General features: G+C 60.8%; 217 protein-coding genes, 2 tRNA genes, 3 pseudogenes and 1 riboswitch (2 of these 223 running past the window's edge). Of the genes and pseudogenes, 87 read left to right on the top strand and 135 right to left on the bottom strand.

Annotated elements, in window-relative coordinates:
• On the bottom strand, positions 1-855 hold the 5' portion of the coding sequence (locus ABWV89_RS14975; protein WP_353398421.1) for an outer membrane lipoprotein-sorting protein. It extends 15 nt beyond the left edge of the window; the window shows 855 of its 870 coding nt (coding positions 1-855); the start codon lies at positions 853-855; the stop codon falls past the left edge of the window.
• A 340-nt stretch (positions 856-1,195) separates the two neighbouring features.
• On the opposite strand from ABWV89_RS14975, the gene ABWV89_RS14970 reads away from it, so the two are divergent.
• From ABWV89_RS14970 to ABWV89_RS14955, 4 genes and pseudogenes are all read left to right on the top strand, one after another.
• Positions 1,196-1,798 (top strand): CDP-alcohol phosphatidyltransferase family protein, encoded by a 603-nt coding sequence (locus tag ABWV89_RS14970; RefSeq protein ID WP_353398418.1) that lies wholly within the window; start codon positions 1,196-1,198, stop codon positions 1,796-1,798.
• A gap of 335 nt (positions 1,799-2,133) precedes the next feature.
• Positions 2,134-2,697, top strand: a pseudogene (locus ABWV89_RS14965) (lysophospholipid acyltransferase family protein); the annotation flags it as partial.
• 128 nt (positions 2,698-2,825) lie between these two features.
• Entirely contained in the window at positions 2,826-3,788 is a 963-nt protein-coding gene (locus ABWV89_RS14960; RefSeq protein WP_353398415.1) for a phosphatidate cytidylyltransferase, read from the top strand.
• Positions 3,785-4,300 (top strand): hypothetical protein, encoded by a 516-nt coding sequence (locus ABWV89_RS14955; RefSeq protein WP_353398413.1) that lies wholly within the window; start codon positions 3,785-3,787, stop codon positions 4,298-4,300. The genes ABWV89_RS14960 and ABWV89_RS14955 overlap by 4 nt, the downstream gene beginning before the upstream one ends.
• A gap of 21 nt (positions 4,301-4,321) precedes the next feature.
• Here the strand turns inward: ABWV89_RS14955 and ABWV89_RS14950 are convergent, their stop codons facing one another.
• From ABWV89_RS14950 to ABWV89_RS14930, 5 genes are read right to left on the bottom strand one after another with little or no spacing between them, the layout of a single operon-like run.
• A complete protein-coding gene (locus ABWV89_RS14950; RefSeq protein ID WP_353398410.1) occupies positions 4,322-5,854 on the bottom strand; it encodes a glycosyltransferase family protein in 1,533 nt (510 codons plus the stop codon).
• Positions 5,855-5,913: 59 nt separating this feature from the next.
• Positions 5,914-6,510, bottom strand: coding sequence for a hypothetical protein (locus ABWV89_RS14945; protein ID WP_353398407.1), 597 nt, complete (start codon positions 6,508-6,510; stop codon positions 5,914-5,916).
• Positions 6,507-6,938 (bottom strand): GtrA family protein, encoded by a 432-nt coding sequence (locus ABWV89_RS14940; protein WP_353398404.1) that lies wholly within the window; start codon positions 6,936-6,938, stop codon positions 6,507-6,509. The genes ABWV89_RS14945 and ABWV89_RS14940 overlap by 4 nt, the downstream gene beginning before the upstream one ends.
• Positions 6,939-6,947: 9 nt before the next feature.
• Positions 6,948-7,988 (bottom strand): glycosyltransferase, encoded by a 1,041-nt coding sequence (locus ABWV89_RS14935; protein ID WP_353398401.1) that lies wholly within the window; start codon positions 7,986-7,988, stop codon positions 6,948-6,950.
• Between the two features lie 7 nt (positions 7,989-7,995).
• The gene (locus ABWV89_RS14930) at positions 7,996-8,949 is read right to left on the bottom strand and encodes a UDP-glucuronic acid decarboxylase family protein (protein ID WP_353398397.1); all 954 of its coding nucleotides are present in this window, start codon (positions 8,947-8,949) and stop codon (positions 7,996-7,998) included.
• Positions 8,950-9,407: 458 nt separating this feature from the next.
• Between ABWV89_RS14930 and vapB the strand changes: the two genes are divergently transcribed.
• Positions 9,408-9,641, top strand: coding sequence for a type II toxin-antitoxin system VapB family antitoxin (vapB, locus tag ABWV89_RS14925; RefSeq protein WP_353398395.1), 234 nt, complete (start codon positions 9,408-9,410; stop codon positions 9,639-9,641).
• A 24-nt stretch (positions 9,642-9,665) separates the two neighbouring features.
• On the top strand, positions 9,666-9,836 hold the full coding sequence (locus ABWV89_RS14920; protein WP_353398392.1) for a PIN domain-containing protein: 171 nt from the start codon (positions 9,666-9,668) through the stop codon (positions 9,834-9,836).
• 408 nt (positions 9,837-10,244) lie between these two features.
• Here ABWV89_RS14920 and ABWV89_RS14910 read toward each other — a convergent pair whose 3' ends face one another.
• The 3 genes from ABWV89_RS14910 to ruvA form a co-directional block, all read right to left on the bottom strand.
• Complete coding sequence (locus ABWV89_RS14910; RefSeq protein ID WP_353398389.1) at positions 10,245-10,745, bottom strand: tetratricopeptide repeat protein; 501 nt, start codon at positions 10,743-10,745, stop codon at positions 10,245-10,247.
• 491 nt (positions 10,746-11,236) lie between these two features.
• The gene (locus tag ABWV89_RS14905; RefSeq protein WP_353398386.1) at positions 11,237-11,578 is read right to left on the bottom strand and encodes a hypothetical protein; all 342 of its coding nucleotides are present in this window, start codon (positions 11,576-11,578) and stop codon (positions 11,237-11,239) included.
• Positions 11,579-11,655: 77 nt separating this feature from the next.
• Complete coding sequence (ruvA, locus tag ABWV89_RS14900) at positions 11,656-12,237, bottom strand: Holliday junction branch migration protein RuvA (RefSeq protein ID WP_353398383.1); 582 nt, start codon at positions 12,235-12,237, stop codon at positions 11,656-11,658.
• 58 nt (positions 12,238-12,295) lie between these two features.
• On the opposite strand from ruvA, the gene ABWV89_RS14895 reads away from it, so the two are divergent.
• Both ABWV89_RS14895 and ybeY read left to right on the top strand, forming a co-directional pair.
• Positions 12,296-13,294 (top strand): PhoH family protein, encoded by a 999-nt coding sequence (locus tag ABWV89_RS14895; protein WP_353398381.1) that lies wholly within the window; start codon positions 12,296-12,298, stop codon positions 13,292-13,294.
• 4 nt (positions 13,295-13,298) lie between these two features.
• Positions 13,299-13,784, top strand: coding sequence for an rRNA maturation RNase YbeY (ybeY, locus tag ABWV89_RS14890; protein WP_353398378.1), 486 nt, complete (start codon positions 13,299-13,301; stop codon positions 13,782-13,784).
• On the opposite strand, the gene fabG is transcribed toward ybeY, so the two are convergent.
• From fabG to ABWV89_RS14770, 24 genes are all read right to left on the bottom strand, one after another.
• On the bottom strand, positions 13,765-14,520 hold the full coding sequence (gene fabG / locus ABWV89_RS14885; protein ID WP_353398375.1) for a 3-oxoacyl-ACP reductase FabG: 756 nt from the start codon (positions 14,518-14,520) through the stop codon (positions 13,765-13,767). The two genes, ybeY and fabG, sit on opposite strands and share 20 nt — an antisense overlap.
• Before the next feature lie 18 nt (positions 14,521-14,538).
• On the bottom strand, positions 14,539-14,994 hold the full coding sequence (locus tag ABWV89_RS14880; protein WP_502903223.1) for a hotdog family protein: 456 nt from the start codon (positions 14,992-14,994) through the stop codon (positions 14,539-14,541).
• Entirely contained in the window at positions 14,985-15,812 is an 828-nt protein-coding gene (locus ABWV89_RS14875; RefSeq protein WP_353398370.1) for a beta-ketoacyl synthase chain length factor, read from the bottom strand. Before ABWV89_RS14875 ends, ABWV89_RS14880 begins: the two co-directional genes overlap by 10 nt.
• Positions 15,809-17,005, bottom strand: a complete 1,197-nt coding sequence (locus ABWV89_RS14870; protein ID WP_353398367.1) for a beta-ketoacyl-[acyl-carrier-protein] synthase family protein — start codon at positions 17,003-17,005, stop codon at positions 15,809-15,811. The genes ABWV89_RS14875 and ABWV89_RS14870 overlap by 4 nt, the downstream gene beginning before the upstream one ends.
• A gap of 124 nt (positions 17,006-17,129) precedes the next feature.
• Positions 17,130-17,903, bottom strand: a complete 774-nt coding sequence (locus ABWV89_RS14865) for a class I SAM-dependent methyltransferase (protein WP_353398364.1) — start codon at positions 17,901-17,903, stop codon at positions 17,130-17,132.
• Positions 17,900-18,715, bottom strand: a complete 816-nt coding sequence (locus ABWV89_RS14860; RefSeq protein ID WP_353398362.1) for a polysaccharide deacetylase family protein — start codon at positions 18,713-18,715, stop codon at positions 17,900-17,902. The genes ABWV89_RS14865 and ABWV89_RS14860 overlap by 4 nt, the downstream gene beginning before the upstream one ends.
• A 31-nt stretch (positions 18,716-18,746) precedes the next feature.
• Entirely contained in the window at positions 18,747-19,412 is a 666-nt protein-coding gene (locus ABWV89_RS14855; protein WP_353398360.1) for a hypothetical protein, read from the bottom strand.
• The gene (locus ABWV89_RS14850; protein WP_353398357.1) at positions 19,409-21,778 is read right to left on the bottom strand and encodes an MMPL family transporter; all 2,370 of its coding nucleotides are present in this window, start codon (positions 21,776-21,778) and stop codon (positions 19,409-19,411) included. The genes ABWV89_RS14855 and ABWV89_RS14850 overlap by 4 nt, the downstream gene beginning before the upstream one ends.
• Positions 21,775-22,386: a LolA-related protein gene (locus ABWV89_RS14845; RefSeq protein WP_353398354.1), complete on the bottom strand. Its 612-nt coding sequence runs from the start codon at positions 22,384-22,386 to the stop codon at positions 21,775-21,777. The genes ABWV89_RS14850 and ABWV89_RS14845 overlap by 4 nt, the downstream gene beginning before the upstream one ends.
• On the bottom strand, positions 22,383-23,288 hold the full coding sequence (locus tag ABWV89_RS14840; protein WP_353398351.1) for a lysophospholipid acyltransferase family protein: 906 nt from the start codon (positions 23,286-23,288) through the stop codon (positions 22,383-22,385). Before ABWV89_RS14840 ends, ABWV89_RS14845 begins: the two co-directional genes overlap by 4 nt.
• Positions 23,285-23,608, bottom strand: a complete 324-nt coding sequence (locus tag ABWV89_RS14835) for a 3-hydroxyacyl-ACP dehydratase FabZ family protein (RefSeq protein WP_353398348.1) — start codon at positions 23,606-23,608, stop codon at positions 23,285-23,287. Before ABWV89_RS14835 ends, ABWV89_RS14840 begins: the two co-directional genes overlap by 4 nt.
• Positions 23,601-24,953, bottom strand: coding sequence for an AMP-binding protein (locus ABWV89_RS14830; protein WP_353398345.1), 1,353 nt, complete (start codon positions 24,951-24,953; stop codon positions 23,601-23,603). Before ABWV89_RS14830 ends, ABWV89_RS14835 begins: the two co-directional genes overlap by 8 nt.
• A 34-nt stretch (positions 24,954-24,987) precedes the next feature.
• Positions 24,988-25,626 (bottom strand): COG4648 family protein, encoded by a 639-nt coding sequence (locus ABWV89_RS14825; protein WP_353398342.1) that lies wholly within the window; start codon positions 25,624-25,626, stop codon positions 24,988-24,990.
• Positions 25,623-25,907, bottom strand: a complete 285-nt coding sequence (locus tag ABWV89_RS14820) for a phosphopantetheine-binding protein (protein WP_353398339.1) — start codon at positions 25,905-25,907, stop codon at positions 25,623-25,625. The genes ABWV89_RS14825 and ABWV89_RS14820 overlap by 4 nt, the downstream gene beginning before the upstream one ends.
• 106 nt (positions 25,908-26,013) lie before the next feature.
• On the bottom strand, positions 26,014-27,276 hold the full coding sequence (locus tag ABWV89_RS14815) for a beta-ketoacyl-[acyl-carrier-protein] synthase family protein (protein ID WP_353398336.1): 1,263 nt from the start codon (positions 27,274-27,276) through the stop codon (positions 26,014-26,016).
• A 5-nt stretch (positions 27,277-27,281) separates the two neighbouring features.
• Positions 27,282-27,512 (bottom strand): acyl carrier protein, encoded by a 231-nt coding sequence (locus tag ABWV89_RS14810; protein ID WP_353398333.1) that lies wholly within the window; start codon positions 27,510-27,512, stop codon positions 27,282-27,284.
• A 52-nt stretch (positions 27,513-27,564) separates the two neighbouring features.
• Positions 27,565-28,326 (bottom strand): class I SAM-dependent methyltransferase, encoded by a 762-nt coding sequence (locus tag ABWV89_RS14805; protein WP_353398331.1) that lies wholly within the window; start codon positions 28,324-28,326, stop codon positions 27,565-27,567.
• 20 nt (positions 28,327-28,346) lie between these two features.
• Complete coding sequence (locus ABWV89_RS14800; protein ID WP_353398329.1) at positions 28,347-29,108, bottom strand: glycosyltransferase family 2 protein; 762 nt, start codon at positions 29,106-29,108, stop codon at positions 28,347-28,349.
• 2 nt (positions 29,109-29,110) lie between these two features.
• On the bottom strand, positions 29,111-29,911 hold the full coding sequence (locus ABWV89_RS14795; protein ID WP_353398326.1) for a lysophospholipid acyltransferase family protein: 801 nt from the start codon (positions 29,909-29,911) through the stop codon (positions 29,111-29,113).
• Complete coding sequence (locus ABWV89_RS14790) at positions 29,904-30,740, bottom strand: MipA/OmpV family protein (protein ID WP_353398324.1); 837 nt, start codon at positions 30,738-30,740, stop codon at positions 29,904-29,906. The genes ABWV89_RS14795 and ABWV89_RS14790 overlap by 8 nt, the downstream gene beginning before the upstream one ends.
• Before the next feature lie 11 nt (positions 30,741-30,751).
• A complete protein-coding gene (locus tag ABWV89_RS14785; protein ID WP_353398321.1) occupies positions 30,752-31,795 on the bottom strand; it encodes a chorismate transformation FkbO/Hyg5 family protein in 1,044 nt (347 codons plus the stop codon).
• Positions 31,788-33,128, bottom strand: coding sequence for an NAD(P)/FAD-dependent oxidoreductase (locus tag ABWV89_RS14780; protein ID WP_353398318.1), 1,341 nt, complete (start codon positions 33,126-33,128; stop codon positions 31,788-31,790). Before ABWV89_RS14780 ends, ABWV89_RS14785 begins: the two co-directional genes overlap by 8 nt.
• 130 nt (positions 33,129-33,258) lie before the next feature.
• Positions 33,259-33,702: a D-aminoacyl-tRNA deacylase gene (dtd, locus tag ABWV89_RS14775; protein WP_353398315.1), complete on the bottom strand. Its 444-nt coding sequence runs from the start codon at positions 33,700-33,702 to the stop codon at positions 33,259-33,261.
• Positions 33,703-33,707: 5 nt separating this feature from the next.
• Positions 33,708-34,649, bottom strand: a complete 942-nt coding sequence (locus ABWV89_RS14770) for a cation diffusion facilitator family transporter (RefSeq protein ID WP_353398313.1) — start codon at positions 34,647-34,649, stop codon at positions 33,708-33,710.
• 113 nt (positions 34,650-34,762) lie between these two features.
• Here ABWV89_RS14770 and ABWV89_RS14765 point away from each other — a divergent pair, with 113 nt between their 5' ends.
• The gene (locus ABWV89_RS14765; RefSeq protein WP_353398311.1) at positions 34,763-35,896 is read left to right on the top strand and encodes an ABC transporter substrate-binding protein; all 1,134 of its coding nucleotides are present in this window, start codon (positions 34,763-34,765) and stop codon (positions 35,894-35,896) included.
• Positions 35,897-35,915: 19 nt separating this feature from the next.
• On the opposite strand, the gene tyrS is transcribed toward ABWV89_RS14765, so the two are convergent.
• Entirely contained in the window at positions 35,916-37,160 is a 1,245-nt protein-coding gene (tyrS, locus tag ABWV89_RS14760; protein WP_353398308.1) for a tyrosine--tRNA ligase, read from the bottom strand.
• 244 nt (positions 37,161-37,404) lie between these two features.
• Here tyrS and ABWV89_RS14755 point away from each other — a divergent pair, with 244 nt between their 5' ends.
• On the top strand, positions 37,405-38,748 hold the full coding sequence (locus ABWV89_RS14755) for a M23 family metallopeptidase (protein WP_353398305.1): 1,344 nt from the start codon (positions 37,405-37,407) through the stop codon (positions 38,746-38,748).
• Positions 38,749-38,927: 179 nt separating this feature from the next.
• Here the strand turns inward: ABWV89_RS14755 and erpA are convergent, their stop codons facing one another.
• The 5 genes from erpA to rplM all read right to left on the bottom strand — a co-directional run bounded on the left by erpA (position 38,928) and on the right by rplM (position 41,551).
• Positions 38,928-39,296: an iron-sulfur cluster insertion protein ErpA gene (erpA, locus tag ABWV89_RS14750; protein ID WP_353398303.1), complete on the bottom strand. Its 369-nt coding sequence runs from the start codon at positions 39,294-39,296 to the stop codon at positions 38,928-38,930.
• A 117-nt stretch (positions 39,297-39,413) separates the two neighbouring features.
• Complete coding sequence (locus tag ABWV89_RS14745) at positions 39,414-39,824, bottom strand: bactofilin family protein (protein WP_353398300.1); 411 nt, start codon at positions 39,822-39,824, stop codon at positions 39,414-39,416.
• A 57-nt stretch (positions 39,825-39,881) separates the two neighbouring features.
• Positions 39,882-40,589 carry a DUF6776 family protein gene (locus tag ABWV89_RS14740; RefSeq protein WP_353398297.1) on the bottom strand — a complete coding sequence of 236 codons (708 nt, stop codon included), beginning with the start codon at positions 40,587-40,589 and terminating at the stop codon, positions 39,882-39,884.
• Positions 40,590-40,714: 125 nt separating this feature from the next.
• Positions 40,715-41,107, bottom strand: a complete 393-nt coding sequence (rpsI, locus tag ABWV89_RS14735) for a 30S ribosomal protein S9 (RefSeq protein ID WP_353398294.1) — start codon at positions 41,105-41,107, stop codon at positions 40,715-40,717.
• A gap of 12 nt (positions 41,108-41,119) precedes the next feature.
• Positions 41,120-41,551, bottom strand: coding sequence for a 50S ribosomal protein L13 (gene rplM / locus ABWV89_RS14730; protein ID WP_353398292.1), 432 nt, complete (start codon positions 41,549-41,551; stop codon positions 41,120-41,122).
• Positions 41,552-41,779: 228 nt separating this feature from the next.
• Here rplM and ABWV89_RS14725 point away from each other — a divergent pair, with 228 nt between their 5' ends.
• On the top strand, positions 41,780-42,691 hold the full coding sequence (locus tag ABWV89_RS14725) for a 23S rRNA (adenine(2030)-N(6))-methyltransferase RlmJ (RefSeq protein ID WP_353398289.1): 912 nt from the start codon (positions 41,780-41,782) through the stop codon (positions 42,689-42,691).
• On the opposite strand, the gene ABWV89_RS14720 is transcribed toward ABWV89_RS14725, so the two are convergent.
• Both ABWV89_RS14720 and ABWV89_RS14715 read right to left on the bottom strand, forming a co-directional pair.
• Positions 42,663-43,712, bottom strand: coding sequence for an aKG-HExxH-type peptide beta-hydroxylase (locus tag ABWV89_RS14720; protein WP_353398286.1), 1,050 nt, complete (start codon positions 43,710-43,712; stop codon positions 42,663-42,665). The genes ABWV89_RS14725 and ABWV89_RS14720 overlap by 29 nt on opposite strands.
• Before the next feature lie 76 nt (positions 43,713-43,788).
• Positions 43,789-43,986 carry a hypothetical protein gene (locus tag ABWV89_RS14715; RefSeq protein ID WP_353398283.1) on the bottom strand — a complete coding sequence of 66 codons (198 nt, stop codon included), beginning with the start codon at positions 43,984-43,986 and terminating at the stop codon, positions 43,789-43,791.
• 39 nt (positions 43,987-44,025) lie between these two features.
• Here ABWV89_RS14715 and ABWV89_RS14710 point away from each other — a divergent pair, with 39 nt between their 5' ends.
• Both ABWV89_RS14710 and ABWV89_RS14705 read left to right on the top strand, forming a co-directional pair.
• On the top strand, positions 44,026-45,006 hold the full coding sequence (locus tag ABWV89_RS14710) for an ATP-grasp domain-containing protein (protein ID WP_353398280.1): 981 nt from the start codon (positions 44,026-44,028) through the stop codon (positions 45,004-45,006).
• A 41-nt stretch (positions 45,007-45,047) separates the two neighbouring features.
• Positions 45,048-45,338, top strand: a complete 291-nt coding sequence (locus ABWV89_RS14705; RefSeq protein ID WP_353398278.1) for a YciI family protein — start codon at positions 45,048-45,050, stop codon at positions 45,336-45,338.
• 25 nt (positions 45,339-45,363) lie between these two features.
• Here ABWV89_RS14705 and rtcR read toward each other — a convergent pair whose 3' ends face one another.
• Positions 45,364-46,983, bottom strand: a complete 1,620-nt coding sequence (gene rtcR / locus ABWV89_RS14700; protein WP_353398276.1) for an RNA repair transcriptional activator RtcR — start codon at positions 46,981-46,983, stop codon at positions 45,364-45,366.
• Positions 46,984-47,344: 361 nt separating this feature from the next.
• Between rtcR and ABWV89_RS14695 the strand changes: the two genes are divergently transcribed.
• From ABWV89_RS14695 to rtcA, 6 genes are all read left to right on the top strand, one after another.
• Positions 47,345-47,418: transfer RNA gene (locus ABWV89_RS14695), tRNA-OTHER, on the top strand.
• A 397-nt stretch (positions 47,419-47,815) separates the two neighbouring features.
• The gene (locus tag ABWV89_RS14690) at positions 47,816-48,961 is read left to right on the top strand and encodes a slipin family protein (RefSeq protein ID WP_353398273.1); all 1,146 of its coding nucleotides are present in this window, start codon (positions 47,816-47,818) and stop codon (positions 48,959-48,961) included.
• A 49-nt stretch (positions 48,962-49,010) separates the two neighbouring features.
• The gene (locus tag ABWV89_RS14685; protein ID WP_353398270.1) at positions 49,011-49,421 is read left to right on the top strand and encodes a zinc-ribbon domain containing protein; all 411 of its coding nucleotides are present in this window, start codon (positions 49,011-49,013) and stop codon (positions 49,419-49,421) included.
• Positions 49,418-50,647: an RtcB family protein gene (locus ABWV89_RS14680; RefSeq protein WP_353398268.1), complete on the top strand. Its 1,230-nt coding sequence runs from the start codon at positions 49,418-49,420 to the stop codon at positions 50,645-50,647. The genes ABWV89_RS14685 and ABWV89_RS14680 overlap by 4 nt, the downstream gene beginning before the upstream one ends.
• Before the next feature lie 14 nt (positions 50,648-50,661).
• A complete protein-coding gene (locus ABWV89_RS14675) occupies positions 50,662-51,144 on the top strand; it encodes a DUF4275 family protein (RefSeq protein WP_353398266.1) in 483 nt (160 codons plus the stop codon).
• Positions 51,145-51,372: 228 nt separating this feature from the next.
• A complete protein-coding gene (rtcA, locus tag ABWV89_RS14670) occupies positions 51,373-52,425 on the top strand; it encodes an RNA 3'-terminal phosphate cyclase (RefSeq protein WP_353398263.1) in 1,053 nt (350 codons plus the stop codon).
• A gap of 11 nt (positions 52,426-52,436) precedes the next feature.
• Here rtcA and ABWV89_RS14665 read toward each other — a convergent pair whose 3' ends face one another.
• The 4 genes from ABWV89_RS14665 to ABWV89_RS14650 all read right to left on the bottom strand — a co-directional run bounded on the left by ABWV89_RS14665 (position 52,437) and on the right by ABWV89_RS14650 (position 57,486).
• On the bottom strand, positions 52,437-53,216 hold the full coding sequence (locus ABWV89_RS14665) for an alpha/beta hydrolase (RefSeq protein ID WP_353398260.1): 780 nt from the start codon (positions 53,214-53,216) through the stop codon (positions 52,437-52,439).
• Positions 53,216-54,493 carry an O-acetylhomoserine aminocarboxypropyltransferase/cysteine synthase family protein gene (locus ABWV89_RS14660; RefSeq protein WP_353398257.1) on the bottom strand — a complete coding sequence of 426 codons (1,278 nt, stop codon included), beginning with the start codon at positions 54,491-54,493 and terminating at the stop codon, positions 53,216-53,218. Before ABWV89_RS14660 ends, ABWV89_RS14665 begins: the two co-directional genes overlap by 1 nt.
• A 39-nt stretch (positions 54,494-54,532) precedes the next feature.
• Positions 54,533-55,114, bottom strand: coding sequence for a septal ring lytic transglycosylase RlpA family protein (locus ABWV89_RS14655; RefSeq protein ID WP_353398255.1), 582 nt, complete (start codon positions 55,112-55,114; stop codon positions 54,533-54,535).
• Positions 55,115-55,257: 143 nt separating this feature from the next.
• Positions 55,258-57,486 carry an autotransporter family protein gene (locus ABWV89_RS14650; RefSeq protein WP_353398252.1) on the bottom strand — a complete coding sequence of 743 codons (2,229 nt, stop codon included), beginning with the start codon at positions 57,484-57,486 and terminating at the stop codon, positions 55,258-55,260.
• Between ABWV89_RS14650 and ABWV89_RS14645 the strand changes: the two genes are divergently transcribed.
• Complete coding sequence (locus ABWV89_RS14645; protein ID WP_353398249.1) at positions 57,485-57,637, top strand: hypothetical protein; 153 nt, start codon at positions 57,485-57,487, stop codon at positions 57,635-57,637. The genes ABWV89_RS14650 and ABWV89_RS14645 overlap by 2 nt on opposite strands.
• Before the next feature lie 458 nt (positions 57,638-58,095).
• Here ABWV89_RS14645 and metF read toward each other — a convergent pair whose 3' ends face one another.
• From metF to ABWV89_RS14620, 5 genes are all read right to left on the bottom strand, one after another.
• Positions 58,096-58,926, bottom strand: coding sequence for a methylenetetrahydrofolate reductase [NAD(P)H] (metF, locus tag ABWV89_RS14640; protein ID WP_353398246.1), 831 nt, complete (start codon positions 58,924-58,926; stop codon positions 58,096-58,098).
• Positions 58,927-58,947: 21 nt separating this feature from the next.
• The gene (locus ABWV89_RS14635; RefSeq protein ID WP_353398244.1) at positions 58,948-59,712 is read right to left on the bottom strand and encodes a TlyA family RNA methyltransferase; all 765 of its coding nucleotides are present in this window, start codon (positions 59,710-59,712) and stop codon (positions 58,948-58,950) included.
• 102 nt (positions 59,713-59,814) lie between these two features.
• Positions 59,815-61,251, bottom strand: a complete 1,437-nt coding sequence (ahcY, locus tag ABWV89_RS14630) for an adenosylhomocysteinase (protein WP_353398241.1) — start codon at positions 61,249-61,251, stop codon at positions 59,815-59,817.
• 173 nt (positions 61,252-61,424) lie between these two features.
• A riboswitch (S-adenosyl-L-homocysteine riboswitch) is annotated at positions 61,425-61,531 on the bottom strand.
• A 69-nt stretch (positions 61,532-61,600) separates the two neighbouring features.
• The gene (locus ABWV89_RS14625; RefSeq protein ID WP_353398238.1) at positions 61,601-62,227 is read right to left on the bottom strand and encodes a LysE family translocator; all 627 of its coding nucleotides are present in this window, start codon (positions 62,225-62,227) and stop codon (positions 61,601-61,603) included.
• Between the two features lie 103 nt (positions 62,228-62,330).
• Positions 62,331-63,290: an FG-GAP repeat domain-containing protein gene (locus ABWV89_RS14620; protein WP_353398235.1), complete on the bottom strand. Its 960-nt coding sequence runs from the start codon at positions 63,288-63,290 to the stop codon at positions 62,331-62,333.
• 87 nt (positions 63,291-63,377) lie between these two features.
• On the opposite strand from ABWV89_RS14620, the gene ABWV89_RS14615 reads away from it, so the two are divergent.
• The 3 genes from ABWV89_RS14615 to ABWV89_RS14605 all read left to right on the top strand — a co-directional run bounded on the left by ABWV89_RS14615 (position 63,378) and on the right by ABWV89_RS14605 (position 66,472).
• Positions 63,378-64,190, top strand: a complete 813-nt coding sequence (locus tag ABWV89_RS14615; RefSeq protein ID WP_353398232.1) for an HAD-IIB family hydrolase — start codon at positions 63,378-63,380, stop codon at positions 64,188-64,190.
• A gap of 90 nt (positions 64,191-64,280) precedes the next feature.
• A complete protein-coding gene (locus tag ABWV89_RS14610) occupies positions 64,281-65,165 on the top strand; it encodes an alpha/beta fold hydrolase (protein ID WP_353398229.1) in 885 nt (294 codons plus the stop codon).
• Positions 65,166-65,239: 74 nt separating this feature from the next.
• Positions 65,240-66,472 carry an MFS transporter gene (locus ABWV89_RS14605; RefSeq protein ID WP_353398227.1) on the top strand — a complete coding sequence of 411 codons (1,233 nt, stop codon included), beginning with the start codon at positions 65,240-65,242 and terminating at the stop codon, positions 66,470-66,472.
• A gap of 33 nt (positions 66,473-66,505) precedes the next feature.
• On the opposite strand, the gene ABWV89_RS14600 is transcribed toward ABWV89_RS14605, so the two are convergent.
• The 3 genes from ABWV89_RS14600 to ABWV89_RS14590 form a co-directional block, all read right to left on the bottom strand.
• Positions 66,506-67,489 (bottom strand): DUF6976 family protein, encoded by a 984-nt coding sequence (locus ABWV89_RS14600; RefSeq protein WP_353398224.1) that lies wholly within the window; start codon positions 67,487-67,489, stop codon positions 66,506-66,508.
• A gap of 10 nt (positions 67,490-67,499) precedes the next feature.
• Positions 67,500-67,715, bottom strand: coding sequence for a hypothetical protein (locus ABWV89_RS14595; protein WP_353398221.1), 216 nt, complete (start codon positions 67,713-67,715; stop codon positions 67,500-67,502).
• A 143-nt stretch (positions 67,716-67,858) separates the two neighbouring features.
• Entirely contained in the window at positions 67,859-68,989 is a 1,131-nt protein-coding gene (locus tag ABWV89_RS14590; protein ID WP_353398219.1) for a YeeE/YedE family protein, read from the bottom strand.
• Positions 68,990-69,133: 144 nt separating this feature from the next.
• Here ABWV89_RS14590 and ABWV89_RS14585 point away from each other — a divergent pair, with 144 nt between their 5' ends.
• Genes ABWV89_RS14585 through ABWV89_RS14575 form a run of 3 tightly spaced genes read left to right on the top strand, consistent with a single transcriptional unit; the run spans position 69,134 to position 70,716 of the window.
• Complete coding sequence (locus ABWV89_RS14585; RefSeq protein WP_353398216.1) at positions 69,134-69,553, top strand: hypothetical protein; 420 nt, start codon at positions 69,134-69,136, stop codon at positions 69,551-69,553.
• A 45-nt stretch (positions 69,554-69,598) separates the two neighbouring features.
• Positions 69,599-70,312, top strand: a complete 714-nt coding sequence (locus tag ABWV89_RS14580; RefSeq protein WP_353398213.1) for a GNAT family N-acetyltransferase — start codon at positions 69,599-69,601, stop codon at positions 70,310-70,312.
• Entirely contained in the window at positions 70,312-70,716 is a 405-nt protein-coding gene (locus ABWV89_RS14575; protein ID WP_353398210.1) for a GNAT family N-acetyltransferase, read from the top strand. The genes ABWV89_RS14580 and ABWV89_RS14575 overlap by 1 nt, the downstream gene beginning before the upstream one ends.
• Here the strand turns inward: ABWV89_RS14575 and ABWV89_RS14570 are convergent.
• The 8 genes from ABWV89_RS14570 to ABWV89_RS14535 all read right to left on the bottom strand — a co-directional run bounded on the left by ABWV89_RS14570 (position 70,713) and on the right by ABWV89_RS14535 (position 86,107).
• Complete coding sequence (locus ABWV89_RS14570; RefSeq protein ID WP_353398207.1) at positions 70,713-71,060, bottom strand: hypothetical protein; 348 nt, start codon at positions 71,058-71,060, stop codon at positions 70,713-70,715. The genes ABWV89_RS14575 and ABWV89_RS14570 overlap by 4 nt on opposite strands.
• Before the next feature lie 93 nt (positions 71,061-71,153).
• Positions 71,154-72,965, bottom strand: coding sequence for a hypothetical protein (locus tag ABWV89_RS14565; RefSeq protein ID WP_353398204.1), 1,812 nt, complete (start codon positions 72,963-72,965; stop codon positions 71,154-71,156).
• Positions 72,966-73,060: 95 nt separating this feature from the next.
• Complete coding sequence (locus tag ABWV89_RS14560) at positions 73,061-73,735, bottom strand: hypothetical protein (protein ID WP_353398202.1); 675 nt, start codon at positions 73,733-73,735, stop codon at positions 73,061-73,063.
• Between the two features lie 50 nt (positions 73,736-73,785).
• The gene (locus ABWV89_RS14555; protein ID WP_353398199.1) at positions 73,786-75,486 is read right to left on the bottom strand and encodes a hypothetical protein; all 1,701 of its coding nucleotides are present in this window, start codon (positions 75,484-75,486) and stop codon (positions 73,786-73,788) included.
• A 295-nt stretch (positions 75,487-75,781) separates the two neighbouring features.
• Positions 75,782-81,691: an excinuclease ABC subunit UvrA gene (gene uvrA / locus ABWV89_RS14550; protein WP_353398196.1), complete on the bottom strand. Its 5,910-nt coding sequence runs from the start codon at positions 81,689-81,691 to the stop codon at positions 75,782-75,784.
• A gap of 243 nt (positions 81,692-81,934) precedes the next feature.
• Positions 81,935-83,362, bottom strand: coding sequence for a DUF1501 domain-containing protein (locus ABWV89_RS14545; protein WP_353398193.1), 1,428 nt, complete (start codon positions 83,360-83,362; stop codon positions 81,935-81,937).
• 20 nt (positions 83,363-83,382) lie between these two features.
• Positions 83,383-85,434, bottom strand: a complete 2,052-nt coding sequence (locus ABWV89_RS14540; RefSeq protein ID WP_353398190.1) for a DUF1800 domain-containing protein — start codon at positions 85,432-85,434, stop codon at positions 83,383-83,385.
• 235 nt (positions 85,435-85,669) lie between these two features.
• Positions 85,670-86,107 carry a universal stress protein gene (locus ABWV89_RS14535; protein ID WP_353398187.1) on the bottom strand — a complete coding sequence of 146 codons (438 nt, stop codon included), beginning with the start codon at positions 86,105-86,107 and terminating at the stop codon, positions 85,670-85,672.
• Between the two features lie 229 nt (positions 86,108-86,336).
• Here ABWV89_RS14535 and ABWV89_RS14530 point away from each other — a divergent pair, with 229 nt between their 5' ends.
• Positions 86,337-86,819, top strand: a complete 483-nt coding sequence (locus ABWV89_RS14530; protein ID WP_353398185.1) for a thioesterase family protein — start codon at positions 86,337-86,339, stop codon at positions 86,817-86,819.
• A 38-nt stretch (positions 86,820-86,857) separates the two neighbouring features.
• Here the strand turns inward: ABWV89_RS14530 and ABWV89_RS14525 are convergent, their stop codons facing one another.
• Together ABWV89_RS14525 and ABWV89_RS14520 are read right to left on the bottom strand one after the other, a co-directional pair.
• A complete protein-coding gene (locus ABWV89_RS14525; protein ID WP_353398182.1) occupies positions 86,858-87,427 on the bottom strand; it encodes a hypothetical protein in 570 nt (189 codons plus the stop codon).
• Between the two features lie 111 nt (positions 87,428-87,538).
• On the bottom strand, positions 87,539-87,943 hold the full coding sequence (locus ABWV89_RS14520; RefSeq protein ID WP_353398179.1) for an acyl-CoA thioesterase: 405 nt from the start codon (positions 87,941-87,943) through the stop codon (positions 87,539-87,541).
• A gap of 45 nt (positions 87,944-87,988) precedes the next feature.
• Here ABWV89_RS14520 and ABWV89_RS14515 point away from each other — a divergent pair, with 45 nt between their 5' ends.
• Positions 87,989-89,821 (top strand): ABCB family ABC transporter ATP-binding protein/permease, encoded by a 1,833-nt coding sequence (locus ABWV89_RS14515; RefSeq protein WP_353398177.1) that lies wholly within the window; start codon positions 87,989-87,991, stop codon positions 89,819-89,821.
• A gap of 31 nt (positions 89,822-89,852) precedes the next feature.
• On the opposite strand, the gene ABWV89_RS14510 is transcribed toward ABWV89_RS14515, so the two are convergent.
• Positions 89,853-90,959 (bottom strand): M14 family metallopeptidase, encoded by a 1,107-nt coding sequence (locus ABWV89_RS14510; protein ID WP_353398174.1) that lies wholly within the window; start codon positions 90,957-90,959, stop codon positions 89,853-89,855.
• Positions 90,956-92,161, bottom strand: a complete 1,206-nt coding sequence (locus ABWV89_RS14505) for a M20 aminoacylase family protein (protein ID WP_353398171.1) — start codon at positions 92,159-92,161, stop codon at positions 90,956-90,958. The genes ABWV89_RS14510 and ABWV89_RS14505 overlap by 4 nt, the downstream gene beginning before the upstream one ends.
• A gap of 323 nt (positions 92,162-92,484) precedes the next feature.
• On the opposite strand from ABWV89_RS14505, the gene ABWV89_RS14500 reads away from it, so the two are divergent.
• From ABWV89_RS14500 to ABWV89_RS14490, 3 genes are read left to right on the top strand one after another with little or no spacing between them, the layout of a single operon-like run.
• Positions 92,485-94,554 (top strand): molybdopterin-containing oxidoreductase family protein, encoded by a 2,070-nt coding sequence (locus tag ABWV89_RS14500; RefSeq protein ID WP_353398168.1) that lies wholly within the window; start codon positions 92,485-92,487, stop codon positions 94,552-94,554.
• Positions 94,551-95,789, top strand: coding sequence for an aminopeptidase (locus ABWV89_RS14495; RefSeq protein ID WP_353398165.1), 1,239 nt, complete (start codon positions 94,551-94,553; stop codon positions 95,787-95,789). Before ABWV89_RS14500 ends, ABWV89_RS14495 begins: the two co-directional genes overlap by 4 nt.
• Positions 95,704-96,060 carry a polyhydroxyalkanoic acid system family protein gene (locus ABWV89_RS14490; protein ID WP_353398163.1) on the top strand — a complete coding sequence of 119 codons (357 nt, stop codon included), beginning with the start codon at positions 95,704-95,706 and terminating at the stop codon, positions 96,058-96,060. The genes ABWV89_RS14495 and ABWV89_RS14490 overlap by 86 nt, the downstream gene beginning before the upstream one ends.
• A 65-nt stretch (positions 96,061-96,125) precedes the next feature.
• Here the strand turns inward: ABWV89_RS14490 and ABWV89_RS14485 are convergent, their stop codons facing one another.
• Positions 96,126-96,380: an acyl-CoA-binding protein gene (locus ABWV89_RS14485; RefSeq protein ID WP_353398160.1), complete on the bottom strand. Its 255-nt coding sequence runs from the start codon at positions 96,378-96,380 to the stop codon at positions 96,126-96,128.
• Between the two features lie 179 nt (positions 96,381-96,559).
• On the opposite strand from ABWV89_RS14485, the gene ABWV89_RS14480 reads away from it, so the two are divergent.
• On the top strand, positions 96,560-98,146 hold the full coding sequence (locus ABWV89_RS14480) for a wax ester/triacylglycerol synthase family O-acyltransferase (protein WP_353398157.1): 1,587 nt from the start codon (positions 96,560-96,562) through the stop codon (positions 98,144-98,146).
• A 21-nt stretch (positions 98,147-98,167) separates the two neighbouring features.
• Here the strand turns inward: ABWV89_RS14480 and ABWV89_RS14475 are convergent, their stop codons facing one another.
• Together ABWV89_RS14475 and ABWV89_RS14470 are read right to left on the bottom strand one after the other, a co-directional pair.
• The gene (locus tag ABWV89_RS14475; protein WP_353398154.1) at positions 98,168-98,941 is read right to left on the bottom strand and encodes a type III pantothenate kinase; all 774 of its coding nucleotides are present in this window, start codon (positions 98,939-98,941) and stop codon (positions 98,168-98,170) included.
• Positions 98,942-99,047: 106 nt separating this feature from the next.
• Positions 99,048-99,728, bottom strand: a complete 681-nt coding sequence (locus ABWV89_RS14470) for a helix-turn-helix transcriptional regulator (RefSeq protein ID WP_353398153.1) — start codon at positions 99,726-99,728, stop codon at positions 99,048-99,050.
• Between the two features lie 449 nt (positions 99,729-100,177).
• Between ABWV89_RS14470 and ABWV89_RS14465 the strand changes: the two genes are divergently transcribed.
• Together ABWV89_RS14465 and ABWV89_RS14460 are read left to right on the top strand one after the other, a co-directional pair.
• Positions 100,178-101,134, top strand: coding sequence for a sensor histidine kinase (locus tag ABWV89_RS14465; protein WP_353398150.1), 957 nt, complete (start codon positions 100,178-100,180; stop codon positions 101,132-101,134).
• A gap of 11 nt (positions 101,135-101,145) precedes the next feature.
• Positions 101,146-102,132 (top strand): response regulator, encoded by a 987-nt coding sequence (locus tag ABWV89_RS14460; protein ID WP_353398147.1) that lies wholly within the window; start codon positions 101,146-101,148, stop codon positions 102,130-102,132.
• A gap of 37 nt (positions 102,133-102,169) precedes the next feature.
• Here ABWV89_RS14460 and cqsA read toward each other — a convergent pair whose 3' ends face one another.
• The 4 genes and pseudogenes from cqsA to ABWV89_RS14440 all read right to left on the bottom strand — a co-directional run bounded on the left by cqsA (position 102,170) and on the right by ABWV89_RS14440 (position 105,063).
• Positions 102,170-103,414 (bottom strand): alpha-hydroxyketone-type quorum-sensing autoinducer synthase, encoded by a 1,245-nt coding sequence (gene cqsA, locus ABWV89_RS14455; RefSeq protein ID WP_353398144.1) that lies wholly within the window; start codon positions 103,412-103,414, stop codon positions 102,170-102,172.
• A gap of 264 nt (positions 103,415-103,678) precedes the next feature.
• A complete protein-coding gene (locus ABWV89_RS14450; RefSeq protein ID WP_502903237.1) occupies positions 103,679-104,086 on the bottom strand; it encodes a rhodanese-like domain-containing protein in 408 nt (135 codons plus the stop codon).
• A 204-nt stretch (positions 104,087-104,290) separates the two neighbouring features.
• A pseudogene (locus ABWV89_RS14445) lies at positions 104,291-104,791 on the bottom strand (MBL fold metallo-hydrolase); the annotation flags it as partial.
• A gap of 26 nt (positions 104,792-104,817) precedes the next feature.
• The gene (locus tag ABWV89_RS14440) at positions 104,818-105,063 is read right to left on the bottom strand and encodes a metal-sensitive transcriptional regulator (RefSeq protein WP_353398141.1); all 246 of its coding nucleotides are present in this window, start codon (positions 105,061-105,063) and stop codon (positions 104,818-104,820) included.
• Between the two features lie 261 nt (positions 105,064-105,324).
• Here ABWV89_RS14440 and ABWV89_RS14435 point away from each other — a divergent pair, with 261 nt between their 5' ends.
• The 4 genes from ABWV89_RS14435 to ABWV89_RS14420 all read left to right on the top strand — a co-directional run bounded on the left by ABWV89_RS14435 (position 105,325) and on the right by ABWV89_RS14420 (position 116,071).
• Complete coding sequence (locus ABWV89_RS14435; RefSeq protein WP_353398138.1) at positions 105,325-106,206, top strand: PPK2 family polyphosphate kinase; 882 nt, start codon at positions 105,325-105,327, stop codon at positions 106,204-106,206.
• Positions 106,207-106,252: 46 nt separating this feature from the next.
• A complete protein-coding gene (gene icmF / locus ABWV89_RS14430) occupies positions 106,253-109,546 on the top strand; it encodes a fused isobutyryl-CoA mutase/GTPase IcmF (protein WP_353398136.1) in 3,294 nt (1,097 codons plus the stop codon).
• Between the two features lie 183 nt (positions 109,547-109,729).
• Positions 109,730-113,797 (top strand): PAS domain S-box protein, encoded by a 4,068-nt coding sequence (locus tag ABWV89_RS14425; RefSeq protein WP_353398133.1) that lies wholly within the window; start codon positions 109,730-109,732, stop codon positions 113,795-113,797.
• A gap of 447 nt (positions 113,798-114,244) precedes the next feature.
• Entirely contained in the window at positions 114,245-116,071 is a 1,827-nt protein-coding gene (locus tag ABWV89_RS14420) for a S8 family peptidase (RefSeq protein WP_353398130.1), read from the top strand.
• Here ABWV89_RS14420 and ABWV89_RS14415 read toward each other — a convergent pair.
• A complete protein-coding gene (locus tag ABWV89_RS14415) occupies positions 116,011-116,316 on the bottom strand; it encodes an antibiotic biosynthesis monooxygenase family protein (RefSeq protein ID WP_353398128.1) in 306 nt (101 codons plus the stop codon). The genes ABWV89_RS14420 and ABWV89_RS14415 overlap by 61 nt on opposite strands.
• A gap of 51 nt (positions 116,317-116,367) precedes the next feature.
• The gene (locus ABWV89_RS14410; RefSeq protein ID WP_353398125.1) at positions 116,368-118,017 is read right to left on the bottom strand and encodes a GMC family oxidoreductase; all 1,650 of its coding nucleotides are present in this window, start codon (positions 118,015-118,017) and stop codon (positions 116,368-116,370) included.
• A gap of 341 nt (positions 118,018-118,358) precedes the next feature.
• Here ABWV89_RS14410 and ABWV89_RS14405 point away from each other — a divergent pair, with 341 nt between their 5' ends.
• The 3 genes from ABWV89_RS14405 (at position 118,359) to gorA (ending at position 121,467) form a co-directional block, all read left to right on the top strand.
• On the top strand, positions 118,359-119,210 hold the full coding sequence (locus tag ABWV89_RS14405; protein ID WP_353398123.1) for a 3-hydroxybutyryl-CoA dehydrogenase: 852 nt from the start codon (positions 118,359-118,361) through the stop codon (positions 119,208-119,210).
• Positions 119,211-119,380: 170 nt separating this feature from the next.
• Entirely contained in the window at positions 119,381-119,926 is a 546-nt protein-coding gene (locus ABWV89_RS14400; RefSeq protein WP_353398122.1) for a hemerythrin domain-containing protein, read from the top strand.
• A gap of 125 nt (positions 119,927-120,051) precedes the next feature.
• On the top strand, positions 120,052-121,467 hold the full coding sequence (gene gorA / locus ABWV89_RS14395) for a glutathione-disulfide reductase (RefSeq protein ID WP_353398120.1): 1,416 nt from the start codon (positions 120,052-120,054) through the stop codon (positions 121,465-121,467).
• Positions 121,468-121,489: 22 nt separating this feature from the next.
• Here gorA and ABWV89_RS14390 read toward each other — a convergent pair whose 3' ends face one another.
• Positions 121,490-122,803: an MgtC/SapB family protein gene (locus tag ABWV89_RS14390; RefSeq protein WP_353398117.1), complete on the bottom strand. Its 1,314-nt coding sequence runs from the start codon at positions 122,801-122,803 to the stop codon at positions 121,490-121,492.
• Between the two features lie 141 nt (positions 122,804-122,944).
• Here ABWV89_RS14390 and ABWV89_RS14385 point away from each other — a divergent pair, with 141 nt between their 5' ends.
• The 6 genes from ABWV89_RS14385 to ABWV89_RS14360 all read left to right on the top strand — a co-directional run bounded on the left by ABWV89_RS14385 (position 122,945) and on the right by ABWV89_RS14360 (position 130,481).
• The gene (locus tag ABWV89_RS14385; protein WP_353399266.1) at positions 122,945-124,441 is read left to right on the top strand and encodes an AMP nucleosidase; all 1,497 of its coding nucleotides are present in this window, start codon (positions 122,945-122,947) and stop codon (positions 124,439-124,441) included.
• A 40-nt stretch (positions 124,442-124,481) separates the two neighbouring features.
• Complete coding sequence (locus ABWV89_RS14380; RefSeq protein WP_353398114.1) at positions 124,482-125,621, top strand: mechanosensitive ion channel family protein; 1,140 nt, start codon at positions 124,482-124,484, stop codon at positions 125,619-125,621.
• Positions 125,622-125,703: 82 nt separating this feature from the next.
• Entirely contained in the window at positions 125,704-127,206 is a 1,503-nt protein-coding gene (locus ABWV89_RS14375) for an efflux transporter outer membrane subunit (RefSeq protein WP_353398111.1), read from the top strand.
• 19 nt (positions 127,207-127,225) lie between these two features.
• Positions 127,226-128,527 carry an efflux RND transporter periplasmic adaptor subunit gene (locus ABWV89_RS14370; RefSeq protein ID WP_353398108.1) on the top strand — a complete coding sequence of 434 codons (1,302 nt, stop codon included), beginning with the start codon at positions 127,226-127,228 and terminating at the stop codon, positions 128,525-128,527.
• Positions 128,524-129,273 carry an ABC transporter ATP-binding protein gene (locus tag ABWV89_RS14365; protein WP_353398105.1) on the top strand — a complete coding sequence of 250 codons (750 nt, stop codon included), beginning with the start codon at positions 128,524-128,526 and terminating at the stop codon, positions 129,271-129,273. The genes ABWV89_RS14370 and ABWV89_RS14365 overlap by 4 nt, the downstream gene beginning before the upstream one ends.
• Before the next feature lie 2 nt (positions 129,274-129,275).
• Positions 129,276-130,481, top strand: a complete 1,206-nt coding sequence (locus ABWV89_RS14360; RefSeq protein ID WP_353398102.1) for an ABC transporter permease — start codon at positions 129,276-129,278, stop codon at positions 130,479-130,481.
• Positions 130,482-130,516: 35 nt separating this feature from the next.
• Here the strand turns inward: ABWV89_RS14360 and purT are convergent, their stop codons facing one another.
• From purT to ABWV89_RS14335, 5 genes are all read right to left on the bottom strand, one after another.
• Positions 130,517-131,728: a formate-dependent phosphoribosylglycinamide formyltransferase gene (gene purT, locus ABWV89_RS14355; RefSeq protein ID WP_353398099.1), complete on the bottom strand. Its 1,212-nt coding sequence runs from the start codon at positions 131,726-131,728 to the stop codon at positions 130,517-130,519.
• Between the two features lie 66 nt (positions 131,729-131,794).
• Entirely contained in the window at positions 131,795-132,706 is a 912-nt protein-coding gene (gene asd / locus ABWV89_RS14350; protein ID WP_353398096.1) for an archaetidylserine decarboxylase, read from the bottom strand.
• Between the two features lie 201 nt (positions 132,707-132,907).
• Complete coding sequence (locus ABWV89_RS14345) at positions 132,908-133,162, bottom strand: hypothetical protein (RefSeq protein ID WP_353398094.1); 255 nt, start codon at positions 133,160-133,162, stop codon at positions 132,908-132,910.
• A 240-nt stretch (positions 133,163-133,402) separates the two neighbouring features.
• The gene (locus ABWV89_RS14340) at positions 133,403-134,320 is read right to left on the bottom strand and encodes a class I SAM-dependent methyltransferase (RefSeq protein ID WP_353398091.1); all 918 of its coding nucleotides are present in this window, start codon (positions 134,318-134,320) and stop codon (positions 133,403-133,405) included.
• A complete protein-coding gene (locus tag ABWV89_RS14335; RefSeq protein ID WP_353398088.1) occupies positions 134,317-134,793 on the bottom strand; it encodes a potassium channel family protein in 477 nt (158 codons plus the stop codon). The genes ABWV89_RS14340 and ABWV89_RS14335 overlap by 4 nt, the downstream gene beginning before the upstream one ends.
• A 39-nt stretch (positions 134,794-134,832) precedes the next feature.
• On the opposite strand from ABWV89_RS14335, the gene ABWV89_RS14330 reads away from it, so the two are divergent.
• Together ABWV89_RS14330 and ABWV89_RS14325 are read left to right on the top strand one after the other, a co-directional pair.
• Entirely contained in the window at positions 134,833-135,888 is a 1,056-nt protein-coding gene (locus ABWV89_RS14330; protein ID WP_353398086.1) for a serine/threonine protein kinase, read from the top strand.
• A 299-nt stretch (positions 135,889-136,187) separates the two neighbouring features.
• Positions 136,188-138,134 (top strand): two-component system sensor histidine kinase NtrB, encoded by a 1,947-nt coding sequence (locus tag ABWV89_RS14325; protein WP_353398083.1) that lies wholly within the window; start codon positions 136,188-136,190, stop codon positions 138,132-138,134.
• Between the two features lie 21 nt (positions 138,135-138,155).
• On the opposite strand, the gene ABWV89_RS14320 is transcribed toward ABWV89_RS14325, so the two are convergent.
• The 6 genes from ABWV89_RS14320 to ABWV89_RS14295 all read right to left on the bottom strand — a co-directional run bounded on the left by ABWV89_RS14320 (position 138,156) and on the right by ABWV89_RS14295 (position 147,205).
• A complete protein-coding gene (locus ABWV89_RS14320) occupies positions 138,156-139,088 on the bottom strand; it encodes a response regulator (RefSeq protein WP_353398081.1) in 933 nt (310 codons plus the stop codon).
• Positions 139,089-139,116: 28 nt separating this feature from the next.
• Positions 139,117-140,331, bottom strand: coding sequence for an ATP-binding response regulator (locus ABWV89_RS14315; protein WP_353398078.1), 1,215 nt, complete (start codon positions 140,329-140,331; stop codon positions 139,117-139,119).
• Between the two features lie 18 nt (positions 140,332-140,349).
• Positions 140,350-141,687 (bottom strand): sensor histidine kinase, encoded by a 1,338-nt coding sequence (locus tag ABWV89_RS14310; protein ID WP_353398075.1) that lies wholly within the window; start codon positions 141,685-141,687, stop codon positions 140,350-140,352.
• A gap of 10 nt (positions 141,688-141,697) precedes the next feature.
• A complete protein-coding gene (locus ABWV89_RS14305; protein WP_353398073.1) occupies positions 141,698-143,116 on the bottom strand; it encodes a class I SAM-dependent methyltransferase in 1,419 nt (472 codons plus the stop codon).
• A 320-nt stretch (positions 143,117-143,436) separates the two neighbouring features.
• Complete coding sequence (htpG, locus tag ABWV89_RS14300) at positions 143,437-145,383, bottom strand: molecular chaperone HtpG (RefSeq protein ID WP_353398070.1); 1,947 nt, start codon at positions 145,381-145,383, stop codon at positions 143,437-143,439.
• Between the two features lie 190 nt (positions 145,384-145,573).
• Positions 145,574-147,205: a pseudouridine synthase gene (locus ABWV89_RS14295; protein WP_353398067.1), complete on the bottom strand. Its 1,632-nt coding sequence runs from the start codon at positions 147,203-147,205 to the stop codon at positions 145,574-145,576.
• A 196-nt stretch (positions 147,206-147,401) separates the two neighbouring features.
• Here ABWV89_RS14295 and ABWV89_RS14290 point away from each other — a divergent pair, with 196 nt between their 5' ends.
• Together ABWV89_RS14290 and ABWV89_RS14285 are read left to right on the top strand one after the other, a co-directional pair.
• A complete protein-coding gene (locus ABWV89_RS14290; protein WP_353398064.1) occupies positions 147,402-148,397 on the top strand; it encodes an ABC transporter ATP-binding protein in 996 nt (331 codons plus the stop codon).
• Positions 148,394-149,722, top strand: a complete 1,329-nt coding sequence (locus ABWV89_RS14285; protein WP_353398061.1) for a hypothetical protein — start codon at positions 148,394-148,396, stop codon at positions 149,720-149,722. Before ABWV89_RS14290 ends, ABWV89_RS14285 begins: the two co-directional genes overlap by 4 nt.
• Here ABWV89_RS14285 and ABWV89_RS14280 read toward each other — a convergent pair.
• Positions 149,713-150,438, bottom strand: coding sequence for a Crp/Fnr family transcriptional regulator (locus ABWV89_RS14280; RefSeq protein WP_353398058.1), 726 nt, complete (start codon positions 150,436-150,438; stop codon positions 149,713-149,715). The genes ABWV89_RS14285 and ABWV89_RS14280 overlap by 10 nt on opposite strands.
• 313 nt (positions 150,439-150,751) lie before the next feature.
• On the opposite strand from ABWV89_RS14280, the gene ABWV89_RS14275 reads away from it, so the two are divergent.
• From ABWV89_RS14275 to ABWV89_RS14240, 8 genes are all read left to right on the top strand, one after another.
• A complete protein-coding gene (locus tag ABWV89_RS14275; RefSeq protein ID WP_353398056.1) occupies positions 150,752-152,698 on the top strand; it encodes an AMP-dependent synthetase/ligase in 1,947 nt (648 codons plus the stop codon).
• Positions 152,699-152,781: 83 nt separating this feature from the next.
• Positions 152,782-153,567, top strand: a complete 786-nt coding sequence (locus tag ABWV89_RS14270; RefSeq protein ID WP_353398053.1) for an ABC transporter ATP-binding protein — start codon at positions 152,782-152,784, stop codon at positions 153,565-153,567.
• Positions 153,568-153,587: 20 nt separating this feature from the next.
• On the top strand, positions 153,588-154,517 hold the full coding sequence (locus ABWV89_RS14265; protein ID WP_353398051.1) for a branched-chain amino acid ABC transporter permease: 930 nt from the start codon (positions 153,588-153,590) through the stop codon (positions 154,515-154,517).
• Positions 154,518-154,656: 139 nt separating this feature from the next.
• Complete coding sequence (locus tag ABWV89_RS14260) at positions 154,657-155,715, top strand: branched-chain amino acid ABC transporter permease (protein ID WP_353398048.1); 1,059 nt, start codon at positions 154,657-154,659, stop codon at positions 155,713-155,715.
• A 157-nt stretch (positions 155,716-155,872) separates the two neighbouring features.
• Complete coding sequence (locus tag ABWV89_RS14255; protein WP_353398045.1) at positions 155,873-157,204, top strand: ABC transporter substrate-binding protein; 1,332 nt, start codon at positions 155,873-155,875, stop codon at positions 157,202-157,204.
• Between the two features lie 182 nt (positions 157,205-157,386).
• Positions 157,387-158,196 (top strand): ABC transporter ATP-binding protein, encoded by an 810-nt coding sequence (locus ABWV89_RS14250; protein WP_353398042.1) that lies wholly within the window; start codon positions 157,387-157,389, stop codon positions 158,194-158,196.
• Positions 158,197-158,326: 130 nt separating this feature from the next.
• On the top strand, positions 158,327-159,574 hold the full coding sequence (locus tag ABWV89_RS14245) for a phenylacetate--CoA ligase family protein (protein ID WP_353398039.1): 1,248 nt from the start codon (positions 158,327-158,329) through the stop codon (positions 159,572-159,574).
• 65 nt (positions 159,575-159,639) lie between these two features.
• Positions 159,640-160,665, top strand: coding sequence for a tripartite tricarboxylate transporter substrate-binding protein (locus tag ABWV89_RS14240; RefSeq protein ID WP_502903219.1), 1,026 nt, complete (start codon positions 159,640-159,642; stop codon positions 160,663-160,665).
• Between the two features lie 49 nt (positions 160,666-160,714).
• Here the strand turns inward: ABWV89_RS14240 and ABWV89_RS14235 are convergent, their stop codons facing one another.
• From ABWV89_RS14235 to ABWV89_RS14105, 27 genes are all read right to left on the bottom strand, one after another.
• Positions 160,715-161,041 carry a DUF1840 domain-containing protein gene (locus tag ABWV89_RS14235; protein ID WP_353398033.1) on the bottom strand — a complete coding sequence of 109 codons (327 nt, stop codon included), beginning with the start codon at positions 161,039-161,041 and terminating at the stop codon, positions 160,715-160,717.
• A 322-nt stretch (positions 161,042-161,363) separates the two neighbouring features.
• Positions 161,364-161,440 (bottom strand) — tRNA-Met (locus tag ABWV89_RS14230).
• Between the two features lie 25 nt (positions 161,441-161,465).
• Positions 161,466-161,891, bottom strand: a complete 426-nt coding sequence (gene rplQ, locus ABWV89_RS14225; RefSeq protein ID WP_353398031.1) for a 50S ribosomal protein L17 — start codon at positions 161,889-161,891, stop codon at positions 161,466-161,468.
• Positions 161,892-161,975: 84 nt separating this feature from the next.
• Positions 161,976-162,962, bottom strand: coding sequence for a DNA-directed RNA polymerase subunit alpha (locus tag ABWV89_RS14220; protein WP_353398028.1), 987 nt, complete (start codon positions 162,960-162,962; stop codon positions 161,976-161,978).
• A gap of 97 nt (positions 162,963-163,059) precedes the next feature.
• Positions 163,060-163,683, bottom strand: coding sequence for a 30S ribosomal protein S4 (gene rpsD / locus ABWV89_RS14215; RefSeq protein WP_353398025.1), 624 nt, complete (start codon positions 163,681-163,683; stop codon positions 163,060-163,062).
• Positions 163,684-163,871: 188 nt separating this feature from the next.
• Positions 163,872-164,270 carry a 30S ribosomal protein S11 gene (rpsK, locus tag ABWV89_RS14210; RefSeq protein WP_353398022.1) on the bottom strand — a complete coding sequence of 133 codons (399 nt, stop codon included), beginning with the start codon at positions 164,268-164,270 and terminating at the stop codon, positions 163,872-163,874.
• 14 nt (positions 164,271-164,284) lie between these two features.
• Positions 164,285-164,650 carry a 30S ribosomal protein S13 gene (gene rpsM, locus ABWV89_RS14205; RefSeq protein ID WP_353398019.1) on the bottom strand — a complete coding sequence of 122 codons (366 nt, stop codon included), beginning with the start codon at positions 164,648-164,650 and terminating at the stop codon, positions 164,285-164,287.
• A gap of 21 nt (positions 164,651-164,671) precedes the next feature.
• A complete protein-coding gene (rpmJ, locus tag ABWV89_RS14200) occupies positions 164,672-164,785 on the bottom strand; it encodes a 50S ribosomal protein L36 (protein ID WP_210852826.1) in 114 nt (37 codons plus the stop codon).
• A gap of 52 nt (positions 164,786-164,837) precedes the next feature.
• Positions 164,838-165,056 (bottom strand): translation initiation factor IF-1, encoded by a 219-nt coding sequence (gene infA / locus ABWV89_RS14195; protein WP_353398014.1) that lies wholly within the window; start codon positions 165,054-165,056, stop codon positions 164,838-164,840.
• Positions 165,057-165,061: 5 nt separating this feature from the next.
• A complete protein-coding gene (gene secY / locus ABWV89_RS14190; RefSeq protein ID WP_353398011.1) occupies positions 165,062-166,381 on the bottom strand; it encodes a preprotein translocase subunit SecY in 1,320 nt (439 codons plus the stop codon).
• Between the two features lie 30 nt (positions 166,382-166,411).
• The gene (gene rplO / locus ABWV89_RS14185; RefSeq protein ID WP_353398008.1) at positions 166,412-166,843 is read right to left on the bottom strand and encodes a 50S ribosomal protein L15; all 432 of its coding nucleotides are present in this window, start codon (positions 166,841-166,843) and stop codon (positions 166,412-166,414) included.
• Between the two features lie 17 nt (positions 166,844-166,860).
• Positions 166,861-167,043 carry a 50S ribosomal protein L30 gene (rpmD, locus tag ABWV89_RS14180; protein ID WP_353398006.1) on the bottom strand — a complete coding sequence of 61 codons (183 nt, stop codon included), beginning with the start codon at positions 167,041-167,043 and terminating at the stop codon, positions 166,861-166,863.
• 11 nt (positions 167,044-167,054) lie between these two features.
• Positions 167,055-167,573, bottom strand: coding sequence for a 30S ribosomal protein S5 (rpsE, locus tag ABWV89_RS14175; RefSeq protein ID WP_353398003.1), 519 nt, complete (start codon positions 167,571-167,573; stop codon positions 167,055-167,057).
• A gap of 18 nt (positions 167,574-167,591) precedes the next feature.
• Positions 167,592-167,957, bottom strand: coding sequence for a 50S ribosomal protein L18 (gene rplR / locus ABWV89_RS14170; RefSeq protein ID WP_353398000.1), 366 nt, complete (start codon positions 167,955-167,957; stop codon positions 167,592-167,594).
• An 11-nt stretch (positions 167,958-167,968) separates the two neighbouring features.
• Complete coding sequence (rplF, locus tag ABWV89_RS14165) at positions 167,969-168,502, bottom strand: 50S ribosomal protein L6 (RefSeq protein WP_353397997.1); 534 nt, start codon at positions 168,500-168,502, stop codon at positions 167,969-167,971.
• A 26-nt stretch (positions 168,503-168,528) separates the two neighbouring features.
• Positions 168,529-168,924 (bottom strand): 30S ribosomal protein S8, encoded by a 396-nt coding sequence (gene rpsH / locus ABWV89_RS14160; protein ID WP_353397994.1) that lies wholly within the window; start codon positions 168,922-168,924, stop codon positions 168,529-168,531.
• Between the two features lie 18 nt (positions 168,925-168,942).
• Positions 168,943-169,248 carry a 30S ribosomal protein S14 gene (gene rpsN / locus ABWV89_RS14155; RefSeq protein ID WP_353397991.1) on the bottom strand — a complete coding sequence of 102 codons (306 nt, stop codon included), beginning with the start codon at positions 169,246-169,248 and terminating at the stop codon, positions 168,943-168,945.
• 8 nt (positions 169,249-169,256) lie between these two features.
• Positions 169,257-169,796 carry a 50S ribosomal protein L5 gene (gene rplE / locus ABWV89_RS14150; protein WP_353397988.1) on the bottom strand — a complete coding sequence of 180 codons (540 nt, stop codon included), beginning with the start codon at positions 169,794-169,796 and terminating at the stop codon, positions 169,257-169,259.
• 2 nt (positions 169,797-169,798) lie between these two features.
• A complete protein-coding gene (rplX, locus tag ABWV89_RS14145) occupies positions 169,799-170,119 on the bottom strand; it encodes a 50S ribosomal protein L24 (protein WP_353397985.1) in 321 nt (106 codons plus the stop codon).
• A gap of 9 nt (positions 170,120-170,128) precedes the next feature.
• Positions 170,129-170,497 (bottom strand): 50S ribosomal protein L14, encoded by a 369-nt coding sequence (gene rplN, locus ABWV89_RS14140; RefSeq protein WP_353397984.1) that lies wholly within the window; start codon positions 170,495-170,497, stop codon positions 170,129-170,131.
• A gap of 384 nt (positions 170,498-170,881) precedes the next feature.
• Complete coding sequence (locus ABWV89_RS14135; RefSeq protein WP_353397982.1) at positions 170,882-172,516, bottom strand: glycerol-3-phosphate dehydrogenase/oxidase; 1,635 nt, start codon at positions 172,514-172,516, stop codon at positions 170,882-170,884.
• A 135-nt stretch (positions 172,517-172,651) separates the two neighbouring features.
• Entirely contained in the window at positions 172,652-174,385 is a 1,734-nt protein-coding gene (locus tag ABWV89_RS14130) for an ABC transporter substrate-binding protein (protein WP_353397979.1), read from the bottom strand.
• Positions 174,386-174,520: 135 nt separating this feature from the next.
• Entirely contained in the window at positions 174,521-174,829 is a 309-nt protein-coding gene (locus ABWV89_RS14125) for a DUF2160 domain-containing protein (RefSeq protein ID WP_353397976.1), read from the bottom strand.
• 177 nt (positions 174,830-175,006) lie between these two features.
• A complete protein-coding gene (locus tag ABWV89_RS14120; RefSeq protein ID WP_353397973.1) occupies positions 175,007-175,819 on the bottom strand; it encodes a carbohydrate ABC transporter permease in 813 nt (270 codons plus the stop codon).
• Positions 175,812-176,711, bottom strand: a complete 900-nt coding sequence (locus ABWV89_RS14115) for a carbohydrate ABC transporter permease (RefSeq protein ID WP_353397970.1) — start codon at positions 176,709-176,711, stop codon at positions 175,812-175,814. Before ABWV89_RS14115 ends, ABWV89_RS14120 begins: the two co-directional genes overlap by 8 nt.
• Entirely contained in the window at positions 176,708-177,781 is a 1,074-nt protein-coding gene (locus tag ABWV89_RS14110) for an ABC transporter ATP-binding protein (RefSeq protein ID WP_353397968.1), read from the bottom strand. The genes ABWV89_RS14115 and ABWV89_RS14110 overlap by 4 nt, the downstream gene beginning before the upstream one ends.
• Positions 177,778-178,884: an ABC transporter ATP-binding protein gene (locus tag ABWV89_RS14105; RefSeq protein ID WP_353397966.1), complete on the bottom strand. Its 1,107-nt coding sequence runs from the start codon at positions 178,882-178,884 to the stop codon at positions 177,778-177,780. The genes ABWV89_RS14110 and ABWV89_RS14105 overlap by 4 nt, the downstream gene beginning before the upstream one ends.
• A gap of 236 nt (positions 178,885-179,120) precedes the next feature.
• Between ABWV89_RS14105 and ABWV89_RS14100 the strand changes: the two genes are divergently transcribed.
• The 3 genes from ABWV89_RS14100 (at position 179,121) to proC (ending at position 182,335) form a co-directional block, all read left to right on the top strand.
• A complete protein-coding gene (locus ABWV89_RS14100) occupies positions 179,121-179,912 on the top strand; it encodes a DeoR/GlpR family DNA-binding transcription regulator (protein ID WP_353399264.1) in 792 nt (263 codons plus the stop codon).
• Positions 179,913-179,926: 14 nt separating this feature from the next.
• On the top strand, positions 179,927-181,420 hold the full coding sequence (gene glpK / locus ABWV89_RS14095) for a glycerol kinase GlpK (protein ID WP_353397964.1): 1,494 nt from the start codon (positions 179,927-179,929) through the stop codon (positions 181,418-181,420).
• 90 nt (positions 181,421-181,510) lie between these two features.
• Positions 181,511-182,335, top strand: a complete 825-nt coding sequence (gene proC / locus ABWV89_RS14090) for a pyrroline-5-carboxylate reductase (protein ID WP_353397961.1) — start codon at positions 181,511-181,513, stop codon at positions 182,333-182,335.
• A 14-nt stretch (positions 182,336-182,349) separates the two neighbouring features.
• On the opposite strand, the gene ABWV89_RS14085 is transcribed toward proC, so the two are convergent.
• Both ABWV89_RS14085 and ABWV89_RS14080 read right to left on the bottom strand, forming a co-directional pair.
• Positions 182,350-183,336 carry a UbiA family prenyltransferase gene (locus tag ABWV89_RS14085; protein WP_353397960.1) on the bottom strand — a complete coding sequence of 329 codons (987 nt, stop codon included), beginning with the start codon at positions 183,334-183,336 and terminating at the stop codon, positions 182,350-182,352.
• Positions 183,337-183,339: 3 nt separating this feature from the next.
• Positions 183,340-184,302: a LysR substrate-binding domain-containing protein gene (locus ABWV89_RS14080; protein WP_353397957.1), complete on the bottom strand. Its 963-nt coding sequence runs from the start codon at positions 184,300-184,302 to the stop codon at positions 183,340-183,342.
• A gap of 385 nt (positions 184,303-184,687) precedes the next feature.
• On the opposite strand from ABWV89_RS14080, the gene ABWV89_RS14075 reads away from it, so the two are divergent.
• Positions 184,688-185,191, top strand: coding sequence for a hypothetical protein (locus tag ABWV89_RS14075; RefSeq protein ID WP_353397955.1), 504 nt, complete (start codon positions 184,688-184,690; stop codon positions 185,189-185,191).
• A 324-nt stretch (positions 185,192-185,515) separates the two neighbouring features.
• Positions 185,516-186,019: a hypothetical protein gene (locus tag ABWV89_RS14070; RefSeq protein WP_353397952.1), complete on the top strand. Its 504-nt coding sequence runs from the start codon at positions 185,516-185,518 to the stop codon at positions 186,017-186,019.
• Positions 186,020-186,076: 57 nt separating this feature from the next.
• Here ABWV89_RS14070 and recG read toward each other — a convergent pair whose 3' ends face one another.
• Positions 186,077-188,359 (bottom strand): ATP-dependent DNA helicase RecG, encoded by a 2,283-nt coding sequence (recG, locus tag ABWV89_RS14065; protein ID WP_353397949.1) that lies wholly within the window; start codon positions 188,357-188,359, stop codon positions 186,077-186,079.
• Positions 188,360-188,420: 61 nt separating this feature from the next.
• On the opposite strand from recG, the gene queA reads away from it, so the two are divergent.
• From queA to tgt, 7 genes are all read left to right on the top strand, one after another.
• Complete coding sequence (gene queA / locus ABWV89_RS14060; RefSeq protein WP_353397946.1) at positions 188,421-189,527, top strand: tRNA preQ1(34) S-adenosylmethionine ribosyltransferase-isomerase QueA; 1,107 nt, start codon at positions 188,421-188,423, stop codon at positions 189,525-189,527.
• A 59-nt stretch (positions 189,528-189,586) separates the two neighbouring features.
• On the top strand, positions 189,587-190,714 hold the full coding sequence (locus ABWV89_RS14055; protein ID WP_353397943.1) for a saccharopine dehydrogenase family protein: 1,128 nt from the start codon (positions 189,587-189,589) through the stop codon (positions 190,712-190,714).
• Positions 190,701-191,093 (top strand): DoxX-like family protein, encoded by a 393-nt coding sequence (locus ABWV89_RS14050; protein WP_353397940.1) that lies wholly within the window; start codon positions 190,701-190,703, stop codon positions 191,091-191,093. The genes ABWV89_RS14055 and ABWV89_RS14050 overlap by 14 nt, the downstream gene beginning before the upstream one ends.
• Positions 191,090-191,560 (top strand): DUF2269 family protein, encoded by a 471-nt coding sequence (locus tag ABWV89_RS14045; protein ID WP_353397938.1) that lies wholly within the window; start codon positions 191,090-191,092, stop codon positions 191,558-191,560. The genes ABWV89_RS14050 and ABWV89_RS14045 overlap by 4 nt, the downstream gene beginning before the upstream one ends.
• A gap of 145 nt (positions 191,561-191,705) precedes the next feature.
• Positions 191,706-191,864, top strand: coding sequence for a hypothetical protein (locus ABWV89_RS14040; protein ID WP_353397935.1), 159 nt, complete (start codon positions 191,706-191,708; stop codon positions 191,862-191,864).
• 305 nt (positions 191,865-192,169) lie between these two features.
• Complete coding sequence (locus ABWV89_RS14035; RefSeq protein ID WP_353397932.1) at positions 192,170-192,565, top strand: c-type cytochrome; 396 nt, start codon at positions 192,170-192,172, stop codon at positions 192,563-192,565.
• 81 nt (positions 192,566-192,646) lie between these two features.
• Positions 192,647-193,813 (top strand): tRNA guanosine(34) transglycosylase Tgt, encoded by a 1,167-nt coding sequence (gene tgt / locus ABWV89_RS14030; RefSeq protein WP_353397930.1) that lies wholly within the window; start codon positions 192,647-192,649, stop codon positions 193,811-193,813.
• Positions 193,814-193,838: 25 nt separating this feature from the next.
• Here the strand turns inward: tgt and ABWV89_RS14025 are convergent, their stop codons facing one another.
• On the bottom strand, positions 193,839-194,327 hold the full coding sequence (locus ABWV89_RS14025; RefSeq protein WP_353397927.1) for a hypothetical protein: 489 nt from the start codon (positions 194,325-194,327) through the stop codon (positions 193,839-193,841).
• Between the two features lie 192 nt (positions 194,328-194,519).
• On the opposite strand from ABWV89_RS14025, the gene ABWV89_RS14020 reads away from it, so the two are divergent.
• Positions 194,520-195,671 carry an MFS transporter gene (locus tag ABWV89_RS14020; protein WP_353397924.1) on the top strand — a complete coding sequence of 384 codons (1,152 nt, stop codon included), beginning with the start codon at positions 194,520-194,522 and terminating at the stop codon, positions 195,669-195,671.
• Positions 195,672-195,692: 21 nt separating this feature from the next.
• Here ABWV89_RS14020 and ABWV89_RS14015 read toward each other — a convergent pair whose 3' ends face one another.
• The 7 genes from ABWV89_RS14015 to ABWV89_RS13985 all read right to left on the bottom strand — a co-directional run bounded on the left by ABWV89_RS14015 (position 195,693) and on the right by ABWV89_RS13985 (position 203,903).
• The gene (locus tag ABWV89_RS14015; RefSeq protein ID WP_353397921.1) at positions 195,693-196,928 is read right to left on the bottom strand and encodes an osmoprotectant NAGGN system M42 family peptidase; all 1,236 of its coding nucleotides are present in this window, start codon (positions 196,926-196,928) and stop codon (positions 195,693-195,695) included.
• Positions 196,925-198,673, bottom strand: a complete 1,749-nt coding sequence (ngg, locus tag ABWV89_RS14010) for an N-acetylglutaminylglutamine synthetase (RefSeq protein WP_353397918.1) — start codon at positions 198,671-198,673, stop codon at positions 196,925-196,927. The genes ABWV89_RS14015 and ngg overlap by 4 nt, the downstream gene beginning before the upstream one ends.
• Before the next feature lie 20 nt (positions 198,674-198,693).
• The gene (locus ABWV89_RS14005; protein ID WP_353397916.1) at positions 198,694-200,466 is read right to left on the bottom strand and encodes an N-acetylglutaminylglutamine amidotransferase; all 1,773 of its coding nucleotides are present in this window, start codon (positions 200,464-200,466) and stop codon (positions 198,694-198,696) included.
• Positions 200,467-200,746: 280 nt separating this feature from the next.
• The gene (locus ABWV89_RS14000) at positions 200,747-201,817 is read right to left on the bottom strand and encodes a zinc ribbon domain-containing protein (protein ID WP_353397913.1); all 1,071 of its coding nucleotides are present in this window, start codon (positions 201,815-201,817) and stop codon (positions 200,747-200,749) included.
• Positions 201,818-201,851: 34 nt separating this feature from the next.
• Positions 201,852-202,721, bottom strand: coding sequence for a DUF2145 domain-containing protein (locus ABWV89_RS13995; protein ID WP_353397910.1), 870 nt, complete (start codon positions 202,719-202,721; stop codon positions 201,852-201,854).
• A gap of 17 nt (positions 202,722-202,738) precedes the next feature.
• Entirely contained in the window at positions 202,739-203,275 is a 537-nt protein-coding gene (locus ABWV89_RS13990; RefSeq protein ID WP_502903218.1) for a hypothetical protein, read from the bottom strand.
• Between the two features lie 85 nt (positions 203,276-203,360).
• Entirely contained in the window at positions 203,361-203,903 is a 543-nt protein-coding gene (locus ABWV89_RS13985) for a YiaA/YiaB family inner membrane protein (RefSeq protein ID WP_502903217.1), read from the bottom strand.
• A gap of 180 nt (positions 203,904-204,083) precedes the next feature.
• Here ABWV89_RS13985 and ABWV89_RS13980 point away from each other — a divergent pair.
• A pseudogene (locus ABWV89_RS13980) lies at positions 204,084-204,221 on the top strand (LysR family transcriptional regulator); the annotation flags it as partial.
• Positions 204,222-204,289: 68 nt separating this feature from the next.
• The gene (locus tag ABWV89_RS13975; protein ID WP_353399320.1) at positions 204,290-204,619 is read left to right on the top strand and encodes a type 2 periplasmic-binding domain-containing protein; all 330 of its coding nucleotides are present in this window, start codon (positions 204,290-204,292) and stop codon (positions 204,617-204,619) included.
• Here ABWV89_RS13975 and ABWV89_RS13970 read toward each other — a convergent pair.
• Complete coding sequence (locus ABWV89_RS13970) at positions 204,610-205,233, bottom strand: glutathione S-transferase family protein (protein ID WP_353397907.1); 624 nt, start codon at positions 205,231-205,233, stop codon at positions 204,610-204,612. The two genes, ABWV89_RS13975 and ABWV89_RS13970, sit on opposite strands and share 10 nt — an antisense overlap.
• Positions 205,234-206,092: 859 nt before the next feature.
• On the opposite strand from ABWV89_RS13970, the gene bufA2 reads away from it, so the two are divergent.
• From bufA2 to ABWV89_RS13955, 3 genes are all read left to right on the top strand, one after another.
• Positions 206,093-206,344, top strand: coding sequence for a BufA2 family periplasmic bufferin-type metallophore (bufA2, locus tag ABWV89_RS13965; protein ID WP_353397905.1), 252 nt, complete (start codon positions 206,093-206,095; stop codon positions 206,342-206,344).
• Positions 206,345-206,472: 128 nt separating this feature from the next.
• Entirely contained in the window at positions 206,473-207,354 is an 882-nt protein-coding gene (bufB, locus tag ABWV89_RS13960) for an MNIO family bufferin maturase (protein WP_353397902.1), read from the top strand.
• Positions 207,351-208,175 carry an HvfC/BufC family peptide modification chaperone gene (locus ABWV89_RS13955; RefSeq protein WP_353397900.1) on the top strand — a complete coding sequence of 275 codons (825 nt, stop codon included), beginning with the start codon at positions 207,351-207,353 and terminating at the stop codon, positions 208,173-208,175. The genes bufB and ABWV89_RS13955 overlap by 4 nt, the downstream gene beginning before the upstream one ends.
• Before the next feature lie 430 nt (positions 208,176-208,605).
• Here ABWV89_RS13955 and ABWV89_RS13950 read toward each other — a convergent pair whose 3' ends face one another.
• Both ABWV89_RS13950 and ABWV89_RS13945 read right to left on the bottom strand, forming a co-directional pair.
• Positions 208,606-210,549, bottom strand: coding sequence for an MFS transporter (locus ABWV89_RS13950; RefSeq protein WP_353399259.1), 1,944 nt, complete (start codon positions 210,547-210,549; stop codon positions 208,606-208,608).
• 56 nt (positions 210,550-210,605) lie between these two features.
• A complete protein-coding gene (locus tag ABWV89_RS13945) occupies positions 210,606-211,451 on the bottom strand; it encodes a hypothetical protein (protein ID WP_353397897.1) in 846 nt (281 codons plus the stop codon).
• Positions 211,452-211,638: 187 nt separating this feature from the next.
• Between ABWV89_RS13945 and ABWV89_RS13940 the strand changes: the two genes are divergently transcribed.
• Positions 211,639-212,370: a helix-turn-helix domain-containing protein gene (locus tag ABWV89_RS13940; RefSeq protein ID WP_353397894.1), complete on the top strand. Its 732-nt coding sequence runs from the start codon at positions 211,639-211,641 to the stop codon at positions 212,368-212,370.
• Between the two features lie 16 nt (positions 212,371-212,386).
• Here the strand turns inward: ABWV89_RS13940 and ABWV89_RS13935 are convergent, their stop codons facing one another.
• Entirely contained in the window at positions 212,387-213,673 is a 1,287-nt protein-coding gene (locus tag ABWV89_RS13935) for an FIST signal transduction protein (protein WP_353397891.1), read from the bottom strand.
• Between the two features lie 12 nt (positions 213,674-213,685).
• Positions 213,686-214,636 carry a PhaM family polyhydroxyalkanoate granule multifunctional regulatory protein gene (locus tag ABWV89_RS13930; protein ID WP_353397888.1) on the bottom strand — a complete coding sequence of 317 codons (951 nt, stop codon included), beginning with the start codon at positions 214,634-214,636 and terminating at the stop codon, positions 213,686-213,688.
• A 272-nt stretch (positions 214,637-214,908) separates the two neighbouring features.
• On the opposite strand from ABWV89_RS13930, the gene ABWV89_RS13925 reads away from it, so the two are divergent.
• The 4 genes from ABWV89_RS13925 to ABWV89_RS13910 all read left to right on the top strand — a co-directional run bounded on the left by ABWV89_RS13925 (position 214,909) and on the right by ABWV89_RS13910 (position 216,700).
• Positions 214,909-215,295 (top strand): TraR/DksA family transcriptional regulator, encoded by a 387-nt coding sequence (locus ABWV89_RS13925; protein WP_353397885.1) that lies wholly within the window; start codon positions 214,909-214,911, stop codon positions 215,293-215,295.
• Positions 215,296-215,363: 68 nt separating this feature from the next.
• A complete protein-coding gene (locus ABWV89_RS13920; RefSeq protein ID WP_353397883.1) occupies positions 215,364-215,741 on the top strand; it encodes a hypothetical protein in 378 nt (125 codons plus the stop codon).
• 154 nt (positions 215,742-215,895) lie between these two features.
• Entirely contained in the window at positions 215,896-216,309 is a 414-nt protein-coding gene (locus tag ABWV89_RS13915) for a VOC family protein (protein WP_353399257.1), read from the top strand.
• A 7-nt stretch (positions 216,310-216,316) separates the two neighbouring features.
• On the top strand, positions 216,317-216,700 hold the full coding sequence (locus ABWV89_RS13910; protein WP_353397880.1) for an S-adenosylmethionine decarboxylase family protein: 384 nt from the start codon (positions 216,317-216,319) through the stop codon (positions 216,698-216,700).
• Between the two features lie 11 nt (positions 216,701-216,711).
• On the opposite strand, the gene ABWV89_RS13905 is transcribed toward ABWV89_RS13910, so the two are convergent.
• The 4 genes from ABWV89_RS13905 to ABWV89_RS13890 all read right to left on the bottom strand — a co-directional run bounded on the left by ABWV89_RS13905 (position 216,712) and on the right by ABWV89_RS13890 (position 221,208).
• Entirely contained in the window at positions 216,712-218,292 is a 1,581-nt protein-coding gene (locus ABWV89_RS13905) for a polyamine aminopropyltransferase (RefSeq protein WP_353397877.1), read from the bottom strand.
• Positions 218,285-218,506, bottom strand: coding sequence for a DUF350 domain-containing protein (locus tag ABWV89_RS13900; protein WP_353397874.1), 222 nt, complete (start codon positions 218,504-218,506; stop codon positions 218,285-218,287). The genes ABWV89_RS13905 and ABWV89_RS13900 overlap by 8 nt, the downstream gene beginning before the upstream one ends.
• 52 nt (positions 218,507-218,558) lie before the next feature.
• Positions 218,559-219,989, bottom strand: coding sequence for a DUF4178 domain-containing protein (locus ABWV89_RS13895; RefSeq protein ID WP_353397871.1), 1,431 nt, complete (start codon positions 219,987-219,989; stop codon positions 218,559-218,561).
• Positions 219,990-220,185: 196 nt separating this feature from the next.
• Positions 220,186-221,208, bottom strand: a complete 1,023-nt coding sequence (locus ABWV89_RS13890) for a fumarylacetoacetate hydrolase family protein (RefSeq protein ID WP_353397868.1) — start codon at positions 221,206-221,208, stop codon at positions 220,186-220,188.
• 162 nt (positions 221,209-221,370) lie between these two features.
• Between ABWV89_RS13890 and ABWV89_RS13885 the strand changes: the two genes are divergently transcribed.
• The 5 genes from ABWV89_RS13885 to ABWV89_RS13865 form a co-directional block, all read left to right on the top strand.
• Positions 221,371-222,246, top strand: a complete 876-nt coding sequence (locus tag ABWV89_RS13885; protein WP_353397866.1) for an IclR family transcriptional regulator — start codon at positions 221,371-221,373, stop codon at positions 222,244-222,246.
• Positions 222,247-222,251: 5 nt separating this feature from the next.
• Positions 222,252-223,538 carry a DUF3108 domain-containing protein gene (locus ABWV89_RS13880; RefSeq protein WP_353397863.1) on the top strand — a complete coding sequence of 429 codons (1,287 nt, stop codon included), beginning with the start codon at positions 222,252-222,254 and terminating at the stop codon, positions 223,536-223,538.
• Between the two features lie 193 nt (positions 223,539-223,731).
• Positions 223,732-224,016: a BTH_I0359 family protein gene (locus ABWV89_RS13875; protein ID WP_353397860.1), complete on the top strand. Its 285-nt coding sequence runs from the start codon at positions 223,732-223,734 to the stop codon at positions 224,014-224,016.
• Between the two features lie 160 nt (positions 224,017-224,176).
• Positions 224,177-225,319, top strand: a complete 1,143-nt coding sequence (locus ABWV89_RS13870; RefSeq protein WP_353397857.1) for an ABC transporter substrate-binding protein — start codon at positions 224,177-224,179, stop codon at positions 225,317-225,319.
• An 8-nt stretch (positions 225,320-225,327) separates the two neighbouring features.
• Positions 225,328-225,862, top strand: the 5' portion of a protein-coding gene (locus ABWV89_RS13865) for a ChaN family lipoprotein (protein ID WP_353397854.1). The gene runs 374 nt beyond the window's last position; only the first 535 of its 909 coding nucleotides appear in the window; the start codon lies at positions 225,328-225,330; its stop codon lies off the right edge, out of view.

Genomic DNA, 225,862 nt, shown 5'->3' with positions numbered 1-225,862 from the left:
TCTGTCTCGCCGCTCCTGCGACAAGGCGCGAGAGCTGAACAGGCTTTCGGGCAGGCCCTGGTCGTAGACCATTTTTTCCACCTGCAACCGGGTTTGGCTCTCGTCGGTGAGATCGGTCATGGTGCTGTCCATCACCGACCAGAAGCCCTGGACCTTCTCGATGCGCCCTGCAGTCAGCCGCTTGGTGGGCTGATCGGGCCCGTCCTCGTACAGATCCACCCTCAAGGCCAGAAGCCGCTGCGGGTCAACCCATGCCACACGGCGGACGTACACCGAGCTTTCCGGGTCCAGCGGGACGCTCTCCAGCACCTGGCATGACACGCCCGCCACCGTTTCCGCGCCGAGGATGCGATGGGCGTCTTTCGATGGCTTGCGCTCGCGCAGATCTTCAAAGTAGTAGTCGGAGTTCACAAAGCGGCCGCCCTGGCGGCTGCTGTCGACCCGGCGTACACGGCGCATGGCCGGCAGGTAGATCCACTGGTCAGTCTCGCCGTCGGCATCGGTCAGGGTGAGCAGGCCTGTGCCATCGATATCGGCCGGTTCGATGAAGCGGATCATGGACGCCGTGGCACCCGCTTCGCCTTCCCGGCGAAACAGGACCATCTTTCGCAAACGGGTGCTCTTGCCTGGAGCGGACAGCGCCATTTCGACGCGCGATGTCGCGTCCTGACCCGAGGGTCTGTCATACAGCGCTTGCGCCAGCTGCGCTCCGTCGCTTGCCTCATTGCCGGCCGCCCGGGCCGCCGCCGCCGGCCAGCCTGCCAGCGCACCGCTCAGGCAGGCCCCGACACCCAGGCCGAGCAGCTCGCGGCGTTGCCACACATTCGCTGATCCCTTGCTTTGATGGCTAGGCATGAAACTCTGTCTCCCCGGCAGACCGGCCCTCTCGCACAGCCTGGTCCGCTGGCGAATGGCCAAAAAGTGATAAAAAATCATTATGGCGGCGAGACCCCGGGGGCGATTTGAACGTACACGCCACCCTGGCCTGGCGGCGCGATTTGCTGCACCAAAGGTGAGAGCAGATGGCAAGAACGCAACACGCCAGGTGCCCCGCAGCGCTCAAGGCCCTTCCTGGCACCCGTGGTGCGAGCCGTCGCCGGCCCATGTGGGCTGCGGACACCCTCGAAGCCAGCTTGCCTACAATGCCCACAGGTTGCGCGCCCCAGGTGGGTGCGCGCCATGGGAGACCACAACAGTGTCCATCTACAAAATCAAACCCCAATTCCAGGCCCTGCTGCGCCCCGGCGTTCAGCGTCTGCATGACTGGGGCGTGACCGCCAACCAGGTCACGCTCAGCGCCTGCGCTATTTCCATTGGCATCGGCCTGTGGCTGTTCTTCGCAGCGCCACCGATCATGGCTTTTCTGGCCATACCGGTGTGGATGCTGGTGCGAATGGCATTCAACGCCGTGGACGGCATGCTCGCCCGTGAGCATGGCCACGCCAGCAAGCTGGGCGCCTATCTCAACGAATTGACCGACGTCATCTCCGACGCTGCGCTTTATGCGCCCTTTGCACTGGTCGCTCCGTTTCAGCCCTTTGCCGTCGGCACGGTCATCGTGCTCGCAGGCATGAGCGAGTTTGCGGGTGCGCTTGGCCCTACCGTGGGCGCCACGCGTCGCTACGATGGCCCGATGGGCAAGAGCGATCGGGCATTTGTGTTTGGCTTGCTGGGCACCCTGGTGGCCTTCGGCGTACCCCTTGCGCCGTGGGGCGCCGCCGTCATGCCCTTGCTGGCCGTCGCGGTGGGGTGGACCATTGTTCGCCGCATCCGCCTGGGACTGAAGGAGACAGGATGAATTTCCCCCCTGAAGACAGAAACGAACCTTATCTGGGGCCGGTACCGCCGGCACCTCAATCGCCAGCCCATCCAGCCGGTGAGGCTCAGGACGAGGCACCGCCATTTTCGACTTCATCGGCATCGGCATCGGCAGACGCGCAGGAGCAGGTCGATCCGACACCCGCCGACGAGGCCCTGGAACTGGCCCACGCCCACCTTCCTGAAGTGATTCCCATGCCTGAGGTAGGCCGGGCAGCCGGTCCGCGGCGCGAAGCCATCGACAGCCCTGGCGCGCGGCTGGGGGCACAACTGGTCGGCAAGCTGATCGTGGGCATTGCCTCGGCGATCACCGGCATGCGCGCGTTCTGGAGCGGCAACATGCCCGCGGCCGAGCCCACGCTCTACTTTGCCAACCACACCAGCCATGCCGATTTCGTGCTGCTTTGGGCAGCGCTTCCGTCCGACCTGCGCAGCAACACCCGTCCCGTGGCAGGCGCCGACTACTGGCTCACCAGCAAAATCAAGCGGTTCATCGGCATCGACGTGTTCAATGCCTTGCTGATCGAGCGCGACCGCAGCCAGCGATCCGGCGACCCGGTCGGCGAAGCCGTCGCCGCCCTGCATGCGGGCGACTCGCTCATCATCTTCCCCGAAGGCACGCGCAACATGGGTGAAGAGGAGTTGCTGCCCCTCAAGAGCGGTATCTTCCACATTGCCCGCCAGTGTCCGCATGTGCGACTGGTCCCGGTCTGGATCGAAAACCTCAAGCGCGTCCTGCCCAAAGGTGCGGTGGTGCCCGTGCCACTGGCATGCGCCGTGCGCTTCGGTCCACGCCTGGAGTGGATCGACGGAGAAGAAAAGGACGATTTCATGGCACGCGCCCGTGCTGCCATGCTGGCCATGCGGCCACCCCATGATCAGGAAGACGGCGAAACCCCGCCGAACGCCATGCCCGAGACCGGCCATCACCCCGATAAGCCGTCCACGCACACGGATCACCCGGACCACCCGGGCCATCCAGAACACCCCGACCATCCGGAGGCGCAATGATGTCCCCCGAGACCCTTTCATCATTCCAGGCCACCTGGCCACTTTTCGTCGGCGTTATCGGTGTCCTGCTGTTCGCCTCCGGCATTGGCGCCTTTTTGCGCTGGCGCGTGGCCGGCGGAGGCGCCCACTCGGTTATCGACAACCTGATCGACCGCGTCAATGCCTGGTGGATCATGGTGCTCGTGCTCGGCACCGCCTTCGCCATGGGCCGTGCTGGCGTGGTACTGCTGTTCTTCCTGATTTCGTTCTACGGCCTGCGTGAATTCACCAGTCTGCTCAAGACACGTCGCGCAGACCACTCAGCCATCGCGGCTGCGTTCTACATTGCGCTGCCCGCACAGTACCTGTTCATCTATGTGGACTGGTATGGCATGTACTCCATCTTCATCCCGGTGTGGGCCTTCCTCATCATGCCCATCCTCTCGGTCTCCGGCTCGGACACCGAGCGCTTTCTGGAGCGCACCTCCAAAGTGCAATGGGGCCTGATGATCACAGTCTTCTGCATCAGCCACGTGCCGGCGCTGCTCAACCTGAAGATTCCCGGTTTTGAGGGCCGCAACCTGCTGCTCATCGCCTTCATGGTGATCGTGGTCCAGGGCAGCGACGTGCTGCAATATGTGTGGGGCAAGCTGCTGGGCAAGCGCAAACTGGCACCGGCTCTTTCGCCGTCCAAAACGGTTGAGGGGCTGGTCGGCGGCGTCGCCAGCGCCACGCTGCTGGGCGCAGCCCTGGCCTGGGCCACACCATTCAATGTGGTCGAAGCCGCACTGGTCGCATTTGCGCTCTGTCTCATGGGCTTCTTCGGCGGGCTGGTCATGTCTGCCATCAAGCGTGACCGGGGCGTGAAAGACTGGGGGGTCATGATCGAAGGCCACGGCGGCATGCTCGACCGCATGGACTCCGTCATCTTCGCCGCGCCCGTGTTCTTCCACCTGCTGCACTACCGCTGGTCCCTGTGAGCGAAGACCACCGCCCGTCTCCGTTTGCCTTGAACGCACTCAAGGCCATCGACGCCGACAAGTACGCCACGCCTGAGTGGAGCAATGCCGCCGCTATCGACATGGCCTTGCTGCGCCTGAGCGAAGTCCATGATGCCAACAGCGCCATGGAAGCCTACGACCAGTTCCTCTGGACAGTCGGCGACAACCACAAAGGCACGTTCTACCCCGTGGTGCTCAGCACCCTGCCCGCCTTGCAGTACCTGCTCACCCAGGGCGAGCCCTGGACGCAGCAAGCCGTGCTGGAATCACTCATCGATCTGGCAGGCACCTTCGCCCCCGAAGCCGGCCACGAGTGGCACATGGAGCAGGCGGTCCAGGCCCGGGTACGCGAATCCGTCATTGCCATGCGCCCGGCCATAGAAGGCCTGACCCTGAGCACGGTGGATGGCGCCGCTCCATCCGAAGGAGAAGAAGCCCGGGTCGCCAGTGCAGCGGAATTGCTCGAACTGATCGACGATCTCGGCACCTGAATCCCGCGACCGCCACACTCGTCAACGCGGCGGTCTCAATCGATCAAGTGTCACGCCCAGCGCGAGACACATGAATGGAATGACAGGCAGGTTGAAACGGGGCAGCCCTTGCGTCAGCAGTGCGTGATTGAGCATCATCAGCACAGGCAGGCCGCTCCAGAGCAGACCCTGGACGTCGCTGCGCCAGAATGACCTGACAAACCAGGCCACCAAGGCGGTCATGCCCAGCAAGTTGAGCAGATCGATGCCGATTCTTCCCACCGGCTGCATCGCCCAAGCAGGCGGGCGAATGGTCCACACACCACGCCAGAAAATGTAGGGCGTCAGTTTCAGATGGAGCACCGGATGCGTCACGAAAAAACGCAAAGCCTCGGCCTTCATGATTCGGTCTGCCGCCAGATCAGGGCGCTGGACACCAGCTTGTTCCAGATCCCTGTACAGCCGTTGGTACAGGGCAGCAGGCTTGCGATAGAACGTCAGGGATTGCTCCGGCCTGCCCTGCGCAATGGAGCGTTTGTCAATGGTCTGAAAGTCCGACGGCCCGGGATTGAGACGCTGCAGCCTGCCACCGAGCTGTCGGTCTCCTCGCTTGACGGCCAGCGACGTACCCGATACCAGGCGCCTGTAGGTGTAGCTGCCAAAGACTGACCAGCCCAGCGCATACTCGTCATCGCTCATCTGGTCCATCAGGGCACGCTTGAACATGACGTAGCCAGCACGCCCCGACGAGACCTCCCAGGTGTCCATGGCGAGATGGTTGCGCAAGGTCCAGGGAAACACCAGCAACACCGCGATGACGCCAGCCTGCACCAGAGGCTTCCAAGGCCATGCACGAGCCAGGCTCTCGCCGGCCTGCCCGGCGCGCTGCTGTCGCCACTGCGCCCAGAGCAACAGAATCAGCCAGCCACCGCACACAGGAGCAAACACCGATTTGGTCAGACACATGGCCGCCATGCAAACGCCGGTGACGATCATCCAGCTTCGCTGCCCGGGCCCGGCCTCCAGCGATCGCCATGTGGCCAGTGCACACGCCAGCATCAAGGCACCCGCCGGCATCTCCGTGTAGAGACTGTCCACCACGGGTTGCCGGGCAAAGAAGAACACCACACTGACGGCTACCGCTCCATAGGCGATCAGCGGCCGCCGCATCACCCGCACGGCCAGCTCCAGAGCGCACAGCAGGCCCAGCATGGACCACAGAGCATTGACCTGCTTGACCTGTCTGGCCAGATCGCCACCATGCCACTTCTCGAACTCGTCCGGTCTGGCCTTTGGCAACATCGCCTGGGCCCAGGCCCATGTCATCCAGACAGGCACCGGCTCCCGGAAATTGGTCGGCTCATGGTCGGTGGCATCCGCCTCCAGCGCGTACACATGGTGGTGGTACAGGTTGTGGACGATCTTGAGGTTTTGCGTCGCATCACCCTTGATGCTGTCGCCTGTCGTCAGCTGGGCGGCATACAGCCCCACCACCACTGAGACCAACAGGTGAACCCAGAAGCGCCAGCGCGGATGGTTTTGCACAGCCGTGAGATGGGGGGTAGCGTTGAACACGGAATTCCAGATGTAGGCAGGGCGGCGTCGTTGCCGTGGCCACGGCAGGCTCGGCAGTGTCAAGGGCAGGCGTAGTCCGGCTGCGACTCGCTGTGCGCGAAAGGGTCCACCAGGCGATCGGTGTAGTCACCCATCAGCAAACGACGCCTGGGCAGCAGGTGGTGTCGAAACCAGCGGCTGAACGACGCCAGCCGATCGCCTTTGGCTGTCAGCCTGACGCACCCCTGCGCCACCGACACCGTGCCTGACTCCATCTGCTCAGTCAGGCGGATGCCCACGAGCTGATGCTCTTGCATGTACTCGTTCACAAACACGTCGCCCATTCGGGCCTCCTGAATGGCACCGCCTCGCTGCTGCAGCTTCTCCAGGATATAGAAGGAGAGCGATCGATCGATCACTGTTGGCACGCTGATCGCCATGGCGTACCCCACCAGCAGACAGATCACCAGTGATTGAAGGATCTCGAAGCCGGAGTGCTGCCGAAACAGGCCCAGCAAGAAGCCCAGTGCGCCTGACAAAGGCACCGCGACGGCAGCCACCATCATCGCCGCGTAGAACACCACGTTCACCGGCACCCAGCGTGTCGTCGCCCACCACAGCGCCAGTGTCACGGCCACATACAGGCCGACAAAGAGAATGGATCGCCAGACTTTCATGAGGATGCTGCTTCAGTGCGTCGCCGTTGCGAGGCTGGCGCCGCATCTGCAAAAACAAAAAAGCGATTGGCCGCATAGCCCAGGACCACCTGGAGGCACAGCGCCAGCAGGAAGCCCAGCCGGTAGTCCCAGTGCAGCACATCGGTCCAGACGGCCAGCACGGCACCGTGCACCAGTGCCAGCAGTCCATAAGACACCACAAAGCGCGTTCCCTGGCTCGTCCAGTGGCGACCCGAGGCTTGCGCACGAAACACGAACCATCGATTGCCCGCAAAAGACACCGCAATGCCCACACAGGCCGCCAGCAGATTGGCCAGACCGGCCGAGGCCATCTGAGCACCGTCCACCAGCAAGGCCAACACGGCATAGTGGACGCACGTGGCCACCACACCGTTGATCAGGTACCGGACCCACCGACGCTGGAGCATGGGACCGCCTCAAGCCGCCGGCCGGATCGAACCCGGCCCTTGTGTCACGTGGCTGCCCGCCATCTCCTGTGCAGGTGCCATGGCATGGGCAGGCAAGACATCCAGCGCCTCTGCAATGAGTTCGAGGTGAGTGCGAAGCGGCACGACGTACCCGTTCTTGTTGCTGCTCTGCATCAGGGTCATCAGGGCCAGAGCGCTCATCTGGAAAAACATGATCACCAGAATGCCCAGCGCCACCGAGAACCAGCCTGGTGACGAATACCCCAGCACCCGCAAAGCCACTGCCATCGCAGCCAGAGCGATGGCCATGCCGGCGACCACACTGCACGCGATGCCCACCCGCACCACCACGTCTTCGGCAAACACCATCATGCCCTTGAAGCCGTGCAGCACCAGCCCGACAAAGTTCATTTTGGATTGCCCCGCATAGCGCGGCCCCCGGGCGATGTGGCAGACATGAGCACGCAATCTGGATGCGATGACGCATCCCGCCACATGAACCGGCAGCTCGTGCATGGCCACCAGGCGGCGCACGGCAGACGCGCGCAAGGCCATGAAGTTGCCAAAGCTGATGGCGCGGCCCGTGAGCAGCTGGAACACGCGCTTGTAGACAGCGTAAAACGCCTTGAACTTGAACGTCTCTACGCGGCTCTTGCGCCTGGCCACCGCCACATCGATGTCCTCACTCGCATCCAGCGGCTGCAGCAGCTCGGCAATGGAGCTGGGCAGATCCTCACCATCCGAGTCCATGACCACCACACGTTGCTCGTCGCTCAAGCGCTCGGCCACATAGGCCAGCCCGATCGCAATCGCCCGCTGGTGCCCCACATTTCGCCGCAGGCGCAGCACCGTGCCCGAAACACCCGCGCGTGCAATGGCGGACGCCTCCACCGGCTGGCGCAAGGAGCCATCGTCCACAGCGACAACATGCACGCTGTCGCCCAGCGACTGTGCCAGCTCGGCAAAGAGACGGGTCGACGCCTCACGGTCTTCGTAGACCGGCGTCACGACGATCACGCGTGCCACGTTCATGTCCCTGTCCATGTCCATGGCCATGTCAGCGCCCCACGATCTTGCGGAAATACGCAATGGTGTGATCCAGCCCTTCATCCAGCCCCACGCGCGGCTGCCAGCCCAGGTGTTCCATGGCCTGTGCAATATCCGGTCGCCGCTGGCGCGGATCGTCCTGCGGCAAGGGTTTGAAAATCAGCCTGGACGGCCCGCCCACCTTGTGTATGACCGTCTCTGCCAACTGCCGAATGGTGAACTCGCCCGGATTGCCCAGGTTCACCGGTCCAGGCAGGTGGGATGGGCTCTCCATGAACCGAATGAAGCCGTCGATCATGTCGTTGACGAAACAGAAACTGCGCGTCTGTGAGCCATCGCCATAGATGGTGATGTCTTCGCCGCGCAAGGCCTGCACCGCGAAGTTGCTGATCACCCGGCCGTCGTTGGGGTGCATGCGCGGGCCATAGGTATTGAAGATCCGCGCCACCTTGATGTCCAGACCGTACTGGCGGTAGTAGTCAAAAAACAGCGTCTCTGCGCAACGCTTGCCTTCGTCGTAGCAAGACCGGATACCGATCGGGTTCACCCGTCCCCAGTAGGACTCCTGCTGAGGGTGGACCTCCGGGTCACCATAGACTTCGCTCGTCGACGCCTGGAATATCCGCGCCTTGATGCGTTTGGCCAGGCCCAGCATGTTGATCGCACCATGCACACTGGTCTTGGTGGTCTGCACCGGATCACGCTGGTAGTGGATGGGCGAGGCCGGACAAGCGAGGTTGTAGATCTCGTCCACCTCAACGTACAGCGGGAACGTGACGTCGTGCCGCTGCAGCTCGAAATGGGGGTGCGGCAGCAAATGCGTGACGTTGTCCTTGACCCCGCTATAGAAATTGTCGACGCAAAGAACGTCGCAGCCCTGTTCCAGCAAACGCTCGCACAGGTGAGAGCCCAGGAAACCGGCACCGCCAGTGACCATGACCCGCTTTCGGTTGGAGACCTTCATGATGCATACACATCGCCATACTCTGATTCAGTCGTCCACTCGCGAAGGCGAGATCGTGGTGGCGGCAGCGAAGGGCAAAGCCTGTCCTCAGCCGGTGGCGATTATGCGCCGAAACAGCTCATTGATTGGTGGCCGTCTTGAAACGGCAACACCACTTGTAACTAAACGTTTATCTGGCCAGAGTGAGGCCTGTAGCGACCAAAGAGCGCCTGGGAACAGGGGGCAGGCACCGCGCCTTCCACCCGGTCCAATGAAAAAGGCAGCCGGCCTCGAAAGAAGCGCTGCCTTGTGTGTTGTCGCCTCATCTCTGTGAGTGGGTGTGTGCTACCTGGATGAAGGGTGTGATGGGGGAATTTCGGACCTGACCCCGCTATACCCCTTGGTGCGACACGTCCGAAACTTGACACACCAGTTCAACGCCATATACCAACGCCACATACCACCTTCAAAGGGACGTCATGAGTGTAGGAACCGTGTTCATCAACAACCGCACACAGGCCGTGCGTCTGCCTGTGGACGTTCGGCTGCCGGATGGCGTCAAGAGGGTGGAGATTCGCGTCAAAGGCCATGAGCTCATCATTGCCCCTGTTGACCAAACCTGGGACAGCTTCTTTCTCAATGGCCCACCCATCAGCGAAGATTTCCTGCCCGAGAGAGCCAGCCAGGAACAGACCGAGCGCGAAGCGCTCTGACCGACACTGGCCGGGTCACTCCCCATGCTGCGCTACCTGCTCGATACCAACATCGTCATCTACGTCCTGAAGCAGCGCCCGATCGAAGTGCTGTCGGTCTTCAACGCCAATGCCAGCCGCATGGCCATCTCTGCCATCACCCTGGCAAGCTCATGCATGGTGCGGAGAAGAGCAGCCGCGTGGCGGACAACCTGACCACCATTGAAGACTTCTGCAGCCGTCTGCAGGTACTGCCCTACTGACCCAAGGCCGCTCAACACTACGGCGCCATTCGGGCAAGCCTGGAAAAGATTGGCCGCCCCATCGGCGTCAACGATCTCCACATTGCTGCCCACGCACGCAGCGAAGGCCTGGTGCTGGTCACCAACAACATGTCCTAGTTCGACCGAGTGCCCGCGCTGGCCTTGGAGAACTGGGTGCAGGGCTAGGAGCCAGGGGCCCTCTGCCTAACCTCCGCCATTCCAAAGAAAAGACAAAAACAAACAAGCAAAAGCAGTTGGCCCCGAAAGACCAACTGCCTTGTGTGTTGCCTCATCTCTATGAGTAGACGAACGCTACTTTGAAGAAGAGGGTGATGGTGGAGTTTCGGACCTGACCACACTATCAATCCTTCGCCATTTCCAAGAGCTGTTCTTTGCTCAGCTCCCGGAGCCCCAGTCGTTTGGATCTCGCAAAGAATGAAAATCCATCCTCGAGCAGCATGGCGTCGCGCATCGATTGTGCTTTGTCAATTTCCAAATTGGCCACAGCTCGCAGGAACAAAGCAACTTCTTCAAAATAGCCATCATCGAGTTCGATGACTTTTGTGAAGTCAGCAACTGCCCCAGCTTCGTCCCCCATGCGCAGCAGAAGACGGGCCCTCCTAAAGTAGGGATGAGGTTGCTTGCTCTCCAAAGCGATCATCTCTGCAACTTCATCCAAGGCCTGTTCAAACTGCCCCAACCTCGAAAATATGGCTTCGCGCAGATCTCTGGCCAAGTATCTCTCAGGCGTCGACGCTGCTTCACTCAGGACTTGTTCGCACAAGGCAAGCGCATGTTCATAGCCTCGTTTCACCGAGCCATGGACAATCTTTTCCGCTTCCTGCAAACTGGCGTCCATCATCAGTTCCCCCTCAATTTCAGCGCAAGGCCATCCACACAGAACGTCTCAACCACCAAGACCCGCATAGATAGCTCTCACCCGCTACGAAATGGCCAAATCAAGATCCTTCAAGCTTTGGGCTTTTGTCTCGATCATCGCCTTCTGCCTGCTGTCCCCGATCCTGTTCAACGAACTGGACCCGCCAGTCTTCGCATCATCACACACAGGCACGGTGCAGCATGTCGAGAGAATCTCCAGCAAAAACATGCCTGCCGATACCGGCAAGATATGGATTCGGACTGACACCGGGCAGACGTTCAGCGAGTACGCCAATGTCAACCGGTACCGAAGCGGCCAACAAGTGACCGTGCGCCAATACCAACGACGGTGGTCACGCCTTGTGAGCTGGCAGCTTCCGTAAACTTTTCAATGCTCTGGTGGTCATACATCCGTGCCTTGCCACCAGGATCAAAGACAACTCAAGCCTTGCCGGGAAGATCAGCCTCAGACCGTCAATACAACTTGAGTTCGAGCACCAGCTCACTCAAAACATACTCAATTTCTCGCGTTTTCAGCACCTCGGCCAGCCGATTGATGTCCTGTGTTTGGGCTTCCCAACGCACTTCGTTTCCTGTCCAAAGTTCCAATACCGTGTTGTGGGGAATGATCAGATGAGCGAGCTCCCCATAGGGAAATGGCTGCGTCCAGGTGCCGCCGTCCGAAACCCACTCATCCCCCAGTTCCGACAAGAGCGGGATGGGCATTGTCCAATAGCCTGCATCTTCTGTTAACCGCTCAAATGTCGTCCACGCACACCATGAGCGATTGGCGTTCGCTGTCTGTTCCGGATTCAAGAACTCCGACGCAGCTCTGAGAAGTTCTCTCATCAACATTCAAACCGAACCGTTTTCAACATCACAGGTGCACCCGCTCACCCCAGCGCCTTCAGCGCCAGCTTGATGCCTTCACTCACGCCCACATCCTTGGGCAAGGATTTGAGGGCCGCTGCGGCGTCTTTCTCGCTGTAGCCCAGGGCCATGAGGGCTTGCTGGATGTCCAGAGCAGCGTCGCCCCCTGCAGCCGCACTGCCACCGGCCACGGCACCGAGCTCTGCGCCGAGCTTGCCTTTGAGTTCCAGCAGCAGGCGTTCAGCGGTTTTTTTGCCGATGCCCGGCACTTTGACGATGCGGGCGGTTTCCTGGGTGCTGACAGCCTGGGCCAGGTCGCCCACGCTCATGCCGGAGAGCACGGCCAGTGCGGTGCGCGGGCCGACGCCGTTGACCTTGATGAGCTGGCGAAAGGCTTCGCGCTCCTCGGCTGAGCCAAAACCGTAGAGAATCTGGGCATCTTCGCGCACGATGAAGTGGGTGAGCAGCGCCACTTTCTCGCCCACCGCGGGCAGGTTGAAGAAGGTGCTCATGGGCACATCGACTTCATAGCCCACGCCGTGGCAGTCCACCAGGACCTGTGGGGGGTTCTTCTCTAGCAGGGTGCCGGTCAATTTGCCTATCATTGGAGCATCGTACCTTTTTCGGTGCCTTTTTCACATCTGACTACCCTGGATTATCAGCTTGATCCTTCGCCACACCTTCACCCCTCCGGACAACGAGCGCATGGCCAATCTGTGCGGTCCGATGGACGCCAACATCCATGCCATCGAAAACGCCTTGCAGGTGAAGGTGGCCCACCGCTTCGAGCAGTTCAAGGTCGACGGCCCCAAGGCCAAGGCCCAGAAGGCCATGGAAGTGCTTCAGGCGCTGTACGAGATGGCCAAGAAGCCCATCCCGGAAGAGCAGGTGCAGCTTATGCTGGCAGGTGATACCGCCCTGCCGCCCGGTGGCGACGACGCCCATGCGGTGCAGACCCGCCGCGGCGAGGTGCGCGGCCGCACCAGCAACCAGGCCCACTACCTGGAGAACATGTCGACCCACGACATCACCTTCGGCATTGGCCCGGCTGGCACCGGCAAGACGTATCTGGCCGTGGCCTGTGCGGTGGACGCGCTGGAGCGCACCGCCGTGCAGCGCATTGTGCTGACCCGCCCGGCGGTCGAAGCGGGCGAGAAGCTGGGCTTTCTGCCCGGCGACCTGGGCCAGAAGGTGGACCCTTACCTGCGTCCCTTGTACGACGCCTTGTACGACCTGATGGGTTTCGACAAGGTGCAAAAGGCGTTTGAGCGCCAGCAGATTGAAATCGCCCCTCTGGCCTTCATGCGCGGCCGAACGCTCAACCATTCCTTTGTCATTCTGGATGAGGCACAAAACACCACGTCAGAGCAGATGAAGATGTTCCTCACCCGCATCGGCTTTGGCAGCAAGGCGGTCATCACCGGCGACGTGAGCCAGATCGACTTGCCGCGCACACAGCTCTCGGGCCTGATCGATGCCGAGCGGGTGCTCAAGCGCGTCAACGGCGTGGCCTTTACCCGGCTGACCAGCGCCGACGTGGTGCGTCACCCGCTGGTGGCCCGCATTGTGGACGCCTATGACGCCCATGGTGGCGGCCGTGCGTCCGATGGCAGCACCGGTGGCCGTGGCCGTTCGGCGTCCAATGGTCAGCAAGGCGCGTGACACCATGGCACTGAACGATCTCAGTCTTTCGCTGCAATTTGGCAGCATCGCCCGCCACCTGGCCGCACACCGTGCCGCCCTGCCCCGCCACAAGGTGATCCGCTGGATTCGCCGTTCGCTCGAAGCCGACGCCGAAATGACGGTGCGCATCGTGGACGAAGAAGAAGGCCGCGCGCTCAACCGCGACTACCGCCAAAAAGACTACGCCACCAATGTGCTGACCTTCGACTACGCGACCGAGCCCATGGTGATGGCTGATCTGGTGCTGTGCGCACCCGTGATCGAGAAGGAAGCGAAAGAGCTGAAGATTCCCTTGCAGACGCACTATGCCCACCTGCTGGTGCATGGCACGCTGCATGCCCAGGGCTGGGACCACGAAACGAGCGACGAAGACGCCGAGGAAATGGAAGCGCGCGAGACCGAAATCCTCACGGCGATGGGCTACCCGGACCCGTATGGGAAAGCCAGGGTCAAACCATCGCGCCGTTGATGGAGATGACCTGGCCCGAGATGTAGGCTGAGTCGTCCGAGGCCAAAAACCCGACCAGCTTCGCCACTTCTTCGGGTTGCCCGGCTCTTTGCATGGGCACCAGTTTTCTGATGAGGTCCGGGTCAAAGACGCCGACGGACATCGGCGTCTCAATGATGCCGGGCGCGACAGCGTTGACCGTGATGCCGCGGCTGGCCAGTTCGATGGCCAGCGATTTCGTGGCTGCATGCAGAGCGCCTTTGGCTGCCGAATAGTTCACCTGCCCTTTGTTGCCCACCAGACCTGCCACCGAGGTGATGTTGATGATGCGGCCCCAGCGGGTGCGAATCATGGGCATGGTCAGCGGCTGCGTCACGTTGTAGAAGCCGCCCAGCGACACGTCGACCACCCTGTCCCATTGCTCGCCGCTCATGCCGGGGAAGACAGCGTCATCGTGGATGCCGGCGTTGTTCACCAGCACCTGAATCGGACCATCGGTGAGCAAGGCGTTGATGATGGCCTGGGTGGCATCACGGTCGGTCACATCAAACCGCACCGGCTCGGCGCTGCCACCGCTGGCCACGATCTCCTCTGCTGTTTTTTCAGCGGCTTCCAAGTGCCGGCCCGCATGAACAATCACGTGAAAACCCATGGCTGCCAGCTGATGCGCGATGGCAGCGCCAATGCCGCCACTGCCCCCGGTCACAAGTGCTCGCTTGAGGGGAGTTTGTTCAGAAGCCGATGTCTCACTGGTCATGATTGGTTTCATCCTAGGTCAGGCACTCGCCCCGCTGGCATCGAGCATCACCGATGCCCGGCCACTGAGCAGCTCCCGCCCATCGTGCCAGAGCGAGAAGCGATAAAGAATGTTCAGCTCGTCGCCCGAGAGGCGCTGCACTTTCACATCGATGGCGCCGGGCAAGTCATCGAGGCGGCCAACCGCGAACTGAACGCCTCGCACACTGGTGAGGTAGCCCTGCCGTGGTGGACCGTCGGCACCCGCCTCTTCGGCCAGCAGACCGCCATGCACAGCCATGGCCTGTGCTGCGTATTCGATGCCATGCACCGCATCGAGCCGGTCATTTGCCCGCAAAGGATGGTCAGCTGCCACATGGCCCTCTGACTGAGCGTGCAAACCGTCGCTCGACCAGTCCACCACCCGCTCGAGAAGACACATGCGACCCTTGTGCGGAATGCGGCGTTCAATGTCGGCGTGGCAAGTCAGCGGCACGGCTGCACCTTCAGCTGCAGCGCCATGCCGTCCAGGTATTCGATTTGCACTGTCCCTGCTTCGGCTTTTGCCAGCAATGCCAAAAAGGGCAAAGACCTCAGCGCAGGCGTGGACTGGCGCAAGCTCTCCAGCACTGCCGGTTGGGCAGGCACAGGGTCGATGGCGTCGCCGTGGACGCTGCGCATGGAAACACTGGCCAGAGAACGGGCACTTTGCTCTGGCGCCAGCACCAGCGCCACCCCGGCACAGTCCGGCACGGGCCGCACAGCGTGCAAAGGTGCCGGGTACTCGCTGTCGTAGGCGACCAGCATGGTGGCCTGCCTGTCTGCCAGCACCTGGCCCATCGCATCGATCAGACCCGCCCCAAAGCTGCCGTCAAAGGCACTCAGCACCTGACATGGCGCCATGCAATGGGTCGCCATGCTCCAGTAGCCCGCCGCTGCGTTGTGCACCGAATTGTGAAAGCGCGTGGGCGAAATCTGCCTGTCGTCCGTGGCCAGTTGCTCGCACAGTGCGTGGCAGTTGTGGCCGTCAGCACCTGAGGCACTGAACACGGTTGCCAGCGACGACACGTCGGCTTGTGCGTTGGCTGCAGCCTCATGCCCCAGCGCCAATGCCAGCTTGACCACGCGGCTGGCCCGGCGCCGCTCGGCCGATCCCAGGCCTTGCGGCGGCGGCAGTACAGAAGGCGCCGACTCGTAGGCAGCGCGCCCGCTGAGCGCCTCCACCGCCGACACCCAGTCCGGCAGGCCAGGCGCGATGAAGCCGACGCCCTCGATCCAGGCGGTCATTGAATGGGTTTCGGAGGCCTGGCTCATGCAGCCACCCCCAATACCAGCGCACAGTTGCTGCCACCAAACCCAAACGAATTGGTCAGCGCTGTGGTCACGGTTTGCCTGGTCGACTGCAACTGGTAGGCCAGCGCAGGCTCCGCGCCGATTGTTTGTGTGCCTGGGCTGCCCGGCACAAAACCGTCCTGCAGTGCGAGCGCGCACACAATCGCTTCCAGCGCCCCGGCGGCCCCCAGCGTGTGGCCCGTGGCACCTTTGGTGGACGAGCACAGCGTGGCATCACCAAACACTGCCTGGACGGCAAGACCTTCGGCAGCGTCGTTGGCTGGTGTGGCCGTACCGTGCAGATTGATGTAATCAATGTCAGCTGCCGTGAGGCCCGCACTGCGCAGTGCCGACGTCATGGCATATTGCGCGCCCAGGCCTTCGGGGTGCGGCGATGACATGTGATAAGCGTCGCTGCTTTCGCCAGTGCCCAACAGCATCGGCGTACCGGCTGGCGCAGCGTTCTCTCCCCGTTCAAGCAGCACAAATGCCGCGGCTTCGCCAATGGAGATGCCGTCGCGGTCGACATCGAACGGTCGGCAGGCCTGGGGCGAGGTCAGGCCGAGTGAGGCGAACCCGTACAAGGTGGTCAGGCACAGCGTGTCAACACCGCCCACCACCGCTGCATCGATCTGACCCAGCGCCAACTGCCGGGCAGCGGCGGCAAAGACCTTGGCACTGGAGGAGCAGGCTGTGGAGATCACCATCGCCTCGCCCTGCAGACCGAAATAGGCGCGGGTGAAGTCAGCGACCGAGAAGGCATTGTGGGCACCACGGTACCGGAAGTCTGCCGGCAATGCTCCGGTATCGGGATCTCTGCGGCGATAGGCCAGCTCGGTCTCCAGAATGCCTGCAGTGCTCGTTCCCAGAAACACGCCCACGCGATGCACGCCGTAGCGCCCGATGGCTTCTCTGACGCGATCGGCAAATCCGTCGGTCTCCAGCCCCATCAGCGCCAGGCGATTGTTGCGGCAATCAAAGACGGAGCAAAGGTGGTCCGGCAACTGCACCGCATCCACCCCTGGCACTTCTCCCACATAGGTGTCGAGGCTGACCGTTTCAAATGCGCAGGGTGTCAGGCCAGAGCGGCCAGCCATCAACGCCTCACGATGGGCGTTGAGGCCTTGTCCCAGACAACTCACGGCGGTCATGACAGAAAGGCGTACCGGTGTCACGCACACCTCCCGGCCTTGGCCATCGGGGCGGGCGTGCATAGCGGAAAACCGGTGTGGAACTCGTGGGCCAACTCTTTCATGTGCTTGTTTTGCTGCCGGGTGCTTTCACTCAGGCCATGCCACATCAGGTAGCGGGCATGGCCTCGGTCGCGTGCTTCTCGACCGGCACACGGCACAAAAGCATGACGTTGGCAAACGGCTTTCGCCCTGTCATGTCCTCGGTCTCGACCTCGAATCCGATCTCACGAAGCAGCGCCTGCCATTCTGCCAGAGGCCGCCCATAGAGCTCGGGCAGCCGGTGCCCGCGAACAAAGGTCACGGCATGGTCCACCCAATTGCTGATGCGATACGGCAAGCCGGCGCTGACATCACCGATGCGGGTGAGAAACACCCCACCCGGACGCAAGGCCGTGCGTATGCGCTGCAGCACATCGCGCTGACCAGCATGGTCAAAATAGTGCAAGGCATCCAGAATGGTCACTGCATCGAGTGAGGCGGGCGCGCCAAAGTCGGCCGTGCACATATCGCCCTGCTCGACCCTGACCACCGGATGGTCGGGGCCGAATGCCTTGTCCGCACGCAAGACATCTTTTTCCATGAGCTCGATGCCACGCAGTTCGGAAGGACTTGGCGGCACGGCCCACGCCTGAGGCCAGATGCCTTTGCGGTGCAGCTTGTGCGCTGCCAGCAAGAAGCCAAACAGACTGCCCTGACCGCAGCCCAGGTCCAGGAACCGGCCTTCGGCAGGCAGCAGGCCTTGCCGCACGATCTCCCGGAAGATGACGTCCCCCGAGAGTTTGCCGCGCGCAAAGTGATAGGCAAACCGGTCCTGGCTGAGCCGGAATGGCTCGCTCGCTTCATCGATGAGTTGCTTGAAAAAGTCGCGTTCTGACATCATTCGGTGACATGACGTGGCAAACCACTGGCTTGCCAACCTCGTTGTTCAATCGCATGGAGCACCCGGGGCAACACCTGCAGAATGGCCGGCCGGCCATCGTCAGCCCGCGGACTGTTGCCGTCGTGCATGAGCAGGATATCGCGCTGCTGGAGCTGCCCGGTGAGGCGCTGAACCACCAGGTTCACATCCGCCGTCCGGGTGTCGTAGGCCCGCTTCGACCATGAAGCAAGGCGAAGACCCAGCGAGGCCAGCACTGGCTCCAGAAACGGATTGCGCAGCCCCGCCGTTGGCCTGAAGTATAGAGGCGCCTGACCGGTGATATCACTGAGTGTGGCCTGTGCAGCCGATACATCGCGCCGCATCCGGGCAGGCCCGTAGAGCGAAAACGCCCACGAATGCGCATCGCCATGGTTCTCCACGCTGTGACCACGCGCCACGATCTCGCGGCAAAGCGCGGGGTGCGCCCGCGCCCGCCAGCCGATGCAAAAGAAGCTGGCCTTGACCCTGGCTGCGTCGAGCAGATCCAGCACCTGCGGCGTGACAGCCGGGTCTGGCCCGTCATCGAGTGTCAGCGCCACAGCTTTGCTCCCTGTCTCGGCTGGCAGCCGCCTCATGTTGGGCCCCAGGGCTGCGCTGGTCGGCAGTAGCCCTGCTGTCGTGAGCAACGCATGGTCGGCGACCACGGCACCAAGAGCCCACGGCCATGTGCCGGGCCAGGCCACACCTGCACCCAGGGCACCTGCATGCACCACCGCACTGCCCAGCAGCAGCGGTGTCATTTTCCAGGGGCGAGCTACAGGCTGGCTTGTCATTGGCGTCTGTGGTCTCCTTCAGGCATGGCAATCAGGCACGGGCATCGCTGCCCACCCAAAGGCGGCTGTCCAGAAAAGTTTGCCACAGAGCAAGCCATGCGCCCCAGTCGTGGCCACCGGGCACCAGGCTGCAATGCCCGTGTGAGAGCCGCGAGGCCACTTTGCCCATGCCCAGGGCGAAACGATCATCCGTGCCATAGCCCACAAAGACCGGTAACCGCGCCGGCGGTGCCTTGAGCCACTGCCACACCTGAAACTCGGGATCCTGGCCTTGTGCAGGGGTAGGCTCCCATGCATCGACACCGCCTGAGGCCTCGATTCGATTGAGCGTGATCCGGCTTCCCGGGTATGGCGCTATCAGGCACAGCCCATCCACCGTCTGCGGCTGCGTCGCTGCCTGCCACATGGCCAGCTCCCCGCCGAGAGAAATGCCGCCCAGCCAAACGCTTGAATAGGTCGAGCGCGCAGGGGCAAGCAGCGTCTGCTCCATCATGGGCATGGCCAGGCCTGCAGACAAGGTCGACAAATCCAGCGCCGGCACACACACATCGAGGTCGACGTCTTTCGCGTCCATGGCCGAGAAGCACCCGGCCTCCACCATGTCCTGCGCCTTCATGTACGCCCCCGGCAGCATCACCAGCAGCGTCTGCGCGCCCCGTCTGTGCCAGAGCGTGCCGTCCTCGGTCACCTGTGTCATGAGAGCAGCTCCGACGCAGCCCCGGCGCGCCGCTTCAGGCCCGGCGCAAACATGGCAGAGAGCAGCAACACCAGCACAGCACCCGGCCCGACCGTCAGCCCCAGTGCCTTGAGCATCGGCACCTCGGAAAACGCCAGGGCGCCAAATCCGATCGTGGTGGTCAGGTTGGCCACCAGCATCGCCGCCAGCGTGTCCGGCGCCATGGCTTCGATCGCGTCAGCGCTGTCAAAGAACAGGCCGTAGTTGGACCCCACGGCCAATACCAGCAGCAGCCCCACCAGGTGCAGCAAATGCAGGCTGTGGCCGGCCGCCAGGGTCAGTCCTGCCATCAGCAACACGACCGTCAAACCCAATGGCATCAGAACACGCAGCACGCGTTGCAGCGAACGAAGCATCACGACCATGACCACGAGCATGATGGCTCCACCCAACAGACACAGCCAGATGGCCTGCTGCATGTAGCCGTCGTACAGTGCATCGAGTTCGGCTTTCATGTCGATGACCAGTGCCGGCGTACCAGCCAATGCCTGGCGCAAGCCTTCGGCGTCGATGCCTGCAGGGTTCTGGGCCGGCCTGAGCGGCAACACGGCCTGCCAGTGCTCACCCTGACCACTGAGCAAAGCCTCCACCGCCAGCCCGAGACCGGTGCCTTCCAGGCTCTGGCGCGAGAGCAACGGGGCCGAACGGGCTTGCTGCACGGCCTCGATGAAGGGCTCCAGACGCGCGGCGCTGACCGGCAGGCCGTCCAACGCTTCGTCAAGCCGCGTGCGCAATGTGGCTTCGTCCGGGATGGCCGCCTGCCTGACCTGCTGCGTTCTCTGGCTGGGCAAGAACCGCACCGGTGTATCGAAGCCACCGATCTGGCCTTTGTCCTGCAGTGCCACAAGCCGTCGGCCAACATCCTCCGCCTGCTCCAGCACTTTCTGCTCCGATGCGGCTTTCACCACCACCAGGTAGCGCGCATCGGGCGCACCCAGGTCTTGTCGCAGTCTCTGGTCAATGCGCATGTCTTCAGCCGAAGCCGTGTTCAGCACCGAAAGATCCTGGCTCCACAGTGGCGTCGCGCCCCAGACCAGCCACACGGCGGAAGTCACACCCAAGCCAAGCACAGGCCAGCGCCCTTTGTGAAGGCTGTGCAAGCCACTGCGCACACCTTGCCCCAACCGTGTGAGGCTGGCCGGCGTGGCAGACGACGGCGCCAGAGCCGGCAGGACCCAGCGGGTCACCAGTGCAGCCGTGATGACACCTGCGGTCGCATAGATTCCCAGCTGGGACAGGCCGGGAAAACCGGAGAAGGCCAACGTGCCAAACCCCGCAACAGAGGTCAGGACGCCCAGCCGAATGGTTGGCCAGAAACGTCGGCGCCAGACGTCCTCGCCCACACGCCCGGCCTGCAGGAAATAGTAGACCGCATAGTCCACCCCTTCTCCGATCAGCGCTGTGCCAAACCCGACGGTGATGCCGAACACCGTGCCATGCCACCATGCGACCGCCAGCATCCCGGCCAGCGCACCCGAGATCACCGGCACCAGCCCCAGGACAAGACGACGCGGCGAGCGATACACCAGCAGCAACACCAGTACGATGCAGCCAATGCCCACTGCCGTGACGCGGGTCACCTCCGATTGGATGAAGTCCCTGGCACGCACGGCAAACGCGCCAGGACCTGATGCCTGCCACACCACCGGGGACATGCCCATGCTGTCACGCTCCTGCGCAATGGCTCGCTCCAGCGCAGCCAGTGCATGCGCCTGGCCGTCCGTGTCCGGCCCGGCTGCCCTGGTCTGAAGCAACAGCATCGCACGCTGACCGTCTTTCGAGAACCAGACACCATGCCGGGTGTTCGGCTGGGCCGCCAACCCCATCTCGAGCACCTGTGCCCACAGCTCGCCGGTCGGATCCTGCAGGAAGTACGGCTTGATCAGCTCGCCTGCCGACGAGCTGAGCAGCGCCACACTTTCATCCACAGCGGTGCGCAAGCCGTCGACCGAGAACCGCTCAGGTGTCACACCAGGGCTGAGCAGATAGCGGTGGGCAAGCAGGTAGTCCCGCTCGGCGCTGACCTCCAGAGAATCGCCGTTCTGTACCGATGCAAAAAGCCCGGATGCCCTGAGGCGATCCGCCACAGCCAGCGACAGCCGTGCGCTGTCCTCGGTACTGCCCGCCTCGATGGAAGCCATCAACATGCGCGACGTTGACCCTTCACCGAGCTGATCCACCAATACCTGTTGCCGTGGCGACGGGTTCGCCGGCAGGAAGAAGGACATGTCCGCAGTGAAGCGTGCCTGCATCAATGCAAACACTGCCAGCCCCACGCACAACACCCACAGCGCGCCGACCCAGACGGCGCGTTGGCGCCCCTTCATGGTTGTCGGCCCTTGGGCGCGATCTCCATCACGGTGCGGTCGCCCCCGGCCTGGCTGTACTCGATCTGGCGAATCTGGCCACGCTCGCCCTGGACATCGATGCGTTTGACCAGCTTCTCCACATCGGCGTCCTTGGGGTACAGCGTCAGCTTCCACTCGGCCAGCTCGCCAGAGAGCCGCACCGCGTAGCTGCGCTCGAGCACGTCCCGCTGTCCCATGAGCAGGGCCCGGATGCTATCGACAAAGCCCTGAGCCTGGGGCTGGCTGGATAGCTGGATGCTCACTTCACGCCCGCCGCGCTCGAGTGACAGGGTTTGCCCCTTCAGACTCATGCGCTCCGGCCGCGGGGAGATGGCACGCTTTTCCAGCTGGTCTGGTGGCGTGAACTGCATTTCACCCTTCGCCACCAGCGGCTGGTCCAGCATCGACAGGTGGCGCGTCTCAACATACGTGACCACCGGCACCCGCTCCTTCACAATGGACCGCAGCACTTCATCCAGCGTCAACGCACCGGGCGTCTGGGCAGACGCCAGGCCCGTCGCCCCCGCCGCCGTGGAGAACACCAACAAGAGAACAGGCCACTGCAGCCAGTTTCGTCGACGCATCATTTCTGCCAGAAATCGAAGAAGTTGAACCAGTTGTACGGGGCTTCGCGGCAAAAGTGCTCCAGCCGCTCAACGTAGGCCTGCCGGGCTTTCTCCACCGCCTCAGAGCGGTCTTTTCGGCTCACCGAAGAGAAGTCCGCCAATGGCTCAAAGTGTAGGTGATAGCGGTTGCCACCGAGGTACAGGCCAGCCATGAGAAACACGGGGCGACGGAACATGGCGGCGACCCGAAACGGACCGGCGGGCCAATGTGCATCCTGGCCCAGGAATGGCAGCACGATGCTGGGATCGTCACTCAGGCGCCGGTCTCCCAGCATGCCGACCAGGTACCCGGCATCGAGCTTTTCGCTGGCTTCCAGCATGGAGTCTGGTCGGCCCAGTGCGATGATGTCCTGCGTGGCTTTGGGGTTGATCGCTTCCAGTGCGGCATTGATCTTTCGGGCGTTTTCCGCGTACATCATCATGGCCACCGGTATGCCCTCGCGATCCCGGCCCAGCGCCCTAAGCGCCTCAAAGCTGCCCAGATGCGCACCCATGAGCATCACACCGGGCTGCCGCGCCATTGCTGCACGCAATGCCTCGCCACCCGTGACCTGAATGTCGAACAGATCAAAGCGGTCATTGAGCAGGTATACCCTGTCGTGAATCGTGGTGGCGAAGCTCAGTACATGGCGAAACAGGTCGCGCCAGGTGACAGGGCGCGCCAGAGCGCGGCGCAGATACGATTGGCTGGCTTCACGCGCTTTGGGCGAGAACACCACGAAGTAAAGCGCAATGCCGTAGAGCACGATCCGACTGATGCCCCGGCCCAGATTCAGAGAAATCCAAACCATGACCCGCAGGATGAACGCGTTGCTGCGCTCCGGTCGACTGCGCCAGTCTGGCGGGCTCTGCTGTTCGCTCATGGCTGGTCCGACGAGCCTTGAGCCAGCTGTCCGGAGGCCACGACGGCGCCTCCTTGCCTGGCCTTGAACGCCACGCTTCCCGATGCTTTCTTCTGCAGTGTGAACGTCAGGGTGGCACCGGGCCCCACGGGCTGAAAGAACTTGGCGCTGTCCAGCTTCATCGGCTCCTGCGTCCAACCTTGCCACTGGCGAACCGCATCGACCACCTGATCCAGAATCCAGACCCCGGGGACGATCGGCCTGCCCGGAAAGTGACCATCGAACACCGGGTGCGCTGGCGGCACCTGCCAGGTGATCTCGGTCTGGGCAGCATCATCCACGGCGCAACACCTCCCGCTCATACAGTGCTTCGAGCGTCGACCGAAGAATCTTGCCGGTGTCGTTTCGCGGCAACTCGCTCACCCACACCAGAGGTCGCGGCATGAACACCGGGTCGATGCAGCCATGCAGCGCCTGCGTCAATGCTGGCCTGTCCAGATTCGGCGCCCGGACAAAAGCCACCAGCCGATGCACACCCAGGTTGTCCTTGCCCTCCACCTCCGGCAGAAAAAACGCCCCGTCCTCCACGCCCTCAATGGCCTGCAGCTGGTGATTGAGATAGGCCAGCGATGTCCGCTTGCCTGCAATGTTGATCATGTCGGCATGACGGCCAAGCAGTCTGAACCGGTGGCCGGGAAACAGCTCGATCACATCAGACAAAGGCACCACGCCTTCGACGTGACCGCCCGAAGCCGAGGTGATGTCATCTTCCTGCGACAGCTCGACGCCCTCAAGCAAGGTCCATACGTCGCCATCGAGCGTGCGCCGGCTGGCCAGCTGGCTGCTCTCCGTTGAGCCGTAGATTTCGTGCACTGGCGCAACCAGCGCCGCTTCGGCGCGACGGGCGAGATCGGCCGGCAGCGGAGCTGTTGCCGACAACACCATGGCCAATGGCGGCACCGTCACGCCTGAGTCGACAAGCGCAGACAGGTGAAACGGTGTGGTGACCAGCAAGCGAGGCTCGGGCATGGCCGCCAGACTGTCGGCAATGTCCTGGGGAAAAAAGGGTTTGCCCGTGCCAAAGCAGGCATGCCCATGAAGGCCCATCAGGAACGTCGATTCGAACCCGTAGCTGTGCTGGACAGGCACCGTCCCCACCACACTGTGACTCTGGCTCATCAGTCCCAGGCGCTGCGCTTCCACCAGACCATTGCGCTTGAGCTTTGCCCAGGTCTTGCCATGTGGCTGTGGGAGGCCGGTGGAGCCCGAGGTAAAGAGAACAGCCACCACGCGATCGCCGTCGACCATTGGCATGGCCGTCACAGCATCACCCGAACCCTCCAGCGAAGAAGGAAAGTCGACTCGAGGCAATCCCGCCGTGTCGTAGAGCCCGTCACACAAGCAGACAACGTCGGGGTAGGCCTCGCGCATCTGCTGCAAGGTGGCCGCCGACTGGGAAGATGGTTGCAGGCTCACGCGGCCGCTGAGCAAGCAGCTGACAAATCCGACTGCAAACCGGTAGCGGTCTTCACAGACGTTGAGCAAGGCGCCCCCCGGTGGCAGGTGGCGGCAGAGCGCATTCGCATCGGCGACCAGATTGGCCAGCGTCCTGGCCTGTCCATCCGACGCGCGGGCCACCACGTGATCGAGATCGACGTTGTCGATCAAAGGAGTGGGCGCTGCCATGCCAAGGTCCGAATGAAGGTTGTCTGTCATTGATTCAGGAGGGCCGGTGGTTGCGCCAGGCATTGATGGCCTCCATCATGCCCGGGCGCTCTTCTGGTGGCAGGAAGCGCAGCCGGCAGAGGTACTCGCCCAGAAACATCAGTGCCAGCAGTGGCGCAGCCAGCAAATGCACAAAGGCTGACCACCACGTCAGGGGAGCCAAAAAGAACAAGCCGGCAGACACGACCACGACCCCCGCGAAATAGGCCGTCCAGGCTTGTGTCACGCGGCGGGTGTAGCGCTCGTTTCGCTCGGAAATCGGCGCCGAGTGAACGCGGCGAGCCAGTGCAGTCACCAGCGCATCCCCATCACCCCACAAAGTCCGGCCAAACACGGCCGCCAGGGCCAGGTAGATACCTGCGTGCTGCATGAAGTACACCCAGCTGACATGAGAGCGCATCATTGGCCAGGCCAGATACAGGCCAACTGCCATCAGCACCGCCACCCCTGTCCAGCCTGAAGCGCCAAGACGGCCCCAGGCGATGATCAGGCCCGCAGCGAGCACCGGAACGACTGCCAGAGCCACCGCCAGATCCGAGACTTCATTGCTGGCGCCAAACCGATACGACGCCCAGGTCCAGGCCACAGCCATGGCGCCAAAAAGCACCACACGCAGGACCTGCACCACTTTCATGCCGTGCGATGCGCGGCAATGTGCTCCGTCAGCGACCGAAGCGAAGCAAAGATCCGGACGTTGTCCTCTTCCCCTGCCTTGAGCTGCACACCGTACTGCTTGGAAATCACCAACGCCATCTCGAGCACGTCGATCGAATCCAGATCAAGGCCGTCACCGACCAGCGCTGCGTCCGGATCAATGTCACCCGGCGTCATTTCCAGGTTCAGGGCCTCCACGATCAGGGCTGCCACTTCAGGCATCAAGGATTCCACGCTCTGTGTATTTGTATTGTTGGACATGTGACTTGCGACTCAGAGTACTTCTGACAAAAACAAAAAACCTAATCAAACTTCATCAAACTCAACCCATTCAGGCCCGCGCCGAGCCAGACACCCGCAGTCCGTATCAGTCACGCGTCTGCCTGAACACCAGTACCGCATTACCGCCACCAAAGGCAAACGAACTGGAAACCGCAGCCCCGATATCGCGGGCCTCACGGGCTTCTGTGAAAAGGTCGACACAATGGCAGGCGTCATCATGCCTTCCCGCCAGGTGGGCAGTCGGGGGCAAAACGCGATGCTTCAAGGCCTGCACGGTGACCAACGCCTCCATGGCGCCAGCGGCGCCGAGCAAATGGCCGTGCATTGACTTGCTCGAACTCACCGGCAAGGCCGCTGCTCCTTCGCCAAAGACCCGCGCCAGGGCTTTCACCTCGGCCACATCCCCTTCGATTGTCGCCGTTCCATGGGCATTCACATACCCAATGTCGGCCACAGACATCTGTGCATCCGCCAGCGCAGCGCGAAGCGCCCTGACCTGCCCGTCGGCGGAGGGCCGCACCAGATGCGAATGATCCGAGCTGGCGCCAAAGCCAGCCAGCTCGGCAATGATCGTGGCGCCACGCTGTCTGGCGTGCTCCCAGTCTTCGAGAACCAGAGCGGCAGCGCCTTCGCCCAGAACCAGTCCATCACGCCCTCTGGCGAACGGTCGGCAGGCGGACGCCGCCCCACCACTTTCCGGAACCGCGGCAAGGACGCGAAGGCTCTCCCAGGCACGCATCACGGCATAGGCCTGGGGTGTTTCGGATCCACCGGCAAGCACCACATCTGCCTGCCCGGTTCGTATTTGCTGAAAGGCCTCACCAATGGCCATCGCCGACGATGCACACGCGTCGGAATGCGTCGAACTCATGCCGCCCAGGCCAAGCTGAATCGATGCATGGGCAGGCACAGCGTTGTTCATGCCCATGAGAACGGAAAGCGGCGATGCCCGCTCCCTGCCTCGCAGAAACGATGCTTCGTAGTACCGGTCGTGGGCCATGATGCCCCCCAGTGCGGTGCCCCAGCTGACGCCCCATCGATCCCGGCCTTGGCCTTCTGCCGGCTTGCGCGTCAGGCCTGCATCTTCCCAGGCAGCAAACGCGGCACCGATGCCCAACTGGCAAAACCGGTCCATCATGGATGCCAGCGGCTTGCCCAGGACTTCTTCGCCCACGAACGCACTGCAGGAGACAAAAGGCGTGATCAAGGGACGGTCTGTGGGCGACCATTCCCGCGTGGTCACGGCGGAGCGCCCTTGGAGCAGGGACTCGAAAAATGCGTTGACGTCCTGCCCGCCAAAAGGGTTGACCAGACCCAGGCCAGTGACCGCCACACGACGCATTGCCATGTAACTCAGACCTGTCCCTTCTCGGCCAGTCCTTCCATCATGGTGACCATTTCACCCACTGTGGCGGGTGACTGCAAATCTGAGGGCAGACGAAAACCCAGGTGGTTCTCGAACTCGAACATCAGCTCCAGCAGCATCATGGAGTCGACCCCGAGGTCAACCAAAAGTGCTTCAGGCACCACCCTGCCAGACTCCACACCGAGGCGGTCTTGCAGAAATGTGCGTACGAGTTCCATTGAATCCATAAGACTACCGATTTTAGCCGTTGCTCGGCCCGGTCATCGGGATTCAGGCCTGGGGCTTGATACCCACGTATTCGCGAAAAATTCCCATGGTCACGTGGCAACCCACCTCTTCGAAGCCGGCACGGCGCAGCGCATCCTGCACCTCCGCCGGGTCCACGGCAGCCTCGATGGTGTCGCTGTAATAGGCCCAGAGCTTGGCCACCTGCGAGCGCTTGCCAGTCAGAAAGGCCAGCGCAGGCACAACCAGGCCAATGTGTGCCTTGAGTAGCCAGCGTCCCACCAGACTGGTCGGGCGGCTGATCTCCATCACGCAAACGCTCCCGCCCGGCTTGAGAACACGCAGGTACTCGGAAAACACCTTGTCCAGGTCGGACACATGCCGCAGGGCGTAGCCCATCGACAGAAAGTCAACGTTGTTGTCATCCAACGGAATCGACTCGGCAAACGCCTCGATGGTCTCCACCTTGACCTTCTTGCGCAGCTCCGTGAGCATGCCAGGAGAGGGATCCAGCGCAATGACCTGCCCGTCCTCACCGACAATTTTCACGGCTTCCTGCGTGACCAGCCCCGTACCGGCCGCCACATCCAGGGTGCGCATGCCCGGCTTCAGTCCGCATCGCTGGAGCACTTCACGCCGGTACCAGCTACCGCTGCCCAGTGCCGTCAGGCGCTCGGCGGTGTCATAGCCCACAGCGCCTTCGTTGAACATTTTGGCGGTCACCGCCAGACGCTGCTCTTCGTCATCGAAGTATGTCGCCAGCCGCGCATCGCGGTGATCCATCGGCGCTCTCTGCTCTGCTGCCATTGCTCTGTTCCTCTCTTTTTTCAGCTCGCTGCCCTGATCCGGCGCCATACCAGCATTGGCAGGCGCAGCACAAACCCCAGAAAGAGGCGTGTGTGCATCCAGGTCAGGAGCGTGTTGTCGCGCAAATAATTGAAATGGGACACGCCACCCTCTTCGGCCGACAGGTAGCGAACAGGCGCGTCCATGTTGATCGGCTTGACGCCAGCCCAGCACAGCCGCACCACGGCTTCCGGGTCGAAGTCGAAACGGCGCATGAACGACTGCGACTGCATGATGCGCGCCAGCGGTTCGATCGGGTAGACGCGAAACCCGTAGAGTGAATCGCCCACACCCATCCACAGGGTCTCAAGATTGGCCCAGCCGTTTGACACCTTGCGGCCATTGACTCTGAGCGCTGGCGCCTCGGGCCCGAAAACGGGCTTGCCCAGAATCATCGCGGAAGGTTCTGCGGCTGAAGCCGCCATGAAGTCGGCAATCAACTTTGCCGGGTGTTGCCCGTCAGCGTCCATGGTCAGTGCATGCGTGAAACCCTCGGCTTGTGCAGCTTCGATACCGGCGAGCACGGCAGCACCTTTGCCCCGGTTCTCCGGCAACACCATGACGCTCAAATCCGGGTCCCCGGCGGCCATCGCCTCCAGCTGCCTGGCGGTACCGTCCGTGCTGCCGTCGACCACCACCCAGACCGGTGCCCACTGCGCTCTGGCAGCCTTGACCGTCTCGAAAACTGTTGCGCCTGTGTTGTAGCTGGGAATCAGCACCAGGTGGCTTTGGGATCGTTCCACACTCATCCTGCCGGTGCCGTCGCATGCAGCGGCACATCTGTTTCTTCTTGTTCAGCCAGTGCCTGCTGGAAGCTGGCCTCCATCGCTGCCGTCAAAGCCTGGGCGTGTTCGGCCGGGGCAAACCGGGCCACCCGGCGGGCGCGCACCACCAATGGTAGCTGGGGCGGTCTGAACAGCGGCCAGTGCTTGCCCAGATAAGGGGAGGAATACGTCAGCGTCAGAACCTGCATCGGCACCTTGGCCTTGGTAGCGATCATTGCCGCTCCCGACTGCAGCGTGTTCATGGGCGACTGCACCGTGCGTGTGCCTTCTGGAAAAATGATCAGCTGCGCGCCGCCATCGAGAACCTCTCGCCCGCGCAACACCATCTCCAGCGCGTCCCGGTTGGGCACAAACCCCGCCAGACGGGCGGCCGGCCCGAACAGCCAGTTGTCCTGCAACGCCGTCTTCATGACACACACCGCATTTGGCAGGTAAGCGAGCAGCAGGACAGCGTCCAGCAGCGAAGGATGATTGGCGGCCACCACCATGGGGCCTTCCTGTGCCAGTCCGGTCAACGCCTGCAAATCAAAGCGGCAGCCGCATGCGAGCTGGAGCCACCGCACGTACAGGCGAGCACCGAGGTGCAATGCACGGCGCCCCACGCGCTGCCCGGTAGCCTCCGGCATCACGGCGGCCAGTACGGCGGCAACCGGCCACCACAGCACGCAAAAAACGCCCAGCGTGCCCAGTCCAAGGGCCATCGCCACCCACGCGCGAACGCGCTGGATGACGGACAACGGCGACGCGTTCACGTCAGTCACCCACCACCACTTTCCGGGACGACTGGCCAAGAATCCAGCTCACGGCAAATCCTGCAGCCCAGTAATTCTTGTCGCGCACCAGCGGACTGTTTTCAAAAGCGGCGCCGCGAAGATTGTCGTAGCGGACGAACCCGCCAACCCAGTAACGGGGAAAACGCCTGGAGACCGCCACCAGGTACTGCATGCCCGCGAAGCCGCCTGGTGCGGCGTAAGCCGGTCGCCCGGCAATGGCCTCGGATGAGGCCACCGAATAGAAATGGCTGTGCTGTCGCCGGTCCCCAAACAGCGGGCCCGCCAGGAGGCCGAGGTTCCAGCCCTCCATTCCAGGTGCGTCCCGGATATCCAGGTTGAGCTTGGGATGGAAGACCCATCCCAGGTCCTGGGGAGAGCGCTCCAGGGTGTATGCCTTGCGCACGGGCAAGAGAAGGCGCAGGTGGCGCTGCTCGTTGTCCGACTTCCAGAGATTGACGTTGAGCTGCGGACCCACTTCAAACGTGGCTTCAAGATCGGCCATGCCCGCCCGCGCTTGCACATCGTCACTGAACGCCGGCGGCGACAAGGCCGCCGAGACAGTCATGTCCAGGTGCTCTGTCTTGAAGATCTGACCACGGACACCATTGCGGTCAGCCTTGAGAAACTCGCCCCGATAGGCGAAGAACGGCACCGGCATCAGAAACTGGCGGCTCTGGTCCGATCCACGATAGGCGGGAAAGCTCAGACCAGCCACGCCGGCACCGACCTCCCACAGCGGAAGCTCTTCCGCTGAAGCACGCGCACCTGAAAACAGCAGGCATCCCGCTGCCAGGACCGACCAGATTGCGTTTTTCAAATCAACTCCCCTCATTGAACAAGCAGTGGCAACTGCCCCACGGCCTCAACTTCCACCAGCAACTCTTTGCGGCAAACGTCTGCCTGGCAGACCACCCAGCTGGCAGAACCCAGCCTGTCTGCGAGCACTTTTCGAACCTGCGGCAGATCCGCAGCACGGCGCAGGTACACGCGATAGTGCAGATCGTCCACTTTAAAGGCTGCGCTCTCTGCCTTGCTCCCTGCTTCCCGCAGCAATACCTCAATATTGTCCATGCTCTCATGCAACTGGGCCGAAACGTCACCTGGATGCAGGCTTTCATGGCCCACGATGCTGGCCGTTCCTGACACAAACAGCCACAATTGCTCGCCGACGGTCACTAGCGAAGCCCGTGCAAAACTGGGCGGCTGGGGGCCGTATGCCGATGGGTACCGGTAGGCACGAACCTGCCTGGGGTTTTCGACCGGAAGCGGTCGTTGCTCGCCAGCGAGAAAGGCCACCGACAATGGCCCGTCAGTCACACCCAGCGCACAGGCGGCGGGAATGGCCTCTTCACTGAGTTGACCGAAGCGCTGCATTGCCCTGGCCCTGCCCAGGTTGAAGCAGCGGTAGCGCTCCAGGCCTGCCTCTTCGCCGTGGATGTCAGGGATGTAGTTCCAGACTCTCCACAGGCGCAGCGAAGGTGATTGTCGCGAAAGCCTGCCAAGCAAGGCCTCATAGACCATCTCGCTGGCAGCCTCGAGGCCGGCCGGGGCGCGGCCGGGGTTCCACTCCTGGCACTCCGCTACGCCAAACATGAGCCCGTTTGCCTCGCTCCAGCAAATGGCACCTCTGCCTTGCCCGCCGGCAATGGGCTCACGCCGCATTGCCTGCACGTCTGCGCCATCGAGCTGCCACCACTCCACCGCACCCGCCCGCTGCTGTGCCAGTACTTCCGCACGAACATGCTGCCAAGGCAAGGTCGAAGCCGATGGCAAGCCCTTGGCCTGCGCACCCACGCCAAACGCCCCCAGCACACCCATGTCTGCCGAAGGTTGCGCCAACACGTTCAGATGCAGCTGCATGGACTCAGGCATGGCCTGCTGCAGGCGTCTCCACCTGCCGGATATTGAACCGGCGCCTCTTCCATGCCTTGTACGCCCGCACCGGCTGAGTGATGTTGGCAACGTAGTAGAGCAGCTTGAACAGGCGCACAGATTTCCAGATCGGTGTCTTGCCAAAGATGTCGCCCGCCAGCACGGACAACAACGCCTCCTTCACCCGGAACACGTTCTTGGGATGCATGAGAAAGTCACGCATGATCGGGTTGGTGACCCGGTAGATGAACCAGGAAAACTCCTTCGGACCATGCCGCATCTGCCGATCGAATTCGGCCATGGCCTGTGCGCGCCTGGACGGCTCTTTGAGAATGGTCTCCACTGCATCAGCGGCGAGCAGACCGCCCTTCATGGCCAGCATCACACCCGAGGAGAACACCGGGTCAATGAAGGCAAAGGCGTCGCCGATCATCACGTAGTTTTCGCCGTGATTGCGTTCGGAGGTGTAGGAGAAGTTGCCCGTGGCTTCCACGCCGTTGAGCAGACTGGCCTGCGCCACTCTTTCCGCCAGCGGCGCACAGCTGGCAATGCCGTCCATGAAAAACTGCTCCAGGCTTCGCTTGCCTCGCGTTTTCATGAAGTACGGCCATGTCACCATGCCGATGCTGGTCTCGCCGTTGACCAGCGGAATGAACCAGAACCAGCCGTGGTCAAACCAGAAAATGGAGATGTTGCCTTCCGCGTCTCCTTCGCTGCGGCGAGCACCCTTGAAATGGCCATAAATGGCCGAACTGTTGTGCTTGGGGTTCTTGTGCTTGATCCGAAACCGGTTGGCCAGGAAGGTGTCGCGACCGGAGGCATCGATGAGAAAACGCCCTGTCCAGCTGCGCGTCGCGCCATCGTCGCACTGCGCTTTGACCACCACCTTGTCCTGGGCTTCAAATTCGACCGAAGTGGCCTTGCAGCCTTCGATCACCTCCGCGCCTTTGTCTCTGGCATTCCGCACCAGAATGGCATCGAAGTCGGCCCGCTTGACCTGATAGGCAAATGGCATGGACTTGTCCCATGCATCCGCAAAATGGAACACTTCGGAGCGACCGTGCATCGGCGAATGAAACTCTGCACCCGGCTTGTACATTCCGATGGCCCTGACCTCATCGGCGATTCCCATGTCTTCGAACAGAGGCAAATTCGCTGGCAGCAAGGATTCGCCGATGTGAAAGCGGGGGTGATGCTCTTTTTCCAGAACCACCACCTTGAGGCCCTTCTTCGCCAGATACGGGGCCGCCGTGGCGCCTGCCGGTCCGCCGCCGATGATGATCACGTCACACTCCTGGTGACTTGTCCCTGTGACGTCGCTGTCTGTCTGCATGAATGAACTGGTGCTGGTGGTGTTGTCGTCGTCTTCGATGCTGCGCCGGGTGTCATCCTTGACAGCCGGTGGTTTCGAACGTGGATTCCGGGAAAGTGTAGCCTCGCCGCCCGGCGCTGTACGCCTCACCTCACGCCATCACGCTCATGGGAATGGTCACGGGCCCGTCGTTGACGAGCTCTACTTGCATGTCGGCACCAAACCGCCCTGTGGCCACGACAGGATGGGCCAGACGGGCTGCCGCCACGAATTCGTCGTACAGGGCTTCGCCCAGAGCCGGCGCTGCGGCTCGGCTAAAGCCAGGCCGCGTGCCACTGCGGGTGTCCGCGGCCAGGGTGAACTGGCTCACCACCAGCAGCCCCCCACCGACGTCCTGCACACTGCGATTCATCTTCCCCTGCTCGTCCCCGAAGATGCGCATGCGCAAGACCTTGGTCAACAGCTTCCCGGCAGTGACCGATGTGTCCTCCGGCTCAGCACACAGAAACAGAAGAATGCCCTGGTCGATCGCCCCGGCGACTTCTCCGCCGATGACCACCTTGGCCGATTTCACGCGTTGCAACAGTGCCAGCATGGTGTTTACTTCAGGTCCTCGTCGTCGTGGAAATGCGCTTCTACGTCGCCCGGCAACAGCTGGATGGTGGCTCGCAGGCCTGGGATTTCGCTCATGAGTGCCTGCTCCACGCTGATGCGAACGGCTGCAGCGCGACGCAGTGTCCAGTTGGGCGGCATGTGCATGTGCATGTCCACAAAGCGCCTCTGGCCCGCCCGGCGCGTGGTGAGATGGTCAAACCGCAACAGATCAGGGCGGTCCGGGTCCACAAAATCGTTCAGGACACGCTGGATCTGGTCCATCAGCTCGGGCTCAAGCGCGTGGTCCATCAAACCGTCAGCCGCCCGACGAATCAGATGCACCGCTTCGCGCAAGATGTTGGCCGCCACAAGCAATGCCACCAGCGGATCCAGCCAGAGCCAGCCGGTGACATACACCAGGCCAACCGCGATGACCACGCCGACCGTGGTGTAGACATCGGTCAACAAGTGCCGGGCATCGGCCTCCACCGCCTCGGCCCCCGCCACGCCCGCCGCTTTGTGCTGACGTGACGCCCGCAGCATCAGCAGCGCCAGACCACCATTGATGACACCACTGACCACCGACAGACCCAGGCCAAGACCAGGAGCTTCAAGGGCCTGTGGTTCCATCAGTCGCCCCACGGCGGCCCAGCCGATGGCCACGGCAGCGCCAAGAATGAGGATGCCTTCAAACCCGCTGGAGAAGTACTCCGCTTTGGTGTGACCGTAGGGATGGTCATCATCGGCCGGCTGCTGCGCAATCGTGACCATCACGAATGCGAACACCGCACTGGCCAGATTGACGAACGACTCCATGGCGTCAGAGAGCAGGCCGACCGATCCCGTGACGTACCAGGCCAGCGCTTTGAGTGCGATGGTCAGTGCCGCCGCCACAACAGATCCGAAAAGAAGACGTCTTGGAGTCAACCAAGCGTGATTTTTGTCCATACCGGAGATTGTCCTCCATCATGGTTTTTCGTTATGCTGCACAGTGGAACTAAGACCTCTATTTCGAAACAAATAAGTTCCCGGTCATCACGACTGTACACAGGAGACACGCCATGGGATCCCCGCAAGTCAACCGGCGCCAGGCCATTGCCACCCTCACCACGGCCATTGCGGCCCCATCGCTGGCACTCGCTGCCAACGGAGAGCCCATCAGAGTCGGCCGAAGTGCGCCGCTGACCGGCATGATGGCGCGGATCTCGGTCTCCAATCTGGATGCCGCGGCCGTTGCCATCGACGAGTTCAACCGCCAGGGGGGTCACCGTGGACGCCCCATTGAACTGGAGACCCTGGACGACGCCTTCGATCCCAAGCAGACCGTGGCCAACACAAAGGTCCTGGTGGAGCAGCGAAATGTCGTTGCCCTGTTTGGCTATTTCGGCACGGCACAAGTGGGTGCAGTACTGCCCTATCTGCTGGAGCAGAAGACCCCGATGATCACCGCCGTGACGGGGAGTCCCGCCTTGCGCCAGCAGCTCCACCCGTACTTCTTCACTGCGCAGGCGAGCTACGTGGATGAGCTGGTCAAGATTGTCGACAACCTGAAGAACGTCATGAGCACGCGCATCGCTGTGGTCTATGAAGACAACCCTTTCGGCCAGCAGATGCACCCTCTGGCCAGGCAGGTGATCGAAGCCAAGGGTGGCACCCTGGTCGATGCGCAACCCATCAACCCGGATGGCTCCAATGCGCGCGCTGTGGCTGAGGCCATGGCGGGACAGTCACCACACGCGACCATCCTGCTGTCCGTCGGGCCAGCCGTCGTCGCCTTTGTCAAGGCCAACAAGGCGGCCCGGGGCAGCTATGTCTACACGCTGTCCCTCTCCGTGGGAGAGGCGGCCGTGAAGGCGCTGGGCAAAGACGCGCGGGGGCTGGCAGTGGCGCGCCTGACGCCGTCTCCCTGGCGCTCCAATACCCCGTTGATCAGGCGTTACCAGGCGGCGATGAAAACCGCCGGGATGGACATCAATTACGACACGCTCTACGGCTACGCCAATGCGCAAGTCCTCATCGAAGCCATCAAGGCCAGCGGCCCCACGCCCAGCCGTGCATCGATCACCTCGGGCCTGGAAGGGCTGGGCAAATTCAACCTCGGTGGCATGGAGCTGTCCTACAGCCCCAGCAACCACCACGGAACGAACTATGTGGACCTGGCCGTGCTGACCGCCGACGGGCAGTTCCTGCGCTAGAGCACGGCGCCGGGGCGCCTCAGACCGTGACCGTCACCCGGGCAAACCGGCGCTTGCCCACCTGCACCACATAGGTGCCGGCGTCCAGCTTGAGCCCGCGGTCGCTCACCACGCTGCCGTCGACTCGCACACCGGAACCGGAGATCAACCGGTTGGCCTCACTGGTGGAAGGCGCCAGTCCTGCCTGCTTGAGCAGCACGCCAATGCCCAGCGGCGCGCCAGAAAGGCTGACTTCAGGAATGTCGTCGGGCACGCCGCCCTTGGAACGATTGATGAAGTCCTGCTCTGCCGATTCGGCAGCGGCAGCATCGTGAAAGCGTGTGGTGATTTCCTTGGCCAGCATCACCTTGGCGTCTTTGGGGTTTCGACCGCCGGCCACTTCTGCCTTGAGCGTATCGATCTCCGCCAGGGACTTGAAGGACAGCAAGGTGTACCAGCGCCACATCAGCTCGTCAGAGATGGACAACACCTTCGCAAACATGGTGTTGGCGTCTTCCGTGATGCCGATGTAGTTGTTCTTGGACTTGGACATCTTGTCCACGCCGTCCAGACCTTCGAGCAGGGGCATGGTCAGAATGCACTGCGGCTCCTGACCGTACTCCTGCTGAAGATGGCGCCCCATCAGGAGGTTGAATTTCTGATCGGTACCGCCGAGCTCGAGGTCACTCTTGAGCGCCACCGAGTCATAACCCTGCATCAACGGGTACAGGAATTCATGAACCGAAATGGGGGTGCCTGCCTTGAACCGGTCATTGAAATCGTTGCGCTCCATCATGCGCGCCACCGTGTACTTGGCGGCAAGCTGAATCATGCCCATGGACCCCAGGGGAAGGCTCCATTCACTGTTGTAGCGGATTTCGGTCTTGCTCTCGTCCAGGATCAGGCTGGCCTGACGGTAGTACGTCTCGGCGTTGGCCTTGATCTGCTCCGGCGTCAGCGGCGGACGCGTGCTGTTGCGACCTGACGGGTCTCCAATCAGGCTGGTGAAGTCCCCGATCAGGAAAATGACCTGATGCCCCAGATCCTGGAGCTGGCGCATCTTGTTGAGCACCACCGTATGGCCGATGTGAATGTCGGGGGCGGTCGGGTCCAGGCCCAGCTTGATTCGCAGTGGCTGACCTGTCTGCTCGGACTTCTGGAGTTTCTTCACCCAGTCGTCTTGTGGAAGCAACTCTTCGCAACCGCGAAGGCTCACGCTCAGGGCTTCACGAACGCCGTCGGTCAGCTCTGGCTCTTTCTGGGGGGTGTTCTGAGTACTTTCCACTTCGTAAGGACTTGTTTTTACGGGCTTTTCTGCAATTACAAAAGCCCGCCGGCTGGCTATACTTTGCAGTTGAAGGCGTGAATTTTATAAGTCATGCCGCCGCTCACAAAATGTTGCTGCAACTTCCAGGGAGTTGCGGAACCATTGCGGCCTTCTGGAGCTCTCTCAGAAACACAACCTTTCGTCCCCGGACAAGGTGATTTGGGGATAGATCAAATTGAAGAAACCAACCGCTCTGCCATCCTTGAGCTCTGACTCAAACCGTTTGCCCAAAACGCTGCTTGCCCCCTTCGTCCGCCACCCCCGCCGGGTGATGGCTGGCCTGGGTGTTGTCCTGCTGGGCACGGGCGTAACCGCTTTCGGCATTGCGCCCATGGCGCCCGATGTCTCCGCGCTTCCCCGCGTCAATGTCGTTGAAGGCGTGCAGCCAACTGCACTGACCCCGACGAGCGCGATCGAAGCCGAAATTCCGCAGATGGTGCTGTTCCGCACCGAGATGGTCCGCCGTGACGATACGGTGGACAGCCTGCTGGCCCGCCTGGGTGTGCGGGATACGGAAGCCGAAGCCTTCCTGCGCAAAGATGATGCCGCGCGTCAGCTTTTCACAGGTGGGCGTGGGCGCAACGTCACCGTTGAGACCACCGGCGACCAGTCGATGCTTCGCCTGACCGCCCGCTGGCTGCACAACGACGAACGCGAATTCAGCCGCCTGGTGGTGGAACGCCAGTCGTCGGGCTTTGCCAGCGAAATCCAGAAAGGCGAGCTGACCACATCCAGCCAACTCGCCAGTGGTGAAATCCGCAGCTCGCTCTTTGCTTCGACCGACGCGGCCAACATCCCGGACAGCGTGGCGATCCAGATGGCCGAGATTTTCAGCAACGACATTGATTTCCGCCGAGACCTGCGTCGGGGCGACAACTTCAGCGTGGTGTACGAGGTTCTGGAAGCCGATGGCGAAGCCATGAGGCCCGGTCGCGTGCTCAGCGCCCAGTTCGTCAACAAAGGACGAGCGTTTGACGCCGTGTGGTTCGAGGCCGAGGGCCAAAAGGGTGGTTATTTCGATTTCGACGGTCAAAGCACCCGCAAGAGCTTCCTGACTTCTCCGCTCGCGTTCACGCGCGTATCCAGCGGCTTTGGGATGCGCTTCCACCCGATCTCCAAGCGTCGCAAGGCGCATCTGGGCGTCGACTACGCTGCCCCAAGAGGTACTGCCGTGCGCACCATCGGCGATGGGGTGGTCAAGTTTGCCGGCTGGCAGCGAGGTTACGGAAAAATCATCGAGGTGGCACACCGTAATGGCAAGTCCACTAAGTACGCCCACCTGAGCCGCATCGATGTGCGCAAGGGACAGCGCGTGGCCCAGGGCGACAATATTGGCGCCGTCGGCTCCACCGGCGCTTCCACGGGTCCGCATCTGCACCTGGAGTTTCTGGACAAAGGCGAGCACAGGGATCCCCTGAAGATCGCCCGCGAGAGCGAAAGCATCCCGGTCCCGGCCTCACTGCGCTCGCAATTCGGCGCCATCGCCAAGGAGCAGAAGCTGGCCCTGTCGGCAGCGTCAACCGTCATTCAGGCCAGCGCCCGCTGATCGCCACGCCGGGCCGCTGGGCTCGGCAGGTAGGCACCATTCAGTGCAAGACTGCTGCCCCAAAGAAAAAGCGCCCCTTGAGGGCGCTTTTTCTTTGGGAGCTCTCTCGACAACAAACTGCCGTGAGGCTCGCGGAGCGTCTGTTTGCTCGTTCTCTGCCTGCGCGCTACCGAAGTGGCTCAGACACTGAAGCTCGAGCCGCAGCCACAGGTCGTCGTGGCGTTCGGGTTGCGAATGACGAACTGGGCACCCTCCAAGTCTTCCTTGTAGTCGATCTCGGCACCGACGAGATACTGGAAGCTCATGGCATCGATCAGCAAGGTCACGCCATTCTTGTTCATCTGGGTGTCGTCTTCATTGACCGCCTCATCAAAGGTGAAGCCGTACTGGAAGCCGGAGCACCCGCCGCCCTGCACGAAAACACGCAGCTTGAGGTCAGGGTTGCCCTCTTCGGCCACCAGATCCGCCACCTTGGCGGCGGCGCTGTCAGTGAATACCAGCGGCGCTGGCATTTCTTCGGTTGTCGTGGTTTCGGCAACAGCTGTCATGTGGATTACCTCTTCATCCGGGCGCACACGCCCAATCACTTCTCATTCAACCGGCACGACTCGTGTGCCAGTTGCGGTTGATGAAAAGTTTAGCAAATAACTCGGAAATATCCGAGCTCAGCTGTTATTTGCCGCCAGTTTCAGTGGGGGCTTTTCCTCGCCGACCGCGCCGCCAATGCCTGCCATGGGCTTGAGCTGGCCGGCCAGTGTCGCGCCCTGGTGCATTTCAAGCGCCTTGTAGGACACATCGCCTTCGATGCTGGCCTTGGGTTGAAGCTCGAGCAATTCGTAGGCAAACACCGGCCCTTTGACGGTGCCGTTGATGATGACGTGATCGGCATGAACCTGCCCCGTCACCTTGGCCACCTCACTGATCAGCAACATGCTGGGCTTCTCGTCGCTGGCGCGGATATCGCCGCTGACTTCCCCATCAATGCGAAGACCGTCGTGGAATTGCACATTGCCCTCAATACGCGTGCCTTGCGCAATCAGGCTCTTGATGGGTGGGTGCTTTTTCTTGCCGATCATGGCGGATCTCCTAGTCCTGGTACTTGTTCGTTGGGCTTGACGGGTGTGCGGCAGCACTCACAGCTTGATGGTCTGCACCGACTTGACGGTCCCGTTCTGCAAAATCTTGGCCGTTACAGTTTTTACCACGGCGTTTGTGGGAACGTCCACCAGGCCTTCCAGCCGGAGGTAACGGTTGACTGTCACACGCTGCGAGTCGGACGAATGGCCCTTGCTCCAGGGTTTGCCGTCCATCGAGCCAGTAAAGCTGATCTCCAGCTCGCCATGAAAGTCTGGCGCATTCTTCAGGGGCTGAATCATGAGCACCTGCCATTTGAGCTGGCTGCCGGACATTCTGTCCACCTGCAGGCCGCGAATGCTCAGCGCGCTGCTCCCGTTGGCCGGAATCAGTCTTTCAAAGAACCCGAGGTCATTGCGCAAGGCCTGGTTGTCGGCTTCAAGCTGCTTGATGCGAACCAGAAGCTGCTCCTGCGCCGCCTTCTCCGCGGTCAGCAGGCTGCCGGAGGTGTCGGCCACCAGCTTGGCTTCCGTGAGATCGGTGCTCAGCGTCGAGACCTCATCGCGCAAACGCTCCAGCTCTTCCTGGACGTTGGGCTCCAGCCCCGCAATCTCCTTGCCGAACTCAAATGCCCAGATGGCCAGCGCACTGGAAAACCCCAACACCACGGCCAGCAACAGCATTCGCACAGGCCAGGATGTGGCGCTGCGAATGGCTACCCGGGGGGTGCTGGCTGTCAAGCGGCGACGCATCAGTCTCAGTCGCATCCGATTGCCCTGGCTCCTGTTATGAGTTCATTCGGCCTACATGCGGCAGCCCAAACAAGGGGCTGAAAGAAAAAACCGCCCCAAGTTTGACTTGAAGGCGGCTTTCTCGGCAGGTGCCAGATCGATCAGCGCTTGCTGAACTGCTTGCGGCGACGTGCGCCACGCAGACCAACTTTCTTACGCTCGACCTCACGCGCATCGCGCGTGACGAAACCGGCTTGCGACAGCTGAGGCTTGAGCTCAGCGTCGTAGTCGATCAGTGCGCGGGTGATACCGTGACGCACTGCACCGGCCTGACCGGATTCGCCGCCGCCGTGGACGTTGACCTGAATGTCGAAGGTTTCGACGTTGTCAGTCAGGACCAGAGGCTGCTTGGAAATCATGATCGAGGTCTGGCGGCCGAAGAATTCTTCGATGGCCTTGCCGTTGACCGTGATCTTGCCGGTGCCTTTTTTCAGAAACACGCGGGCGACGCTGGACTTGCGACGGCCGGTGCCATTGTTCCATTCACCAATCATCTCGTCGCTCCTTTAGATATCCAGCACTTTAGGCTGTTGTGCGGTGTGCGGATGCTCTTCGCCGCCATACACCTTGAGCTTCTTGATCATGGCGTAGCCCAGTGGACCACGTGGCAGCATGCCTTTGACGGCTTTTTGCAGCGCACGGCCAGGGTGCTTGGCTTGCATGTCACGGAAGGTCGTGCCATAGATGCCGCCTGGGTGGCCAGTGTGACGGTAGTAAACCTTGTCGAGGGCTTTGTTGCCGGTGACGCGGATTTTGGAAGCGTTGATAACGACGATGTAATCACCGGTATCGACGTGAGGCGTGTAAATGGCCTTGTGTTTGCCGCGCAGTCGGAGAGCCACTTCACTGGCAACTCGTCCGAGGACCTTGTCGGTCGCGTCAATCACAAACCACTCGTGCGTCACGTCAGCTGGTTTGGCGCTGAACGTTTTGGTCATGAGTACTCTCTTGAGTCAAAGGGTTTGGCGAGCCCTTTTCCACGGTCGGACCTTCTCTGCTGGAAGACTCTTAGGTGGGGTTACAGAACCGGAGGCACCCAAGGGCGCACCTGTCTGCCTTCGCCGCGGGGCATCGAATAACGCTGCGAAGCCCTCCATTGTACGAAATTTGCGGCCTGCAAGGCAATTTTTTCACCGCAAGCGTATCGGCGGCGCTACCATGCCCGCATGCTCAGTTACCGCCACGCCTTCCACGCCGGCAACCATGCCGACGTTCTCAAGCACTCTGTCCTGCTCGCTCTGCTTCAATACCTGAAACAGAAGGACGGCGGCGTTCTGATGGTCGACACACACTCCGGGGCTGGTCTGTATAGACTGGACAAGGAGCAAGCACTAACTTCCGGCGAATCACTGCAAGGCATTCATGCGGTTCGGCAAGCGGCTGCCAACAAGCCAGACAAGGTGCCCGAGATGGTGCAAGCCTATCTGGACATGATGACCGGCTTGCACCCCGAGGCCCGGGAGGGTGAGCTGCGTCACTACCCTGGGTCACCCTGGATCATGCAGTCTGCCCTGCGCCCCCAGGATTCGCTGAAGGTCTTTGAGGTTCATCCCTCCGATGCCCGGCTGCTCGAGCGCAATGTTGCCGAGCTGGACAATGCCAGCCAGATCCAGCTGAATCGAAAAGACGGATTCACGGGCCTCAAGGCGCTGCTACCTCCACCCTCCCGGCGCGCACTGGTGCTGATGGATCCGAGCTACGAACTCAAGCACGACTACGCGTCCGTCGTCAGCACCATGGAAGACGCACTGCGACGCTTCGCGACCGGCACCTACGCCATCTGGTACCCGGTGATCGGGCGCCAGGAAGCCCACAGCCTGCCGAAAAAGCTCAAGTCCCTGGCACAGACAGCAGGCCGGTCATGGCTGCACACCACGTTGAGCATTGGTGCCGACGGTGCCGCCCCCACTGCAGAGTCACAGCGAGGAAAGACCAAGATGCGCGCCAGTGGGATGTTCGTGATCAACCCTCCCTACACGCTGGAAAGCGGGTTGCGCGAGAGCCTGCCGTGGCTGGTCAAGGCCATCGGTCTGGGCAAGGGTCAGGGTTTTACGCTGGAGTCGGGCGAAGGTCGCTGAGCAGTGCATCCAGCACTGGTCTTGAGCGGTCCATCCAGGCTTTTGCGCCTTGCATGATCTGCTCGCCTGTGGGTGAGAGCTGGCCATGGGCCGCCACGGTTTCCCAGCCCTGGTCGAACAGGGCGTGATCCTGCTCCAGAGCACGCAAGGCCTCGGCACGCTCTGCCTGATCGAGCAAACCACTTTCAAGCAGGGTGTGCATGGTCCATGCCATGCGGGCGCACACGTAGGTCGCATGAAAAATGCCATCCATGGGCCGCGCATCCACGCGCAAAGGCGACTCGAACGTCTCATCGTCCGCGTTGAGCACCAGCGGCTCCAGGCGCGACAGGCCAAACAACACGCTGTGGCCGGATTCGTGTGCCAGCACTTCTGCCAGAGCCAGTCGTGAGTTGTGAAACTCGGGGTTGAGGAGCAGCAGCCCCCAGAACTGGTAGTGGGAAGCACCATCAAAAACGGTGTCTGCGTCGGGCTGCCCTTGCGCCACCAGAACGTCGCGCAGAATGGCCTGCAATTCGCCATGCAGACCCGGGACACCATCAGCCAGCAACGCCAAGGCGCTGGCCATGCGCGCACGAAAGTTCTCGACGACCTGCTCGGTCACAGGCGCGAAGCAGTCAGCCTCGCTGCCCAGTTGCGCCTCAAACACCTCTTCGAGCAAAGCCGCTGCCCTGCTGCCTCTGCCCACCATGATCAGGTTTTCATCGGCAGCAGACGCCCGCAAGGACTTCAGGTGTTCCAGCAACACGACAGAGGTCGACAACGCCTTCTCATGCTCTTCCCCCAGCATGGCTTGCGCCAGCTGAAAATACAGACCGAATGCCACGGGGCGAAAGGGCACGCCGGTCTCCAGCAAGGTCAGAATCTGCTGCAGGTTGCCCGTCAAGCCGTCTCCCTGGGCAGCGGCCAGCAGGTGCCGCAGGCTGGAGACCAAATCGTCGCACATGCCCCGATCGAGCAACTGGCCTCGCGCGGCAGAAGGTTCGAACACCTGCAAGGGAGATGGTTGCGCAACTGTCACGATGATGAGGCCCTGAACAAATCGATAAAAAGAAAAAGGGCGTGCGTTTCGCGCACGCCCTCTTCATGGCGCGCCCTCAGATCTTGCGAGGTGCTACAGCCTTGTCGCCCTTCTTGAGTCCCAGCTTGACGCTCTGAGTCGCTTTTGTTGGCGCCATGTTTTTGTTCCCTTTCTTCAGGCCCAGCTTGACACCTTGCTCTGCAGCGGCAGCGGCCTGGGCGTCGATGCGGAAGCCGAGAAGTTGGGTGGGGTCAATGGATTTCTTCATCTGCATGGGTATGGGTCCTTTCATAAAAAAACATACACTTGGCCCATGGTTTCATGCAGTACCGACGACGTCAATACTCAGAAATGGGTAGTGGTCCTCACGACAGAGGACCATGCCTATACGATGGACAAGTGGCCTGAACGCATGGCGGAGCACGGCATCCGGTTCAGCGCGTTGAGCTGGGAGCACGCACTCACCACCGACAAGCTGCCGAAAGCGACCTATGTGCTGACCGACTTTGACCGGCTTTCCTTTTCTGAAATGGAAGCGGCCACCCACTTGTACCAATGGCTGAAAGCGGAAGGGCTTCCCGTTCTGAATGACCCGGGTCGCTTTCTTCCTAGAGCGGCATTTCTCAAGACGCTGCACAGTCAAGGCATCAATTCGTTCAATTGCGTCTTGCCATCACAAGGCGAAAAGCCGTGCAGGTACCCCGTGTTTCTGCGCACCCTCGCCAGCCACAGAGGTGTGCTGACCGAACTGTTGCACGATAGCAATCAATGTGACGACGCTTTGGCCGACGCCATGCAGAAGGGGTTTCCCATCAGCGACCTGGGCTTCATCGAATATGCAGCGGCACCGGTCCCTGAGACAGGCCATTTCCAGAAGCTCTCGGCCTACCGGCTCGGCCCTCACATTGTTCGCGCCAACACGATCAATGACACGCACTGGATGGCCAAGACAGGCATATCCGGCCTGGCGAGCGACGCCCAGTACGAAGAAGAGAACCGGGAGATGACGAACTACCCGCTGCACGACTTCGTCATGGACGTGTTTGAGCGCACGGGTACGGATTTCGGCCGGATGGACTTTGGCCGGGTCAACGGGCGATACGAGGTCTACGAGATCAACACCAACCCCTATCTGGCCGGTCTTTCCACAAAGCACAACAACGCCCACCGCAGCGACACCTTGCGCCTGATCATCGAACAGCTCATCGCTGCATTCGCCGCCATCGGCACACCGGTCAATGGCGAAGAGTGGGTGTCGTTGCGTGAACAGCCCACGCCTCTTCGGCGCCTCTGATCCCTGGCGCCACTTCGCGCTTTCATCGAACAGACGTCCACATGCTTTTCGTCGCCATCTTCGAAGACAGCCCCGGCATGAGTGCTGTACGCCAGGCCAATGGCGCAGCCCACATCGAACACCTCAAGCGCCATGCCAAAGAGATACGTGTGGGGGGCGGCTTGCGTACCTCTCCCGACGCCCCCTTCTCGGGCGGCATGTGGATACTCGATGTCGACTCCCGGGACAGAGCGGTGGCGCTGATTGAAAGCGATCCGTACTACGAGCCGGCACACAGGCGCTACAGGCTCTATCACTGGAACAAGGTACAAGACTGCCCAGTGGAACTGTGAGCGCTCGCTGAACATACAAGGTCAGTCAGCCAACGCCCCGTGCCCGATCAATGTCTTTCCAGGCAATGCCGTACTTGAGCAGGTATTTGCGCAAACGGTCAGCGTCATTGACCACCACCTTGGCTTCCCGGGACCGCTGAAACAAGGTGCGCCCGGCCTCCGACAAAGAGCGGGATGTAACACAAACCTGCAAGACCGCTTCGAGCTGCACCCGGTCAAACAGGTCGAGCGCATCCCACTGCCCTGCATCCAGCAATGATCGCGCGACGACGGAGTCGTGCTGCGTGACATCTGCATCCGACCACAGCCAACGCAGCCTGTCGACTTCGGCATCGACCAGAGCCCCCGTGATGCGACCGCCCTCAGCCAACGTCACCAAACGCGTGACGGAGCCAGCCAGGTCCCGGAAATTGCCCCGCCAAAGCGCGTCACGCGACTGCGCAAACTGAAGGTATCGCTCGCGCGCTTCCTTGTTGAAGCGCGCCGTTCGCTTGAGTTCGCGCCCGATGCGCTCGACCAGAAAGTCGACATTGGGTTCAATGTCTTCTGAGCGCTGGGCCAGGCCCGGCAGGGCATATGACCAAAGGTTGATGCGTGCAAAAAGGTCTTCACGAAAGCGACCTTCTGCTACATCACGGCGAAGGTCACGGTGTGTTCCTGCAATGAGCTGGAAATCGCTGCTGACCTCGCGATCGCTGCCCATGGGATAGAAGCGCTTTTCTTCGATGGCCTTGAGCAGCATGGCCTGCTCGTCCAGGCCAAGCTCGCCAATTTCGTCCAGGAACAGCACCCCCTTGTCTGCAGCCTTGAGCAACCCGGCGCGTTCCGTGATGGCGCCGGTGAAAGCGCCCTTTCTGTGTCCAAACAAAGTGGACGCAGCACCATCGCCTTGCAAGGTGGCGCAGTTGACTTCCACGAACACACCCTCTACCTGGTGCTGCGCCTTCTTGAGCTCGAAAACTCGCCGCGCCAGGTGAGACTTGCCCGCGCCTGTGGGCCCGATGAACAGCACCGGCGCACGGGAGCGAACCGCCACATGCTCGACTTCATCTATCAGCGCATTGAAGGCGGCATTGCGTGTGGCGATACCGCCTTTGAGATAGGTGACGGCGTCGTTGCGCGCCTGATCAAAACGCTGGGCAAGACCATCATAGCGAGAAAGATCGAGATCGATCAGGGCATAGGTTCCGGGGTTCCCGCCACCTTGTCGCTTTGGCGGAGAGGTTTGCAGCAAGACACCCGGAATGTGGCGCGCCTCCGTGAGCAGAAACATGCAGATCTGTGCCACATGGGTGCCGGTGGTGATGTGCGCCCAATAGGTTTCGCGCTCCGTATCGAAGGGATAGTGGCGAACCCAGTCATAGAGCGCACCGTACACATCGCCAAAGTCCCACGCGTCCCGCGTCTGCATGGGCACGAGGTTGACCACGGTCTCGGGCGAGACCTGTGTCATGTCGGCTCTGACGAGTTCGGCGAGCTTGGCAAAGCGCGGCGAGTACAGGAGCTCGAACCGGGCGATCTGCAGGTCCTCGTGCTGAAGCATGGACAGTGACGGCCGCCACTTCTCCCACCGCCCGGGCGCGGTGCCGCCATCGAGCTGCGTCCCCAGAAACCCGATAACCACAATGGATTTTTGACTATCCACGCATATCCCTTTCTCTATTTTTCTATCCGTTTGTCTATTTTCTCATCAATACAGGAAATAACAAATCGTGGCGCACAGGAACTTTTTTCCAATCAAATCAACACCTTATGTGGATTGACCAACAACATCACCTTTCTGGCACGGTATTCGCTAAAGGTCATGCACCAGGTTGATGGGTCGATGCTCACAGGCCAGGGTTGGGAAGCCATCTGGCTTCTGCCCTGCCGGTGCAGGGCACCCGGGAGCCCACAAAGCTCGCGTAGGCGCCTTGTATGCCGCACGAACCGTGACGCCTGGGATTGGCGAGGTCGTGGTGACCGCCCTTCGCGGTATCGGGTTCGACTCCCGACTCGCCACCACTGGTAGCTCAGAGGTAGAGCAACTCAAAGTAATGAGTCCGACGCAGGTTCAATTCCTGCCCAGACTGCCGCGCCAACACGCGGCCTGTGGAAGACGGTCGAGAGACCACCCGCCGAAAGCGGGGTTCACTGGAACCACCAACGGTGAGGAAAGTAACCCCGTCAGCGAGGGCGGCTTGCACCCGATCCGGTGCAGCTCGCGCCCCGCAGCCAGCCAGGCACCGATGAGCCGAACGCTCGGGAGGACCGGTTCACCTGGCGCACTGCAGGGCCCGTGCTGGCAGCGCCTGGTGCCGCTGCCTTCGCTGTAACGGCACCTTGCGATGACAGACTGAAAGAACGAATGGAATGCTGGCCCAGCCTCGGATGCTGCGAGGCTGGGCAGAGGGGAAGAAAGCCTCTCAAAAGCCCTGAAGCAGAAGAACGAAAAGCGAAAGCAAAAAACAACAAGCAACCTAGGAAAGGAGAACACCATGTGGTTGTTCAAACGTTTCACCGTCAAGAAAAACGAGCGTGGCCTGCTGCTGCGCAACGGCGATTTCGAGCGCATGCTCGCCCCTGGGAAGCACACCTTCTTCAGCCTTGCAGACAGGCTCACTGTGGAGGTCTATGCCATCGACAAGGCGCCGTTCCTCCACCCGCTGGCCGACTACCTGATGGCCCGGGAACCCGATGTGGTCGAAGCCGAATTCGATGCTGTGACCCTGAGCGAGAGCGAAGTCGGGCTGCGCTTCGAGAACGGCGTGCTGGTCGAGATCCTGGCACCCGCCACTCGGCGCCTCTTCTGGAAAGGCCTGGTGGCCTCCACGTTTCAGATCATCGATCTGCGCGAAGGACCCGCAATGCCTCCGGACCTGGTGGGCCGACTGACCCAGACCCAATTGCGCCAACGCAACGTTGCAGGCCAGGACGGCGTGCTCAAGGCACCCGTGCCCGAGGGCATGGCCGGCTTGCTGCAGGTCGACGGTCAATGGGTGGATGTGCTCAAGCCGGGCAACCACGCGTTCTGGAAGTACGGGCGCCAGGTATCGGTAGAGTTCGTCGATCTGCGCATGCAGGTGATGGAAGTGAGCGGACAGGAAATCATGACGCGCGACAAAGTGGCGCTGCGCCTGAACCTGAACGCCGGCTTCCGTTTCCTGGATCCATTGCAAGCCTTCCGTGCCCTGCAAAAGCCTCTGGACTACTTGTACCGGGAGCTGCAGTTCGCCTTGCGCGCCGCCGTGGGCACGCGGACCCTGGACGCCTTGCTGGAAGACAAGACGGTCATTGACGATGTGGTCTCGGCCCACATGGCTCGCAAGCTGGCATCGGTCGGCCTTCAGCTCGACAGCGTGGGCGTGAAGGACATCGTGTTGCCCGGCGACATGAAGACCATCCTGGCCCAGGTGGTGCAGGCGGAAAAGCAGGCGCAAGCCAATGTGATCCGCAGGCGCGAAGAAACCGCCGCCACGCGATCGCTGCTGAACACCGCCAAGGTCATGGAGGACAACCCGGTCGCCTTGCGCATGAAAGAGCTGGAGACGCTGGAGCGGGTGGCCGAGCGTATCGACCGGATCTCGGTCGTGGGTGGACTCGACCAGGTGCTCAACGGTCTCGTGTCGATCAAGCCAACGTAGTGGGGAATGTGAGCCAGCCCAAGCTGCCACACACCCAAGGAGAAAACACATGAAAAGCAACAAGCAGCGCCGAGCCGAACTCCGGCTTGAACGCGAGCATAAGAAAACGAAGCAAGAGCTACGGCGCCAATTGTCCATGCCGCCATACGTGCTGAGCGGTGGCGCTCTACCCGTGAATCGTGCAGCTTTGCAACCCATGTGTTGCTGGCCAGGGTGGGGGGAAAGAGGTTTCTATCAGGATCTTGCATTCACCTGCAAAGACTGTGGCGCCCAATGCGTGTGGGCAGCGAAACGACAGAAGTGGTGGTATGAAGTGATGAAAGCCCATCCGGACACCACCGCGGTTCGCTGCGCCCCATGCCGCGCCAAAGAGCGCGCAAGGAAGGCCAGCGAGCGAGAGAAGGCACAAGGCTCTGCCTTGCCGGCCTCAAAGAACAACAGTGGAGTGAAATACAAATGAATTCGAAGCAAAACTACAACGTCGAACAACCTGAGGGCGGCGTGCCCATCAAGATGTGGACGCAAGGCGTTCCGGTGGAGCCAGAAGCCAAGGCACAACTGGCCAATGCGGCGAAGCTGCCGGTGATCTTCAAACACATTGCGGCCATGCCCGATGTGCACCTGGGTATTGGTGCGACCGTGGGCTCGGTGATCCCGACCATCAAGGCCATCATTCCGGCAGCGGTGGGCGTGGACATTGGTTGCGGCATGATGGCGTGCAAGACCACGCTGCGCGCTGAAGACGTGCCAGACAACCTCGGCCCGCTGCGTTCGGCCATCGAGAAGGCTGTGCCACACGGCATGACGCCCAAGCGCCAGGGACGAGACAAAGGCAGCTGGGAAAACCCGCCCAACCTGGTGGATGAGGCGTGGGGCTCGCTCAAGGACGAGTTCGACGCGATTTGCGAAGCCTACCCGCGCCTGAAGAACACCAACAACTACAAGCACCTGGGAACGCTGGGAACCGGCAACCACTTCATCGAGATGTGTCTGGACGAAGGCGGTGCGGTGTGGTTCATGCTGCACTCGGGTTCTCGTGGTGTGGGCAATGCCATCGGCACGACCTTCATCGAGCTGGCCAAGAAAGACGCTGAACAACATCAACGCAACCTGCCCGACAAGGATCTGGCGTACTTCGAAGAAGGCTCGCAGTACTTTGGTGACTATGTGCGCGGTGTAGGTTGGGCGCAGAAGTTTGCGCGCCTGAACCGGGAGGTGATGATGAAAAACCTGATCGCCACCGTACGTCAGGTGATCACCAAGCCTTTCGAGACCCACGTGGAAGCGGTGAACTGCCACCACAACTACGTGCAGCAGGAAACCCACTTCGGCGAGAACGTGTTCGTGACCCGCAAGGGTGCGGTGAGCGCCAAGAAAGGCGAACTCGGCATCATCCCCGGGAGCATGGGCGCACGCAGCTACATCGTTCGCGGCAAGGGAAACCCCGAGAGCTTCGAGAGCTGCAGCCACGGCGCCGGACGTGTGATGAGCCGAACCAAGGCCAAGAAGATGTTCACGGTCGAAGACCAGATCAAGGCGACCGAGGGTGTGGAATGCCGAAAGGACGAGGCGGTGATCGACGAGATCCCGATGGCCTACAAGGACATCGACGCCGTGATGGAAGCACAGAAGGATCTGGTGGAAGTGGTGTACACGCTCAAGCAGGTGCTGTGCGTGAAGGGATAGTCAGGAGAACTCACATGGGAAAGCCAAAGTACGACTCGCTTTCCGACGTCGCTGCAGAGGAGGTGCTTCAAATCTACGGCAAAGCGGAAGCGAAGGAATGGGCGCGCGGGTGGCGAAAAGTGTTCACAGGCAAAAGGGCTGCCCCTGGCATGTCCCAATACCTGTGGCACACCTTCAGCGGGGAGAGCTTCCCCAGCGTTTCAGGAGAGGAAGCCGAAGCGCTGTATGAATCCCACCGCAATACCGAAGTCATCGTGCTGTCCAACGAGCAAGGCGCAGCCATGCGCGTCAAATCCGGACCACGAGCTGACCGACACATTGACTTCTATGTCTTCCCACCTGACTTCGCGTGGACGATGGCATTCACCCATGAAGATGGATGGTTGGGCCCTTACTTTGCAAAGCACCCGAACTACCCTGCCTTGGCAAAAGCTGCCGCAATGAAACGGCAGAAGGCCGAGGCAATAGTGGCCGCTCGCAAGAACGGGTGGTTGTGATTGAAACGGCGAAGGAAGCAAGCATCCTGTCGCCAAGCATGTTTGAGCGGACTAGAAAAACATCGATACCGTGAACCACGCCTCTGGCGCTGTCTTGGACATGCTGTATACACTTTTGACAAGCTAAAAGCCGGGCCCTGCATGCCCGGCACATAAACACGAAACCGCTCGGCGGGAGGCACCGGAAACTGTCACATCCGGTGATCAAAAAGACAACGATAACTTGCAATGATTGAGATTGACGGGTCCGTCGGGGAAGGTGGCGGACAGATTTTGCGAACAGCCTTGAGCCTGTCCCTCTGCTCGGGCAAACCGTTCAAGCTGACCCATATCCGCGCCAACCGCAGCAAGCCCGGCTTGCTGCGGCAGCACATGGCATGCGTGAAAGCAGCCTTGTCGATCAGCCGGTCCACGGCCACTGGCGCCGATCTGGGCGCTACCAGCCTGACGTTTGAACCTGGACCCATCAGGCCTGGGGACTATGCTTTCGAGATTGGTTCGGCGGGCAGCTGCATGCTGGTGCTGCAAACCGTGATTCCACCGCTACTGGCCGCCGGCGGTGAATCTCAGGTGTCTGTGATCGGTGGCACACACAACCCCAAAGCCCCGCCCTTCCCGTTCCTGCTTCGCAGCTGGATTCCCTTGGTTCGCCAGCTCGGTTGCGAGCTGGAACTCACGCTGTTTCGCAACGGGTTCTATCCCGCCGGTGGCGGTGAAGTCGAATGCATGGTCCGCTCCATCGCCGGCATGCTTCGGCCGTTTGATTTGACGGAGAGAGGAAAGGCCGAAGACGGCTATCTGGAGATTCTGGCTCCAGGGCTGCCACGGTATGTGTCACAGCGCGAGCATGAGCGGTTCATGGCGACCAGTGGCTGGCGTGATGACCAGATCCGCAGGTCATCGGTCCGCGCCAATGAGGGGCCGGGCAATGCCATGATTGCAACCTTGCCTCACGCGAATCTCACGACCGTTTTCTCCGAGATCGGCAGCAAATCGGTCATGGCCGAGACGGTGGCGGATCGATTGGCAGGTCAAGTCCGGCGTCACCACGCAGAAGAAGGCGCACTGGACGATCACCTGGCGGATCAATGGACGCTCCCGCTCACGCTGGCCGTCTGGCAAAGCGGCCGGGCGGCAAGGTACACCTGCACAGCGCTGACACCTCATGCAATGACAAACTTCGACATCATCCAGCGCTTTGTCCCTGTTCGCATCACTGCCACGGAAGTGCGTGCAGGCCTGAACATGGTGACGATCGACCCCCCTGCGGCAGCCGACTGAGCACCGGTTGGTCAGGGACTCAAGGCTCTGGCCATCGCGCCAGGGTATTTAGCGTCCAGCGAGATGTCCCCGTGGTTGCGTCCATCGAAACGCGTGACCGTGACTACCGTGGGTTTGAAGCGTGCCATCAGTGCTTCTGTACGAGCAGGCGGAATCACCTGGTCCTGCTGCGCCAGAAGTACCGACGTTGGCACAGTGATGCCGCCGGCAATCGCAGCCGAGTCGAACCTGTCCTTGAGCAGCCAGGCGATCGGCAGAAACGGGTAATGGTGGGCCGCGGTCTGTTCGATGCTGTCGTACGGGGTGATCAGTGCCAGGCGATGCACCGGCCGCTGGGTGGCGAGCCACACGGCCACGCCAGACCCCAGGCTGCGCCCCGCCACACTGAGCACGGCATGCTGAGCACGAACGCCATCAAACAGCGCTATTGCGTCTGCACGCAAACCGGATTCAGTGGGCTGCCCTTCGCTTTCACCGTATCCGCGATAGTGCATCAGATAGATCCGTTGCCCTGGCAAGATGGCCGAGAGCCCGGACGCCGTCGCTGATACGTCTTCCGCATTGCCACCGAAGTAGAGCACCGCACTGCTTGCCTCAACCGGCCCGGCCACGCTGACGACCAGCTTGAGACCATCGTGACTGCGCAACTGCAGCCGCTCGCCAGGCACTGAAGCGGGCTGAGGGAAGTACAGCAAGTCGCGCTGCTTCACATAGAAAAAAGCGCAAACGGCCAGATAAAGGGCGACCAGCAGGCCGCCCACCATCACAAACCAGTACACACGTCGCGGCATCAGGCCTGAGCCAATGCCTGGTCGAGGTCGGCAAGCAAATCATCAATGTGCTCGATGCCGATGGACAGCCGCACCATGTCTTTGCTCACACCGGCCTTGGCCAGCTCTTCTTCGTTGAGCTGACGGTGCGTGGTCGATGCAGGATGGCAAGCCAGCGACTTGGCATCGCCAATGTTGACCAGGCGGGTGAACAAGGCCAGAGCATCCTGGAAACGGGCGCCGGCAGCGAGTGCATCGTCAGCCTTGAGGCCAAAGCTGATGATGCCGGAGGCGCGGCCGCCCATGTACTTCTGCACCAGCGCATGATCGGCGTGGTCAGGCATGCCCGCATAGTTGACCCAGGCCACCTTGGGGTGCTTCTGGAGGTAGCTGGCCACTTTGAGCGCGTTCTTGCAGATGCGGTCCATGCGCAGTGCCAGCGTCTCGATGCCTTGCATGATCTGGAAGGCGTTCATGGGCGACAGGGCGGCACCGGTGTTGCGCAGCGGCACAACGCGAGCGCGGCCGATGTAGGCGGCAGGGCCCAGGGCTTCGGTGTAAACCACCCCGTGGTAGCTCACGTCGGGTTCGTTCAGACGCTTGAAGCGCTGCTTGTGCTCGGCCCAGGGGAATTTGCCGCTGTCGACGATGGCACCACCAATGCTGGTGCCATGGCCGCCGAGGTATTTCGTGAGCGAATGCACCACGATGTCGGCACCGTGCTCGAAGGGGCGGCACAGGTAGGGGCTGGGCACTGTGTTGTCGACGATGAGCGGGATGCCCGCGTCATGCGCGACCTTGGCCAGCGCACCAAAATCCGTGACATTGCCCAGCGGGTTGCCCACCGACTCGCAGAAGATGGCCTTGGTGCGGTCATCGATCAAGGAGGCAAAAGAAGCAGGGTCGCGCGGATCGGCAAAGCGCACCGTGATCCCCATCTGCGGGAAAGTGTGCGCAAACAGGTTGTAGGTGCCTCCGTAGAGCGTGGACGACGAGACAATGTTGTCACCGGCCTCGGCAATGGTCTGGATGGCGTAAGTGATGGCGGCCATGCCGGAAGCCAGCGCCAAGGCACCCACGCCACCTTCAAGTGCCGCCAGGCGCGCTTCGAGCACGCCGTTGGTGGGGTTCATGATGCGCGAATAAATGTTCCCCGGCACCTTCAGATCGAACAGATCGGCACCATGCTGCGTATCGTCAAACGCATAGGCCACCGTCTGGTAGATGGGCACCGCCACGGCCTTGGTGGTGGGGTCGGGGCTGTAACCGCCGTGCACGGCAATCGTTTCGATCTTCATGGACTGTCTCCTCTGGGTGGGTTGGTTACGAATCGCTCTTCATTCTCGCAGCAACTGCACCCGCGCCAAACCACGCCCTACCATACCCAGTGCTTCGGCTGCCGCCCGACTGACGTCGATGACCCGGCCCTTCTTGAACGGCCCCCGGTCGTTGATGCGGACCACCACTTCTTCTCCATTTCGAACATTGCGCACCCGGACCCTGCTGCCAAAGGGCAAGGAAGGGTGCGCCGCCGTCAGGTCATGCATGTCGAACCGTTCGCCGCTGGCGGTGCGCCGGCCATGGAACTTGCGCCCATAGAAAGACGCCATCCCCTCTTCCATCACTTCTGTGCTCGAAAGGGGCGGTTCGTCGGTCGGCGGGTTTTCCAGACGACGCGACAGCTCGCCGATAGGGTCTTGCACTGACCCGTCGATGCGCGTGGCCGGATCGACAACGTCCGTGTTTCGGGAGCCCGCCCTGGCCTGATCCGGCTGGGTCTGAACGGTATCGACGCCCCCTGAATCGCCCATCTTCGGCGGTGGGCTGGCACAGCCAGACAATACCCAGAGGCCGGCCGATAGCACCAGCCAGCGAGCAGATGTGGCATACCATGCCTGATGGGGGCGAAGTGTCTTCATGGGCTTCCTGTGGCTCCGGGAAGATGGGGTGGGCAAAGCCCACATTCCATGACGATACCGCAAGCCCCGGTTGCAACCCCGATCGGGGTTGCAACGTGTGCGTCCAGCCGCAACAAATCAACAGTGGGGCTGGAGGGAGCTTGTCAGAACACCCAGTTGAGTCTGGCCGTGAGCGCCTGATCCGTCATGCCGCTGCGGCGCTGAATGCCGTATCCCACGCTCAGGTCCATGGCCTTGGTGGCCTGCCAATTCAAGGTCGCACCCAGTTGCAAGCGCTCACGCGCTGTCTCCTGGCTCTCGGTGGTGAACACCGCGCCCCCGCCCGTGAACTGCGCGGTGGTACTGCCTGCATCACCCTTGAGGTCGTAACCCACCGAGGCGTAACCGCTCACACTCAGCTTCTCGCTGTAGGCGTGCTTGAGCCTGGTGCCCACAGACAGCACAAGCTCTTCTGCTCTCTGTTTGGCGACTCTGAGGTTGAGCGCGCCTGCGCCGGTTTCGGTGTAGGCGTCGATGCGGGCCTGGCGCCAGTCCAGGTTCACCATGGGTTCGACCTGCGTCTGTTGGCTCAGCTCCATGGCCCGGCTCACACTGACTCCCAGGTGCCACACATCGGCATCGGTCTCACCTTCGGCCTTGCGGCCGATATAGGTGATGTTGCGCTGGCTTTCAATGCTGCTGCGTGTGAGGTCCGCCTGCCAGTTGAGCTGGTAGCCATCGCTGCCGACAGCGTGTTCGCCAAAGCCGCGCAATTGCACACCGGTCACGTCAGCGTGCTGGCCGCTGGCGAAGCCGTTGCCATGGATGTTGGTGTCCAGATAGCCAATGCCGACGCCAATGGTCTGGTTGGTCGACAAGGCATGCGAGACGCCCGCGGCCACACCGGTGGTGGTGCTCTTGTAGCCGGCAATGTTCATGGGCTGCACCCACAGCTGGCGGCCGCCCGTGTTGTACTCGCGGCCCTGGTAGCTGAAGCTGCCGCCGTAGCTCACGGGTGCGCCCACGGAGGACGCACCTGCCGCTGCGCCGGAGCCCATGAGTGCAGCGCCCATGTCGCCGTGCATGAGCGGCATGCTCTGGCCAACGGCCGCCGCCAATGCCCTCTGCGTGGGCAGCTTGCCCAAAGCCGTGACGACCTTGTCCCAGTCATCACCGCGCGCACCGCCCACAACATAGGTGTCCATCACGCGAGCAGCAGGCACGCCGCTGATTAAACCATTGGCAATGGTGGCAGGAACCAGAATTGATTGAGGAACGCTGGCTGTTGCCGTCGCGGTACCCCGTGAATCACCAGAGCTACTGCCGCTACTGCCGCTACTGCCGCTTGAGCTGGTGACTTCATCGGATGGCGACGAGGAGACCAGTTCAACCACCAGATTGACACCATCCTGTGCTTCGTCGTATCTGAAATCAAACAAGGCGCTGTTGTCGATGACTTCAGGCGTTCCACCGGATTGGTTGACGAAACCGCCTTCCGCCAACAGAACACGGTCCAGCACATCGCCATTGGCCAAAGTATTGGCGGCTGCAACGTCGACACCGAAGCTGGCGCCGGGTTCCAGGGTCACACTGCCGGCAACGGACAGTCGTCCGTAGCTGGCGCTACTGCTGGCCCCTACAGTGAGACGACCAGTTTGCCGGTACGCGCCACCCACTTGTGCGGCAACGCCTTCAGGCACATACACGGTGCCTTCATTTGAAAACCCTTGGGTGGTCCGGATCGTGTGCGATGTGCCCTTGATCCGCAAGGTGCCGCCCGACCGAACGTTGAAGCTACCGCTATTGAACGTGTTCTCAGTAGAAAAATCTGCTCCGCTGAGCACGTTGACAGAGCCGTCACCTGTCCCTGCGACGCCGCTAACCGGATTGAAAACAGCGCCCGTGATACGGCCAGATGAGCCTACCAAGTTGATCGTGGTGTCTCTGGTGGCGATGATGCCGTCGATCAGCCCTGCATTGTTCAGTTCAGTCAGTTGCCCATCGGCACCCAGAGAGATCGCGGCCCAGTCATCACTACTGCGGAGTACTCCACCCGCGTGGTTATTCAAGGTTTCAAGCCGACCAAAAACATGCAATGCGTTCCCGATAAGCGGAAACGGAGGAGTGACTTCAATCAGGCCATGGTTATCCAGCCGTCCCAGTGCGGCGCCAGAGTCCACTCTCACGCCATATAGACGCGACGTTATTTGCCCGTGGTTGACTACCGAACCAAACGACGTACCTTCATAAAGTCTGACAGCCACGTTGACGCCCGCCTCTATCCGCCCCTCATTGACGATCACGCCGTCGCCTATACCCGTCACGGACACTGGCACCGTTGGGAAGCTGATCACGCCAGTCGATTCTACGGTCAGGCTTTCGGTCGCATCCATGAGGCAAGCATCGCCACTGACATCCGTCGAAACCACCAGCGGCGAAGTGCCTGCACAGGCACCTGTGGCCGCCATGGTGCTGGGGTTCGTGCAGGCGCCGACAACGACACAAACGATTGCGGCGGCCCTGACCCTGACGGAGCGACGGTGACGCGGATTGCTCATGGCTGGTGCTACTGGCCTTGCTCTGTTCTGGAAGCCAGGCGTCATTTGAAAATCGCGAGTCATCTCCTCATCTCCGATCGACAGCCGAACGAAGGTGAGCAGCCGCGCTCACCAACCGATACAACGGGAATTGCGAGCAATGCGTGCTGGGTCTCACATCAAGACGATGCGCCCAGTAGCACATTGTTACGAACAGACAAGTTTAACCGTTGGCTACTCGCTGACAAGCGCAGTTGTCTCTCGTGGGCTCTTCAAGGAATGCACATCGAGCTCTTCACCCCACCAGGACAACGACGGCTCGGGCAAGCCCTGCGACTCCAGGCAACATGCACAGGTGCATCAGGCACAGCTCCGGTGCCACGTCCTTCGAGCGGACGCAGCCTTCACCGAACAGCTTGACGTTTGGAGTATTTTTCCGCCTGGCTGCGACTGTTCCATGCCCTGTCAGGACGGCAGACGACGCAGCAAACCCATGGTCGCTTCGCTCTGGTTCATGGTGTAGAAATGCAGCGCTGGCGCACCGCCCTTGACCAATTGCTCGCACAAGCGGGACACCACGTCCAGACCAAACACCTTGATAGAGGCCGTGTCGTCCCCGAAGGACTGCAGCCGCAAACGCACGTATCGCGGAATCTCGGCGCCACACGCATCGGAGAAGCGCAGCAATTGCGTGCTGCTGGTGATGGGCATGATGCCTGGCACGATGGGCGCTTCCACGCCGAGCTTGCGCGCTTCATCGACAAAACGGAAGTAGGCGTCGGCGTTGAAGAAGTACTGCGTGATGGCCGAATCGGCACCTGCCTTCATCTTGGTGGCAAAAGCCTTGAGGTCCGACTCGGGAGATTTGGCCTGCGGATGAACTTCAGGGTAGGCCGCCACTTCGATGTGGAAGTCACGACCGGTTTCCTCACGGATGAAGGCCACCAGATCGCTGGCGTACTGAAAATGCCCGCCCATGCCATAACCGCTGGGCAAATCGCCACGCAAGGCCACCAGACGTTTGACGCCCATGGCTTTCAGCTCGGCCAGCTGCTCGCGCACGGTATCGCGCGTGGCACCAATGCAGGAGAAGTGCGACGCGGCTTCCACGCCTTCGCCGATGATCTCCTTGACGGCATCGAAGGTACCCTTCTGGGTGGAACCGCCCGCACCATAGGTGACGGAGCAAAACTCCGGTTTGAGCGTGTACAGCTCCTGGCGATACCCTCGCAGCTTCTCCACCCCGGCTGGCGTCTTGGGTGGGAAGAACTCAAAACTCAATGGAACCGCTGTCATCGGTTTTCCCTCACTCTTTCTTCACTTCATTTTTGATCGCGTGGCTTGGCCGCGCCTGGCCCACACAAAAAATTCCCGGTTGCCATCACCGCCGGTGATGCCGCTCTCGAAATAGTCAATGCATCGCAAGCCATGGTCATCACATGCCTGGCGAATGCGTGCCTCCACCAACGGATAGCTGCTGGCCGACTTCACCAGACCACCTTTGCCAATGTGCTCGGGCCGCAATTCGAATTGCGGCTTGACCAGCATCAGCAGGCTGGCATCTTCGGCCATCAACGGCACCAGCGCGGGCCAGACCAGCGTCTGGGAGATAAAGGACAAGTCTCCCACCACCAGACCGAACGGGCCATCCACTTGCGCCTGGCTCAACTCGCGGGCGTTGCACTTCTCAATGCAGGTAACGCGGGCATCTTGCCGTAGCTTGGGGTGCAACTGGTCTTGCCCCACGTCCACGCCCACCACCGAAGCAGCCCCAGCGTGCAGCAGGCAATCGGTGAAACCACCGGTGCTCTGCCCCACATCCAGACAAGCCAGCCCTTTGACTGACAGGCCGGTGTGATTGAGCGCCGCTTCCAGCTTCAAGCCACCACGAGACACGTAACGCGCCTCGGCAACGTCCTGCAACTCCAGCTCCGCATGGTCAGGCAGCGCTTCACCATTCTTGGAGACCGCCTTCCAGTCGCCACCAGGCAAGCGCCACCGAACCCCCGCACCAATCAGGCGCTGGGCTTGCGAGCGCGAAGCCGCGAGGCCCCGCTCAACGAGCAAATGGTCAACACGCACGGTCGAATGCCACAGACAACTGCGAGGGCGCCGTGGGTCCGGCTCCGCCGGCCCACCAGCGCCGCCCCCTTGAGGGGGTCGCGCGCAGCGCGGCGGGGGTGCTCAATACCGATACGTGTCGGGCTTGTAAGGCCCCTGCTTCGGCACGCCGATATACGCCGCCTGCGCATCCGTCAGCTCCGTCAGCATCGCACCGACCTTGATCAGGTGCAGGCGCGCCACTTTCTCGTCCAGGTGCTTGGGCAGCACATAGACCTTGCCCACGTCGTAGCCATCTGCGTGCGTGAACAGCTCCACCTGCGCAATGGTCTGATTGGCAAAGGAGTTGGACATCACGAAGCTGGGGTGGCCCGTGCCGCAGCCCAGGTTCACCAGGCGACCCTTGGCGAGCAGGATGATGCGCTTGCCATCAGGGAAGATCACGTGATCCACCTGCGGTTTGATCTCTTCCCACTGGCAGTTCTGCTCCAGCTTGGCCACCTGAATTTCGTTGTCGAAGTGACCGATGTTGCAGACGATGGCCTGATCTTTCATGGCGGCCATGTGGTCATAGGTGATGACGTCGCGGTTGCCGGTGGTGGTGACGAAAATGTCGGCCTTGTCGGCAGCCCATTCCATGGTCACAACCTTGAAGCCTTCCATGGCGGCTTGCAGGGCGTTGATCGGGTCGATCTCGGTGACCCACACCTGGGCGCTCAGTGCACGCAGCGCCTGAGCGGAACCCTTGCCCACATCCCCGTAGCCACAAACCACGGCCACTTTGCCGGCCACCATCACGTCGGTGGCGCGCTTGATGCCGTCCACCAGCGACTCACGGCAGCCGTACAGGTTGTCGAACTTGCTCTTGGTGACCGAGTCATTGACGTTGATGGCGCGGAACAGCAAAGTGCCCTTGGCGGACATTTCGTTGAGGCGGTGAACACCAGTGGTGGTTTCTTCGGTCACACCAATGATCTCGGCGCTCTTGCGGCTGTACCAGGTGCTGTCTTCTGCCAGCTTGGCCTTGATGGCGGCAAACAGAATGGTCTCCTCTTCGCTACCGGGATTGGCCAGCACGGAGGGATCTTTCTCGGCATCCTTGCCCAGGTGCAGCAGCAGCGTCGCATCGCCACCGTCATCCAGAATCATGTTCGGGCCTTCGCCTGCTTCGCCCTTGGCCGCGAATTCAAAAATGCGGTGGGTGTAGTCCCAGTAGTCCTTGAGGGTTTCACCCTTGACAGCGAACACAGGCGTGCCGCTGGCTGCAATGGCAGCAGCAGCGTGGTCTTGTGTTGAGAAGATGTTGCAAGAGGCCCAGCGCACTTCGGCGCCCAGCGCTTGCAGCGTCTCGATCAGCACAGCGGTCTGGATCGTCATGTGCAGCGACCCGGTGATGCGCGCGCCTTTCAGCGGCTGCTTGGCGGCGAATTCTTCGCGAATGGCCATCAGACCGGGCATTTCGGTCTCGGCAATCTTGATTTCCCTGCGGCCCCAGTCGGCCAGGCCGATATCGGCGATCACGCAATCGGCGTTGACGGTGTTTTTCAGCGGTGCATTCATTTGCTCAGCTCCATGAGTCAATCAGACATTCAAACAGACGAACCTGGCCCATCCAGGATGGGTCAAGACCAGTCCACCGACGGCAAAGCGCACCTGAAGCAACAGACCTTGTCACCAGGCAGTGGGCAAACGGGAGGGGGGGAGAGAACCTCAGCCGCTCACCTCACTCGTACAGTGGATGAGCGTCGTTGCGAAGAAAAGGGTCCGAGCCTCACGTTTCGCGGCCTTCCCTGGCGCAACGCCGGGGCGGGGTGGAAACGCTGCAACGCTCCTCGGATAGGACAGATTCTACCCGAGGCATTGCGCCTGACAAGACGGCCAAAGTTTCAAATTGCCGGCAAAAGATCAGTCAAACGTGGTCATCGGCCAGCGCCAGACGCACACCGAGCCCGGCAAATGCGGCCGCAAAGCTGCGGCGCAACCAATTCTGGACACGCTCAGAGGCAACGACATGCTGGCGAAACAGATCTGCCAGGAGCGCATACACCACGAACACCACCAGGGTCATGAGCATGAACACGCCACTGAGCGTGACGAGAGGCAACAGTGGAGCGGCCAGATCCGTCGGCACAAACTGGGGCAAGAAAGCCAGAAAGAAGACCGACAGTTTGGGGTTGAGCACGTTGATCAAGGCGCCTCGTGTGGCCACAGAGCGTGCGTCCACTGAGGACGCTGCCGCATCTGCGTTCAGCACAAACCCGGAGCGGTCGCGCCAGGTGCCCCACGCCATGTAGAGAAGATATGCCGCGCCCGCATATTTGAGCAACTGGAACGCCAGAGCACTGGTGTGGAGCAAGGCAGCCAGGCCCAGCACGGTGGCCAACAGGTGCGGAACGATACCCAAGGTACAACCCACCGCCGCCCAGAAACCACCGGAGCGTCCGCTCATCAGCGCCTGCGAGACGGTGTAAATGACACCGGTTCCCGGGATCAGGACCACGACCAAGGACGTCAGCAGAAATTCGAGGGACAGCATGAGTCAGCTCCAGACAAAGTGCGTTACCTGCCATTATGAACAACACAGCGCGCCACCCGGTCGCCAGACCTGTGCGACACTGCCGCGATTCTCTGCCCGCAGATCACTTCAGGTAATCAGGTTGCAGACCGCAATCGAGCGCTGCCATGACATGGGCCGGGGTGAAATCCTCTTCAAAGCGCCAGGCGACGACCTGCAGTTCTGGCCAGGTCAGCTCGACTGCCAGCATTTCCGCGACGCCAGACCGTTGCCATGGAAACGACGTCAGGATCATTTCCGGCCCGCGGCCACAGTTGCGGATGCCACTCAGAATTTCTCGATCGCCGATTCTGTGATTGGTAAGGCCACGTGCGCCCGCGATCGGTACGAGCTTGTCTCCGCGCAATTCGACAACACGCAAACTGCCTGTCAAATGCGGAGTCTCGACATAGGCAATTTCTGCCTTGCCGTCGCTGGTGAAATCAGCCGCTCCAATTGGCGCCAGCCAGCGATTGGGCCGGCCGAGAAAGGGGGTCGCAGCGATCAGCCCTTCCTCGCCGTACACGGCAAGGCGCGCGCCCGCGTCATTGCTGCTCTCGACCACGATCACCTCGGGCCGGCTGTCGCCGTTCAGATCGGCGAGTCGCGGCGCCGTGTCTTCGAAAACCCGCGTTTCAGGCAAGACGATCCTCAACCTCTTTCCATCGCGAAGCGAGAGTTGCAGAGTGCCCCATTCGATCGCGTCGCCCAGAATGCCATGGCGGTATCGCGCCGTCGGATCGGCGTATTCGGCGCTCACGATCTCGGCCCTCAGCGGGCAAGCCGCGAACAGCGCCAGAAGCGCAACGGAAAAGCCCCGCATCAGATCGGCTTTTCCGACGCCTGCGCGGCAAGCACGCACCGTGCATTCACAAGCTCTATCTGCCTGGTCAGGCGCGAGGCGTGCGGTCAGGTTTTGCAAGCCATTTCGAGCAAGGCAATGTCTTATGGCCTTTTCGGCGGGGATCAGTACCAGCAGAGAACTGATGCGGAACAAGGCCCCCCGCCCCAGGAACGGCATCAGCAGGAATTCGAGGGACAGCATGTGTCAGCTCCAGACAAAGTACGTTGCCGGCCATTATGAACAACACAGCGCGCCACCCGGTCGCCCGCCCTGTGCGACACTGCCGCGATGACACCTTCGCCCAACGCCCCCATTCCCCTGGCCGATTGGCCGCTGGTGTCTCGCCAGCAGGTGGCAGGCATCCTGACCGACATCGACGACACCTTGACCAAAGACGGGAAGCTGATGGCTTCGGCACGCGCGGCATTGACCCGGTGCGAACAAGAGGGTCTGCCCGTCGTCGCTGTCACCGGAAGACCAGCGGGCTGGAGTGAGGCGTTTGCGCTGAGCTGGCCAGTGCGGGCCATCGTGGCAGAAAACGGGGCTGTCATGTTGTGGCGCCGCGCAGACGGCGGGCTGGGCAAAGACTGGATTCAGCCAGAGACCGAGCGCGCCGAGAACGCTGCGCGGCTGGCAGAAGCGGCGTACACCGTGCTGCGCGAGTTCCCGATGGCCAGGCTGGCCGGGGACAGTGCCGGCAGAGAGACTGACATTGCGATTGACCACAGCGAGCATCACCATCTCGGCGCGTCCGAAGTCGACGCCATCGGTGCACGATTGACCGAGCTGGGGTTCCGGGTCACGGTCAGTTCCATTCACATCAACGCATGGCTGGGCGAGCACGACAAATGGAGCGGCGCCCGATGGGCCTTGAAGGAGCGACTTCAGGTCGATCTGGTGCAAAGCGTGGATCGCTGGATCTACGTGGGTGACTCCGCCAATGACCAGGTGATGTTCGCCAGGATGGCACTGTCCGTGGGTGTCCGGAACATCGAGCCCGTGCTCACGCAGCTGGCGACGCCGCCACGTTACATCACGGCAGGCATGAGGGGCGACGGCTTTTCCGAGGTAGTCGATGCCGTGCTGTCGCATGGTGGATAAGGCTGCTGGCACTGGCGCCGTAGCATCGAAGGCCAGAGACAAGTCTCGCGCACGCGAGGCCAAACAAGAGCGACAGAAAAGAGAGACCCGATGGACAGTATCAATACGCCCGCCGGCGCCGCCAAGGCATTGGCGCAGATCACCCAGCACTTGCGCGAGCGCGCCGGCCTTAGCCGAAAGGCCATCGACATGCCGGACGGCACCCGGTATGTGTATCTGGAGGGCGGTGAAGGTGAGCCCTTGTTCCTCTTGCACGGCTTCGGCGCCAACAAAGACCATTTCGTCCGCGTGGCAGAAGGCCTGACCGGACGTTACCGTGTCATTCTCCCGGACCACATCGGTTTTGGCGAATCCACCGCCGACGCCGGACTGGCGCACGACGCGTGGACGCAGGCGGGGCGTCTGGCAGGGCTGGCCAATGCGCTCGGGTTGCAGCAATACCATGTGGGTGGCAGCTCGATGGGTGGGCACATTGCCATGATGTGGGCGGCAGCGCAGCCCGAAGCCGTTCTCAGTCTTTGGCTGCTCAATCCGGGCGGCGTCTGGTCCGGCCCCAAGTCCGAGATGCGTCAGCGCATCGAGGCCACGGGCAAGGTGGTGCTGATCGCACGCACGCCTGCCGAATACAAGGCGCTGCTCGATGCCGTGGTGTTCAAGCCGGCACACGTTCCCGAGGCCATGATCGAAGCCATGGCTGCTCCGCGCATTGCCAGCGCCGACCTGGAGACCCAGATCTTCTTTGAACTGGGCAAAGAAGGCGTGGAAGCCCGGGTAAACGGCCTGAAGACTCCAACACTTGTCGTATGGGGACGGGAAGACCGCATCATCCATCATGGCTGCGGAGACATCCTCACCCGCCTCATGCCCAACGCCCAGCTCATCCTGATCGATGAGATCGGCCATGTGCCTGCGCTCGAATGCCCTGAGAGGGTGGTCGAGGACTACATCCGCTTCAGAAGCGACATGCCCGCCTGACGCTGGCCGGCACCATGGCGGCCGGGGCCGAACATGGCCGCCCGTGCTGCACCATTGCGTGCACAATGCCCGCTATGCAGCCACCCGTCGCCCAGCACCACAAGAACATCCGGACTCCGCATGCGACGCGAGGCCTGGCGGCTTTGTTCGCCTCCACGTTCTTCACCCTGATGGCGTACTTCATGGTGCAGCCATGGCTGTTGCTGCAGATTGAAGAGAGAGGCCATTCCACTGCCTTTGGTGGATGGTTTGCCGCTTGTGGCTGGCTGGGGATCATGGTGGTCACGCCTTTCGCCTCAGCAGTGACCCAGCGATGGGGACAGCGACTGACGCTGACCGCGTCCACTGTGATGACTGTCGTGAACACCGCCTGCTATTTGTTCATTGATCAGCCTGCCGTCTGGTTTGCCGTGATTTTCTGTGAAGGCGTTGCCGCCGGACTGCGATGGGTTCTGGCCGAAGCCATGGTGGCCGAGATGGCGCCGTCTCATCAGCGCGGCAGGTGGGTCGGGCTGTTTGAAAGCATGGTGGGATTCACCTTTGTTCTCGGGCCCGCCCTCCTGGCGCTGGTGGGGGTTCACAACAGGCTGGCGCTGTGGGTTGTCCTGGCCCTGGCATTGCTGGGCCTGCTGTCCAACCTGGCCATCCCTCCCATCGCTGCACTGCCGGGCACCGAGGAGCGGCAGGTGGGCTGGCGAGGCATGTGGCAGGCGCTGCGCCTGCATCCTGTGGTCATGGCCATCGGCTTTGTGGGTGGGTTCTTCGAGAACGGCCTGGCTTCCTTGTTACCGCTCTACGGCGTCGCGCTGGGTCTGGGCGCCACGGCGGCAGCGCTGCTGGTTTCTGCCAGCGGATTGGGAAGCACCGTCATGATGATGCCAGCTGGCATGCTCGCCGATCACATGGGTCAGCGGCCCAATCGCTTGTGGGATGACCCAGGCAGTGCCCGCCACTGGCTGATGCGGGCTTGTGCATTGCTGACGCTGGGCGCGACGCTGGCCATCCCCTGGGTGGGACAATGGGCAGGTTTGCTCGCAGGCGTGGCATTTGTCTGGGGTGCTGCAGGCGGCAGCCTGTACACCCTGGCCATGGTAGACATCGGGTCACGTGAGACTGGCGTCACCCTGGTGAGCAGCACTGCCGTTTTGGTGTTCGCGTACACCCTGGGAGGGATGCTTGCGCCTGCGCTTGGCGGCATGGCATTGACCGCGCAGAACGGCTGGGTCTTCACGGCATTGCTCACCACTGTGGCAGTGCTGGGTACGGTGCTGCTGTTTCTCAGTCCGGCGCGATCGTCGCAACCCTGACCTCCTCAGCCGACATCTTCGCCAGGAGAGCGATCAGCGAATTCTCAGCACGACCAGTGTCTGGTTCAGAAGCTGATACCCGATCTCGCCAAAGGTCACCGGGCCGCAGAGTTTGCCGATATTTCGCCCTTCAAGCTCACCGAACAGGAAATTGAGGATGCAGTTGCAGGAGAAGCTGACGCCGCCGGTATCAAAGTTCTCCAGGCGTTGGCGAAAGGTCTCGCAATAGTCGCTCACCGGCCTGGCAAATCGGTAGTCCACTCCGGTGAATACGGGGGCAAACAGGTCCACGCGTTGATCCTGCGCATTGACTGACTGAATGGAGACGTTGATGCGTGCACCGCCGAAATCGCCCACCAATGGCAGTTTTCCATCGTCCAGTCCGTGCTCGGCAAGATATTGTGCAAAGTTCCTGCGCTCGCCGTTGATCAGACAATCGCCCACCTGGAATGAGGTGCTGTCGAAAGTGAGGATATCGCCGTCTCCCGGCTCAAAGATGTTCACGATCTCGACCGAGGCCAGCTGTTCCGGCGGCAAAGTGACGTGAACCACCATGATCCCGTCTGCGTGCGCCTCGACCGTTCTGCCATCGAACACCTTGGGAGACCGCTGGCCGATCTCGGACAGGTGGACGCCGGACACCCAACCCACGGTAGGCTTGAGCAGCGCGTCGGCTTCATTCATGGCGTTTTCTGCAAACCCTTGGTGCGCCTTGCTGCCGGCAGGAACAATGGCAATGCTGAAGCCGTTGTCCGGCCCGTTGGCGACCAGCTTGTCCAGCTCGCCCGCGCCGTAGTGTGCAATCCTTGTGCCTGCTGAAGCGGGCAACTCTGTCACAAACACCATCCCCTCTGTCCGGACCACACCACCGGCTTCATCCATGAAGTAGGGAATGGTTCCCCCCACCCATTGGCCTGGTGGCAATGAAGCCAGAACATCTTCGGGCGCTGCCAAAGAGAGAAACTTGCCCGCCGCGATCTGCTTGGCGGCTTCTTGGGTTGAAATCAGTCGGTTCATGAAGCTCCCCTTAGATACTGGTCAGCTGCGCGATCTCGGCGTCGAGCATCCGTTCCCATTTGGCGAAAAAGGCCTTGATGTCCTCAGCCTTTTTGAATTCGGGGTCGAGACTGCGCTCGATTCGCTTCACCAGGAGTTGCAACGCCAGGTTGTCTGTCTTGATGATGGCCAACCCTCCATTGGCGCCCTTGAGCCAGCAGGGGTGGTCTGAAGGAGGCAATGCCATGGCAGCTCCTGTAAGAAATAAGGAGAAAAACTGGTGGCGACAAAACACCATGTCCTTTCAAGTTCGTCCGGCGGCGGCGAAACTTGAGTCAGGGGGTGTACGGACTGGTGAGCGCTGGCCCCTGCTTCGGCCTTGCTGCCGTCTCAGGCAGGGTTGTTGCCTGGGCTGACCTGCACCGTGTTTGGCGCCTGGGGAGAAAGCACCGGGACAGGCGCTGCAGCGCGTGCAGCGCCACCGTCGAGCAGGCGGTCTGTCAGTCCCCCGCCGACCCACATGCCGCCAAGCGTGACCCATGCCGTGAGGGCAAAGACGGCACCTCCGGTCATGCCGGCGCCTACCGCGCATCCGCCTGCGAGCATGGAGCCAAAACCCATGAACATGGCCCCCAGAATGTACCTGGGCATCGAGTAGCCTGGCCCGAACCCTTCGAGCTTCCAGTCCCGACCGACCAGCGCCCCCACCAGTGAGCCGATGAAAACGCCCGGCATCAGCCCCAGGCCAAAGGTCCAGGGTTCTTCCGGCTCGCTCAGGACACGCATCAGCCACTCGGACGACGGACCTGAGAACGTCAGCCCCTGAATCTGGATGGGTTCGAAGGAGTGACTCATGACCTGGTAGGTGATCCACCAGGCCAGTGCAACCATCAGCCCTGTGCCCAGTCCTCCGACCCACTTCCAGAAGCTCCAGCCGCTGTAATAGGCAAAGAAGAGCGCCGTGACCAGCCACACTGCGCCAAACACGAGTCCGTCCATGGGACCGGCACCCAGGTGAGACAAGAGGTTTCTGGCCGGGCCACCATCGACAAGCCACCAGCTGGAGATTTCCAGGCGCAAAGGCGCCAGCGCGCCGGCCAGCGAAGCCTGCGCCGTCACCGCAAACACCAGGCCCGAGAGAAGTGCCCTGAGGTTTCCGTTGGCCGAGAGCACCAGCAAGCGGCTGGCGCAACCTCGCGTCATGACCATTCCGACACCAAAAACGAGCCCCCCGACGAGGGCGCCAGAGAGACTGCCAGTGGCCGATATCTGACGCGCGGTGGAGATGTTCAGCCCGCCACTGACGATGAGCCATTGCACAACCACGACCGCGGCTGAGAACGCCAGCAGCCACACCGCCAGCTTTTCGCCAAATCGACCGTGCCAGAACTCGATGACCGCAGCGCGCAGACAGAAACGCGACCGCTGCGCAAAGAAGCCGAAACCCAAACCGGCCACCAGACCACCCAAGGCCATGACGGTTGGCTCGCCCCATTGCTCGATCCAGTTCGACCAGTTCATTTTCTATAGCATCGGAATATCAGAATGGATCAATATTAAAAACCTGGCGCCAAGTGTCCTTGATCTGGCGCAAACCCTGATCGGGCTTCAGGCAGAGTAAGGTATTGCATGAGCCCGCGTTGTGGCAAATAGCAGGAGAGAAGCATGGCCATTCCCTGGCTGACAGCCCTGAAGGTGGTGCCCTGGGGCGATGTGATTGAGCATGCGCCCAAGGTGCTGGGCGCTGCGCGACAGTTGCTCGAACGCCAGAAGGAACGGCAACGAAAAAAGCTGGAAGACGGCGAGACCCCTTTGCCTGCCAGTGGCGCAGACGACGACCAAACCGGACCGGCTGATCCTGTGGAAGAACTGCGCCTCACGCTTGAAGCGCAGGCGGCCGAGATTGACCGCCTCCGCCAGACCCAGATGGCCTTGACTGACACACTCGCCGAGCTGGCTGAGCAGCATGCGCGGCTCGTCACCACGGCTGAGGCGCTCCGCATCAGGTCGCGTACCTTGGGCTGGTGCCTCGTCGCACTCGCCCTCGGCTTTGTTGCCGGTGGTATCTGGCTGCTGAGCCGCTGAAGCAGCCCGCCCTTCCCCTCTTCACTCTCTTGTGCCCGTTCTCGTATGGAACTGCGACCAGATACTGTCACCGATCCGGTCGTCAAGGCCTTTCTCCAGGAGCATCTGGACGACATGTATGGCAACTCGCCTGCCTGCAGTGTTCATGCGCTCAAGCCAGAACAGTTGCTGGCGCCTGGCGTCAGCTTCTGGACGGCATGGGATGCCGGTTCGCTGGTCGGGTGCGTGGCCCTCAAGACACTCAGCCCTGTGCATGGCGAGATCAAGACCATGCGCACCTTAGAAAAGCTCCGCGGGCAAGGCATCGGAGCCCGTTTGCTGGCCCATGTCGTGCAAGAAGCAGGTTCCCGCGGCATGACACAGTTGAGCCTGGAGACCGGATCACAGGATTTTTTTGCGCCAGCCCGACGCTTGTACGAAAAGCAGGGCTTTCAGCACTGCCCACCCTTCGCCGATTACACGCTTGACGCCAACAGCGTCTTTATGACCCTCAAAATCGCCAATCGTCACCCCCAGATTGGGGATGAATCACGCGGGCTGAGCAGTACCCCATGGCACCGTTTTTCCCGCCAAAATGGCGACGATCCACAGGGGCAAGACAAAAATCTACACCGTTACCAGCTGACGACGCAAGGCTTCGGTTCAGGCCTGCGCGATCGCCCTCCCCATGTGGTCCTGCTTGAAAGACTGTCACACATGGAGGGAGTATGCGGATCCGAGAAGGCGGACTCATGCATCGGAGCGTCAAGGCGCTACTGATGGAACACGCAAAAGAAATGGCGGCTCTGGGCTCAGCGGTGCAAGAACACGCACTGTCGCTGGACGACTTCGCCACCAAGGGGCATCACCTATGGGTCGTGTGGGATGGCAACCAGCCCATAGGCTGTGCTGCGCTATGCGAGATATCTCCCACGCACATCGAACTCAAAAGTCTGCGGACAAGAAAAGCCTACCGGCGCAAAGGCGTGGCAAGCCAGCTGCTGCAATTCCTGTTTCAGAAAGCCTTGCTGCTGGGCTATGACCGCATGAGCCTGTCCACAGGCACCCATGAGTATTTCGATGCCGCCAGGGAGCTCTACATCCAGCACGGCTTTGCCTTCTGCCTTCCCTGGGAAGGCCAGAACAAGACCGAGCAAGTCGAGTTCATGACGCGCGAGATCTAGTCTCTTTCGGTTGCGGATTGCGCGGGGATGGCTTCGATGGCCGCATCGCACCCGCTGCCTGCCGATATCCAGCGCATGGCCAGCCGCCGGAGCACTGGGGATGCCCATTTCCAGCGTACGCCCAGGACAGCGTCGGGATCGGTCACCATTCCACACCGGTACAGCGATTGTGATTCGTCCCAACGCAAGGCTTTGCACGCCCCTGACCGCTTCCTGGAGACCAGTTGCCCCAGAGGGCATGGCTCCAGAATGCAGCACACGCCGCAGCCGTTGCAGCCATCCCCCAGCGCCGGCTTGAGCGGCGCTTCCGGGTGAATGTGAATCAGGCGAGGCGTTTGGGCCATGGCCCAGTGTCGCCGATTTCTGCTCCGCTTGCCCGCCCATCTTGCCGGTGCTGCGCCAGGCCGCAATGTGGCAGCCTGGCGCAGCATCTTTCGTCATTCGAACGGGTTGATCAGCTTCATGGGCTTGCGCTTCTCGGGCCAGCATGGAAGCCTCGCACTGTTGGGGTCGTATTTGCAATCCTGTGCCGCTGCCTGATCTGGCTGAGCACTGGAGCGCATCTGGGGCTTTGGCGCTTTACTCCTGGGCTCGCGCGGTTCATCCGGAGATGCCGGTGGCTTGAGCTGCAGCGTCGCTGGGGCAACCCGTGCAGGTGTAGGCTTCTCTTCCTCCGGGCGCCTGAGGTCTTGCCGTTCGGCAGCCAAAGGACGCGGCACTGCTTGCTGAGGGGGTTCGGGCTTGTTCAGGCCCAGGTCCATCGCAGGCTGGATGCCGCCGTTGACTTTCGGATCCACGCAGGAGACGGCAATGATCTCGAATGGTGTGGTGACAACCGGCGCCTGATTGTTGGTCAAGACGTAGCGCAGTTCAAACCTTTGAGTGGATTGCGAATTGGCACTGCCCGGGAGCCCCTGAAGAGTATGCGATCCGCCGGCCATGCCTGTTGGCGCATTGACCGCGCCCCATGGCTTCAGATCAAACTCATCGAGGTGTTGCCACACGATGAAGGGGCTGAGTTGAACATCATGCTTGGCGAACGAGTGCCCGCCCTGCTTCATGTGTACCAACCCGGTTCCGGTGAAAGCCATTTTGGAATGGATCTTTGCCGTGACCTTCACTTTGGTGGGACACAACAGGCCCCGGTGCATGACCTTGGCTGTCGGCTCCAGCAGGAGCTCAACCGAGGGTTTGACGGAGGTTCGCTTGGGTGGAGCAGGCGGTGCCGTGGTGGCCACGTCACCAGGCGATGCCGCGTTGCACGTCATGTGATATGCCTCCCAGTCAGACGTGAACTCGTGAGATACACCGACCATGCGGATGCTGCCCATCTCGTCCCCCGCCGGATCAAACGGCACGTCGTACCAGTAAGCGTCCATCGCCTTTTTGGTGTGACTGGTTATCACTGACTTGATGTCACTCAGCTTGCCATTGGTGTGCTCAAAGCGGAAACGCACCTCGGTATTGGCCGTGTCGGTTGTCACCACGGTTGACAGGTTCACCTTGCAAGAGCCGCCCAGCGTGGATTGTTTGAGAATGGTCAAATGCGCATTGGTCACGGCTGTTGATCCTTTCAGGTCGCCCGCCGTCGCCACTGAAGGCTTCGGAAGCCCCATGCACACCATCTTGAGCTCCCTTGGGGAGATCGGATCTGCGCCGACGAAGTCGTGGAAAAAGCCTTCGTGCGAACGAACCACCACAGACTTGCCTTGCGGCAATGAATAAATATCGACGATTCGGTCTTCCTTGAGAATATCGCCATCAGGAACGTTCTGCTGGCGCAATGTCTCCGCATGCGCATTGCAAACCTGCGCTGCAAAGCTGTCCAATTCGCTGGCGGAGTACCTCAGAGTCACATCCTTCCAAACGCTGCGGGGCCTCTTGCGCTTTGGTTTGCTGACATAGCTTTCTCCATACACCCCTCCTTCCGTATCAACATGGCCTTCAATGTCGGGTTGGTAGGAGAAGCCGTATCGCTGCAGAACCAAAGCCGTTTTCCAGCTGTTGATGCGGTAGTCATCCGACGCACTGGCTGACGCAAGCGCTGTCAACTCAACACCTGACGCATGTCGCCCTCTGTAGATGCCGACGTAGCCTTGCGGCTCGGAGCGGACGTAGATAGTCCCGCCCACATTGGAAAGCTTCGCGTCCGCGGGATTCGCAGCGTAAACCGGAGCAGCAGGGATGCTCAATGCGACCAGGGCCATGCAAGCGGCCATATGTCTCGATGGAATGTCAGGCAACTTCATTTTTCGTACCTCTCTCACAATGGTTTTGAATCTGCGTCGTGTCTGCTCTGTCCGAACGAAGGCGGCTGCAGATCATCTCCGCCACGCTCCAGGCATCACGGGCCCGACCCGGGTGCCGGTGTGGTGGTCGAAGGTGGTGCGGAGGGTGGCGGCGGCGGCGGTGATGCACGAGGCGGCCTCACCGGCGCCGGCGGTGGCGGTGGTTGCACCGCTACCGGTGGAGGCTCGGGAAGTGGCGGTGGACGCAATACAGGAGCGAACAGGTTGAGGCCTGAGACCGAAACCACGCGCCATTCCTTCTCACCGGCCGGTCCAGCATTCACCAACAGCAGTGCGGTCAGGCCTTTCTCCAGGCTCGGCTTCAGATCCACAGCGCTTTGCGAACGCTTTTCCCAGAGGAAATGAATGGACGCCACATCCGGTCCGCACTGCAGCGACTGATCCGTCCTTCGTACCGACACCCGGATCTGCTGCATTTGCGCCCGGGCAGTGCCATCGAGAATTCGGCCCAGACCAGGCGTTCTCGGGTCAATCCTTCTCTGCAAGGTAGCCAGGTCGCCTCGCTCATAGGCCCTCAACAACTCATCGGCCACTTCGTAGATTTCACTGCCAGGCAGACAGGCATTGGTCGTCTGCACTGGCGGCGTGGTCAATGGCGATGGAGCGATGCCCTCTTGCGCCCAACCTGTGGGCGCGCTGGCCAGCACCAGTGCGCCAAAGCCGACCATGCGCGGCAGACGCTTCGAGCGTTTCACGGATTGCGATGTCATGGCATATCTCTTCTGTGATTGGAGGGATGTCAGGGGATATTCGACATCACCTATTGAAAGGACTTGCTCAACTGAACACCCACCAGTTTTTCGTTCAGCTCGGCGTAGGGCAGGCCCAGGTTCTGGTCAAGGCGGCTTGCATAGATCCGAAAAGTCAGTCCGTTCTGCAGCTCCTTGACATAGTCGAGCGTGGTGTTGCGCGTGGGCACCTCTTCACCACCTGCTGCCAGGCGAACCCACTGGCGCGAGTGGGAAAGGGACAAGCTCCCCCAGACCGGGCTGTAGCTGCTCAGATCAAAGCCCACGCTGCGCACCACCATGCGGCCATCTCCTCTGGACAAATGGCTCTTTCGGCCTGCAAAAACACTGGCCGAATATGAACTCAGCCGGAAGGCGTTTTGCGCCAGATCTTGCGCGCTATGGCCGACAGACACCTGCCAGTCCCGTACTCGCTCTCGCTCGCCCGACTCAGCAATCACATCCTGGCCTGAAAGACCCGATTGCGCAGAGCCTTGCCAGCCGCCGCTCACCATGGAGACCGAAGCCTGCGTCTTGTGAGCACGCGAGGTGTTGTCGGCGTTGTCGCTGCTGCGAGTCCGAATGTCGTGAAGCGCGAGCATGCCGCCATTCATCCATTCAGGTTGCCAGCCGATCTGGTGGGTGGAAGTCATCAACCGGGCCTCATAGACGTCGTCTCCCCATGGCTGACGGCTCATGCCGTCGCGCCAGTCATGCAGCCAGCTGAACCCGTTGTCCCACTGAAGGCCATTGGTCAGATAGGATTCTCGCGAGCCGGGGTACGCCGCCGCACCCAGACCCGTCCATTGCATGCCGAGTTCATGATGTCCCAGACCCAGGGAGTACTGCCCATCGCTCCAGGGGACTGACCCCTGAAGATTGAGGTTGTGAGCCTGCGCCGAGGTCCGCGATGCTTGAGACGTGTTGCCGGCACGGCTCCACCCTTGCTCCATCACCAGATCAAGGGTTTGCCCGCCGCCAAAGCTTCGCCGGTACGACAAACCCAGGGTCGAGCTTTGCGCGTTGTAGGCCGGCTCCGGCAAGCTGTCTGCATAGGAACTATCACCAGCCACAGACGCCGCCATGCCACTGAGCTTGCGGTCGTCGAAGGTCTGTACCGTGGCAAATACGGTGACCTGCTCATTCAAGGCGGTGTTGAACTTCAGGCCATGAACGTTTCGCTTTCGCAAAGGAACATCGCTGGCATCGGGCAGCGCCTTGGTCCCGAACAAGGTTTCCCAGCTGTGAACCACCACCCCGCTGAAGCCCTCCACGGAGTGCCGGCTTCCTTGCCATTGCGCTGAAATGCCACGCAAGCCCGTGCTGGCGCCCAACATGGAAAAGTTGGCCACCACATCACCAGCGGCCGCACGGCGCGAAGCATCCCCAAACCCGGCCTGCAAGGTCGTGATCTGATTGCGGTAAAGCGAATGGATGGCAGGATCGGACGAATGGGTGTTGGCAAAGAAGACATGCGATGTCTGCCCATCACCCTTTTGGGATTGCCATTCCCCAGAGGTGGTGACGCTGTGGAAGTCCCCATTCCGGTATGGCGTGAGCTCCTGCGAATCCGCAGGTGCCTCCACCCGGCGCTGATATGCGTCCACCGACGCCGAAACTGACCAGGTCACACCGCCAGCCTCGTCCCGCGATACCTGAACCTGCTCGCCGGTCTGCTCCGACCACTGTTCAAGAACGGCCTCGTTGCCGGATTGTGCGTGGACCGCCGGCATGGGGAGACAAACACCCGCCACCGCCGTCGCCCACACTGCCGCTCTCGAGCTTGGCTTTACGGCCATGGCGGTACCGTCCCGGGGCAAGCCCCCTCGTGCAACCGTGAGTGGGGCCTGGTGCGCGCGATCCCTGCGCCTGCAAACATGGTGAACTCCTGAATCAATCAGACACTCAAGCGAAGTGCCTACCAACCAGAAGTTACCGTTCACCCCTCATGTGTTGCATGAGTGAACTCACGCATTTTTGCTCGCCCCTCCCCCCCAAACAGGTGAGGCTCGCGCGAGGCCCAGCGTTTCAGCGGCTTTCGAGCAGCCCCTGCAACACCACACCAGTATGTGTGCCCAGCCGAACCACCTCCTCTGGTGGCGCAGACGCAACAATCCGCCCTCCGCCTGAGCCTCCTTCGGGTCCCAGATCGATGATCCAGTCCGCTTCGGCCATGACGTCCAGGTCATGCTCGATGACCACGACACTGTGCCCACCGTCCACCAGTCGGTGCAGCACCCGGATGAGCTTTTCCACATCGGCCATGTGAAGGCCCACCGTGGGCTCGTCCAGGACATACAGCGTGTGGGGCGCTTTCTGCCCACGCCGCCCAATGTCGTCTCGCACCTTGGAAAGCTCGGTCACCAGCTTGATGCGCTGCGCCTCGCCACCACTGAGGGTGGGTGATGGTTGTCCCAGCGTCAGGTAGCCAAGACCCACATCTTTGAGCAATTGCAGTGGATGACTGATGGCGGGCATGGAGGCAAAGAACTCCACAGCCTCGTCCACTTCCATCTGCAACACCTCGCCAATGTTCTTGCCCTTCCAAGTCACCGAGAGGGTCTCCGGATTGAAGCGGGCACCATGGCACACCTCGCACGGCACCTTCACGTCGGGCAAAAAGCTCATCTCGATCGTGCGCATACCCTGGCCTTCGCAAGCCGGGCATCGGCCTTCACCGGTATTGAAGGAGAAACGGCCGGGCGCGTAGCCTCTGGCCTTGGCCTCCAGCGTGCCTGCGAACAGCTTGCGCACCGTATCCCAGAAGCCGATGTAGGTTGCCGGGCATGAGCGCGGTGTCTTGCCGATGGGCGTCTGGTCGACCTCCAGCACACGGTCTACCGACTCTGTGCCCAGCAGCCTGGCGCAGCCCACCCACTGCGGGCGCTCTCCAGCATCCCAGCGCTTGCGCCCCGCGGCGGTCTGGCGCATGGAGACCGCCTCGGCCACATTGGTCAGCAAGACATCTCGCGCGAGTGTGGATTTACCCGAACCCGATACGCCTGTCACGACCACCAGATGGTGCAAAGGCACCTCCGCATCCACCGACTGCAAGTTGTGCATGCGGGCGCCTTTGAGCGCCAGCATCGGGGTGTCTTTGGCCACCGCACGACGCGGCTGAAGCGGATGCTGCATGGCCTGCAGCAAATAGCGCCCCGTCACGGAATCGGCGGATTGTGCAATGTCGCCGGGCGAGCCCTGAGCGACCACACGACCGCCACGCTTGCCCGCACTGGGACCGATGTCAATCACATGATCTGCGCTGCGGATGGTGTCTTCGTCATGTTCGACCACCACCAGAGTGTTGCCCTGATCACCCAGTTTGTGCAGCGCGTTCAGCAAGATCTTGTTGTCGCGGGCATGCAAGCCGATGGTGGGCTCATCGAGCACATAACAGACGCCTTGCAAGTGGCTGCCCAACTGTGCCGCCAGACGGATGCGTTGTGACTCACCGCCACTGAGCGTGGGTGCTCCCCGGTCCAGCGTGAGGTAACTCAGACCCACTTCTTCCAGAAAGCTCAGTCTGCTCTCGATCTCTGGCAGCAGATCGCGCGCGATATCGGCTTCACGCGGCGACAAAGCACTCCCCGCCATCAATGACTGAACCCACAACCTGACCTCCGAGACCGACAAGCGCGCGATGTCGGTGATCGCCACGCCCGCAAAACGAACAGCGCGAGCCTGCATGTTCAGGCGAGTGCCCAGGCAATCCGGACAGGCTTCATCACCCAGCCCTTCAACTTCGCGCTCGGCAAAACTCTGCTCGCGGCCACGCTCCTTGTCGTCGCGCACCGAGTCGTCCAGCTCCTTGCGCTGTTCTCGCGACAGCGCCAAGCCCGTACCCACACAGGATGGACACCAACCGTGCTTGCTGTTGTACGAAAACAGGCGCGGGTCGAGTTCAGCGTAACTGGTGCTGCACACCGGGCAGGCCCGGATGGTAGAGAACACTTCCACGTTGCCCAATCCTGCCGTGCTCTCGCCTTCGGCCAAGGCGTGTTGCAATCCATCAAGGGGCGTCAACACATGCACCACGCCTTTGCCGTGCTCCAGCGCCTGTGCCAGGTGACGACGCAGCCAGGCCTCGTTGGCGGCATCCACCACGCCATCGGCCACGGGCAGCTCGATGGTGTGCTCCTTGAAGCGGTCAATGCGCGGAAAGCCATCGGTGGGAAGAAACTCGCCATCGACGCGCAAATGGCTGAAGCCGCGGGGGCGTGCCCAATCCGCCAGTTCTGTGTACACACCTTTTCGGTTCACCACCAGCGGCGCCAGCAAACCAATGTGCTGCCCGGCGTAGCGTTTGAAGATGGCCGCCGCAATGCTGTCCGCGCTTTGTGGCTTCACTTCTGCGCCATCGTGCACACAAAGCTGCGTGCCCAGCTTCACGTAGAGCAAGCGCAGGAAATGCCACACTTCGGTGGTGGTGCCCACGGTGGACTTTCGGCCGCCGCGCGACAGCCGCTGTTCGATCGCCACCGTCGGCGGGATGCCGTAGACGGCATCCACCTCAGGGCGTCCTGCCGGTTGCACAATGCTGCGCGCATAGGCATTGAGGCTTTCCAGGTAGCGGCGCTGCCCTTCGTTGAACAAGATGTCGAAAGCGAGTGTGGATTTGCCCGAACCGCTCACGCCAGAGATGACGTTGAACTTCCCCCGTGGAATGTTCACCGTGAGCTGTTTGAGGTTGTGCTCCTTCGCGTTGATGATTTCAATGGCGTTGTCACCGCGGTCCAGCTGCCGCGGTTGACGCACCGGCCAGGCCGTCCCTGCTTCTGCCACCTCGTACACCTCACCCATGGCCTTGGCGTAGTCGCGCAGCGCCTTGGCGGTGTGGCTGCTTCGGTGCTGGCGCACTTCTTCCGGTGGGCCTTCGGCCACCACCAGGCCGCCGCCCGCGCCACCTTCAGGTCCAAGGTCGATGAGCCAGTCCGCCGCACGGATCACATCCAGGTTGTGTTCGATGACGATGAGCGAGTGCCCCGCCTCCAGCAGCTTGCGCATGGACCGCATGAGCTTGGCAATGTCGTCGAAATGCAAACCCGTGGTGGGTTCGTCAAAGAGGAACAGTGTTCCCTTCTTCGCCAGTTTTTGCTTTGATGCGCTGGCCGATTTGGCCGCATCCGCCAGAAAACCCGCCAGCTTCAATCGTTGTGCCTCGCCGCCCGAGAGCGTCGGCACCGGCTGCCCCAGCTTGACGTATTCCAGCCCCACATCGACGATGGGTTGCAGCGCACGAATCACGTCGCGATCGTCTGCAAACAAAGCAGCAGCTTCCGATACCGTCAATGCCAGCACATCGGCCACATTCAACTGCCGGCCACCGCGCTCCAGACGCACTTCCAGCACTTCTGGCCGGTAGCGCTTGCCGTCGCAATCGGGGCAACGCAGGTACACGTCCGAGAGGAACTGCATCTCCACATGCTCAAAGCCCGATCCGCCACAGGTCGGGCAACGCCCATCACCACTGTTGAAGCTGAACTTGGCTTGCGTGTAGCCCCGTTGACGCGACACTGGCGTCGCTGCGAACAGCGAGCGAATGGCATCCCAGGCACCGACATAACTCACCGGGTTGGAACGCGCCGTCTTGCCAATGGGCGACTGGTCCACATAGACCACATCGCTGAGATGATCGCCCCCCAGCAAACGATCATGCTCGCCCGGCGACTCCGTCGCTTTGCCGAAGTGGCGCATCAAGGCAGGCGCCAAAACGTCCTGGATCAAGGTTGACTTGCCGGAACCCGACACACCTGTGACCACTACCAGCCGCTGCAAGGGGAAGTCGATGTGCAGGTTCTGCAGGTTGTGCTCGCGCGCACCTTCCAGAATCAGCCGAGGCGTGCTGTCGGTCACCATGCGCTTGATGCCCATGCCCACCTGCTTGCGGCCACCCAGGTAAGCGCCTGTCAGCGTATCGGCGCGGCGAATGGTCTCGGGCGTGCCATCAAAAACAATCTGGCCGCCTCGCTCGCCGGGGCCTGGCCCCATGTCGATCAATCGGTCTGCCGCCAGCATCACGGCCGGATCGTGCTCCACCACCACCAGCGTATTGCCAGCATCGCGCAAACGGAGCATGGCTTCGTTGATGCGTTCCATGTCACGCGGGTGAAGGCCGATGCTTGGCTCGTCCAGCACAAACAAGGTGTTCACCAGCGAGGTGCCCAGCGCGGTGGTGAGGTTGATGCGTTGCACCTCACCGCCAGACAAGGTGCGGCTTTGACGGTCCAGCGTGAGGTAGCCAATGCCCACCTCGCACAGGTAGCGCAAGCGGGTGTTGATTTCTTCGAACAGCAGCCGCAAGGCCTGTGCTTGTCCGTCAGTCCCCGCTGCCTTGCCTTTGGGCAATGCGTTTTCCAAAGCCTGGAAGAAGCTGCGCAGCTTGTCCAGGGGCATGAGCATCAGGTCGTGCAGACACAAGCCAGGCAAGGCTTCGAGCTGGGCTCTGTCCCACTTCACGCCCTCCGGCATGAACCGCTGTGTGGCGTCCAGCACGTCATCTGCCTGCGCTTTGGTGCCCAATCGCCACAGCAGGCTGTCACTCTTGAGCCGGGCGCCCCGGCAAGACGGGCATTCCGTGTAGCTGCGGTACTTGGACAGCAGCACCCGGATGTGCATCTTGTAGGCCTTGCTCTCCAGGTACTCGAAGAAGCGGGAAATGCCGTACCACTGCTGGTTCCATTTGCCGTTCCAGTTGGGCGACCCGAACCTGACCCAGTTCTGCTGTTCCTGGGTGAGCTTGGCCCAGGGCGTATCACGCGGAATGCCGGCGGCCTCCGCGTGCTTCATCAGATCGTCCTGACACTCCTTCCACGCCGGTGTCTGGAACACTTTCACGGCACCACCGCGCAGGCTCAATCGCTCGTCGGGAATGACCAGGCCATAGTCCACACCAATCACCCGGCCGAATCCCCGACAGGCATCGCAGGCGCCCACGGCCGAGTTGAAAGAGAACATCGAGGGCGTGGGCTTCTGATAGCGGATATCGCTTTCCGGGCAGTGCAATCCGGTCGAAAACCGCCAGATCACAGGTTCAACGGCTTCGTCACGCCCCAGCACATAGACCATGAGCTTGCCGCTACCACGCTTGAGCCCGACTTCGATGGCCTCCATCACTCGGGCATCGTCTGCCTTGCTCAGGCGAAAGCGGTCGGCCACCACATCCAGGACCTTGACCGACTCTCCCGACAGTGATTTGGATGCCGCCGATCGGCTACCCTTTCTGGCTGCCGCCTTTGGCTTGGCAGTCTTGCCAGCGGAAGCGCTCTTGTCAGCCACCAGATCCGGAGCGCGCTTGACCACTCTTTCTGCCTGCACTCGCGTGTACCCGCTGGCCGAGAGCCATTGCTCGATCTCTTCCGCGCTCGTTTCGGGCGGCAGCTCAACGGGAAACGTCAGTACCAGTCGGGGCTCTTCATCGCCCATTTCGGCAACACGCTCGCGCAATGCCGCCATGATGGTGGCTGGCGAATCGTGCCGCACGGGTTGTCCTGTCTCGCGATCAAACAGGTCTCCACCGCGCGCGAACAACAATTTGAGGTGATCGTTGAGTTCGGTCATCGTCCCCACAGTGGAGCGGGAAGACCGAACAGGGTTGGTCTGATCGATGGCAATCGCGGGTGGAACCCCTTCTACCCGGTCCACTGCCGGCTTGTCCATCCGATCCAGAAACTGGCGTGCATAGGCGCTGAACGTCTCCACGTAGCGACGTTGCCCCTCTGCAAACAAGGTATCGAAGACCAGGCTGGATTTGCCCGAACCACTGGGACCGGTGACGACAGTCAACTCGCCCGTATGGATATCCAGATCCAGACCTTTGAGGTTGTGCTGCCGCGCACCCCTGATGAGAATGTTGCCTTGCGCACCTTCCTGATTCGCTGGCGATGCATGGGGCTGTCGGTCAGCGCTTTTCGTTGCAGAGGCGGTGCGAGAGGTAGACATGCAGGACTCCAGGAAAGGAAGCCAGACATTCTACGGATTGAGCCCGACTTGTGCAGGGCCCTGGACTTTCACCGTCATTGGCCGACAGCGCGGGAGGTGAAAGGGCGTGGGCTGGCAGGCTTGAGTCTGACCATCCATACGGCATCACAAAAAAAGACACCGGTCGACCGACCGGTGTTTCTGCAAAGGCGACGCCCCTGACAAGCTGCGCCGCGAACCTCAACCTACATGAGAAAGCCGGACTCAGGCGCCCATGATGCCCAAGTCGGTAACCGGAAAACGTGAGAGACCTGGCAGGATGCTGCCCAGTGTCGATGGCGAAGCCCCCATCCACCGCAGCAAGGATGCCGAATACTGTTCCACGCTGGTCGTCGGAATCCAGCGGCCCTGATCCTGCCACTGGTTCACTCCATGATCATTCGGACCCAGGATTTCCAGCTGTGGGAACTGGCCATAGGTCTGCCGGCCGTTGACGGCACCACCCATGATCAGATGATGGTTGCCCCATGCGTGGTCGGTACCATCCGAAGCATTGGGCTTGAATGTTCGCCCGAAATCACTCTGGGTAAACAGGGTGACTGCGTTCTGCATGCCAATGGCTTTCATCGCTGCATAGAAGCTGCTCATGCCCATGGCCAGACTCTCCAGCAACCGCTGATGCGAGCCGGACTCGCCGCCTTGGCCATTGTGCGTGTCATAGCCACCCTGCGCTGCCATGAAGATCTGGCGGTTGCCTTGCACCACACCGCGGTCCATCACCATCCTGGCAATCATGTAGAGCTGGTTGCCCAGGCCACCGTTGAAGCCGCTGGAGAAGTAGGGCTCAAATGCCGCATCGATGGCAGCATAGCGAGGGTTATCACCGTCGTTTCGCCGGACGCCGATGATCGAGCCAAGACGATCAGCCACATCAAACGCGTTGTTCTGCTCTTTGATCAGCGCGTTGAGCATCTTGTTGGACTCGGATGCGTTGGCATACATGTTCTCCAGCGCGCTGCGCCGCGCTGTCGGTACCGACCAGGAACCATAACCCTGCAAACCGAACGTGGATCCTGGGCGAGAAGGCAAGCTCAGCCCTGCTCCCGCGTCAGACAGGCCGTAGAGGCCGCTTCCGCCAAAGCTCATGACCGGGTTGGTCATACCCATGTTGTCAGCCGCGCGTCCACCCCAGCCAGTGCGGGCTGTGGAGTTCACGCCTGCAGCAGTCCACAGTGTCTGCTGGTCAGAGTGGGAATACAGTCCGTTTGGCAGTCTGGCGTCACCACGACTGAGTGCCAGGAGCTGCTCTTTGGTCATGGGTGAATGAATGGGACCGACGTTGAAAATCGGTGCCAGCGCACCCTCGTTCCATACGCTTTGCAACGACGCCATCGCGGGGTGAAGTCCAAACGGCACACCACTCAGATTGACCAGCGAATTCCTCGGCAGCCCTATTGAACCACCACGGACCGCGTTGTACTGGTCGTACCGGCTATCTGTCGGGACGATCATGTTGTTGCCGTCATTGCCACCGTACAGGAAGAGGCACACAAGGGCACGATAGCCGGACTGGGCTTGCGCGGTGATGGGGGCCAGTGCCGAGAGGCTGGTCACGCCCAGCGCCTGGGCAAGACCGGCGCCACTGGCCTTGAGCAAACCACGGCGACTGATGTTCATGTTGGATTTCGTCATGTCTGTCATGCTCCTGTGGATCACCGGATCATCTGATATTGCGGTGAAGCAAAGACCAGATAGGCCGCCTGTCTGATCCGGTTGCGCAAGAACTCGTAGTAGTCGTTCCAAGTCCCCTGTGCGGGCTGCCTGACTGCGGTCACTGCAGCAATCACATCTGCACGGGCGGCTTCCGGCAAGGGCTCGCCCAGAGCCAGATTGGAGATGTGGTCCACCAGCGCCTCTGGGTCTTTGGCCAGTTTGTAGAAGTAGTGGTAGCGGAAGTTCGTACCAAACGTTCTGCTGAAGGACCTGTCACGGTCATAGGCGCCCCACCACAGCATTCGGTTGAGGTAGTTCATCCGGGTCATCGCTGCGTTGGAGTTGAAGATGGCGAACTCCGGCCCCACCATACCTGGCTCGCCCGATAGTGGGTAATCAGGCGGATAGAAGTTGAACACCGACGGCGACTGGAATACCGGCTGGGGATCAGCCCACTCGTAGACAAAAGGAACGCCATCGGTGTAACCGCCCATGGAGCGCAGCACAGCGGCCTGGAAGTGCACGGGTTCGCGCAGGCGCCCAAACGAACTGTCCGGATTTGGGTTGCGAGCTTCCTCGTCAAGCAGGATCGCAGCAATCACGGCGCGCATGTCGCCCTTGTTCCCTCGGCCAAATCCACGGAAGGTCCCGGTTTCAAACGCTGCTGCAACGCGTGCGACGTAGGCCGGAGAGGGGTTGCTGGTCACGAGCTTCTGTATCAGCTGCTTGCCAATGAAGGGCCCGGTATTGGGGTGCGCCATGATGCTGTCGACAACCATTTCCACTGCCTCCAGGGTCTTGTGTCCCTCGGGCAGGGAAACGCCTGCAAGCAAGTCGCGTGCGGAGCTGTCATGCATGGCTTCCACTGGCTTCATGTAGCCGTGGTAGTACCTGCAGTTGGCCCCTCTGGGCCAGCAGCCCCAGTAATTGGCGCCGCCTTTGGGGTAGGTCAGACCAGTCAGCGCAAACGCATAGTTGCGGACCATCTCATTGTCGTAGGTGGGCACACAAGTGCCTCCGCGCAAGGTACCGTCAGAGTTCAGTTCGCAAGTTCCGATGGAGAACAGCTGGAGCAGCTCACGCGCAAAGTTCTCGTTGGGCTCCTCTTTGTCATTGTTGACGTGATCCAGGTAATCGCCCATGACAGGCTGAAGAATGACGCCTCTGATGATGTCCCGGAAGTTGTAGAACGCCGCTTTGAGGAACATGTTGTTGTAGAAGCGCATGCCATAGACAGCAGAGATTTCGTGCGTGGACACGACAAATATCTGCTGATAGGCGAAGGCCACCCTCTGCCGCAGCTGATCCGACCGGTAGGTTGCATTCCGGTAGAAGTCCATCACCAGCGGAACATGGGAGTAGTAGTGCCGCCAGCAGTACTGACTCTTGTACCTGGGCAAATCGCAGAAGCTGGTCTGGCTCTTGACCTGATGGATACGGCCTGAACCCCCTCTGGAGTAGTAGGAGCGCCAGGTTCTCATCTGAGCGCTGACCCAACGTTCGACGCCATACTTCTTGACGTACTGGGTCATCGCGTAGGTGGGTCCGAACGTCGCCTGATCAGCCAGACGGATGGCGTCTCTCTGCGTGGTAGGCTGGTGATAGAAGCGGCCACCATACCCCCGAGGAGCGTTGTAGACGGAGGTTCGGGTGCTCGCGGTCGATTTTTGCGTAGCGCTTGACGAGGCGCTTGACGTGCTGCTGAGAATTTTGGCCGCTGCAGTGGTGGTCATGCCAGCTTTCTCCACCATGCCTATCGACATCGTGCCTGCATCGACCATCTTGTCCAACGGGTCAGTCAGCGGAGGATCATCCGCTTCCATGAAGTCACCGAACTCATCTTCTTGTTCATCTGACAACTCATCGGCGGACCATTGCGCCATGTCAACCGTCTCTTCCTTGTCGGCATTGCTGCTCGAGCCGGCTTGGTTTTCGCCACCGCAGGCGGACAGCACCACAGCACCTGAAACCATCAGTGCAAGGACCGCCTTGCGATAGATTTCTTCGATTGGTACCGGTGAATAGAAAGGGTTTCGGAATTTCAGTTTCATGGCGTTACAAAAACTGTAAATTAATACATTCCTGCTAAGGTCTTGAAATTGTTGAGGATTCCGTCGCGAAACCAAAATGTGTCGGATCACCGGTAGTCCAGAGAGGCTGAACGGCGTTGACTGAGCAAAAATTGTCAGTCGGCATCAGTCCCTAAGCAGGTGCAGCCAAAATTTGTCGACCAACAAGCAAAAAGGCGCCCGAAGGCGCCTTTTGCAGGTGAAATACCCGGTTTTGCTATGGTTTTACGATAAGGACCGGCGTATCGGAGTGAGTCAGCACTTTCTGCGCAACGCTTCCCAGAATGAGTGCTTGCACGCCCTGGCGGCCATGAGAGCCCATGACAATCAGGTCACATCCTTCCGCTTTGGCGGTTTCGATGATGCCCTCATAAACCACATTTCGCTCAATGGTGTCGCCTGCGCAGACCACACCTTGCGCCTTGCAGACATGGCCCAAGGCCTCAAGTGCTTTGCCGGAGGCCGAGTGGGCTTCGCTCATATACGCTTGCAGGCCGGCGGCAGAGGCGTCACCGATGCCGATGTACGGAAATGGGTCAATCACAAAGACCCCCACCACTTCGGCGCCCTGCGATTTGGCGAGCTCAGCGGCCACCTCAGCAGCTTTCTGTGCGAGCTCGGAGCCGTCGGTCGGCACCAGAATCTTCTTGAACATGGTCAATCACTCCTAGGTCAGGGATGTTTATATGTCCATCCTACCCGTACTTGGCGCTTCCGATTTGCGGTGAGTCAACTCCCGTCAACACTGCTCGCCGACGCAGCCGTCGCATGACCAGCGCCAATCACACAGGAGACCCGCTGCTCACCCCCGGCCCGGCACAATCACAGCTTATCCGCCAGCCTTCCCGACCAGGACGCCACGCGCCGCACCTTCCGTCATCACCATGCCAAACAAATCCCCAGAACCCGTTGTCTTCGAGCCAGAATTTGTCGAAGGCGTCCGGCTGATCTTTGAGGAACGCATCGTCTTCAATCAGGTCCTGGGCCTGCGCATCAGTGATATCAGACCAGAGTCCGTGACGGCATCCATTGCCATGCGGGAAGACCTTATTGGCCATTTCGCGCACCATCGCATGCATGGTGGTGTCATCAGCGCCGGCCTGGATGCCATGGGTGGGCTTGCGGTGATGGCTGCCATCGGCGCTCGCCACATGGACGAGGCGCCTGAAAAGCGGCTGCTCCGGTTCAACAAGCTTGGAACCATCGACCTGCGCATCGATTACCTTCGCCCGGCCATTGCAGAGAAGTTCGAACTGCGCGCCCAGGTGATGCGCCTGGGCTCACGCGTCGCCACCACACGCATGGAATTCCTGGCCCCCGACGGCAAACTGCTCTCTTGCGGCTCCGGCGCCTACATCGTCTCCTGAACCGCATCCACGCCAAGCCGCCTTCCAGCCAAGTTGCATCAGCGCATGTAGACCTTGTGCAGCGTATCGGTATCCGCTTCCACCCGGACCACGCGGCCCGACTGACCGAACACGACGGTATAGGGTGAAAAGCTCCAGAGCCAATAGCGCCACCGCGTGTCTTCCAGGTCCGGGGTTTCGCTCGAAATGGGGTAACCCAGGGCCACGGCGACCTGCTCACGCGTCATGCCCTTGGTGACTTTCCCCTTTTTCACCGCTTTGCGGACTCTGGGACCGGCTTTGGCGATCACTTTCCTGGGGTCCTGGTCCAGGATGTACCGCCGGGCAAACGTCTCCATGTCGAGGTCGCGGCTGTAGTCATTGCCCAGCCACTGTGATTCACCATCGATCGTGATCTCGACCCGGTAGCGCCCGATGCCCACGAACTGAACCGGTGTGCCGTAGGGAATGACACGCTTGCCCGACTCCACGTAGTTGCTGTCGGATATCCAGCTGCCATCGGTTCGCATGTTGCAGCACAGATAACCCTCGGCAGGCACGTCCTGTGCCCAAGCAGGCACCGGGGCAGACAGCGACACGGCCAGTGATGTCACTGCACAGATCTTCATGACTCCATTCAATTGCGTTGTCACGCTCATTCATCTCTCCCTTCAAACAAAAAAACGTTGGGCGGGCGTCACCGATGCCCTCTCCTCTCTCTCAAAGCAGTGTGTTGAGATTCAAGCTTCATTTTGCTGTATCGGCCTGGGACGCCCGTCACCGTCAATGGCGACGTAGGTCAGACAGGCTTCCGTCACCTTGATGTGTCCACCCTTGGCACCAAAGCGTTCGGCAAACACTTCCACCTGTACCGTAATGGACGTGTTGCCCACTTTGGTCACCTGAGCGTAAAGACTGAGGATGTCGCCGACACGAACCGGATGCTTGAACACAAACTCGTTGACGGCCACAGTCGCCAGGCGCCCCTGGACGATCCGTGCGGGCAGCACGGAGCCAGCCAGGTCCACCTGAGACATGACCCAACCGCCAAAAATATCGCCATTGGCATTGCAGTCGGCCGGCATGGGAATCACCCGCAACACCAGCTCGTGTTCGCTGGGTGAGGTGAGGTGTTTTTCATACATGGGCACAATCCCTTTATAAAAGCCCCAAAAACCCGATTCTGACGCATGCGATCGCACAGCCGCGCCCCACTCCCCGCTGAACTGCCACCCGGACACAAACGGTCGGACTGGCCTACCCTCAAGCGACTGCTCCCCTACCTCTGGGAATACAAGACCCGCGTCATCATCGCCCTGCTGTTCATGCTCGCGGCCAAACTGGCCAACGTCGGTGTCCCGCTGCTGCTCAAGCGCCTGGTCGATGCCATGAACATCGCCCCCGACAGTCCCCAGGCCATCCTGGTCGTTCCAGTGGGTCTGATCGTGGCCTACGGACTGCTGCGCCTGTCCACCACCTTGTTCACCGAGCTGCGCGAACTGATCTTTGCCCGCGCCACCGAGGGTGCTACCCGCCACATTGCGTTGCAGGTCTTTGGGCGCCTGCACGAATTGAGCCTTCGTTTTCACCTGGAACGCCAGACCGGCGGAATGACACGCGACATCGAGCGTGGCACCCGAGGCGTGCAGTCGCTCATCTCTTATTCGCTCTACAGCATCTTTCCCACATTGGTCGAAGTCACACTGGTTCTTGTTCTGCTCGGTACCCAGTTCGACATGGGCTATGTGTGGATCACCGTCGCTGCACTGGTGGTGTACGTCACCTGTACCGTCAAGATCACCGAATGGCGTACCCATTTCCGGCGTCAGATGAACGAGCTCGAATCCATCAGCCAGGCACGCGCCGTCGATTCGCTACTCAACTACGAAACGGTCAAATACTTCAACAACGAAGCCTTTGAGGCAACCCGCTACAACGGCGCCCTCGAGTCCCTGCGCAAGGCGCGGATCAAGAGCCAGAACACACTGTCTTTGCTCAACAGCGCGCAGCAGCTCGTGATTGCCTTCGCACTCGTGGCCATCCTGTGGCGTGCCACGCAAGGCGTTGCGGCCGGCACGCTCAGCCTGGGCGACCTGGTCATGGTCAATGCCTTCATGATCCAGCTCTACATTCCGCTGGGTTTCCTGGGCGTCCTCTACCGGGAGATCAAGCAAAGCCTGACTGACCTGGACCGCATGTTCGGGCTCATGGACACACCCCAGGAAGTGGCGGACAGACCAGATGCACCAGACCTCTCGCTGTCAAAGGCCCCTGCGGTGAGCTTTGACAATGTGCGCTTCGCCTATGAGAAGGACCGGGAAATCCTGCACGGCGTGAGCTTTAGCATACCGGCGGGCAAGACCGTCGCTGTGGTAGGCCCATCCGGCTCGGGCAAGTCAACGCTGGCCCGGCTCCTTTACCGCTTCTACGACGTGAGCAATGCCAGCGACGGTGGATGCATCCGTATCGACGGCCAGAACATCCGGGAGGTGACACAAGCGAGCGTTCGGCAGGCCATCGGCATCGTGCCGCAGGATACTGTCCTGTTCAACGACACCATCGGCTACAACATTCTCTATGGACGCCCTGACGCTGGGCAGGCGGCCGCCATCGAAGCTGCCAAAGCCGCCCACATTCATCAGTTTGTCGAGAAACTCCCAGCTGGCTACGACACGGTGGTCGGAGAACGGGGGTTGAAGCTCTCAGGGGGAGAAAAGCAGCGCGTCGCAATTGCTCGCACGCTGCTCAAGAATCCACCGATCATGATCTTTGATGAAGCCACGTCCGCGCTGGACTCGGCAAACGAGCGCGCCATACAGGCCGAGCTGAAACAGGCCGCGAAAAACAAAACATCTCTGGTCATCGCCCACAGGCTCTCTACTGTGGTGGATGCACACGAAATCCTTGTTCTGGAAAACGGCGTCATTGTGGAGCGAGGTACCCATCAGGCGCTGCTGGCCCGCAACGGCACCTATGCACAGATGTGGACCTTGCAACAGGCGGGAAAGGCGGACACCGAATAGGCGCTCAGCCTGCCTCGCCTGGCGTGCTCACTCAGTGGCTGGCACTCAATCCGTCCACCGCCTGATGAAGGACTTGCCGTGACTGGGCGATGATCTGCCCTTTCCATGCCAGCGATTCGTCAAAGAATGCAGCCATGGCCTGTGCCCTCGCGGCGTTCACTTGCGCCGGCGTCGCCTCGCTTGCGTAGCGGTGGCACCAGTGATCTGCCCGCAGCGCATCCATCACTTGCGTCATGGGCACGGTTCCGAACTCCAGCGCAATGCCCGTGTACTCGGTCTCGGGGCATTCGTCATAGACCGAAAGGCACATCAGTCCATCCAGCCTCGCTGACGTGGATGAGCCGTCGTAGATGGATGTGACCTTCACGTCGTCGCCCATGTTCCACCAGGCTTGGGCGCGCTGATACGCCAATGCGTCATCCCGCGTCGACAGTATCCGCTCCCCAACACCATTGGCACCCAGGCCAGTGTGCACGTCGATCCAGGCCAACTGACGGGCATGCGACACATGCTCGCGCAACAACTGTCGCACCGTCCTGTTGCTCCAGGTCGGCGCCTGCCCGCCAAAGAACAATCCGTCAGGGATTTCGTACTGACCCGGCGTGACCGCGTTTTGCAAGCCGTCGATGCCGTGCGTTTGCATATAGGCCTGCATGGCGGCCTGACTGTCCGGCCCCGGAGGCCACTGTGCAGGAAGCAGCAAAGGATCCAGCTCGCGGTAGTAGGGGTTGTGCGGCAGCGGTCGGGAAAAATCGACGAAGTTCCGGTTGAGGTCCACGTTCTCGTGCGTCACCCGACGGGCAAACGAGAAACCGTGGGGGTTGAGTGCGTGGACATACAGCACCGTCACGCCGGCCGCTCGTGCCCTGTTTCGCCATGCCTCGTCATGCAGTGCATACACCTGCACCCCTGATCCACAAAAGCCTTCAACCCCATGACAGCCGCTGCTGACCATCAGGATCCGATCAGCATCTGCAGGCCCGTCACGCACGACATCCATGGCCAGCTGCTCCCCTTCCTGGCCCGGCAGGTCCAGGTTGTAGGAGAACGACGGAAGCCCGTGCATGGAAGCTGCTTCCAGAAATGCCTTGCGCGCCAGCCGGTAACTGGGCTGGAAGGCTTGGTCGACCTTGATCATGGGCGCGACTGCCCCAGCCACTTGCTGGCCAGGTGTACCCAGTAGCTCGCTCCCTTGACGATCAGGTCGTCATTGAAGTCGTAGCTGGGGTTGTGCAGCATGCAAGGGCCCTCGCCATGCCCGACACTTCTGTGGTCGCCATCCCCGTTACCGATGAACAGGTAACAGCCGGGCTTGTCCTGCAGCATGAACGCAAAGTCTTCGGCGCCCATGGTGGGCTCCTGGTCGCGTACGTTGTCGGCACCGGCCACCTCTACTGCCACCTGGCGCGCAAACGCCGCTTCTTTCGGGTGGTTCACCGTTGGCGGGTAGTTGCGCTCGAATTCGAACTCGCACGTTGCTCCGAAAGCTGCGCAGGTGTGGGTGGCGATCTCGCGCATCCTGTGCTCAATCATGTCCAGCACTTCGATTGTGAACGTACGGACGGTGCCCTGGATCTCGGCCACATCCGGGACCACGTTGTGCGTTTCGCCGGTGTGAATCATGGTGACCGATATCACACCAGTATCGACTGGCTTCTTGTTGCGCGTGATGATGGTCTGGAATGCCTGCACCATCTGACAAGCCACAGGCACCGGATCGACGCCGTTTTGCGGCATCGCCGCATGAGCGCCTTTGCCCTTGATGGTGATCTTGAACTCGTTGCTGGAGCCCATGACAGGCCCCTCGCTCACGGCCAAGGCACCAGCAGGCATGCCCGGCCAGTTGTGAAGTCCGAAAACCGCTTCCATCGGAAATTTCTCGAACAGACCGTCCGCGATCATCTCCCTCGCACCCCCGCCACCTTCCTCTGCTGGCTGGAAGATCAGATACACAGTGCCGTCGAAATCGCGACTTTCGGCCAGATGCTGCGCCGCCGACAGCAGAATCGCCACATGACCATCATGGCCACACGCATGCATCTTGCCTTTGTGGCGACTCGCATGCCCAAAGTCGTTTCGCTCCTGAATGGGCAGCGCATCCATGTCTGCCCGCAAGCCCACGCCACGGCCACACGCGCCGCCATCGCGCCCATGAACAATCCCGACCACACCGGTGGTGCCAAGTCCGCGAACATGCTCTATGCCCCAGGATTCGAGTTTGGCCGCCACGAGATCGGCTGTTCGCACCTCTTCAAAGCACAACTCCGGATGGGCGTGGATGTCACGCCGTATGGCCACGAAATCAGCCGCGCGCGAGACAATGGAATCGATCAGTTGCATGACAGTCGGTTTGGACAAAGGTCCAGGCAATAGGCTCCAAAACCCCATGGTAAACCCAGGCTGTGTCCGTGGGTGAGGAATCGCTCATTTCCCTTCTCCTGGCCGGGGTTGGACAACCGCTGCACAATCCGTCCAGTGCCCCCGGCCCGAACTTCTCCCCCATTCAGAGGAGGGAAGCATGCCAGTCAGCCGGGCGCGCGCCTCTCGAAGTGGCAGTATGTTCTGTCTTCGGGCGCCCGTTGGGTCAAGCGGCACGCACCGCGATGACCAGCCAGCCGCCTGGCGCTCCGGAGGAATTTGCGATTGTTGATGTTGATGCCCGTATGCCTGTTTCCACCGCCAAGCACACCCCCCACACCCGAGAAGTTCTCGGCGCATGCCCTCACGACTGCCCGGACACTTGTGCACTGATCACGACGGTAGACCAGCAAACTGGCAAAGCCATACGGGTTCAAGGCAACCCCGATCACCCTCAGACGGCCGGCGCACTGTGCACCAAAGTTGCCAAGTACCTGGATCGCACTTACCACGACGAGCGCCTGCTCTACCCGCTCAGGCGCACCGGCGCCAAGGGTTCCGGACAGTTTGAGAGAGTGTCATGGGAAGAGGCGCTCGAGGACATCGCAGCGCGCCTGGGTGCCATTGCCAAGCGTGACCCACAGGCCATTCTCCCGTACAGCTACGCCGGAACCATGGGGCTGGTGCAGGGTGAATCCATGGCCAGCCGCTTTTTCAACCGGCTTGGCGCTTCGCAACTTGCCAGAACCATCTGCTCCATCGCCGGTGGAGAAGGGCTGATCCACAGCATCGGCCAAAAGGTTGGCATGCTGGTCGAGCATTTCGCCGATTCACACCTGATCCTCATCTGGGGAAGCAACTCCATCACCAGCAACTTGCACTTCTGGCGCTACGTCCAGGAGGCCAAACGCGCAGGAGCCAAACTGGTCTGCATTGACCCACGGCGAACCGAGACCGCCGAGAAGTGCCACGTCCACCTGGCAATCCAGCCTGGCACAGACGCCGCGCTCGCGTTTGGCCTGATGAACGAGATTGTCGCCAACGGCTGGGCCGACGAAGACTACATCGAGAAGTACACCGTCGGCTGGGCCAAGCTGAAAGAACGCATTCGTCAGTGGCCGGCAGACAAGGCAGCCCAAACCTGTGGGATCGACGCGGACAGCATTCGCGCCCTCGCCCGGGACCTCGGTACCACGCGTGATGCCGGCATCCGGCTGAACTACGGCATGCAACGGGTCAGAGGTGGGGGAAACGCCGTCAGAGCCATCGCTGCGCTGCCGGCCGTGACCGGCGCATGGCGATCGCATGCGGGCGGGCTGCTCATGTCCAACGCTGGCCGTTTTCCCATCCAGCGCGACGCCCTGCAGCGGCCCGAACTGCTGGCAGGTGCAACGCCCCGGACGATCAACATGGTCACGATCGGCGATGATCTGCTCAAGCCCGCGTCTCCACTTTTCGGGCCGGCGATCGAGGCGCTTGTCGTCTACAACAGCAACCCTGTGGCCGTTGCACCGGAATCTCAGAAAGTCGTCAGCGGCTTCAGCCGCGAAGACCTTTTCACGGTGGTGATCGAGCAGTTCCAGACGGACACCGCCGACTACGCGGACTACGTGTTGCCCGCCACTACCCAGCTCGAACACTGGGATATCCACGGCAGCTACGGCCACACCGACGTTCTGCTCAATCGCCCAGCCATTGCCCCCCTGGGCGAAGCCCGCAGCAACGCCAGCATCTTCAGGGATCTGGCCGGGCGCATGGGATTCACTGACTCGTGTTTCGCAGATTCAGACGAAGCGCTGTGCAGGCAGGCGTTTGCAGAGCCTGTGGACTTTGAGCAGCTGGAGCGTCACGGCTATCAGACCCTGCCCATGCCCTCGGCGCCATTCGCCGAAGGGGGCTTTCCAACGCCCTCCGGGAAGTTCGAATTCTTCAGTCAACGCCTTCAGGACGCCGGGCTTGACCCCTTGCCGGACCACGTTCCCAACTATGAACCAGCCGGGGCTGACAAGCGGTATCCCCTGGCTTTCATTTCGCCACCGGCACGTCGCTTCCTCAACTCTACCTTCGTCAACGTTCGCAGTCTGCGTGATGTCGAGGGGGAACCACTGCTAGAGATGCACCCTCAGGACGCTCAGTCGAGGAGTATTGGTGATGGTGAATGGGTTCTTGTCTACAACGACAGGGGTGAATACCGCTGCAAAGTTGCGTTGAACAACCGGGCCCGTCCCGGCGTGGTCAATGGCCTGGGCATCTGGTGGCGAAAGTTCGCTTCCGATGGTCGAAACGTCAATGAGTTGACCAGCCAGCGCCTCACCGACCTTGGACAGGGACCGGTTTTCTACGACTGCGCAGTTCAGGTACGCTCTGACCCATGAGTCAACCGTCGACACGCAGACGCCCGAGCAGAAAACTGGTCCTGATCGCCCTTCTGGCCGCCGCGCTGGGTGCAGGCTGCGCGTCGCAGCGTGAATCGATCGGCTACTACTGGCAATCCGTGACCGGCCATCTGGACGTCATGCAGCGGGCCGAACCCGTCGAACACTGGATCGAAGCGCCCGATACACCGGCAGCATTGCGCGATCGGCTGCGCCAGACCCGGACCATGCGCGATTTTGCTGTCAGCGAGCTGGCTTTGCCAGACAACGACAGCTACCGGCGCTACGCAGACCTCCAACGTCGGGCTGCTGTCTGGAATGTGGTGGCCGCACCAGAGCTTTCCCTCGAACTGCACCGGTGGTGCTTTCCAGTGGTGGGCTGCGTGGGCTACAAGGGCTACTACGACGAAGCCCGGGCCAACCAGTTCGCCGAGTCATTGCCCGACGAACTGGAAGTCACCGTGTACCCCGTTCCCGCCTATTCCACCCTGGGCTGGACCAATTGGCTGGGCGGAGACCCATTGCTCAATACCTTTGTCGGATACCCGGAAGGTGAGCTTGCAAAGTTGATGTTTCACGAACTGGCCCACCAGGTCGTCTACGCCAAGGGAGATACCGTCTTCAATGAGAGTTTTGCTACCACGGTCGAACGGCTGGGTGGCGAGCGCTGGCTTGAGGCCCACGGGTCCGAGAAAAGTCGCCAGGATGTCGCAGCTCTGGCTCAGCGACGGTCGCAGTTCAAGCGCCTGACCCTGGACGTCAGGGGATGCCTGGAGCAGGTCTACACACAGCCCGGCAAAAGCGATGCCGAAAAGCGCGAAGCCAAGGCTGAGATCATGAACTGGTTTCACCAAGCCTATGAGACACAGAAGGCGCAATGGGGTGGGTACAAAGGGTATGACGGATGGGTGAAGCGAGCCAACAATGCCAGCTTCGGCGCCCAGGCTGCGTACGACCGTTGGGTGCCGGCGCTGACGGCACTGTTTCATCAGTCCGGAGACAACTTCCCCCGCTTCTACGAGGCCGTTCGCGAGCTTGCCTCACTCGACCCTGAGGCACGCCTGGCCCGTCTCACGGCCTTGACGCCGGCAAAGATCACAGCGAGCATTGCATCTCAACCGCCCGCAGAAGCGCCTTCACAGGAACCCCATGTCGAGAATTCACATCCATCGCCCGCACCACCTGGAGTTTGCCGCCGCCCGGAAGGTGGCCTGGAAATGGGCCGAGCAAGCTGAGAAAGAGTTCGACATGGAGTGCAGCTACGCCGAAGGTCAGGACGGCGACGAGGTGTATTTCAAGCGCAGCGGCGCCAGCGGCGTGCTGAGAGTTGATGGCAGCCACTTCGAGCTCGAGGCCAAACTGGGCATTTTGCTCGGAGCATTCAAAGACCGGATTGAGGCCGAGATTGTCAAAAATCTGGATGCCTTGCTCAGCGACAAGCCGTCACGCAAGCTGGCCAAGGCCACCGCCAAGAAGGCGTCAGGCAAGAAAAAAAAGGCCGCCTGAATCGCTCTGGCGGCCTGTTCACGGCGGCAATTTCCCTGCCGCCGGGGTGCTGAGGGTGCTGGCAATCAGCTCAATGACTCGATCAGGTCGATGTACTGCTGCATGGCGTCTTCGCTGGAAGTGCCTTTGCACTTGTCCCATGCATCCCATTTGGCGCGACCGACCATGTCACCAAAACCGGGCTTCTTCTCGCCATTGTCACCAACAGTCGACTGCTTGTAGAGACCGTAGATCTTGAGCAGGGTAGCGTTGTCAGGGCGCTCGCTGAGTTTCTTGGAGTTGGCAACGGCGGCTTCAAACTGGCTCTTGAGGTCAGACATACAAGTCTCCTTTCGTGGGCGGTGGTTCTGTGCCTGCTGCATGCATTCAGCGCGAATGCATCAGGGCTCGCCCGGTATCTTACGCGGCGACGACCGAGCACAATAGACTGTTCACTCAGGTTTGACCGAAACAGATGGTGCAGCAAGTGCAGCCAGCGCCACCGAGAGCAGGAGACAGAATGGGTTCCGAAAACACCGGCACACCCCGCCAGAGGAGAGTGCCCAAGAGAGATCCGGCAGCGCCCCAGGGCAAGCCAGACGGCGGCAAGCGGGTGAACAAAGGCTCGTTGGTGAGGGCCCTGGGTTTCGAAGGCGAGCGCATGAGTCGCGTGGACACCGCCTGGCTGCGCATGGACTCGGAGCACAATCACATGACCATTCTGGGAGTGTGGTTGCTCAGGCCTGGCATTTCGCTCGCAGAGCTTCGGCAACGCGTGCAGGAACGCATGCTCGTCTACAAGCGCTTTCGCCAGATTGCGCGCGAAGACGCCACCGGCGCGCACTGGATCGAAGACACATCTTTTGATCTTGCGCGACACGTCTCGGCACACAAGCTCAAGCCGGGCAAAGGGCAGACAGCGCACCAGGCGCTGCAGACGCGTGTCGCAAAGCTGGCTGCGCAAGGCCTGGACAGGAGCCATCCCCTGTGGCACTTCGAGCTGGTCGACGGAGTCCAGGGTGGATCGGCCATGATTGCCCGAATCCACCATTGCATCGCAGACGGAATAGCCCTCATCAGCGTCATGATGAGCCTGGTCGACGATGGTGCTCCGCCCAAGAAACTGTCTCTGCCATCCCCAGGCGTCGAGCCCGATGCCATGGACCCGCTGGATGCCCTGCAAAGCTGGCTGGCCGACACCCTGGTTCGTCCACTGGGCAGCCTGACTGCCAAGACACTGGAGACCGCCGGCGGCGGCGCTGCGAGCTCGCTGGCCTGGTTGGGGGCGCCACAGGAATCCTGGGGCAAGTCGCTGGGTCTGGTGGAAGGCCTGGCCCGAAACGGCATGCAACTCGTCAGCGATCTGGCTGCCCTGGCGCTCATGCCCGATGACTCACCCACCCGGCTCAAGGGAACGCCCGGCGGAGCCAAGAAGGTCGCCTGGTGCGAGCCCATCAGCCTGCACCAGGTCAAAGCCGTGGGCAAGGCGATGAACTGCTCCATCAATGATGTGCTGCTCAGCTGTGTTGCCGGCGCCATTGGCACTTACCTCCAGAACAAGGGAGACGAGACGCATGGTCATGAAATTCGCGCCATGGTGCCCATCAATCTTCGACCCATGGAAGATGCCTGGAAGCTCGGCAATCAGTTCGGTCTTGTGCCGCTGACACTGCCCGTCGGCATACCCAACCCGCTGGAACGCCTGTTCGAAGTGCGCCGCCGGATGAGCGAACTCAAGGGCAGCATGCAACCTTTGCTGACCTACGCACTGTTGTCGCTGGCGGGCATTCTTGTCAAGCCGGCCCAGGATGCGCTCATGGACCTGTTTGGTCGCAAGACCACAGCTGTCATGACCAACGTACCGGGACCGGCCCAGAAGCTGAAAATGTGTGGCAGTACGCTGGAGCAGACCATGTTCTGGGTTCCCCAGACCGGCACGGTCGGCATGGGTGTGTCGATACTGAGCTACGGTGGTGGCGTTCAGTTCGGACTGATTTCGGACACGGCGCTGTGCGATGACCCGCAAGCCATCATTGACCGTTTCACACCCGCTTTCGAATCGCTTCTGACGCTGACCTTGATGCTGCCCTGGGGCGATATGGACTGACCTGAACCGGTACAGCCGGATTCAGGCCTCCTGAACAAAACGCGAAAAGGCAATTTCCAGCAAACCGTCGAAAACCAGGCTCTCGATCAATTCGAAGCTGGTGCTCATGCTGGGTGCCATTTTCCAGCCGGCGCCACCGGTCATGAAACACACGGGCTCTTCGTCGCAGTGGCGCTGCAGGTTGTCCTTCATGCGCTGCACAGCGCCAGCGATGGCAAAGGTTCCTCCGCTGGTCAATGCGTCACTGGTGTTGGTGGGGAAATCACGCACATCACCTGTGGGCACGTGCAAGCCTGCCGTGCCGGACTCCAGTGCGCGAAGCATGATGCCATGCCCTGGCAAAATGATGCCACCCAGAAAGCGTCCTTCCTTGTCCAGCGCCTCGACCGTCACAGCGGTGCCGACCATCACCACGATGCAGGGCCTGCGCGAGCCGCGGCGCAACAGGCGCTGGCGCGCGCCGATCATGGCAACCCAGCGATCGGAGCCCAGCCGTGCGGGATGATCGTAGCCGTTGACGACGCCCGCCTCCTCGACTGTTGAAACCACCCACTGTGGATCAACATCCCACAGCTCGAGCTGCTCAGCCACTCGGCGACGCACGGTGTCGCCCGCCACCACACACCCGATCACATGAGAAGGCGCAGGCAGGTTGCTCCAGTCACCGTCAGCCAGGGTTTCTATGTTTTCCAGGAACTGTGCGCCATGGGCCAGCAGCTTTGCAGCCGGACGCGGGGCGTCGTAGAGCGCCCATTTCAGGCGCGTATTGCCCACATCTATCGCCAAAAGACTCATGCGCGCATTATCGCCAAATGCACCGGAATTGCACGTCATTCATGCGCAGAAAGGTGGCAGACCAAAAAGTACGCCCTGGAAGTGGTGCAGTGGTGCAGTCGCGCAGTCAGATCAGGCCAAGCCAGCAGGCGCGCTGAACGGCAGCGAGCTTGTTGTCCGTCTGCAGCTTGGACATGGCATTGGCCAAATGGTAGTTCACGGTTCGCTCGGAGCATTCCATGCGCTGCGCGGTCTCACGCGCCGTCAGCCCTTCAAAGGCAAAGTTCAGGCTCTCCTGCTCACGGGGGCTGAGACTGATGCGCTGCTCTGCTATGGAGCGGCGGAGCATGGGCCAGACATTGAAAGCCGACCAGGCCAGTTGCGCAGCCTCGGACCTGTCTGCAAAGGCACGAGGACTGAACATGAAGCACTCGAATGCCCTGCCTGCCGGCAGGGAAAAGGCCACCCGAACCAGCGTCTGGAAGCCGTGAGAAAGCCACATGCGGCGCCAGCGGCCACCCGCTTCGGCCTGGTCACCATAAGCCGATTTGGAGATGTCCTGCCACGCCACCAGTGGCGCGTCGCTGTCTCGCCACCCGGCGCCAAAATCCCGGCTGTCGGCCAGCGCCTGGGCCGGGCCCAGCATTTTGGGTGGATGAACCGCCAGAACCTCCCGATCGTCGCGATCACCCAACGGATTGGGTCCCAGAACCAGCACTGCGTCTACACCTTGGTCTTTCAAGGCACACAACCAATCGGCGAGAATGGCATCTACGCCGACACTGTCAAAGTTGACAGGCAATGTCATCGTTGGTCACACCTCGAAACAACGACAATGCAATTCAACCCTCGATAGAAGGGGCCGATAAGGGTAGGCAACATGCTGGAGCACATACTGAGGATTACTTAGTGGCCTTGAACCGATTGTGGCTACACAGCGTACGGACACGATTCTGGCGATGGCTGGCTGATCGTATCGTGGACGCTCCATTGGAACCCATTTTGCACCCAAGTCAGGGGCGATTGGGATGGTTGGCCGCGTTTACTTTTCTCGGACACCTCATTTTCGGTGGTATTTGGCTTTTCTGGCTGCCGCAGCCGTTTGACAGTGTCTGGATTCGCGTAAGCCTGTCTCTGTTAGCGCTTGCTTACATCTTACCAGCGGTAACTCGCGACCTGTCGTCGCCAAAAAGCAACTGGGTGTTTGGCATCGCGACCTGGATTCAGCTGCCTCTGTTCTTCAGCTGGATGTTCTGGATGAACGATGCCAATGCCGCCTGGCTGGCCAGCCTGAGCGCAGCCATCCTGGTTTACTACCACATGACGGACTGGCGCATTGCCGCTGGCGGCACCCTCCTCGGGCTGGCTGTCGGGGCCGGCGTGGCCAGCTTGACCTACCCAGGCGAACTGCACTACGCCTTGCCAATGGAGCAATATGTGGTGATCTCGTTCAGTTACCTGATGGGATTGATGCTCGGGTTCTCCAGCGCGAACCTGCGCCGCGCCCGGCTGATCAACATGCTCAGCACCATGGGCGTGATGGCCCATGAGCTGCGCACCCCACTGGCCACGGTCAACCTCATGGGCGATGTGCTGGCCGGTCTGGCCACCAGCGACCTGCCGGAGAACAAGCGCAAGCGACTCGATGAACTGGGCCAGCGGCTGCAAAATCTGGTCAGGGGCATGAACCGGCTCATCGATACCCAGATATCCAATGCTCAGCTCATGCGACTGCCTCGTGAAAGCTCATTGATCGATGCCAAGGCATTGGTCAGCGAAGTTGTTTCACAATACCCTTACAAGACAAGTCGCGAACGTGAGTGTGTGGCGGTTACCATTCAGGAGAACTTTGCCTTCTCGGGTTCCAGACCCCTGTTTGCCCAGGTGCTGACCAATCTGGTCAAAAACGCCTTGCATTCCCTGGCGGCCACCAGCAAAGTGATCGAGCCAGGAGACCTCCGCGTGGATGTGGGCTTGCATCATGGCAAGGGGCGAATCGCCATTTCAGACGAGGGCATGGGTATTCCGCATGACCGACAGCAACGCATTTTCGAGCCATTCTTTTCAACACAGTCAGGAGCAGGAAGTGGATTGGGCCTGACCTTCTGCCGCAACGTGGTTGAAGCCGCCAGGGGGCACATCAGTGTGCACTCCGAACCCAACCTGGGTGCCGTCTTCATCATCGATCTGCCGGTACGCCACCCGACCGAATAACCTGATTTTCCATGGCCCTGACGATTCCACTGTTCCACCGCCCGGGAAGCATCCTGTTTCTGGATGACGACCAGGACTACCTTGAAATGCTCGGGATGGTGCTTCCTCCCAGTTGGCAGGTCGAGTTGTATTCCCGCCCCTCAGCTTTCATGGAACGCATGAAGGACGAGCCTGCACGCTGGGAAGCCGATGCAGGTCACCAGCTGATGATTCTGGAGCGCTGGCGACAGGGGCACGCATTGCTGCCCCTGATTCTGCGCTACTGGGCGACCAACCCTTCCCGCTACCAGCTGGCAGAGACATGCGTGGTCGACTACGCCATGCCAGGCACCGACGGCCTCAAAGTGCTCAACAGCTTGCTCGACTGGCCGGGATCGCGTGTGCTGCTCACCGGGCAGGCTGATGAACAGATTGCCATACAGGCATTCAACAACGGCCTGATCGACCAGTTCGTGCCCAAACAGTCAGCCGACATCACCCGGCAGATCATGTCCGTGATTGCCAAACTGGCACACACACCGCATCCGCGCCTCAACACGTTGTGGCGCAGTGTCCTGCAACCGGGCCAGCAGTCGGTGCTTCAGGTGCCGTCCGTGGCGAGGGACCTGCTGGCGTTTGTGCAGAAGCACTGGGTCGAATACGTGTTCATCGGTGAGCCGTTTGGTGCTCTGGGTGTCGACAATGAAGGCGATGTCTACTGGCTTCAGTTGGAGACAACGGCTTCGCTGGGCGACCTGGCCGAACTCACCTCTTCTGCAGGCGCATCCCTGGAGACGGTCAAGGCAGTCGAGCAGGGCAAGCAACTTGTGGCGGCTGAAATGCAGCAGCAGCTGTCATTGCGCGGCGCTTTACGGTCTGCACAGGCGTTCGGCATCGGCGATGATCGCCTGCTGACGGCGGCCGTGTTTCCGCTGGCCCCGGAAGACCTTCCGCTGCCCATCTACGCGTTCAAGAATTTCCTCAGCGCCCAGGGAAGCAGAGGCATCCTGGACAGCTAAGCATGTACCGGGCCGACCAGCGGCCCGGTTGTGTGCCTCAGTCGCGCAAGGCTGTCACACGCTGACGACGGGCTGCCGGCCAGTTCCAGGGCTTGATGACCGCAGCCACCTCTTTCATGACCTTGAGAATGTGGTCCACCTCCGCGTCTGTGAGCGATGCGCTCAGAGTCATGCGGGCGAGGGAACGATTGGTACTCGTGGCCGGCGCGCAAAAGAACGCCGTGTGAACACCATAGCGGTCCAATTCGTCGCGCAACTCGATGGTGTCTGCCTCCGGGCCGGCTTCGAGCGCAATGATCTGTTCTGTGCCCTGATGGATAGGGTATCCAAGCTCTTCCAGCCCCGCCCTTACCCGGCGAGTGATGTGACGCAAGCGCTCGCGCTCCGCGTCCGAGTTTTGAAGCAGCTTCACGGTCGCTTGCAGCGCGATGGCCTCATGCGGCAGCACACATGAGCTGAAAATGTTCGGGAAACTGGACGTCAGGATGTGATGACGCAAGCGAGCAGGCGCAGTGAAGAATCCAGCACGACCTGCCATCGCCTTGGCCAGGCTCGCCGAAATGAAATGAACCCTGTCTGTCAGCCCCAGTTGCGCGCACAAGCCAGCGCCAGCTGGACCGTGGGTGCCGAGGGAGTGGGACTCGTCCACCAGAATCATGCAGCCGTGCGCTTCCACAACTTCCAGCATTTCCTCCAGCGGACAGACGGCGCCAGTCGTGCTGTACACCGCATCGACCACCACCAGGCCTGGTCCATGTTTCTTGATCACGCGCTCGAGACGCTTGGGATCGTTGTGCTGGAACGAGTGCGCTGGTGCTCGCGCAGAATGAGCACCTTCCCAAAGTGACGCATGTGCCATGGAGTCCAGATAGACAGGGGTGTCGGCGTCGGCCACTGCCTGGATCAGGCCAACGTTGGCAGCATAGCCGGACTGGCAGATGAATCCATCGTCCTTGCCGACCCAATCCGCCATCATCAATTCGAGTTTCCGGGTGGGATGCTCATCTTGCAGAAATACCCCTGACTGAACCACGTAATCTGCATCGCCTCGTAAAGCCGCCACTTGCGCGGCAACAATTTCCGGATGACCTGTCACGGACAAATAATCGTTGCCGTCCAGTCGAATTGAATTCGGTCCTGGATGTGCACCCTGAACGGCAAACCGACCTCCCCACGTCCCGAAAAATCGAGGAACAAAGTCACGTTCAAGACGCGCCTCCAGTGTTGCACTCAGGGGTGGGTTGACGATTGACTTTTTTTCAACAATTTCAAGCGTTTCCATGGGGTCCTCCTGTTAAGACAACCCCATTGAAATTTGAAAGTCGTGAACTAATTCTCGGACCCTGTCAGCGTTGACAGGGATACGAGTACTTACTTATTCAACTATTTCTGACTACATGCACCATTTTCGCGCAAGCGCAACGAAAGCGTGAAATACATCACACTTTTCGCGTGTAGTCATTATGATTAACGGCTGTTCAGTTGGCCTCTTATGGGCCAACCGCATTAATTTGGCAGGCAATTGAGCGCTTATTGCCTGAAATTTTCAATTTTGCCGCCAAGGCAATCCGTGGAAACGCCAGCCACCGCGATTTCCTCTTTGCGCATTCTCGTCAGGATCGCCTTCAAAGCCTTCGAGGATGTTGTAAGCCTCCAGGCCGAGCTCTGTTGCCCGTTTGGCAGCAGCAATCGAGCGCACACCACTGCGACACAGCAGCACCAGCTTCTTTCCTTGTGCAGCGTCCGCGACGCCGGCATCAAAGCTGTCGCTCATGGCCATGCCTGGCCACTGTTTCCATGCGACGGTCTTGGCGCCAGGTACAAAACCCACCCACTCCCGTTCGGCATCGGTTCTGACATCGACCAGCACGGCTTCTTCTGCTTGCACCCACTGCCAGGCCAGCTGTGGTGTCACGTCTCCCGCGTATGGACCCTTGGCAGGACGAGGCACCAGCAGTTCAGCGCCATCTGCATCATGGCGCAGGCCTGATGTGAGGTTGGCCGGGACAGCCTCGTCGATGCGGCGAGGCTTGGGAAGATTCAACCCCTCCATGATGGCCATGAACTCGACTTCCGTCTTGCCAGCCACGCGTGGGTTCTCGCGCTTTTCCCTTCCAATGGTGGAATGCGTCTGTCCTTTGTAATCGTGACCAGGCCAGACTGTCGTGTCATCTGCAAGCGTGAACAGCACCTGGGTAATGGAGCGGTACAGGTCCTTGGCACTGCCTGACTGGAAGTCGGTTCGCCCACACCCGTTGATCAGGAGCGTGTCGCCCGTGAAAACGTTGTCACGCCAGACCAGACTCATGCTGCCAGCGGTATGTCCGGGGGTGTGCAAGGCCCTGAGTGTTTCACCGCCAAACGTCAGGGTATCGCCATCTGCCAGCTGAACAGCAGCAGTCCCGATGTTGCAGCCTGCGGGCGCAGCCAGACGGACACCTGTGTGCTCGACCAGCTTGCCGGCGCTGGTGATGTGGTCTGCATGGGCGTGCGTCTCGACCGCCCAGACCAGCTTGAGCCCGTATTCCCGGATTGTCTTGAAGTCCCTCTCGATCTGCTCTTCGACCGGGTCGATGATCAACGCCTCGCGCGTGTCCTGGTCGAACAGGAGGTACGTGTAAGTGCAGGAATCGGGGTCAAAGAGTTGAACGGGCTTCATGATCTTGTCTCCGGGCTATGCCTTGCTCAGGAAAAGCGGGCCAGCATGTCGGCCACATCGTCTGCGGGGACATCTCCCTGGGCGATCACACAACTGACCATCGTGAAAAAGCTCTTGTCGAGCGCCTTGCGCGCAGCTGCGAGCTGCTGGGCCACCTTTTCGCAATCGGCGTCTTCATCGAGCAGCTTCTGAATGCCTCGCAGTTGCCCCTCGACTCGCTTGAGACGAAGAATCAGCGCCCGCTTGCGCTCGGGATCATGAACAGTGGTCATAAAGCTCGGCTCCTGATGGATATACATCGGGCGCCCGTTCGAACTGGCAGCGCCCGCTGGGAGGTTCTGCACCATACCCATACAGGTATCTTATCCCAGCCATGATTGTCCCGGCTTGCACTGAGCCAACCATCGGGTTCACACTGAGCAACAAATGAGGCCAATCCGCTAATATCGCCATATTACGTTTACGTAAACGTCAATTACAATGCCAACCACCACCGACGAGGGTCGGTGTTTCCACTGGATGCGCGTATCCCCATGAAAGACCGCCTCAACGTCATCACCGATGCACTCAAGGCCCCCGGCAAGGGGCCCTGGCGCCAATGGCAGGTCAAGCCGGAAGCCGGGCAAAGGAAAAAGGCTGACCAGATCAGGCTGACGGACTACAAGCCTGGCGAGAAGCCGTACGCCGAAGGAAGAAAGGCCGAAAACAAGGCGCGAGTACAGGGTATTGCAGCTGAGATAGATGCCCTGCAAAACCTGTTCTTTGCCGATCAGCGATTCAAGATGCTGGTGGTGCTGCAAGGCACTGACACTGCTGGCAAGGATGGAACCGTGCGCGGCGTGTTCAGCCTGACCAGCCCCTTGGGCGTTCGCACCGTGGGATGGAAGGCGCCGACCGAAGTGGAGCGGGAACACGATTTTCTCTGGCGCATTCACCAGCAAGCGCCGCGGGCAGGCGAAATCATGGTGTTCAACCGCAGCCACTATGAAGATGTCCTGGTGCCAACGGTGAATGGCTGGATCAGCCGCGAAGAGACCCGGCTTCGTTACCAGCACATCAACGATTTTGAGCGCCTCCTCTCCGAGTCGGGAACCGTCGTGCTCAAGTTCATGCTGCACATCAGCAAGGATGAGCAGCGTGAGCGCCTGCAAGACCGGCTGGACGACCCGACCAAGCACTGGAAGTTCAGCATGGGTGACCTCCAGGTGCGTGAGCAGTGGGATGCCTATCAGGGCGCCTATGAGAGCTTTCTCAACGCTACCAGCACACCCTGGGCGCCGTGGAACATCGTGCCCGCCGACTCAAAGACCCACCGCAACCTGATGGTGGGCACCATCGTCAAGACCGTGATGGAGCGGCTCGACCTTCGCTTTCCCCCACAAGACCCCGAACATGTGGGCTTGCGTGTGACCTGAGACCACCTGCAGCATCGCACCGCCCGAAGAGACAACGGACATCGCCATGACCCAACTCAAAGCCGAATATCAAGCACTGGCCAACTATCGCCCGACGAACAAGGTTCGATTTGTCACTGCTGCCAGCCTTTTTGACGGCCATGATGCCGCCATCAACATCATGCGGCGCATTCTCCAGGGCATGGGCGCCGAGGTGATTCACCTGGGGCACAACCGCTCGGTGGACGATGTGGTCACCGCAGCGCTGCAGGAAGATGTGCAAGGCATTGCCATCAGTTCCTACCAGGGTGGCCACGTCGAGTACTTCAAGTACATGGTGGACCTCCTCAAGGAGCGAGGCGGAGAGCACATCAAGGTGTTCGGCGGCGGCGGCGGCGTGATCGTCCCCGCTGAAATTCGCGATCTGATGGACTACGGCGTGGCCCGAATCTACAGTCCGGAAGATGGCCAGCAAATGGGCCTGCAAGGGATGATCGGCGAGATGATCATGCGTTGCGACCATGACATCAGCGGCTACGCGCCCAAGGCCATCGACGCCATTCAAGGCCACGATCCACAACACTGGCGCGCCCTGGCGCAGCTCATCACGGCGCTGGAAAACGGCCAGGCCTCCTCCGAGCTGTGTGCAGAACTGGCCAGTGCTGCCAAAGCCTCCCGGACACCTGTTCTTGGCATCACCGGCACCGGTGGTGCTGGCAAATCCAGCCTGACTGACGAGTTGGTGCGTCGCTTGCGCCTGGATCAGGAAGATGCACTTCGTGTGGCCGTCATCTCCATTGACCCGTCGCGCCGCAAGAGCGGCGGTGCGCTGCTGGGCGACCGCATTCGCATGAATGCCATCGGCCCCTGGCAAAAGGGTTCGCGCATCTATGTTCGCTCCCTGGCCACCCGGGAAGCCGGCAGCGAAGTCAGCGCAGCTCTGCCGGACGTGATTGCCGCGTGCAAAGTGGCAGGTTTCGACCTCGTCATCGTCGAGACATCCGGCATTGGCCAGGGTGACGCAGCCATCGTGCCGCACGTCGACGTGCCTATGTACGTCATGACACCAGAGTTCGGTGCCGCCAGCCAGCTCGAGAAGATCGACATGCTCGACTTCGCAGAGTTTGTTGCCATCAACAAGTTCGATCGCAAGGGCGCTGCCGACGCACTGCGTGATGTCGCCAAACAGGTGCAACGCAACCGGGAAGCGTTTGGACAAACACCGGAGCAGATGCCGGTATTTGGAACCATGGCTTCGCGCTTCAATGACGACGGCGTCACCGCCTTGTATCAGGCGCTCAAGCCCCGCCTGCAAGCCTTGGGCCTCGCCTTGAAAGATGGTCGCCTGCCGATGGTCTCGGTGCGGCACAGCACGAACCAGACGCCAGTGATTCCTGCACCGCGCGTGCGCTATCTGGCGGAGATTTCTGACGGCGTCCGAGGTTACAAGCGCCGTGCCGTGGAGCAGTCACGCCTGGCGCGCGAGGTTCAACAGCTGCGCGCAGCCGCACGCATGTTGTCGGTCGACAAACCGCACCGACCCAAGGCGGCAGAGGCCTCCAGCGATCTGGCAGAGCAGCGTGAGCAGCGCTTGCACCCCGATGCCCGCAAACTGCTGGCGCAGTGGCCCGATCTGGTGCAGGCCTACGCCGGCGACGAGTATGTGGTGAAGATTCGTGACAAGGAGATTCGCACAGCACTCACTCACACCACGCTCTCGGGCAACAAGGTCCGCAAAGTTGCCCTGCCCCGCTACGAAGACGAAGGCGAACTGCTCAAGTGGCTCATGCTGGAGAACGTGCCCGGCAGATTCCCATACACCGCCGGCACTTTTGCCTTCAAACGCGAGAACGAAGACCCGACCCGCATGTTCGCGGGCGAAGGCGATGCGTTTCGCACCAACCGCCGCTTCAAGCTGCTCTCCGAAGGCATGCCAGCCAAGCGGCTGTCGACTGCTTTCGATTCAGTCACCCTGTACGGGCACGACCCCGAGCCACGCCCGGACGTTTACGGCAAGGTGGGCAACTCAGGCGTGAGCATCGCCACGCTGGACGACATGAAGGTGCTCTACAGTGGCTTTGACCTGTGCCACCCTGCGACGTCAGTGTCCATGACCATCAACGGCCCGGCGCCAGCGATTCTGGCCATGTTCATGAACACCGCGATTGACCAGAATGTCGACAAGTTCCGTGAAGACAACGGGAGAGACCCGTCCGACACGGAAGAAGCCAAGATTCGCGAATGGGTGCTGGCCAACGTGCGCGGCACGGTACAGGCCGACATCCTCAAGGAAGACCAGGGCCAGAACACCTGCATCTTCAGTACCGAATTCAGCCTGAAGGTCATGGGCGACATCGCCGAGTATTTTGTGCACCATGACGTGCGCAACTTCTACTCTGTGTCGATCAGCGGATATCACATTGCCGAGGCCGGCGCCAACCCGATCAGCCAGCTGGCCTTCACGCTCGCTAACGGGTTCACCTTCGTCGAAGCCTATCTGGCCCGCGGCATGCACATCGACGATTTCGCGCCCAACCTGAGTTTCTTCTTCAGCAATGGAATGGACCCGGAGTACACCGTGCTGGGCCGCGTGGCTCGCCGCATCTGGGCCGTGGCCATGAAAGAAAAATACGGCGCCAACGAGCGTTCGCAAAAACTCAAGTACCACATCCAGACCTCCGGTCGCAGTCTGCACGCGCAGGAGATTCAGTTCAATGACATTCGCACCACGCTGCAAGCTCTGATTGCGGTCTACGACAACTGCAACAGCTTGCACACCAACGCGTTCGACGAAGCCATCACCACACCGACCGAAGAATCTGTGCGCCGCGCGATGGCCATCCAGCTCATCATCAACCGCGAGTGGGGCCTGGCCAAGAACGAGAACCCGAACCAGGGTGCTTTCGTTATTGACGAGCTGACCGAGCTGGTGGAAGAAGCCGTGCTGGCCGAATTCGAGAAGATCACCGAGCGCGGCGGTGTGCTGGGCGCCATGGAAACCGGCTATCAGCGTGGACAGATCCAGGAAGAGAGCATGCACTATGAAATGCTCAAGCACACCGGCGAGTACCCCATCATCGGTGTGAATACATTCCGCAACCCCCATGGTGACCCAGTCCCTGAGACCATTGAACTGGCGCGCTCCACAGAAGACGAAAAACAGTCGCAACTCAAGCGACTGGAAGGCTTCCACCAGGCCCATGCCGATCAGGCCCCCGCCATGCTCGAGCGTCTACAGCAAGCTGTCATCAAGGACGAGAACGTGTTCAACGTGTTGATGGATGCGGTCCGCGTATGCTCGCTGGGCCAGATCACATCTGCCCTGTTTGAGGTGGGTGGGCAGTACCGGCGCAGCATGTAGCCCAGAAGTCCTCTCAAGGCCCATCAAGGTACCCATTCGTACCTCTTTGGCGGTCTGCGCTCCAGTGGAATCACGACAGAAAACAGGCTTTTTCTGTCCTGTTGGGATATTCAGCGCAAGGTCTCGCTGATATGCTGAAACCAGTTTCGTTGGCACGTTTGGATGCCTCGGCGCCCGGTCTCCATGCTGCCCACATCAGATCCACTGCTACCCGCATCCAAATCAGAGATGCCGTCGCCCTTGCAAGGTCGGACCACCGATCGAAGACGCCTATGGCTTCGTGCACTGGCTGGCGTCACGATCGGCCTGTTCCTGCTCCTGTCTGCCGGCCTGCTGCTCACCCAACGCGAGGCAGCCCTGGAGCGGGCCAGGGCGCAAACGCAGCGCGAGGTATCACGCCTTGCGTCAGAGCTGCAATCCTCTTTGCGTGTGGCACGCGCCAGCATGGATGTGGCCAGCGCCACGCCTGACCTGGCTGATGCCCCTCCTCTGGGCGACCACACCCCCCTGATTCAGTCGCTCAACCTGCCTTTCGTCTTGCGACACAGCGAAGCGCAAGGGCACGAAACCGCCGCTGCCCAATGGTTGCCCAAGACATCCGTGCAGGAAGCTGGTCAATGGTTCATTCCGTTGACCTGGCATCAAACCGCATCGCAGGGCAACAAGACATTTACCCTGCTGCTCGAGCGGCAGGCCCTGCTGGACCGGTTCGCATCCGATGGCCTGCCCGCCCGAGGCAGCATGACGCTGTTCTCCATCGAAGACGATGCCTCAACCGTCGTCCTGGCGCGGTTTCCCGTGATCGAGCGGGAACAGGGTCTCAAAGTCCACGGTCATGTGGCAGACGCACTTCAGCACTCCAGCCATGGTGTGATGCAGGCCACTTCCGTCATCGACAGCGTACCGAGGGTGATCGGATACCACCGGCTGGACGATGGAGCAGAGCGCCTGGCCCTGACCTACGCACTGCCGGTCGACGATGTGCTGGCAGGCTGGCTTGCCACTCTGCCAGCTGCCATTGCCATGACCTTGCTCGTCGCGGCGGGCATGGCCTATGGTGCCTGGCGTCTTGACCGCGCGATTGGTCTGTTACACCGGAGCGAGCAGCAGTTTCAGACCTTGGCGGAGCACATTCCTGACGTTGTGGTGCGATGCGCCCGCGATGGCCGGGTGCTCTACGCGAACCCGACCACTCTTGCCGCCTTTGGCAAAACCCCGGAACAAATGACCGGCAACCCATTCCCCGACGTGGGGATGGCAACAAGTCTGTCTGCCCAATGGTTGCAGCGCCTTCAGAGAGCCATGGAACAAGGGGAAGCAGAACCCCTGCAATTTAGCCATGCCGGACCAAACGGTGACCGGCAATGGGAAGCCCGGTTCACACGCGCGCCAGCCACAGTTGGCGATCCGCCCTCGGTGCTGGTGCTCAATCGCGATGTCACCGCCAAGGTTGAGGCGGAGGCCCGACAACGGTCGACTCAACGCCTGTTCGAATCGGTGTTTCAGGCAGCCCCCGAAGCCATGTCTCTGGGCGATTGGGAAACTGGTCAGCTGCTACTGGTCAACGACGGATTCTGTGAGCTGTTCGGCCGCAGTCGCGAACAGCTGATCGGCCACTCGGCAACCGGACTGGGCCTGTGGCGATCGGCTGGCACACGAGAACAGCTGCTGAAGGCACTGACTCACGGGGTCAGGGTGCGCAACAGGGAAGGCAAGAGCACGCGCCCCGACGGCAGCGAGATTCATGTGCGCTACAGCGCCGAGCGTGTCGAGGTGGATGGTCGTGCTTGTCTGCTGCTGATGTTCCGCGATGTCACCGAGCTGGAGCAGGATCAACGCGCCCTTGAGCGCAGTGAGCTCAGGTTTCGGCTGGCTGCTGCACATGGTCAGGTCTGGGAATGGGATTTTGGCAAGGGCTTTGTTCAACCCAGCGACGAGTTCTTTGTTTCGCTGGGCCATCCAGCACCGCCACAGGGACAGATGGGACAGCTCTTCATGGATCTGGTACATCCGGAAGATCTCCCCAGACTTCGATTGGCTCTCCGACGCTACTTCAAGAATGAAGCTCCGTATCGGCTCGAGTTTCGGGCTCGAGATGCGCAAGGTCACTATCACTGGTTTGACACGAGAGCCAGCGGGCTTCGGGACGCCAACGGTGTGGTCACCTACATGTCCGGCACCACTTTTGAGATCAGCGACCGCAAGGCGCTTGAAGACGCCCAACGTCAGATTCTCAAGCACCTGGAGACGGTGGCCAACTCGTCACCGGCACTGCTCTGGACCACGAACGAAAACAAGGAAACGGAGTGGGTGAACCAGGCATGGCTGGACTTCACTTTGCGTGACCTGCAGACCGAATGCGCTGTCGGCTGGCTCGGCGATATTCATCCACTGGACCACGATCGATCCCAAGCCGTGTTCGATGCGGCGTTTGAAGCCCGGCAGCCCTACAGCATCGAGTACCGACTGAAGCGCCATGACGGCGAATACCGATGGCTGCTGGAACAGGGCCGCCCCCGCTACGACGCCGACAACCGCTTCATCGGCTACGTCGGGTCCAACCTGGACATCACTGAGCTGCGAGCAGCCGAGCACGCAGCCAGCGAGCGCGGCGCCATACTTGAACAGGTATTCGATGTCATCAAGGACATGCTGTTCGTTATCGACACAGACGAACACTTCGTGTTCTACAAGACCAGCCACGAGGCAGGCCTTCACCGCAAACCGGAAGAGATCCTGGGCAAGGCTCTCGGTGACGTCATGCCGGATGACGTCACCGACATGCTTCGTGGCGCCATGGCTCTGGCACACCGAAATGGCGCCCAGGAAGTCGACTACCACCTCGAGCTCCCTGACGGACAACATCATTTCAACGCCCGGCTGGCCTGGCTGCCAGGCGCAGAGCAATGCATGTTTCTGGTGCGGGATACCACCGATCAACAAGAAGCACAGGACGCCCGTGCCCGGCTCAATGATTTCGTGCTGCTGCTCTTCCGCCTGGCCAGCCGATTCATCAACCTGCCCGTGCAGGACACCCAGGCTGCGATCAATGACGCATTGGGTGACATGGGCCGGTTCTTCGAGGCGGACCGGGCCTATCTGTTCGACTACGACTTCAACGCACAGACGACCATCAACACGCACGAGTGGTGCGCACCGGGGGTTCAGTCAGAACTCGGACAAGTGCAAAGCCGCCCCTTCCCGACGCTCCCTGCCTGGGCTGACCAGCACCGCATGGACAAGGAAATCCTGATTCCTGACGCCAACGACTTGCCCGCCGGGCCTCTTCGTGATGTTCTGCATTCGCAGGATATCCTCAGCCTGGTGGCCCTGCCCTTGATGAATGGAGAGCGCTGCCTGGGCTTCGTCGGGCTGGATTCGGTTCGGAAGACGCGAGACTACGACGAAGAGGAAACTTCATTGCTTCGCCTGTTTGCCAACATGCTGGTGAACGTCAGGATGCGGACGGAAGCAGAAGAGCAGATTCGTGACCTGACCGAGGGGCTGGAACAGAAGGTGGCCGAGCGGACTGCTCAGCTCCAGGAGAGCGTACAGCAACTGACGGTCGTCAACAGTGAACTCGAGTCGTTCACCTATTCGGCTTCTCACGATCTGCGCACACCACTGCGGGGCATCGAGGGCTTCAGTTCACTGCTGCTCGAAGAGCATGCCCAGCAACTGGATGAAGAAGGACGGGCGTACTTGCAACGCATCCAGAAGGCCACCATGCACATGTCCAATCTGGTGACTGACTTGCTGGCCTATTCGCGCATGCAGCAAATGAGCGAACGAACCGAATCTGTGAACATTGCCACAACGGTCGAATCCGTGCTGCAGCCCTTCCGCGATGAACTGGCAGCCCGTCAAGGCACACTTGAGCTGGACATCCCCAGCGAACTCAACGTCCAGGCGGAACCCCAGGGCCTGTCCATTGCACTGCGCAACCTGATCGACAACGCACTGAAGTTCATCCCCGAAGAGCGCGCACCGGTCGTCCGCATCGAGGCGACCCGCCGCGGCGACGAAATCAGTCTGCAAATCTCTGACAACGGCATTGGCTTCGACATGAAGCACCACGACCGGATATTCGGCATGTTCCAGCGACTGCATCGGCAAGACCAGATTCCAGGTACCGGGATTGGCCTGGCCATGGTCCGTAAGGCGGTCGAGCGCATGGGAGGCCAGATTCATGCCGAGAGCCAGCCGGGCAAGGGAACCACTTTCTACCTGGACCTGACGGCAGCCAGCTAATCACAGAGGACGGACGCCTTCAGCCGCATTGGCGCCCCAGCTGGCACAGGCACCACCCCACACGAAGCCCCGCGGTAATTCAAGGGGACTGGATCGGTTCGAATTCAACGCCAGCCGTGCCTGAATGTCCTGCATTGGTTTGATGGGCACGGAACAAATACAACCTTTGGCGTATAGCCTGGCATTCAAACACCGGCTGATACACGCTCAAAAGCGGGGCAGGCCGAAAACGGCGTGAACAATTCCACAGATTTCTAAAGGAAAAACAAAGGGGTGATTTTCCCCTCAGTTCTTCAGATCGCCTGCAGACCGCTTTATCGCTTGATATCGCCGTTGGCGGTGGAAATGTGCATACCTTTGGCGCACTCCAAAGCCAAACAGGCAGGTCGATAGAGGTTTCAGTGCCCCAAACATTCGCCAAGCAATGTGGGGTCCAAGGAGCCTCACATGATCAAAACCTTCACCTCTTTTGCCGGTCGCGCCACAATCACCCGCCTTCTGACTGGTGTGACCGCGTCGGTGATGGCGTGCTCCGCTTTGGCTCAACAAGTGCCCAACACCCGCATTGAGGCCCTGGCCAACAAAGTGGCCACCGAAGGTGAGGTTCGCGTCATCATCGGGCTCAACGTGGATGTCGCGCCCGAAGGTCAACTCTCAAACAAAGCCATCGCCGACCAGCGAGCCAAGCTGAAGCAGGCACAGAACAAGCTGGCGAGCACGACCCTGGCACTTGGTGGCAGCAAGGTCCTGGCGAAGTTCAATACGGTTCCCCACATGGTGGCGTCAGTGGACGCCAACGCGCTGGCCCGGCTGCGCGCTTCCGATCAGGTTGCAACGATCGAAGAAGACGAGGCGGTACCCATGGCACTGGCACAAAGCACAGAGCAGGTGGGCGCCACCGAGGCATGGAGCCAGGGCTACCGTGGCGCTGGCAAGACGGTGGCCGTTCTCGACACCGGTGTGGACAAGACGCACCCGATGCTGGCTGGCAAAGTGGTCTCGGAAGCCTGCTATTCCACCAACTACAGCAACTACGTCGAGTCGGTCTGCCCCGGAAAAGTCAGCGAAAGCACGGCGTCCGGGTCGGGTCAGGCATGCAGCTACACCTCTGCCGGATGTTCACACGGTACCCACGTGGGTGGCATCGTCGCTGGCAATGGCGGAAGCGCCGACACGCAGGGCGTGGCCCCAGACGCCAAACTCATTGCCATTCAGGTATTCAGCTGGTTTCCGAACAGCAGCGCAGTCATGTCCTATACCAGCGACCAGATCAAGGGCCTGGAACGGGTCTATGAGCTTCGCAACTCCTACGACATTGCCTCGGTGAACATGAGCCTGGGCGGTGGCCGCTATTACAGCCAATGTGACTCCGGCCGTTCCGCGTTCAAGGCCGCCGTTGACAACCTTCGCTCGGTCGGCATTGCAACTATCATCGCCAGCGGCAACGACGGCTACACCGACTCCATTTCCGCACCCGCCTGTGTCTCCAGCGCCATCAGCGTCGGCGCGGTGTGCGATACCGGCCCGGATGCTTCACGCTGCGCACAAGGCCTCGGTGGCATCGCCTCGTATTCCAATATCGCCAGCTTTGTCGACTTGCTGGCGCCCGGCAGCTACATCCGCTCTTCCGTACCCGGCGGCGGCTATCAGTCCTGGAGCGGCACCTCCATGGCTGCACCGCATGTCGCCGGGGCATGGGCTCTTCTGACAGAAGCGCACCCAGGCATCTCGGTCGAGGATGGACTGAGTGCGCTTCGTTCTGGCTCGCTGTCGGTGAACGACACACGACCGGGTGGAACAGAAACAGAACTGCCCAGTCTTCATCTTGGATTCGTCCAGACGGTCGAACGAAAGTTGCAAGTCAACCTGGGCGGCCTCGGCGCCGGCATGGTGACTTCGACAAATGGCGACATTCTCTGCGGCGGCGACTGCGAGCAGGCCTACACCACCAGCAAGACCGTCACGCTCAATGCCACGCCCGTCAGCAATTCCGACTTTGTAGGTTGGGCTGGCGCTTGCTCTGGAACAGGCGCTTGCGTACTGGACATGGACAAGAGCCAGACTGTCACCGCCAACTTCCGCCTGAAAGACACGGAAACAACTCACAAGCCACGCTGGGTTCAGAACCGCAGGCCTACACGTATCGAGGCAAGCAGCTTCCGGGACCACGTCCGCAGACTGCACACCAGCATGACTGTGTCGAACGTGTCGCGTCAGTCTTCCGATTTCGCCACGAGAGCCAAGTGTTCCACCACAGGAGCCTGCGCGAAGTAAGGCCCGACAATCGCCCGCCAAGCGGTAAACGCCTCTGATCCGCGGAAGGTCACTGTGTGGTCTTCCAGGGTTGCCCAGTAGATCATCAGAACAAACCGGTCCGGACTTTCAATGCTGCGGTTGACCTTGTAACCACTGAAACCCGGCGACTTGGAAATGACGGTCTCGACGCCGTGGACGATGGCCTTTTCAAACTCGGCAGCTTTGTCAACGTCAATGCGGATATCGGCCAGCTCGAGAATCATGGTGTGGTCTCCTGTTCGGTGAAAAGTGTGCTTCTTCCCGCCGGAAGGGCATCAGGCACTGGCTTCTGCCAGGCCTGCCAGCGCCAGGCGGTCTTCCCGAATCATATCCACTGCCTTCTCGGCCATCATGATCACAGGGGCATTCGTGTTGCCCCCGACGATGCTGGGCATGACAGACGCGTCCACCACCCGCAGCCCCGACATGCCCGAGACCTTCAGCCTTGGCGAAACCACAGCACCAGCATCCGATCCCATTCGGCAGCTGCCCACAGGGTGGTAGATGGTGTCTGCATGGTCGCGCAAAAAGGCCTCTATCTCAGCATCGCTGTTTGCCCACGCCGAAGTGGCCGATTCCGTCCCGCCCCATTGAGTGAGCGCCTGCTGGCCCATGATTTCCCGCACGCGCTTGAAGCCCAGCACCAAGCGGGCCACATCATCAGGGTCTGAGAGAAAAGCCGGATCTATCAGAGGGGCCACACCTGGATCAGCGCTGGCCAGCCGCACGCTCCCCCGGCTCAACGGCCTTAGCAGACAAACATGGCAGGAGTAGCCATGTCCAAACGCGGTCTTGCGACCATGATCCACAAGCTTGCCCACGACGAGGTGCAGTTGCAAATCAGGAATGGGTTCCCCCGGAGCGCTCTTGATGAAGCCGCCAGCCTCGGCAAAATTGGTGGTGAGCATGCCATCGCGCCGCGAGTGCCAGTCGGCCACGCCCTTTGCTCCTTTGAGCACGCCCGTCAGGGACAGGCCAAACGTATCCGTGAGCGCCGGCGCATTGACCACCATGGTCACATCCACATGATCGTGCAGGTTGCCTCCGACGCCAGGCATATCCAGCACCAACGGTATCCCCAGTGCGTTCAGGTGGTCTGCAGGTCCCAGGCCAGAGAGCATCAGCAGCTGAGGCGAACCGATGGCACCAGCACTGAGCAGCACCTCGCCTCCCGGGTTGAGACGAATCTGCGTCTCTTCACCGCGCCCACCTTCGGCACGGTACATCACACCAGCGGCTGCCACTTCTCCATCGCCGGAGTCGGTCATGACCTTTGTGACCATGACATTGGTGACCACTGTGAGGTTGGGTCTGCCCAGGTGCGGCGTCAAGTATGCCTTGGCTGCGCTGAAGCGCTCTCCGTTACGGTGGGTCACCTGATAGGCACCGATTCCTTCCTGCTCCGGGCCATTGAAATCATCGTTGAGACGGTGGCCCGCCTGCTCACCGGCCGCCATGAACGACGTGAGCAATGGATTGGGGCTGCGCAGGTCCATCACGTTGAGTGGCCCGCCGGTGCCGTGCCACGCGTTGCCCCCTCTCTCGTTGTGCTCTGCCCGCTTGAAATAGGGCAATACCTCGTCGTACGACCAGCCCGGACATCCCTCGCGAGCCCATTGGTCGTAATCCTGCCGATGGCCGCGGGTGTAGATCATGGCGTTGATGGAGCTGGAGCCGCCCAGCACCTTTCCTCGGGGCTGATAGCCCTGACGCCCATTCAATCCCGCTTGTGGCACTGTCTCGTAAGCCCAGTTGGCCTGCCCCGTCCTGGCCATCACCGCAAGACCGGCAGGGCAGTGCACCAACACGCTGCTGTCAGCAGGCCCTGCTTCCAGCAGCGCCACCTTGATCGCCGGGTCTTCGCTCAGGCGCCCCGCAAGCACACAGCCTGCAGAGCCTCCTCCGACCACGATGTAGTCAAACATGATGTCCCCACTTTGTCATTCGCGAGTCAAGCGCTGGCAGGACAATACCTGCCGGACTACCGCCAGTCATGGGCCAGCGCTCACCTTGGTTTCAAGGTAGCACAGGCCTTGCTCTCGCAGTAGGCAGCCGCGTCTAGGACGACAGGAAGGCGCATTGCATCTGCGTCAACACCGGGCAGGCATGTCTGCCATACCGGTGCCGGCATGGGCTCGTCGTCTGGCAACCAAGAAGGCAAAATGGAGAGCAAAGAAGGGCTGGCCTTTTTCAGCTCCTTTGGCACCCAACCCAACCAACCATTCATCCATCTTTCATACGAACACGAAAACAGGAGAACACCGAGATGAGCGTCATTCAAACCGTGGGCATTGTCGGCTCAGGCACCATGGGCAACGGCATCGCGCAAGCGTGTGCCACCAGTGGCCTCAAAGTGGTCATGGTCGATATCGCCCAGGAGGCGATCGACAAGGCCATGAAGACCATTTCCGGCAGCCTCGACCGCCTGATCAAAAAAGAGAAGATCAGCGAGGCTGACAAGGAGGCAGCACTGGCTCGAATCACGGCGTCAACCAGCTATGAGGCCTTCAAACAGGCTGACATCGTCATCGAGGCCGCGACAGAGAACGAGCCGGTCAAACTCAAGATCCTCAAACAGCTTGACGACATGCTGGCACCCGACGTGATCCTGGCCAGCAACACGAGCTCCATCTCCATCACCAAGCTCGCTGCCAGCACGCAACGCGCCGACCGGTTCATCGGCATGCATTTCTTCAACCCCGTGCCCATGATGGCGCTGGTGGAACTGATCCGCGGCCTGCAGACCAGCGATGCCACCCATGATGCCGTGCGCCAGTTGGCGACGGATCTGGGCAAGACCCCGATCACGGTCAAGAATGCTCCCGGGTTTGTCGTCAACCGCTTGCTGGTTCCCATGATCAACGAGGCCTTCTTCGTGCTGGCTGAGGGCCTGGCCACACCAGAGGAAATCGACGAGGGCATGAAGCTGGGCTGCAACCACCCCATCGGCCCGCTTGCCCTGGCTGACCTGGTAGGCCTGGATGTTTGCCTGGCGGTCATGGACGTGTATTTCGAAGGCTTTGCCGACTCCAAATACCGCGCCTGCCCCCTGCTGCGCGAGATGGTGGAGGCCGGCTGGCTGGGTCGCAAGACCGGCCGAGGCGTCTACACGTATTGATCGAAAAAGTTATTTGAATTCAATGACTTAAAACTCAAATCCTCCAGATCGACTGGCAGCTGCCGGGCGCACCGAAAGGGACGCCCGGCTTTTTGTTTGCGCCAGATCAAAGTGAGGCCCCCGATGCTTTGAATAATGGAACTCAACTGACAGCGTAGAAGGAGCGCGAAATGAATACAGCCACCGTATCCATTGACGTCTTTGAGTTCCTGGATGACACCCACCGCGAAATTCAGCGCCAGATCAAACAACTTCATGCCTTGGTCGACGCCATTGAGTCGGACGGTCTGAATCAGGCCACACGCGAAATGGCGCGCGAGGTGCTCGATTTCTTCAACACCGAAGCCCGTCAGCATCACCTCGACGAGGAAAAGCACGTCTTTCCTTCCCTGCTCGGCAGCGAAGATGCCAATGTGGTCCAGGCAGCACAGCACCTGACGCAAGACCACGGCTGGCTGGAAGAAAACTGGATCCAGATCGCACCATCTCTGGAAGCGGCCACCAGCGGCAATCTGTGGTTTGACCCCATGGAGTTGCGTCATGCACTCGATGTGTTTGAAGCGCTGTACGCCGACCACCTTTTGCTCGAAGAGTCGATCGCCTATCCCGAAGCCAAGAAGCGGCTGGAAGGCATCGACACCGTTGGCATGGGACGCGAGATGGCCAAGCGGCGAGCCGTCCAGCAATCCAGGCAACAGGAAGTGCAGGACGAGTGAATCCGCCCTGACGGGCGGCGGGGGCATGATGCTGCTGCCCCGCAAGCGCGTGCGAGCGGCGCTAAGATGAACCGAAAACCCATGCGAAGACAAGGCTTCGGGACATTTCAACACCAAAGGACTCCATGCGCGAATTCGACTTTGACCTGTTTGTGATTGGTGGCGGCAGCGGCGGTGTGCGCGCAGCGCGCATGGCTGCGCAGCGTGGCGCGCGGGTTGCCATGGCCGAGACCCTTGGTGTCGACGGCCTCGGTGGCACATGCGTCAATGTGGGCTGCATTCCCAAGAAGCTCTACAGCTATGCGGCGCACTACCACGACGCCTTTGCCGAAGCGGCAGGCTTTGGATGGTCGCTTCAGCCCCCTTCACTTGACTGGGAAAGACTCAAGCAGCAAAGAGGCAAGGAGATCAGCCGCCTCAATGGTGTTTACGACCAGATGCTGCGCGGCGCCGGCGTGACCGTGCTCAATGGTTTTGCCCGCATCGATGGCGAACATGCCGTGACGCTGGCCACGCTGAGCCAGGAGGGCAACCCGGGGCATCAGTCGTTCACTGCCAGGAACATTCTCATTGCCACTGGTGGCACACCGTTTGTTCCACACTTTCAGGGCAGAGAGCACGTCATCACGTCCGACGACATGTTTGACCTTCACCCCTTTCCGCAAAAACTGGTCGTGGTGGGTGGCGGGTACATCGCCTGCGAGTTCGCCAGCATCTTTCAGGGCCTGGGGTCTCAGGTGTCACTGCTGTATCGGGGCGAGCAGATTCTGCGAGGCTTTGACGACGAGATCCGGCACTTTGTGTCGGCCGAGATCGCCAAGTCCGGCGTGGATATCCAGCTCGGAACCGATGTGGTGTGCGTCACTGAGTCCGGCGCGGGTGCTGATGCCGCCTACGTTGTCGAGCTTGAGGGCGGAGCAAAGGTTCATGCCGATGCCGTGCTCTATGCCACCGGTCGCAGGCCCAATGTGGAAGGCATGGGTCTGGACACTGTGGGCGTCAACCAGGGCGGCCAGGGGGAGGTCATCGTCAACGAGCGCTACCAGACCAATGTCCCGTCCATCTACGCCGTCGGCGATGTCACCAACCGGGTACAGCTCACGCCGGTGGCCCTGGGCGAAGCAATGGTAGTGGTCGACGAGCTGTTTGGGCCGGTTGCCGGCAAGGCAGCGCGCAGCATGGATTACGACTTCATTCCCACCGCCGTGTTCACCCATCCCAACATTGGCACCGTCGGGTATACGGAAGAAGAAGCGAGAGAGAAGTTCACCAGCATCGCTGTTTTCCGAAGCGAGTTTCGCGCTCTCAAGCACACCTTGTCAGGCAGTACGGAGCGCACCTTGATGAAGCTGATCGTGGACGCCTCGTCCGACCGCGTGGTCGGCCTTCACATGGTGGGTGAGGACGCAGGAGAAATCGTGCAGGGCTTTGCCGTGGCCATGCGTGCGGGAGCCACCAAGGCTGTCTTCGACTCCACCATTGGCATCCATCCCACCGCAGCGGAAGAGTTCGTGACCATGCGGGAGCCAACGCGCAGCTGATGGCTGTCTCGCCGGCAGCAGATCAGACCCACCAGACGATGGCTGCCAGCACCATGACGCACAAAATGGTATGCCCCCAAAGACCGGGCGCCAGCCAGGCCAGATAGCGACGCCCACCGACCAGGCCGGCCGTCAGGCTCTTGCTGCCCGCATGGATGAGCAGACCGGCCACCACGGCCACTGTGGTCAAGCCCTCATCGCCAGGCAGACCAGCAGCAAACGTAGCGGCCATGGTCGAGTGCAAATCCACCAGCGCGCCAAGCAAGGTTCCCACGAGCACTCCGGACGAACCCAGCCACTGCTCCATGACCCGTACCAGCACCTGCATGCCTGCCAGCAAACCGGCCACGGCCGCCGCCCCCCGCAAGCTGAACATTCGGTCGTCGCCTGCAGAAGGCAGCCCTTCAATACGGGGAGAAGAGACGACGGCATCTGATCCGTCGGCTTGCGCACCACGCACCATCCACCAGCCAAGCAAGCCAGCCACCACAGCAGATGAAAGGGCGGGCACCCAAAGCACGCTGAGCCAGGCTGGTTGCATCGCCGAGGCCACCAGCAACAGTTGCACTTGTGTCGCCACACAGGAGATCAAACCGCCACCAGCCATCAGCCGGGCATCACCTTGCCCCTGGCGGACCGAAAGCCCGAGGGTGGCAATGGTGGCCGTACTGGAGACAAAGCCAGAAGCGAATGCCGAGAAGATCACGGCATGGCGGGCCTGCAGCAGGCGCCGGCAAAAATGGGCCAGCGATTGCACAGCGAGGAGCAAGGCCAGCAGTTGCACGATTCGGTAGGGATTGAGTACGTCGCCCCAGAAAGGCCGATTTGGCACCAGAGGCAGCGCCATGAGCACCAGCGCCGCCAGGATGATCCCGTCGCGCACCTCCCCTGCACTGAGCCACTGGCTGGCCAGCGCATGGAGACGGTGACGGGCGGCCAGCAATGCTGTCATGCCTACGGCCAGCGCTGCCGCCAGGGGAATGCTCCAGGCACTGAGCGCGCCGATCATGTAGGTCAGGACCAGCGCCAGCTCCGTAGTGGCTCCCGGGTCGTCTGAGCGATCACGCCAGTAGGCCACCAGCGCCATGCCTGCTACAAAAGCGGCGCCAACGATCATCAGGCCCGCCACCGGCATCAGGGCCGCAGCAGCCCCCGTGACACAGGTCAGGGCAAATGTCCTGACGCCCGCAAAGGCCCGTGACGGCCCCTGCCCTTTCCGGCGTTCCCGCTCGATGCCGACCAGCAAACCGCAACCGAGCGCGCAGGCCAGCACAGCCGCGGCATTGGCCACATCAAGACTGTGCCCGTCGGGCATCCAGTTCAAAACATCTGACATGAAAATTGGCTAAGCTTGATGCACAGCGCCCGTTCGGGCGGCACCGGTGTACTGGGAATCTCTGCATCATGGCAGAAAATGCGGGCCGGTCGCTTGACCTTGTTCAACACCGACTACTGCCACTGCGGCCACAATGCCAACATGATCGAAACACCTGAATTCACCCCACCGGCTCTCTTCACTGACGCCGATGCCGCACTGGCCCAGATCCAGCGCCTCTATAAGGCCCACATCGACTTCCTCAGGCAGACCCTCAAGCGGTTTGTCGAGGGCGAGGATTTCAGCGGCAGGCGTATCCGTGCCTGCTATCCCTTCGTTCGCCTCCACTCTCGCAGCGTCATGCGCCAGCACGAAGGCATGAAGACCCGCCTGAGCTACGGGTTCGTGTCTGGCCCTGGCCGGTTCGAAACCACACTCACCCGGCCGGACCTGTATGCCGACTACTACCTTGACCAGCTGAGGCTGCTATTGGTCAACCACGGTGGAGAGCTGGAGGTCGGCGTGAGCAGCAGCCCCATTCCCATTCATTTTTCATTTGCCGAGCACGATCATGTGGAAGGCGAAATGGATGCGGTCCGCCGCGCCCAGATGCGCGATATCTTCGACCTGCCAGACCTGACAGTCATGGACGACGGCATTGCCAACGGAACGTTCGAGCCGAACCCCGGGGAGCCTCAGCCCCTCGCCTTGTTCACGGCGCCACGGGTGGACTATTCGCTGCAGCGCCTGCGCCACTACACAGGCACGGCTCCGGAGTGGTTCCAGAATTTCGTGCTGTTCACCAACTACCAGTTCTACATCGACGAATTCATCAAACTTGGCCATGCCGAAATGGCCAACCCGGACAGTGAGTACGTCGCCTTTGTCGAGCCGGGGAACGTTGTGACCCGGCGCGTCGGCATTGCGCCGACCAAGGAAGATGCCATGGGTGCCGCCCTCCCTCGCCTGCCACAGATGCCTGCCTATCATCTGGTGCGCAAGGACCGCTCCGGCATCACCTTCGTGAACATCGGCGTGGGCCCGGCCAATGCCAAGACCATCACCGACCACATCGCCGTGCTGAGACCACACGCATGGCTCATGCTGGGGCACTGCGCCGGGTTGCGCACCACTCAGCAATTGGGCGACTATGTGCTGGCGCATGCCTATGTGCGAGAAGATCACGTGCTCGACGAAGACCTGCCGCTGTGGGTGCCCATTCCTGCGCTGGCAGAGATCCAGCTCGCACTCGAGGCAGCCGTGGCCGAGGTTTCCGGCGTCGCGCCGCACCAGGTCAAACGCATCATGCGAACAGGCACCGTGGCCAGCACTGACAACCGCAACTGGGAACTGCTGCCGGACAACAAACCTCAGCGCCGCTTCAGCCAAAGTCGCGCAGTCGCACTGGACATGGAAAGCGCCACAATTGCCGCCAACGGGTTCCGCTTCCGCGTGCCTTATGGCACCTTGCTCTGTGTGAGTGACAAACCACTGCACGGCGAGATCAAGCTGCCGGGCATGGCCAACCATTTCTACCGGGAACGCGTCGACCAGCACCTGCGCATCGGCATTCGTGCTGTCGAGCGCTTGCGCGAAGGCGGCAGCAAGCAGTTGCACAGCCGCAAGCTGCGCAGTTTTGCCGAAGTGGCATTCCAGTGAGCACCCTCATCCCGACAACGTCAGCACAACCCATCAAGGCATGCAACAACTCAAGCAACTGATCACGGACACCTTTGGCGTCGAAGCCTGGATCGCCATGGTCATCACCATCTTCGTCCTGGCACTGATCGTCAGCCAGGTGGCCCGGATGATCTTCAACCAGCTCGACAAATGGGCCAATCAGTCCCCCAACGTTTGGGACGAGGCTCTGGTGGGAAGCGCACGCAAACCGGTCCACCTCGTGATCTGGCTGATAGCGGCTGGCTGGATGGCGCGCGCCATGCAGGCCCAGTGGCCCGAGCCGCAGTTCATGGAAGAAGTCGGCGCCGTGCGCACCGTCGGCCTGATCATCGCATTTGCCTGGTTTGGCTGGAAGTTCTCCGGGCACATGACTCGCAACATCATCACCCAGGGACAGGCCAAGAGCAGTGATTTCGACGTCACCACCGTGTACGCGCTGAGCAAGCTGGCGAGGCTTGTCATCGTGGTGCTGGCAGTCATCACCGTGGCACAGTCACTCGGATTCAATATCGGCGCATTGCTGGCGCTTGGTGGCGTGGGCGGCATTGCAGTCGGCCTGGCAGCCAAGGACTTGCTGGCCAACTTCTTTGGCGGTCTGACCATCTATCTGGACCGTCCATTCAAGGTGGGCGAGTGGATTCGGTCACCCGACAAGAGCATCGAAGGCACGGTCGAGTACATCAGCTGGCGACATACACGCATCAGGGCATTCAACAAGAACCCGATCTACGTCCCCAATGCGGTCTTCACCAGCATCGTGGTGGAGAACCCGTCGCGCATGAGCCACCGGCGTATCAAGGAAACACTTGGCCTGCGCTATGACGACTTCGCTCAGGTGGAGTCAGTCGTGAAGGACGTCAAATCCATGATCCACGACCACCCGGACATGGACAACACGCAAACGTTGATCGTCAATTTCAACCATTTCGGCGCCAGCTCGCTCGACATCATGATCTACGCATTCACCAAGACGCGAAACTGGGTTGAGTACCACCGCGTCAAGCAGGATGTGCTGCTCAAGATCGGAAACATCGTGGAGCGCCATGGCGCCGAGATCGCTTTCCCCACACAAACTTTGCACATCGCCGGGCAGGAATCGATGCAAGAGGGTGAAAACGCCCCCGTTCAAGATGCTCATTCAGCGCCCCGGCAGGCTTGACCCAGATCAACTGACAAGAAACTTTACCGGGGCTTCACGCCCAGAAAACCCAAGCCACCCGGTCGGGGCGCACAATGGAATCGTGACCAACGAACTTCCGTCCAAGCCCTTGCGGCCAGCCACCCTTGCACATGCTCAGACACGCTGGCGCACAGCGGTCGCCACTGCCGCTTGCTCGCTGCTGGCTGCATGTGCCAGCCCCTCTGACCGCGACATCACGGCCTGGACCACCGCTGAAGTGCCAACAGCATGGAGCCAGCCAGTTCCTGACAAGGCCAGTGCCACGAGCACACCCCGCTCCCTCGCCCTCGCTCAGTGGTGGTCAGTCTTTGAAGACGACCTCCTCAAGCGACTGGTGGAGCAGGCTCTCAAACACAACACCAGCGTCGCCATCGCCCAGGCCAACCTCAGACAGGCTCGCGCACAGCGCCAGGCCCAGTCAGCGGGACTCGGACCCTCCGTCAGCGCATCATTGAGTGGGCAGCGCAGCAAATCGGGCGACACCCCCAGCACCGACAGGTTTTCCACCAGCATCGACGCCAGTTGGGAGCCCGATGTCTTTGGCGTCAATGCACAAGGTCTCGCAGCAGCGGATGCCGACCTGAAAGCGGCAGAAGCCCAGCTCGGCGATGTGCAGGTCTCGCTCGCTGCAGAAGTGGCCATCGCCTATGTCGAAGCCCGTGCACTCCAGCAACGGCTGGGCATTGCACAACGCAACCTGAGCACCCAGACCGAAACAGCGCAGATCACGTCCTGGCGAACAGACGCAGGTCTGGCCTCTTCGCTGGAACGCGAGCAGGCCAAGGCCGCGGTGGCACAGACCGATGCTCAGGTGGCGGCCTTGCAGACCAGCCTGACGCAAGCCCGCCACGCGCTGTCGATCCTCACAGGACAGTTGCCTGGTGCGCTCGACACAGCATTCGATCCATCTGTGGCCATTCCAGCGCCTTCTGCCAGCCTGACCATTTCCTTTCCTGCCGATACCCTGCGGCAACGGCCGGACATCCGGACGGCGGAATATCAGGTTCTGGCCGCCACGGCTCGTGCCGACCAGGCGCAGGCTGCCCGTTACCCCAGTTTCCGGCTCAGCGGCTCCCTCGGTCTTGGCGCCAATACGCTGCGCGGCCTCACTGATGGAGGCGCCAGCATCGTCAACAGCTTGCTGGCCAGCCTGACGGCCCCTCTGTGGGACGGCGGCGTGCTGAAGGCACAAGCTGAAGTGGCGTCCGCTGGCGAGGTCTCCGCTGCCGCTGCCTACCGGCAGTCGGTTCTGGTTGCCCTGAAAGAAGTGGAAGACGCACTGGCGGCGATTGATGGCAACCGGCTTCGGCTGGAGCGGTTGACGCTGTCCAGCGATGCAGCAGCCTCTGCAGAGCTGCTGGCTCGCCAGCAGTACACCAGCGGACTGCTCGACTTCCAGTCTGTTCTGGAGACCCAGAGAACACTGCTTTCGGCACAGGACAGTGTGGCCACTGCGAAGGCCAGCCTCGCCACCAGCCACATTCAACTCTACAAGGCGCTTGGCGGTGGATGGCAACCGGACCCCACCGAACCGACCACCCCTGCCACAGCCCCAACTCAGTGACGCTTCATTGATCAGCACCATGGCCACCCAAGACACTTCCACCACAAACGACCTGAAAGGCCTGCTGGGCGACGACCACCCTCCCCGCTGGTGGCAACGGCGCTCCCTCTGGGTCGGTCTGCTGGTCCTGGCACTCCTGGCGCTGGGTATCGCCTGGTGGGGATCCAACTCCGCAAGCAAGGCGGCGCCTGCCTATGTGACCCAGGAGGCACAGCGGGGCAAGATCACGCTCACGGTTGCGGCCAATGGCACATTGCAGCCAACCCGGTCCGTCAACATCGGCAGCGAGCTCTCTGGCACGGTGCGGCAAGTGTTCGTCGACGTGAATGACGAGGTCAAGGCCGGACAGGTACTGGTGGTGCTCGACACCGCCAAACTCAAAGACCAAGTCAACAGCTCGCGTGCGGCCCTGGCATCGGCCGTTGCCCAGCAAGCGCAGGCCACGGCCACCCGCACCGAGGCAGCAGCTACATTGGCGCGCTATGAGGAAGTGGCCAGGCTATCTGGCGGAAAGGTGCCATCCGAAGCCGAACTCGACAGTGCCCGCGCCGCCGCAGACCGCGCCACCGCGGCCGAAGCCAGCGCCCAGGCTGCGGTGGAGAAGGCCCGCGCTGCCTTGTCCACCGACGAAACCAATCTGTCCAAGGCCTCGATCAAATCTCCCATTGACGGTGTCGTCCTGGCGCGCTCAGTCGACCCGGGCAACGCCGTGGCCGCTTCGTTGCAAGCCGTGACCTTGCTCACTGTGGCAGAGGACCTGACCAAGCTCCAGCTCGATGTCAACGTCGATGAAGCCGACGTGGGGTCCGTCAAGACCGGGCAGCGTGCCACCTTTACCGTCAGCGCCTACCCCTCGCGCCAGTATCCGGCCACCATCGATCGCGTCGCTTTCGGCTCTACCACTACCGACAACGTCGTCACCTACGTCACGACACTGGCCGTCAACAACGATGACATGAGTCTTCGACCAGGCATGACCGCCAGTGCCACCATTGTGGCCAAAGAGCGTGCTGATGCGTTGCTGGTGCCCAATACCGCGCTGCGGTTTGCGCCCTCCCAGGTGAACGACAAGGCCGCAGGAGAGAGCGAGAGTGTCATGAGCAAGCTCATGCCACGCCCTCCCCGGCGGAGCGCGAACAAAACGGCTGGGGAGCAGCCCCAGGCACCCGGCGAGCGCACTCTCTGGGTTCTGCGCGACGGCGCCCCTCAGCAGGTCAAGGTGACCACCGGCATCAGCGATGGTCGCAAAACCGAAATCACGGGTGGCGAACTGCAGCCGGGCATGGCCGTCATCACCGAGCAACGCAGCAACGGATCATGAGCAACCCGCCCGGGGCCACACCCCTGATACAGCTTCGTGGCATCACCAAGGTCTATGGTGAAGGCGCCACTGCCTTCCAGGCGCTCAAGGGCGTCGACCTGGACATCCATCAAGGGGAGTTCGTGGCCATCATGGGGCCCAGCGGCTCGGGCAAATCCACGGCCATGAATGCCCTCGGCCTGCTCGACACGCCCTCCTCCGGACAATACCTGTTCCAGGGCGTGCATGTCGAGTCGCTATCGCGTGATGAGCGAGCCCGGGTCCGCCGACGGTACTTCGGTTTTGTGTTCCAGGGATTCAATCTGCTGGCACGAACCTCCGCGCAAGAGAACGTGGAACTGCCCCTGGTCTACCGGGGCGAGCCTGCCGCCAAACGCAGGCAGATGGCCGCCGGGGCGCTTGAGGCCGTCGGCCTCAAAGGCTGGGAGCATCACACACCCGGGGAACTTTCCGGCGGTCAACAGCAACGCGTCGCCATTGCGCGCGCCATCGTCACGGAACCTGCAGTGCTGCTCGCCGATGAGCCCACGGGCAACCTCGATACCAAGCGCAGCGAGGAAATCATGGAACTGCTTTGGCGCCTCAACGTCGAGCAAGGCATCACCGTGCTGATGGTGACGCACGAGCCGGACATGGCTGCATACGCCAGCCGACTGGTTCGATTCGTCGATGGCGTGGTGGCCAATGATGCCCCCAACGCCAATCGCGCAAGGCCACAAGCGCCTGCCGTTCAGGAGGCGGACTGACCATGTGGATCAACACCTTGCTGCTTGCATTGCGCTCCATCCGGCGCAACCTGCTGCGATCCTTCCTGACCATTCTCGGGATTGTCATCGGGGTCAGCGCAGTGATCACCATGGTGACCCTGGGCAATGGCGCCACGCAATCGGTTCAAAACCAGATCGCCAGCCTCGGCACCAACCTGCTGATGGTGCGCCCGGGTCAGCGCATGGGGCCGGGCTCGGGCACCACCGCCCCCTCGTTCAAAGACACCGATGCAGCCATCATCCGCTCGCAGCTGGCCGGCATCACCGCAATCGCACCACAAGCCCGAAGCTCCTCCACTTTGGTGGCCAACGGCAAGAACTGGTCAAGCATCATTGTTGGCAGCAACAACGACTACCTGACCACAGGCAACTGGGAGATCAGTGACGGCCGCTCATTCACAGACGACGAGTTGCGCGCAGGTTCGGCTGTGTGCCTGATAGGCCAGACCGTTCAGCGAGAGTTGTACGGACCGGTCCCTGCTGTGGGCGAGCAACTGCGGGTCAAGAAGATGAGCTGCGAGGTGATCGGCCTGCTCGGAGCCAAGGGTCAAAGCGCGTTCGGTAGCGACCAGGACGATATGGTGCTGATGCCCCTGCGGACCTTGCAGCGGCGCATCACCGGCAACACCTGGGTCAACACCCTGCAAATCTCCATGGCCGACGACAGCGACCCTGAGCGGGTCAAGTCGGACCTGACGGCCTTGCTGCGCGAGATGCGCAAGCTCTCGCCAGCCGACGAAGACAATTTCAATGTGCTCGACACCAAGCAACTGGCCGACACGTTCTCCGGTACCACCAAGGTGCTGACCATGCTGCTCGGCGCCGTGGCGGCCGTGAGCCTGCTCGTCGGCGGCATTGGCATCATGAACATCATGCTGGTCAGCGTGACCGAGCGCACCCGCGAAATCGGCTTGCGTCTGGCCATTGGCGCACTGGAGCGCGAAGTGTTGATGCAGTTCCTGATCGAGGCCGTGGTGCTGGCGGCCATGGGCGGCCTCATCGGCATCGTCCTGGCCACAGGCGCCTCGATTGGCCTGGCCAAGGTCATGGATGTGCCCTACATCTTCAGCCCGGGCGTCAACATCCTGTCGTTCGTGTTCTCAGCCGGTATCGGGGTGTTGTTTGGCTATTTTCCGGCACGGCGCGCAGCGCGCATGGACCCCATCGACGCGCTGCGGCACGAGTAGCCCCGCAAGAGGCGCTTGCCTGTTGCTCGCGAGAGTCAGGCTGTACGCGGTTTGACCCTGGATGCAGCCAGCTTGGCATTGGCGCGTGCGGTGTCGGTGTCGTCTGCGCGGGCCACCACCACGCCCATGCGGCGCTTGGTGAAGCTCTCGGGCTTGCCAAACAGGCGAATGTCGGTGCCAGGCACCTGCAAAGCCTCGTCAACCCCGTCGAACACAATGCCCTCGGCTTCCACACCACCGTAAATCACAGCACTGGCGCCGGGGTTGCGCAGTGAAGTATCCACCGGCAAGCCCAAAATGGCCCTCGCGTGCAGCTCAAACTCGCTCTGGTGCTGTGTACAGAGGGTGACCAGACCGGTGTCGTGCGGGCGTGGGCTGACCTCGCTGAACCAGACGTCTTCACCCTTGACAAACAGCTCAACGCCGAACAGGCCTTGCCCGCCGAGGTCAGAAGTGATGGCCTTGGCGATGTCGCGCGACTTTTCCAGCGCAGCCGGGTGCATGGGCATGGGCTGCCAGCTCTCGACGTAGTCACCGCCTTGTTGCACATGACCGATCGGATCACAAAAATGCGTTTCGATGTCCCCGTTGGCGCCCACGGCACGGACAGTGAGCTGGGTGATTTCGTAGTCGAAATCGATAAAGCCTTCGACGATGACGCGACCATGGCTCACGCGGCCACCGGCCATGGCGTAGTCCCAGGCCTTTTTCACGTCTTCAGGACCATCAATCTTGCTCTGGCCTTTGCCGGAGCTGCTCATCACTGGCTTGACGACACAGGGATAGCCGACACCCTTCTCGCCGTCGATGGCGGCCTGCAATTCTTCGAGCGAGTCGCAGAAATGATATGGACTGGTCGGCAGGCCCAGTGTTTCGGCGGCCAGACGGCGAATGCCTTCCCGGTCCATCGTCAGTCGCGTGGCTCGCGCCGTGGGAATGACCTTGACTGTCCCTGCCGCTTCCAACTCCTGGAGCATGGGTGTGGCAATGGCTTCAATCTCCGGCACCACCATCAAGGGGCGCTCCTGCTCGATCAGTGCCTTGAGTTGCGCCGGGTCACTCATGGCGATGGTGCGTGCGTGGTGCGCAACCTGCTGGCCAGGCGCATTCTCGTAGCGGTCCACCGCAATGGTCTCCACGCCCAAACGCTGAAGCGCGATCAGCACCTCCTTGCCCAGCTCACCTGCGCCGAGCAACATGACGCGTGTGCCGGAGGAGGACAAAGGGGTTCCGAGGGTGATGGTCATGTCAGCCTTTCATTTGGCGCTGGCGGTGTCTCGCGCTGCCGTTTGTTGAGTATCAGTTCCCGCCATTCAGGCGGTGAGAATGGTCGTTGCGGTTCCGTCGCTCCATGCAGACGTACCCGCGGCTTGCCCCATCGCCTCACCCAGCCGGACAGGTCGGGCAGGCGCCCAGTCCGGGTTGAATTCAATCATGTCCTGCGGCCAGAGCATCACCACAGTGGAGCCCAGAAGAAAGCAGCCCATTTCCTCGCCACGGTCATACACATGGGACTTGTCTTCATAGTTCCAGTCCCGAATGTTCCCTGGACGGGGTGGATTGACCACGCCATGCCAGACCGTGGCCATGCTGCCGACAATGGTGGCCCCTACCAGCACCAGCACAAACGGGCGCACTTCATCGGTGCCGGGCATCGGGATGTCAAAAACACACACCACACGCTCATTGCGCGCAAACAGGCCCGGCACGCCCTCTGCCGTGGCAGGGTTGACTGAGAAAAGATCGCCCGGCACATGGATCATGCGGCGCAGTCGGCCTTCGCAAGGCATGTGGATGCGGTGGTAGTCGCGCGGACTGAGATAAATGGTGGCGAAATGCCCGCGGTCAAACTGACTGGCAAGGGCTGCATCGCCCCCCACCAGGGCCCGCGTGCTGTAGCGGTGACCCTTGGCCTGGAAGATCTGGTCTCCGTCGATCCGGCCGAACTGGCTGATGGCGCCGTCCACAGGGCAAACATATGTCGCATCGGCCAGCGGCCGCGCGTCAGCCCGCAGCGGGCGGGTGAAAAACTCGTTGAAGGTCGCGTAGCTGGCCAGATCAGGGTTGGCTGCTTCGGCCATGTTCACCTGGTAGCGCTCAACAAACCGGCTGATGGCAAGCTGTGTCAGTGCACCGGCTTGCGCACGCGCAAACCGTCCAGCCAGTGCCGTGAGCGCCTGCTTGGGCAAAAGGTATTGCAGTTTGACGGAAAGAGGTGTGGACACGGCTGGGAGAAGCGCAAAAATCGCGCATGGACACAGATCTGCCCCACATTGTAGGCGGCGGGCGCGTCCCGGACCCGAGCCGGCAAAAAAAACGGCCTGACGGTTCAGTCAGGCCGAAAGAGAGAGGAGAGAGAGATGTCAGAGCCTTGGGTACAACAAGGCATGAGACAGGGTGCAAGCACCACGCCAGAAGGCGTGATGTCAGTGCAGGGTGTGGATCGCTGGCTGAGCCTCTGCGTAGAGGTCGATACCAGAGTCCATGAACTCTTCTTCGTCGATCACCGAGTCAAACTCGCGGTCGGTGTCGAACAGCTTGGGAATCAGGGGCTTGTCCAGCGGACGGCAGATGCGCTGGCGCAACTGGCGCAACCGTGTAGAACCTTCCATGGCGTTGATCACAGCCTCTGGGTCGAGCATGAGGACGAAGGGATTCAGGCGGGATTGAAAGGTTTTCATGGCGGTGTCCTGACGGTTTGTGTGGGTGACTACATTGCGTTTGTCGATGAAACAAACTGTATTCCTCTCGACACATTTCGTTAAGTCAGCGTCGCGCCATGCTGCGTGTAGGAAGTTTTCCGACAAGGCGAGAGAAACCCAGGATTTCCGCGCCATATCTGCTATCGGGTGTGATGCAGTTCACACCTGAAGCCGCAAACCCCGGGATTCGGCCTTGTTACAGAAAAACCCTTGTTGCGCTCACGCCAGAAACTTGTCCGCCAGGGGTCTCAGACCGACCTCTTCGATGATTTCACCCAACCGCTCTCTGGCCCGGCGACGCTTTTCCTCAGGGGCGCCTGGTTGGTGGCGCGCCAGAATGAGCTCGTTCTTCATCGAGTGCTCCCAACCCACCAGCTCGGTGACTGTTACCTCGTAACCATGCGCCTCCAGTTGCAGGCACCGCATCACGTTGGTGATCTGGCTGCCGAACTCTCGGGTATGCAGCGGGTGTCGCCACAGCTCTGCCAAGGGTGTGCGTTTGAGGTGAAACGCCTTGTGCTGACGCATCACTGATGCCACTTCGGCCTGGCAGCAAGGGACCAGCACCATGAAACGCGCTTGCTTGGCCAGGCCAAATGCGATCGCATCATCGGTGGCCGTATCACATGCGTGCAAGGCCGTGACCACATCGAAAGTTTCGGGAAGATCAGCATGCGTGAGTGACGCCTGCACCGTGGTCGCCAGAAACCGCATGCGATCAAACCCCAGACGCTGTGCCAGCTCGCGTGACTTGTCCACCAGCTCCTGCCGCGTCTCGACGCCGTAGACCCAGCCCTTGCCCTGAGGCCGGACGAACAGGTCATAGAGGACGAAGCCAAGGTAGGACTTGCCAGCGCCATGGTCGGCCAGGCTGACGTCACCCTTGTCGTCCAGCACCGTCTGCAGCAACGGTTCGATGAACTGCACCAGGTGGTAGACCTGTTTGAGCTTGCGCCGCGTGTCCTGGTTCAGCCGGCCATCACGCGTGAGGATGTGCAGTTCCTTGAGCAGCTCGATAGACTGCCCCTCGCGCAGTTCGGGCAACTGATCCTGCAGCGAGGGCTGCGGCTTCTTGGTGGCATGGCCGCCAGAGCGGCTCTTTTGGCTCTTCTGGCTCTTGTTGTTTTGGGGGTTCATGGGTGCTCGGAATGTGGACCACGCTCAGGTGGCGCATCGTAATTGTCTTCGCGGATGCCCTGGTTCTGGCCAGTGACCTGACCGACCTCTTCCCGCAAGGCCTTGACCTCCTTGCGCAACGCACGAATCTCCACCAGCAAATCGAATTCGACCAGGCGCTCGTCCTGCTGCACCTCGCGTTCAACGAAGACCGCAGCCAGTGATGCCGTCACCAGCGACAACACCGTCAGCCCCAGGAGGACCACCACCACTGAAAACGCTCGTCCCATTGGCGTGTGTGGCACCAGATCGCCATAGCCCACCGTCGCGGCTGTCGTGAAGGCCAGCCACAGGCCGTCTTCAATGGTGGTGATGCCCGGCTCCAGCCACAGGAATCCCACACCACCGGCCAGGAGAATGACCAACGCCAGCGCCAGCGAATACCAGAGGCCACGGCGAACCAGGTGCCAGCGGGGAAAATTGCCTCGACTCATCCCTGCATTCTGGCACGCCGCAGCAGCGACAATCCAGACATGAACCGAATTGATGACCATGCCTCTGCGGCTTCCCCCGACGCCGAACACCCGTTTGCCCGCCTGACCCCGGACCTTGTCCTGGATGCGCTGGCCAGCACCGGCTTGTGGGGAGACGGCCGAATCCTCAGCCTCAACAGCTTTGAGAACCGCGTCTATCAGGCTGCCCTCGAATCTCCCGTCGACGGCAATGAACAAGTCGTACTCAAGTTCTACCGTCCGGGGCGCTGGACCAGGGAGCAGATCGAGGAGGAGCACGCATTCTCTCTGGATCTCCTGGCAGATGAAATCCCTGTGGTCGCACCACTCGTGCTGCAAGGGCAAACGCTGCACCATCACGACGGGTTCTGGTTTTCAGTATGCCCGCGCCGTGGCGGACGCCGCCCCGAACTGGATGATTTCGACACACTGGAATGGATGGGCCGCTTTCTGGCCCGCATTCACCAGGTCGGCAGCCAGCGCCCGTTTGTGCATCGCCCGCGTCTGGATGCCTGCACCTATGCCACTGGCCCCAAGACGTGGTTGCTCAGTCACCAGGCCATTGCGCCCGAAGTACAACGCGCCTGGAGTGCAGCCCTGGATGAGGCTCTGGCCATCATTGAAAGCCACCCCGTCTTGCGCGCACCCCTGCCAGACACATCAGAGGACCTGCGGTTGCACGGCGACTGCCATCCGGGCAATGTGCTCTGGACACCGGCCGAGCTTCCTGGCGGGGGTCCGCACTTCGTGGACCTGGACGACGCACACACCGGCCCCGCAGTGCAAGACCTTTGGATGCTCCTCAGCGGTGACCGTCTTCAGCAAACGCAGCAACTCGGCGCGCTGCTCGATGGCTATGAGCAGGTGCGCCCATTCAACCGCCAGCAACTGGCCCTCATCGAGCCTCTGCGCACCTTGCGACTGGTGCACTACAGCGCGTGGCTGGCACGCCGATGGGATGATCCCGCCTTTCCGATCAACTTCCCCTGGTTTGGCACCAGGGACTACTGGCAAGGCCAGGTGGACATGCTCCACGAACAGATCGAAGCCATGCAGGCGCCCGCCCTGTACGCATGAGCATGAGTGGGCCAATGCATCGCCCGCTTGCCTCTGCCCCAGTGAAAGTACCTCTGCAAGCTTGCCCGTGATTCAGCCAAAGGGTTGCGGCCGGCAGCGGACATTGAGCCAAAGGTACGCACCATCACCAAGCGTGAGCATCAAGCATGGCGCGGGGTTCGTGACGAAATCGATGTCAGCCCCTAAAGCCTTCGCGCCAAGCCTCCGATTCAAACCTAAACTGACTTCTTTCACCCCAACAGCCGACGAGGCACACAACCATCACATATGCCTGGCACACGTGCCAGGCTCCGTCGCCCATGCCGACCGAAGACTTTTCGTCCCAAACCCTGGCGTTTGCGCTGGTGTTTCTGTCGGCCACCTGTGCGTTCACATTCTTCATTGCCCACCGCCGACACGCCTCCGTACCAGGCATCGGCTACTGGTCGCTCGCCAGCTTGCTGGCCTCCCTCGCCTATGCGGGCCTGGGCTATCGCCTTTCCAGCGTCGGCGCCTCACTCTGGGGCCTGTCGAACTCCGCTCTCTCGGCCACCGCCGTGTTGTGCTGGCTGGGTGTGCGCGCCTACCTGGGGCACCCGGCAAAGCTGGCCTGGGTGATCCCTCCGCTTGTGCTGGTCACCGCACTGAATACCGTTGTCTTCAGCTTTGACGCACTGGTCGCCTGGCGTCCGGTCGGCTTTCTGGTGTCGGCCGCAGTCATCAGCGGTCTGACCCTGGCCGATGTCATGCGCCTGCGCCGCAGCGGTTTCAACCACGGCGAGCAGGCTTTGCTGGTACTGACCTCACTTGAGCTGACGTCGGTCCTGTTGATCTCGGGCGGCCTCATCCATCACGGGCAATTTGCACCACTGTCATTCGACAGTGCCCGCGCTCCAGTCATTTTCATCAGCCTTTTTGCCGCCACCCTTTTCCGGCTCGTGGTCTACCTCACCCTCATTTCCTATTCTCTTCAGTCACAGAACGACGAAGCGCAGTCCACGCTTCGCGAGCGAGAGCATCAATCCCGGGAGCTGCTCGAGCACCTTCAAGCTGGTGTGGTGATGGTGGACAGCGCGGGCCGAATCCGGCGTTGCAACTCACTGGGCCACCGATTGCTCAGAACCGGCGGCTGGGAGCCTGCTGAAGGCGAAGTATTGAGCCACGACCTGCTCAAGTGCTGGGTGGATGAAAACGGTGACCCGCTGCCCTTCCATGACACGCCGCACTTCAAGGTGCTTCGCCAGACTGCGCCTATTCGCGACCTGGTCTTCGGCATTCGATGCCATCAGCGCGACGACACGAAATGGCTGCTGTGCAACGCCTACGCCACTGAAGACCGTCCGCCGCTGGCCGTACTGCTTCTGTTCGACTATTCAGGCCTTCGGCAAGCCAAGGCACGCGAACTGGAATTGCAGGCCCGGCACCTCGGTTCGCAAAAAATGGAGGCACTGGGCACGCTGGCCAGCGGTGTGGCCCACGACTTCAACAACATCCTCGCGGCCATTCAGGGCAACACTCGCTTGCTCAAGGAAGATCTGGCCCATGATCATCAGGCACAAGAGACGCTCAATCAGGTAACCAAGGCCGCTGGCAAGGGCCGCGACCTGGTCAGGCGCATTCTGGCGTTTGGACGGCGCCAGGGCGTGAGCCGCGCGCCCGTGGATATCGTCGATCTGCTGCACGACACCCACAGCCTTCTCATGGCGCTCAGAGCGCCGTCCATCCGCATCGAGTGCCACACACCACCTGCTCTGCCGCCGGTACTGGGTGACTTGACGCAACTCACCCAGGTGCTACTCAATCTGGGAACCAACGCTGTCCATGCAGTGGGACAAAGCAGCGGCACAGTGACGCTGGAGGCTGATGTGGTCAGTCATGGAAACACTGTCCCCTCGGCGGTCGATACCGGTGCGCACTGGTGGTCCGATCAGGATTTCATCCGCATCCGTGTCACGGACGACGGCTGCGGCATGGATGAGGCCACCAAGGCCCGCATCTTTGAGCCATTTTTCACCACCAAGCCAGTCGACCAGGGCACAGGTCTCGGTCTCGCCGCCGTTATCGGCATGGTGCAATCGCACGGCGGCACCATCAACGTTGAGAGCACGCTCGGCGAAGGCAGTACCTTCACGATCCTGCTGCCCGTCAGTTCCTCCGGCGAGACTGCGCCGGACAACCGGGAGCATTCCGGGCAGAAAGTTCACAAGGTCGTCGAGCCGCAACCGCCCCAGACAGAACCGTCGGACTACATGGGCATTGACATCTGACCGGCACGGCCAGACTTGCCTTCAATGAGGGTGACCGGCGAGCCACTCCAGCGCCTGGTGCAACCATGCGTCAGCCGCCTCAGGCGCAGAGGCCACGACCAGCGTTTGCTCTGCCGGCATGTTTCCCCCCTCCAGGCCGAGCGCCCCACCACTGTGCAAAAGGCCGGCCCACAACACGGCTTCCGCGTCGGTCGGGGCATTGCCCACCGGGGCACCCAACAGGTCAACGGCGGACTTCGTGCCTTGTGCCCCCAGCCGGTGCCCCACCCATTGCGCGACGTCCACGTCAGGCTCCAGGGTGGCCAGATGAGTCTGTACCTTCAGGCCAAGCGCCGACATGCGACTGGCTTCGGCAGATTGAACATCGCTTTGGTCCCAGCGCGCCCAGTCCACACTGGGTTCTGCCACGCCAAATGCTGCCCCACATCGTGCCAGGCCAAGTACCGCTGAGCGCGATCGCGCCTCATCACCCAGCAGCACGGTCCCCATGGTGGCCAGTCCCGCCAGGCGCTGGGCCATCAGGTGGTTTTGCTGCACCATCAGCTTGTCTCTCAGCAACGCATCCCGCTCGCGCCTCAGTCCAGCCATTTCCAGCGCATTTCGCAAGTCTGCCTTGAGCGCTTCAAGCTCCCAGGGCTTGGTGATGTAGCGGAAGATCTCACCCCTGTTGATGGCTTCCACCGCATCGCCCAGATCGGAATAGGCTGTCGTCAACATCCTCACCACGGCCGGATGATGTTGTTTGGCATATTTGAGCAGTGCATTGCCCTGCTCACCCGGCATGCGTTGATCGGTCACCAGCACCGCAATATCCATCCCCTGCTCCTCAAGGATGCGCCGACCTTCTTCCACCGAGCCAGCCGTGATCACCGGTGCCACAGGCTCGACAAGGCGCTGGAAGTACTTGAGTGCCATGGCCTCGTCGTCGACATAGAGAATCTTGTTTGCGGACATTGTTCTTTGTCAGAGGGTTGGATGGGGGTCAGGTATCTGGCGGACCGGCATCTGCCTGGGGGAAGTACAGGGTAACGGCTGTCCCTTGGCCAAGGGTGGAACGCACATCAACGCTGCCACCCAGAGAACTCATCACCCGCTGACAAAACAGCACACCCATACCGGTACCACCCGTGCGCTGCCGAGTGGTCACAGGCTCGCGTGTCAGTCTGGCCAGGATGTCGGGTTCGATTCCCGGGCCGTTGTCGATCACTTGCAGCACAGGGAGCCTGGCCAGGCCTGGCGCCGGGCTGGAACGGTCCAGCCGCATGACGATGGCCGGGTCTTCCGTACCCGCGGCGTCCATGGCCAGCAGCGCATTCTTGATCAGGGTGCAGACGACGAGGTAGAGCAAATCCCGACGCCCGGGCAAGGAGAAGTCCTGCTCCACTTCGCACTGCAAGCAATGAGCCTGCCCTTCTTCGAACGGGTACTCTTCGGACACGGCTTGCAGCAAGTCACTGGCCTGCAAGGTCACCGGTCCGAGCTTGGCAGCGGAGTCTCTGGCGGTCTGCACAAACGTCGACACCAGCGACTGCGCATACCCTGCGCGACGCTGAGCTGCCTCCAGCATCTGGATGACCTCGCCCGGGCGATTCTGCGACAAGACTGCCACAGCGCCACCCTCAGCCTCCTCTTCGCCAGCAGTCTCCACCCGGTCTCGCAAAGCCTGAAGGTAGGCGCGCACAGTGACCAGTGGCGTTGTCACCTCATGGGCAAGAAATCCCAGAATTTCTCGCTGCGAAGTCGCGCGCTGCTCGAGCAGCACTTTGTCGCTGGCCTTGCGAACACTCAAGGCAAGTGCTTCGCGCAAGGCAGCACGGGTTCCCGCTTCGCTCAGCGGCTTTTCAAGAATCGCGTGCACCTTGCCTTCGTTGACCGCCTGCAACGCGACATCCTTGTCCGCATAGGCGGAAGCCAGCAAGCCCACCACATGTGGGTGTGCATCACTGACCCTGCGCAACAACTGCACACCCGTCATCCCTGGCATGCGATAGTCGCTCACCAGCACAGCGACCTGACGGCCCTGCGCCGACATGAAATCGAGCGCCTCCTCTCCGCTGCCCGCCGTGGCAATCGCAAACTCATCACCATAGAGCCTCGAAAACCACTTGCAGGCCTGTGCCTCGTCGTCCACAAGCAATATGGTGTGCGGCGGACGTGTCCCCGGTGACAGATTGGCAGGCTTGGGCGCGTGGGTCATGAGAATCCTGTCCTTGGCTTAGGCATGGTCCGGACGCGGCAGATCCAGACTGAACTCTGTCCACCTCCCCAGTTCGCTCCTGACGGCCAATGTTCCGCCATGGCGTTGAACAATGCCATAACTCACACTCAGACCCAGACCAAGCCCGGCGCCCACATCGCGGGTCGTGAAGAACGGTTCAAAGACACGGTCAATGGTCTCCTCTCCGATACCGGTCCCGTTGTCCTTCACCTTCAGCAGCAGTCGGGTATCGTTGTCGACATAGCTTCCGGTGATCTGAATCTCCGGTCTGGCAGTACCGGCTTTCTGCATGGCGTGTACGGCATTGCTGAAGAGATTGATCAGCACACCGATGATGGCGGGTTCGTCGCCCACCACATGGGTATCCCCTGGCATATCCAACAGGATGTTCACGCCTTTGAGCTCATGTCCCGTCAGGCGAATCGCCGATTCCACGGCAGTCTCGAGCAGAAACGTCCGTTTCGTGTTGTCGCCAGGTTTCTGGTAGGCGAAGGTCTTGAGGTCGGAGACAATGTTCTGCACCCGGCTCATGCCGGCGCGGGCATCGTCCAGACACTCTTTGAGCATCTCGTCCTGTGCTGCGGCAGGTCTTTGCAAGCCCATGTCCAATGCCATCAGGCTGTAGTTCACCGGGTTGTTCAACTCGTGCAGCAAACCCGCCGACAAGGTTCCGATGGCGGCCATTTTCTCGCGCTGAACCAGTTGACCCTTCACTTCTGCCAGCGCTTGATTGGTGGACTGCAGCGTGTCGTTCTTCTGGAGAACTTCGTACTGAAGCCTGACCAGCTGCTTTCTGGACCGCTCATTGAACCAGGTACAGACTGCGCTCGCGATAGCAGAGAAGACGATGAACAACACGTTGGTCAGAAACTTGGCCGAGTCGCCCAGTCCATCCGGGTGCAGCGAACATGCCGCCACATACAGTGCAACCGTCACAGCGCCGAAGCTGACGCCCTCCAGGAAGGTCAGCGGCAGGATGATGCCCACAGCATACAAGGCCAGGTGAAGACCCACAAAATAGATGGAGTTGACGCCATCGGTCATGTAGATCATGGCTGAAATCATGATCTGTGGCAGGAGCATCCAGGCCATGGTCAGGGCGCGAACCCAAGCCGGCCCGGTGAGCTTGAGCAAGGCGCCGTAAATGGCAAACGTCACCACGCCGATCAGCACCCGGAGACTTCCAAACTCCAATGCCTGGTCGGGATAGGTGGCCACATCCAGCCCCATCCCGGCGAGGACAAGAACAATGGAGGTCAGACTACCCGCCTTGCTGTACGCCAGTTGAAACGCGGCAAGCTGGTCCCGGTAGAACTGGATTGCCTCTACCTGCATATGCGTCCGTTCAGACACTGGATTCACCTGTTGGCACAGAACTTTCGGAAAACACATTCACGCCTGTGGGATCCGTCCAAAGACGCGGACGCATTCCCAGACCGCCGACAAGACCCTCCATGTCTTCTTCGTTTCGATAGATCAGGTGCCACTCCAGCAAATGTTCCATGCCGTGGCGCTCGGGGTTGTCTTTATGAACATTGGTCAGCAGCATCTTGCCACCCGGGCGGCTGGCCGCCATGAAGTACCGGATCAGGCGCGAACAAACTTTGTCTGACAAGTAATCAAAGAGCCCTGCACAGTAGACAAAATCATAGGGAGGTACATCGCTGCTTGCAGCTTTCTCGCGCGCCGGCTTTTTGAGAAGGTTGTGCACAGACTCCTGGATGAAGTCGACTGTCAGCTCTCTGCCGTGCTCGGCCTGGAGAGACTGGAGCTTTTCCCTGGTGTAGTTCAGGGTGACGTCGCTGAAGTCCAGAAGAGTGAAGTGGAGGTTGCCGAGATCACGGTCACTGGCAATCAGCTGCTGAATCTCGCCTGCCGGTCCACAGCCGACGTTGAGAATCCTGATCTTCCTGCCTTCAGCCGCTCCTTGCGCGATCGCCTGCTCCAGAAACTCGATGAGAAAGCCGATCCGGTTGCGGTGCGCTTGAGCGACAGCCGCTCTCAAGAAAGTTGCATTGACGACTTGTATGTAGGTCGTCTCGCCTTGTCTTGGGTTCCCCAGGATCTGATTGACCATTTCATAGTCACCCGCGTATCCCAAGGGCTTCGCAAAGGTTCGATAGACAAAGGGCGCGCGAAGAATCAAGGGGTGAAGCGCTGTCTGCGCATACATGCGGTGCGGAAGTGATTCTTCCGGTGTCAGCGCTGCCGCTTCCACTTCCAGTCGGTCCAGGTATTCCTTCCCCTTGCGCATCAGCGGAGCAGCGATCGCCCAGAACACATCGTCTCTCAACTGTCCGGTCAGCTCCTTCGGAAGTGTTTCGACCAGGTCGGCCTGATCAATCCACCTGGACGTCTCCGACAAGAAGGTGCGCAACTCGCTGACCACCACTTGATAGCTCTGCCGGATCTTGAACCGGTCTTCCCAGTCCTGCACAAAGCGCAATGCTTCCTCGCCCGCTTCATCCGCGTTCGATGCAAAGGCATTGAGCTCCTTCCATTCATCAATCAGCGTCACGGAAGCCACGGCCATCAAACCGGTATTGAGCAGGCTGACGACGACGCCCTTGCCCGTGTAAACGGGCTTCTCGCCAGCGCGAACCGTCAAGTCCTGCAGCACCTCACTGACCTGAACAATCGAATGAGGGTTGTATATCTCCATGACCAGCGAACGCCGCTGCACGCTGGTCAATGTGCCTCTTGCCGTCTCTCCCTGGCTGTTCTTGAATGTGATGACGGGATCGAAGGGACGCTGTGGTTGCACGTTATCGAAGCTGGTAATCGGGCTTGCGCCTCAGCACAGCCCATCTGGCAGATTTGGAACCAACCGGTACCAAACACGACGACTGAGTGTATGCGGCAAAGCTCTTTTGCGACAGTTCCACCCTGTGAGGATTTTTACCATGCGCCAAGAGCCACAACCGTGACCAATGTGACGTGAACGCACAAAAAAAGACCGTCAGTCGCCTGAACGCAGGACTGACGGTCTTTTTGCTATCGAACAAGGAGTTGGCGTACATGAGCGTGATCACATCCCACGCCGACATGTGAGCGGTGGTTCGCGGCCTGCCCCCATTCTCTTTTTCAGGCCAGCATGGCGTTGACCCGGCGCACGTAGGCCGCCGGATCTTCCGGCAGCCCGCCCTCGGCCAGCAGCGCCTGATCGAACAGGATATGCGCCAGATCATCGAACTGCGCCTCACTGCCCTCAAGCTTCTTGATCAGGGCGTGGTCGACGTTCACTTCCAGAATCGGCTTGACCTGTGGCGCTGCCTGGCCCGCCTGCTTGAGCAAACGGGCGAGCTGGGTGGAGTATTCGCCGTCTTCCACCACCAGGCAGGCAGGCGAGTCCACCAGTCGCGAGGTCACGCGCACGTCCTTGGCCTTGTCCTTGAGGCTTTCCTTGAGTTTGTCCAGCACCGGCTTGAAGGTCTCGGCAGCGGCTTCGGCCGCCTTCTTTTCTTCTTCGTCCTGCAGGTCGCCCAGATCCACCGCACCTTTGGCCACGCTTTGCAGCGGAGTGCCGTCGAAGTCGGTCAGGAATGACGCCGCCCACTCGTCGATACGGTCAGTCATCAAGAGGACTTCAATGCCTTTCTTGCGGAACAGCTCCAGCTGCGGGCTGTTCTTGGCGGCTGCCAGTGAATCGGCGGTGATGTAATAAATCGCCTTCTGGCCTTCCTTCATGCGGGCCTTGTAATCGGCCAGGCTCACCGTCACGGCATCGCTTTCGGTGGAGGCGTAGCGCAGCAACTTGGCCAGCTTTTCGCGGTTGCCGAAATCTTCGCCCAGACCTTCCTTGAGAACGGCGCCGAACTCGCCATAGAAGCGGTCATACTTGCCGATCGCCGCTTTGTCCTCTTCGCTGACCACATCGGTCACGTCGTCGCTGCCTTCGGTTGCCGCGGTTTCGGGCAAGGCATTCTTGCGCGCCATGTCTTCCAGCATGGACAGGATGCGGCGGGTGTTGCCCTCGCGAATCGCTTTCACGTCGCGGCTTTCCTGCAGCAACTCACGGCTCACGTTCAGCGGCAAGTCGCTGGAGTCAACCACGCCCTTGACCCAGCGCAGATAGCTTGGCAACAGGCTCTCGGCCTCGTCCATGATGAACACGCGCTTGACGTACAGCTTCAGGCCCGACTTGTGCTCGCGATTCCACAAATCCATGGGCGCCTTGCCCGGGATGTAGAGCAGTTGCGTGTATTCGGTGCTGCCTTCCACGCGGTTGTGGCTCCAGGCCAGCGGCGCTTCCTGGTCGTAGCTGATGTTCTTGTAGAAGTCGATGTACTGCTCGTCGGTCACGTCCTTCTTGGTACGCGTCCACAGTGCAGAGGCCGAGTTGACGGCCTCCCAATCGTCCTGAAGCACATACTCGCTCTTCTCCTGGTCCCACTCCTCTTTCTGCATCAGGATGGGCAGGCTGATGTGGTCCGAGTAGCGGCCAATGATCTGCTTGAGCTTGAAGTGGCTGAGGTATTCGGTAGCGTCTTCGCGCAAGTGCAGGATGACACTGGTGCCACGCGCGGCACGCTCAATCGTCTCCACCTCGAAGTCGCCCGTGCCACCGCTGGCCCAGCGTACACCTTCAGCAGCGGGCAATCCGGCCCGGCGCGACTCCACCGTGATGCGGTCAGCCACGATGAAGCCGGAGTAGAAGCCCACGCCAAACTGGCCAATGAGCTGGGCATCTTTTTTCTGGTCGCCAGAGAGGTGACTCATGAAATCGCGCGTGCCGCTCTTGGCGATCGTGCCCAGGTGCTCCACCGCTTCCGCCTGGCTCAGGCCGATGCCGTTGTCGGTGATGGTGATGGTGCGCGCTTCCTTGTCGTACGCCACCCGCACTTCAAGGTTCGGGCTGTCCTCGAACAGCGCGTCGTTGTTCAGCGCCTCAAAACGCAGCTTGTCGCAAGCGTCAGACGCGTTGGAGATCAGCTCGCGCAGAAAAATCTCTTTGTTGGAATACAGCGAATGGGTCACGAGGTGCAGCAGTTGTGCAACCTCAGCCTGAAAGTTCAGGGTCTGTTTGCTCATGGCAGTTCGGTTCTGTCCAATGTCAGGGTCAATGAAATGGATGAAAGAGTGACGCTGGCCGCCTCAGGCGGCCCGGCGCAGCATTCGCCCAGCCTCCCGCTGGCGATGCTCTGCGCTCGAACGACCCCAACCACTTGAGGCCGCATCCGCCATTTTCAAGCCAGGTGGCAGCACCACCCGTTGCAGGCAGTTAGAACTGCTCGTTCGGCCCCAAGTAGCGCCACTGCCCCACCGGCAAGTTGCCCAGCACCACCTTGCCCATGCGGATGCGCTTGAGCCCCACCACATGCAGGCCCACCTGCTCGCACATGCGGCGAATCTGGCGTTTCTTGCCTTCCTTGAGCACAAAGCGCAGCTGCTCCGGGTTCTGCCAGTCCACTTGCGCGGGTTTGAGCGGTTGATCATCCAGCGACAAGCCGTGGCGAAGCAAGGCCAGCTGGTCCTCGGGGAACACCGATTGAACGTCGGTCTCCACCACGCCTGCCCCCCTGGGTCCGTTCGGCGCCCACTGCACCCGCACCAGGTACTCTTTCTCCACATCGGAGTCTTCGCCGATCAGCGTGCGGGCCACGCGGCCGTCCTGCGTCAGCACCAGCAAGCCGGTGGAGTCGATGTCCAGCCGCCCAGCCGGCGCCAACCCTTTGCCGTGCGATGCATGCCATTTGGGTGCCTGCTCGCTGCCCGGCGCCGAACGCCACAGGTTCTCAGGCTTGACCAGCACGGCAGCATTCTCATAGCCATCTTCGGCCTGGCCACTCACATAGCCCACCGGTTTGTGGATCAGGATGGTCACCTGGCGCGACTGGCGCTGCTGCGCCTTGGACGAGACTTCCACCTGGTCTTCGGGCAACACCATCTGCCCCACGCGGGCGACCTTGCCGTTGACCAGCACCCAGCCCTGGTCGATCCATTCGTCCGCTTCTCGCCGCGAGCACTGGCCTTCTTCGGCCAGGCGCTTGTTCAGGCGAACGCCCTCGCGCGGCCCATCGCCCGAACGAGCAGGCTTCCTTTGCCCAGCGTCTGAACGTGGGCCGCGGGGACCGGCCTTCCGATCGCCATAGCCGCCCGAATCCCTGCGTGGCCCGGCTGAACGGTCCGGGCGGTCCCGACGGTCGTCGGCATCGCGCCTGCGGGGCGGCCGGCCAGACCGATCTCCACGGTCGAAGCGGTCATTGTTCCGCTCGAACCGTCCCCCGCGGTCATTGCGGTCAGAGCGCCCAGGCGCATCTGACCGTTCGGATCGGTCGAAGCGTGCGGGACGCTCCCGACGATCGCCCCAGTCACCGCCTCTGTCATTGCGCGGCCCCCCATCGCGGCGATCGTTTCTGCCCCCCCTGTCCCTGCGCTCAAAGCTGTCTGAGCGGTCTGAGCGTGGGCCGCGCGCAGGACCTTCGCTGCGGCGTGGTCGGTCACGAAAATCGGTATCTCTGGGTGGTCGATCACGGCGAGGCGCATCTCCTCCCCGGTCATCGCGCCTGTCGCCGCGATTGAAACCGCGGCCAGGGCCGTCGTCTCGCCGCCGATCATTGCCAAAACGGTCGTCCGGCCGGCTGCCACGAGGTGGTTTCCGATCGCCACGATCCTGTCGCTCACTCCGGCCGTCGGATTCGGGGCCCCAGCCCTGTGCTTCGCGAAAAGCTGCCTTGCGCTCTTCCCGCTCCGCCCTTTCGGCCTGAAACTGCGACACCGACTTGGCGCGCGCCGGCCCTTTCGGCCGGACGCTTGAGCGTCGACCTTTGCCGCCAGATGCACCTTCGCCTTCCGGGCTTTCCGGGTTGGGAGGAGCGGCTTTGAGCTTGAGCGTCTTCGGTTTTTCAGTCATACCCCGAATCATCCCAGATTCTCGCGGCACTGACGCTTGTTCGAGACCCTGTGACACAATCCAAAGCACTAATTTCATGCATCAGGCCCGGAAAAAAACGGCCTGCCATGCACAGGGAGGGCGATCGGGCAGCCGCAGACAGCACCTTGCGCCCGGTATCACGGCTTCACCCGTGCTGTTCTGAAGAGCTGCCAGCATGTCCACAGTGCCATTGATCGACATCCGCAACCTCGTATACGACTACCCGGGCTTTCGCGCACTCAAAGGCCTCAATGCACGGATCGAGCGAGGCTCCGTCACTGCGCTTGTCGGGCCCAACGGTGCCGGCAAAACCACCTTGCTCCGATGCATCGCGGCGCTGGAGACGCCCGTGTCAGGCGCCATCCACATTGGTGAGCTGGACGTTCACGAGAATCCGCGCAATGCTCACAAGCTGATGGGTTACCTCTCCGACGCCTTCGGTGTCTATCAGGACCTTTCCGTCAAACAGGCACTGACCTATGCGGCGAGATCCCGCGGCATTTCCAGCGAGGCAGCAAGGACCGCCGTGCTGGAGACAACGGAGAAAGTACAGCTGACAGAGAAGCTCGAGGCCAAGGCCGGGACTTTGTCACGCGGTCAACGGCAGCGGCTGGCCATCGGGCAAGCCATTGTCCACACCCCGCAGATTCTCCTGCTCGACGAACCTGCCAACGGTCTCGATCCGGAAGCACGCTCATCTCTGGCCAAGGTGTTCACAGGGCTGAGCCGGGAAGGCATGACGTTGCTGGTTTCAAGCCATATCCTTGCAGAGCTCGACGAGTATTCAACCCACATGCTCGCGCTGGACCAAGGCAAGGTCCTGGAACACCGCCCCCTGAACACCATAGCAACCGCCGGACAATCGGGTCCTGTGTGGCACAGGCTCACCTTCCCTTCTAGGCAGTCTGTCGGCCCGGCGCTGGCATGGCTGTCAAGCCAGGACGCCGTCAACGACGTTGCCGTGGAAGGGGCATCAATGATCTTTCATCACCATGGCGACGCACAGGATCTGGCGGCCCTGGTCGCCGGCCTGGTGGGTGCCGGGCTCCCCTTCATTGAACTCAAGCGCCACTCGGAGAACCTGCAGGAGTCCTACCTGCGCTCACTCGACAGGCAACGAGCCCGGCAAGCCGAAACCCCACCACAGCCTGCGGCGGAGGAAACGCCATGAACCCCGAACTGCAACGGCTGCTCTGGCTGAACATCTCCACCTTGCGCCTGGTCCTGGTACCCGCCATCTTTGGACTGGTTTTGCTGGCAGCGGGTGCCAGCATGGGCGACAAACTGCCCCATTTCGCCTCGGTGGCAGGAGCCATCGTGTTTGCACTGTTCACCGTGGCCGGTGGCGCCTACAGCAGTTCCGCAGCCGTTTCTGACGAACGGCAAGATGACACCTGGGACCAGCAGCGCATGAGTGCGCTGACGCCCTGGGCCATGACATGGGGCAAGCTGCTCGGCGCCACGGTGTTTCACTGGTATACCGGTCTGATCTGCCTGGTGCTCATGGCCTGGGGGATGATCAACCATGGTCAGGCCTGGAGCGACACCGCAACTGGCCTTTTTGCCGCCATCCTTTTTGCTGTGTTCGCTCACGCCATCAATCTGGCCGCGAGCGTGCAGTTCTCTGGCACCATGCCACGCCGCATGCTGTGGCTGCTTCCGCTCATCCTGTTCGTCGTGTTCCAGAGTTCCCTGCGCTCTTACGTCGATGTCAATCACGAAACCACTCAATGGTGGTCGCTTGAACTGTCTGACCGGCAACACCTGTTGGGCACGGTCATCCTGGCCACCCTTTGCGGACTGGTTGCCAGCTGGCGCGCCATGGCTCAGGCCCTCGCTGTTCCTCAATGGCCGTGGGGCATGCCGGCACTGGTTGTGCTGATCAGCACATACAGCCTGGGCTATCTGCAGGCAGTGGACATCAGGGGCGCAACACAGACAGTCGCCGGTCTGTCGCTCGCCTTCGCCATGTTGTCTGCCATGACCGAGGCGCACACCCGAAGCCATTGGCAACGCTTGATCAACCATTTCAAGCAGGGCCGCGCGGCCAAAGCCATCAAGGCCTTGCCTGTCTGGCCCGTCATGCTGGTTCTGGCGGCAAGTGCTGCCACGGTTGGGCTGGCGACAAAAACACCGCCCGCTTCCGCCGTCGACTGGAGCAGGATGCCGCTGCACCTGGACTGGTCAAGCGTGTTGGTGATTGCCAGGGATTGCGCCGTCGCTCTTTTCTTTGCGTTCGCTCCACAGGCAAGGCGTCCCCGCCTTGCCTTCCTGACCTACCTTGCCATCGCCTGGGTGATCGTCCCATGGCTGCTGATCGTGCTCACCGACAAGGCATTGCCAGTACAGTGGCTGATACCGATGGCAGGCAAATCTGGCGGATCGGTGATTGCAGCCATCTTGCATTTCGCTGCCGCCGCAAGTCTGCTGGTCTGGCGCTGGAAAGAAACCCGCCCCTCACCGGAGACGGATGCTGCACCCCAAGGTCAGAGCTGACCGCTGCGCAAGGCCTTCATGTCGAGCACCCGCAAGCCACCGTACTCGACCTGAATCCAGCCCAGCTGTTCAAGTGCAGTCAACGCCTCGTTGACCCGCTGGCGCGACAGGCCCACCAGGTAGGCCAGTTCTTGCTGTGTGATGCGCAATACCCCTTCCACGTTGGGAGAGAGCATGGGGTGAAACAGTGCCGCCAGGTTTCGTGCCACGCGCAGGTCAGGACTGGCCAGTCGATCAATTTCCCGGGCGGCAATGAACTGGCCCAGCCTCTCATTGAGCTGGTTCATCACAAAGCGGTTGAACCCGATGGAATGGTCAAGCAACCAGTGAAACGTCTCCACCGGGATACCCGCCACCCGGCTCTTGCGCAGCGCCTGGATGTTGTACCGGTAGTGCTCATGCTTGAGAACGGTGCCTTCGCCAAACCAGCCTCCCGGCGCCACCCCGGTGAAGGTCACGACCTGCCCCTGCGAATCATCGTTGCTCATCTTGAGCAATCCATCGAGCAATCCGAACCAGTAGGTGGCAGGGCGCCCAAACCGGCACACATAGTCCCCGGCCAATGCCTCGGTCACCATCACCGAGTTGCTCACGCGTGACCGCTCTTCCTCTGTCAGGTTCTGAAGCCACGGGATCTCCGACAGCTCCTCAGAAGAGGGCGGGCGCGCCTGCTGCCGAAGGGCTGAGCCCTTGCGTTGCGGAGATAGTGTCTGCATGTCGTCCTCTTGCCTTTGGCCAGCCCTTTGCCGGGTGCAGGCCTATGTCTCTGATGTCGTTTTGGATGTCCGAACCCTGTTGTCTTCGCGTGAAACCCTTTGGGTGACATCGTCGCTAAGCAATTACCCGCGCTTCTGTCATCGGGAAGACAAACAGCCTTGAACGCCTAGGGAAAGTCCTAGCAGGGTTGTCCCTTCAATTGTCGTCGTACCGACAACACGACGTCAAATCAAGGCATAGCATGTGACTCATAACTGAACAGTTTGACTCGGCGGTCATCGATAGACCGCCGGAGCCAAAGGAGACAATCGAATGCAAACGACATTCCCCCAACTGCTGCAGGCGCACGCCAAAGAGCGCCCCAATGACGCAGCCATGCGCGAGAAGGAATACGGCATCTGGCAAACGCTGAGCTGGAAGGACATGGCCGAACTGGTCAAGTCCATCGCCTGCGGACTGCACCAGGCCGGACTGCACAGGGGCGAACACATGATCGTCATCGGCGCCAACCGGCCCCGCCTCTACGCCACCATGCTGGCAGCGCAATCTCTCGGCGCCATCCCGGTGCCGCTGTATCAGGATGCCGTGGCGGCCGAGTGCGTCTTTCCCATCAACAACGCAGACGTGCGGTTTGCCGTGGTGGAAGACCAGGAGCAGGTCGACAAGATGCTGGAGATCCAGCCCGACTGCCCACAGCTCCAACACATCTACTATGACGATCCCCGCGGCCTGCGCAATTACGACCATGAAGGTCTGGCCGGACTGGAGGAGCTGGTGGCGGCGGGTCACGCATTCAGCCAGGCACACCCCGACTTCTTCCAGGAAGAGATCGACAAGGCGCAGCCAGACGACGTGGCCGCCATGTTCTTTACCTCCGGCACCACGGGCAACCCCAAGGGCGTCGTCCACACACACGCCACACTGATCGATCGCGCCCGGGCAGGCGTGAGCTTCGACAAGCTCAGCAGTCACGAAGAAGTGCTGGCCTACCTCCCGCCCGCCTGGATTGGTCAGAACATCTTTTCCTATTCGCAGTGGCTGGTGGCAGGCTATGTCGTCAACTGCCCCGAATCGGGCAGCACGGTCGGCATCGATCTCAACGAAGTCGGCCCCACCTACTATTTTGCGCCGCCACGGGTGTTCGAGGGCATGCTCACCTCGGTCATGATCCGCATGGAAGATGCCAGCGCCATCAAACGCAAGATCTTCCACACATTCATGGACCTGGCCAAACGCGTCGGCCCCGCCCGCATGGACGGCAAATCCATCGGTTTCATGGACGGCATCAAATACGCACTCGGCAACTTCCTGGTGTATGGCCCGCTTCGCAACACCCTGGGCTTCAGCCGCGTCCGCGTGGCCTACACCGCAGGCGAAGCCATCGGCCCTGACCTGTTCACTTTTTATCGCTCCATCGGCATCAACCTCAAGCAGCTGTATGGATCGACCGAGACGGCTGTGTTCGTCTGCCTGCAGCCGGACCATGAAGTTCACGCAGACACTGTTGGCGTTCCCTGCGACGGCGTAGAGATCAAGCTGGCTGACAACGGGGAGATTCTCGTGCGCTCTCCTGGCCTGCTCAAGGAGTACTACAAGAACCCCAAGGCCACCGAGGAAGTGCTCACCGGCGATGGCTGGTACCACACCAGCGACGCGGGTTTCATCGACAACAACGGCCACCTCAAGATCATCGACCGCGTCAAGGATGTGGGTCGGCTGCAGGGCGGTGCGCACGACGGCGCCATGTTCGCTCCCAAGTATGTGGAGAACAAGCTCAAGTTTTTCTCCCACATCAAGGAGGCTGTGGCTCTGGGCGATGGTCGCGAGAAAGTCTGCGTGATGATCAACATCGATTTCGCGGCAGTGGGCAACTGGGCCGAACGCCGCAACCTGCCCTACGCTGGCTACACCGACCTGGCATCCAAGCCCGAGGTCTACGACCTCATCAAGGACTGCGTCGAGAAAGTCAATGCCGACCTCAGCCAGGACAGCATGCTGGCGGGTAGCCAGATCAGTCGATTCCTTGTCCTGCACAAGGAACTGGACGCAGACGACGGCGAGCTCACCCGCACCAACAAGGTTCGCCGCGGCTTCATCAGCGACAAATACGGCGTTCTGGTCGACGCACTGTATGGCGGCAAGAGCGAGCAGTACATCGAAACCCAGGTGAAGTTCGAGGACGGGCGCACCGGCAGTGTCAGCGCCACGCTGCAGATTCAGGACGCCAAGACTTTTGCACCCGTCAAGGCTGCGGCCTGACCCGGCCAGAGACAGAACACGAGAACAACACCCATGCACAAGCACATGCACACGCACTGCCAGCCAATCGGCACGGGGGCCCAATGACAAAGAAGCAAGTCGGAGACGTCATTCTGGACGTCCAGAACATCAGCCTGAGTTTCGGCGGAGTGAAAGCACTCACCGACATTTCCTTCGACGTCCGAGAGCATGAGATTCGGGCCATCATCGGTCCCAACGGCGCCGGCAAGAGCTCCATGCTCAACTGCATCAATGGCGTCTACTCACCGCAGCAAGGCTCCATCACCCTGCGCGGTCAGACATTCAAGAACATGAACAGCCGGCAGGTGGCCGAAATGGGCATTGCCCGCACCTTTCAGAACCTGGCGCTGTTCAAGGGCATGAGCGTGATCGACAACATCATGACCGGCCGCAACCTGCACATGAAGAGCAACATCTTTCTGCAGGCTCTGCGCCTTGGCCCGGCTGAGAAGGAAGAGGTTCGCCACCGCGAGTTCGTCGAGCACATCATCGACTTTCTCGAGATCCAGGCCTTTCGCAAGACGCCAGTCGGCACGCTGCCCTACGGCTTGCAAAAGCGGGTCGACCTTGGTCGCGCACTGGCCATGGAGCCACAAGTGCTGTTGCTCGATGAGCCCATGGCCGGCATGAACCTCGAAGAGAAACAGGACATGTCCCGCTTCATCCTGGACGTGAACGATGAGTTCGGCACCACCATTGTGCTGATCGAACATGACATGGGCGTGGTGATGGACATCTCCGACCGCGTGGTCGTGCTCGACTACGGCAAGAAGATCGGTGACGGTACGCCTCAAGAGGTTCGCAACAACGAAGAAGTGATCAGTGCCTACCTTGGCACTTCACACTGAGAAGTCAACGGAGACGGACAATGGGATTTTTTCTTGAAACCCTGTTTGGCGGCCTGATGGCCGGCATGCTGTACTCACTGGTTGCGCTGGGGTTCGTGCTCATTTTCAAGGCCTCGGGTGTATTCAACTTCGCCCAGGGCGCCATGGTGCTGTTTGCTGCACTGGCCATGGCCCGCTTTGCCGAGTGGATTCCGCAATGGCTGGGCATGGACAACAAGATTGTCGCCAACATCATCGCCTTCTTTCTGGCGGCCGGCTGCATGTACATACTGGCCTGGCTGATTGAACGACTGGTGTTGCGCCACCTGGTGAACCAGGAAGGCGTCACGCTGCTGATGGCCACGCTGGGCATCACCTACTTCCTCGATGGACTGGGTCAGACCATTTTCGGCAGCGACATCTACCAGATCGATGTCGGCATGCCCAAAGACCCCCTCTTCCTGTTCGAGAGCACATTCGAGGGTGGCATCCTGGTCAATCAGGAGGACATCATTGCGGCCCTCATCGCGGCAGCGCTGGTGGCAGCACTTTCCCTCTTCTTCCAGAAGACCATCACTGGGCGAGCCCTGCGAGCTGTCGCTGACGATCACCAGGCCGCTCAATCGATTGGCATTCCGCTCAACCGCATCTGGGTCATTGTCTGGCTGGTGGCTGGTCTCACGGCACTCGTGGCCGGCATCATCTGGGGCTCCAAGCTCGGCGTGCAGTTCTCGCTGTCCACCGTCGCGCTGCGCGCCCTGCCCGTCATCATTCTCGGCGGCCTGACTTCAGTGCCTGGCGCCATCATTGGCGGCCTGATCATTGGCGTAGGCGAGAAGCTCTCCGAGGTTTACCTCGGCAGCTACGTTGGTGGCGGTATTGAAATCTGGTTCGCCTACGTCCTCGCGCTCGTGTTCCTGCTGTTCCGTCCGCAAGGTTTGTTTGGAGAAAAGATCATCGACAGGGTGTGAAACACCCCATCGACGATCTTTCAGCGAAGACTCACTTTGCGCAGCCAAGTTATGTCGCAGCCAAAAGATTGCTATGGAGGCTGACTTTGCACAGCAAAGTCATGCCGTAGCCAAAAGATCTTCGATCGGAGACAAAAAAGTGTTCTACAGAGAAAACGGTCAGTTCAAAACCTCCTACCGCTCGGACCAGCAGATCTTCCCGATCGCACAGGACCGCTGGGCCATGCTCGCCATCCTCGCATTCGCCTTCGTGGCGGTGCCACTGATCTTCGACGAGTACGCCTTTCGCGCCATCATCATTCCCTTCCTCATCCTTTCGCTGGCTGCTTTGGGCGTGAACGTTCTGGTGGGCTACTGCGGTCAGATTTCGCTTGGCTCAGGTGCTTTCATGGCGGTTGGCGCGTACATGGCCTACAACGCCTTTGTTCGTGTCGACGGTATGCCATTGATCGTGGCCTTGCTCATCGGCGGACTGTGCGCCACCCTGGTGGGAGTGTTCTTCGGCATCCCCAGCTTGCGGGTGAAAGGCCTCTACCTGGCCGTGGCAACACTGGCGGCGCAGTTCTTCTGTGACTGGGCTTTCTTGCGCATCGGCTGGTTCACCAACGACAATCCCTCCGGCTCGGTATCGGTCTCTGACCTGTCCGTACTGGGCTGGTCCCTTGAGTCTCCCGTCGATAAGTACCTGTTCTGCCTGCTGTTCGTCGTCGTCTTCGGGCTGTTGGCCAAGAACCTGGTGCGCTCCGCCATTGGCCGGGAATGGATGGCCATTCGCGACATGGACGTTGCAGCAGCCGTCATCGGTATCCGCCCGATGTACGCCAAGCTCAGCGCTTTCGCGGTCAGCTCCTTCATCATCGGCGTCGCCGGCGGCCTCTGGGGTTTCATTCACCTCGGTGCATGGGAGCCCGCGGCTTTCTCGATTGACCGCTCCTTCCAGCTGCTGTTCATGGTGATCATCGGCGGCATGGGCTCCATCATGGGAAGCTTCTTCGGCGCCGCCTTCATTGTGATGCTGCCCATCTTCATCGAGCGCATCAGCCTGGTCGTGGGCATGTCCACCGCCACAGCAGCACACATCACCTTCATGATCTTCGGTGCCCTCATCGTCTGGTTTCTCATCGTCGAGCCACATGGTCTGGCTCGCCTGTGGAGCATCGCCAAACAGAAGCTTCGCATCTGGCCGTTCCCGCACTGAGAAAGCGAATGTGACGATCAAGATCGCAAATGTTGGTTCAACGACTTTTTTTCGGGCAAGCCCTTAGGTGAATCGCCCGATGCGGCTCCCGCTGCACCGGGCTCTACTGACAGGCATGGTTTTTCAAGTGGCTCACTTATCCAAAGGAGACAAAAGCATGAAGCTGCGCAACCTCGCTCTTTCCGTATCGGTGGCATGTGCCACCCTGTCCACTGCACTGGTGTCGCCCGCGGCCCAGGCTGCGGAGCAGTTCTTCCCGGCGCTGGTTTACCGAACGGGCGCCTACGCTCCGAACGGTGTGCCATTTGCCAACGGCTATGTCGACTATCTCAAACTCACCAACGCACGCGGCGGCATCAACGGCGTCATGGTCAGCTGGGAAGAGTGTGAAACAGGCTACGCCACCGACAAAGGAGTGGAATGCTACGAACGCCTGAAAGGCAAGAACGGCGGCGCCACTGTGTTCCAGCCGCTGTCCACAGGCATCACTTTCGCTCTGACCGAGAAGGCACCTGTCGACAAGATTCCACTGATCACCGCAGGCTACGGCCGCAGCGAGTCAGCTGATGGAGCTGTCTTCAAGTGGAACTTCCCGATCGCCGGCACCTACTATCAGGCAGCCGACGTTCTTGTTCAGCACGTGGGCAAGAAGGAAGGTGGACTCGACAAGCTCAAGGGCAAGAAGCTGGCACTGGTCTACCACGACAGCCCATACGGCAAAGAGCCCATTCCTCTGCTCGAGCGCCGCGCCAAGGAGCTGGGCTTCTCCCTGGAGCTCCTGCCAGTGACCCACCCCGGCGTGGAGCAAAAGGCCACCTGGCTGAAGATTCGCCAGAGCCGTCCAGACTTCGTCTTCCTGTGGGGCTGGGGCGTGATGAACTCCACCGCTTTGAAGGAAGCACAAGCCACGGGCTTCTCGCGCGACAAGCTGTACGGCGTGTGGTGGTCCGGCGCCGAGCCTGACGTTAAAGACGTTGGCATGGGCGCCAAGGGCTACAGCGCTGTGACCATGCAGCACGGTGCCGAGTACGACTCTGACGTCGTCAAGGAAATCCTCGACAAAGTCCACGGCAAAGGCCAGGGCACCGGTCCCAAGGAAGAAGTCGGCCAAGTGCTGTACATGCGTGGCGCCATGGCCGCCATGTTCGCCGTAGAAGGCGCTCGCGCTGCCCAGGAGAAGTTCGGCAAAGGCAAGGTTGTCACCGGTGAGCAGGCACGTTGGGGCTACGAGAACCTGGACCTGACCCAGGCCAAACTCGATGCTCTGGGCTTCAAGGGCGTCATGCGCCCGGTCAAGACCAGCTGCAATGACCACCAGGGTGCCAACTGGGCCCGCGTCCACACGTGGAACGGCTCCAAGTGGGAGTTCTCCTCGGACTGGTACCAGGCCGACGACAAGGTGCTTGGCCCATTGGTCAAGGAGATGGCAGACAAGTACGCCGCCGAGAAGAAGATCGAGCGTCGCGCTGCATCTGACTGCGATAGCTAACCCCCGCCGCGCTTCGCGCGCCCCCTCAAGGAGGCGACACCCGCGGCCCGGCAAAGCCGGTTCCGCGGTGTCCTCGAAATGGGGGCTCTATAAGCGAGGCATTGAATGGTGGCTGGCAACAGCCACCATTCAAAAGGCCGGCGTGCCGCGCCTTTTGAATGGTTCATAAGGAACATCACATCATGAGCGAACCCCAAACCGTCCTCAACGTCAACGGCATCGAAGTCATCTACAACCACGTGATTCTGGTGCTCAAGGGTGTCTCCCTGAAAGTCTCGGAAGGTCAGATCGCGGCCATCCTTGGTGGCAACGGTGCTGGCAAGACAACGACCTTGCGCGCGATTTCCAACCTGCTCAAAGGCGAGCGCGGAGAGGTCACCAAAGGCAGCATCGAGTTGCGCGGCGAGCGCATTGAAAACCTCAGTCCAGCCGACCTGGTCAACCGTGGCGTGGTGCAGGTCATGGAAGGTCGCCACTGCTTCGCCCACCTGACCATTGAAGAGAATCTGCTCGCAGGTTCCTACACCCGCACGGACAAGGCCGAGATCGCGCGCAACCTCGAGAAGGTCTACAACTATTTCCCGCGCCTGAAGACGCGCCGCACCAGCCAGGCCGCCTATACCTCGGGTGGCGAGCAGCAAATGTGCGCCATCGGTCGCGCCATCATGGCCAATCCCAGCGTTGTGCTGCTTGATGAGCCCTCCATGGGTCTGGCACCCCAAATCGTCGAAGAGGTGTTCGAGATCGTCAAGGATCTGAACGTCAAGGAACGGGTGACCTTCTTGCTGGCCGAACAGAACACCAACATGGCTCTTCGCTATGCGGACTATGGCTACATCATGGAGTCAGGCCGGATCATGATGGACGGAGCCGCTTCCGATCTGAGAAACAACGAAGACGTCAAGGAGTTCTACCTTGGCATGGGTGGCGGCGAACGCAAGTCATTCCGCGAAGTCAAGTCGTACAAGCGCCGCAAGCGCTGGTTGGCCTGAGCAGAATTCCCCACCCCCGCGACGCCTGCGGCGTCACCCCCTCAAGGGGGCAACACCAGCGGGCCGGCGAAGCCGGACCCACGGTGTTCTCGATTGAACTCTCCTCTATCCAATTTGTTTGGCTACTGCTATGACCGATTTTTTTGATGCACTGGAGACGCGCTCGCAGGATGAGCGCAATGCTGCACAGATGGCAGTGTTGCCTGCACAAATTGCCCATGCAAAGTCCAACACAAAGGCATTTGCTGAACTGTTGCGTGACGTGGACCCTGACTCCATCAACAGCCTCTACGCTTTGGCCCAATTGCCCGTCATCCGCAAGAGTGAGCTGTTGGAGCGCCAGCAGGCGAACCGCTCACAAGACCCCTTCGGTGGGTTTTCTGCCGTGGTACGTGGGCCTGAGATGCAGCGCATTTTTGCCTCACCCGGCCCCATTTATGAACCAGAGGGCACGACCAAGGATTACTGGCGCACTGCTCGCGCGCTTTTCGCTGCAGGCTTTCGCCAGGGCGACCTGGTCCACAACGCGTTCAGCTACCACATGACGCCTGGCGCCTTCATCCTGGAGTCTGGCGCCATGGCGCTGGGATGCACGGTCTTCCCCGCGGGCACCGGCCAGACCGAGCAACAGCTGCAGGCCATGACCGAGCTGTGCCCCGCGGCTTACACCGGCACGCCATCTTTCCTGCGCATTCTGGTGGAAAAGGCCATCGAAAGTGGCCGGGACATCAGCAGTCTCAAGAAGGCGTCAGTCAGCGGCGAAGCATTTCCGCCCAGCCTGTGCCAATGGTTGGCCGAGCAAGGCATCACCGGCTACCAAAGCTATGCCACTGCCGATCTCGGCATGATCGCCTACGAAACGGCCGCCCGTGAAGGCTTGCTGATCGACGAAGGAGTGATCGTTGAAATCGTTCGCCCTGGCACTGGCGACGTCCTGCCCGATGGTGAGGTAGGCGAAGTTGTGGTGACCACGCTGAACACGGCCTACCCGCTTATTCGCTTCGGCACCGGCGACCTGTCAGCCATCCTGCCCGGAACCTGCCCCACCGGGCGCACGGCACGCCGGATCAAGGGCTGGATGGGCCGCGCTGATCAGACCACCAAGGTCCGGGGCATGTTTGTTCACCCGGCTCAGGTTGCGGAGATCAGCAAGCGCTTCGAAGCTGTCACCAAGGCCCGCCTGGTGGTCAGCGGTGAGATGTCCAATGACCAGATGTGCCTCAAGGTGGAAACGGCAACACCCTCCGAAGATCTGGCCAAAGCACTGGCGGACGCAGTGCGCGATATCACCAAGTTGCGCGCCGACGTTGACATGGTCGCTTGCGGCACCTTGCCCAACGACGGCAAGGTCATCGAGGACGCACGCAGCTACGAGTAGGCCAGGGATCGCGCTACCATTGGGCTGTAGCCGACTGGCTCGGTCGGCCATGACCCATAAGCTGCATGCACAGTCCTTGTCATTGGTCCCTTTTATTCCTGCATCGTGCCTGCAAGGCCGCAGTGTGCGCATTGCTGACACTGGCCATCCCGTTGGCCGTTGCTCAGGCGTACCCTGCAAGGTCGATCACGCTCGTTGTCCCGTTCCCTGCCGGAGGTCCGACCGATTCGCTCGCACGCCAGCTGGCCGTGGCCATGCAGCCCTCCCTCGACGGCGTTCCCATTGTGGTGGAGAACACGGCCGGTGCAGGCGGGACCTTGGGCGCGGCCAAGGTCGCCCGCGCCACGCCTGACGGTTATACCTTGCTGATCTGGCATGTGGGCATGGCCGCATCCGGCAGCCTCTACCCCAAGTTGGCCTTCTCCCCCCTGCAAGACTTCGAGTACCTGGGTCTCATCAACGACGTGCCCATGGCCTTGCTGGGAACCTCCCGGCTCCCAGCGGCCAATTACGGCGAGATGCTTGACCACATCCGCCGGCACCGGGGAAGGCTTCATCTTGCGCATGCCGGTCTTGGCTCGGCATCCCACCTTTGCGGGCTGATGTGGATGTCGGCAGCCGGTCTGAAGGAGAAACTCTCCCCTGTGCCCTACCGCGGCACCGGACCGGCGATGAGCGATCTCATCGGCGGGCAGGTGGATGTCATGTGTGACCAGACCACCAACGCCAGCGAACAGATCCGTGCGCAGAGGATCAAGGCTTTTGCCGTCACCACGGAGCGGCCGCTGCTGGACCTCGAGATCTTCAGTGGCTTCCCGACACTTGATCAAGTGGGGCTCAACGGTTTCAACCTCACCATCTGGCACGGTCTGTACGCGCCCGGCGGCACACCTTCAGAGATTCGGCAGAAGGTCAACGACGCCTTGCGCCAGGCGTTGAAAGACCCGATCTTTCAAGCATCCCAGGCCGCACTGGGTGCCAAGGTTGTCCAGGATCACAGGCTGAGCCCCGAGGGCCACAAGGCGTTTGTAGCGCAGGAAACCGAGAAGTTCAGACTGGCCATCGAAGCCACGGGCACTTTTTCCGACTGAGACATGAGCCTGGGAGCGGTGGCGTGGCGTCTGCTTGGCGCAATGGCTGCTAGACGCCCCAGACCACTTCAACATCCGCTGCGTGGCAGCGCTGCATCATTTCGATGAAGGGCGTCACTCTCATGCGCAGGCTCACGGATGCAAACTGCGGCGCTTCTTCGCCAGCCTCTTCCGCTTCCTTCCGCAGGCGCGCCTGCTCTCTTTCCTCGGCGTCGGCGGCAGCCCGCAGCTTTTCAATGGCCTCGGCAAACTCGGCCGGGTGAATCACCCCCGGGCCAGCAGGGTCCTTTCCCAGAATCTCGAGCACTCGCTTGCCATCGGGCTGCAACATGACCAAATCGCCTGTCTCTCGAGACTTGAAGCGGTACAACGACATGACTGACTCCTGCGTATGGCCCGAATATAGAAATTAGAGACGGGCAGATGGACTTGTTTCCACTTCCATTCTGGCACAGACAGTCGTGCGTCCCGGCCAGTGGTACGTCTGTCATGGCTTCAGGTGATTTCTGCAAGCAGCCGGCAGCCCTACGTCTTCTGCCATTCTGCTTTTGCATTCAACATGCTTCACTCCAACCAGAAGCAGTTGGAGAAGCAGAGGCAGAGGCAGTCGCAAAAGCACAGCCAAACATCAACTGCAAAAAAAAAGCCCTCCGGAGAGGGCTTTTTCAATTGGCCTGAGTAACTCAGACCTGTCTGTTTGGTTGCGCGGGCAAGATTTGAACTTGCGACCTTTGGGTTATGAGCCCAACGAGCTACCAGGCTGCTCCACCGCGCGTCAAGAGACTTAGATTATAGCACGATTATTCGGCTGCATCACCTTCAGAAGCATCATTTTCCGGGCGGTCAACCAATTCGATGAGAGCCATCGGAGCGTTGTCGCCCACGCGGAAACCCATTTTCAGAATACGGGTGTAACCACCTGGACGTGCTTTGAAGCGAGGGCCGAGTTCGTTGAACAGCTTAGACACGACTTGTCGAGCTTGGGATGCACCATCCGGGCGCCCTTGCCTTCCAGCGACACGGCTATAAGCCAAGCGACGATTGGCAACATTGTCTTCTTTAGCCAGTGTGATCATCGGTTCGATCACACGACGCAGCTCCTTGGCCTTGGGAAGCGTGGTCTTGATGACCTCATGTTCGATGAGCGATGTCACCATGTTGCGCAGCATGGCCTGGCGGTGAGCGCTGGTGCGGTTGAGTTTACGGAGTCCGTGACGATGACGCATGATGATTTCCTTTCAGTGTTTTGCCACCAGCCGTATCAGGTACTGGTGGTTCGTCATTCAGTTGATGTCGATGGTGTTGTCAGGTCAGTGCTTGTCCAGACCTGCTGGTGGCCAGTTCTCGAGCTTCATGCCCAAGGTCAGACCGCGGGAGGCGAGCACTTCCTTGATTTCGTTGAGCGACTTGCGGCCTAGGTTAGGTGTCTTGAGCAGCTCGTTCTCGGTGCGCTGGATCAGGTCACCGATGTAGTAGATGTTTTCGGCCTTCAGGCAGTTCGCAGAACGGACCGTGAGCTCCAGTTCGTCCACAGGACGCAGCAGGATCGGGTCGAACTGCTGGGTGCTGCGCTGGGCAGGCTGGTCGAATGCGGACAGTTCCACACCTTCGAGCTGAGCGAAGACAGCCAGCTGCTCCACCAGAATCTTGGCAGAGGCACGCACGGCTTCTTCAGGACCGATGGAGCCATTGGTTTCGATTTCGAGAACCAGCTTGTCCAGGTCGGTGCGTTGCTCCACACGAGCGCTTTCCACGGTATAGCTCACGCGCTTGATAGGGGAGAACGATGCGTCGAGGACGATTCGGCCCAGCGAGCGGGACTGGTCGTCGCCGCGGCGCAGGTTACCCGGCACGTAGCCACGGCCCTTTTCCACCTTGATCTGCATGTCCAGCTTGGCGCCGGCAGACAGGGTTGCGATGGCGTGTTCCGGGTTGACGATTTCGACGTCGTGCGGCGTCTGGATATCGGCAGCCGTGACAACGCCTTCGCCGTCCTTGCGCAGGCTCAGGGTCACTTCATCGCGGTTGTGGAGCTTGAAAACCACGCCCTTGAGGTTCAGGAGAATGTTGACCACGTCTTCCTGGACACCGTCAATGGACGAGTACTCGTGCACGACTCCTGCAATGGTGACTTCTGTCGGCGCATGACCGGTCATGGAAGACAGGAGCACACGGCGCAGTGCGTTGCCCAGAGTGTGACCGTAGCCGCGTTCAAACGGCTCCAACGTCACTTTGGCTCGATTGGTCGAGATTTGCTCGACGTTAATGGTTTTGGGCTTGAGCAGATTGTTCAGCATTCAAACTTCCTTCAGTACCCTCGGCTCGTTACACCGATAAGGCCTACGGAGCATGATGGCCCGGCGGCGCTTATCACAACGACCACCGGGAGCGGGATTAACGCGAGTAGAGTTCGACGATCAGGGGTTCGTTGATGTCGGAACCGAATTCGTCACGGTCAGGCGACTTCTTGAACACGCCTTCGGCCTTGTCGGCAGCGACTTCCACCCAGCCCGGAAAACCGGTCTGCTTGGCCAGCTCCAGCGCTTCAATGATGCGAGCTTGCTTCTTGGACTTCTCACGCACGGCAACCACGTCACCGGCTTTGACGGAGTAAGAAGGGATGTTCACAGGCTGACCATTCACGGTGATGGCCTTGTGGGACACCAGCTGACGGGCTTCAGCGCGGGTGGAGGCAAAGCCCATGCGGAATACCACGTTGTCCAGACGGCACTCCAGGAGCGTCAGGAGGTTGGCACCGGTGTTGCCGCGGCGGCGATCGGCTTCCGCGAAGTAGCGGCGGAACTGGCGCTCGAGAACGCCGTACATGCGCTTGACCTTCTGCTTCTCACGCAGCTGCAGGCCGTAGTCGGACGTGCGCTGACCGGAAGTGCGGCCGTGCTGGCCTGGCTTGGAGTCGAACTTTGCCTTGTCTGCAATCGAGCGGCGTGCGCTCTTGAGCAGCAGGTCAGTGCCTTCACGGCGGGAAAGTTTGGCCTTGGGGCCGAGATAACGTGCCACGTTGGTTTCCTTGGTTTATCTGCCGCAACCAAAGGGGCTCATATGGGAGCCCGACGCTGCGGGAGCCACCCGACAAGCAGGGGCAGTGGGCTTAGCAAAAATGCCACCGCAAGCATTTCTGCTGCGGTGGCGCTCGAAAAAAGCTTTCTATTGTACTGCGCAAATGGCGCAGTCGGCAAGCGCGAGACTCAGATGCGGCGACGCTTCTGAGGACGGCAGCCGTTGTGGGGCACCGGGGTCACGTCAGAAATGGACGTGATGCGGATACCCAGGGCGCCGAGGGCGCGAACCGAAGACTCGCGACCTGGGCCTGGGCCCTTGATCTCGACGTCGAGGTTCTTGATACCTTGCTCCATGGCGGCACGACCAGCCACTTCCGAAGCCACCTGCGCAGCGAACGGCGTGGACTTGCGCGAGCCCTTGAAGCCCTGACCACCGGAAGACGCCCAGGACAGAGCATTGCCCTGACGGTCGGTGATCGTGATGATGGTGTTGTTGAACGAAGCGTGCACGTGTGCAATGCCGTCAGCAATGTTCTTGCGGACCTTCTTGCGAACGCGGGCAGCTGCGGAGGAACTCTTAGCCATGTGTGTCCTTCAGATTACTTCTTGAGCGACTGGGCAGCCTTGCGAGGACCCTTGCGAGTGCGGGCGTTGGTCTTGGTACGCTGACCACGCACTGGCAGGCCACGGCGGTGACGGAAGCCGCGGTAGCAACCGATGTCCATCAAACGCTTGATAGCCATCGTGTTCTCACGGCGCAGATCACCTTCAACGAGGTACTGGCCAATAGCTTCACGGATCTTTTCGAGATCGCCGTCCGTGAAGTCCTTGATTTTCTTTGCGTAGTCGATGCCGCATGCTTCGCAAATCTTGCGAGCGCGAGTGCGACCAATGCCAAAGATAGCCGTCAAGCCGATTTCTGCGTGCTTGTGCGGCGGAATGTTGATACCTGCAATACGAGCCATGTGGGTCCTCTATACGTGCGCTCAGCCTTGACGCTGCTTGTGACGCGGGTCCGTGCAGATGACGCGCACGATGCCATTGCGTCGAATGATCTTACAGTTACGGCACATTTTCTTGACCGAAGCCGAAACTTTCATGATGTTCTCCTGAATAACCAAAAATGTACTCTCAGCCTTACAGCTTCACCTGCTACCTGGAACGGAAAACTATCCGTGCCCGCGACAGGTCGTATGGCGTGAGCTCCACTTTGACCTTGTCACCTGGCAGGATGCGGATGTAGTGCATCCTCATCTTGCCTGAAATGTGCGCGAGAACAGTGTGTCCGTTCTCGAGCTTGACTCTGAAAGTTGCGTTGGGAAGGTTTTCAACCACTTCCCCCTGCATCTCGATCACATCGTCCTTGGACATGATGTTCAGCCGCCAATAGATGTCCTGAAATTGGCCTTCTTGAGCAGCGACTCATACTGTTGCGACATCATGTAGTTCTGCACCTGGGCCATGAAGTCCATGGTGACCACCACGATGATCAACAATGAGGTACCGCCAAAATAGAAAGGCACTTGATACTTCAAAATCAGAAACTCGGGCAACAGGCAGACGGCTGTGATGTAGATCGCACCCATCATGGTCAGTCGCACCAGAATCTTGTCAATGTGGCGTGCGGTCTGGTCACCCGGGCGAATGCCTGGAATGAATGCACCACTCTTCTTCAGGTTGTCTGCTGTCTCGCGGCTGTTGAAAACCAGAGCCGTGTAGAAGAAACAGAAGAAGATGATGGCCGTCGCGTAGAACGCCACATAAATGGGTTGCCCTGGTGACAGCGCGCTGGCGATATCTCGCAACCAGCGGGTGGAGTCACCTGTGCTCACCCAGCTGACCACAGTTGTGGGCAGCAAAATAATCGAGGAAGCAAAAATGGGAGGAATCACGCCTGCCATGTTCAGCTTCAGTGGCAAGTGAGACGACTGGCCTGCGTAGACCTTGTTACCCACCTGACGGCGAGCATAGTTCACCAGAATCTTGCGCTGACCACGCTCGACAAACACCACAAAGTAGGTCACCAGGACCACCAGCGCTGCAATGAACAGTGCGGGCAACGCACCCATGGCACCTTGCTCAACCAGTGTTGCAAACTGACCCAGACCACTCGGCAGACCTGCAGCAATTCCGGCAAAGATCAGCAAGGAAATACCGTTGCCGAGTCCACGCTCTGTGATTTGCTCGCCCAACCACATCAGGAACATGGTGCCAGCAACCAGACTGACCACAGCCGTCAAGCGGAAAGTGATACCCGGGTCGATCACCAGTCCTGCTTGGCCTTCCAGGGCCAGAGCAATGCTCAGTGACTGGAAAATGGCCAAAGCCAGTGTACCGTAGCGTGTATATGTGGTGATCTTGCGACGACCGGCCTCGCCTTCCTTCTTCAGCGCTTCCAGCGTCGGAACGACGTAGGTAGCCAGCTGCATGATGATGGAAGCCGAGATATAGGGCATGATGCCCAGCGCGAACACCGTGAAACGCTCCAGCGCTCCGCCCGAGAACATGTTGAACAGGCCCAAAATGCCGTCGCTCTGGTTCTCGAACATCTGCTGAAGCACGTCAGGATCGATCCCCGGCACGGGGATGTGCGCCCCGATCCGGTAGACCATCAGTGCCAGGAACAGAAACCACAGTCGGCGAGTGAGATCGCCGTACTTGCCGGATCTGGCCAGGGTTGCGCTGGGGTTAGCCACGTCTGCTTGCCTTTTTCAGACAGTCAACACTCAGGCGACCGAGCCGCCAGCGGCCTCGATGGCTGCCTTGGCGCCAGCGGTAGCCGCTACGTCCTTGAGCTGGACGGCACGCTTGATTTCACCGCTGAGGATGACCTTGACGCGCTTCGCCAGCTGAGGAATCAGACCGGCTTGCTTGAGCACCAGCAGGTCCACTTCGGCTGCGTCGAGCTTTTGCAGTTCGGCCAGGCTCACTTCAGCACTGAAGGCCAGCTTGGCAGACTTGAAGCCGCGCTTGGGCAGACGACGCTGCAGTGGCATCTGGCCGCCTTCGAAGCCGACCTTGTGATAACCACCTGCACGCGATTTCTGACCTTTGTGGCCACGACCAGCGGTCTTGCCCAGGCCGGAGCCGATACCACGACCGACACGGCGCTTGGCGTGCTTGGCACCCGATGCGGGTTGAATGGAATTGAGTTGCATGACGATACGTCCGTTGCTTACAGCACCTTGACCAGGTAGCTGACCTTGTTGATCATGCCGCGCACTGCGGGCGTGTCCTCGAGCTCGCTCACGCTGTTGAGCTTGCGCAGGCCGAGACCACGCACCGTATCACGGTGCGACTGCTTGCAGCCGATAGGGCTGCGGACCAGTTGTACTTTGACAGTGTTCTGAGTAGTCATGATTGCTCCGATCAGCCCAGAATCTCTTCGACCGACTTGCCACGCTTTGCAGCGACTTCAGCAGGTGTGGTCGATTTCTTCAGTGCGTCGAGTGTGGCGCGAACCAGGTTGTAGGGGTTGCTCGAGCCATGGCTCTTGGCCACGACGTCGGTCACACCCAGCACCTCGAAAACGGCGCGCATTGGACCACCAGCAATAATGCCGGTACCTTTGCTGGCTGGCAGCATCATCACATTGGATGCGCCATGCTCACCGTGAACTTCGTGATGCAGGGAGCCGTTCTTCAGCGACACCTTGACCATGTTGCGGCGAGCCTGCTCCATGGCCTTCTGCACGGCCACTGGCACTTCACGCGCCTTGCCCTTGCCCATGCCAACGCGGCCATCACCGTCGCCAACCACGGTCAGCGCAGCGAAACCGAGGATACGACCACCCTTGACCACTTTGGTCACGCGGTTGATCGCGATCATCTTTTCGCGCAGACCGTCGTCGTTCGCTTCGTTCTTTACGTTTGCCTGAAATTTAGCCATCTTGTGTATCCCGTCTGATCAGAACTGCAGACCAGCTTCACGAGCCGCATCTGCCAGGGCCTTCACGCGGCCGTGATAGGCAAAACCGGAACGGTCAAAAGCCACTTTCTCGATGCCAGCTGCCTTGGCCTTCTCGGCAATGCGTTTGCCGATCAGGGCTGCAGCAGCAGCGTTGCCACCTTTGCCGGCGCCACCGAGTTCCTTGCGGATATCGGCTTCGAGCGTCGACGCAGAAGCCAGCACCTTGTCGCCTTCGCCGGAAATGACGGAAGCGTAGATGTGCAGGTTGGTGCGATTGACCGACAGACGCGCGGTGCCTTGCTGTGCAATGCGGATACGGGTCTGGCGGGCGCGGCGCAGGCGTTGCTCTTTTTTCGTCAACATGATCCTGTTCCTTATTTCTTCTTGGCTTCTTTCATGACCACGCGCTCATCCGAATAACGGATGCCCTTGCCTTTGTAAGGCTCGGGTGGGCGAACGGCACGAATCTCGGAAGCGATTTGGCCAACACGCTGGCGGTCTGCACCCTTGACGACCACTTCGGTCTGGGAAGGGGTTTCAACCTTGACACCTTCGGGCATCACGATGTCAACCGGGTGGGAGAAGCCCACGTTCAGGTTGAGCGTTGTGCCTTTGGCCTGCGCACGGAAACCCACGCCAATCAGGTTGAGCTTCTTCTCGAAGCCCTTGCTGACGCCGGTCACCATGTTGTTGACCATCTGGCGCATGGTGCCCGTCATGGCGTTGGCTTCACTGGAGGCATCAACAGCGGTAAAGGACAGCGAGCCATCCTTGTTTTCGATTTTGACCAGTGCATTCTGGGCCATGCTCAGCGCACCAAGCGAGCCCTTGACATCGATCTGGTCTGCCTTGAGGGCCACTTCCACGCCTTGCGGGATGGCCACTGGCATTTTTCCAATACGTGACATATCAGTTTTCTCCTTCTATGTCCGCATCAAGCGACGTAGCACAAGACTTCGCCACCGACGCCGGTAGCGCGTGCCTTGCGATCGGTCATCACGCCGCGCGGCGTGGTCACGATGGCAACGCCCAGGCCGTTCTGGACCTGAGGGATGGCATTGCTGCCGCGGTAAACGCGCAGGCCGGGGCGGCTCACACGCTCGATGCGCTCGATGACAGGACGGCCAGCGTAGTACTTCAGGGCGATTTCCAACTGGCTCTTGCCGCTCTCGGCCTTGACCTGGAAACCGTCGATGTAGCCTTCGTCCTTGAGGACCTGGGCAATCGCAGCCTTGATTTTGGAAGCCGGCATCGAGACGACAGACTTTTCGACCATCTGTGCGTTACGGATGCGGGTCAACATGTCAGCGATAGGATCACTCATGCTCATTTGTGGTTCTCCTAGTGCTTACCAGCTGGCCTTGGTCACGCCTGGGATTTCACCGGCGAAAGCCATTTCACGGATCTTCTGACGGCCGAGACCGAAGAAGGCAAACGTACCGCGAGGGCGACCAGTGATCTCGCAGCGAGCACGCTGGCGGGTCGGGTTGGCGTTACGGGGCAGCTTCTGCAGGGCCAGACGGGCTGCTTCGCGCTCTTCATCAGAGCACTTGGCATCGTTGGCAGTGGCCTTCAGCTCTGCGTATTTCTTGGAGAACTTGGCTGCGAGCTTTTCGCGCTTGAGTTCACGCTGGAGTAGTGCTTTTTTTGCCATACGCCACCTCAGTTCTTGAACGGGAAACGGAAACCGGCCAGCAGTGCCTTGCACTCTTCGTCGTTCTTGGCCGTCGTCGTGATGCTGATGTTCAGACCACGCAGTGCGTCGATCTTGTCGTACTCGATCTCGGGGAAGATGATCTGCTCTTTCACACCGATGTTGTAGTTGCCACGACCGTCAAAAGAGCGACCGGACACGCCACGGAAGTCACGCACACGGGGGAAAGCCACCGTCACGAGACGATCGAGGAATTCGTACATGCGAACACCGCGCAGGGTCACCATGCAACCGATAGGCTGCTGCTCACGAATCTTGAAGCCAGCGATGGCCTTGCGTGAGCGGGTAACGACAGGCTTCTGACCAGCAATCTTGGTCAGGTCGGCCACGGCGTTGTCCAGCACTTTTTTGTCAGCAACAGCTTCGCCAACACCCATGTTCAGGGTGATTTTGGTCAGGCGAGGCACTTCCATCGAAGACGTGTAACCGAACTTCTTAGTCAGCTCAGCAACAATCTTCTCGCGATACAGTTCTTGAAAACGTGCCATGGTCATGCCACCTTGATTTCTTCGCCGCTCGACTTGAAGACGCGGACTTTCTTGCCGTCTTCCAGGAGCTTGATACCCACGCGATCAGCCTTGCCGGTTGCACCGTTGAAGATGGCAACGTTGGACTGCTGGATAGGCATGGTCTTTTCGATGATGCCGCCGGTCTCACCACGCATTGGGTTTGGCTTGGCGTGCTTCTTGACGATGTTCACACCCTCAACCACGAGGCGGGTGGCATCAGTACGGCTCAACACTTTGCCGCGCTTGCCCTTGTCGCGCCCAGCGATCACGATGACTTCGTCGCCTTTACGAATCTTGTTCATGGTGATACCTCAGAGAACCTCAGGTGCCAGAGACACGATCTTCATGAAACGCTCAGAGCGCAGCTCACGGGTGACCGGGCCAAAAATGCGGGTACCAATGGGTTCCAGCTTGGCGTTCAACAAAACGGCGGCATTGCCGTCAAACTTGATCAGTGCGCCGTCTGGACGACGGATGCCCTTGGCAGTGCGCACCACCACAGCGTTGTAGACCTCGCCTTTTTTGACGCGGCCACGAGGCGCTGCTTCCTTGACGCTGACTTTGATGACATCACCAACGCTGGCATAGCGGCGCTTGGAGCCGCCCAGCACTTTGATGCACATCACGGATTTCGCACCCGTGTTGTCAGCAACATCGAGTCGAGATTGCGTTTGAATCATTTGATATATGTCCCAACTTGAATCGCCCTGCCAAAAAAGCGGCATGGCGCGATCAGTCTTGGGCCCGTCGTCACCAGCTCTTGCAGTACCAGTTGATCAAGGGAGCCACTGCTCTCGTCTTGACTCACCCTGGCGCTGTGTTTGCAGCCAGCTTCGGTGGGCAGATAGGTTTAACCTCGCCTTTTACAGCGAAGCCCTCGATTATGAGCGTGGCGATACCCGATGTCAACACCCCGGGGTGTCTTTTTTACAATTTCCTTCATCAAGGATGGTTCGCAGCCTTCCGCAGCAGGTGGGTCCGCTGGGCGGCATCCATGGGCAGGCGACGACTGCCACTATATAGAGTGGCTAGAGTGGCAAATCCCGCCCCGCCTGCGAGGCGGCTCAGATGCCCTGGCCCGCTGCTTTGCGCAGCTGGCCAGCGGGCAGGTACTGCTCGCACAATCCCATGAAAGCCTGCTCGTCGGGCTGCTTGATACCTTCATCTGAAAGGATGGCAGCTACTCTCGGCGCCATTACCCCGGCTTGTCTTGCATCAAGAAAGAGTGAGCGCCAACGTCTGGCCAGCACATCTTCGACGGTCTGAGCCCATTCGTGCCGGACTGCGTAGCGCACCATGGCCTCGGTAAGCCCCATGCCCAGGTGCTGCGCCGAGCCCGGGCACTGGTTGACAGCGCCAGCCTGGCTTCCATACAGGTGCAACCCGGGCGCTGCATGCATGGGCTGCGCCGCTTGAGGATCGCCGTTAGAAGCAGGGGCACCAAACAGCTTGTGATGGGCAGTGTTGCAAGCGCCTTTACGAGGCAGCAGTCCCGCCGCAAAACACTGCTCAAGCACATCTTCTGCCATGGCCCGATAGGTCGTCCACTTGCCTCCCGTCACAGTGACCATGCCATGCTCGCCCACGACGATGGTGTGCTCACGCGACAAGGTCTTGGTGGCGCCATCTGAGGCATCCGAGGCGGCCACCAGCGGACGAAGGCCTACCCAGACACTGCGAACATCCCCCGGCTTGACGGGTCTGGCCAAAACGCCAGCAGACTCCCGCAGGAGAAAGTCGAGTTCCTCGTCAAAGGGCTCAGGCTCGCGCGGGATGTCCTGCCGGGGTGTGTCCGTCGTTCCCAGGATGAGTTTGCCCAGCCATGGGACAGCGAACAGCACGCGACCATCCCGGGTCCTGGGGATCAGCAATGCGTGATCAGTCGCGAGAAATGACTGATCGACCACGACATGGACGCCCTGGCTGGGGCTCACCATAGGGCGGACACCAGGTCCGGTGCCGGCCTTCGCATGCATGCGCAAATGATCGACCCAGACACCTGTGGCATTGACGACGCAACGGGCCTTCACTTCAATTGCCTCGCTCGTGCGCCGATCCGTGGCCCTGATCGTGTACTGGCGCAAGCCATCAGCATCTCGCTTGCTGCCGGGCGTTTCCGGAATGACGTCGTCCACCCGCGCATGGTTGAGGATGCTGGCACCAGCTTGCTCCGCTGATCTCGCCAATGCCAGTGCAAGCCGGGCGTCGTCGAACTGACCATCCCAGTACCTCACCCCACCCTTGAGGCCGTGTGCGCTCAAGCCGGGAAGACTGTCCAGTGTTTCCTGCCGGGAGAGAAACCGGGTGGCGCCCAGACCCGCCTTGCCAGCCATCAAGTCATATAGCTTCAGCCCAAGCCCGTAAAAGGGCTGGTGCCACCACTGGTAGGAAGGCATCACAAATGGCAGCGGCTGCGCCAGATGGGGGGCGTTGTGCAGGACGTTGGTGCGCTCTGCCAGCGCTTCCCGCACCAGCGAAACGTTGCCCTGAGCCAGGTACCGGACGCCGCCATGGAGAAGCTTGGTCGCCCGGGAAGATGTACCGCCCGCAAGGTCATCCGACTCGAGCAGCACAACCGAGAACCCGCGCAATGCGGCATCCAGTGCAACGCCCAGGCCAGTAGCACCTCCGCCGACGACGGCGAGGTCAAACACGGTTCCGCCGCATGCCAGACTTTCGACGATCTCTTCGCGCTTCATGGTTTGCAGGAGATTAAGGCGGTGGATTTCGGTGGATTTGGCAGGGTTGAGGCACAGCTCCGCTCTCACCCCTCCCTCGGGAGGGGCGCGAGACTCAGGAGCTGTGCTGTGAAACCGCTAAGTGCTCAGATGCTCTCAACGGACCTTGCCGGCTTTCCAGGCGTCGAGCAGCGTCTGGTAGGCGATGGTTTCGCCTTTAGGCTTCTCGTTGGCCAGCTTCTTCCAAGGCGCCTGCTTGTCGGACAGCCATTTGCCTGGATCGCTCTTCTTGTTGAGCTTCGGCGCACAGCGTGCCATCCCGGCGCGCTCCAGGCGGGCCAGAACCTTGTCCATCTCGTCTGCAAGGTTGTCCATGGCGTTCTGCGGCGTCTTCTCACCGGTCACAGCCTGGGCCACGTTCTTCCACCACAGCTGCGCGAGCTTGGGATAGTCAGGAACGTTGGTTCCTGTCGGGCTCCACGCCACGCGAGCAGGGCTGCGATAGAACTCCACCAGACCACCCAGTTTGGGGGCCATGTCGGTCATGGCCTTGCTCTGGATATCGGACTCGCGAATCGGTGTCAGGCCGACCAGGGTCTTCTTCAGGCTCGTGGACTTGGCAGTGATGAACTGGGCGTACAGCCAGGCGGCAGCCGTCTTGCTGGCATCGTGGTCCTTGAAGAAGGTCCAGCTCCCAACGTCCTGGTAGCCGTTTTGCATGCCCTGCTTCCAGTAGGGACCGTTCGGGCCAGGGGCCATGCGCCACTTGGGCGTGCCGTCGGCATTGACCACTGGCAAACCTGGCTTGGTCATGTCGGCGGTGAAGGCGGTGTACCAGAAGATCTGCTGTGCAATCTGGCCTTGCGCAGGCACTGGGCCAGCTTCCCCAAAGGTCATGCCAATGGCTTCCTTGGGTGCGTACTTCTTCATCCAGTCGACGTACTTGGTGAGTGCGTAGACGGCAGCTGGTGAGTTGGTGGCGCCGCCTCGCTCCACGGATGCACCAACGGGAGTGCACTTGTCGTCAGCGACGCGAATGCCCCACTCGTCGATGGGCAGACCATTGGGCGTGCCGATGTCGGCCGTACCCGCCATGGACAACCAGGCGTCAGTGAAACGCCATCCCAGCGATGGGTCTTTCTTGCCGTAGTCCATGTGGCCATAGATGGGCTTGCCGTCAATGGTCTTGACATCGTTGGAGAAGAACTCGGCGATGTCCTCATAGGCTGACCAGTTCAGGGGCACGCCGAGGTCGTAGCCATACTTGGCCTTGAACTTGTCCTTGAGGTCGTTTCGCTCGAACAGGTCGGCACGGAACCAGTACAGGTTGGCGAACTGCTGGTCGGGGAGCTGGTAGAGCTTGCCATCAGGCGCTGTGGTGAACTTGGTGCCGATGTAGTCCTTGATGTCGATACCGGGGTTGGTGAACTCCTTGCCTGCCCCGCTCATGTAGTCGGTCAGGTTGAGAATCTGGCCATAGCGGTAGTGGGTCCCGATGAGGTCAGAGTCAGAGATCCAGCCGTCGTAGATGGACTTGCCCGACTGCATGGAGGTCTGCAGCTTCTCGACCACGTCGCCTTCTTGGATCAGGTCGTGGTTGACCTTGATGCCCGTGATCTCGGCAAAGGCCTTGGCCATGGTCTTGGACTCGTACTCATGGGTGGTGATCGTCTCTGAAACCACGTTGATCTCGTTGACGCCTTTGGCCTTGAGCTTGGCTGCAGCCTCGATGAACCACTTCATCTCGGCCAGCTGCTGGTCTTTGCTCAGGGTTGAGGGCTGGAATTCGCTCTCGACCCACCTTTTGGCCGCCGCCTCATCGGCCCAGACCGAGGTGGTGCCCAGCGCGAGCGCTGCAGCGATCGCCAGGGCTGAAGTACGCAATTTCATGGCATGTCTCCTATTGGATTCGTCGTTCATAAATACCGCTGCCCCTCTTCTGGTCGGGTTTCCTCGGCCCCGGGGCAGCGCCGGGCCGGATTCCGATGACTTGCTCTGGTTTCCTTCAGGTTTCGCGTGCTTTCCTCAGCCTTTGCGCATGACCACGGCCAGCGCCAGCATGGAGCACACGAAACTGATCCAGACGCTGGGTTCCTCCTCCAGCTCAAACCATTCGAGAAAATGCTCACCGAGGCCAACAAAGGCCAGATTGATGTAGGCGGCCAGCAAGAGGCCAATGAACAGCCGGTCGCCGCGCGTGGTGGCGATGGGAAGAAAGCCCTTGCGCAAGGTGGTGGGGGACTTGATCTCCCAGACCGTCATGCCGATGAGCATGAGCGCGATGCAAGTAAAGAACACCGCAACAGGTGTGGTCCAGACCATCCAGTCAAACATGTCCACCCCCGCGCCGGGCAACGCCCGTCACCCCCTCAAGGGGGCGATGCCATTGGGCCGGCAAAGCCGGACCTTCGGCATCCCTTGGTTGGGCATTGGATGGCCTGCAAGATTTTTGCATCCACCAGTTTTGGGCATTTCGCTCGAACATATTGAATGTTTCCAGATTGCTGTTCATCACACGCGTCCCATGGCGAAGCCCTTGGCGATGTAGTGGCGAACAAACCAGATGACGATGGCGCCTGGGACGATGGTCAGCACGCCGGCTGCTGCGAGCGTGGCCCAATCCATCCCGGAAGCACTGACCGTGCGGGTCATGGTGGCGACGATGGGTTTGGCGTTCACGCTGGTCAGCGTGCGGGCCAGCAGCAACTCGACCCAGCTGAACATGAAGCAGAAGAATGCGGCCACGCCCACACCGGCCTTGATGAGCGGCAGGAAGATGGTCAGGAAGAAGCGCGGGAAGCTGTATCCGTCGATGTAGGCGGTTTCGTCAATTTCCCGCGGGATGCCACTCATGAACCCCTCCAGAATCCACACCGCCAGTGGCACGTTGAACAGCAGATGCGCCAGCGCCACGGCAATGTGTGTGTCCATGAGGCCCACCGTGGTGTAGAGCTGAAAGAAAGGCAGCAGGAACACGGCTGGCGGTGTCATCCGGTTGGTGAGCAACCAGAAGAAAACGTGCTTGTCGCCAATGAAGCTGTAGCGGCTGAACGCATACGCCGCTGGCAATGCCACGGTGATGGAGATCACTGAGTTGATGGCCACATAAATCAGGCTGTTGATATAGCCCGAGTACCAGCTCTCATCGGTGAAGATGGTCTTGTAATTGTCCCAGGTGAAGTGCTGCGGCCACAACGAGAAAGACGCCAGGATCTCTTCATTGGTCTTGAAGCTCATGTTGAGCATCCAGTAGATTGGCAGCAGTGCAAAGATCAGGTATGCGATCAGGAAGAGGCTGCGTTTCTTGAAGCGAGTTTCATTCATGGTTCGCTCCTTCCTTTTGTGCCGTGCCCAGGCGCTGCATCCAGTTGTAGAGCACGAAGCAGAACAAGAGGATGATGAGGAAATAGATCAGGGAGAAGGCCGCAGCAGGACCAAGGTCGAACTGACCCACTGCCTTTTGCGTCAGGTACTGCGAGAGGAACGTCGTCGCATTTCCTGGACCGCCTCCGGTGAGCACGAAGGGCTCGGTGTAAATCATGAAGCTGTCCATGAAGCGGAGCAGCACTGCGATCATGAGCACCCCACGCATCTTGGGCAACTGGATGTAGCGGAACACCGAAAACTTGCTGGCACCGTCGATGCGGGCCGCCTGGTAGTACGCATCCGGGATCGAGCGCAGGCCGGCGTAGGCCAGCAATGCCACCAACGGGGTCCAGTGCCAAACGTCCATGAGCAACACAGTGAACCAGGCCTGGGTGGCATCACCTGTATAGCTGTAGTCGAAGCCAAGGGCCTCCAGCGAATGGCCGAGCAAGCCAATGTCGGTACGCCCGAATATTTGCCAGATGGTGCCAACCACATTCCATGGAATGAGAAGCGAGAGCGCAACCACCACCAGGGTGACGGACGCTCTCCAGCCCTGAGCAGGCATGGCCAGCGCCAGCGCAATGCCGAGCGGAATTTCGACCAGCAGAACAGCCAGCGAGAACTTCATCTGATTCCAGAGGGCGGCGTGAAGATCCTCGTCCCGCAAGACCTCGGCAAACCACTCCACGCCCACGTAGACACGCCGCTCAGGCGAGATGATGTCCTGTACGGAGTAGTTCACCACCGTCATCAAGGGAAGAATGGCAGAAAACGCCACGCAAATGAACACCGGCAGGATGAGTAGCCAGGCACGCTGATTGACGGGTTTGTTTTGTGGTGCGCTCATGCCACCAACTCCTCATTGGCGTAAAAACAGGTGTGTTCGTTCAACACCTGCAGGCCAAGCAACTGCCCGACCTCCGGGGGTGCCACATCGCCAGCCAGGCGAGCCTTCAAGGTTTGACCCTGCGTTTCCACGGTCAGCAAGAAGTAGGTGCCGATGTCTTGCACGCGGGTGACACGCGCATCAAGAGCGCCGTGGGCACCTGCTTCACACAGCGCCAGATACTCAGGCCGAACTCCGAGGCACAGTTCACCTTCGGGAAGATTGAGGTGCGCTGCATCAAAGCTCGCGCCATTGAGGCGCAGCTGACCGGCCTCCACCCTCGCGGGGAGAAAGTTCATGCCAGGCGAGCCGATGAAATGCCCGACGAACTCGTGCTGAGGTCTTTCGAACAAGGCATCTGGTGTGCCCACTTGAACGACGCGGCCACGCGTCATCACGACAACCTGGTCGGCAAACGTCAGCGCCTCCACCTGATCGTGCGTGACATAAATGAGGGTGAGCCTGAGCTCCTGGTGAATCTGTTTGAGCTTCCGTCGCAACTGCCACTTGAGATGCGGGTCAATCACGGTCAGCGGCTCATCAAAGAGAACTGCGGACACATCAGGCCGAACCAGGCCACGACCGAGCGAGATTTTTTGCTTCTGGTCAGCGGAGAGGCCGGCGGCACGCATGTCGAGCTGGTGACTCATCTCGAGCATCTCTGCGATCTGTCCGACACGCTTTTTGATCTCAGCCTGCGGGACGCCACGGTTCTTCAGGGGAAATGCGAGGTTCTGGGCCACCGTCATCGTGTCGTAGATGACCGGAAACTGAAACACTTGCGCAATGTTCCGCTCCTGAGGTGTGGCCCGCGTGACATCTTTGCCATCAAACTTGACGCTCCCATGCGAGGGTGCGATCAGGCCCGACATGATGTTGAGCATGGTTGTCTTGCCGCAGCCTGAAGGCCCGAGCAAAGCGTAGGCACCACCATCTTCAAAGCTCATGTTCAGAGGCAGCAGCGCGTAGTCGCTGTCTTGTGTCGGGTTCGCCCCATAGGCGTGGGCGAGGTCGAGATCGATACGGCTCATGCCTGCCCTCCCGGTGTGTTGTGACGCACGGGTGCAATGACGAGCGAGCCGTCTTCACCAAATACGTAGAGTTGCTCAGGGCTGACATGCAGAGCCAGCTGCGCGCCAAGATCGAATTCGTGCACGCCGGTCAACTGCGCGACCAGGTCGCCCACTGCCGACCTGGCATGCACAAAAGTGTCCGACCCGGAAATCTCCGCCAGCTCAACCTCGGCCTGGACAGTGATGTCGCCTTCCCGGCCCGACTCTCTCAGCGCGCTGGCGCGGATGCCAACGGTCAGTTGTGTTCCTGCGGCCTCCGGAAGATCGATACGCAGCTCGAGGCCTCCCTGAATCCGAAGGCCCTGATGCCCGCCATCCAGCGTCACGCGCTCTGCATCGAGCAAATTCATTGGCGGATCGCTGAAGGCCCGTGCGACACGCACGGATGCGGGGTAGTGGAAGACTTCGGCCGTGGGGCCGTACTGCAGTACCTCACCGGCATCGAGCACGGCGGTATAGCCGCCCAGCATGAGTGCCTCGGCTGGTTCAGTCGTGGCATAGACGACGGTCGACTGACCGACGGCGAAGAGTTGGCTCAGCTCCTCGCGCAGCTCCTCTCGCAGTTTGTAGTCGAGGTTCACCAACGGCTCGTCCAGGAGCATCAATGGCGCGTCTTTCGCCAGAGCCCTTGCCAAGGCAACCCGTTGCTGCTGTCCGCCGGAGAGTTCTGCTGGCAACCGGTCCAGAAACACTTCGATGTGGAGCTTTGCCGCCAGCTCACGCACCCGCGCATCGATCGCTTTGCGGTCGATGCCTGCGAGCTTGAGAGGCGAAGCGATGTTGTCGTAGACCCGCATGGACGGGTAATTGATGAATTGCTGGTAGACCATGGCCACGTTTCGCTGGCGCACTGGCACGCCTGTCACATCCTGGCCATCGACCAGCACCTTGCCCTGAGAAGGCGTATCCAGCCCGGCCATGATGCGCATGAGGCTGGTCTTGCCCGCCTGGGTGGCACCGAGCAACACCGTGACATCACCTGGCACCGGCGCCAGGTTGATGGGGTAAAGGTGGACCTCGGGCCCCACCGTCTTGCCCACTTGTTCTAGAGATAACTGCATGAAGGAGAAGCGTTGTGTCTCGGTCTGGTCAGATGGACACGCCCCGGCAAGCATCGTGCCGCGAGACTTGCGGCACGCAGCCGGGGAGTCACCATCTTTTTTCGTTTTGGTGATTTTAATGTTCGTTTTTGTTCCTATTGATTCGGTATTTACCCGAATGCCGATGTGATACTTTTCCGATATGTTCGAATCGATTTCGCATGACAAGCTCGAGTGAGCATGCCAAGCCCATCCACATGAACCTGTCACCCCGCCATACCCAGATGCTTGATGTGGTCCGACTCCAAGGGCCGCAGACCATCGAATCGCTCGCAGAGCAATTCGGCGTCACGCTTCAGACCGTGCGTCGCGATGTGCAGCGCCTGGCCGAAGCTGGTTTGCTCTCGCGCTTCCATGGCGGCGTGCGCTTGCCGGGGTCGACAACAGAGAACATCGCGTACCGCCAGCGCCAGGCCATCAATTCGGACGCCAAAACCCGTATTGCCAAGGCGATTGCCAGCCGCGTGCCAAACGGGTGCTCGCTGATCCTCAACATCGGCACCACCATTGAGGCCGTCGCGCGTGAGTTGACACAACACCGGGGCCTGAGGGTCATTACCAACAATTTGCATGTGGCCGCATTGCTCAGCGCCAACCCCGATTGCGAGGTCATCATTGCAGGCGGGCAAGTTCGCGCCGCCGACCAGGGCATCATGGGCGAAGCCACCGTCGAGTTCATGCGCCAGTTCAAGGTGGATATTGGCCTCATCGGCATCAGTGGCATCGAATCGGACGGCACCTTGCGCGACTATGACTACCGTGAGGTCAAAGTGGCTCGCACCATCATTGAACAGTCACGCGAGGTCTGGCTGGCCGCCGACCAAAGCAAATTCAATCGTCCGGCCATGGTCGAACTGACCAAGCTGGACGATATCGACGTGGTTTTTACCGACCAGGACCCTCCGCCGCCGTTTGATGCCCTGATGGAGCAGAACAACGTTGAGTGCGTGATTGCCACAGGTCTCGAAAGCCCATTCCAGTCTCACTGATCCTCTCAACCAGCATGTCTTATCTGCTCGCTCTTGACCAGGGAACCTCCAGTTCGCGCAGCATCGTGTTCGATGACGGTGGCCGCATCGTGGCCATGGCCCAGCGAGAATTTGCCCAGCACTATCCGCAGCCTGGCTGGGTCGAACACGAGCCCAGCGACCTGTGGGAAACACAGCTGGCCACCGCGCGAGAAGTCCTGGCAAAGTCGGGGCTGCAGGCGAGCGACATCCAGAGCGTAGGCATCACCAATCAGCGTGAGACCACCTTGCTGTGGAACCGCCGCACCGGCGAGCCGGTATACCGTGCCATTGTCTGGCAGGACCGGCGCTCAGAGGACATTTGCGCCAAGCTGCGTGAACGCGGCCTGACCGACACAGTTCTGCAAAAGACCGGGCTTCGCATCGACGCCTACTTCTCCGCCACCAAATTGTGCTGGATACTCGAGAACGTGCCCGGGGCTCGCGAGCTCGCCGACCAGGGTGAGCTGGCCTTTGGCACTGTCGACACCTGGTTGATCTGGCACCTCACAGGTGGACAGCGCCACGTGACCGACGTCAGCAACGCTTCGCGCACCATGGTGTTCAATGTGCGGGAACACGCTTGGGACAAGGAGCTGCTCGAGGCGCTGAACATCCCTGCCGCTGTCCTGCCCGAGGTACTCCCCTCATCTGCCCATTTCGGTGACATTCTTGCGGCCCACCTCGGAAAGTCGCTGCCCATTGGAGGGGTCGCCGGCGACCAGCAGAGCGCATTGTTCGGCCAGGCGTGTTTCTCTGCCGGCATGGCCAAAAACACCTACGGCACCGGTTGCTTCATGCTCATGCACACCGGAGATATTTTCCAGACCAGCGAGAACGGTTTGGTCACCACCTCGGCTGCACAGCCTGCAGGGCCAGCGCAATACGCGCTGGAAGGCAGCGTGTTCATCGGTGGCGCGGTGGTGCAATGGTTGCGCGACGGGCTCAAGGCCATCGACTCCAGCAGCGAGGTACAGCAACTGGCCGAAAGTGTGCCGGATTCGGGCGGCGTGATGCTGGTGCCGGCCTTCACAGGCCTGGGTGCGCCCTACTGGAAACCCAAGGCACGAGGGAGCATTGTCGGGATCACCCGAGGCACCACCATGGCCCACATCGCACGAGCGGCACTGGAGAGCATTGCGTACCAGAGCGCGGCCTTGCTCGAGGCCATGAGTCGCGACTCCATGGCAGCTGGCGGTGTGCCGGTGAGCGAACTGCGTGTCGATGGCGGCGCCTGCGTGAACGACCTGCTCATGCAGTTTCAGGCCGACCTCCTCGGTATTCCCGTCGTCCGGCCAGCCGTGGTGGAAACGACAGCACTGGGCGCTGCCTATTTGGCGGGTTTGCACTGCGGCATGTACAACAACCTGGAAGAGCTGGGTGACATGTGGCGAGCCGAACGCCGCTTCGAGCCCGCCATCCCCAGCGAGCAAGCCAGAGAAAAGATGGCCATGTGGGAACACGCCGTGCGTCAGGCGGTGGCTGACTGACTGACAGCGTCACGCTGCTGGCGCTACCATTGCAGGTCGGTTTTCTGTTGGAAAGAAGGCCGTGCAGCACCATTCCTGACCGAAAACACCATGCCCCTTTCAACCAGCATCACTTTCATCGGCGGCGGCAACATGGCCAGCGCCATCATCGGCGGCCTGATCAAACAAGGCCACTCTCCTGAGGTCATTCACATCGTGGAGCCATGGGACGAACAGCGCCAGCGTCTGAGAGCCCAGTTTCCGGGCGTTGCCCTGTACGATGCGGCCGGCCCATCCTTGCCACCTACCGACATGGTGGTGTGGGCGATCAAACCGCAAGTCTTCAAGGAAGTCGCGCTCGCTTCGGCCCCCACCATCAATGCCGACGCCTTGCACTTGAGTGTGGCCGCGGGCATCAGCAGCGACAACATCAGCCATTGGACGGGCAGCGAACGCGTCGTGCGTGCCATGCCCAACACGCCGGCGCTGGTCGGCCTTGGCATGACCGGTCTTTTTGCCCGTGATGCCGTGACCGCCGATGACCGGAAAATGGTCGACACCGTGGTCGCCACCACGGGCTCGTTCGTGTGGTGCGACAGCGAAGCACAACTCGACGCGGTCACAGCCCTATCAGGCTCTGGTCCAGCCTATGTGTTCTACTTTCTCGAAGCCATGCGCGACACCGGTGTTGAAATGGGACTTTCACCAGAACTTGCCATGGAGTTGGCCACCGGTACCTTCATCGGAGCCGCCACGCTGGCCCAACGCTCTGACGAGCCACCTCAGACCTTGCGTGATCGTGTCACGTCGAAAGCTGGCGTCACCTTTGCTGCGCTAAGTCACATGGAAGCGCAAGGTGTCAAAGCCCACTTCCAGGGCGCCATGCGGGCGGCGAAGCAACGCTCCCAGGAGCTGGGCAAGGAGTTCGGGGACTGAACACCCCTTGTTCCTCAGAAGGCCAGGCCCAGCACCACGCCGGCAAAGACTGTGAATCCCAGCCAGTGGTTGGTGCGGAAGGCCTGAAAACAGCCTTCCCGGGTTCGACCCCGAATCAACTGCCAGTGACGTGCAACCTGAATCAGAGCCACAACGACAGCTACGCTCCACACCCACTGATTGATCTGCGGCCACAGGACCCATGTCCAGACGGCGAGATAAATGAGATAGCAGCCGATCACGGCGGGTACATCCCTGTCGCCCAGGGTGATGGCCGAGGTCTTCATGCCGATCTTGAGGTCATCGTCACGATCTACCATGGCGTATTCGGTGTCGTAGGCAATGACCCAGAACAGGTTGCCCAGCATCAAGGCCCAGGCTTGCCAATGCACACTGTTCCATGCCGTCTGCAACAGGCCGAGGCCAGACAGATCAGCCTCGAATATGGACTGCAGCTCCCACATCGGGCCCCCGTTGACAGCTGAGAACGCCATCGGGATGCCGAAGCTGAATGCCACCCCCAGAACCGCTTGCGGCATGGAGACAAGCCGCTTGGCGAACGGATAGATGATGGCCAGCAACAGCCCGGTAAAGGACCAGACTATCGTGGTGAGGTTCGTCGTCAGCACCAATAGAAATGCCACCAGAGCCAGCACTGCCCCCACCAGCAAGGCCTCTTTGACGCCAATGCGTCCGCTGGTCACTGGCCGCTGTGCCGTTCGCTTCACGTGCCTGTCAAAGTCCCGGTCGGCCACATCGTTCACACAACATCCGGCACTGCGCATCAATACCGTTCCTGCAGTGAAAACGATCAACAGGTGTATGGCAGGTACACCTCCCGCCGCTAGCCACAGGGCAGCCAGCGAAGGCCACAACAGCAAGAGCCAGCCAGCCGGTCGATTCCAGCGAATGAGGTCAAGATACAAAGACAAACGGCCGGGCGCAGGCTGAGGCTTGGGCTCCAGCACAGGGCCGTTCGGGGAAGCAGTGGTCGAACGCATAGATCAGGACAAACGGGTCACGCCCGGCAAGGCACAGGCATAGACGGCATTGCGCAACTCGGCGATGGCTTCGTAACGGGTGAAGCTGCGCCGCCATACCAGGACCACCCGGCGGGTCGGAGGCTCGCCCTCAAACGGAAGGTAACGAATGTAGGCCGAATCACCAAAATCCTGACCGCAATCGACATCGTCATCCAGTGCCGAACGCGGCACTGACAAGCGAGGTACCAGCGTCACTCCCATCCCGGCAGCCACCATGTGCTTGATGGTCTCCAGAGAAGACCCTTCAAAGCTGCGACGAATTCCCTCCGTCTCTTCACTCGCATACCGTGAAAATTCTGGACACACTTGTAACACATGATCACGGAAGCAATGACCGGTGCCCAGCAGCAGCATGGTTTCCTTCTTCAACTCGTCAGAAGTCACACTCCCTTTGGCGGCCAGCGGGTGATTCACCGGCACGGCCGCCATGAACGGTTCGTCATACAAAGGCGCGACCGCGAGGTTCGTGTCCGGGAATGGTTCAGCCAGAATCGCGCAGTCAATCTCACCCAGGCGAAGCAACTCCAGTAGCTTGACGGTGAAATTCTCTTGCAGCATCAGCGGCATTTGCGGAGAGCGGTCGATCACCTGCCGAACCAGATCAGGGAGCAGGTAGGGGCCGATGGTGTAGATCACACCCAAGCGAAGTGGTCCCGCCAGCGGATCCTTTCCCCGCTTGGCGATTTCCTTGATGGATGCAGCTTGCTCCAGCACGGTTTGCGCCTGACGAACGATTTCGTCACCCAAAGGCGTGACGGCGATCTCGCTCGCGTTGCGCTCAAAGATCTTCACTTCCAGCTCTTCTTCAAGCTTCTTGATCGCCACCGACAAAGTCGGCTGCGAAACAAAGCAGGCCTCTGCCGCCTTGCCAAAGTGCTTTTCGCGAGCCACGGCCACGATGTACTTGAGTTCGGTCAGTGTCATGCCCGTATTGTGCGACGAGTTGGGCCTTCAAGGCACCTCACCCCCTCCCTGACCTGAAACGCCTGGGAACGCCTGAACATGCTCAGCTGTCATCCCCCGAATGCAGTACCCACAACCGGGTATCGAATTATTCAGGTTGTAACCGTAGAGTCGTAACCGCGCATATCGACTCAGCGGCATACATACAACATCAGGCGCAAACGCACTCCATTTCGTGGTGAGCGTCAGCGGGTCAACCGGATGCGGGGGAATACACAAAACCTACCTCATCCGGATGACAGGAGGACAGTCTTCTCCCCAACCGGGAGGAACCCGCTGACGAGCGAAGTCCATAGACTGAGCTCACCCGCTTTTCCTTTCCTTACACAGCCTGATGGAGGGCAACATGAACAAGAAGTTCCCCATGAAAACCACCCTGTCGGCATTGCTGGCAGCCTTTGCTCTGGCCGCCTGCGGCGGCGGCAGTGACGACGAGGGCGACGACGCTCCGCCGGCAGCAGCCGAAGCCGCGGACAAGTACGTTGGCACCTGGTCAAGTGCCTGCGAACCCTCTGGTGGCTCATCAAGAAACTATGTGTGGACGCTGAACAAGGCAGGCGCCGCAGCTGTCACTGGCAACCATGCCATCAACACCTGGACCAACGCCACCTGCACCGGAACCCCCAATTCCGTCAACAACTTGAGTCTTGCTTTCACCATCGATGCAACGGGCACTGCCAGCGGCAAGATTGTTGACAAGACCTCAGCGAGCGTCAGTGTCGGCGGCCAGGTCAAATTGCTCTTTGCTATCGAAAGCAACACCATGTATTCATCTGCCTACCTCGCTTCACCGCCAGACGCAGATGGCTACCCCACACTGCTCAAGCTGGACCGCCCACTCATGAAGTGAAGTCACGAACCTGACTCCTGAGCAGACTCAGCAGGAGCTGCCGCGACTCTAGAGCTGTCGCGGCAGCTTTTTTTCCAATAAGCTCCATTCAAGCCTGAAAGCCAAGGCACTTGCCTACAGAGGGCAGTGAGCTTGCGCATCATCCGAGGCTTCTATCGGCCCAAAACGTCCACACGGCGGCCACCCGTCAGCACTCTGTTGCACAAGCGATCAACTGCTTACAGCACTGGCACACTGGCGCCGTAGGATCATGCCTACCGCGGCTTCGGCACACCGCCCGAAGTGTGCAAACTGACGCGCCTTGCACCCAGAATCCCCTCACATATGCACCACATTCAGCGCTTCACCCGGATCGCCTTGGCCGGCATTCTCTCCACCGCCTTGCTGGGCTGCGGCGGCAGCGATGAAGACAGTGCCGACGCCACAGACAAGACCGATCCTGCAGCCAAGTACGTGGGCAACTGGTCCACTGGGTGCATCCGGACCAGCAGCGTGTCTTCTTTCTGGCGAGAAGGCCACTATGAGAGAACCGGCGATCATTCGCTTCACGTCAGCGGAACAACCGACCGCTACAGCACACCCGACTGTTCCGGCGATGCGCGCACACGAAACTTCGTGGCGGATGTGGTGATCGACGAGCAGGGCAGCTGGCGAGGCCACACCGTGGACAAAGTGACCATCGAGGTCACCGTCAACGGATTCAGCTTCCGATACCGAGCACTCTTCCTCATCCGCGACCATCACTTCTACGGCGCCGTCGAGCTCGACAAGCGCGATGAGCACTATCCGGCTGACGTCGACGAGAGCGTCTCCTCGCGCAAACAGTGAATGGAAAACATGAGGTCGATCGCAAGATGATCGACCCGCCATGGCCACGAGGCCATCTCAAGCCTTGAGGTAGTCCTGCTTGTTGCCCAGCCACCGCTCAACATGGCGATCGGCTTCGCGAGGGTGCTCATCAAGCATGGACCTCGCGGCCTCGCGCGCCCACTGCAGCAAGTGCCCATCGGCAGCCAGATCGGCAAACCGCAGCATGGGTGCACCCGACTGGCGCGAGCCCATGAACTCTCCCGGCCCTCGAATCTCCAGGTCGCGCCGCGCGATCTCGAAACCGTCGTTCGTCTCGGCCATGGCTTTCAGCCGCGAGCGCGCCGTCTCCCCCAGGCGGCCGCCCTCCGGGGGCGTGTACATCAGCACGCACGCCGATGCGGCTGCGCCACGCCCCACACGCCCTCGCAACTGGTGCAGCTGCGACAAGCCGAATCGCTCCGCGTGCTCGATCACCATCAGCGAAGCGTTGGGCACATCCACGCCCACTTCGATCACGGTGGTGGAGACGAGTACACCCATGTCGCCCGCAGAGAACAACTGCATCACGGCTTTCTTCTCGGCTGGTGGCATGCGCGAATGCAGCAAGCCCACCATCACCCCCGGCAAAGACTGCGACAGTTCTGCATGAGTGGCAGTGGCGTTGGACAAATCCAGCGCCTCGCTCTCTTCAATCAGAGGGCACACCCAGTACACCTGACGGCCCTGCCCGATCTGCGCGCGTATGCGGTCAAGAAGCTCCGCGCGTCGAGAGTCGGACACCACCTTGGTCACGATGGGTGTTCTGCCGGGTGGAAGCTCATCAATCGTGGAAACATCCAGATCCGCGTAGTAGCTCATGGCCAGCGTGCGAGGAATCGGCGTTGCACTCATCATCAACATGTGGGGTTCGAGCGCTGACCCCCACGCTCCGCCGCTTCGCGGGTCGCTGCCCCCCGAGGGGGCTGCGTCGCCTTGGGGCGGCCCGGCGGCAACGCGCTCTTCCGGCCCCCACGCTCCGCCGCTTCGCGGGTCGCTGCCCCCCGAGGGGGCTGCGTCGCCTTGGGGCGGCCCGGCGGCAACGCTGGTTGTCAACTTACTTCTGAGCGCCAAACGTTGCGCCACGCCAAAGCGATGCTGTTCATCGATGATGGCCAGGCCCAGGCGCTGGAACTGCACCTGATCCTGGATCACGGCGTGCGTGCCCACCACCAGTGCAGCTTCGCCACTGGCGATGAGTGACAACATCTCGTTGCGCTGCTTTTTCTTCTGGCTGCCAGTCAGCCAGGCGACTCGCTTGCCCATGGGCTCAAGCAAAGGCTCCAGCCAGGTCACCAGCTTGGCAAAATGCTGCTCGGCCAGAATTTCCGTGGGCGCCATCAGAGCGCATTGCCAGCCTTCTCCCATGGCCACTGCCGCTGCCAGCGCTGCTACCACCGTTTTCCCGGAGCCCACATCGCCCTGAAGCAACCTGTGCATGGGCACCCGCCGGGCCAGATCGCGTGCAACCTCCTCCACCACGCGGCGCTGGGCACCGGTGAGCGTAAACGGCAGCACCGCCAGCAATTGCTCCTGCAAACCACCCGGCTTCGTTGCCAACGAGGGCGCCCGCAGCGCGTCGCGTTCGCGCTTTGCCGCCAATTGCGAGAGCTGCTGAGCCAGCAATTCTTCAGCCTTGAGGCGTTGCCAGGCCGGATGCGAGTGATCTTCCAGCGCCCCGAGCGACACATCGGGCGTGGGGTTATGCAGGAACCGCAGCGCCTCCTGCAGGCTGACCAACTGCCCTCTTCGCTCTGTCATCACACGGGCCAGTGCTTCGCCCACCGGCAGTGGCAAGGTCTCCGACAAGTCGGCTCGACGCAGGCCGCTGAGCACCGCTTTGCGCAGGTAGGCCTGGGGCAACTGTGCGCTCGTGGGATAGACGGGCGTGAGGGCATCGGGCAATTCACCACCGGCGCCGCGGAAGGTGGGGTGCATCATGGTCCGCCCGGCAAAACCGAAGCCTCCCTTGAGCTCACCTCGCACCCTGACCCGCGCACCGATGGCCAGGGTCTTCTGGTGCGCCGGGTAAAACGTGAAAAAGCGCAGCGTACAGGTATCGCTGCCATCGTCCAAGGTCACCAGCAATTGCCGCCTCGGACGATAGGCCACGTTGCTGTCGGTGACCACGCCCTCGATCTGCACCACCTGACCATCGCGGGCATCGGCCAGCTTCGTGATCCGGGTTTCGTCCTCGTAGCGCAGCGGCAGATGCAAAGCCAGGTCGATGTCGCGCACCAGCCCAAGCTTGCGCATGGCCTTTTGAGGGGCGGACAGCGGTTTGTCCTTGGCAGAAGAAGTCTTGGCAGGAGTCTCGGGCATGGGACAATGCTGACTGTAACCTCTCCTTTCTTGGCACGGGCCGGTACAGCCCTCAAGCACCATGACAGACTCACACCGCACCGCGTTTGGCGACTACAGCGTCGTCGATTTCGACTTCGAGCTTCCCCCCGAGCTGATCGCGCAACACCCGGCCGAAGAGCGCAGTGCTTCCCGGCTGCTGGATGGTACCTGCGCCGAGCCAGTGGATCGGCACTTTCGGGATCTGCCCAGCCTGCTGTCTCCTGGCGACCTGCTGGTGTTCAACGACACCCAGGTGGTCAAGGCCCGCCTTTACGGCGAAAAGGCATCGGGCGGGAAACTGGAGCTGCTGATCGAGCGCGTGCTGCTTCCACAGGAGTCCACCGATGGCGCATCCCGACACGAAGTGGTAGGACACCTCCGTGTGAGCAAGAAGCCACTGCCGGGCGGGCTGATGCACTTCGCCGGCGGACGGCATGGCGGCGGATTCGATGCGACCTTTCTGGGCCGATGGCCCGACGAACAAGGCCAGTTGTTCCGCTTGCACCTGCAAGGACCGAATGACGAAGACCCCTATGCGCTGATGGCCCGACACGGTCATGTGCCCCTGCCGCCCTACATCACACACGAAGACAGCGCTGATGACGAGCGCCGCTACCAGACTGTGTTCGCCAAGGTGCCCGGTGCAGTGGCGGCGCCCACCGCAGCCCTGCATTTCGATGAGTCGGTGCTGGCTGCGCTGCAAGAAAAAGAGGTGCACACGGCCAGCGTCACACTCCACGTGGGTGCAGGCACGTTCGCACCAATGAAGGTTGAGCGCATTGCGGAACATGTCATGCACCATGAGCGTTACGCCGTGCCCGACAGCACACTGGCCGCCCTCCAGGCTTGCCGTTCCCGGGGTGGCAATGTCGTCGCGGTGGGCACCACCACGGTTCGCACCCTGGAGAGCTGGGCCGCCAGTGGCGAGACCAAAGGCGATACCAACATCTTCATCACACCGGGATATGACTTCAAGGTGGTGGACAAGCTCATCACCAACTTCCATTTACCCAAAAGCACCCTGATGATGCTGGTCAGCGCATTCGCCGGCTACGAAGAAATTCGCCGCCTTTACCGGCATGCGATCGAGCATCAGTACCGGTTCTTCAGCTATGGCGATTCGATGCTGCTCAGCCGCAAGCGTTGAACCAACGGAGCCATCAAGAGAGCACAGGCATCCGCAGTCCAACGGAGGAAGATGAGAGCATGAACAAGCACCATCGGATTCTGGTCTTGGGTGGACACGGCAATTTTGGCGCTCGCATTTGCAAGCGGCTGGCCTCCGACCCGGGCATTGAGCTCATGGTGGCAGCCCGCCGCCACGACAAGGCCCGCGCCTTTGCACAGACGCTACGGGGAGCCGCGCAAGCCGTGATGCTCGACGCACAACGCCCCGACCTTGCACAAACCTTGCGCAAGTTGCAGGTCCATACCCTCATCCATACGGCGGGGCCGTTTCAGGCCCAGGAGTACCTGGTGGCACGCGCCTGCGCTGAAGCGGGTGCGCACTATATCGACCTGGCAGATGGCCGCGAATTTGTCTGCGCGTTTCCGAACGCCCTCAACAGCGCATTCACTGCAGCCGGGAAGCTGGCTGTTTCAGGCGCCAGCACGGTGCCCGCCCTTTCATCGGCAGTGGTGGACCACCTCACCATCGGGTGGCAAGCCATAGACAGCATCGATGTTTGCATCGCTCCTGCACAGTCTGCCCCGCGAGGCCAAGCCACCATCGCGGCGGTCCTGAGCTACTGCGGTCGCCCGATTCCGGTCTGGCAGGATGGCAAGTGGCAAAGCACAATCGGGTGGGCCAGCCCGACCCCGGTGCAGTTTGCGCACATGAAGCCAAGACTGGGAGCGGTCTGCGACATTCCCGACCTGCAATTGTTCCCTGAGCATTACAGCGTCAGAAACAGCGTCCGGTTCCGCGCCGCACTTGAAGTGGGCCTGTCTCAACGCGCCTTCGCCTGGCTGGCCTACTGCGTACAACGCGGCTGGATTCGCCACCCCGAGCGCTTGGCATCCGTGATGCACCGCTTTGCCCCCATGTTCGATCGATGGGGCTCAGCCCTGGGGGGCATGGTGGTGTCTGTGGATGGACTGGATGAGCAGGGCAAGGCGATACATCGCGAATGGCATATCAGTGCCGATAACGACCACGGCCCTGAAATTCCCACCATGGCCGCCATCCTCCTGGCCCGCCAGCTCGCCTCGGGCCATCCAGGCGGCAAGGTCGGCGCACACACGGCCACCAGTCTGCTGCCTCTCGATGCGTTTCAGTCCGAGTTCAAGCACTGGGGCATGGTCACTGAGATTCGGCAGCATGCTCAAGACTGAACGCCCCGAGCTGCGCTACCTGCGCTGGAGCCTGGTCGCTGTCTGGCTGCTCACCGCCCTGGTGTCCCTGCTGGAGTGGAACGGCCAAAGCCGCGAGCTCTTGACCGCCTGGGGGTCCGGGCGCGACGCCTGGAAATCGGCGGCCATCGGATCAGGCGCGATGCTGGACCTGCTGCTGGGGCTGGCTTTGTGGTTTCGCCCCGGTCGAGCGGTCTACTGGATTTGCCTGGTCATGGTTCTCACCATGACAGTCATGGCCAGCGTGTGGGCGCCGGAGCAATGGCTGCATCCCCTCGGCCCGCTGAGCAAGAATCTGCCAATCCTGGCCATACTCTGGCTACTGATCCGGCACACAGACCAGGTGCGCGACATTCCATGAACACCTATCTGCTGATCAAGTGGTCGCACATCCTGTCCAGTGTCTTGCTCGTGGGCACCGGGTTTGGCACGGCGTTCTACCTTTACTTTGCCAACCGAAGCCGCAACGTGGCGGCCCAGGCCGTGGTGAGCCGGCTGGTAGTCAGGGCTGATTGGTGGTTCACCACCCCTGCGGCCATCTACCAGCCGATCTCCGGGCTCTGGATGGCCCACATGGCCGGTTGGCCACTCAATACCACCTGGATCGCTGCCTCACTCGGGCTCTACATCCTGAGCGGCGCCCTGTGGCTGCCAGTGGTGAAAATGCAACTCGACATGGCCCGAATCGCGGAGGAAGCGTCTCGCAAAGGCGCAACAGAGTTGCCTCCACGCTACTGGCAACTGGCCCGGCGATGGGAATGGTGTGGCTATCCCGCCTTTGTTTCCATGTTGGTCACCTACGGGCTCATGGTGTTCAAGCCGGCGTGATTCAGCGCACGCGCTTGTGTCGTCCCGGCTGCACCAGAGACTATTTTGTAACAAGTCCAGGCCCCAAACTGGTGCTTTTGATCGCATTTACAGGCAAAATCTCGCCTGCACCGTGCAACTGCAACCATAACGACAAGCTATTTCCGTGATCGAGATCCTGACCCGCCTGGGCTTGGCCCTTGCCCTGTCTCTTGGCATTTCCCTTTTGCTGGCCTGGGGCTGGGACCAGTCCGACCACTCTGCCGCACACGCCCAGACGACGTCGTTGGCAGACAACACTTCCAGCTCAGAAGCCAGCCGCTGACACCCGGCTGTTGGGCCCTGGCGACAACTGGCACAGCGAGTCCGGCGCCGCCAAGCATTGAAGAATGGCTCACGGGTAGCCGCCCTCCCGCTGCGTCGCCTGGCGGATAGCTCGTGCAGCGAACCCATCGCTCCCCCTTTTTGCGAAGACCATGCGCCTCAGCCTGCGGGACATCGTCCACCCACCCAGGCATGCCGACTGTCTCACTATGCGACGCCCACAGCGGCATTTGATGTTGATCAATGGCCGCTTTTGCAGATCGCATAGCCTGAGTGCATTCAACCGACTCTTTAGGAGAATGCACGATGAAATCCGCCGCAACCCGCCGTTTGAGCGCCATGGCCATGGGAGCTTTGCTCTCCACGGCTGCCGGGATGGCACAAGCCGAAGCCCCGACCGAGCAGGAAGCCCTCAAGCTGGCAACCGGTGCCGGCTGCATGACCTGCCACCACATTGATCCCAGCGCCAAAGGACCTGATGGCATGGCCCCGATCGGTCCCGCTTGGAAGGACGTGTCCGCCAAATACGCGGGGCAGACAGATGCACAAGCGAAGCTGACGCAAATCGTGCTGGCGGGCAGCAGCCCTTACGAAAGCCACTGGAAGGGCAAAGTCAGTGGCTTGTCCATGCCACCGAACAAAGTCGCCATCTCTGAGGCAGATGCCGGCAAGCTGGTCAGCTGGATTCTGACCCTCAAGTAAGCACAGCCCGTCATACGACGAAGGGGAAACGCGGCCGAGTTCCCCGTGGATCGCATTGCATTTGAGACAATGCGGTCCATCATGCTGCAATTCGATCTCATCAAAACCGATGGCCATGCGCGCCGCGGTCGGCTCACGCTCAACCACGGCGTGGTCGAAACCCCCATCTTCATGCCGGTCGGCACCTATGGCACGGTCAAAGGTGTCATGCCCCGTAGCCTGGAGGACATGGGTGCCCAGATCATCCTGGGCAACACCTTTCACCTGTGGATGCGCCCAGGACTCGACATCATGGAGAGCTTTGGCGGCCTGCATGCGTTCGAGCAGTGGCACAAGCCCATCCTGACCGACTCCGGCGGCTTCCAGGTGTGGAGCCTGGGTGACATGCGCAAGATCACCGAGGAAGGCGTTCACTTCGCCTCTCCCGTCAACGGCGACAAGCTCTTCATGTCGCCCGAGGTGAGCATGCAGATCCAGACGGTGCTCAACTCCGACATCGTCATGCAGCTCGACGAGTGCACGCCCTACGAAACCAAGGGCCACCTCACGACGGAAAAGGAAGCCCGCGCGTCCATGGAAATGAGCCTGCGTTGGGCACAACGCTCCAAGGACGAATTCGAGCGGCTGGAGAACCCCAACGCCTTGTTCGGCATCGTGCAAGGCGGCATGTTCGAGAACCTGCGCCAGGAATCCCTTGATGCGCTGGTCGACATGAACTTCCCCGGCTATGCAGTGGGTGGCGTCAGCGTGGGTGAGCCCAAGGACGAGATGCGGCGCATCATGGCGCACACGCCCCACCGCCTGCCCGAAAACAAGCCCCGCTACCTCATGGGTGTGGGCACGCCGGAAGACCTGGTCGAAGGCGTGGCCTGTGGTGTGGACATGTTCGATTGCGTCATGCCTACCCGCAACGCCCGCAATGGCACTTTGTTCACCCGCTTCGGCGACCTGAAGATTCGCAATGCACGCCACAAGTCGGACCACCGCCCGCTGGACGAGACCTGCACCTGCTACGCATGCGCTGGCAACGCGGGTGTGTCCTACGCCGATGGCGGGCGAGAAGGCTTCAGTCGTGCCTACCTGCACCACCTCGACCGCTGCGGCGAGATGCTGGGCCCCATGCTGGCCACCGTGCACAACCTGCACTATTACCTGAACCTGATGCAGGAAGTGCGCAACGCGCTGGAAGCGGGCCAATTCCACGCTTTCCGCCAGCAGTTTGCGGCTGACCGCGCTAGGGGCATATAAGTCGAGCAGACAAGCACGAGCGCCCTTAGTTGCCCACGTGCATGTTGAACACAGAACCATCCGAGAGCTCGCAGGTGCCTGAGCCCAGGGTTTGCGAGTTCATCTGGTAGCGACAACGCAGATAGCTGCCGCGATTGCCAGCGCCGTTGGCCGTGCCTTCGTGCATCTTGCCAGCGGTTCGAGTGGCCTCCCCGGTGAATGACTCTCCGCCAATGGTGGCAAAGAAGCTTCCGCGCCCCTGGTGGTCATTGCTCACCAGTGCCTCAACCACGCCATGCGCTCTGGCCGCCTCGTTGGCCGGGTACAGGCGCGCAGTGAAGCGCAATGGTGCCGGCGAGACGGGCTGCGCCGATGCGATGGCACCATGCGGACCGTGTACCTCATGGTGCCCGGCGTGCGGCTCAATGGGGACGATGTAGCAGCCAGCCAAACCCAATGCCGCAGCACTGACGGCGAGCAATGCCACCGTGCGTGACCAATGGGTACGGATCTCGTTCAATGGTCGAGCAACCATATCTCTCCTTGTCGCCCAAGCACATGCTTGTACGGCAAGTCTCCTTGCGCATTGGATGGCCCCGCAAGCTCAGCTGGCATGGGTATCACCTGAGTGCACAACAGGTACGATCACCCGATACTTCTTCTGCCACTGCGTCACAGCTCAATCAACTTGCCTGCACCTGCACACTCCCATTCAACGCCGTCCCGAGTGCTTCCCGCGCTCGTTCTGGCGCAGTTTGGCGGCACGTCCTTGTGGTTCGCCATCAACGCGGTGATGCCCGATTTGCAGCAAGCATTCGGCTGGCCGATCACAGCGGTGGCCCCTCTCACATCCGCCTTGCAGTTCGGCTTCATCATCGGCACGCTGGTCTTTGCGCTCCTGGCCATTGCCGACCGGTTCTCCGCTCGCTGGGTGTTCTTTCTGTGTGCGATGGCAGGCGCGGGTTGCACGGTCGGTGCATGGGCGATGGTTGAACACTATGAGGCCTTGATGCTCTGGCGATTTGCCACCGGCTTCTTCCTTGCGGGCATTTACCCAGTGGGCATGAAAATCGCCGCGCAGTGGTTCCCGCAAGGTCTGGGCGCTGCGCTGGGCTTGCTGGTGGGCGCATTGGTGCTTGGGTCTGCATCGGCCCACGCCCTGCGAGCATTGGGTCAGGCACTGCCTTGGCAAAGTCTGATGCTGGGCGTTGCCGCCTTGGCTGCCTTGAGCGGCCTGATCGTGCTGTGGCTCATTCCTGAACCGCACCACGCTCATCCGAAGGTCACCACCTTGCAATGGCGCGCCTTGGGAACGGTGTGGACCGATCCGAAGGTGAGGGCATCCGTGCTGGGCTACTTTGGCCACATGTGGGAGCTCTACACCGTCTGGGTATTGGTGCCCTTGATACTGGCGACGCGACTCGAAGGTGCAGCCCTGTCATGGGTCGCATTCTGGGTGCTCGGCATTGGCGCGTTCGGTTGCATGGCTGGCGGATGGTTGGTCAAACGCTGGGGAAGCGCCAAGGTGGCCACCGTGCAACTGCTGATCAGTGGTGTCTGCTGCCTGCTGGCGCCCGCGCTGATGAACGCCAGCGACGCAGTGTTCTATCTCTGGCTCACCATTTGGGGCATCACCGTGGCCGGAGACTCGCCTCAGTTCTCTGCGCTCACGGCACGCAATGCACCACCGCAAGCGGTTGGCAGTGTACTCACCCTGACCAACAGCATCGGGTTTGGAATATCCATCGTGAGCATCATGCTCTTCGTCGAACTCACCAAGCACTCCCACCTGGGGAGCCTGCTGCCCTGGCTGGCGATAGGCCCTGCGCTGGGCCTGATCGCCATGCGCCCACTGCTCCAAGAACAGAAGGCGCGGTAACGGGCCATTCCGATCGCTGGGTCAGCGTCCGCCGAAGGCACCTTCGCCCTGGTCGAAGAAGCTTTCCGGATCGGGCAGTTGCGTGGCAGGCGTGAGCATGTCCTCTGGTCTGATCTGCTCGGTAAAGCCTTCGAGAGAGCCCATGGATTTGCGGTCTCGTCGCGCCACCGGGTTCGACAACATGTAAGCCACACTCAGTTGCGTCAGCGAGATCAGTGCGTCTTTGTGTGTGCGCTCGTACCCATGGGAAGCATCTGCACCAAAGCCGATCAAAGCGGTTCGAATGTCATTGCCTGCCTCCACTGCGGCGGCAGAATCGGAACGGTAGTACTTGAACACGTCGCGCCTGTGCGAAATGTTGTGCAGTTGAGCGAGGTTGATCAGTTTGTGCGTGAGGTGGTAGTCGAACGGCCCCGACATGTCTTGCATGCAGATTGTTGCCGCTTGCTCGTTGGTGTTCTGCCCTGGCGCCGCAATGGCGATGTCCAGACTCACCATTTCGGCAATCTCACCCTGCAGCGCAGCAGACGATCCTGAACCCACTTCTTCGGTAATGGTGAACAGCGGGTGCACATCGACTGCCGGCATGCGGCCACTGTCGACAATCGCCTTGCAGGCCCCCAGCAACACGGCCACTGCGGCTTTGTCATCGAGGTAACGGGAGTTGATGTAGCCGTCTGGCTGAATCTCCGGCTGCGGATCAAACGCTATCCAGTCGCCGACGTTCAGGCCTAGCGCTTCAAGGTCGGCCTTGCTGTTGGAGAGCTGGTCGACACGCACTTCCACTTGCTCCCAGCCCACTGGCTGGGTGTCAATTTCTCCGCCAAACGCATGACCGGAAGTCTTCAAAGGCAGACACGTCCCACGCAGTTGCTGGTTGTCGGTAAAGATCGTCAAACGACCGCCCTCGGCAAACCGAGATGACCAATGTCCGATGGGAACAATGCCAACACGGCCATTGGGTTTGAGTTCACGCACCATCGCACCGAGCGTATCCAGGTGCGCCACGATGGCACGAGCTGGCTTCGGGTCTCGCCCCTTGATGGTGGCCCTGATGGCACCGCGGCGTGTGATCTCATACGGAAGACCCATGGCCTCCAGGCGGTTGGCTGTGTAGCGAACCACGCCATCGGTCAGGCCGACGGGGCTTGGAATCGCCAGAAGTTGCAGCAGGGTCTCTTCGATGTATGCGTAGTCCAGTGCGGGCAGCGCTGTCAGAGGCGTGTCTTCGGTCGGTCGTGCGACAGGATGGGTCATGGGGATTCCGCCTTCATTTTCATTTGGGGAAACAACAGGTCAATGAAGCACTGGGCAGTTGGCCGGGGCTCATGATTGGCCAGACCTGGTCTCTCGTTGGCTTCGATGATCACGTATTCTGGCGCACTGACCGAGGGAACGAGGAAATCCAGGCCGGTCACAGGAATGTCGAGCACGCGGCTGGCATGTTCGGCTGCACTGCGCAGCGCCGGATGCAGGTCATCGGTCACATCATGGATGGTGCCCCCGGTATGGAGGTTCGCTGTCTTTCGCACTTCTAGCGACTGCTCCAGTGCAAGCACGTCCGACATTTCATAGCCATGCAGCGCCACGCAACGGCGCGTCTCCGCATCCATCGGGATGCGGCTCTCGCCTCCGGTCGCAGCCGCCCGGCGCTTGCTTCGTGCGGCAATCAGCTCTTCAATCGTGGATTTTCCATCGCCAACGATGGTCGCCGGTCGCCGCACAGCTGCAGCCACCACCTGATGATTGATCACCACGATTCGCAAATCCAGCCCGGCGCAGAACTGTTCCAGCAACACCCGCTCTGAGAACTGGGCGGCTTGCTCGATGGCCGCCGACATGTCGTCCACCGAAGTGATGTTCACACTGATGCCTTTGCCTTGCTCGCCATCCACAGGCTTGACGACAATGTCACCGTGCTTGCGAAGGAACGCCGCATTCTGCTCATCGTCCGCCGCCAGCATCTGCTCGGGCACGCCCAGCCCCGCACTGGCCAGGAGCTTCACAGTGACGCGCTTGTCAGCGCACCGGCTCATCGCCACCGCACTGGTCAGCTCCGACAACGATTCTCGGCAGACCACACTTCTCCCGCCGTGGCTGAGCTTGAAATAGCCATTTTCGGCATCGATGACTTCCACGTGAATGCCTCGTCGCTGCGCCTCGTCCACAATGATGCGAGCGTACGGATTCAGCCCTTCCTCATCGGGTTTCACCCCCCGCGTAAACAAAGGGACATTGATGGCATTGCGACGTTTGACGGCGAAGGAAGAGATGCGCTGGAAACCAAGTTTCTCGTAAAGGGCAATGGCCGACTGGTTATCGTGCAGCACGGACAAATCCATATAGGCCCTGCCTCGCGCCTGGAAGTGTTCAGCCAGGAAGCGGGTGAGTGCTTCGCCAATGCCTGCATGGCCTGCATAGGGTGAGACGGCCAGCGCCCACAGGCTCGACCCTTCATTCCTGGGGTCGATGCCTTGTGAGTGGTCGAGCCCCATCACCACGCCCAGCACCTCCCCCGTGATCTGGTCCTCTGCCAGCACATAGACAATTTTTCGCTCAGCCCTCTGGCTCCACACCCACGATGCATCCACCGGCACCATGCGCCGGGCACGGTAGATGGCATTGATGGCAGCCACATCCGATCGGGAACGCAAACGCCGAACGGTAAACCCTCGCTTTGCTGCGCGCGAGGGAACGTAATTGTTCAGAGACAGGCGATAAGTCTCCGAGGGGTCCACGAACAGCTTCTCTGGCGCGTGTGACACCACCACATGTGGTTTGTCTACATAGAACGCAATGTCGCGCTGTCCCGGCTCCTCAGCCAGCAACTCGTGCGCAATCTGGGCTGAGTCCGAGAAGGTATAGCCTGCAATCAGGCGTCCCCAGCCGCAATCGACAGTCACGTCTCGCGGGCCACGTTCTGCGCGACGCTGGACCTCCTCCTGAGGCAAGGTCGATTGACCCAGGCGGCGAGAGCGCTGCGCATGCTCCTTGCGAATCATGGCGATCTCCTCAGCGTTGGTCAGTGCAGATGGTTCTGAAGCCAAAGCTCCAGCAAACCGAGCTGCCACAACTTCGAACCACGCAACGGCGTCATGTGTGCGGCCGGATCATCAATGAGCTTTTGCACATAGCCGGCGCGGAACAGGTCGCGCTCCCGCGCAGAGCGCGAATGCAACGCGTCGCGCACCATGTCCAGCACATTGCCTTGCAAATGTTTGAGCGCCGGGACAGGGAAATAGCCCTTGGGCCGGTCAATCACTTCGGACGGAATGACTTTGCGTGCGGCTTCCTTGAGAATGCCCTTGCCTCCGCCAGCGAGTTTGTGGCGTGCAGGGATGCGCGCTGCCAGTTCAACCAGTTCGTGATCGAGGAAGGGAACGCGGGCTTCCAGACCGAAAGCCATCGTCATGTTGTCGACACGCTTGACGGGGTCGTCCACCAGCATCACGGTAGTGTCCATGCGCAAGGCCTGGTCGACAGGGTCCGTCGCACCCGGTGCCGTCAGGTGCTCGCGAATGAAGTTTGCCGTCGCATCTTCACAGTGGTAACCGTCCTCGACCACTTGCAGGTACTCGGCATGATCACGATCACAGAACGCTGCCAGATAGTCCTCCACGGGCTGAGCACTGCCATCGAGCTTCGGATACCAGTGGTAGCCACCAAATACTTCGTCGGCACCCTGCCCGCTTTGCACCACCTTGCTGTGACGCGATACCGCTTCCGACAGCAGGTAGAAGCCAATGCAGTCATGACTGACCATGGGCTCGTTCATCGCACCGATCGCTTCCGGCAGGCGCGTGAGCAACTGCTGCTCGGGCACGAAGATGCGCTCGTGCTCGGTGCCAAAGCGCTGGGCCACGATATCGGCGTATTCGAACTCGTTGCCTTTCTCGCCACCTACGTCCTCAAAGCCGACGTTGTAGGTCCGCAGGTTGGACACCCCAGCCTCGCTCATCAGGCCCACGATCAGGCTGGAGTCCACGCCACCGGAGAGCAGCGCACCCACGGGCACGTCTGCCACCAGGCGACGCTTGACGGAGGCACGAAGCTCGTCGAGCAGGATGTCACGCCAATCATCAAACGAGCGCTTTTCTTCTTCCGCAGTGCGATCGTAATTGAGCGACCAGAAGCGCTCTTCACGCGTTTTGCCATCCGGGTCGACAAACATCAGCGTGCCCGGTGCCAACTTGCGCACGCCATTGAAGATGGTGCGTGGCGCGGGCACGATGGCGTGCAGGGACAAATAGTGGTTCAAGGCCAGTGGATCGATGCTGGTGTCCACACCGCCAGCATCCAGCAAAGCCGGGAGGGCAGAGGCGAAGCGTAGCCCACCACGAACAGGCGCCAGGTAAAGCGGCTTGATACCCAGGCGATCACGACCGAGCAGTACCTTGCCGCTGTCACGCTCCCAGATCGCAAACGCAAACATGCCGTTGAGCCGTTTGACGAAGTCAGGGCCCCAGGCGTGGTAGGCCTTGAGCAAAACCTCGGTATCGCCGTGCGAATAGAAACGGTAGCCCTTGCCTTCCAGCTCCTTGCGCAACTCCGGATGGTTGTAGACCGCGCCATTGAACACGATGCCGACACCCAGCAGTGGGTCGAACATGGGTTGCTGTGACGCATCGGAAAGATCCATGATCTTCAGACGTCGGTGCCCCAGTCCAAGGCGTTCCTGTATCAGCAGGCCTTGTGAATCTGGCCCCCGCGGCTCGTGCCGCTGGTTCATGCGGAGCAAGGCGTCAACATTGACAGCCTGCCCGTCAAACCGGATTTCTCCTGCGATTCCACACATGTCTGCAATACCCTTCTGTCCAACGTAACCCGCGCACCAGACCTCAGCGGCCGGGCTCAGCAGAGAAATCCACCACAAGCCAGATCAGCCCGGCACACGAATGGGCCAGGCTGGGTTCAGGATTGGGTGGGGAGTGTTATGAGCGATCTGACCGGAGCTGAATGGCAGTCTCTGTCGAGCCTCGCACTGCTGTTCAGCACGCGGATAAAGTAAAGCGATAGCATTCAGTATAGCGGTCCCGCGTCACTCCCGTGAGCCACACCCCCCATACCCTTACGCCTTAGTGCGCCACCGGCTGAGCATCGCCGTGATCGTCTCCCGCATCGCCGCAGTGGTGGCAAAAGTGGCTGAGGCTGTTGCGACGAGTGCCGCATTGCTGGCACGCATGGAACAGGTTCATGCCGCAGTGGGGGCAGAAATCCACCCCAATGGCCTCTCCCTTCTTGGCCAGGGTCCGCTCACACCCTGGGCACACGCCTTTATCGAGGCTGGCTTGCGCCTTGTCATAGTCCAGCGCCTGCCTGCGATCTGACTCCGGTCTGGCTTCCGCTTCGCGCTGGCGCTGCAGGTAGGACTGCAGCGCCATGATGGCGTAGCGCCCTCCGATCACCGTGACCAGGATACCGACGATGTATCGCACGTACCCGCCATAGCTGGGCAGATAGGGCACCAGCTCCACGAAGAACGCAAACGCGGCAAAGAAAATGAATCCCCACACAAACGGCCAGTACGGGCCTTTGCGCTTTCGTGCAAAGAGGTAGCCAGCGGCCACGAGCAAAGGCAGCGTCAGGGCCAGGCGATAGCCAAACACTCGCAGCTCTTGTGACCGGCGGGCAGACTGGAATGCCTCCGATGCATCCTCACGCATCTGTGACATCTCGCGCTCGGCTGCCTGCCGGGACTGTCTGGCGTCCAGAACGAGTTTTTGCTGACTCTGAACACCACTGAGTGCATCGCGTTGCGCTGCGCGCAAGGTATCCAGTTCATTGGTCCGTCGCACCAGCTCCGGGTCATGAGCGCCCTGCTCGGTGACGCGCCGGGTCGCCAGCCAGTTGCTGAACGTCTCGCGGGCAGCACGATTGTTGGCTTTGGCGGTGTCGTGCACCAGCTCGGCCTGATCCAGTGCCTCGCTGGCATCCCGCTCATCAGCCTCCGCCTTCCTGATCGTGGATTTCAAAGTGGCCAGGCGCTGTGCATCCATGAAGTTCTCGATGGTCTGGCGCTGCTCGACCTTGGGCAGATCCCGAACGACGGTGTTGCCCAAACCGGTGAGGAACCAGGCGAAAGCGAACGCCACCAGCCACAGTGCGCGGTTGAACCAGCGCTCAGACAATCGAAGACCCTTTTTCATTGATCAATCCTCTTCACAAAAATCTCATGGAGCGTCAGGCCCCGGGCAATACCAGAACAGGCTTCGAACCGTACCCTGCTGACTGCATCCAGACAAAGATCGAATCCGCCGTGGTGGTTGCTATCCGGCTACTCCAGCGTTGACGACCAGGGTGGTCATCAAACGCCACGTTGGCCGACCCAATACGGCCGCCAAGGCGCTTGAGCGCACTGATGCGCAGCACCGTTGGCTTGTAACCCTTGAACCTGAGCCATGCCTGCGCCGAGTTCCTGTCGGTCACCCCCGGCTCAACGGCCATCGAGAGCGTCTCGATGGCCCATTGGTTGGATTGCTGGTAGCGCGTTGACCACGGATAGCTGACCACGCTATAGCGTTCATGGTGCAATCGCACAGCCTCGCGATCGTCGGTCAAGGTTCGGTACAGCGCTGTTTGCCAATGCGAATCGGGGACAACATAAGCAGCACGATACTGCCAGAGATTGTCCAGAAAGAACTCTCCCAAGCCTTGCCGGTATACGCTGGCTTTGTCCGACCCGCAATGATTGAGCTTGTGCACCACATGCCAGGTGCTGATGCCGGAGGGAAGCTGAGCACGATAAGCCCAGGCCACATGCGAGTAGTTCAGCCCGTATTCCGAGAGGTCTTGCCCGGCGCGCGCGAGCAAAACCACCGTCGCTCCAGACGCCGCATGCTCTCGCTCCAGCGACTGCCGGGTCAAGGCCGCCTGCTCCAAACCGGCGACCATTGCCTGAGGAGTCAACGGCGTGACCTCACAGCTGCGGCCAGCCCAGGCCGGCGATGGGCAGGCTGCGGCGATGCCAATGGCCAGCAAGGCGGCCGAGGCATGACCGGCAACGGGTCTGGCTCCACTGCACCGACCTGAAGAAGAGTGATCGGCATTCATGTCTTGGTCTCCGTCGATCATCGAGTCAACCGCTCGTTGTGCAGCAGCGCCTCTCCCAAGCGGTTGGGAACATAGGCCAGCACCTCCCCAGCCGCAGACAGCACCACGCCCGCGCTGATCACCGTCGTCTCAACTGCACTGCCGACGCTCAGAGCCACATGCCCTGCCCCGTGCGACGCCACCTGGACGCTCACCCGTGCACCGTCAGATGCACGCTCCAACACATAGACCACCCCCGAGGCGGTCACCTCGACGGCCACAACCACCAGCGTAGCGCCAGAGATGGCCAGTGCAGCCGGAACCGCACTGATCGCCACGGCAGCCCCACCGACGCTGGCACCGCCCACAGCAGAAGCCGTGACCACAGAGGCCACGGGCAAAGCTGACAGGGCCACGGATGCCTCTGAGGCATCAGGGCCACCATGGGCATGAGTTGACGCAGGGGCTGCAGCGATTGACATTGCTGCGATGCTGATGGCAATGGCCCCTGTCCAGCGCCGCCACGCGGTTTGACGGACCGTGACCGAGGAAGGGTACATCCGGTTGACTTGCATGTAAGACTCCTTGCGACCTGGCCGCCCGCATTGAGCGCGGGCAACCAGCATTCATGAAACCGTTGCGAAGGCGAGTACCTGATGATCAGGCGTCATCTCGCACAACGATCTGCTCATCTGCGCCCTGATAGGAGGAGCCGGCACGTGCCGCGCGTGCACCCTGCCATCGTGCTTCTGCCAGGTCCGCTTCATGCTGGTCGCGCAGCGTCTTGGCCAGCGTGAACGCCGTGGTCACCAGATACAGCCAGCAAACACCCATGAATGCGCGATAGGTTTCATTGATTTCCATTCGCAGCAGGCCCCATGCCGTCAGTGACATGGCCACAGCAAATCCGCCCCAGGTCACGAAGCGCCACATCGGCGAGTCTTCGCTACCATCTTTGGTTTCTGCCGCCTGGTTGTCACGAATGGCTTTGGACAGCACAAACACAGTAGACAAACAGAACACGTACCCCATCACCATGAACGCGCGGTCGATCGCTTCACCGGGCAGGTATGCCAGACCCGTCGCACAAAGAAACGCGGCAAGACCAAATGACACCCAGACTTGAAGGCGCCAGGCCCGCGTGTCGCGCATCGGGCGAAGCGCTTTGAGGGAAGAAGATCGGCTATTGGAAGCAGTAGTCATGATGGGAAATCGTCGTTGAACACAAGGCCTATGCTCAGGGAATTGGCCGAATATCAGTACGAAATTCAATATCTTTATCGCCCATTGAATCTCTGAGTATTGAATATCGGTACTTTTCGCCATTGCCCCGTCAACGGCATTCACTACACTCAAACACAGTAGACCCTGGCGGACACGCGCATGCGCTTCAAGAAACTTGATCTCAATTTGCTGGTTGCGTTGGACGCGCTGCTGACCGAGCGAAACGTCACGCGTGCTGGCGAGCGGATATACCTGAGCCAGTCGGCGATGAGCAACGCGCTGTCCCGGCTGAGGCATTACTTCGACGATGAGCTGCTGGTGCCGGTTGGTGGCAAGCTGGAGCTCACACCGCACGCCACGTCACCATGCGGTCGAACGATGATTCGCTGCCCTTTTTTGAGGCCTGGTTCACCGAGAACGTGGATGTGGACCGCCGGGTTTCTGTGTCGACTTACAGCTTCGTCACCATCCCGCACATGGTGGTGGGAACAGAGCTTGTCGGAACGGTGCACTCCCGGTTGGCTCGCAAGCTCGAACGCGCCTTGCCTATCGTGGTTCGCCCCGTTCCTTTGCCGGTTCTGCGTTTCTCTCAAACCATGCAGTGGCACAAATACCGAACCCAAGATCCGGGCCTGATGTGGCTGCGCGGCCTGCTTCATGAGGCCGCACGCACATTGGACGACGCTCAGGCGTAGGCGTACTCACCACCTTTGGACAGCGCCGTCTGGTAGGCGCTGCGTTCATGAACCTTGCGCAGCCAGGCCATGGTGGCTGGGCGCGATTCGTTCAAGCCGGCGCGACTGGCCGCGGCCTCCAGCGGAAAGCTCATCATGATGTCGGCAGCGCTCATGGTGTCACCGGCGAACCATGGGCGTGAGGCCAGCTCTCGTTCGATGTAGTCGAGGTGCACATCTGCCATGGGCTGGACTTTCTTGACCGCCAGCTTGCCCATGAGCGGGATGCGGTTGAGCACCAGCAGGAGGAGCAGCACGGGCATGACCGAGCCTTCAGCGTAGTGCATGAACTGGCGGTAGCGAACCAGCCCATCACCATCGTCAGGCGCGCCCAACTGGCCGGTCTTGGCCACCAGGTATTCGCAGATCGCGCCGGTTTCCACCAGCTTGAGGCCACCGTCTTCCAGCACGGGCGACTTGCCCAGTGGGTGGATTTTTCGCAGCGCAGGCGGTGCCAGCATGGTTTTGCTGTCCCGCTCGTAGTGCTTGATCTCGTAGGGCAGCTTCAACTCCTCCAGCATCCAGAGAATGCGTTGGGAACGGGAGTTGTTGAGATGGTGGACGATGATGCTCATAGGGTCAGTTCTGCGATGTATGTACCAAGGGGGTCAGTCAACGTGTCCATTCTCAGACGCCGTTGCCGTTCTTGCATGTACGCCTCCAAAGCCCTGCCTGAAGGGACAACTATGCCGAAGGGCACGCCTTGCCCCGCTGTTTTTCGCTATCCGTTCTGGATGGGTATGGAGGTGGCTCTGTCGTCTTGTTGCGATGAGGGGCAACTCTAGGGAGACAGTCCCTATCATGGAAATGGATTGTTCAAATCCACCTTATCGATGTCATCAATATCAGGGCAAACCCGGCACATCCCACGCAGGCAAGGCTGCATCAAAAGCAGAGCAGGCACTGCAAGTACAGCCTCGAGTGGGACGTGACGCCCAAAGAAAAAGCCCGGAAGACTGATGCTTCCGGGCCAATGCGGGCCGCATGTTGTTGATGGGTGTCGTGACAGCAAAATCCAGTTCTGTGCCAAGCCCCGAGGCCTGCTCCCTGACGCCGGTTGACCGAGTCGCTTTCCTTTTGTATGGGCTCTCGAGGAGCCTGTGGTGCGATCTGTTCGGCCTTTCTCACCGGAGTGGTCCCTGTGCATTTGCGGGACAGATGGATCTTCACTCAAATTTTTTTTGAGGACACCGAATTCAGTCCTTGGTCGCAAAAAACAAGCGCTTCAGTATCTATTTTTGATACCACCCAAGGGTTTACCCAAGTCATCTTTGGTATTCAGCTGCCGATTTGTCTGACGCCTCCTGTAAGACAAGGCATGGCCAGGCGACCAAGTCTCAGCGAGCGTCAAACATCACGCGCCCGCCAACTCCGACGGGCATGACGTCCGGCGGATTCCATAGACCAATGTCGAAAGACACTCAGGAGAGACAGATGAACGTCAAAACCAAAGCCAGCCTCGCCGCCGCCACCGCCGCAGCCCTGTTCGCACTGGGCGCTGCACCACTGACCGCCAGCGCCGCCGAAGGCAGCGTGCAGTGCGTCGGTGTCAACAGTTGCAAAGGCACGTCCGAGTGCAAGACCGCCAAGAACGAATGCAAGGGCCAGAACAGCTGCAAAGGCCAGGGCTGGGTGAGCAAGGCTTCGGCAGAGGAATGCACCAAGGCTGGCGGCAAGGTCATGTAATTGCCCCGGCTTTCCCGTTCTTTTGCACTTGCGAAAGAACGTCTGCCTCGCCTCCAGCCTTTGCCATCAAAAAGGGCTGGGTGGCGCAGGCAGCAACCCTTTCCACATGAGACTGAGCCCGCCTGCCCATGAGCACGTCACCCATCACCGGCTTCGGCCTTGGCCTGCGAACAGATCACTACGCTGACTTCCGCCAACAAAGCGCATCTCAGCGAGGTGTCGACTGGCTGGAGGTCATCAGCGAAAACTACATGGTCGCTGGCGGCAAGCCATTGGCGCACCTGGATGCCATTCGGCGCGACACGCCCATGGTCATGCACGGCGTCTCGCTCTCCATCGGTGGCACCGACGCCATCAACCGCGATTACCTGAAGGCGCTCAAACAGCTGGTCGAACGCATCGAACCTGCATGGGTGTCCGACCATTTGTGCTGGACAGGCGTGAACGGTCACAACCTGCACGACCTCTTGCCCCTGCCCTACACCGATGTGGCCTTGCGCCACCTGACCGATCGCATTCAACTCGTGCAGGACACCCTCGGCCGCCCGCTGGTTCTGGAGAACGTCTCCAGCTATATCCGCTGGCAAGCCGATGAAATGAGCGAATGGGATTTCATTGCCACGCTCATGAAGCGCACCGGATGCGAATGGCTGCTGGACGTGAACAACGTCTATGTCAGCGCCAAAAACCATGGCTTTGACCCGCACGAATTCATCAACGCCATGCCTGCCGATCGTGTTCGCCAGATCCATCTGGCCGGTCATGAAACCGATGCCAACGGCTTTCTCATCGACACCCACGACCACCCGGTGTGCGAGGACGTCTGGGAGCTGTACCGGTACACCATTGAGCGCCTCGGCCCGGTGCCCACGATGATTGAGCGGGATGACAACATCCCGGACCTGTCCGAGCTGATCGAAGAGTTGAATCGGGCGCGCAAGGAAAGCAGCGTAGCTTGCGAGAATCGCCGTGCAGCGGCAAAAGCGGTTCAAAGCGAGGCCATCGCATGACCAGCGCTATGCACCTGATGCCACCCGAGACCAGCTACCTTCGTGAACAGCAAAAGGCCTTGGCAGCCTTGCTCACAAGGAAAGCAAGCGCAACCTTGGGTTTGCTGGCTCAACCCTCCTCGGGGCATCCGGTTCGCCTGGATGTCTACCAGCACGCCTACACCGCACGCCTGGTTGAAGCCCTGCGAGCGAACTACCCGGCCCTGCACGGCGCGTTGGGCGACGAACGGTTCGCATCACTTGCGTTGGCCTACCTCAACGACCATCCGTCGCAGCGCCCCTCCATCCGCTGTTTCGGGCATCGGCTGTGCGAATGGCTCGCACACCCAGCCAACGCGGGACACTTGCCTCACCCCGCCATTCTTGACCTTGCCCGCATGGAGTGGGCCATGAGTCTGGCGTTTGACGCAGAAGACGTGCAGGCACTGTCCTTTGACGACGTGGCGAGCACTCCGGCGGCCCACTGGCCCGATCTCAGGTTCGCACTCGCACCCAGCGTGCAGCTGCTCACCCTGCAATGGGCCGTCGAGCCAGTCTGGCACACCCTCACCGCAGACGAGTCCGCTCTCGAACACCAAGAGGCCACCAGCGAACCGCAGGCCCTAACGCACACCCTGCTGGTGTGGCGAAAGGGCTTGGCCACCCAATGGCGGTCCGTAGACAATGACGAAGCTCTGCTGCTGGGCGCTTGTGCCGGTGGTACACCGTTCGGCGCCTGGTGCGAACAGGCGTGTGCACAGCAAAAAGGAGAGGAGGCAGCTCTGTGGGTCGCGCAGGCCCTGCGGCGCTGGGTCGACGATGGGCTGCTGGTTGAAGCTTGAGACCGCGAATGCGTTCGGGCAAAAAAAAGATCCGGCGCCTGGCAGCATTTCCGAGGAGAGAGAGGAAATGCCCGGCCACCGGGATCATGATGGGAGCACCGACAACCGCGACACACCCAAAGCTTGCTTCACTAAACTATCCATTCACTATCAGAGCACTCATGCAGGGACCAGCTGCACCCGAGAACTCTTCCCTGACACCATCGAGGAGCGAACTCCAAGAATCGGCCTTGCGAATCTTCATGTTTAAGGAGAGACATGAATCGGCTGGAGCACTTCACTTCCAACCGATGACTCAATGATGAAGTGAAAAGGTGGTCTGTGCGTAAAACCGGTTGGGCAGAGCGTTAAGCCCATCACACCTGTCGCTCTTTCTGCGAATGGCCCACTGACCGCTGTTGCTTTGCCAACAACGGGCCTGTGATGCCTTTCACACTGCTTCCAGCAACCTTGCGACTTTCAGCTGCATGACTTCAGGCGATGCAACTCCACTTTCCATCGCGCTGCCCACATTCAAGCCGACTCGGCTGAAAAAGCCTCGGCGAAACGGCCTAACCATGGCCACCTTCTCGCCCCGGCGTTCTTCGATGCGGCTGAAAAAAGAGCCCCAGAGGTTGGTCAAGGCCATGGGGATCACGGGAATCTTCAGTCCATCGGCTTGAGCTTCCTCCAGAATCTTCATCACACCGCCCTTGAAAGGCTGCAGCTTGCCATCGCGCGTGATCACGCCCTCCGGGAAGATGGCCAGCAAGCCACCGTGTCGCAAGGTCTTTGCGGCCTCCTCGAAGGCTGCTTCGTAGGCTGCTGCATCTTCCTTTTGCGATGCAATGGGAATGGCTTTGGCCAGCTTGAACAACCAGCCCAGCACTGGAATCTTGAAGATGCGGTGGTCCATGATGAATCGAATCGGGCGTGGGCTGGCGGCCATCAGCAGCACAGCGTCCACAAAACTCACGTGGTTGCAAACGAGAACGGCAGCGCCTTCAGTGGGAATGGCGTCGTCACCCGTTACCTTGAAGCGGTACACCAGGCGCGATGCCACCCAGGCCACAAAGCGCAGCAAGTACTCGGGTACCAGCATGAAGATGTAGAAGGCCACCACCGCATTGGCCAGGCCCACGATGAGGAACATCTGTGGAATGGTCACGTCCGCTGCCAGCAGCGCACCAGCGATCAGGGCGCTGGCAATCATGAACAGCGCGTTGAGAATGTTGTTGGCCGCGATGATGCGTGCCCGGTGCGTGGGCTGGCTGCGCATCTGGATCAGTGCGTACATGGGCACGCTGTACAGGCCTGCAAACAAGCTGAGCAAAGCCAGATCCGCCAGCACGCGCCAATGCGCATGGTCTGCCATGAAAGCGCCCAGCGACAGTTCTGCTGCGGGAGGCAAACCGCGGGTTGAAAAGTACAGGTCGATGGAAAACACGGTCATGCCGATCGCGCCCACCGGCACCAGGCCGATCTCCACGTGACGCCGCGAAAGCACTTCGCACAGCAAAGAGCCGGTGGCGATACCCACAGAAAAAACGACCAGCAACGCCGACGCCACCTGCTCATTGCCGTGCAGCACATCTTTGGCAAAGGCCGGGAACAGGCTGAGAAACACAGCGCCAAAAAACCACATCCAGCTGATACCCAGCACAGAGCGAAACACCACTGGCTTTTCGGCGGCCAGCTTGAGGTTTCGCCAGGTTTCGGTGGCGGGATTCCAGTTCATCACGAGCTGCGGATCCATGGCCGGAGAGGCTGGAATGTAGTGCGCTGCCAAGCGCCCCAACACCGCCAACCCCACGCAGGTGAAGCCCACGTGGTGCGCGCCGATCTCTGGCACACCAATGATCAAGCCACCAGCGACGTTGCCCAGCAAGATGGCCACAAAGGTGCCCATTTCCACCATGCCATTGCCCCCGGTGAGTTCACGCTCATGCAGATGCTGAGGCAGATAGGCGAACTTCACCGGACCAAACACGGCCGACTGCAAGCCCATGAGGAAGATGCAGGCCAACAGAACAGGCACCGAAGGCAAAAAGAAGCCAAGAGCAGCCAGGCCCATGATCAAGACCTCAATGCGCTTGAGCCACACGATGAGCACGCGGCGATCGTACTTGTCCGCCATTTGCCCGCTGGTGGCGGAAAACAGCAAAAAGGGCAGGATGAACAAGGCTCCGATCACCAGCCCCGCCATGTCTGCCGGCAACCACTGCACCTGCAACTGGTAGGTGACCATCACGGTGAAAGCGAACTTGAACAGGTTGTCGTTCGCAGCGCCCAGAAACTGGGTCCAGAAAAAGGGTGCGAAACGACGCTGCTTCATCAGGCCGAACTGCCCGGAAGACGCATGCTCTTGTGCGTGCTGCATGGTTGATGCCTCCATCTCGGAAGTTGTTGTTTGGCGATCGCTGAATGAACGCTCTACCGTCTTGGTGCGGCTCATGCGCATTCTGCCTGAGGCTTGGCAGGAAACCTGTTCACGATGGCGGCACACACGGGCCAAGCAGCCATCGCAGCGACAAGATGCTTGAGACTGTGACCAGATATCCAGTGGCCGGTGGCTTCGAAAGCCCAGGCGTCGCCCATTTCCAGTAGCTTGGCCACCAGGTAAAGCGCGATCAGCGCACCAACGGCCAAGCGCGGCTTGGAGGCATCAGGCCGTACGGCAGCCGCCACCAAAATCAATGCCACGCCACCAAACTGCACGACAGCCCATGGCAACACCTGATCGTGAACGGCTGGCATCGCAGAGGAAACTGCCGCCAGCAACAACATGCCCCACATGGCGATCTGTGCGGTGGAACGATCAGCCCGATGAGCAAGCACCAGCCCCATGGCACCGGCAAAGCTCACGGCCATGCCAAGCCGGTCACCCACCAGGGTCCATGCGTTCGGCGCCCAGTGGTAAGTGGCTGACCCCAGGGCCGTGAGGCACAAGCCCACAAAGAACACTGACGCGGCGCTGCGGTTTTCCACCACCCAGGCGTTGCCAGGGTGGCGCAGCAAACGCAGACCCCAAATACCAGCCAGCAGAAACGGGAGGTTGCTCAGAACGTCCATGGCATTCGGAATCCCCCCAAAGCTGCGCGCATCCACGAACGGATGGCCATGCGCATACACATGCTGGTGTCCATGGGCATTGAGAGAAAGCCCTGCGTCGGCCAACCAGGTGGGCGGTATCAGCAAGGCTGCACACCACAAGATCACCAAAGCCAGCAGCATGGACTGTATGAGTGGCTGACGCCGTGCGGGCTGCGAGACGGTGGATGGAAGGGACAAAAACATGAGGAACTCCAGTGGAAAGCTGGCGGTGTGATTCGGTGCCGGTTCAAATGGGCACCGGCCAGTTGTTCACGGAAGTCTGGGTTTCCCAAGGATAAAAAAAGAACAAATATCTGGTACAGTTTTCTCATACAGATTTTTTCGTACCGTTTTTCTATACCGATAACAGTCCCAACAAGGAGGAGACCACGTGAGCAACACCCTCGAACTGGTGCGCGTGATCAAGAAGGAACTCAAGAGCGCGCAGATGACCTACGCCGACCTGGCGGCATCCATGGGCATGGCGGAATCCAGCGTCAAGCGCATGCTGGCCAAAGGCGACATGTCACTCTCCCGCGTGGACGATATCTGCCGGGCACTGAAACTGGAGTTTTCCGAGCTCGCGCGTCGCGTGGCCGACAGCCAGCCATTGCTCAAGGAGATGACGCTGGAGCAAGAACGCGCTGTGGTGGCGGACAAGAAGCTGCTCCTGATGGCCATCTGTGTGCTGAGCCAGTGGACGGTGGAGCAGATCAGCGGCTACTACCAACTCACCGAGGCTGAGTGTGTGAAGTACCTGGCTCAGCTCGACCGCATCGGCATCATTGAATTGCGCCCAATGAACCGCTATCGTCTCAAGCTGTCCAAAGCATTTCGTTGGCGCCCTCACGGACCTGTGATGGACTACTTCCGCGAGAACGCTGTGCTGGACTACTTCTCAGGTGGTTTTGACGGCCACGGCGAAGGTGTGCTGCTGGTGCACGGGTCAGTCAGCAAGGCGCTGGCCCCGGTGTTTCTGGAGCGGCTGCACAAGGTGGCACAGGACTTCGCCCAACAGCACCAGACCGACCAGAAGCTCGATGACAAGGACAAGGGCGGCTATACCTTGCTGCTCGCCATGCGCAGCTGGGAGTTTGAAGCCTTTGCAAGGCTACGGCGCTGAATCGACTCTGGCAGAGTCAGGCCTCCTCTGAGGGCGCAGTGAAGACAGTCAGCACACCGCTGTAGCCCAGGATCTGGCGGCCCGCGATTTCGCCCGCTGCGAAGAAGCCCACCAGAGGCACTTCGCCCAGGGCCTGACGAATAATGTGCAGCTCGGCACTCGGCCCGCCAAAATGTGGCCCGCCGCGTCCGGTGCAACTGACATACACGGCACCGAGCATCCGTCGCGCCGGGTGCGCAAGGGACGACATATCCGCATCGGCCATTTCCAGTGCGATGTCCTGCTCAACCAGTTGCGGCTCGAGCTCTTCCCGGATCTCGGCGCACACACGCATGAGGTCTGCCCTGGCAGCCTGCACATGTCTTTCGCAGAAAGCCAAACCCATTCCAACGGAAAGATCCGTTGCCACGGCAACGCCTCGCCGCCCCGGATCCACTCCGATGATGTGCCGCACCAGAACGTCAGCCTCGAGCATGCGGCGCTGCCAGGAGCGAGCCTGATCACCCTGCAAGTCTGTACGGCCCGGAGGACAGAGCCCGACAAACGTTGAACGCAAACGGGCCATCGCCTGCTGTGGGTCGTCGAGATGGATGTCCGCTTCTTCCAGCAGCACATCAAAGGCTGGCTCACCATCAAGACGCAAGGCCAGATTGCCATTGGCTTCCGTTACCGTGCGCAGACGCCCGATGGGCTGAGCACCCTGCGTCACCTTGGTGATCAACGCCACATCGGCGCCAAATGCCACACCGCTCAAGCCACCCACAAAAGCGCCGGTTGCAGCGCCGTGACCGTCGATGTTTCCGGCACTGCCAACCGAGAATTGCACTTGGGCCGACCGACTGCTCACCAGTCCGCCAAATACCTCGCCTGCACCCATTCGGCCAGCCAGCTCTGCCACCAGTTCGGGAAGGTCTGGCGTTGCCGGATCCGCATGCACCAGTGCGGTCTGTGGTGCAAGGCGGCTGCGAAGCGGGGCCACACCATTGAAGACCTGGTATTGATCCGGCGTCAGGTCGCACAGCATCACGGACATCGCCGGTTCGTTGAAATACTCCGCGTTGCTCGCACAGATCCCCAGGCCTGCCGCACCAGCCCAATCCGTCACCTCGGGAAATTCTGCTGACAAGGCATCCAGAAGCTGCTCGGCGTCGCCTGCATAGTGGTCCGTGACGTACAGCAAGCCAAGCGACGGCGAGGACGCATACCCTGGAAGCGCCATCTGGGCCCTGAGCTGCGCCACGACGAGCGCCAGCGCCATCGGCCATTGAGGGTGGGTCGCATGCCCACTTGGAAAAAGTGCCATCCGGGTCAGACCTCAGCGGCTGGTTTTCTTTTGGCCAGTGGTTGTCTTGCGTGTGCCAGGTTTTTTGCTTGCGCTGGTTTTGCGCGCCGTGGATTTGCGGGCGCCACTGGCCGAGCCAGCCTTGGTCTTCGCTTTGCCCGCCGGCGCCTTGGCCGCCGCTTTCCTGGTTGACGCGCCAGCTTTCTTCGCCGCACTGCCCATGGCGGCCTTCCCGACACCAGCCATCGCTCCGGCTGTGCCCATCATGGTGCCAGCGACCTTGCCTGCCATGTCCGTCGCCGTCTTCATGGCCTTGCCCGTCATGTCGGTGGCCAGGTCTCGCGTACTGTCGAGCGCAGCGTTGCGTGCGGCATCTTTCATGGCATTGGCCGCGATCGACTGAAACTGCTGTGTCAGGCCGCCCCACCATTGCATGGGGTCGGCCAGATTGGGCGCAGCCTTTGCGGACGATGCGGTCTGCCCCGTCTTGTGGGACTTCGATGACGTGCTTCGTCGCCGCTTGGGTGGTGCCGGAGGCTCAGACGCCATTTCCGATGACTCATTAGACGCTTCGTCGAGCTTGAACGAATACTTCTTGGCCGGCTGGCGCACCGGAGCACCGGATCCACCCAGTCCGACGGCAGAATCGGCCGCCTTGAGCTTAAACGCATTGGCCACATCACCCATGCTGAAGTTCATGTGCTCCAGCGTGGCCAGTGTCATCTTCTGCACTTCCAGCGCCTGAATGGTTGCGCCCAGTGCCTTCGCATTCTGGTCCAGCCAGTAGTGCACTGCCTTGAGCTCCTCGATCCGCTTGTCCAGCTCTTCGACGTTGAAGGTGGGTGCAATCCAGTGGCTGAGATTGGGCAACTGCGGCATGTTCTGGCTGATGCCCTGCGCTACGCCGCTGGCGGCCTGTCCAGCCAGGTTTTGCAGGAAGTCAAAACCAGGCACAAATTTTCCGAATCCGCTGCTCTCGCTCATGGTGTCTCCTCAACCATATGGACAGTGCCCACCCAGGACACACGGAATGTCTGCAACCGGCGGCGACCGGCCTGATACAAGCATGCCACAGCACTGCGCAAAGCGGGAGTCAATGCGCTCACGTGCCCCCGGGGTGAGCTTGCAGGGTTTGTTGACCTTCATCAAGTCGCTCCCGCCCCTGCAGGCGCACCATGAGGTCATGGTAAAGGGAGAAATGACACCAGCATTGCGGGGTTTCCCTCCCAATTCAAGCAACAACCCGAGGAAGCAGCATGAGCGAAAACATCTCCGACACCTTTGGCCAGCAATTGCGGCAAATGCGCAGCGACGTGCTGGCGCAGCTGCGGCAACACCGCGGAGGCACCATTGGGCGAGCAGAGGCGGCTGCAGAGGCCAAGGCCAATGAGAGCGATGACTGGGCCACGGCTGATGCCGAGCGGGATCTGAACATCGCTCTGGAAGAGCGCGAATCTGAAGAGCTGGTGGCCATCGACAACGCCCTCAAGCGAATCGAGGACGGCAGCTTCGGGGTTTGCAATGCCTGTGGCGCCGACATCGAGACCGCCCGACTGCATGCCGCGCCTACTGCCACGCGCTGCCTCGCCTGCCAGGAGAAGCACGAGAAGAACAGCGGCGAACGCCCGCCTGCCGGCTACTGACCCAGGACCCAACGCGCCAACCGAACCAACATCCATCCCAACATAGAAAGCAGAAAGGAACTTCCCCTATGACCACATTCCATGCTGTCGTCTGGCTCGATCACAACGAAGCCCACGTTCTGATGTTCGACCGGGAGCATGTCGAGTCGCAGAGGATCAAGAGCCGAAGCCACCACAAGCCAAAACACGCCAACGCCTCGGCTGGGAAGGAGTACTTCGCCCAGGTCGCCACTGCGCTCGAAGGTGTGCATGAAATCCTGGTCACCGGGCCGGCAAACGCCAAGATCGAATTCAGGGAATATTGCAAGCATCACGCGCATGCCATCGACAAATCGGTGGTAGACGTGGTGGCGGCCGACCACCCTACCGATGCTCAACTGGTGGCCATGGCACGCCAGTACTTTCTCAAGTACGACAAAACCGCCGCCGATCCGACCCAGATGTAAACAGGCAAGAGCGAGAGAAAAAGCCGGCAGAAAATGCTGACATCGATTGCCCGCACAAGCCCGCTGGATAGCGGGCTTTTTTTGTCTGCTCCCCTCGCGGCTTTGCTATGCTTGCTGCATGAATTCCGACCCAGCTTCCAAAGCCACTGTTGAGTTGCCCAGTGCATTTCACCTGGCCATCCATGTGCATGACCTGGCGGCAGCTCGCGCGTTCTATGGCGACACACTGGGTTGCCGCGAAGGCCGTAGCACAGACACCTGGGTCGACTTCGATTTCTTCGGTCACCAGCTCTCGCTGCACCTGGGTACACCCATGGCGGTGGCGCGCACCGGACAAGTGGCCGGCCAGGCCGTTCCGATGCCGCATTTTGGTCTGGTGCTGCCACTGCCCAGCTGGCAGGACCTGGCCAAACGCCTGGTGAGCCAAAAAATCGACTTCATTCTTGAGCCCCAGGGACGCTTTCTTGGCCAGCCTGGCGAGCAATGGACGATGTTCTTCGCCGACCCGAGTGGCAACCCTATCGAAATCAAGGGTTTTGCCAGCCGGGACGACATATACGCCCACTGAGCACACGATGGACGGGCTGCACCTGCTGGCTGACCTTCGGTCATGCGCCTGCGAAGAAGAGCGCATGACCAATGCTGACCGACTGCTCGCTGCATGCGACCGATTGGTCAGGGCCAATGGATTGACACCGGTCGCGCAGGTTGCGCACAGTTTCCCCGGGACAGAAGCAGGCCCTGGCGGCGTCACAGCCACCATTCTCCTGGCAGAGTCACACCTGAGTGTCCACACGTGGCCCGAATCGGGCAGTGTGAGTCTGGACGTCTACGTCTGCAATTTCAGCTCAGACAACTCCAAGCGTGCCCAAGCCCTGCTTGATGCCTTGCTGGACTGGTTCGAGCCAGACACCGTCAGCCGGCAACGCATCACGCGGGGGCGCCTGCCGGTGCGCTAAGGGGCGCCCCGTCAGTCGGCGCCCCACTCTCTGGCATAGGTTTGAACAAGCGTCTGGTCAGACAGACGGTTGACCTTGGCCGGCACTTTTTGCATGTCCAGCGGAAACTCGAACAGGCCGGGCAGGCCCGCCATATCGAGAAACCGCAGGCCCGGGGGCAACCGCTCAGGCATCCTGAAAGGGCGATGGCTGGCCACAATGAAGCCCCACTCTCCGAAGCTCGGGACGTGTGCGTGGTAAGGACGGGTGGAAAGACCTGCGGCGGCGATGGTTGCCTCGACTGACCAGAAGCTCTCCCTTGCCACCAATGGTGAGGTGGACTGCACCACCGCGTAACCGCTGGCTGACAGGTGATGCGACAACAGCGCATAGAACGAGCGCGAGTACAGCTTGCCAATGGAGAAGTTGGTCGGGTCGGGGAAATCCACCACGATGATGTCAAAGACCTCATCCACCTCTTCCAGCCATTGGAATGCATCCTCATTGACAACCTTCACGCGGGGCGACTGAAGTGCGGCGCCGTTGAGCCGGACCAGTCGTTCGTCCGACGCGAACAGGCGCGTCATGGCCGGGTCCAGCTCCACCAGTGTGATGCTCTCGACTGAGGGGTAGCGCAAAAGCTCACGCACCGCCATGCCGTCGCCGCCACCGAGCACCGCAACCTTCTTCGGACCGTCACCTCCAAATGCAGAGGCAACCGGGTGCACCAGCGCCTCGTGATAGCGGTATTCGTCCTGTTGTGAGAACTGCAGGTTTCCGTTGAGAAAGAGACGCATCCCCCAAGGGCCGTTGGTCAGCACGATGCGTTGATAAGGGGTCGAGTCAGCGAGCACGACCGTGTCGCCAAACATGCGGTCTTCAGCCAGCGTAGTGAACCTGTTGGCCTGCGACCAGCCCAACGCCATGGCAACCGTCGTCAGAAACCACACGATCCAGTATGCGCGGACATGCAAGACGACTGCGCGAAAAAGCCACAAGGTCCAGGCTGCCACCAGCAGGTTCATGAACCCGAACAGCAGGCCTGTGCGCACAAGGCCCAGTTGAGGCACCAGCCACAGAGGGAAGGCAATGGACACCGCCAATGCGCCGAGATAGTCGTATGTCAGCACGTCGGAGACCAGTTGTCGCATGCCGAGGTGCTGACGCAGTATCCGCATCACAAGCGGAATCTCCAGGCCCACCAGGGTGCCAATCAACAGCACCATTGCGTACAGGGAGGCCTGGAAGATCTCTGGCCGGTAGGCATTGATGAGCAGGAGCGCGGCAGGCAATGCACCGCCCACCAATGCGATCAGCAGCTCTATGCGCAGGAACTGCGTGGGCAACTGCTCTTTGAAGTAACGAGACAGCCATGAGCCGACCCCCATGGCAAACAGGTAGCTTCCGATGACTGTGGAAAACTGGAGTACGGAATCCCCGAGCACATAGGAGGCCAGAGCCGCCGCCGCCAGCTCGTAGACCAACCCGCAGGCGGCCACGACGAACACCCCCGCCAACAGTGCCAACTCCGCCGGCTTGGGTACAGATCGCCGACCTGTGCTCTCGTCAACGCCCCTGCCTTCGAGTGCAGGTGAGCCGGGCGAGTCAGCCATGAATGGCTGCAGCCACGATGATCGACACACCGAGGCACATTGCCGCCACAACCAAAGCCAGGGCTCGGTTTTGCTTTTCCACCAGTTCTCGCCAAAGGTCGTAGGGTGTGAGCTTGTCTATCACGATGAAGCTGCCCCAGAAAACCAGTACGCCCACCAGTGCAAACACGATCGAGTCGATAAAAGCCGCGGGCCTGAACCATTCCATTTCCATCTTCGTTTCCTTCCAACAAATGTTTGTGCATCACCATGCCATGCGGGGAGCCTCACTTGTGCCAGCCACCACTGGCGCGCCCAAGTCCCCCGCCGGAATAACTTCGCCCCTGGGTTGAGCGGCAGTCTTCCACCGCAGGGTCGCATTGATCGGCATGACTGAGAAGCGAGAGGCTGACGATCAGAAGCAGCGCAATCAGGCCGAACACGATCCAGTTGCCCATTCCTGATTTGGGTGAATACGCTGGCAGGCGCTCAAGAGGAAGTCCAAAAGCCGCCAGTACCACGTTGGCCGGCACCGGTGAACTCCGGGACCAGACCACTTCACCGGTGGTTGTTTCTTCACACAGCTGGTCCGCAACGCCTGCCGCCCCCCGGAAGTCCCGGTGACGGGTTTGCTCGCCGGTTTTGACCTGCCAGAAGAACTCGCCTTCAACATATCGCGTGGATGATGAGTAGGACTCCGCCAGGAAGTAGTGCTTGCCCTGATAGGAGGCCATGGGCTTTCGCCCACGCTTGATGTCTGGCGCACCTGTGAGCACCTCGGAGAAGCGCCAGCCCGATTCGTCCTTGACCAGGAAAGCGAAGCCGCCGCCATGGTTGTAGAGGAGATACTCATCCCATTCGAAAGTGTCTTCGTCATCCTCGCCCTGCTTGCGCTGGAAGCCCACCACCTGCCAGGGTTTGTCGAACAGCGTGCCGGTTTTTCCGAGGGCGATGGCTGGCGTCACGTGCTGGCTGGCCTTGGCCGCCACGACTTCTGCTCCAACCCCATTCGAGACATCGATCAGCGTGCCACATGACGAGCAGGAAATGCTGCGCGTTTCAGCCAGTTTGACATCGACTCGTCCGCCACAGGCCGGGCAGTTGAAATGCCTGGCTTCTTCGCGTTCTTCGGAGGCTGAAGAGAGACCCTCCATGCCAAGGCTGGCAAGGTCCACCGGCAGCCCCGACCAAACCTCTGCACGGTTGTCGCCGTACTCGAAACTGAGCAGTTGACCGTCTGAAGACCGCAACTCAACCAGCGTGAACGCTGCATCAATGGGGGGCAGATGTGCCAGCTCTCCCTGCGCGGCCACCACTCTAACCTGACGCACCAGCGTCACGGTGTAGGGCTTGCTCCGGAATTTGACAGCAGCGCCAAGCTTCCATGTGTTCGCTGGGGGCAGCTCTCTTCCCGGGACTTGCCGCTCGCTCATCACGAACGCGCCATTGTCCTCACTGAGAAATGCATGCCCGCTGCCATCGGCAAATGCGGCTTGCCATTCGGTCCAGCGCGCATTCTCCACCCCCAATTGCAGGCGACCGACGAGGGTGAAGTCGCGCCCTTTCCATTGGCCGCGCTGGCCCAGCCTGAGCGGACTGTAGTCGGCGAACTCCTCCGCCACCTTGCCAACGCGGGCCAGGGTCTGTGCCTGCCTGACTACCACAGACTGGCAGAACTCGCAGACCGCGTGCGAGGATTGCGCGCTGACAAAGGACACGGGCGCGCCACACCCTGGGCATGGCGCAGTGTAGGCGCGTTGAGCCGAATCAGACACGCGTATTCGGACGCATCACCGCCTTGATGCGCTCTCTCAGTTGTTGAATGAAAACAGCCAGCATGCTCCCCCTGTCGCACTCAGTGCTTCGGGGGAATCATACCGGCTGCGTCCTCGGATGCAGTGGAGCGTATCTGGCTCAGTCTTCTGCCGAAGGGCTCAATGGTGCGATCGTCTGCGCAATGGCGCCAAAGATGCTCTGCCCGTCCGCACCCTTCATTTCGATGCGGATGGTGTCACCAAACTGCATGAATTCTGTGCTCGGCTTGCCATCCAGAATGGTTTCGATGGCTCGTTTTTCAGCAATGCAGCTGTAGCCCTTCGGCCACTCTTTTTTGCCATTTTTCTCGACGGCCTGATTGCTCACCGTACCGGACCCCACAATCGAGCCCGCACGGACATTGCGGGTCTTGCAGATGTGCGCAATGAGCTGGCCGAAATGGAAGGTCATCTCCGGGCCGGCTTCGCACATGCCGACTTTGCGGCCGTTCCATGTGGACTGCAGCGTCTGGTGCAAGCGACCACCCTGCCAGCTGTCTCCCAGCTCATCGAGCGTCACCGCAACCGGGCTGAACGCCGTGGCTGGCTTGCTCTGGAAAAAACCAAAACCTTTGGCCAGTTCGGCTGGAATGAGTTTGCGCAGCGAGACATCGTTGGCCAGCATCACCAGGCGGATGCCTTCCAGGGCCTGTTCAGGCGTGCTGCCCATCGGCACATCTTCGGTCACCACGGCGATCTCTGCTTCGAAATCGATGCCGAAGTCTTCGCTGGCCACCACCACCGGATCGCAAGGGCCGATGAAGTCGTCGCTGCCGCCCTGGTACATCAAAGGGTCGGTATAGAAGGACTCTGGCACCTGACTGTCACGGGCTGCTCGCACCAGCTCCACATGGTTGATGTAAGCCGAGCCGTCGGCCCACTGATAGGCGCGCGGCAATGGCGCCATGCACATGGCCGGATCGAACGGGAAGGCATGGCGCGCCTTGCCGTTGTTGAGCGTCACGTACAAGTCCTGCAGCTGGGGAGACAGAAAATTCCAGTCGTCCAGCACCTGTTGCAGCGTCTGGGCGATGCCCGTCGCATAATGGGCCATCGACAGGTCGCGAGAGACAACAATCAGTTGCCCATCACGGGATCCGTCTTTGTAGGTGGCCAGTTTCATTGGAGTCTCCTGAGTCGCTGAAGTGCCAACATTTTGCCCGCGAGCAGATCGCATGACAGGATGACACGAGATTTCGTTTAGTTGAACAAGTTTACCAATTCGTAATTTGAATCGCAAGCCGAGCCTGCCGGGTCAGCCACTGCGAAGGTACTTTCCTGCCCCATGCCGTCTTCTCGTTCTGCCCTGCCCTCCCCTGCCAAATCAAAGTCTGACGACGCCACCCGCGCAGGCATCCAATCGGTCGAGGTGGGCTTTGAGCTCCTGGAGTCCCTGGCTCAGGCGCCCGGTGCCCTCATGCTCAAGGACCTGGCCGCTGCCGCCGGCATGAGCGCGGCCAAAGCCCACCGGTACCTGGTGAGCTTTCAACGCCTGGGGCTTGTCCTGCAAGACCCGGCCACTACCCGCTATGACCTGGGGCCCTCGGCCCTGCGCCTGGGTCTGGCCAGCCTGAGCCGGATCGACGCCGTCAAGCTGGCGCGCGAGCGCATGGCTGACCTGCTTCTCCAGACCGGCAACACCCTGGCCATCGCCGTATGGGGCAACCAGGGGCCGACCATGGTGCACTGGAACGAAGCGCCGCAAACTGCACCAGTTCGCCTGCGCCTGGGCGACGTGATGCCGATCCTCTCATCCGCCACGGGTCGCTGTTTCGCCGCCTTCATGCCCCACGAAAGCCGGGACGCTTCACGCATGGCCGCCATGATCAAGGATGAATTGGCCACCATCAAGAAGCTGCCGGCTGCTGCGCCAGCAGAAATGGGCGACCTTCCGCGCACGGCGGCCCAGGTACAGACCATGATCGAGGAAGCGCGAGACCACGGCATGTCTCGCGTGGTCCACAGCCTGCTGCCTGGCGTGGCGGGCTTTTGTGCCCCCGTCTTTGACGCCCAGGGCCATCTGGCCATGGGCATCGTGGTACTGGGCTCCGTGATGACCATGGACACCCGCTGGAGCAGCCCCCAGGGGCAAGCAGTTCGGGCATGCGCCCAGCAGCTCAGTGCGGATCTGGGCTACCGCGGACCATCCAGCAGCGACTGATCATCATGGACCTGGCTCTGACGTCTGCTGGCAGACAATGGACTGAGGCAGGTCCACGCCGAAGCACATGGCTTTGGCTCAGTCTGGCCGTGATGGTGGCCCATGGCGCCATACTGGTGGAGTGGGGCCCAGCCATTGTTCCGGGCGGGCCCTCAGGCCTGGGCATGCCAGGCACGCCACCGCCTGCCACCGCCTCCGGCGAAGACGCGGCGTTGGCATCCGGCCAGCGTCAGCTGCGCATCGCGCCCGCAGCATCCAGCGACTTTCGCTGGCTGGTGCTCGCACCTCCTCCCCCTCCTCCGCCACCACCACCTCCTCCCGCGCCACCACCGCCCAAGCCTCTCCCAGTTGTCCCGCCGGTCCCGGAGCCTGCTCCGGAGCCTGTTCCTGACACGCCAATACAGGAGGACGCAGGTACTGATCCTCTGCCGGCTCAGGACGAATCACTCATCCAGGACTTCCAAGACGTTCAGAGCGATCAAGGCGGTCGAGACGGCTCCATGTCTGACGAGATCTCCGTCGCTGACGACACTCTCCCGGAGACCACAGAGCCAGCATCACCCCAGGCGTTGACGCCACAGGCCACGGCCACCTCAGCCCCGGAGCCAGTGCAAGCCATGCCCACGGCCGACGAACCGGCAACGACCATGGGACCGGCCACGCCACCTGGCAATGCCCGCCTAGGCTATCTCGCCAGGTCCAAGAGCAAAGGGCTCGACTATCGCGGCTCAGGTGAACTGACCTGGCAAAACCAGGGCAACGCCTACCGCGCCGAGCTGGAAATCGGCGCCTTCCTACTGGGAAGCCGGCGATCCATCAGCCGGGGGCGTGTCTCGCCCCAAGGCCTGGCGCCAGAGCGGTTTGATGACATCAGCCGACGGGAGCGACGGACCGAGTTTGACCGCAACACCGGCCAGGTGCTCTACCGCCGCAACGGCCAGCAGGACCGGCTGCGGTCTGGCAACCAGGACCAGTTGTCGGTGACACTCCAGCTCGCCGCACTGGCCAAGGCACAGCCCGGACTGTTTCAGCCCGGCGGGATCATCATCCTGCCAGTGAGTGACACACGCAGCACCGCCGTCTGGCAGTTTCGCGTCCTTCCACCGAATCGCACACGCACTGGGGCGGGCGAATTCGACGTGATTCGGCTGTACCGTCAGGGCGCCGGCTCAAGAGACAAGTCCGTGACGATCGAACTGGCACCAGCCCTGGATCACATGCCGGTCCTCATCCGGCTGGACGAAGGCAACGGCGACTTCCTTGAGCTGACGCTCGACAACGTACAGCAGTAACGCCATGCCGGCGCCCAGTGCCGTCAATGCACTGATGCGGTGCCAGGACGCCTCAGGTGTAGAAGTTGCACCACAACTCTTGAACCGTGAAGGTGCATCCCCATCTGAATGAACAGAAAACTTGAGTTTTCCCGGCCAATGGCCGATAACAGAGAACATACAGGGGTTATTCTCAATGGAGGATATTGAAGCCATGAACATGCTCTACGACTCGGATACTTTTGCAGTCGTCCACATCCTGGCCAACGCGCCCGAAGTCGACACGCCTGAAGCGGAAGATCTTCCGCTGATGCCGCGCCATGGCTTCGAGATCGTGGACAAACGTTCTGGCAAAGAGGTCTACCTCGACGGCTCATGGGCAGAGATGTTCCAGCTGCAGATCCAGGCTTGGCAAGATCACACCCCGTCCCAGGAAGAAGTCGAAGACACGCTGGACAGCTATTCGTCTCTGGCACAGATGCCTGTCGTGATGCACTGACGCAACGCTGTCCCCTTTCCTTCGCACACTGGCGCTGTTTTCGCGCCCAATAATCCCGGCTTGACTGGCTGTCGCGTTTGTGACCATCCATAATCGTCTTGTTGCCTTTGACACAAACAGACGAAAAGGGACTTCAGGCAACCCCTGAGGAAAAGCCATCATGACCATTGCCAAAAGCGCACTGCGCGCGCTCGCACTTACCGCATGCCTGACGGTATCCGTCGCTCAAGCTGAAGACGGCGTCTCCGCCAGAGAAATTCTCCTCGGCCAGAACATCACACTCAAACAGGGCAAGAGCGACTACGGTGTCGCGGTTCGCCAGGGCGTGGAGGTCGCGCTGAAAGAAATCAATGCCGCGGGCGGCGTTCATGGCAGAGCCATCGCCATCAAGGTGCTGGACGATGATGGCTCAGCCGAGAATGCCGCTGCCAATGCCAAAGAGCTGATCGAGAAGGACAAGGTGTTTGCCCTGTTCGGTTCAGTTGAGGGGGGCCCATCGACCGCTGTCATGAAGGTCGCGCTGGAACATGACGTGCCCTTCTTTGGCCCCATGGCCGGCTCGCCAGGGTTGCGCGAAGCGGACAAGCCGATCGTGTTTCCTGTCCGCGTGGGACACCGCGAAGAATTCGTCGCATTGCTCGATCAGGCGCGCAGCCTCGGCATCACCAAGGTCGGCTTCTATCGCAAGAGCACAGCGACCGGCGAACAACACCTGGCCAACGTCGTCAGACACGTGAACAAGACGGGCATGGAGCTTGTGGCCGACCTGCCATTTGGATCAGATGAATCCGAGGGGCAGGTGCGTGCCACTGTGGACCGCATTCGCGCCAGTGGCGCACAGATGGTGTTCAACCATGGCAGCGTCAGCGCTTACCAGCGCCTGATCAAGATGGCCCGCCTGATGGGCGTCAAAGCCTACTTCTACGGGGTGAACTCCGGTTCATCCCAGCTGGCAGACCATCTGGGGGACCTGTCGCACGGCATGGTGTTTGCGCAGGTGGTGCCAAGCCCATGGGAGCGCAAGACAGAGATCACCCGTGCCTACCAGGCCGCCTTCAAGCAGTACATGCCGGACGTTTCGTTTTCCTATGGAAGCCTCGAAGGCTATCTGACCACCAAAGCCATGGCCGAGGCACTCAAGCTTGCCGGCCCGAAGCCGACGAGAGCGTCGTTTGTCAGCAAGCTCAATGGCTCGGTCATCAAGTTTGACGGCTTGACCATCAGCTACCTCAATGGCGAGAACCCCGGCCTCAACTTTGTGGACCTGGCGTTGTTCACCCGCCGAGGGCGCTTCCAGCACTGACAAGCCTCATGATGGTGACCCTGCGTGCCTTGGTGTGCCGAGCGGGTCAGCCAGCGGAGGCGGGTTCGCTGGCGGCGCGCCGAATGGTCGCCAGTGCAGTCACAACAATCACACTGGCGCTGGCCGGATGCACCGCAGCCACCCAGCCGGCTTCACCTGATTTGGCGACCGCGTCCGCGCTGGTTCGGCAACTGCCCGATGCCCCGCTCATCGTGCTGGGCGAGGAGCACGATGCACCAGCTCACCACCAACTTGAAAAAGAAGTGGTCTCGCACCTGGTCCAGCGCAAACGACTGGGCGCATTGCTTCTCGAGATGGCTGACCAGGGCGTGAGCACAGCAGGCCTTGCGAAAAACGCGCCAGAGGCCACCGTCCGCCAGCAGCTGCATTGGAATGACAGCGGATGGCCTTGGACAAGCTATGGCCCGGCCATCATGACCGCCGTCGCAGCAGGGGTCGAGGTCAGGGGCGCCAACCTGCCCAAAGCACGTCACAGGGAAGTGATGGCATCCGCAGCGTTGGACCCGCATCTGCCCGAGAAGC

Source organism: Hydrogenophaga sp. 5NK40-0174, from assembly GCF_040372165.1.
Classification (GTDB): Bacteria; Pseudomonadota; Gammaproteobacteria; order Burkholderiales; family Burkholderiaceae_C; genus Hydrogenophaga.
This window is presented reverse-complemented; position numbering and strand designations above follow the sequence as displayed.

Excerpts from the sequence above, each read along its gene's own strand:
- ABWV89_RS14360 (WP_353398102.1), top strand. The coding sequence starts at position 129,276 with ATGTGGATCAACACCTTGCTGCTTGCATTGCGCTCCATCCGGCGCAAC.
- ABWV89_RS14685 (WP_353398270.1), top strand. The coding sequence starts at position 49,011 with ATGAAAAGCAACAAGCAGCGCCGAGCCGAACTCCGGCTTGAACGCGAG.
- ABWV89_RS13955 (WP_353397900.1), top strand. The coding sequence starts at position 207,351 with ATGACCAGCGCTATGCACCTGATGCCACCCGAGACCAGCTACCTTCGT.
- ABWV89_RS14715 (WP_353398283.1), bottom strand. The coding sequence starts at position 43,986 with ATGCAGATGAAGAAATCCATTGACCCCACCCAACTTCTCGGCTTCCGC.
- ABWV89_RS14680 (WP_353398268.1), top strand. The coding sequence starts at position 49,418 with ATGAATTCGAAGCAAAACTACAACGTCGAACAACCTGAGGGCGGCGTG.
- ABWV89_RS14080 (WP_353397957.1), bottom strand. The coding sequence starts at position 184,302 with ATGACACTGACCGAACTCAAGTACATCGTGGCCGTGGCTCGCGAAAAG.
- ABWV89_RS14460 (WP_353398147.1), top strand. The coding sequence starts at position 101,146 with ATGGCCCTGACGATTCCACTGTTCCACCGCCCGGGAAGCATCCTGTTT.
- ABWV89_RS14485 (WP_353398160.1), bottom strand. The coding sequence starts at position 96,380 with ATGTCTGACCTCAAGAGCCAGTTTGAAGCCGCCGTTGCCAACTCCAAG.
- ABWV89_RS13925 (WP_353397885.1), top strand. The coding sequence starts at position 214,909 with ATGAGCGAAAACATCTCCGACACCTTTGGCCAGCAATTGCGGCAAATG.
- ABWV89_RS14840 (WP_353398351.1), bottom strand. The coding sequence starts at position 23,288 with ATGAGCGAACAGCAGAGCCCGCCAGACTGGCGCAGTCGACCGGAGCGC.
- ahcY (WP_353398241.1), bottom strand. The coding sequence starts at position 61,251 with ATGAATGCACCGCTGAAAAACACCGTCAACGCCGATTGCGTGATCGCC.
- queA (WP_353397946.1), top strand. The coding sequence starts at position 188,421 with ATGACAGACTCACACCGCACCGCGTTTGGCGACTACAGCGTCGTCGAT.
- ABWV89_RS14330 (WP_353398086.1), top strand. The coding sequence starts at position 134,833 with ATGAACCGAATTGATGACCATGCCTCTGCGGCTTCCCCCGACGCCGAA.
- ABWV89_RS14785 (WP_353398321.1), bottom strand. The coding sequence starts at position 31,795 with ATGCCTGAGTCCATGCAGCTGCATCTGAACGTGTTGGCGCAACCTTCG.
- ABWV89_RS14245 (WP_353398039.1), top strand. The coding sequence starts at position 158,327 with ATGACCGATTTTTTTGATGCACTGGAGACGCGCTCGCAGGATGAGCGC.
- ABWV89_RS14235 (WP_353398033.1), bottom strand. The coding sequence starts at position 161,041 with ATGTCGTTGTACCGCTTCAAGTCTCGAGAGACAGGCGATTTGGTCATG.
- ABWV89_RS14875 (WP_353398370.1), bottom strand. The coding sequence starts at position 15,812 with ATGAGCCAGGCCTCCGAAACCCATTCAATGACCGCCTGGATCGAGGGC.
- rplN (WP_353397984.1), bottom strand. The coding sequence starts at position 170,497 with ATGATTCAAACGCAATCTCGACTCGATGTTGCTGACAACACGGGTGCG.
- ABWV89_RS13920 (WP_353397883.1), top strand. The coding sequence starts at position 215,364 with ATGACCACATTCCATGCTGTCGTCTGGCTCGATCACAACGAAGCCCAC.
- ABWV89_RS14545 (WP_353398193.1), bottom strand. The coding sequence starts at position 83,362 with ATGACGAAATCCAACATGAACATCAGTCGCCGTGGTTTGCTCAAGGCC.
- ABWV89_RS14495 (WP_353398165.1), top strand. The coding sequence starts at position 94,551 with ATGAGTCAACCGTCGACACGCAGACGCCCGAGCAGAAAACTGGTCCTG.
- rpmJ (WP_210852826.1), bottom strand. The coding sequence starts at position 164,785 with ATGAAAGTTTCGGCTTCGGTCAAGAAAATGTGCCGTAACTGTAAGATC.
- ABWV89_RS14745 (WP_353398300.1), bottom strand. The coding sequence starts at position 39,824 with ATGATCGGCAAGAAAAAGCACCCACCCATCAAGAGCCTGATTGCGCAA.
- rplO (WP_353398008.1), bottom strand. The coding sequence starts at position 166,843 with ATGCAACTCAATTCCATTCAACCCGCATCGGGTGCCAAGCACGCCAAG.
- ABWV89_RS13930 (WP_353397888.1), bottom strand. The coding sequence starts at position 214,636 with ATGAGCGAGAGCAGCGGATTCGGAAAATTTGTGCCTGGTTTTGACTTC.
- ABWV89_RS14830 (WP_353398345.1), bottom strand. The coding sequence starts at position 24,953 with ATGGCAGCGCCCACTCCTTTGATCGACAACGTCGATCTCGATCACGTG.
- ABWV89_RS14535 (WP_353398187.1), bottom strand. The coding sequence starts at position 86,107 with ATGTTCAAGAAGATTCTGGTGCCGACCGACGGCTCCGAGCTCGCACAG.
- ABWV89_RS14390 (WP_353398117.1), bottom strand. The coding sequence starts at position 122,803 with ATGTCAGATGTTTTGAACTGGATGCCCGACGGGCACAGTCTTGATGTG.
- ABWV89_RS14825 (WP_353398342.1), bottom strand. The coding sequence starts at position 25,626 with ATGAAAGTGGTGCAGGTCCTGCGTGTGGTGCTTTTTGGCGCCATGGCT.
- ybeY (WP_353398378.1), top strand. The coding sequence starts at position 13,299 with ATGGCACTGAACGATCTCAGTCTTTCGCTGCAATTTGGCAGCATCGCC.
- dtd (WP_353398315.1), bottom strand. The coding sequence starts at position 33,702 with ATGCTGGCACTGTTGCAACGCGTGAAATCGGCCAAGGTGGTCATCGGC.
- metF (WP_353398246.1), bottom strand. The coding sequence starts at position 58,926 with ATGACAGCGGTTCCATTGAGTTTTGAGTTCTTCCCACCCAAGACGCCA.
- rplM (WP_353398292.1), bottom strand. The coding sequence starts at position 41,551 with ATGACCAAAACGTTCAGCGCCAAACCAGCTGACGTGACGCACGAGTGG.
- rpmD (WP_353398006.1), bottom strand. The coding sequence starts at position 167,043 with ATGACTACTCAGAACACTGTCAAAGTACAACTGGTCCGCAGCCCTATC.
- ABWV89_RS14005 (WP_353397916.1), bottom strand. The coding sequence starts at position 200,466 with ATGTGTGGAATCGCAGGAGAAATCCGGTTTGACGGGCAGGCTGTCAAT.
- ABWV89_RS13870 (WP_353397857.1), top strand. The coding sequence starts at position 224,177 with ATGACCATTGCCAAAAGCGCACTGCGCGCGCTCGCACTTACCGCATGC.
- ABWV89_RS14055 (WP_353397943.1), top strand. The coding sequence starts at position 189,587 with ATGAACAAGCACCATCGGATTCTGGTCTTGGGTGGACACGGCAATTTT.
- cqsA (WP_353398144.1), bottom strand. The coding sequence starts at position 103,414 with ATGGAAACGCTTGAAATTGTTGAAAAAAAGTCAATCGTCAACCCACCC.
- ABWV89_RS14410 (WP_353398125.1), bottom strand. The coding sequence starts at position 118,017 with ATGTTTGACTACATCGTGGTCGGAGGAGGCTCTGCAGGCTGTGTGCTT.
- ABWV89_RS14590 (WP_353398219.1), bottom strand. The coding sequence starts at position 68,989 with ATGAACTGGTCGAACTGGATCGAGCAATGGGGCGAGCCAACCGTCATG.
- ABWV89_RS14740 (WP_353398297.1), bottom strand. The coding sequence starts at position 40,589 with ATGCGACTGAGACTGATGCGTCGCCGCTTGACAGCCAGCACCCCCCGG.
- rpsM (WP_353398019.1), bottom strand. The coding sequence starts at position 164,650 with ATGGCTCGTATTGCAGGTATCAACATTCCGCCGCACAAGCACGCAGAA.
- ABWV89_RS14645 (WP_353398249.1), top strand. The coding sequence starts at position 57,485 with ATGAGGCAAGCATCGCCACTGACATCCGTCGAAACCACCAGCGGCGAA.
- proC (WP_353397961.1), top strand. The coding sequence starts at position 181,511 with ATGCCCCTTTCAACCAGCATCACTTTCATCGGCGGCGGCAACATGGCC.
- ABWV89_RS14380 (WP_353398114.1), top strand. The coding sequence starts at position 124,482 with ATGCAACAACTCAAGCAACTGATCACGGACACCTTTGGCGTCGAAGCC.
- rplR (WP_353398000.1), bottom strand. The coding sequence starts at position 167,957 with ATGTTGACGAAAAAAGAGCAACGCCTGCGCCGCGCCCGCCAGACCCGT.
- ABWV89_RS13990 (WP_502903218.1), bottom strand. The coding sequence starts at position 203,275 with ATGCAAGTCAACCGGATGTACCCTTCCTCGGTCACGGTCCGTCAAACC.
- rplQ (WP_353398031.1), bottom strand. The coding sequence starts at position 161,891 with ATGCGTCATCGTCACGGACTCCGTAAACTCAACCGCACCAGCGCTCAC.
- ABWV89_RS13935 (WP_353397891.1), bottom strand. The coding sequence starts at position 213,673 with ATGGCACTTTTTCCAAGTGGGCATGCGACCCACCCTCAATGGCCGATG.
- rplX (WP_353397985.1), bottom strand. The coding sequence starts at position 170,119 with ATGAACAAGATTCGTAAAGGCGACGAAGTCATCGTGATCGCTGGGCGC.
- ABWV89_RS14910 (WP_353398389.1), bottom strand. The coding sequence starts at position 10,745 with ATGATGGACGCCAGTTTGCAGGAAGCGGAAAAGATTGTCCATGGCTCG.
- ABWV89_RS14520 (WP_353398179.1), bottom strand. The coding sequence starts at position 87,943 with ATGTATGAAAAACACCTCACCTCACCCAGCGAACACGAGCTGGTGTTG.
- ABWV89_RS14265 (WP_353398051.1), top strand. The coding sequence starts at position 153,588 with ATGGGATTTTTTCTTGAAACCCTGTTTGGCGGCCTGATGGCCGGCATG.
- ABWV89_RS13880 (WP_353397863.1), top strand. The coding sequence starts at position 222,252 with ATGGACCTGGCTCTGACGTCTGCTGGCAGACAATGGACTGAGGCAGGT.
- rplF (WP_353397997.1), bottom strand. The coding sequence starts at position 168,502 with ATGTCACGTATTGGAAAAATGCCAGTGGCCATCCCGCAAGGCGTGGAA.
- ABWV89_RS14585 (WP_353398216.1), top strand. The coding sequence starts at position 69,134 with ATGGCCATTCCCTGGCTGACAGCCCTGAAGGTGGTGCCCTGGGGCGAT.
- infA (WP_353398014.1), bottom strand. The coding sequence starts at position 165,056 with ATGTCCAAGGACGATGTGATCGAGATGCAGGGGGAAGTGGTTGAAAAC.
- ABWV89_RS14665 (WP_353398260.1), bottom strand. The coding sequence starts at position 53,216 with ATGCCGCGACGTGTGTACTGGTTTGTGATGGTGGGCGGCCTGCTGGTC.
- rpsE (WP_353398003.1), bottom strand. The coding sequence starts at position 167,573 with ATGGCTAAATTTCAGGCAAACGTAAAGAACGAAGCGAACGACGACGGT.
- htpG (WP_353398070.1), bottom strand. The coding sequence starts at position 145,383 with ATGAGCAAACAGACCCTGAACTTTCAGGCTGAGGTTGCACAACTGCTG.
- glpK (WP_353397964.1), top strand. The coding sequence starts at position 179,927 with ATGTCTTATCTGCTCGCTCTTGACCAGGGAACCTCCAGTTCGCGCAGC.
- ABWV89_RS14050 (WP_353397940.1), top strand. The coding sequence starts at position 190,701 with ATGCTCAAGACTGAACGCCCCGAGCTGCGCTACCTGCGCTGGAGCCTG.
- ABWV89_RS14660 (WP_353398257.1), bottom strand. The coding sequence starts at position 54,493 with ATGAAGATCGAAACGATTGCCGTGCACGGCGGTTACAGCCCCGACCCC.
- ABWV89_RS14070 (WP_353397952.1), top strand. The coding sequence starts at position 185,516 with ATGCACCACATTCAGCGCTTCACCCGGATCGCCTTGGCCGGCATTCTC.
- ABWV89_RS14610 (WP_353398229.1), top strand. The coding sequence starts at position 64,281 with ATGGACAGTATCAATACGCCCGCCGGCGCCGCCAAGGCATTGGCGCAG.
- ABWV89_RS14465 (WP_353398150.1), top strand. The coding sequence starts at position 100,178 with ATGAACGATGCCAATGCCGCCTGGCTGGCCAGCCTGAGCGCAGCCATC.
- ABWV89_RS14960 (WP_353398415.1), top strand. The coding sequence starts at position 2,826 with ATGATGTCCCCCGAGACCCTTTCATCATTCCAGGCCACCTGGCCACTT.
- ABWV89_RS14400 (WP_353398122.1), top strand. The coding sequence starts at position 119,381 with ATGAATACAGCCACCGTATCCATTGACGTCTTTGAGTTCCTGGATGAC.
- ABWV89_RS14580 (WP_353398213.1), top strand. The coding sequence starts at position 69,599 with ATGGAACTGCGACCAGATACTGTCACCGATCCGGTCGTCAAGGCCTTT.
- ABWV89_RS14595 (WP_353398221.1), bottom strand. The coding sequence starts at position 67,715 with ATGGCATTGCCTCCTTCAGACCACCCCTGCTGGCTCAAGGGCGCCAAT.
- ABWV89_RS14920 (WP_353398392.1), top strand. The coding sequence starts at position 9,666 with ATGCTGCGCTACCTGCTCGATACCAACATCGTCATCTACGTCCTGAAG.
- ABWV89_RS14710 (WP_353398280.1), top strand. The coding sequence starts at position 44,026 with ATGGTTTCATGCAGTACCGACGACGTCAATACTCAGAAATGGGTAGTG.
- ABWV89_RS14335 (WP_353398088.1), bottom strand. The coding sequence starts at position 134,793 with ATGAGTCGAGGCAATTTTCCCCGCTGGCACCTGGTTCGCCGTGGCCTC.
- ABWV89_RS14340 (WP_353398091.1), bottom strand. The coding sequence starts at position 134,320 with ATGAACCCCCAAAACAACAAGAGCCAGAAGAGCCAAAAGAGCCGCTCT.
- icmF (WP_353398136.1), top strand. The coding sequence starts at position 106,253 with ATGACCCAACTCAAAGCCGAATATCAAGCACTGGCCAACTATCGCCCG.
- ABWV89_RS14820 (WP_353398339.1), bottom strand. The coding sequence starts at position 25,907 with ATGTCCAACAATACAAATACACAGAGCGTGGAATCCTTGATGCCTGAA.
- ABWV89_RS14655 (WP_353398255.1), bottom strand. The coding sequence starts at position 55,114 with ATGAAGACACTTCGCCCCCATCAGGCATGGTATGCCACATCTGCTCGC.
- ABWV89_RS14575 (WP_353398210.1), top strand. The coding sequence starts at position 70,312 with ATGGAACACGCAAAAGAAATGGCGGCTCTGGGCTCAGCGGTGCAAGAA.
- ABWV89_RS14505 (WP_353398171.1), bottom strand. The coding sequence starts at position 92,161 with ATGCAACTGATCGATTCCATTGTCTCGCGCGCGGCTGATTTCGTGGCC.
- ABWV89_RS14255 (WP_353398045.1), top strand. The coding sequence starts at position 155,873 with ATGAAGCTGCGCAACCTCGCTCTTTCCGTATCGGTGGCATGTGCCACC.
- ABWV89_RS14475 (WP_353398154.1), bottom strand. The coding sequence starts at position 98,941 with ATGAGTCTTTTGGCGATAGATGTGGGCAATACGCGCCTGAAATGGGCG.
- rplE (WP_353397988.1), bottom strand. The coding sequence starts at position 169,796 with ATGGCACGTTTTCAAGAACTGTATCGCGAGAAGATTGTTGCTGAGCTG.
- ABWV89_RS13945 (WP_353397897.1), bottom strand. The coding sequence starts at position 211,451 with ATGTTTTTGTCCCTTCCATCCACCGTCTCGCAGCCCGCACGGCGTCAG.
- ABWV89_RS14135 (WP_353397982.1), bottom strand. The coding sequence starts at position 172,516 with ATGAAGCGCGAAGAGATCGTCGAAAGTCTGGCATGCGGCGGAACCGTG.
- ABWV89_RS14650 (WP_353398252.1), bottom strand. The coding sequence starts at position 57,486 with ATGGATGCGACCGAAAGCCTGACCGTAGAATCGACTGGCGTGATCAGC.
- ABWV89_RS13975 (WP_353399320.1), top strand. The coding sequence starts at position 204,290 with ATGCGGTCGAACGATGATTCGCTGCCCTTTTTTGAGGCCTGGTTCACC.
- ABWV89_RS14625 (WP_353398238.1), bottom strand. The coding sequence starts at position 62,227 with ATGCTGTCCCTCGAATTTCTGCTGACGTCCTTGGTCGTGGTCCTGATC.
- ABWV89_RS14620 (WP_353398235.1), bottom strand. The coding sequence starts at position 63,290 with ATGCTGTCCCTCGAATTCCTGCTGATGCCGTTCCTGGGGCGGGGGGCC.
- ABWV89_RS14110 (WP_353397968.1), bottom strand. The coding sequence starts at position 177,781 with ATGAGCCGTATCGATCTCGACCTCGCCCACGCCTATGGGGCGAACCCG.
- ABWV89_RS14315 (WP_353398078.1), bottom strand. The coding sequence starts at position 140,331 with ATGACCCACGCGCCCAAGCCTGCCAATCTGTCACCGGGGACACGTCCG.
- ABWV89_RS13875 (WP_353397860.1), top strand. The coding sequence starts at position 223,732 with ATGAACATGCTCTACGACTCGGATACTTTTGCAGTCGTCCACATCCTG.
- ABWV89_RS14510 (WP_353398174.1), bottom strand. The coding sequence starts at position 90,959 with ATGATCAAGGTCGACCAAGCCTTCCAGCCCAGTTACCGGCTGGCGCGC.
- ABWV89_RS13970 (WP_353397907.1), bottom strand. The coding sequence starts at position 205,233 with ATGAGCATCATCGTCCACCATCTCAACAACTCCCGTTCCCAACGCATT.
- ABWV89_RS14770 (WP_353398313.1), bottom strand. The coding sequence starts at position 34,649 with ATGGACAAAAATCACGCTTGGTTGACTCCAAGACGTCTTCTTTTCGGA.
- ABWV89_RS14280 (WP_353398058.1), bottom strand. The coding sequence starts at position 150,438 with ATGCAGACACTATCTCCGCAACGCAAGGGCTCAGCCCTTCGGCAGCAG.
- uvrA (WP_353398196.1), bottom strand. The coding sequence starts at position 81,691 with ATGTCTACCTCTCGCACCGCCTCTGCAACGAAAAGCGCTGACCGACAG.
- purT (WP_353398099.1), bottom strand. The coding sequence starts at position 131,728 with ATGACCATCACCCTCGGAACCCCTTTGTCCTCCTCCGGCACACGCGTC.
- ABWV89_RS14605 (WP_353398227.1), top strand. The coding sequence starts at position 65,240 with ATGCAGCCACCCGTCGCCCAGCACCACAAGAACATCCGGACTCCGCAT.
- ABWV89_RS13950 (WP_353399259.1), bottom strand. The coding sequence starts at position 210,549 with ATGGAGGCATCAACCATGCAGCACGCACAAGAGCATGCGTCTTCCGGG.
- bufA2 (WP_353397905.1), top strand. The coding sequence starts at position 206,093 with ATGAACGTCAAAACCAAAGCCAGCCTCGCCGCCGCCACCGCCGCAGCC.
- ABWV89_RS14490 (WP_353398163.1), top strand. The coding sequence starts at position 95,704 with ATGTCGAGAATTCACATCCATCGCCCGCACCACCTGGAGTTTGCCGCC.
- ABWV89_RS14405 (WP_353398123.1), top strand. The coding sequence starts at position 118,359 with ATGAGCGTCATTCAAACCGTGGGCATTGTCGGCTCAGGCACCATGGGC.
- ABWV89_RS14045 (WP_353397938.1), top strand. The coding sequence starts at position 191,090 with ATGAACACCTATCTGCTGATCAAGTGGTCGCACATCCTGTCCAGTGTC.
- ABWV89_RS14810 (WP_353398333.1), bottom strand. The coding sequence starts at position 27,512 with ATGGAACTCGTACGCACATTTCTGCAAGACCGCCTCGGTGTGGAGTCT.
- ABWV89_RS14000 (WP_353397913.1), bottom strand. The coding sequence starts at position 201,817 with ATGAAAAAGGGTCTTCGATTGTCTGAGCGCTGGTTCAACCGCGCACTG.
- ABWV89_RS14310 (WP_353398075.1), bottom strand. The coding sequence starts at position 141,687 with ATGCAGGTAGAGGCAATCCAGTTCTACCGGGACCAGCTTGCCGCGTTT.
- ABWV89_RS14345 (WP_353398094.1), bottom strand. The coding sequence starts at position 133,162 with ATGAAAACCTTTCAATCCCGCCTGAATCCCTTCGTCCTCATGCTCGAC.
- ABWV89_RS14525 (WP_353398182.1), bottom strand. The coding sequence starts at position 87,427 with ATGAAGATCTGTGCAGTGACATCACTGGCCGTGTCGCTGTCTGCCCCG.
- ABWV89_RS14085 (WP_353397960.1), bottom strand. The coding sequence starts at position 183,336 with ATGCGTTCGACCACTGCTTCCCCGAACGGCCCTGTGCTGGAGCCCAAG.
- ruvA (WP_353398383.1), bottom strand. The coding sequence starts at position 12,237 with ATGATAGGCAAATTGACCGGCACCCTGCTAGAGAAGAACCCCCCACAG.
- ABWV89_RS14815 (WP_353398336.1), bottom strand. The coding sequence starts at position 27,276 with ATGGCAATGCGTCGTGTGGCGGTCACTGGCCTGGGTCTGGTCAACCCT.
- ABWV89_RS14275 (WP_353398056.1), top strand. The coding sequence starts at position 150,752 with ATGCAAACGACATTCCCCCAACTGCTGCAGGCGCACGCCAAAGAGCGC.
- ABWV89_RS14530 (WP_353398185.1), top strand. The coding sequence starts at position 86,337 with ATGCCAAACAAATCCCCAGAACCCGTTGTCTTCGAGCCAGAATTTGTC.
- ABWV89_RS14480 (WP_353398157.1), top strand. The coding sequence starts at position 96,560 with ATGGGTTCCGAAAACACCGGCACACCCCGCCAGAGGAGAGTGCCCAAG.
- ABWV89_RS14570 (WP_353398207.1), bottom strand. The coding sequence starts at position 71,060 with ATGGCCCAAACGCCTCGCCTGATTCACATTCACCCGGAAGCGCCGCTC.
- ABWV89_RS14780 (WP_353398318.1), bottom strand. The coding sequence starts at position 33,128 with ATGCAGACAGACAGCGACGTCACAGGGACAAGTCACCAGGAGTGTGAC.
- ABWV89_RS14015 (WP_353397921.1), bottom strand. The coding sequence starts at position 196,928 with ATGACCCATCCTGTCGCACGACCGACCGAAGACACGCCTCTGACAGCG.
- tgt (WP_353397930.1), top strand. The coding sequence starts at position 192,647 with ATGCTGCAATTCGATCTCATCAAAACCGATGGCCATGCGCGCCGCGGT.
- ngg (WP_353397918.1), bottom strand. The coding sequence starts at position 198,673 with ATGATTCGCAAGGAGCATGCGCAGCGCTCTCGCCGCCTGGGTCAATCG.
- ABWV89_RS14565 (WP_353398204.1), bottom strand. The coding sequence starts at position 72,965 with ATGAAGTTGCCTGACATTCCATCGAGACATATGGCCGCTTGCATGGCC.
- ABWV89_RS14295 (WP_353398067.1), bottom strand. The coding sequence starts at position 147,205 with ATGACTGAAAAACCGAAGACGCTCAAGCTCAAAGCCGCTCCTCCCAAC.
- ABWV89_RS14930 (WP_353398397.1), bottom strand. The coding sequence starts at position 8,949 with ATGAAGGTCTCCAACCGAAAGCGGGTCATGGTCACTGGCGGTGCCGGT.
- rpsN (WP_353397991.1), bottom strand. The coding sequence starts at position 169,248 with ATGGCAAAAAAAGCACTACTCCAGCGTGAACTCAAGCGCGAAAAGCTC.
- ABWV89_RS14440 (WP_353398141.1), bottom strand. The coding sequence starts at position 105,063 with ATGACCACTGTTCATGATCCCGAGCGCAAGCGGGCGCTGATTCTTCGT.
- ABWV89_RS13905 (WP_353397877.1), bottom strand. The coding sequence starts at position 218,292 with ATGGCTGACTCGCCCGGCTCACCTGCACTCGAAGGCAGGGGCGTTGAC.
- ABWV89_RS14540 (WP_353398190.1), bottom strand. The coding sequence starts at position 85,434 with ATGAAACTGAAATTCCGAAACCCTTTCTATTCACCGGTACCAATCGAA.
- ABWV89_RS14270 (WP_353398053.1), top strand. The coding sequence starts at position 152,782 with ATGACAAAGAAGCAAGTCGGAGACGTCATTCTGGACGTCCAGAACATC.
- ABWV89_RS14415 (WP_353398128.1), bottom strand. The coding sequence starts at position 116,316 with ATGATTCTCGAGCTGGCCGATATCCGCATTGACGTTGACAAAGCTGCC.
- ABWV89_RS14130 (WP_353397979.1), bottom strand. The coding sequence starts at position 174,385 with ATGAAATTGCGTACTTCAGCCCTGGCGATCGCTGCAGCGCTCGCGCTG.
- ABWV89_RS14805 (WP_353398331.1), bottom strand. The coding sequence starts at position 28,326 with ATGGCAGCAGAGCAGAGAGCGCCGATGGATCACCGCGATGCGCGGCTG.
- ABWV89_RS14325 (WP_353398083.1), top strand. The coding sequence starts at position 136,188 with ATGCCGACCGAAGACTTTTCGTCCCAAACCCTGGCGTTTGCGCTGGTG.
- ABWV89_RS14935 (WP_353398401.1), bottom strand. The coding sequence starts at position 7,988 with ATGGACATGGACAGGGACATGAACGTGGCACGCGTGATCGTCGTGACG.
- ABWV89_RS14855 (WP_353398360.1), bottom strand. The coding sequence starts at position 19,412 with ATGACACAGGTGACCGAGGACGGCACGCTCTGGCACAGACGGGGCGCG.
- ABWV89_RS14725 (WP_353398289.1), top strand. The coding sequence starts at position 41,780 with ATGCTCAGTTACCGCCACGCCTTCCACGCCGGCAACCATGCCGACGTT.
- ABWV89_RS14560 (WP_353398202.1), bottom strand. The coding sequence starts at position 73,735 with ATGACATCGCAATCCGTGAAACGCTCGAAGCGTCTGCCGCGCATGGTC.
- ABWV89_RS14385 (WP_353399266.1), top strand. The coding sequence starts at position 122,945 with ATGATCGAAACACCTGAATTCACCCCACCGGCTCTCTTCACTGACGCC.
- ABWV89_RS14025 (WP_353397927.1), bottom strand. The coding sequence starts at position 194,327 with ATGGTTGCTCGACCATTGAACGAGATCCGTACCCATTGGTCACGCACG.
- gorA (WP_353398120.1), top strand. The coding sequence starts at position 120,052 with ATGCGCGAATTCGACTTTGACCTGTTTGTGATTGGTGGCGGCAGCGGC.
- ABWV89_RS14420 (WP_353398130.1), top strand. The coding sequence starts at position 114,245 with ATGATCAAAACCTTCACCTCTTTTGCCGGTCGCGCCACAATCACCCGC.
- ABWV89_RS14370 (WP_353398108.1), top strand. The coding sequence starts at position 127,226 with ATGGCCACCCAAGACACTTCCACCACAAACGACCTGAAAGGCCTGCTG.
- ABWV89_RS14035 (WP_353397932.1), top strand. The coding sequence starts at position 192,170 with ATGAAATCCGCCGCAACCCGCCGTTTGAGCGCCATGGCCATGGGAGCT.
- ABWV89_RS14365 (WP_353398105.1), top strand. The coding sequence starts at position 128,524 with ATGAGCAACCCGCCCGGGGCCACACCCCTGATACAGCTTCGTGGCATC.
- ABWV89_RS14220 (WP_353398028.1), bottom strand. The coding sequence starts at position 162,962 with ATGCTGAACAATCTGCTCAAGCCCAAAACCATTAACGTCGAGCAAATC.
- ABWV89_RS14320 (WP_353398081.1), bottom strand. The coding sequence starts at position 139,088 with ATGTCCGCAAACAAGATTCTCTATGTCGACGACGAGGCCATGGCACTC.
- ABWV89_RS14850 (WP_353398357.1), bottom strand. The coding sequence starts at position 21,778 with ATGAAGGGGCGCCAACGCGCCGTCTGGGTCGGCGCGCTGTGGGTGTTG.
- ABWV89_RS13890 (WP_353397868.1), bottom strand. The coding sequence starts at position 221,208 with ATGAAACTGGCCACCTACAAAGACGGATCCCGTGATGGGCAACTGATT.
- ABWV89_RS13885 (WP_353397866.1), top strand. The coding sequence starts at position 221,371 with ATGCCGTCTTCTCGTTCTGCCCTGCCCTCCCCTGCCAAATCAAAGTCT.
- ABWV89_RS14290 (WP_353398064.1), top strand. The coding sequence starts at position 147,402 with ATGTCCACAGTGCCATTGATCGACATCCGCAACCTCGTATACGACTAC.
- erpA (WP_353398303.1), bottom strand. The coding sequence starts at position 39,296 with ATGACAGCTGTTGCCGAAACCACGACAACCGAAGAAATGCCAGCGCCG.
- ABWV89_RS14860 (WP_353398362.1), bottom strand. The coding sequence starts at position 18,715 with ATGACAAGCCAGCCTGTAGCTCGCCCCTGGAAAATGACACCGCTGCTG.
- vapB (WP_353398395.1), top strand. The coding sequence starts at position 9,408 with ATGAGTGTAGGAACCGTGTTCATCAACAACCGCACACAGGCCGTGCGT.
- ABWV89_RS14075 (WP_353397955.1), top strand. The coding sequence starts at position 184,688 with ATGAACAAGAAGTTCCCCATGAAAACCACCCTGTCGGCATTGCTGGCA.
- ABWV89_RS13900 (WP_353397874.1), bottom strand. The coding sequence starts at position 218,506 with ATGGAAATGGAATGGTTCAGGCCCGCGGCTTTTATCGACTCGATCGTG.
- ABWV89_RS14940 (WP_353398404.1), bottom strand. The coding sequence starts at position 6,938 with ATGCTCCAGCGTCGGTGGGTCCGGTACCTGATCAACGGTGTGGTGGCC.
- ABWV89_RS13910 (WP_353397880.1), top strand. The coding sequence starts at position 216,317 with ATGGACGGGCTGCACCTGCTGGCTGACCTTCGGTCATGCGCCTGCGAA.
- recG (WP_353397949.1), bottom strand. The coding sequence starts at position 188,359 with ATGCCCGAGACTCCTGCCAAGACTTCTTCTGCCAAGGACAAACCGCTG.
- rpsH (WP_353397994.1), bottom strand. The coding sequence starts at position 168,924 with ATGAGCATGAGTGATCCTATCGCTGACATGTTGACCCGCATCCGTAAC.
- fabG (WP_353398375.1), bottom strand. The coding sequence starts at position 14,520 with ATGACCAGTGAGACATCGGCTTCTGAACAAACTCCCCTCAAGCGAGCA.
- ABWV89_RS14865 (WP_353398364.1), bottom strand. The coding sequence starts at position 17,903 with ATGATGTCAGAACGCGACTTTTTCAAGCAACTCATCGATGAAGCGAGC.
- ABWV89_RS14470 (WP_353398153.1), bottom strand. The coding sequence starts at position 99,728 with ATGACATTGCCTGTCAACTTTGACAGTGTCGGCGTAGATGCCATTCTC.
- rpsI (WP_353398294.1), bottom strand. The coding sequence starts at position 41,107 with ATGATTGGTGAATGGAACAATGGCACCGGCCGTCGCAAGTCCAGCGTC.
- ABWV89_RS13985 (WP_502903217.1), bottom strand. The coding sequence starts at position 203,903 with ATGACTACTGCTTCCAATAGCCGATCTTCTTCCCTCAAAGCGCTTCGC.
- ABWV89_RS14705 (WP_353398278.1), top strand. The coding sequence starts at position 45,048 with ATGCTTTTCGTCGCCATCTTCGAAGACAGCCCCGGCATGAGTGCTGTA.
- rtcA (WP_353398263.1), top strand. The coding sequence starts at position 51,373 with ATGATTGAGATTGACGGGTCCGTCGGGGAAGGTGGCGGACAGATTTTG.
- ABWV89_RS14105 (WP_353397966.1), bottom strand. The coding sequence starts at position 178,884 with ATGCAGTTATCTCTAGAACAAGTGGGCAAGACGGTGGGGCCCGAGGTC.
- ABWV89_RS14435 (WP_353398138.1), top strand. The coding sequence starts at position 105,325 with ATGAAAGACCGCCTCAACGTCATCACCGATGCACTCAAGGCCCCCGGC.
- ABWV89_RS14285 (WP_353398061.1), top strand. The coding sequence starts at position 148,394 with ATGAACCCCGAACTGCAACGGCTGCTCTGGCTGAACATCTCCACCTTG.
- ABWV89_RS14115 (WP_353397970.1), bottom strand. The coding sequence starts at position 176,711 with ATGAGCGCACCACAAAACAAACCCGTCAATCAGCGTGCCTGGCTACTC.
- ABWV89_RS14120 (WP_353397973.1), bottom strand. The coding sequence starts at position 175,819 with ATGAATGAAACTCGCTTCAAGAAACGCAGCCTCTTCCTGATCGCATAC.
- rpsK (WP_353398022.1), bottom strand. The coding sequence starts at position 164,270 with ATGGCTAAGAGTTCCTCCGCAGCTGCCCGCGTTCGCAAGAAGGTCCGC.
- ABWV89_RS14100 (WP_353399264.1), top strand. The coding sequence starts at position 179,121 with ATGAACCTGTCACCCCGCCATACCCAGATGCTTGATGTGGTCCGACTC.
- ABWV89_RS14500 (WP_353398168.1), top strand. The coding sequence starts at position 92,485 with ATGCCTGTTTCCACCGCCAAGCACACCCCCCACACCCGAGAAGTTCTC.
- ABWV89_RS14425 (WP_353398133.1), top strand. The coding sequence starts at position 109,730 with ATGCTGCCCACATCAGATCCACTGCTACCCGCATCCAAATCAGAGATG.
- ABWV89_RS14945 (WP_353398407.1), bottom strand. The coding sequence starts at position 6,510 with ATGAAAGTCTGGCGATCCATTCTCTTTGTCGGCCTGTATGTGGCCGTG.
- bufB (WP_353397902.1), top strand. The coding sequence starts at position 206,473 with ATGAGCACGTCACCCATCACCGGCTTCGGCCTTGGCCTGCGAACAGAT.
- ABWV89_RS14240 (WP_502903219.1), top strand. The coding sequence starts at position 159,640 with ATGCACAGTCCTTGTCATTGGTCCCTTTTATTCCTGCATCGTGCCTGC.
- ABWV89_RS14675 (WP_353398266.1), top strand. The coding sequence starts at position 50,662 with ATGGGAAAGCCAAAGTACGACTCGCTTTCCGACGTCGCTGCAGAGGAG.
- ABWV89_RS13995 (WP_353397910.1), bottom strand. The coding sequence starts at position 202,721 with ATGAATGCCGATCACTCTTCTTCAGGTCGGTGCAGTGGAGCCAGACCC.
- ABWV89_RS14600 (WP_353398224.1), bottom strand. The coding sequence starts at position 67,489 with ATGAACCGACTGATTTCAACCCAAGAAGCCGCCAAGCAGATCGCGGCG.
- ABWV89_RS14555 (WP_353398199.1), bottom strand. The coding sequence starts at position 75,486 with ATGCCGGCGGTCCACGCACAATCCGGCAACGAGGCCGTTCTTGAACAG.
- ABWV89_RS14765 (WP_353398311.1), top strand. The coding sequence starts at position 34,763 with ATGGGATCCCCGCAAGTCAACCGGCGCCAGGCCATTGCCACCCTCACC.
- ABWV89_RS14250 (WP_353398042.1), top strand. The coding sequence starts at position 157,387 with ATGAGCGAACCCCAAACCGTCCTCAACGTCAACGGCATCGAAGTCATC.
- ABWV89_RS14615 (WP_353398232.1), top strand. The coding sequence starts at position 63,378 with ATGACACCTTCGCCCAACGCCCCCATTCCCCTGGCCGATTGGCCGCTG.
- ABWV89_RS14515 (WP_353398177.1), top strand. The coding sequence starts at position 87,989 with ATGCGATCGCACAGCCGCGCCCCACTCCCCGCTGAACTGCCACCCGGA.
- ABWV89_RS14690 (WP_353398273.1), top strand. The coding sequence starts at position 47,816 with ATGTGGTTGTTCAAACGTTTCACCGTCAAGAAAAACGAGCGTGGCCTG.
- ABWV89_RS14845 (WP_353398354.1), bottom strand. The coding sequence starts at position 22,386 with ATGATGCGTCGACGAAACTGGCTGCAGTGGCCTGTTCTCTTGTTGGTG.
- ABWV89_RS14125 (WP_353397976.1), bottom strand. The coding sequence starts at position 174,829 with ATGTTTGACTGGATGGTCTGGACCACACCTGTTGCGGTGTTCTTTACT.